This window comes from Streptomyces sp. GMY02 (assembly GCF_019056675.1).
In the GTDB taxonomy this organism is placed as follows: domain Bacteria; phylum Actinomycetota; class Actinomycetes; order Streptomycetales; family Streptomycetaceae; genus Streptomyces; species Streptomyces odonnellii.
Window position 1 is genome coordinate 517438 of record NZ_CP077658.1, and the last position, 230686, is coordinate 748123.

Sequence of the window (230686 nt, forward strand, 5' to 3'; positions counted from 1 at the left end):
TACCCGGTCGCGGACGGGTCCGCCGAGCAGGGCGTGCACCGGGGCGCCGTAGGCCTTTCCCGCGATGTCCCAGAGCGCTTGGTCGATACCGGCGACGGCGCTGGAGAGCACCGGGCCGCCGCGGTAGAAGCCGCCCTTGCTCAGCACCTGCCAGTGGTCCTGGATCCGCAGCGGGTCCCGGCCGATCAGATACTCGGCGAGGACGTCGACGGCGGCGCGCACCACCTCGGCGCGGCCCTCGACGACGGGTTCGCCCCAGCCGACCACGCCGTCGTCCGTCTCGACACGGCAGAACAGCCAGCGGGGCGGCACAAGGAAGGTCTCGACTCGTGTGATCTTCACCGGGCGGAGCCCTCTTCGGTGCCCGCGGCGCCGCCGGTGCCCGTACCACCACCGGGGCCGCCCGCGCCCGTACCGCCGTGCACACGGTCCAGGTCGCGTACCGCCTGGTCGAGCAGCGCCCGCATCGCGCGTTCCGCAGCGGCCGGGTCCCGGTCGCGTACGGCGTCGAGTACGGCCCGGTGGCTGGGCACCGGATTCTCTCCGTGCAGGGTGCTGTGCACGATCTCGTCGCGGTGCGCGAGACCGGACTCGATGACCATCTCCATACGTTCCAGCAGCTCGTTGTGGGTCGCCGCGAGGAGCGCGCGGTGGAAGCCGAGGTCCGCCTCCACCGCGTGCGCGGCGCCTCCCCCGGTCTCCCCCATCGCGCTCAGGGCCGCTTCGAGCGCGTCGAGGTCGGCGTCGGTGCGGCGCTCGGCGGCCAGCCGGACCGCGGCCGGTTCGATGATGCTGCGGACCTCGCCGAGATCGCGCAGCAGCGTCAGATCCGTACCGTTGCCGGGGCCCGTACCGCCCGCGAACTGCCAGCGCAGCACATCCGCGTCGAGCAGGTTCCAGTCGGAGCGCGCCCGTACGAAGGTGCCGCGCTTCTGGCGCGCGTCGACCATCCCCTTGGCCGCGAGGACCTTCAGCGACTCCCTGAGGGCGGTCAGGCTGACGTCCAACTCACGCTGCAACGACACCAGATCGAGTGTCGCCCCCTCGGGGATCTCGCCGCTGAGCACCCGGCGCGCGAGAGTCTCCACGGTCTGGCCGTGCACTCCGCGGCGCGCGTATGGCGTCATGTCGTTGTGTGCCTTTCTGCTGGGGGGGTATCGGGTACGGCGAGGTCAGGCCGAGGCTTTGACGACGGACCAGCCGCCGTCCACGAGCAGGCTCGACCCGGTGATGTAGGACGCTTCCCCGGCGGCGAGGAAGGCGATGGCCGCAGCGACTTCCTCCGGGGTGCCGAACCGTCGGGCCGCCGTCTCCGCCACGCTCTTCTCCCGGTCCTCCTCGGAGACCCGGTCCCAGGCCGCGGTGAGGATGGGGCCCGGCACGACGGCGTTGACGCGCACCTCCGGCCCGTACTCGACGGCGAGCTGTCCGCACAGCGACAGCAGGGCGCCCTTGGATGCGGCGTAGGCGGGATGTCCGGGGATACCCCTGTGCGCGTGTACGGAGGAGGTCAGCACGACGGCGCCGTGATGGGCGCGCAGGTCGGGCAGAACGGCGCGGAAGCCGAGGAACCCGCCGGTGAGGTTGACTGCGATCTGGCGCTCCCAGGAGGCGAGGGTCATCTCGTGCGCGGGGGTGACGTCCACCGTATACGCGTTGCTGACGAGGACGCGGACCGGCCCGAAACCGTGGGCGGCGGTGACGATCCGCTCCCAGTCGCCCTGGTCCGCCACATCCGCGCGGACGAACAGGGCCCGGCCGCCCCGGTCCCGTACGGCCGCGGCGACGGCCTCGCCGCGCTCGGCCGCGAGATCGGCGAGGATCACGGCGGCGCCCTCCGCGGCGAGCCGTTCCGCGGTGGCCGCGCCGATGCCCGAGGCGGCTCCGGTGACCACGGCCACCTGGCCGTCGAAGCGGGTGGTTCCGTTCATGGGGCGGGTCGACTCCTCGGGGTTGGTGCTCGCCGCTGCGCGAGCCGGGTGACGGTGGGGGGTGACGTCATGGATACGGGTACCGACGGGATCCGCCGACCGCTATTCGCGCTCCGGTACGGACATCGGTGACCGTTCCGGTACGGACTCCCGCTCCAGGACGACCAGTTCGGCGTCGTATTGCGCGGTCCAGGCGAACGGCAATCCGTAGTGGACGAGATGGGCGCCGCTGTAGCGGATGCCGGTGGCCCGGTCGGTGTAGTGGGCGGCCGGGTCCAGTCCGCGGAGCCGCAGCCGGTCCGCGCGCCCCGGCACCAGCGGCGCTCCGTCCAGCCGCCCGGTGTGCCAGGCGGTGACGGCGATCCGGGCGCCGCCCGGTTCCTCGTACTGCATACCGCAGGTGGGGTCGGCGGGGCTGTTCAGGATCCGGGCCTCGCCGTGGTGGATCACGTCGCGGATCTCCTTGTAGCGGGCCACCCACCGGGCCGCCTCGGCGCGCCGCTCGGGCGACCAGCCACGGATGTCCGCGCCGATGCCGAGGACGCCCGCCATGGAGAGGACGAAGCGGAAGGCGAGCGAGCGCGGACGCGGGTCGAAGACGCCCGGCGAGTCGGTGACCCAACTGCTCATGGTGTGCGGTGCGTGCGCGTGGAGATACCCGTACTGGATGGCGAGCCGGTCCATCGGGGCGGTGTTGTCGCTGGGCCACACCACATCCGTGCGGGCGATGGTGGCGTGCTCGATACGGCCGCCTCCGCCGGAGCAGCCCTCGACCGTGACCCGGGGGTGGCGGGCACGGAGGTGGTCGAGGACACGGAGGTAGCCGGCGACATGCGCGGCGTCCAGGTCCTGTTCCTCGACGGGCCCGCCGCCCGGCCTGCCGCGTTCGGTCGGCGGACGGTTCATGTCCCACTTGAGGTAGCTGATGGCGTGGGCGCCGAGGAGCCGGTCGAGGGTGGCGATGACGAAGTCCTGGACATCGGCGCGCCCGAGGTCGAGCAGGAGCTGTTCGCGTACGAGGGTGGCGGGGCGGCCCTCGATCCGGTAGACCCAGTCCGGATGTTCGGCGTACAGCGCGGACCTGGGGCTGACCGCCTCGGGTTCGACCCAGAGGCCGAAGTCCATCCCGGTGGCGCGCACCTGGGCGATGAAGTCGTCGAAGCCGTCGGGGAAGTTCGCCGGGTCGGGGTGCCAGTCGCCGAGTCCCCCGGTCTCGTCGTGGCGTCCGGTGAACCAGCCGTCGTCCACGACGAACAGTTCGGCGCCCATCCCGGCGGCGTGGCGGGCGAGTTCGAGCTGGCTCGCCGCGTCGACGGCGAAGCCGGTGGCTTCCCAGGAGTTGTAGAGGACCTTGCGGGTGCGGTGCATCCGCTCGCCGGTCAGCCGGCGTTCGTAGCGGTGCCAGACCCGGGCCAGTCCGTCGAGCCCCTCGGGGCTGAACGCGCAGGCCAGCCTGGGGGTGGTGAGGGTGGCGCCGGGGGCGAGGCGTACGGCGCTCTCATGGAGCAGCCGTCCGGCGCGGATCCGGACGGCGCCGCCCGGCTCGGCGTCGGCGCTGATGCGCCAGTTGCCGGACCATTCGAGGGCGATGCCGTAGGTGGGGGTGGCGGGCCCGTCCGGATCGGCGGCGTCCTGAACGGCGAGCCACGGCGCGTAGGCGTGCCCCGGCACGCCCTGGGAGGAGGCCATCTCGAAGCGGCCGCGGGTGAGTTCGAGCTGCGTGTGCTGGAATTCCTGCGACCACTGGCCGGTGAGATACGTGAGCCGGGCGCCGCCGTCGACCGGGACATTGACCGCGGCGGAGTCGATGCGCTCGAAGCGCAGCTCCTGGTCGCCGACGCAGGTCAGTTCGGTCCAGCGGAGGATCACATCGGTGCCCGGGACGGTCTCGTAGCACAGGGCCACGCCCAGTCCCTGCTTCTCGTCGGTGAACTCCAGCCGCAGCGCCCGCTCCCCGTCGTGGCTGGCCGCGGCCGGCCGCCACCAGGTGCCGCGGTCCTCCCCGGGCCGCTGCGCGGTCAGATCGGCGCCGGTGAAGGGCCGCAGTCCGTACGGGATGTACTCGGCGGGTGACGCGTCGGCGCGGGTGATGAAGTGCGTACGGTTCGGCCGCTCGAAGGGCGAGGGTCCGGTCTCGGCACCGTGCGGTCCCCAGGCGGCGAGTTCGGCCCACCGTCCGTCGTCGGTGAGGCGTACGGCGTAGGTGGTGTTCTCGGTGCGCAGCAGCCACCGTCGCGGTGGGGTCACTTCACTGCTCCCAGGTTGAGGCCGGCCACGAAGTGGCGCTGGAACTTGAGGAAGACGAGGACGGTCGGCAGGGCCGCGATCACGGAGCCCGCGGCGATGACGTTCCACATGGAGACGTACTGGCCCTGGAGTCCGATGAGGGAGGCGGTGATGGGCATCCGGCTGTCGGTGCGCAGCACGGTGATGGCCCAGAGCAGGTCGTTGAAGATCCAGGTGAACGACAGGGCGCCGAGCGCGGCCATGGCGGGGCGGGCCAGCGGCATGATGATGCGGCTGTAGATCTGCCAGGGGCCGGCGCCGTCGATGACGGCTGCCTGCTGGATCTCGGGCGGTATGGACCGCATGAAGCCGTGCAGGACGAACACGTAGAACCCGACGCCGAAGCCGACCTGCACCCCGATCAGCGCGTACAGCGTGTCGTACACGCCGAGCAGCTCGCTGAGCCTGGAGACGGGTACGAGCAGGATCTGCGCGGGCAGCAGGTTCCCGCCGAGCATCAGCAGCAGGAGTGTGCGGCGCAGCGGCAGGGCGTACCGACTGAGCGCGAAGGCCGCCATGGAGGCGAGCAGCAGCGACAGCAGCACAGTCGGCACGGTGACGAGCAGGCTGTTGATGAGCGCGCGCTGCTGGCCGCCGTCGACCCACGCCTGGCGGAAGCCGTCCAGGGTGAAGGAGTGCGGCAGGCTGCCCACGCCATGGGCGGCGACGTCGTCGAACGAGCGGGTGCTGGTGACCAGGACGAGCGCGATGGGCAGCAGCCACAGCGCGGAGATCAGTCCGGCACCGAGGTGGAACCCGGCGGTCCCCCACATCCGCCGGCGGTCGCGCCGGCCGGCGGGCGGTGCCTGGGCGGGGGTGACGGTCATGAGTCGGCCTCCCGGAAGGCGCGCAGGAGATAGGACACGATGACCCCGAAGGCCAGGACGAAGATCACCACGGCGAGAGCGGAACCGTATCCCAGCCGCAGCGACTGGAAGGCGGTGGAGTACATGTACGTGCTGAGCAGTTCGGAGGAGTGGTACGGGCCGCCGCGGGTGAGCGACCACACCACGTCGAACGAGCGCAGCGAGTCGATCACGACGACGGACAGCACGACCGCGTTGACACTGCTGAGCTGTGGCAGTGTGATGTGGCGGAACTGCTGGCGGCGGGTGGCGCCGTCGACCTTGGCCGCTTCGTACAGCACCGGGTCGATGCCCTTGAGCCCGGCCAGATAGAGCACCATCACATAGCCGATCTGCCGCCACAGCGCGGGCACGATCACGGCGTACAGGGCGGTGTCCTGGTCGGCGAGCCAGGAGTGGGTGAGCCCGCCGAGCCCGATCCCTTCGAGGGTCTTGTTGATCAGCCCGTCCGGCTGGTACATCGCCTGCCATACCAGGGCCGTGGCGACCAGCGAGAACACCACCGGCAGAAACAGCGCGGCCCGGTAGAACCCGACCCCCGGCGCTCCTGCTGGAGCAGGAGCGCCGCGCCGAGGCCGAGGACCACGGAGAGCCCGCCGAAGAGCACCAGCCAGATGACCGTGTCGAGCGCGGCGGTACGGAAGATCTCGTCGCCGAACATCTCGCGGAAGTTGCCCAGGCCGATGAACTTCGGGGCGCTGACCCCGTCCCACTGGGTGAAGGCGAGATAGAAGCCCTGGATCGCGGGCCAGAACACCCAGAACGCCTCGATGAGCAGCGGTACGAGGACGAACGCGAGCACCAGGGGCGGGATCCTGGTCGCCCGTCCACGGGCCGGGGTCCGTCCGGCGGCCCGCTTCCGGGTCTTCTCGCGGGGCGCGGTGACGACCGCCATGTCACTGGCTCCAGATCTTCTGCGCGTCCCGCTGCCAGGTGGTGAGGATGGAGCCGATCTCCTTGGGCTTGGCCAGATACCGGGTGAGCGCGTTGTCGGCGGTGGGCGACAGGGCGTCGCTGGAGTCCCGGTTGAAGAACTGGGTGAGGTCCGCCGCGTCGTCGATCAGCTTGCGGCCCTTGATGACCAGGGGCGTTCCGCTGTCCTTGGCGTCGGGGTGGGTCGGCAAGGAGGTGCCGGAGGAGCCCTTGAGGTAGATCTCCTGCGCCTCGGCGGTGGCCAGGAAGCGCATGAGTTCCTTGGTCTCCTCCTTGCGGCCGGTGCGGGCGCTGGCGAAGTAGCCGTCGGTGGGGGCCTCTTCGGCGAGCGGGATCTTCGGGTCGATCACCGGGAACCGGAAGAAGTCGATGTCGCCGAGCTGGTCCTTGGGCGTGGAGTCGGCGAAGAAGGTGCCTATCAGCATCATGCCCGTACGGCCCTGGAGGAGCGCGGTGGTCGCGTCCTGGAAGGGCAGCGCGGTCCCGTTGGGGTCGAAGTACGGCAGGGCCTCGCCCCACCGGTCGAAGACCCTGCGGACCTCGGGGTCGTCGAAGCGGTGCTTTCCGGCGAGCAGATCACGGTGGTAGGCGGCACCGTTGATCCGGATGTTGAGATAGTCGAACCAGGACGAAGCCACCCAGGGGGTGTTGCCTCCGGCGCCGAGGCCGATCGGCGCGACACCCTTGCCCTTGAGCGTGTCGCACAGGCCGAGGAACTCGTCCCACGTCTTGGGTTCCTTGACGCCCCACTTGGCGAAGTTCGACTTCCGGTAGAAGACGCCCCACCAGTAGTAGGTGGTCGGGACGAAGACCTTCTTGCCCGCCGAGTCGGTGCACAGCTTCTTCAACGCGTCCGAGTATCCGGCCAGTTCGGGCTTCTCCCAGATGTCGCTGACATCGAGGAGCAGGTCCTTCTTCGCGTACGACTCCGCGACCGAGCCGGGGTACCAGGTGTAGAGGTCCGGCGGGTTGGCCGAGGTGAGGTAGGTCGGAAGCTGGGTGCGGAAGGTCTCCGAGGCCACGGTGTTGAGCGAGCCCCGCGCACCGCCCCGCTTGTTGAAGGCGTCGATGACCTGCTGCATCGCGGACTTGGCCTGCGGCGCGGAGAGATTGGACTGCAGGGTGACCGCGCCGCCCGAGGAGGACGAGCCGCCCGATGACGACGAGGTGACGCAGCCGCTCACCAGCGCGGCGGCGCCGATGGCTCCGGCGCCGGCGAGAAACCCGCGTCGGCTGTGTGCTGTGGTGTTCATGGGACTCCCTATGCGCCCACGGAACGGGGCCCGGCGCCCTGACGGCCGGGCTCTCGTTCGGCTGATACAGACTGACGTGGCACGGAGCCACCGTCAAGATTAATTACTAATTTATTTGCTCATGTTCCGACCAGGCCTGATCCCGGGGGCCGTACGACCGGTCGGGCCGTACGGCCCCGGGCGGTGTTTCAGGCGGTCGCCTGGTGGACCTGGTCGCCGACCCCGCGGAAGAGGGTCAGTACGGAGGAGCCGTCCGGCCCGGCGACGGCCGCCAGTTCGCCGTCGAAGACCGCGCTGGCATAGCCCTGGCGCTGCGACCAGTCGTTCCAGGTCGCGGTCCCCGTGTCGTAGGTGCGCTGCCAGAGGGTGTAGTCACCGGCGCGCGCGAAGAGCCGTACGGTGTCGCCCGCGACGGCGAGGGTGGGGCTGCCGCTCACGGTCCCACCCAGCGACGACCAGGCCGACCAGGTGCCGTCGGCGTCCCGTACCCGCAGCCTGATCGAGTCGTCGGCGGTGCGGACGGCGAGATGCGTACGGCCGGCGGAGTCGACGACGGCCGAGGGCCGCCCGTACAGCGCCACCCCGTCCGGTCCCCGGAACGAGGTCCAGCCGGAGTCCGCGCCCCGCGTGTGGATCAGCCCGTCCTCGCCCCGGGCGAAGAGGGTCCACCGGCCGGGGCTCTCGTACGCCACACCCGGCGCGTCCGCGAGCCGTCCCCCGAGCTTCTGCCAGCGGCCCCACCGGCCGTCGGCGAAGCCGCGCCGGTAGGCCGCGCCGTCCGTGCCGCGCACGAACACGTCGATCCGGCCGTTCGAGGAACCGTAGGCGGCGGGCTGCCCGAGGATCCGGCCCTGTGTGGGACCGCCGAGGCCGGTGGTCCGCGCGGACCACTGGCCGTCGCGCCCGGTCTGCTGCCGCAGCGAACCGTCCGTACCCCGGGTGAACGCGGTCAGCCGGTCGCCGTCCCGCACCAGCGCGGGCGTGGCCCCGGACCGTACCCCGAGCGCGACACCAGGAGCGTCGTCCTCGCCCTTGAGCAGGAGGAACGCCGTGCCGTGGGCGGGTACGTCGACGGTGTACGAATTGGAGTGCGTCCCGCGGCTCTGCCTGGCCCGCAGGTCCCGTACGGCGACGTCCCCCGCCAGCCCGGCGTCGGCGAACCTCACCGTGCGCTCGGCCGGGCGGTCGGAGCGGTTGAGGAGCACGACGGCGCGCTTGCCGCTGCCCTGGAGCACCTTGCTGTAGACGTCGCCGGTGGCGTCGGTGGCGACCCGTACGCCCTGAACGGCGAGCGGGTCCTGGTCGACGGCCAGGATCTCCGGGTTCCTGAGGGTGTCGATCATCGACTGCGGCAGGGTGCGCGGGTCGGAGCCTATGACCAGCGGGGAGGCCATCTCCGCCCACATCACGAGCTGGGTGGTGGACTCCTCCTCGGTCAGCTCGTACGAACCGTCTGCCAGCTTGCGCATCGGGATCAGATAGTCCGGGTCATTGTAGCGGCCCGGGCCCTGCGCCTCGGGGTGCCAGGCGTTGGCGTCCATGTTGCGCAGGACGTTGGGCCACTGGCCGGCCGTCGGTGTGCCCCAGGCGATGTCGGTGCCGGTACGCCAGGAATCGGCGGTCGTCGGACCGTACACAAAGGCGTTGTGCGCGTCCTGCGCCGGGGTGTGCGGCAGACCCCAGTCGTCGGTGAGCGGATTGCACAGATTGAGCAGCATGCGCCGGCCGGACACGGCGACGGCGTCGCTGAACTCCTTGAAGGCGGGCCCGGGATCGGCCTTCTCGGTGATCCCGCAGAGGAAGTCGACCTTGATCGCGTCGATCTTCCACTCCGCGAACTGCCGCGCGTCCTCGGTGTAGTGACCGCGGCTGCCGAGCCCGCAGGTCCTGCCGCCGTCGTAGGTACCGGCGTCGGTGTAGATGCCCGCCTTCAGTCCGCGCTGGTGCAGATATGACACGAGGGCGGGGATGCCGGAGGGAAAACGGCCGGGGTGCGCGGTGAGACGTCCGGCGCTGTCACGCGGAGTGTCCGCCTGCCAGCCGCCGTCGAGCCAGACGATGTCGTAACCGCTGTCCTTGAGACCGCTGCTGACGAGATGGTCGGCAACTCCCTTGACCTCGGCCTCCGTCGGTGCGCCGAGACCGTAGTAGGTGTTCCAGCCCATGTACGGGGTGGGGGCGAGCCCGCTGTTGTAGTACGGCGGCGCGCCCTCGTCCCGCGGCTGCGGCCGGGCAGCGGCCCGAGCGGGCTCGCTGGCTCCGGCGGCCCCGGCGGTGGGCACGGCCACCGCCAAGAGCACGACGGCGCCGAGAACGGCCACGGCACGACGGGCCCGCGCCGTCCCTGCACGATGCGACATCACTTGCCTCTCCCGAGAGTTGGGGATACCTGGCGAACGGCGCCCCGGGAATCAGGGGGCCGCGCCACGACGAAGACTGTGGCGGCGCACTCGAAGCCTGTCAACGATTATTACTAATTAACTTAAATTCGGGTGCTCGCAGCCGTTCGGGCGAAGATCCACGGCACCGGAATAGCCGGGCGTCCGGCCCGAGTTGGCACCGACGTCGCTGGACATCGAGCACATGTGGGAGACAAGACGATGGTTACTCTGCAGGAGTCCGTGGGCCGCTACGGGATCTGGAGCGCGGCGCTCCGCCCCGGGGGCGCCACGCCGGACGCCGAAATCCGCGAAGCCGCCGCCGAACTGGAGGAACTCGGCTTCGGGGCCGCCTGGCTGGGCGGCAGCGGTGTCGAGCAGGCCGTGCCGCTCATCGAGGCCACCTCCCGGTTCGCCGTCGCCACCGGCATCCTCAGCATCTGGCAGCACGAGGCCGCGGACACCGCCGCCCGGTTCCTGGAGGTGGAGTCCCGGCACCCGGGCCGTTTCGTCCTCGGTATCGGCGCCAGCCACGCCAAGTTCGCCGCGCAGTACCAGCGCCCGTACTCGTCCGTGGTGGGCTATCTCGACGCCCTGGACGCCGCCAAGGTCCCCGCCGAGCGGGTCGTACTGGCCGCGCTCGGCCCGAAGATGCTCGAACTCTCCCGTGACCGCGCGGGCGGCGCCCACCCGTATCTCGTCACCCCCGAGCACACCGCGCAGGCCCGGGAAATCCTGGGCGCGGGACCCCTTCTGGCGCCTGAGCTGAAGGTCGTCCTGGACTCCGCCCCGCAGACCGCCCGCGCCACGGCCCGCGGTTACCTCGGCATGTATCTCACGCTGCCGAACTACACGAACAGCTTCCTGCGGCTGGGCTTCACCGAGGACGACTTCGCGAACGGCGGCAGCGACCGGCTCATCGACGCGGTGTACGCCTGGGGCGACGACGCCCGGATCCGGTCCCGTATCGACGCCTTCCACGCGGCCGGCGCGGACCATGTGGCCCTCCAGGTCGTCACCCCCGGCAGCACCGCCGGCGCTCCGGGGCCGCTCCCCCGCGCCGGGTGGCGCCGCCTCGCCGGGATCGTGGGCTGACCGCCACCGCCCTCCGCGCCCGTACCCGTGGCGTCCGCGAACGGACGCCACGGGTGGTCATGGTCTGAGGTTGCTGACCACCCCGGCTGTGGCGTTGATCCCGTTCGCGATGGTCGGCGCCATGCTCGTACCAGCGAGAAAGAACCCGAGCAGGACACAGACCGCCGCGTGCGAGAACTTCAGTCCGCCCATCCGCATGAAGATCGCCGCGAGAATCAGCAGAAGCAGCACCACTGAGATCGAGATGGCCATCGACAAACCTCCTCCGCCGCACCGGAATAGCGGCATTCGGCCGCCAGTGTGGCGGAGGAGGGGGCCCGTTCCCCCGAGTGGCGTGTCCGCCGTACGAGTGATTGAGGCCGGGGGTCGCGACTACCGCTCGTGGTCGCGCAGGAAACGTTCGAGACCCGCCAGGTCGTCCGTATTGAGGTGGTCGACCCCGGCGGCGAGCAGCGCCGCCCAGACGGCGTCCCGCTCGGGGCCCGCCGCGTCGGGCGTCGCCCAGAACCGTACGCGCTGACCGCGGCTGTGCGCGGCGGTGACGATACGGCACAGCTCGGCGTGCTCCTCGGCGGGGAAGTCGCCCGCGCCCTGCCAGTCGAAGCTCTGGGTCCAATTGCTGCTGATCAGCGGCACGAAGGACGCGGGCGCCGCGGTCCCGAGGTCTTCGAGCCGCCCGTCGTAGAACGCGTACCGCACCCGCTGCGCCTCCATCGGCTCGCGGGCCGCCCGGTCGCCGGAGATCACCGGGGTGACCGCGCCGAGGCGCACGGAACCGTACCAGTACGTGCTCAGCATCGAGCGATACGCCGTGAGTTGGCGGTGGAGTTCGTTGTAGGCGGCGACGCCGTCCGTCTTGATGTCGATGAGAAGCTGCACGGGCCGGTGGTAACCCCGGTGCACGAAACCGTGGTTGGCCCGTACCCGCGCGAACAGCGGGTCCAGGTAGAGCTTCCGGAGGGTACGGGCCGGGTCGAGCGCGGCGGGCTCATGGGCGACGAGGAGTTCCCCGTCGACCAGGAAGATGTCGGCCTCCACACTCGTGAAACCGTGCGAGAGGGCGTCGAGGAGCGGGCGGGGGTGCAGGTAGTCGTTGTGGGCATGGGCCTGGCGCAGCGGCCGGGGACCCCAGCCGGCCGGGATCCTGGTGACGGCCTGGGCGTACGAAGGAGTCGCGACGGCTCCCGCGAGCGCGGCGGCGAGCGCGCTGACGGCTCTGCGGCGGGTGGTGAGGGCCATGATGCCTCCGGGTGAGCGCGGTGGGGCGCGGACCAGTGGAGTATCCGCCGCGGTGAGGGGTGGCCGGGGGGTTGCCGGGGAGAGTTCGCTCTCTTGCCATGTACGATTCAAAGACTCCCCGGCCCCGCACCCGTTCGTTACCCCCGGGGGCCCGGCAGACCGGCCAGCGCCGCCAGGGTCTCCTTGTGCCGGCCCGGTGAACCCAGCGCGATCTCATCAGACTTGGCACGCTTGAGATAGAGATGCGCCGGATGCTCCCAGGTCATTCCGATACCGCCGTGGAGCTGGACGCACTCCTCCGCCGCGTGGACCGCGACCCGCCCGCAGTACGCCTGTGCGAGGGCCACCGCGAGCGGTGCGTCGGGGCTGCCGGTGGCCAGCGCGTCGGCCGCGTTGCGGGCGGCGGCGCGCGCGGAGACGATCTCCAGCCAGAGGTGTGCCATCCGGTGCTTGAGCGCCTGGAAGGATCCGACGGGACGGTTGAACTGGTGCCTGCCGCGGGTGTACGCGACCGCCTCCGCCAGGCACCATTCGGCGATCCCGAGCTGTTCGGAGGCGAGCAGCCCGGCCCCGGCCAGCAGCCCTCGCCGAACCGCTGCCTCCGCCAGCGGCGGTTCGGCGATCCGCAGTCCGGCGGTGGCGTCGATGGTGACCGTGGCGAGGGGACGGGTCAGATCGAGCGGGGTCAGCTCTTCGACGATGACGCCCGGTGAGGCTGTCTCGACCGCGTACAGCCCGTCGTCCCCCAGCACCAGCAGAACATCAGCCCGGACCGCGTCGGCGACTCCGGTGACGACGGCCGCGCCGGCGGGCAGCGGCCCGTCCGGGGCGGTGGTGAGCGGGACGGCCAGGACCGCGACCCGGTGGCCATGGGCGAGCGCGGTGAGCAGCCCCGCGACATGTGTGCTGCTGGTGCTCTCACCGTCGCAGGCGAGAAGGGTCTCGGTCGCCATGACCGAACTGGTCAGGTAGGGGACCGCCGTGACGCTCCGGCCCAGTTCCTCCAGGACGACCGCGGCCTCGCGCGGGCCCGCGCCCTGGCCGCCGAGCTTCTCCGGGACGAGCAGGCCGGAGGCACCGATCCCGGCGGCGAGGGAGGACCACAGCTCGGGGTCGTACGGATTGCCGGACTCGGCGCGCACGAGCGCGGCCGGCACATCGGCGCGATCGGTGAGCAGGGACCGTACGGCCGCGCGCAGATCGTCCTCGGTGTCGGAGTACAGCAGGTCGGGAGCGGCTTCCGACGTGTTCGGCGGCACCTTCATCGCGTCAGGTCCTTCCAGGCGACGTCCTTGTCGTTGCGCGGCTCGGAGGGCAGGCCGAGGACACGTTCCGCGACGATGTTCAGCAGCACTTCGCTCGTACCGCCCTCGATGGAATTGCCCTTCGAGCGCAGATAGCGGTATCCGGCGTCGCGACCGGTGAAGTCGACCAGTTCGGGTCTGCTCATCGTCCAGTCGGAGTACAACAGGCCCTCCCCGCCGAGGAGTTCGACCTCCAGGCCGCTGATCTCCTGGTTGAGCCGGGCGAAGGAGAGCTTCATTCCGCTGCCCTCGGGGCCCGGCTCCCCGGCGGCGAGCTGCTGGCGCAGCCGCTCCCCGGTCAGCCGCGCCACCTCGGCCTCCACCCAGAGGGTGAGCAGCCGCTGGTGGAGGTCGTGGGTGCGCAGGTCCGGGCGCTCGCGCCAGGTGCGGGCGACCTGGCCGATCATGCCGCCCTCACGGGGCAGCCGAGCACCACCGATCGACACCCGTTCGTTCATGAGGGTGGTCTGGGCGACCTTCCAGCCCTCGCCGATCTCGCCGAGGCGGTGGGCGTCGGGGATCCGTACATCGGTGAGGAAGACCTCGTTGAACTCGGCCTCGCCGGTGATCTGGCGCAGCGGCCGTACCTCGACACCCGGATCGGTCATGTCGCAGAGGAAGTAGGTGATGCCGCGGTGCTTGGGCAGCTCCGGGTCGGTACGGGCGATGAGGATGGCCCAGCGGGCGAGATGCGCGCTGGAGGTCCATACCTTCTGTCCGTTGACGATCCAGTCGCCGGAGACAGGGTCGCCCTCGCGGACGGCGCGGGTGGCGAGCGCGGCGAGGTCGGACCCGGCGCCGGGCTCGGAGAAGAGCTGGCACCACACCTCCTCGCCGACCCACAACGGACGCAGGAAGCGTTCCTTCTGTTCCTGGGTGCCGAAGCGCAGGATGGTCGGCGCGGCCATGCCGAGACCGATGCCGATCCGGCGCGGATCGTTGTCGGGCGCGCCCGCCGCGGCCAGCTCGGCGTCCACGACGGCCTGGAGGGAGCGCGGCGCGTCGAGGCCGCCGAGTCCGGCGGGGTAGTGCACCCAGGCGAGTCCGGCGTCGAAGCGCGCCTTGAGGAAGTCGGTACGGGCGGTCCCGGCCGGCGGGTGCTCGGCGAGCAGCTTCCGGGTGAGGGCGAGGAGTTCGGCCGCGTCGGTCATCGGGCCACGCCCTCGGGGAGTACGACCACCCGGCCGGTAGTGGTGCCGTCGGCGACCCGCTGGACGGCGTCGGCGGCGCCCTTCATCGGGACGCGCTCGCTGATCAGCGGTTTGATCGCGCCCCGGTCGGCGAGCGCGGTCAGCTCCTGGTGGCAACCGGCCACCGCCGCCGGGTCCTTGGTGCGGTAGAGGCCCCAGTGCAGGCCCAGGAGCGAGTAGTTCTTCACCAGGGCATGGCTCAGGGCCGGGCTGGGGATGACTCCGCTCGCGAAGCCCACAAGCACGATCCGGCCCTCGAAGGCCACGCATTTCGCCGACTTGGCGAAGGCGTCGCCGCCCACCGGGTCGTACACGACATCCGCGCCCCGACCGCCGGTGGCCTCCTTGACGGCGGCGACGAAATCGTCCGTACGGCGGTCGACGACCACGTCGCAGCCCAGCTCACGGGCCACCCGGACCTTGTCCTGGCCGCCGACGACGCCGATGACGGTGGCTCCGGCGGCCTTGCCGAGCTGTACGGCGGCGCTGCCGACGCCGCCGGCCGCCGCGTGGACGAGCAGGGTCTCCCCCGCCTGGAGACGGGCCCGGCGGTGCAGTGCGAACCAGCCGGTCTGGTAGCCGATATGGAGCGCGGCGGCCTCGGCGTCGTCCAGGGATTCGGGCGCGGCGAGGAGTCCGGCCTCGTCGGCGACGACGTACTCGGCGAGACCTCCGTACGGCAGGGCGGGGGCGGCGATGACCCGCCGTCCGTCCTCGGTCTCCGCGCAGATCTCCAGGCCTGGGGTGAAGGGCAGCGGTGGGCGCACCTGGTACTGACCCCGGCAGAGCAGGGCGTCGGGGAAGTTGATGTTCGCGGCGCGGACCCGGAGCGCCACCTGCCCCTCGCCGGGCACCGGACGCGCCGTCTCTTCGAGCCGCATCACCTCGCCCGGCTCGCCGTTCCGGTGCACTCGCCATGCCTGCATTGGGGGCCTCCACACGATGGGCAGTACCGCACTCGACCGCATACTAAGCGGTCGCTTGCCCCTGTGGGAACAGCCCGCCCAGGGGGTATGGAGCGTCGGCCCCACGCTTCTCCCGCAGCCGGCCCCGCGTTCCGTCAGCCGGCCCCGCGCCGGATCAACCGGCCACGGGGCCGGCCCGCGACGGTCGTACGGGCCGGGTCACTCGGCGATGGCCTCGTGAACTCCCGGGCCCGCGGGCTCCGTTCCGTCCGGGAAGATCGGAACGGGCCTGGTTCTGCGCAGATATGTCTCCGCGTGCCAGATCGCCTCACGGGCGGTGCGCTGTCCCATGAGGACACAGAGGGTGTACGCGACATCCTCGAACCGCCCGCGGGTGGCCTCATCGAGCGGATCGGCGAGGACCAGCCGTTCCCAGGCCCGGTAACGGGCCAGCAGATCGGCGACCAGATGTCTGTCCGGCAGCAGCATGTCCACCACCTCCCGCCTCGCGCGCAGCGTGGCACCAGTCCCCTCGGGGTCATTGTCACCCCGTCGATCCGTATCCGCTCGGCGACGCCGCCCGGCCCGGTCCGCGCCCGGGGATCCCTCGGTCCTCGGCCTTCAGTCCTCGCCCCGCAGCCCTGGCCCCTCAGTCCTCGCCCCGCGCGAGCGCCAGCAGCCTGTCCAGTACGCGCGGTGCGCCGGCCCGCAGTCCGTCGTGCTCGTACTCGTTCGTCACCCAGGTACGCAGACCCCGGATCGCCCGCGCGGTGCGCAGCGAGTGTTCGGTGTCGACATACATGTCGTCGTGGTAGACGAGAGCGGCGGCCGGCACCTCGTTGGCGGCGAGCCGCGCGGTGTCGTACAGCCGGACGCCGCCGTGCGGCGACGGCCAGTCCGTACGGGCCGCGAGCAGCTCGGCGGTCTCGCGCAGGGGGCTCAGCGCCGGGTCGGCCTCGAAGTGCCAGGGGTGGATGCTCTCCCCGGTGAAGTACAACGGGCCTTCCCCGGCGAGGGACTTGGCCGCGTCGAAGCGGGGGAACTCGGCGCGGACCCGGTCGGCCGCCCAGTCGGTGGACCGGCCGTCCTGGGCGTAGATCGCCTCGTGCAGTACGGCGTACAGCGGGTGCCCCGCGTACGAGAGGGCCGTCGTCACGCCCTCCTGGAAGGTGTCGGAGAGCGTCTCGCCTCCGGGCGTGCGGACGAAGGCGTTCTCCAGCAGATAGTGGAGCTGGTGGCTGCCGTCACTGCCGCCGAGCAGGATGCCCAGCGACTGGAAGGCCTCGGGGGTGAGGACGTATCCGGTGGGGAGTACGGTCCGGTGGCCCGCGAGATGCTCCGCGATCCGGCGGGCCCGTGCGATGTCCTGCGGATAGCGGGCGTAGTGTGCCTCGACCTTGCGCGCGACCCGGGGATAGGCGGCGCGGTAGACCTCGTCGGCGGTGGCGTCCAGGGAGGGCAGACCGCCGGTGATCAGAACGGTGCGCAGCCCCTCGGGGGCAATGGAGAGATAGTGGACCGCGCAGAATCCGCCGAAGCTCTGGCCGAGCACGGTCCAGGGGGCACCGCCGGTGAGCCGCGGCCGGATGGTCTCGCAGTCGCGGACGATCGAGTCGGCGCGGAAGTGCGCGAGGTAGTCGGCCTGCTCGCGCGGGCCGCCGCGCAGGGGCAGGGTCTGCCGGTTGGCCGGGGTGGAGAGCCCGGTGCCGCGCTGGTCGAGGAGGAGCACCCGGAATTCCTGGAGGGCGCGGCCGAGCCAGGCCTGCCGGCCGTTGAACCTGCGTACGCCGAAGCCGGGACCGCCCTCCAGATAGACGAGCCAGGGCAGGTCCGTGGCCGCCTTGCCGCTCGCCACGAGTTCACGGGCGAAGAGCTCGATCCGCTCCCCCGACGGGTCGGCATGGTCCAGCGGGACGGAGAAACGGTGGTCGGTGAGGACGACGCCGGGCTGTCGGTAGCTGGTCACGGGGTGCTCCTGTTCTCGCTCGCCCCGGCCGGGGGCGGTCACGGCGGACAGTTCAGCACACGGGCCGCGCGGGCCCGCCCGTACCCCCGTCGGACCGCGCACCGGACCGGGCCGCTCGGTGTGCGCGACGGCCGGGCGGCTCCTGGGCCCTGTCCGCCACATAGCGCCGTCCGCCCGCAGGGCGGGGCCTGCGGCGTCCGGTGCGTGCGATCGCAAGGCGGAGGATCAGCCTCGTACTGGGCGTACTCGGCTGACTCCGACAACGCAGCGAACGTGCGTGCCGGGTGTCGCAGGCCAGGCGGGATGTGGCAGACAGGGCCTAGCGTGGGGACATGATCCGGTTCGAGCAGGTCGGCAAGGTCTATCCGGACGGTACGGCCGCTGTGCGTGATCTGTCCTTCGAGGTCGCCGAGGGCGAGCTGGTGACACTGGTGGGGCCGTCGGGGTGCGGCAAGACGACCACGATGATGATGGTGAACCGGCTGATCGAGCCCACCTCGGGCCGGATCTTCGTGGAGGGCCGGGACATCTCCGGTGTCGACCCGGTCGCCCTGCGCCGCCGCATGGGCTATGTCATCCAGGACGTCGGGCTCTTCCCGCACCGCACGGTCCTGGACAACACCGCGACCGTGCCCGCGCTGATCGGCTGGAAGCGGGCGAAGGCGCGTGCCCGGGCGGCCGAGCTGCTCGACCTCGTGGGGCTGGACCCGGCGGCGTACGGTCCGCGCTATCCGGCGCAGCTCTCCGGCGGGCAGCGCCAGCGGGTCGGGGTGGCGCGCGCCCTGGCCGCGGATCCGCCGGTACTGCTGATGGACGAGCCGTTCGGCGCGGTGGACCCGGTGGTGCGCGAGCGGCTCCAGAACGAGTTCCTGAAGCTCCAGGCGGCCATGCGCAAGACCGTGCTGATGGTGACGCACGACATCGAGGAGGCGGTACGGATGGGTGACCGTATCGCGGTGTACGGGGAGGGGTACATCGAGCAGTACGACAGCCCGGCCGCGGTCCTCGGCACCCCCGCCACCCCGTATGTCGCGCGCTTCGTCGGCGCGGACCGCGGGCTGAAGCGGCTGTCGGTCACCGCCGTCGAACCGGCCGATCTGGAGGAGCCCCCGGTGGCCAGGACCGACGAGCCGGCCCGGGACACCGCGGCCCGGATGCGCGCCGAGGGCGCCCGCTGGGCGGTGGTGCTGAACTCCGGGGGCGAGCTGCACGGCTGGGTGTCCGCCGACGCGCTGGCCAGGGCCGGTGAGCGGAGTTCCGTCGGCGACTTCGCCAGCCGGATGGAGGCCTGGGTGCCGCTGGGCTCGCCGCTGAAGCAGGCGTTCAGCGAGATGCTCCAGCATGACGCGGGCTGGGTGGCGGTCCTGGACGAGGCGCACGGGGCGCGCTTTCTGGGGGTGCTGACCCCGGCGAAGCTGCATGAGGCGCTGCGCCGCTCGGTCGACGCGGACGCGCAGGGCATCGGACGGGACGAGGTGGACTTCGACTCGGTCTCGGACGCGTAGGGCCTCCCGTTCGGATCTTGCCGGGCCCGCCGGTCGCACAGGGCCTGCCGGTACGCCGGTCAGATCAGGTGCTTCGACTTCAGATAGGCGCGGGCGACGTCCTCGGGGAGCCTGCGCCAACTGTCGACCTGTTCGTTCAGCGACGCCAGGTCCTTGGTCGTCAACACGGTGTTCAGCCGGTCCAGTGCCCGGGTGACACGCGCGCTCCCGGCCCGGGCACGGTTGACGACCGGGACGATGTAGTCGGCGTTCTGGAGGTGCTTGTCGTCTTCGAGGATCACCAGACCGAACTGGTCGAGTGTGGCGTCGGTGGTCGTGGTCAGCACCATCTGGTCCTCGCCGTCCTGCACCGCCTTCTTCGCCGGGGTGGTGCCGACGCCCTTGGGGTCGATCGCGGTGATGCGGATGCCGTAGGTCTTCTTGAGCCCGGGCGCGCAGTAGGGCCGCTCCACGCACTCGTCGCCCGCGGCCAGTCTGATCGGCAGCCCCGACGCGCCCAGATCGCTGAGCGTCCTCAGCCGGTGCTTCCTGGCGAAGGAGGCGGCGACGGCGAAGGCGTTCTGGTCGACGGCCCGGCCGGGTGCGAGGACCACGAGCCCGCGCGGCGCGGCCAGCGCGCGCAGCGCCCGCATCGTCGCGGCGAGGTCGGGCGAGCCGACCGGCCTGGCGTCAGGGCCATGGGTCCTGGTGTTCAGCCAGTCCGCGAAGGTCGCCGCGTATTCGGGTACGACATCGATCTGACCGCTCTCCAGGGCCGGTTCGTAGATCTCCCGGTTGGTGACGGAGAGGATCCGGGTGTGGTAGCCCGCCCGGTCGAGCAGCAGCGCGTACATCTCGGCGAGCAGATCGCTCTCGGTGAAGCCCGCGGAGCCGATGGTGAGCCGGCTGCTGTTGCCGGGCGGCGCGGTGATCCGGCCCCGGTGCTCCAGGGACGGTCCGAAGGTGCAGGCCGTGACGGTCAGCAGCATGACGGCCACGACGGCGGTACGGAGCGGTCTCACCCGGCGCCGCCCCTGGCCCACCGCGGGCCGAACTTCTGCACCACCTCGAACACCGCCTCCACCAGCAGCGCGAACACCGCCACGAGCACGGCGCCGGCTACCACTTGCGGGGTGTCGGCGAGATTGAATCCGGCGGTGATGATCCTGCCGAGCCCGCCGCCGCCGATCAGGGCCGCCAGTGTGGCGGTCGCGACGAGCTGTACGGCGGCGATCCGTACCCCGGTGAGGATCAGCGGCAGGGCGAGCGGCGCCTCGACCCGCCACAGGAGCTGACGGCCGGTCATGCCCATGCCGCGGGCGGCCCGTACCACCTCGGGGGCGACGCCCCGCATCCCGACATAGGCGTTGGTCAGCAGCGGCGGAATCGCGAACAGGACCAGCGCGATGATCGTCGGCCAGTCCCCGTACCCACCGACGGGGGTGAGGAGCAGCAGGACCAGGACGGCGAAGGTGGGGACGGCCCGGCCGACGTTGGAGATGTTGACGGCCAGCGCACCGCCTCGGCCGAGATGGCCCAGCACCAGGGCGACCGGAAGGGCGATGGCGCAGCTCAGGGCGAGACAGACAACGGTCAGATAGAGATGCTCGCCGAGCCGGTGCCAGACCCCGGCGGGGCCCGACCAGTGCGCGGCGCTGGTGAGCCAGGCCCAGGCGGCGGCGAGGGTGTTCACGCGCGGGCCGCCCTGGTCCAGGGAGTGAGCAGCCGCTGGAGTCCGAGGAGCAGCAGATCGGCGGCGACGGCGATGAGGACGCAGAGGACGGAGGCGGTGAGCACCTGCGCCTTGAAGAAGGTGTTCATCCCTTCGTAGATGAGATTGCCGAGCCCGCCGTAGCCGACGATCGCGCCGATGGTGACGAGGGAGACCGCGGACACGGTCGCGATCCGCAGTCCCGCCAGGGAGGCGGGCAGCGCGAGCGGCAGTTCGACGGCGAGCAGCAGCCGTACGGGGCCGTAGCCCATACCGCGGGCGGCCTGCCGGGTGTCCTCGGGCACCGCGCGCAGTCCGGCCAGGATGTTCCGTACGAGCAGGGTGAGCGAGTAGAGGACAAGACCGGCGACGACGAGCGAGGCGGACAGCCCGTACAGCGGCAGCAGCAGGGAGAACATCGCGAGCGAGGGGATCGTGTAGAGGATGGTCGTGACCGCGAGTACGGGGGCGCCCGCCCAGCGCCAGCGGCGGGCGGCGAGCGCGAGGGGGACGGCGATCAGCAGGCTCAGCAGGACGGCGGAGAAGGTCAGCCGGAGGTGTTCGAGCACCGCGTCCCAGAGGATCGTGCGGCGGCTGGAGAGATAGGCGCCGCAGATCCACTCATTGCGCGCGAGGCAGTCGTCGGGAGGCGCGGTCACCCGTCCATTGCAGCCTCGCGGGGCGGGTGGCCGCGCGCCGTGTTGGACCGTACGGGGACGGGCCGGCACGGCCCGCCCGTGCGGGGTCGCGCACCCCGCACACCACCCCTCGTACCTCTCAGACCGTGACCGGCAGTGCTTCGAGCCCTCGGATGACGAAGTTCGGTTTGCGTGCCGGCTCCGCGGCCGGGCTCAGTCCGGGGGCCAGGTCCAGCAGGGCGGCCATGGACGCGGTCAGTTCCATGCGGGCGAGCGGGGCTCCGACGCAGTAGTGGATTCCGGCGCTGAAGGAGATGTGCGGATTGTCGCGGCGGGACAGGTCGAGGGTTTCGGGAGCGGCGAAGACGGCCGGGTCGTGATTGGCGGAGCCGAAGAGCAGGGCGACCTCGGCTCCGCGCGGAATGGTGACGGTGCCGATCTGGACCGGGTCGAGCACCCAGCGTTCGAAGAGCTGGAGCGGGGTGTCGTAACGCATCAGCTCCTCGACGGCGGTGGGCAGCAGGGTCCGGTCCGCGCGCAGGGCGGCGAGCTGCGCGGGATTGCGGAACAGCGCGTGCCAGCCGTTGACGGTGGCGTTGACCGTCGCCTCGTGCCCGGCGTTCAGCAGCAGCGCACAGGTGGCGACCATCTCGGCCTCGGTCAGCTTCTCGCCGTCGTCATGAGCGGCGATGAGCGCCGAGATCAGGTCCTCGCCGGGCTTCTGGCGGCGTACGGAGAGGAGTTCGCGCAGATAGGAGGAGAACTCCAGGGAGGCGGTGACCGCGCGGCGGGCCGTCTCGGGCGAGGGGTTCAGCTCGTACATCCCGCAGATCGCGGCCGACCAGGGCCGCAGCAGCGGCCGGTCCGTCTCGGGGACGCCGAGCATCTCGGCGATCACGGCGACCGGCAGGGGTTCGGCGACGGCGGTGAGCAGATCGCCGCCGCCCTCGGCCACGAGCCGCCCCGCCAGACCGGCGGCGAGCCGGTGCACATACGGCTTGAGCCGCTCGACGGTGCGCGGGGTGAACGCCTTGGACACCAGACGGCGGATCCGGGTGTGGTCCGGCGGCTCCAGTTCGAGCATCCCGCGGTCGTTCAGCTCGTGGAACGGCTCGTGGCCGGGCGGCGGCGGGGTCCTGCCGAACTCCTCGTGGGTGAAGCGGTGCCCGTACGAGCGGCCGAGGCGGCGGTCCCGCAGCAGCGCCGACACATCCGCGTGGTGCGGGACGAGCCACTGGTCGCTGGGCTCGTAGTAGTGGGCGCGGCCACGGGCCCGGAGCTCGGCGTAGGCGGGGTAGGGGTCGGCGAGGAACGAGGGCGAGGAGGGGGCGAAGTCGGGCATCCCAGGACGGTATCCGCCGCCGTGCGCGGGAGACCAGGCCGCCCGGGAGACCAGGGAGACCGGGCCACCGCGCACCGGGCGGGTGCGGCGCGGGCGTTCACAGCCGGCGGCTTGTCGCGGGTGTTCCGCGCTCATGCCGCATGGGGTCACGCTCATGCCGCGTCATCGGGCCCGTGTCGGCGTGGCCGGGCTCATGCGAGCATGGTCGGGCTCACGTCGGCCCGGTGGGGCTTGTGCCGCGTAGCGGGGCTTGTGCCGCGTGGTGGTGCTCATACCGCGTGGTGGGCCAGTCTCCTGTGCGGGTCGTCTGCTCCGGAGGCGGCGGCCGGATCCGTGTGGACCAGGGCGGCGGTGAGCCGGCGTACCGAGTGCAGCAGGGCGTGCTCCACCTCGACGGCCACCTCGTGCGCCTGCCGTACGCCCAGGTTCCCGTCCACTTCGACGGTGACCTCGGCCCGCAACCGGTGGCCGATCCAGCGCATCCGCAGCTCGGTCACCGCGAGGACCCCGGGGACCCGGCGCGCCGCGGCCTCGCCCGTATCGATCAGTGCGGGGTCCACGGAGTCCATGACCCGGCGGAAGACCTCCCGGCAGGCGTCCTTGAGCACCAGCAGGATGGCGGCGGTGATCAGCAGGCCGACGACCGGGTCGGCCCACCGCTGGCCCATGGCGGCGCCCGCCGCGCCCAGCAGGACGGCCAGCGAGGTGAAGCTGTCGGTCCTGGCGTGCAGACCGTCGGCGACCAGCGCGGCCGAGCCGATCCGGTTCCCGACGCGGATGCGGTAGCGGGCCACCCATTCGTTGCCGACGAATCCGATGACCGCGGCGACGGCGACCAACCCGAGGTGGGAGATGTCCCGCGGATTCAGCAGCCGGTCGACGGCCTGGTACGCGGCGAGCGCGGCCGAGGCCGCGATGGTGAGCACGATGGCGATACCGGCCAGGTCCTCGGCGCGGCCGTAGCCATAGGTGTAGCTGCGGGTGGCCGCGCGGCGGCCGAGGACGAACGCCACCGCCAAGGGCAGCGCGGTCAGCGCGTCGGCGGCGTTGTGGACGGTGTCGCCGAGCAGGGCGACCGATCCGGACAGCACGACGACCACGGTCTGCAGGGCCGCGGTGGCGCCGAGCACCGCCAGCGAGATCCACAGGGCCCGCATGCCCTCGGCCGACGACTCCATGGCGGAGTCGATCTTGTCGGCCGACTCGTGGGAGTGCGGTTTCACCAGATGGGCCGCCCGGTGCCGCAGGCGCGGCAGACGGTCCGCGTCACGACCGTGGCCGTGGGAGTGGCCGTGGGCATGGGCATGCGGCGGCGCCGGGGTACGGGGGTGCTCATGGCGTTCGTTCACGCGTGGCTCTCCTGTCGGGCGTCGGGGGGTGTCGTCGGAGAACGGCCGGAGACAGCGGCACCGCGGAGGTGCCACCACTCATATGTATTTAAGCGCGCACCAATGCACCTGTCGAGCCGGAATCCCGGCTAGGTCCTGTCCGGTCGGTCTTCGTGGATCAGGCCGCGGCGGCTGGCGTGGTGGATCGCAAGGCGGAGGATCGCCCGTGTACTGGACGTACTCGGGCGACTCCGACAACGCGGCGAGGTGCCGTGCCAGGCGTCGCGGACCCACGAAGACCGGCCGGACAGGGCCTAGGGGGCCCTACGATGGGAGGATGCCAGCGAGCAATCCGTCCTCAGTTGCGCCCGAGTTGCAGCAGCACACTCCTGGCGCCCCGCAATTCGACGCGGCGGCCGGTGTCTTCGCCCTGCTCGCCGATCCCACCCGGCTCCATCTCGTCTGGTCCCTGACCCGGGGCGAGGCCGATGTGAACACCCTGACCGAGATCTGCGGGGCGGCCCGCCCGGCGGTCAGCCAGCATCTCGCGAAACTGCGGCTCGCGGGTCTGGTGCAGGTACGCAAGGACGGCCGCCGTTCGGTGTACACCCTGCGGGACGGGCATCTGCGGAGGCTGGCGATCGAGGCCCTCAACCACGCCGACCATCTTGTGACGGGCACCCCGCCGCACGACTGAACGCGGATGCGCGGCCCCGGGGTTCCGGGACCGCGCATCTCAACTCACGTACGACGTACAAGGACCGAGCGGTGGCTCAGCAGTAGAGGTTGTTGCCCGGCGCGACGCCCAGGATCTGCGTGAAGCGCTGGTAGTTGGTCACACGGCTCTGGACCTGCGCCGGGTTGCGCCCGTCGCACTCCAGCGATCCGTTGATGGAACGGATGGTCTGGCCGAAGCCCGCCTGGTTCACCATGGCGTTGTGCGGGGTCATGGTGCCCGGACCGTTCTGGGTGTTCCAGTACCAGAGGCCGGTCTTCCAGGCGACGGCCGACTCACGCTCGACGCGCCACGGGTCGGCCAGCAGGTTGATGCCCAGCGCGTCACCGGCGGCCTTGTAGTTGAAGTTCCAGCTCAACTGGATCGGACCACGGCCGTAGTACGCAGCCTGCCCGGCCGGGCAGCCGTACGACTGGTTCGGGTCGCAGTAGTGCGGGTAGTTCGCGGTGTTCTGCTCCACGACATACACCAGGCCGCCGGTCTCGTGGCTGACATTGGCGAGGAAGGCCGCGGCCTCCTGGCGCTTGACCGTGTCACTGCCGGAGTTGGCGAAGCCGGGGTACGCGCTCAGCGCGGCGGTCAGACCGCTGTACGTGTAGAAGGGGTTCCGGCTCGGGAACATCTGGTTGAACTGGGACTCGCTGACCACGAAGCCCGACGGGTTGCCGCCGCCGGGGGTGGTGCCGGCCGCCGTCCACTTCTGGTTCGACTGACCCGTGCAGGTCCAGATCTGGAGCCTCGCACCGTTCGCGGTGCTGCGGTCCTTGACGTCCAGGCACTTGTTCGCCTGCGGATTGACGATGTCGCGGGCGGAGTTGACGACCCACTTCTGGTTCGCGCCGCCGCCGCAGTCCCAGAGCTGGACGAGCGAGCCGTCGGCGGTGCCGCGGTCGACGATGTCCAGACACTTGCCCAGTGCGCGCAGGGTGCCGTCGCCCGCGACGGTCCAGCTCTGGGCAGCACTGCCATTGCAGTCGTAAAGCTGCACGGGGGTACCGTTCGCGTTGCTCGCGCCGGCGACATCCACACACTTGCCGCCCAGACCGGTGATCTGGCCCACCGGATCGGCGGCGGAGGCGGGTACGGCGAACAGAGTGGCGAGGAGCGCGCCGACAGCCAGCACGACTGCGGAGCGTGCGAGCGAAAGACCCCTGAAGGATTGTCTTGGCATCTGCGGTTGCTTTCCCCTCTTCGCGCCGACGGCGCCTAGGACGATTCCGCTTGGATTGAAGGGGAAGGTCTAGACCTTGTCAAGTACCCCACAAGAGCGCCCAGTTGCCGCCCGGCGACCTTGTGCGAGGTTGGCCTGTCCATGACCATGGAACGCCAGTGCTATGTCATACACGTACCGTGGAAGGGACCCGCCATGCCCCAGCACCCCACAGGGATGCCCCGGAGGGCCGTCCTGTCCGCCACCGTCGCGACCGCCGTGGTCGGCGGAGTGTCGTCGGTGGCCCAGGCCGCCGCCCCCGCGGGCGCCCCGGCCGGGCGGCACACCGGAGACCGCCCCGCCACCGCCCAGGCTCCCGACCGCGAACTGCGGGAGCTGCTCAGAGAGGTCTCCCGCGACCGGATCGAGGCGACCGTGCGCCGGCTTGCCGCGTTCGGAACGCGCCACACGCTCTCCACCCAGGACGACCCCGAGCGCGGTATCGGTGCCGCCCGCGACTGGATATTCAATGAGCTGAAGCGGTACGCGGCGGCCTCCGGCGGCCGGATGACCGTCGAGCTCCAGTCGTACATCCAGGAGCCCGCCTCACGGATCCCGGTGGCGACCCGTATCACCAATGTCGTGGCGACCCTGCGCGGTTCGGTCGACCCCGGCCGGGTCTATGTGGTCTCCGGCCACTACGACTCCCGCGCCAGTGACGTCATGGACGCGACCAGCGACGCGCCGGGCGCCGACGACGACGCCTCCGGTGTCGCGGTGGCCATGGAGCTGGCACGCGTCATGGCGAAGCGGCGGCCGGCCGCGACCATAGTCTTCGCCGCCGTCGCGGGCGAGGAGCAGGGACTGTACGGCGCCGATTACATGGCGGGGCAGTTCAAGGCCGCAGGGACGAATGTCCTGGGCATGTTCACCAATGACATCGTCGGCAGCCCGCGGGCCGACGACGGCACCCGCGACCCGTACACGGTGCGGCTGTTCGCGGAGGGCGTGCCGACCGCCGAGACCCCGGAGGAGGCAAATGTCCGCCGCTCGGTCGGCGGCGAGAACGACTCTGCGACCCGTCAGCTCGCGCGCTTCGTCCGCGATGTCGCCAACAACGACGCCACGGGCATGAATGTCCGGGTGATCTACCGCCGCGACCGCTATCTGCGCGGCGGCGACCACATCCCGTTCCTCGAAAACGGCTACGCGGCGGCCCGTTTCACCGAGCCGACCGAGGACTACGCGCACCAGCACCAGGACGTACGGGTGGAGGACGGGCAGCAGTACGGCGACCTGCCCGATTTCTGCGACTTCGCCTATATCGCCCGGGTGGCCCGGGTCAATGGCGCGGTCCTCTGGACCCTGGCCCAGGCACCGGCCACCCCGCGCGGGGTGAAGATCGTCACCAGCTCGCTGACCAACTCCACGGAGCTGGTGTGGGACGCCGGTACGGAGCCCGATCTGGCCGGGTACGAGGTCGTGTGGCGCGAGACGACCGAGCCGGAGTGGACGGATGTCATCGAGGCCGAAGGTCCGACGAGCCATACCGTGGACCTGTCCAAGGACAATGTCTTCTTCGGTGTCCGCGCGGTGAACCGGGCGGGCCACCGCAGCCCGGTGGCGTTCCCCGTACCGCAGCGCTGACCAGCGCCGCACAACCTGCCGAACACTGACACATACGCTCACTGCCGCGCTCGGCCCCCGCACCCCGCTGAGCGCGGCTTCGGCATGCCCGCGGGGAAAACCGGGCTGCGCCATCCCTTGACCCCTTGAAACCTCCGATGTTCACTACCCCTGACGCTTCGGCTGGCGCCTTGTTCGAAAACAGCCGAACGTGATCCGTGTGCCGCCTCGTTCCGCGCTCCCCCACGTACGCGTACCTCAGCCGGCGCCTCCGGGCGCCCCGAGAGAGGACTGGATCGTGCGCCTTGTGTCCCGCACCATGATCGCGCTCGTCCTGCTGGCGCTGTCGCTGGTCGCCCTGCCACCGGCGGCGGGGACCGCACCGGCGTCCGCCGCCGCCCCCGCCCCGGCCGCGGCTCCACCGGCCCCGCTCGCCCCGCTGGCCCCTTTGTCCAAAGTTCTGGTGTTCTCCAAGACCGCCGGGTTCCGGCACTCGTCCATCCCCGCCGGAATCGCCGCTGTTCAGCGGCTCGGCGCGGCCAATGGCTTCACCGTCACCGCCACCGAGGACGCCAACGCGTTCACCACCGCCAATCTGGCCCAGTACCAGGCGGTGATCTGGCTCTCGACCACCGGCGACGTGCTGAACGCCGCCCAGCAGACCGCCTTCGAGTCATACGTCTCCGCGGGTGGCGGTTATGTCGGCGTACATGCCGCCGCCGACACCGAATACGACTGGCCCTGGTACGGCGGGCTCGTCGGCGCGTACTTCGCCTCCCACCCGGCGACCCAGCAGGCCACCGTCCGGGTCGAGGACCGCTCTTCCCCCTCCACCGCGCATCTGCCGCAGCGCTGGACGAGGACCGACGAGTGGTACAACTACCGGGCCAATCCGCGCTCGGCGGTGAAGGTCCTCGCCAGCCTCGACGAGTCGTCGTACTCCGGTGGCAGCATGGGGGATCATCCGATCACCTGGTGCCAGAACTACCGCGGCGGCCGCGCCTGGTACACCGGTCTCGGTCACACCGAGGAGTCGTACACGGACCCCGCCTTCACCACCATGCTGCTCGGCGGCATCCAGACCGCCTCGGGCGCGCGGCCCGCGGACTGCCGCCCGGAGAACGGCTACACGCCCCTGTTCGACGGTACGCAGGCCAGCCTCGACCGGTGGCGGCAGGCCGGACCGGGCGGGTTCACGCTCGCCGACGGCACCCTCACCTCGGTCGGCGGCATGGGTCTGCTCTGGTATCCGGTGACGCCCTTCAGTGACTACTCGCTGAAGGCCGACTGGATGATGCCGGGCGACGACAACGGCGGTGTGTTCATCGGGTTCCCCGATCCGCAGGGTGATCCCTGGAAGCCGGTCGACACGGGCCATGAGATCCAGATCGACGCGACCGACGCCGATCCGTCCCGTACCACCGGCAGTGTGTACAGCTTCAAGGCGCCGGACACCGCGGCCCGGGCCGCCGCGCTCAACCCGCCCGGAACCTGGAACAGTTACGAGATCGCGGTGCACGGCCGCCAGGTCGAGATCTTCCTGAACGGTGTGAAGATCAACGACTACACCAGCACCCGCGACATCGCGCTCGGGCACATAGGCGTCCAGAACGACGGCGCCGGTATGGACATCAACTACCGCAATATCAGGATCAAGCAGGACGGCGCGCAGGCCACCGACCTGGCCAGGGGCCGCCCGGTGACGGTCTCCAGTGTCGAACCCGGCAGCGCGCACGTGGGCGCCAACGCCGTCGACGGCAACCCCGCGACCCGCTGGGGCAGCGCGTACTCCGACCCCCAGTCGATCACCGTCGACCTCGGCTCCGTCCGTACGCTCCAGCAGGTGCGGCTGACGTGGGAGACCGCGTACGCCACGGCGTACTCGGTGCAGACCTCCACGGACAACTCGGCCTGGCGCACCGTCAGCAGCACAACAGCGGGTGACGGCGGAGTCGACACCATCGCGGTGAGCGGTACCGCGCGGTACGTACGGGTCGTGGGGACCGCACGGGCGACGCAGTGGGGCTACTCGCTGTGGGATCTCGCCGTGTTCGGAAGCTGAGACCCCGCGGCCCGGCCACACCTTCGTCACACACAGCTCATAGCCCGACCTCGCACTTCGCACCTCGCACAGCCATGCCCCCACCCGTGATCGGCCCCTGGAGGTACGTACCGTGCTGTCCCGCGCCGTTTCCTTACTCGCCGCGCTGTTCACCCTGTCCGCTCTGCTGCTCGCACCCGGCGCCGTCGCGGCCGTGCCCGCGCCCGATGCCGCCGCCGTACCGAAGGCCGCCGCCGCTCCCCCGCCGACAAGCGGGTTCGAGAAGGTCAAGCTCGACGGCGGGCTCCAGATGGGCGAGCCCATCGAACTGGCCGTACTGCCGGACCAGAAGGTCCTGTACATCAACCGGGGCACCAGCGCCTCGGGCGGGCAGGTACGGCTCTACAACCCCGCCACCTCGTCGACGACCGTCGCGCTCACCCTGCCGCTGGACGCCCGGTTCGAGGACGGGCTGATCGGCATCACACTGCATCCGCGGTTCGCCACCACCGGATGGGTGTACCTGTTCTACTCGCCGAAGGTGACCCCGCTGGTCAACCGGATCTCACGGTTCACCTTCGACCGCGCCACCAACACGCTATCCGCGGCCAGCGAGGACGTTCTCATCGAATGGCCGACCGAGCGGGAGCTGTGCTGCCACTCCGCCGGCTCGATGTCCTGGGACAGCGCGGGGAACCTCTATTTCGCGGTGGGTGACAACACCAACTCCGGCGGTGACTCGGCGGGGATGGCACCCATCGACGAACGCACGTCCCGCAACCCGCAGTACGACGCCCAGCGCACCTCGGGCAACGCGAACGACCTGCGTGGAAAGATCAACCGGATCCATCCCGAGGACAACGGGACCTACACCATCCCCAGTGGCAATCTCTTCGCCCCCGGGACCTCCGGAACACGCCCCGAGGTCTACGTCATGGGTGTGCGCAACCCGTACCGTGTCTTCGTCGACAAGAAGGCCGGCAACACCCTGTACTGGGGCGAGGTCGGCCCCGACGCCGGTGCGACCATCGCCAACCGGGGCCCCGCGGCGTACGACGAGTTCAACCGCGCCACCGGTCCCGGCAATTACGGCTGGCCCTACTGCGGCGGGCCCAATGTCAGTTACAACGACTGGGACTTCGCGGCCAACGCGCCGCGCGGCTGGTTCCCCTGCGGCGGTACGGCCGGACCGGTCAACAACTCCCCGCGCAACACGGGGATCCAGCAGCTCCCGCCCACCAAGCCCGCGCTGGTGTGGGAGCAGCACGGCGGCAGCAAGGAGTGGCCGCAGCTCGACAATCCGGGCGGCTGCGGCTCGCCCAATCACACCGAGGTCTACCACTACGACCCGAACCTCAACTCCGACGTCAAGTGGCCCCAGTACTACGACAACAAGCTGCTGATCTCCGAGTACTGCCGCAACTGGATCAAGGAAGTGCAGTTCAACAACGGCAATCCGGCGACCGGCACCCCGACCGCGATCGAGCCGGTGCTCGACGGCATGCGCTTCGTCCACCCGATCGACTCCGAGTTCGGCCCGGACGGTTCGCTGTATCTGCTCGAATACGGCAGCGGCTACTTCTCCGGTGCCGAGGACGCCGGACTCTACAAAATCAACTATGTGCAGGGCGGCCGGTCGCCGCTCGCCAAGGCGTCGGTGGACAAGGACAACGGCCTCGCCCCGCTGACGGTCGCCTTCTCCAGCGCGGGCAGCAGCGACCCGGACGGCAATCCGCTGACCTACGCCTGGGACTTCACCAACAACGGCAGCACCGATTCCACGGCGGCCAACCCGACCTTCACCTACACGGGCAACGGCAGCTTCCAGGCCAGGCTCACCGTCAGCGACGGGACCGGGCGTACCGGCACCACGACGATCCCGGTGGTGGTCGGCAACAACCGTCCCACACTGAGCATTTCGGGGCCGCCGGACGGCGGGGTGTACGAGTGGAACGAGAACGTCACCGTCACCGCGTCCGCCACCGATCCGCAGGACGGTCCCATCGACTGCTCGAAGGTGATCGTCCGGATCGCCCTGGGCCATCAGGAGCACGCGCACGAGGTCGCCGAGGGCACCGGCTGCTCGACGACCTTCAACACCGGGCCGATCCACTCGGGGCTCGACGCGACCCAGTTCTATGTGGTGCGCGCGACCTACACCGACAAGGGCGCCGCGGGTACGGTGCCGCTGACCGGCGAGCTGCAGCGGACCATCTGGCCCAAGCGGTGGCAGGCCGAGCACTACGCGCAGTTGTCGGGGCCGCAGGTCATCACCGCCTCGGGCGCGGAGGGCGGCAAGCGCCTCGGTGACGTACAGAACAATGAGTGGGTCAAGTACCACCCGGTGAGCCTCAAGGGCGTGACCGGCGTCAGGGCCCGGGTGTCCTCGGACAAGGCGGGCAATGTCGCGACCTTCCGCTACGACTCCATCACGGGTCCCGTGCTCGCGCGGGTGACCGTGCCCAACACCGGGAGCTGGGAGACGTATACGGATGTCAGTGTCCCGGTCACGGGGGCGGACGAGCGGACGCGCGATCTGTTCGTGGTCTTCACCGGCGGCTCGGGAGCGATTCTCGATCTGGACAGTTATACGTTCACCGGGCCCGGGATCAGCCGTCCCTAGGGGATCGCTGGTGGCCGGGTCCTGAACAGGGCGGCCGCGGCACGGGCTTGGGGCCCGCGTCGCGGCCGCTTTTTCATCCGGCAGCGTCGGTGTCACGGGCCGAGCCGGTGTCACGGCCACCGTCGGCGTTGTGATCCGTGTCGGTGTGACGGCTGGCTTCGGCTTCGAGGCCGTCGAGGTGTTCCTGTGCGCGCCGGGCGAGTGCGGTGCGGTGCTGGGCGCGGTAGTCGCCGAGGGCTTCCTGCCAGCACGCGCGGGCGTCGCCGTACCGCCCGAGAGCCTGGTGGATGAGTCCAAGGCTGAACAGCGCGTCCGCGACCTGCGCGGTGTTGCCGGTCTCGCGGCACAGGCGCAGGGCCTGGCGGTAGTGGTCCAGCGCCTCGGTGTACCGGCCGGTGTGGCGGGCGATGTGACCCAGGCTGTCCAGGGCGGAGGCCTCGCCGGCGCGGTAGCTGTCCTTGCGGAACAGTGCGAGGGCCTGTTCGCAGTACGAGCGGGCCGGCCCGTACCGCCCGAGTTTGGCGTGGTTCCAGCCCACCGCGTTGAGCGCGTTCCCCTCCCATACGGAGTTGTCCAGGCCCTGGTAGAGACGCAGGGCATGACCCGCGTGGACGAGGGCCTGCTCGTAGTCGCCCTGCAATGTCCGGATCCGGGCGAGGGTGCGGTGGGCGTGGGCCTCGCCGGCACGGTCGCCGCTCTCCCGGAACAGCGCGCGGGCCCGGTCGAGATGGTCGAGAGCGGGGGCGTATTCGCCCGTGTCGGAACGCGTCCGGCCGAGCAGCCAGTGGGCCGTGGCCTCGGCGGCCGGGTCGCCCAGCCGCTCCGCCGCGGTGAGCCCGGTCCGCCAGGCGGTGAGCCCGTCCCGGGTGTGGCCCCGGTGCCGGTGGTAGAGGTCGAGCAGCCAGGCGAGCTGCCAGGCCTGGCGGTTCCGGCCCTGTACCAGAGCGAGTTCACCCGCGGCGAGCAGACCGAACCGCTCGGTGTCGAACCACTCCAGCGCGTCCGTCTTCTCCAGCGGTACGGGGGCGCTGCCCGCGGCCGGCGGCTCCAGTTCGGTCGGACGGCGGTGCGGGAAGAGGAGCCGGTCGGCGCGGTGGGCGGTGTGGAGGCAGAAGTCGACGAGCCGGTGCAGCGCGGCGTCCCTGGCGTCCTGCGGCAGGTCGTACCGCGCGCGTTCGGCGGCGTAGGCGCGGGTGAGGTCGTGCAGACGGTAGCGGCCGGGCGTGTGTTCGCGTACGAGGTGCGCGGCCTGGAGCCTGCGCAGCAGCGCGCGGGCCCGGGGTACGGGGAGCGCGGCGAGGCTCGCGGCGGCGGGCAGGCCGATGTCCGGGCCCGGCGCGAGACCGAGCAGCCGGAACATTCGCGCGGTGTCGGGGTCGAGGGCGTCGCAGGAGGAGGCGAACACGGCGCGGAGGTCGGCTGTGAGGTCGCCCGCCTCCAGTGCGTCGAGCCGGGTGCCGGCCTCCTGGAGTTCCTCGGCCAGGGTCGCGAGGGGGAAGCCGGGCTGGGCGGCGGCGCGGGCGGCCACGATACCGATGGCCAGGGGCAGGCCCGCGCAGTGTTCGAGGATGGTGGCGACGGCGCCGGGTTCCGCGGCGGTCCGGTGCTCGCCGAGATGGCGGGTGAGGAGCCGGCGCGCTCCGGTCCCGTCGAGTGTTTCGACGGCGAGGGGGCGGGCGCCGTGGGTGGCGACGAGACCGGTGAGCTGGTGGCGGCTGGTGACCAGGACGAGACAGGTGGGGCTGCCGGGGAGCAGCGGCAGGACCTGGGCGGCGTCGCGGGCGTTGTCCAGCACGATGAGGAGCCGTCTGCCGCTGGTCAGGCTCCGGTACAGGCCGGCCTGGGCGTCCGGGTCCACGGGGATCCCGGCGGGGTCGGCGCCGAGCGCGTCGAGGAAGCCGCGCAGGGCTGTGACGGGCGGTACGGGTTCGCCGGAGGGGTCGAAGCCGCGCAGATCGGCGTAGAGCTGGCCGTCGGGGAAGTGGGCGAGGTGGTTGTGGGCCCAGCGCAGGGCGAGCCAGGTCTTGCCGATGCCGCCGGGCCCGCCGATCGCGGAGATCACGACCGTACCGGCGGACCCGGAACGCGAGTCCAGCAGCCCGTCGAGCAGGGCGAGTTCACGGTCCCGTCCGGTGAACAGCGGCGGAGGCGCGGGCAGTTGCTTAGGTACGGATACGGGGGCGCGCGCCGGTACGGATATGGCGGCGGGCCGGGCGGCAGGGGCGGCCAGGGCCGGGTCGGCGTCGAGGATGCGCTGGTGGAGGCGGCGCAACTCCGCGCTGGGGTCGGTGCCGAGGTCGTCGCGTAATCGGTTCCGGGTACGGCGGTAGTGGGTCAGGGCGTCGGAGGGGCGGCCGCTGCGGTGGAGGGCGAGCATGAGCTGACCGGCGAGACGTTCGTCCAGCGGGCGCTTCTCGGCGCGCGCGGCGAGACCTGCGAGCAGCCGGGCGTGCCGGCCCTGGCGCAACTGGATGTCTCCCAGGTCCAGTTCGGCCGCGTTGCGTTCCTGGTGCAGTGTGTCGCGCAGCGCGTTGAACCAGGGTGTGTCCACCGTGGCGAACGCCTCCCCGCGCCACAGCCCGAGGGCCTGCTCCAGCAGGACGGCGGCACCCTCGTCATCGGCGTCCCGGGTCCGGGCCCCGGCGACAAGTTGCCGGAAGCGGTGCAGATCGACGGATGCCACATCGACACTCAGCACATACCCGCCGGGCCGCCGGTCGATCCGTACCTCGTCGCCGGCCGGCTCCACTGCCCGCCGCAGCCGTGAGAGATAGCTGTAGAGCGTGGCGAGCGCCCGCTGCGGCGACCGGTCCGCCCACACCCGGTCGACCAACTGATCGGCGGGCACCGCCCGATTGGCATCCACGAGCAGCGCCGCCAGCACACACCGCTGCCGGATGTGCCCCAGATCCGCGACCGCACGCCCCCCGGCCCACGCCTCCATACCCCCCAACACCCCGAACTCCACGCCCCAGCCCCCTCCCGTCAAGCCGCCCCCCGATCTTGCATACCCCCTCCGACCAACGGATTCAAGATCCCCCCAAGGTCCACCCAAGCCGACCGGGGTAGGGGGCCGAGGCGGCGCACGGACCCGATCCTCCGTCAGGCCTCGCCGCCCAGGACCTTCCAGACGCGGGTGGCCACATGGAGGTTGAGGCGGGTCTCGACGTCGGTCAGGTCGTGGCCGGTGATTTCGCGGAGGCGTTGGAGGCGGTAGCGGAGGGTGCTGCGGTGGATACCGAGGGCGTGGGCGGTGTTGTCGTAGTTGCCGCCCGCCTCGAAGTACTGGGAGAGCGTACGGACCAGGTCGGCGCGGTGGGCCGCGTCGTAGTCGAGGAGCGGGCCGAGCCATTCCCGGACATAGCCCTCGATCTCGCGGTAGTCGTCTCCCGTGCCGATGATCCGGTAGAGGCCCAGGTCGTCGAACGACGTCGCGCCGTACGGCACGCGTGAGCGCTGCCGTACCTCCAGCGCGCGCAGCGCCTCCTGGTACGAGCGGGGGATCTCGGCCGGGGAGTCACAGCGGCTGCCGAGGCCGATCGCGCCCGCGCGGGAGCCCAGCTCACGGGCGACCGCCCGGTACAGCTCGTCCCCCTTGGGGCGGCCCTGGACCACCAGGACCGCGCGGCCCGAGCGGCGGGCGACCAGGGAGCGCAGGCCGAGGCCGGCCGCCGCCCCGGCCACCGCGTGGACGAACGTGTCGTCGGCGGCCATCCCCGTCCAGCCGACCGCGGCCAGATGCTGGGGGCCGTGCAGGTCGTGGCCGACGGCGGCGGCGCGCGCGAAGGCGCTCTCGTCGTCCGTGCCGGTGATCAGGTCGTCGACCAGCTCCCGGCGCAGCCGCAGTTCCATCTCGGCCAGGCTGCGCAGATGCGCCATCTCCAGGGCCAGCGCCTCGCAGGCGTGACCGAGCGCGAATTCCTCGCGCCCGTCGGCGCTCCCGTCCGGGTCGACCAGGGCCACCGTGCCGAGGATCTCGCCGCGGTGGCGGGCGACGGCGGTGAGCCGGTGCCCGACATACACCGGGTGCGCGTTCCTGGAGGCGTCGACGATGAGCTGTTCCTGCCGTGCCGGATCGGGCTTGGGGTACGGGTCGGGGCAGCCGGGGCCCGCCCAGGCGCGGAGGTTGCCGAATCTGTCCTCGACGACGGCGGAAAAGCCGGTCAGCCGGTGGACCGTCCTGGCGATGCCCGCCTCGCTGTCCCCGGTGGCCGTGGCACCGCTGAGCGCGTCGTGCACCACCCGCTGGTATCCCATCTCGGACTCCACGGTGGCGAGCCGCGCGCGGACGGCGTTGCCGTCCCGCCGGGTCCGGCCCAGCGCCGCCGCGTACGCACACTCCCTGCGGCGGGCCGCGACGTCCGCGAGAGCCGCGCCGACCTGTCGCGCCAGCAGGCCGAGCAGCTCGATGTCCTCGTCGGCCGGCCGCTCGCGGGCGCTCACGACCAGACGCCCGGCCGGCTGTCCGGACCGCGGGCCGGGGCTCCGGAGGACGAACACCCAGGCCCATCCCCGGCCCGGCAGCCGAACCGGACCGTCACGGACACCGAGCGCGCTCACCTGGTGATCCAGAGCCGGGCCCACAGCGGGGCCCAAAGCCGAGCCCCGAGCCGGATCCGCAATGGCGGAGAGCCCGCGGACCGGTCGCCCGTCCACCCACCGCCCGTCCACCGGCAGACACACCGCTTCGAGATACACCGCCTCCGTACGGCACGGCCCGAGGCACGCGACACCGTCGGCGGCCCGCCGTACCACTTCGTACGCGTCGCGGCCGTCGTACAGGGCGTCCGACAACGCGGTCAGACGCTGGAGGCGGGAGGACCGGCGGCGCGGAAATTCCGGTGCCCCGGCTCCTCCGGCGACCGTGCTCATCGCCCTGGACCGAGACCTTCCACCACCACAACTTTACCGAGGCCGCACAGCCGCGCATCCGGTCGGACCGGTGCGCGGGCCTGTACCGCCAGGTCCAGTGGCCGTACGGATTTCGACCTCCCAGGAGCAGGAATCGCCCCGGCGCCCCCGTCACGCTTTTGTTGGGGGTATCTGCCCGAAAGACGGACATAAGGAGCACCCCATGGCGAAGGCAGTCGGTATCGACCTGGGCACCACCAACTCGGTGATCGCCGCGTGGGAGGGCGGTGAGGCGGCGGTCCTCCCCAACGCCGAGGGCTCCCGTACCACCCCCTCCGTCGTCGCCTTCACCGACTCCGGCGAACGGCTCGTCGGCCAGTTGGCCCGCCGCCAGGCGATCCTCAATCCCAAGGGCACCATCTACTCGGCCAAGCGCTTCATCGGCCGCCACTTCGACGAGGTCGGAACCGAGACCGAGGCGGTGACCTACGACGTCGTCGCGGGCGAGAACGGCGTCGCGCGGTTCGACATCCGGGGCAAGCTGTACGCGCCGGAGGAGATCAGCGCGCTCGTGCTGCGCAAGCTCGCCGAGGACGCCTCGAAGTCCCTCGGGGAGCGGGTCACGGAGGCCGTCATCACCGTGCCCGCGTACTTCAACGACGCCCAGCGGACCGCCACCAAGGACGCCGGCCGGATCGCGGGCCTGGAAGTGCTGCGCATCATCAACGAGCCGACCGCGGCGGCCCTCGCGTACGGCCTGGACAAGAAGCAGCACGAGACGGTGCTCGTCTTCGACCTGGGCGGCGGCACCTTCGACGTGAGCATCCTGGACGTCGGGGACGGCGTGGTGGAGGTACGGTCCACCGCGGGCGACACACACCTCGGCGGGGACGACTTCGACCGCCGGCTGGTGGACTATCTGGCGGACGGCTTCCAGCGGGAGAACGGTATCGATCTGCGCGCCGACACCCAGGCGCTGCAACGGCTCTTCGAGGCGGCGGAGAAGGCCAAGACCGAGCTGAGTTCGGTGACCCGGACCCAGGTGAGCCTGCCGTTCATCACCGCCGACGCCAACGGCCCCAAGCATCTGACCGAGTCCGTCATGCGCTCGACCTTCGAGCAGATCACCGCCGACCTCGTGGACCGCTGCCTCGGCCCGGTGAAGCAGGCGCTGTCCGACGCCAAGGTGACGGACAACGACATCGACGAGGTCATCCTGGTCGGCGGCTCGACCCGGATTCCCGCGGTCCAGGCGCTGGTACGACGGCTGACCGGCGGCAAGGACCCGAACATGAGCGTCAATCCGGACGAGGTGGTGGCGGTGGGCGCCGCCGTCCAGGCCGGGGTGCTCAAGGGCGAGGTCAAGGATGTCCTGCTGCTGGACGTGACCCCGCTGTCGCTGGGTGTGGAGACGCGCGGCGGTGTCATGACGAGGATCGTCGAGCGGAACACCACGATCCCGGTGCGCCGTACGGAGACCTTCTCCACGGCCGAGGACAACCAGCCCGCCGTCGATGTCGTCGTCCTCCAGGGCGAGCGCGAGCGCGCGGCCGACAACCGGGTCCTGGGCCGCTTCCAGCTCACCGACATCCGCCGGGCCCCTCGCGGCGAACCGCAGATCGAGGTCACCCTCGACATCGACGCCAACGGCATCCTCAATGTCAACGCGCGCGACAAGGACACCGGCAAGGAGCAGGGCATCACCCTCAGCGAGGGCTCCAACCTCGAACAGTCCGAGGTGGAGCGCATGGTCGCGGAGGCGGAGCGCAACCGCGGCGAGGACCAGGCGCTGCGGCAGTCCGTCGACGCGCGCAATGAACTGGACGCCGTCGCCTACCAGGTGGAACGCCGACTGGGCGAACTGGGCGAGAGCGCGCCGGAGCACGAGCGGGCGCGCGCCCAACTGCTCGTCGGCGACGCGCGCCAGGCGGTGAAGGGCGAGGCGCCGCTGGACCGGGTCAGGTCGCTGACCTCCGAACTCCAGCAGGTGTACCAGGGGCTGGCCGCACGGCAGGCCGGTCCCGCCGGGCCGTCGGAGCCGGGTGCCCCGGGCGAGGGGCAGGGCGGGCGGACCGGCGGGGGCGACGACGATGTCGTGGACGCCGACTTCGACCGGAGCTGAGGTCCTGCCATGGCCATCCAGCCGGACCGGGAACGGGAACCGCACGCACGGCCCGACGAAGCAGCCGAAACGGAAACACCGCCGCGGCGGGGCGACCGGCAGGCCGTCGAACAGGACGGCCAGGGGACCGTCCGGCGAAACGGCGGACAGGAGGGCCAACAGGAGCTGGCCGAGGTCCAGGACGCCTGGCGGCGCGCTCTCGCCGATCTCGACAATCTCCGCAAGCGGTACGCCAGGGAGCTGGAGCAGGTACGGCAAGCTGAGCGCGCCCGTACCGCCGCCCAGTGGCTCCCCGTACTCGACCACCTCGAACTGGCCCTCGCGCACGCCCGCGCCGAACCGTCCTCGGTCATCGAGGGCGTCGAGGCGGTACGGGACCAGGCCGTCGACGTCCTGGAGCGGCTCGGCTACCCGCGCCAGGAGGAGAGCGGGGTGCCGTTCGACCCGAGCCGGCACGAAGTGGTCAGTGTGGTGGACGACCCGGACGCGGAGCCGGGCACGGTCGTGGAGGTCCTGCGCCCCGGGTACGGCGACGACGGCAGCCAGTTGCGCCCGATGGCCGTGACGGTCAGCCGGCGGCGGGAGTGACGGCCCCATGGCACAGGACCGCGCGAAGGACCGGGCACGGGACCGGATGCGCGACTACTACGAGGTCCTCGGTGTTTCCCGCACGGCGAGCGACGAGGAGATCCAGCAGGCCTACCGGAAGCTGGCCCGCCGCCATCACCCGGACATCAACAAGGACCCGGAGGCGGAGGAGCGCTTCAAGGACGTCAACGAGGCGTACAGCGTGCTGGCGGACCCGAGGACCCGGGCGCGGTACGACCGGTTCGGCCCGGATTTCCGCCAGATCCCCGAGGACTACGACGAGCGGGTCGCCGCGGGCGGCGGGGTGCGCTTCGGACAGGGAGCGCCAGGCGCGTATCAGGGCGCCGGCTTCGACGTGGACTTCGAGGATCTCTTCGGCGGCCTGTTCGGTGGCGGCGTACGCGGCGGTCCCCGCCGGACCGTACCCGGAGCCGACCAGGAGGCCGGGCTGGAGCTGACGGTGGAGGAGGCCTACCGGGGCGGGCGCCGCCGTATCAGCCTCGCCGGACCGGACGGCCGGCGCGACTACCAGGTCGATGTGCCCAGGGGCGTACGGGACGGCCAGCGGATCCGGCTGGCCGGGGAGGGCACCCGGGGCAGCCCCGACGCGCCTGCGGGCGATCTGTATCTGCGGGTACGGATCAAGCCCCATGACCGGTACCGGCTGGAGGGCCGCGACATCCATGTCCGGCTGCCCGTCACCCCCTGGGAGGCCGCGCTCGGCGCGACCGTACCGCTGCCCACTCCGGGCGGCACCGCCAAGGTCACCGTCCCGCCCGGCTCCTCCAGCGGGCGCCGGCTGCGGCTGCGCGGCGAGGGCATGCCCCATCCGCGCGGCGCCGACGGCGACCTGTACGCCGAGGTCCGGGTGATGGTCCCGCCGCGCCCCACCGACCGCGAACGGAAGCTGTTCGAGGATCTGGCCGCCGCGTCCGACTACGACCCGAGGAGGCCGGGATGACCACCGACCCACGGCGGCGCCGGCCCCGCCAGGACACGCCGCCGGTGCGGCGGCAGCGGCAGGACACCCCGCCGGTCGAGGTGTACGAGCTGGTGCCCGTCCGCCGGCCCGGCCCCGGGACCGGGCTCAGTCTGGAGAGCGTGGCCCGCCGTTCGGGCCTCCACCCGGAGCTGGTCCGGCGCATGGTGGCGCTCGGTCTGGTGGAGGCCACCCGGGACGCCGCGGGCCGGCTCTGGTTCGACCCGTCCGCGCCGCGCACGCTGGCCCGTGTCCAGCGGCTGCGCGCCGGACTCCCGCTCAACTACGCCTCCATCGGTCTGGTGCTCGACCTGCTGGACCGGATCAGTCTGCTGGAAGCCGCGCTGCGCCGCGCGGGCGTGAGGAGTGACACCGTGCCATGGACATGAACCGCCTCACCCAGAAGTCCCAGGAAGCCCTCCAGGAAGCACAGACCGCGGCCGGGCGCCTCGGGCAGACGGAAGTCGACGGCGAGCATCTGCTGCTCGCCCTGCTCGGCCAGCGGGACGGGCTCGTACCCCGGCTGCTCGGCCAGGCGGGCGTCGATCCGCCCGCGCTGCGCGAGGCCGTGGAGCGCGAGCTGTCGCGCAGGCCCAGGACGACCGGGCCGGGTGCCGCGCCCGGCCAGGTGTTCGTGACCCAGCGGCTGTCGCGGCTGCTGGAGACGGCCGGGCAGGAGGCCGCGCGGCTCAAGGACGAGTACGTGTCGGTCGAGCATCTGATGACGGCGCTGGCCGACGAGGGCTCGGCCACCGCCGCCGGGCGGCTGCTCAAGGAGTACGGGCTGACCAAGGAGGCGTTCCTCGCCGCGCTCACCCGGATCCGGGGCAGCCAGCGCGTCACCTCCGCCACGCCGGAGGCGGCGTACGAGGCCCTGGAGAAGTACGGCCGCGATCTGGTCGCCGAGGCACGCGGCGGCACTCTGGACCCGGTGATCGGCCGGGACGCCGAGATACGGCGGGTGATCCAGATCCTGAGCCGCAAGACCAAGAACAACCCGGTCCTGATCGGCGATCCGGGAGTCGGTAAGACCGCGATCGTGGAGGGGCTCGCCCAGCGGATCGTCCGCGGCGATGTCCCGGAGGGGCTGAGGGACCGTACGATCTTCGCGCTCGACATCGCGTCGCTGGTCGCCGGGGCCAAGTACCGCGGGGAGTTCGAGGAGCGCCTCAAGGCGGTGCTGGGCGAGGTCAAGGCGGCCGGCGGCCGGATCCTGCTGTTCCTGGACGAGCTGCACACGGTGGTCGGCGCGGGCGGCGCCGAAGGGGCGGTGGACGCCGGGAACATGCTCAAGCCGATGCTCGCGCGCGGCGAGCTGCACATGATCGGCGCGACGACCCTGGACGAGTACCGCAAGCGCGTCGAGTCCGACGCCGCGCTGGAGCGCCGCTTCCAGCAGGTCCTGGTGGACGAGCCGAGTGTGGAGGACACCGTCTCCATCCTGCGCGGGCTGCGCGAGCGGCTGGAGGTCTTCCACGGGGTGAAGGTCCAGGACACGGCGCTGGTCGCCGCCGCCACCCTCAGCCACCGCTACATCTCGGACAGGTTCCTGCCGGACAAGGCCATCGACCTGGTGGACGAGGCGTGCGCGCGGATGCGTACGGAGATCGACTCGATGCCCGCGGAGCTGGACGAGCTGACCCGGCGGGTGACCCGGCGCGAGATCGAGGAGGCCGCGCTCGCCAAGGAGACCGACCCGGCGAGTGTGAACAGGCTGGACGAGCTGCGCAGGGAACTGGCCGATCTGCGGGCCGAGGCGGACGCCGAGCACGCCCAGTGGGAGTCGGAGCGGCAGGCCATCCGCCGCGTCCAGGAGCTGCGCCAGGAGCTGGAACGGGTCCGCCAGCAGGCCGACGAGGCGGAGCGCGCGTACGACCTGAACCGTGCCGCCGAGCTGCGCTACGGGACCCTCACCGAGCTGGAGCGCCGCTTCGCCGCCGAGGAGGAGCAGCTCCGTGCCAAGCAGGGCGAGACACGGCTGCTGCGCGAGGTGGTCACGGAGGACGAGATCGCCGAGATCGTCGCCGCGTGGACGGGCATCCCGGTGAGCCGGCTCCAGGAGGGCGAACGCGAGAAGCTGCTCCGGCTGGACGAGATCCTCCAGGAGCGGGTGATCGGCCAGGACGAGGCGGTACGGCTGGTCGCCGACGCGATCATCCGGGCCAGGTCGGGGATCCGTGACCCGCGCCGTCCGATCGGGTCGTTCATCTTCCTCGGCCCGACCGGGGTCGGCAAGACCGAGCTGGCGAAGACCCTCGCGGCGGCGCTCTTCGACTCCGAGGAGAGCATGGTCCGCCTCGACATGAGCGAGTACCAGGAGCGGCACACGGTCAGCAGGCTGATGGGCGCCCCGCCCGGATACGTGGGGTACGAGGAGGGCGGCCAGCTCACCGAGGCCGTCCGGCGCAAGCCCTACTCGGTGGTCCTGTTCGACGAGATCGAGAAGGCGCACGCGGATGTCTTCAACACCCTGCTCCAGATCCTCGACGACGGCCGGATCACCGACGCGCAGGGCCGCACGGTCGACTTCCGCAACACCGTGGTCATCATGACCTCCAACATCGGCTCCGGCTATCTGCTGGACGCGAGTGTGGAGGGCGAGATCAAGCCCGACGCCCGTGCCCAGGTGATGGGCGAGCTGCGCGCGCACTTCCGGCCGGAATTCCTCAACCGGGTCGACGACATCGTGCTCTTCAAGCCGCTGGGGCTGGCCCAGATCGAGCGCATCGTCGACCTGCAGTTCGACGAGCTGCGCGGACGTCTCACGGAGCGCAGGATCACGCTGGAACTCACCGAGCAGGCCCGCGAACTCATCGCCCACCAGGGCTTCGATCCGGTGTACGGGGCCCGGCCGCTGCGCCGCTACATCTCGCACGAGGTCGAGACCCTGATCGGGCGCGCGCTGCTGCGCGGGGAGGCGGAGGACGGGTCGGCGATCACGGTGGACGCGCAGAACGGGGAGCTGGTGGTGACGTACCAGGCGCCGCCGGGTCCGTCCGGTGCGCGCGATGCGCCCGGTGCGTCCCGGCCGTCCGGTCCGTCCGGCGAGGGGAAGGTGGTGTGAGGGCCGTGGGCACGGAAGCCGAAGGGGACTGGCACCTCTCCATGGTGCGGCCGGTCACTCCCCGTACCCCCGAGGGGTGCGAGGAGTGCCTGCGGCTCGGCGCGCCCTGGAAGCAGCTCAGGCTCTGTCTGACCTGCGGCCATGTCGGCTGCTGCGACTCCTCCCCGCTCCGCCACGCGCGCGCCCACGCCGGGAACCTCGGCCATCCGCTCGTGGCGTCGCTGGAGCCCGGCGAGGACTGGCGCTGGTGCTACATGCACGGGACATTCGTCTGAGCCGGGACATTCGTCCGAGTCCGAGTGTCCGAGTCACGGCCCCGCCCGGCGCTTGAGCCGCTTCAGCACACTTGCTTGAGCGGCTTCAGCGGGCTCGGCGTTTGCGGATCAGGTGCCGGGCGACGAGCACCACGACAAAAACCCCGAGGCCGGCCATCAGATAGACCGGATAACGGGCGAGCTGCTCGTACACCGATCCGATACGGGTGCCCGCCACATAGCCCAACGTGGTCCACAACGCGACCCACAAGGCGGCGCCGAGCGCGTTGAAGGCCAGAAAGCGGCGCCAGGGCATGCCGGTGGTGCCCGCGATGATGCCGTTGACCTGGCGCAGCCCGTCGACGAACCGGGCGAAGGTGACGACCTTGCCGCCATGGCGGGTGAAGAAGTCCTCGGCGCGCTGGAAACGCTTCGGGGTGAGCCCGACATAGCGGCCCCAGCGGCGTACGAAGGCCTGCCCGCCCGTACGGCCGATGAGATAGCCGACGTTGTCCCCGGCGATCGCGGCGACCAGCGCGATCAGGGCGACGGCGACGATGTTCAGCTTCCCGGCACCCGCGTACAGGGCGGCGACGATCAGGATCGTCTCGCCGGGGGCGGGGACGCCGAAGTCCTCCACGAAGACCAGCACGCCGACGGCCAGGTAACCGTACTGGTCCAGCAGCGGCGCGAGCTCTGCCAGTACACCGGGCAGCGGCGGAGGGGCCATACGTCCATTCTCCTGCGGGCCGCGGGAGTACGCGTGGCACGCCCGCCGGTCCTGGCGGCATCCGCCGGGCCGGGCCACGGCTCCTGCGCTGCGGGCTCGGCCGTGCGGTGGTGTGCTGGACGGAGGGCGCGCGGTCCCGTGGACCCCGGCCCCCACTACTTCCGTATGTCCCGAAAGGTGAGTTCATCATGTCCATGGAGAACCCGGCCAAGCCTCTGGAAGGCCGTGTCGCGGTCGTCACCGGCGCTTCCAGCGGTCTCGGCGAGGCCTCGGCCGAGCATCTCGCTGAGCTGGGCGCCAAGGTCGCCGTACTGGCGCGGCGCGCGGAGCGGCTCGAAGAGCTGGTCGCCAGGATCGGGAAGAACGGCGGACGCGCGATCGCGTTCACCGCCGATGTGACCGAGGCCGAGGAGGTGCAGGCCGCCGCCGACCAGGTGGAGGCGGAGCTGGGCAGCGCGGACCTGCTGTTCAACAACGCGGGCGTCATGCTGCCCGCCCCGATCGAGGAACTGCGCATGGACCGGTGGCGCATGGAGATCGATGTGAATGTCACCGGGCTGATGAACACCATTGGCGCGTTCACACCGCAGCTCGTCAGGGCAGCGGCCGAACGCGGTGTGGCGGACCTGATCAACACGTCGTCGATCGGCGCGCAGAACATCTTCCCCAACTTCGCCGTCTACTCCGGCACCAAGGCGTACGTCAGCCATCTCTCCCGCCATCTGCGGGTCGAGCTGGGCCCGAAGAACGTCCGGGTGTGCGCGATCGAACCCGGCATCGTCGGCACGGAGCTCCAGGACCATGTCACCGACGAGAGCGCGTTGCAGTGGCTGAGCGGCTCCAGGAAGACGATGCAGTGGCTCACCCCGCAGGACATCGCCCGGACCATCGGCTTCATCGCCACCCAGCCGCCCCGGGTCAATCTCCAGCAGGTCACCATCATGCCGACCGGCCAGACGAGCTAGACCCTGTCCGGCCTGGTCCTTCGTTACGCTTCGGCCGGTTCAACGGGTCACACGGGTTCCGCTGGCTCTGCGGGTCGGGCGGGTTCTGCCGGTTCGACGGGTTCCGCAGGTCCGACGGCGAGCAGTCCCTGAAGCGCCGCCTCGGAAATCGCGTCGGCCTGGTCGGAGTCGAGGCGCGCGTGGCCGGTCAGCAGCCGGAAGATCAGCGGGCCGAAGAGGATGTCGGTCGCGGTCTCGGAGCTGATGCCGGCCCTGGCCTTCCCCTGTGCGACCAGCCGGTCCCAGAGCAGGGCGGAGGCGGCACGGCGGGCCTGGAGGAAGTACGTACGGAAGTACGGCGCCGCCTCCGGGTCCGTGACGCACGCCGCCAGCAACTGCCGGAAGACCTGGCCCGTTTCACCCGCGTAGAACGCGCTCACGCGCCGGATCTGCTCGCGCAGATCGGCCACGGCGTCCCCGGTGTCAGGAATCGGTACGCAGTCGGCCATCCGGCGTCCGAACGCCTCCGCCGCCACCGCCGTGCGCGACGGCCAGTGTTTGTAGATGGTCATCTTGCTCACGCCCGAACGGCTGCTGATGGCGCCGACCGTGGCCGCCCCGAGCCCGCCCTCGGCGAGCAGCGCGGCGGTCGCGGTCAGCACCGCCTCCCGCGCCCGCACACTGCGGGGGTGCAGCGCTGGCGTCGGCGCCGCGTGGGGCGGCTCAGCGCGCAGCGACATCATCATGGTCCGTGCTGGTGGCCACCTCACGCCACATGTCCAACTCGTCTTGTACGAACCGCAGTTTGTCCTCGACCCGGGCCACGGCGTCCGCGCCGAGTTGCAGGCGCAGCGGGGCCTTCTCGTCGCCGCCGAGGCCGACGATGACCCGGGCCGCCTTCGCGGGGTCGCCGGGCTGGGTGTGGTTGCGGTCCGTCGAGGCGGTCCGGGTGGCGCCGGAGGTGGCGGCGTAGTCGTCGATCCGGCGGCCCTCGGTGTGGAGGCTGGAGGCGTCGAGGAAGTCGGTACGGAAGTAGCCCGGTTCCACGATCGTCACCTTGATGCCCAGCGGCGCGACCTCGCCCGCCAGCGCCTCGGACAGCCCCTCGACGGCGAACTTGGTGGAGGCGTAGATGCCCCAGCCGGGCGCGCCGGTGAAGCCGCCGACGGAGCTGATGTTGATGATGTGCCCCGACCGGCGCCGGCGCATCCCGGGCAGGACGGCGCGCAGCACATTGAGTGTGCCGAAGACGTTCGTCTCGTACACGGCCTTGGCCGCCGAGTCCGGAATCTCCTCGACGGCGCCGAGGAGCCCGCGCCCTGCGTTGTTGACCAGGACATCGATTCCGCCACCGTCGGTGCCGAACCGCTTGGCCGCCATGGCGACGACGGCGCGCGCCTGCTCCTGGTCGGTGACGTCCAGGGGCAGCGCGAGCAGTGTGTCGCTCGCGTCGGGGAAGAGGGTCTCCACCGCCTTCGGGTCGCGCGCGGTGGCGACGACCTCGTGTCCCGCGTCGAGGGCGGCGCGAGTGATCTCGGCGCCGAATCCGCGGGAGGCGCCGGTGATCAGCCAGGTACTCATGCGCGTCACTGTCCTTCGCGATTCTCCGCAATCCTTCGCGCCGCGATTCAGACCGCGGCCGACAGCGCGTCGAACTGCTTGTCGGTGAGTGTCAGCCGGGCCGCCGCGAGGTTGTTCTCCAGGTGCGCGACGCTGGAGGTGCCCGGGATGGGCAGCATGTTGGGCGACCGCTTCAGCAGCCAGGCGATGGCCAACTGCGAGGGGGACGCGCTCAGTTCATCGGCGATCCGGTCCAGCGGACCGCCCGACCCGGCGAGTGCGCCGGTGGCGAGCGGGAACCACGGGACGAAGCCCATGCCGCGCTCCTCCGCGTACGTCAGCACGTCCTCGGCGGCACGGTCGGCCAGGTTGTAGCGGTTCTGGACCGACACGATGGTGGCGGTCTTCCCGGCCACTTCGAGGTCGGCCGTGTTCACCTCGCTCAGCCCGATCTGCCGGATCTTGCCCTCGCGCTGGAGGGCGGCGAGTTCGCCGACCTGCTCGGCGATGGGTACGGTCGGATCGATACGGTGCAGTTGGAGCAGATCGATCCGCTCCACCCCGAGATTGCGCAGGCTCAGCTCGACCTGCTGCCGCAGATACGCGGGTCTCCCGATCGGCACCCACTCGCCGGGCCCGGTCCTGGCGAACCCGGCCTTGGTGGCGATCACCAGATCGTCCGGATAGGGATGCAGCGCCTTCCTGAGCAGCAAGTCCGCGGTGAAAGGCCCATAAGCGTCGGCGGTGTCAATGAACGTGACCCCCAACTCCACCGCCCGCCGCAATACCCGCACGGCTTCCTCGGGATCGGCGGGATCTCCCCACACCCCGGGCCCGGTGAGCTGCATGGTCCCGTACCCCAGACGGTGAACCCGCAGATCGTCCCCAAGCAGAAACGTCCCAGCCTCTCGGGCGGGAGCGTCCGAACTGACGGATGTCATGATCGACCTCCTCAATGAACTATACGTCCAGTTCTGCCCCACTCCACGGGCGAACGCTCCGACCTGCGCGTTCAGGGGCATCCAGCGGCTGGTCCCGCTCTCTGCGACCTCTCTGCGACTTTGCAGTGGCTTTCAGTCGCGTCCGTGAACCACCCCTCGACGGCGGACAGCCCACGAGCGCCGGCGCGCGGTGCGAAGTGCGTATACGTCCGGAGTGTGAACGCCGGGCCGGACTGCTCCAGCCACTTCGCGAGCGAGACGACCGACTCACCTGCTTCAAGCATCACCGAGGCACAAATCCATCGCAAGACGTGGAAACCACGCTCGCGGCTGGGCTCCCAGACACACGAAGCCTTCTCGCAAGGCTGCTGCTTGGGCATCGACGGGGCGACCTCCGCGTCGGCGAGCACGGGCCCGACCTCTTCTCCACGATCAGGCGTATAGAGTCGCTGTGATCACAACGAGGGGGCTTCATGCGGATTCGGCGTGTCCGGCGTACGGCGATCTTCACCGCGGTAACCGCGGTCTGTCTGCTGTCCTGTTCCGCGGGCACGGACGACACCTCCGGAGGTGTCGGAACGCGGGACACCTCCCGTTCCTCGTCCGCCCCGGCACCTGCGGACGCAACGGTGCGGGAGAACGCCGCCATCAACCCCACCCCTGCGGTGTCCCCAGGGCCGGAACTGGTCCGTGACGCCTTCGCCGGCCTCCAGGCCACGCTCAACGAGACGTGCACACCGGGCTCAGGAAACTGCGAGTACTTCCTGGGCAGGGTCCACGAGGAAGTGATGGGCCTCGATGCGGCGATGAAGGCGGACCGGAAGGGCCCGGGCCACTTCCCCGAGCCCATCGAGTGGATCGCCGACCTCCGCACGACGCTCGACGGCGATACCTCCACCGAGAACCTGGAGACACACCGTACACAACTGATCGGCGTCCGCGACCGAATCAACGTCTGGATGCAGGACCACCCCGACGACTACCGCTGAGGCAGGAGACACAGCCGTACCCAGGGGAACGCGCGGGACGTCGCACGAATCCCGCGGATTGTCCTGAAGCAATGAAGCAATTCGACTACCCGCCCCGGCCTCACTCTCCGGTGAAGCCGGACCGGGTTCGCCATTGGTCGAACGCGAAGACTCTCCTAACCGAACTCACCCTCGCGGACGCCATCGCGGAACGCTGCCCATTCTTCTGCGGTGAACCGCAGGGACGGCAGGTCTTTCCGCCTCGAATCACGGATCGCAACGGCTCCGCCACCAAGGTCTGCCACCTCTACGCAGTAAGGCCCCGTTGCGCTCTTGCTGCTCTTGACCCAGCGCGTATCCGTCAGGTCAAGCGTGTAGAGATCAGCCTTCTTTGCAGTCATCGGACTACCCCTTCGATGCTCAATCGGGCTTCACTTCCCACCATCACCCCGGCTCACCAGACGTGCAACTGGCAAGGCGGGACACCGTAAATCGCAACGACAGCCCAATGACGGCCATAGCGGTGCCGGAAGCCGCAGTGGAGCACACGCGACGGGCGGGCTGAGCCGGACTCAGATCGCCGCTCGTTGTTGGCCTCGCGTGTGGAGACGGTCAACCGGGGCCGTACGCCACCGAGTTCGGCCCAGGGCGACGCGCTTGCCGGTATTTCACTCCCCACCGCCCCCGCACGCGCCCACAATGGGGTCACGGGGGAACGCTGGCGCGTGAGGGGGACACGTACGGTGGCGGACGACGCTCGGACGGGCACCGTCCACAACACGGTCAGTGGTGGCACCCAGGGCACGGTGGTGCAGGCGCGCACCGTTTACATCTCCGCTGCTCCGGACGCTTCCGAGCAGGAGCGCCGTCTCGACCCGCTGCTCCGCTTCGCTCTCGTCGGCCTTCTCGTGGCGGCGGGTGCGGTCCTCCTGGCGCTCGCCCCCGGACAGTCGCCGGGCGAACGTGGCCTGGTGCGCCTCGCCGCGGCCTACTTGATCCTGCTCGGGCTGTACCTGGGACTGGTCGAGCGGTTGGAGGCGCTCAGGAAGGGGCCCGCCGAGCTCTCCGACGAGGATCTCGACCGTGCCACGGCCAGGCTCGGCACGGCCCTCGGCAGGCGTTACGAGAGCGAGGAGCTGGCGTCCCGCACGAACAAGCCGGTGCCACTGCCGGTCCGTTGGACCGCCGCACGAGCCTCCCTGACGAGTGAGCACGCCCGGTCGGCGGACGGCCAGTTCGAGAACGTGGCGAACTTCTTCGAGGGGCTGCCGAGGCGCCGTCTGGTCATGCTGGGCGGGCCCGGTGCGGGCAAGTCCGTCATCGCCCTCAGCCTGGCCCGCACCCTGCTGGACCGGCGGGCGGCTGGCTCCAAAGCGCCCGTTCCTGTTCTGCTGCCGCTCGCCTCCTGGGCATCGGACAAGGTGGGCCTTTGGTCCTGGGCCGCGGAACGTATCGCCGACGAGCACCCCGCCATCGGCGCCTCGCCCGGCCAGCGCAAGGCCGTCGTCCGTGAACTCCTGCGCTCCGGACGGCTGCTGCCCGTGCTGGACGGCTTCGACGAACTGCCGACAGCCCGGCAGGCCGGCGCGCTGCGGGAACTGGGCGAAAGCCTCGGGCCCGCCGCGCGGCTGGTGCTGACCAGCAGGACCGCCGCGTACGCCGCCGCCGTCGAGGAGACCGACGGCGTGCTGCCCAGCACCACGGTGGTCGAGCTGAAGCCGCTCACGTTCGCGTCCGTCGCCGCCTATCTGCCGCGTACCACGCGCGCCAGATCCCTCGACGCGGCCGGCAGGGGCATCACCAAGTGGGATCCCGTCCTGGACCGGATGCGTGCGCCGGACGCTGATCCGGCGGCGCGACGGCTGCGCGAGGTGCTGAGTACGCCACTCATGGTGGCCCTCGCCCGGACCGGGTACAGCGACACGCCCGCGGATCCCCAGGATCTGCTGGACGAGGAGATGTTCGCCTCCCGCGCGGCGATCGAGCGCCACCTGCTCGACCGGTTCCTGTCGGCGGTCTACCGGCGGCCCGGCGCGGACGGTGATCCGACGGGACATGGCTGGAGCGAGGACAGGGCGCTGGTGTGGCTGGGCTTCCTGGCCGGCGCGCTGCGCAGGGGCCGGGTCCAGGACCTGGCCTGGTGGCAGCTCGACGAGCTGGTGCCCCGCACCGTGCGCGCGCTGGGAACCGTCGTCCCTCTCGCAGCCGCCGCCCTCATGGTGCGGCAGATCGGTTTCGGCCAGCCGCTCTGGCTGCTGTACGCGGCGATCGCGCTGCTGGCTCTGGTCGGCGACTGGGTCGGCATCAAGCGGACCGAGGGCTATTTCCCACCGCCGTCGCGCCTGGTGTGGCCGTCGCGGGAACGCCGGCGCAAGGCATGGCTCAGGGCCATGGGGTGGTTGGTCGTCGTCAGTGTGCCCGCATGGCTCGTCATCGGGCTGCTCGGAACGGAGCGTCGGCACGCGTTCGCCTGGGCCGTGATGTGTCTCACGCTGGTCTGCCTGGCGGTGGCCACGACCCAGTTCGCGAGGGTGGCCCGGTTGCCGGCCGACCCGGCGGCGGCGTCGGAGCCACTCGAAATGCTGCGCCAGGACCGCCGCGCCGCACTCGTGCTCGGTGCCGTCGAAATGCCCCGTCAGAAGTACCTGGACGCCAGCGAGTTCGCGATGGTCGTACCGGCCGCGATGCTCGCCGTGTGGGGCCTGAACGGTGGTGCGGACGTCACGGACAGCACCACACTGGTGGTGTTCACACCGGCCGTGATGGGCGTCTGGCTGCTGTACCACCTGTCGCTCTCCGCGTGGGGCCGCTTCGCGGTCGCGCGGATCTGGCTCGCGGGGCGCGGGCGGCTGCCCTGGCGCCTGATGGCGTTCCTGCGCGACGCCCACCAGCGCGGTGTCCTTCGCCAGACCGGCGGCCACTACCAGTTCCGGCACATCGAACTCCGCGACAGGCTGGCGCCCGACGTCTCCGAGCCCCGCGCCGTCCCCGCCTGGCGGCACCGGGCGAGGCGGCTGGGAGACGTCGCACGCGTCGGCGGCGGTACGGTGATCGCGATCGTCGCGGGTCTGGCGCTCATGCTGGTCGCCCTGCCGGGTGTCGAGCACGTCGCCGGCACTGCGGGACCGCACCGGTCCCTGCCCGCCCCCTGCAAGCTGCTGCCCGTCGCATCGCTGCGCCCCGTCTTCGTGCAGCCGCTCGCGAAGTCCGCGGAGAAACGGCAGTGCGAGGTCAAGGAGCGGACGGCCTTGCTGTCGAACGCCACTGTCACACTGGTCACGGACGTCGCCTCCGCGGGTCCGGGCGAGAGCGCCGTGCGCGTCGCCGAACGGTTCGTCAGGGAAAAGCTGCACAGCCGAGCCCAGCAACCCGTCGCCGGGCTCGGCGACGCATCCGGCCTGGAGGCGGCAGCCGGTACCGCCTTCCTCTACACCCGCGTCGACAATGTGGTCCTGCGGATCGTGTTCAAGGAACAGAGCAGCTTCGACGAGTCCCGCACCACGGAAGTGGCCAAAGCCCTGATGCGCATCGCCCTGCACCACGCGCGGCTGGCGCCCGCACCGAAGGACAAGAACGGCAAGCCGTTCACGGACACCCGGCTGCTCGCCTCGATACCCCGCTCCGACCTGCCGTCCCGCGACCGGCTGCCCTATGACGACGATGTCCGGCGGTCCCTGACGGGAGCCACCTGGACGGACACGGAACGCGCCGGGCTGGCGGTACGGGCGTTCAAGGACCTGCCGTTCGATTTCAAGACGTCGAACTACATCGGGTGTGTGGCAGGCGGCGTGGCCTGGGCACGGTGGACCTGCGCCGACAACGCACCCGAGGGGGCACAGGTCCCGTACCTGGGAGTGGACATCAACGTGCGCATCTGCCGTCAGGGCTGTTCCTGGGAGGATGCGACCAAGACGGCCGCCGCGATGCCCCACCCGGACGGTTTGAAGAAGCACGACCGCTGGACGCTCTACAAGGAGCGCACCATCAAGGACGCTCTCCTACCGCGCAGGCATGCCGTCGGCGACATTTACCAGTTCTGGATGGTCACGACCTTCACGGCGGGCTCGTGGATCTACGTCGTCACCATGCAGGCAGCCACGGAACAGGCCCACAAGGCGGACGCCCAGAAGATCGTCAACGACGTCTACGCCCAGACGGCACGGGGCAGATGAGGCGGAATCGAGCAGCGGCCCGGCGGAGTGCCGGGCTCTGTCCCCAGACGGGCCGACGAGCACGGAGTGCCGGTGGTCAGCGACGTCGTCGAGACGTCCCCGGACGCCTATGAATGGCAGCGCTGAACGGCGACCAGCCGTCTCCGGCAGATCAGCGCACATCCGGCTCCCGCCTGTCCGAGCGGCACCACAAGGCGGCACAGAGCGGCGCGCTGCCCGTGTGGGCGGCCTCACTACTTGAGGCCCTGCTTGAACCTGCCGAAGCAGCGTTGACGACGTTGCGGGCCTCGTACCGCCCAGCGTCGAAGGCCGACAGCCACCCGCCGGACGGGCGAGGCAGCCGCACCGCGTCCAGCACCGTGTCGAACGCGGTGGAGTCGTTGGCGTTGCCCGGCGTGACGACGATGGCCGAGCTGAGTCCACGCCCGTCCGCCGCGAGGCGGACCAAGGTGGCTCAGTTCGCCTTGGGGCCGGCCGAATGCCTGGTCGGCGCCTAATGCGGCAGATCTACCCGGTTCATCCGGGGATGTTCGGTGCTTGTGGCCACGCAACGAGGGTGGGCGTTAGCGGTTACGGAGGTCACGGCCGGAAGATCCGCCCCTGCGCGGTCCCTTCGACCGCGCGTACATAGACCTCGGCCACCTCCGAGACGGGCGTGCCGCCGCTGTCGTCGGTTCCCATGCTCCGCAGGGTCTCCTTGATCCAGCCGGGGCTCACCAGATTGACACGCAAACCACGCGGAACCTCGCTCGCCGCGTTGGTGACGAAACCCTCCAGACCGGTGTTGATCAGCGCCCCCAGCGAACCGCCCGGCAGCGGCGCGGCGAAGGTACCTCCGGTCAGTGTGACCGAGCCGCCGTCCCGGACATGCCTGAACGCCCGCTGAGCCAGGGCCACTTGACCAAGCAGCTTGCCCCGTACCCCGGCGGCCATCTCCTCGTCCGTCGCCCCGTCCAGATCCACCAGGGGCCCGCTCGCGGCACAGCACACAACAGCGTCCAGGCCCCCCACCGCTCCGAACAGCGCGTCCATAGAAGCCGGATGCTCAAGATCCACGTGTACCGGACCATGCCGCGAAGCGCCGATCACCTGATGCCGCACGCCCAGCGCGTCGGCGACAGCGCTCCCGATCGTTCCTGTCACACCTACGACAAGTATCTTCACACCACAGATCCTGTCACCAACACGGTTGCGCTTCGGACAGGACGCGGTTTCGCGCCGGCAGGCCGGCGTACCTGAAGTGCTGCCTCGGCTGTCGACGAGGTGGTCGCAAAATTCCCCGTCACCTGCCTCCACGAAAATCACGCTGCCCGCGCCAAGTACGAGACGCTCTACCGCTCTTATCAGCCTCTCAGTCATGTCGTCGTGGTTGGCACCGAGTCGCGCGCCTGAAGTTCAGATGAGCCGGGTTGCTTCCACGGACTGCCATGCCTCGCGTCCGGACGGCCACCCCCGTGGCAGCCGGCCTTCCCCGAGAATCCGTTCCAGAAAAGCCGTCACGCCTCCGGGGAACAGTTGAATCTCAGGGCACTGCCGATATGCCACCGCGACCATCCATTCCTCGTCCAAGGACGGCACGGACAAGCCCTGATCACTCAACGGCGGGAAGAGAAGACACAGATCACCGTTCCAGTCGTGATAGGCCCATGGGATTGCATGACCCCACACATTGTCCGGAACATCCGACGTACCGCGCACAGCCTCGAAAGCCGCGTAGTAATCCCTGCGCTCCTCCCGCATGAATGTGAGGAGCGGATCAGCTCCTTCGGGATGCGGAACGAAGAGATGACCGAGGAGAATCGCATCGCCGTAACCGTCCACCAACTTTTTATAGTCGGCTGGAAGTGCCAGACCCAACCACTCCTCGATGTCCCGCCAGGCCGCGGACGCAGCCGGCCGGAACCTTTCACGCTCCCCGAGCAGGCCTTCAAATTTTTCATCCACGTCTGTCACCAGTTAATTTCTCGATGACCTGCCGAAGCAGACAGCGGTACGAGATTCCGAAGGTCCGTACCGGAGCCACCGAACCGGCACCCTCATACCTACGACGGCGATCTTCGCCTTCCCTCGGGCCCCCGATCAGGCCCGAACCACACGACCTCCTGGCCGGTCGGCGACATGGGCAACCTCGCGAATTTGACCGGCCCCGGATAGAAAGCGGAACTGTTCGGGCCCGCCATATCCTCACCCGCCAGGTAACGGTAAAGCCACTCGGCAAAGGAAACAGGGTAGTCGTAAAATTCCCCGTCGCCTGCCTCCACAAAGATCATACTGTCCGTACCCCTGGCACTGTGCGCCAAGAAGACCGTCTCACCCCGGTCACTCACAAGAATCGGAGTCAGCCCCTCCTTGACTCCGAACCTGATCTCATCAACTCCCAGGACAGCACGGGGATCCCCTTCCAGCTCGTCGCCCTCCCAGTTGACTTCGGACCACGCCCGAGTCGTCTTCCGAATCCATCGGGCAAGGTTCCACACATCGTTCGACGGATGGTTGAGGTAGAGATGCTCATTGAGCCGCACCGGCGCATAACCATCAATGATGACCTTGTAGTCCTCCGGCAGCTCGAACCCCAATTGCCGTTCCAGGTCCCCCCAGGAATCAGCAGAACCCGCGGGATTGGCCGGCTCGCCCAACACCGCGAACACCGCGTTCAGATACGGGGAATTCTCCACCATGCCAACCCTCCTGGGGCAGTTTACAGATCCCGTCGTCGTACCACCGGACGGAGATTGCCGCCGCCGCTCTTCCGCTTCGGCTTACTCGCTCCCCGGGCTCTGGTATACGGACGGCCAGGAGTGATCGACATAACGGCGCTCCCATGTTGACGTCCCCGGAGGCGTGATCCGTCCACCCCGCGGATGAGGCCGGGGCAGGGGCCGCGCCTCGGCGTGATGCCGGGCGCTGTCCCCAGACCCGTCGGCGAGCACGGAGTGCCGGTGGCCACGGTGAAGGACGCGCATCAGCCGAGATTGTCCGTGGGTTCGGTGGAAACCTGAGGGTGGGCTGCGAGGTGGCGTGCTTCTGCCGTGACCTCCGCGTCGATCTGTGCCTCTGTCCTGTCGCCGTATTCGAGGGTGTCGTACTCGTCGTCGAGTTCGGCCAGCCGTTCCGTGAGTGCGAGATCGTGTCCGTGATGCTGATGAATCCGAAAGGTGAACTCCCGACGTGACAGCTCGCCGACAAGTACGCGGCGTGCGAGCGCGCGAACGGCGGCTTCCTTGCCGGCATCACTGCCGACTGGATAGAAGGTCAGGCCAAGCTCTTCAAGAGCCCCGGGGAGCACTTCGTGCACGTCGTAGACCGCTTCAGTACGTGTGCAAGCTGCCAGGATTCGGAGCCCGGGGCTGTCGAGCCCAGCGACGAGCGCATCACAGGCTGCCCTGACGACGTCGCTTGCCCGTACTTCTCCCATGCTCCAGAGGGCAGCATGGTCCTGAAGGTCACTTGCTGCTGCTTCGGTCGACGTCACCCGCCCATGATTCCCGAGACGGGGCCCGGTGTCCGCGAAGGGGTCCCTGGGCACCCCGTTCCGTCAGCCCAGTGCCGTGGCCGTCGTGATGAAGGGGCCCCCTCGGCCCGGTTGGCGGGGGCGGTGGGTGGTGTCCGTGACCGGGAGCAGGTACGTGTTCGGCCAGTCGGGGACTCCGCCGCGCACGCGGTCGAGGCTGACCGCTGTGACATGGCGCTGGCCGCCTCCCCAGTCCGGGCGGCGTCGGAGCAGGTCGGGGCAGGCTGTGGCCATGACCAGGAGCGGTACGGATCCGACGGACTCGCTGAGCCCCTCCACCAGGTCGAGGATGGGGTCCTCGGCGTCGTGCAGGTTCTCGAACACGAGCACCAGGGGCTGGATGTGCGCTACCCCCTCCATGAACTCGATCCAGCTCCGCGACGATTCATCGGCACCGTCACCGACAGCGCCACGGGCCAGCAGCGAGATCAGCCGTGACCGCATCCGGTCCACGCGTTCGCGCGCGAAGGGCAGGGAGTCAACGGCATCGGTGACACCGCGCCGTACCATGTCGGCCGAGTCGTCCGGCAGGATTCCGCAGTACTCCGAGAGCATCTCGGCCTGGATCGCCGTCACACTGCCGCGCTCGACGGAGCGGGCGGAGGCGACCAGGCAGCGCGTCCGGCCCATCTGGGCCGAGATTCGGTTCGCGAACTCGGTGACGAAACGCGTCTTGCCGCTTCCCTCCTCGCCCAGCACCGTGACCAGTTGAGGGGTACGGCGGCTATGTGTCCGCCGGAACACACTCTGGAGCAGCCCCAGTTCGCATTCCCGGTCGGACACGGCCGGCGGCGATCCGATGTCCTCGACCCGCCAGCCCCCGGCCGCCCCCTCGGCACGGTCGTAGACGAACAATCCGCACGCGGCGTCGCGCGTACTGTCGCTGACCAGGACCTGCCGCTCCGGAACCCGCTCCAGCAGCACCTGGCACTCCTCCAGCAACGTACCGGTGACCGAGATGGTGAGGCCGTCGGCGCCGGGCCGGGTGAGGACCAGGGCCTCTCCGGTCGCGATCGCCACGCGGGTGTCCGGGCCGGGCGCGGCCGGGTCGTCGGCGGACCTCGCGAAGGAGTCCCGTATGGAGAGCGCGGCGCGCACCGCCCGTTCCGCGTCGTCCCAGGCGGTGCCGCGGGCCCCGAACAGCGCCATCGTCACCGGCCCGATGGACGCGGCGACATTGCCGCCGAAGAGTTCGATCTCCGCCTTGACCCGGTTGAAGGCATCGACGAGGAGTTCGTCCACGCCTCTGCCGGCCTCGCTGATGACGCCCGGGCTGAAGCGTGTGCAGATCAGCACCACACTGACCTGCTTGCGTTCCGCGCCGCCACCGCTGCTCTGCGACTGCGGGCCGGACTCCCCCGACGGCCCGGAAGTCCTCGAATCCTTGGGCGAGTTGAACGGAAGAATCGGCGCGACGGGAAGCACCGGGGCAACGGGACGGACCGGCGCGACGGCGGGCTGGTGTTCCGGCAGGTCGGCCATGGGCCGTGGCGCCGGTGTACGTACGTCCGGGCCGGACCGGTCCGTACGTTCAGCCGCGCCGGGCCGGTCGCCGCTCTGCTCGGCATTCCGTTCGGCCGCGTGGCTCCGCATCCGCTCGGCACCCCGCTCCCCCGCGGGGCTCCAGGTCCGCCACGCCTCGCCGGGCAGCGCGACACCGGGGGTCGCCAGCGAGGGGTCATGGGTGAGGATGCGCTGCTGAAGGTCCTGCAGTGCCCGGCTGGGCTCCAGCCCCAGCTCCTCCACCAGTGCCGAGCGGACACGTACATACACGCTCAGCGCGTCGGCCTGCCTCCCCGAGCGGTACAGCGCGAGCATCAACTGGGCACAGGACCGCTCGCGGAGCACCTCGTTCTCGACCATGGCCTCCAGGTCGCAGATGATCGCATGGTGGCGTCCGGACGCCAGTTCCGCTTCGAAGTAGTCCTCCATGGCATCCATCCGGACGCCTTTCGCGGAGGTCAGTTCCGGCCAGGTGACTCCGGCCTCGACCAGATCGGCCAGCAGGGCTCCGCGCCACAGGTCGAGGGCGCTGCGCAGGGTCCGCGCGGCCACCTGGGGCGAACCGGCGGCCAGCTCCGCCCGGCCGGCCTCCAACCGGGCGTAGAACTGGAACAGGTCGATCTGAGACGAGTCGGTACGCAGGACATAACCGGGTGCCTGCGTCAGCAGTCTGGGCGAGGAATCGTCACCTCCGGCCGAGGCACCGCCCGCCGACGCACCGCCCGCCGCGGCTCCCCCGGCCGCCGTGCCGCCGGCGCCGCCGGCCATGGACAGTACGCTCCGCAGGCCGGAAACGGCGTTCTGCAGTATCTGCCGGGCCGAAACCGGAGCCTCGTCCACCGGCCATAACGCGTCCAGTAACTGGCTTGTGGCCACAACACGGTTGGGTTGAAGGAGCAGCAGTCCGAGTGTCGCCCGCTGCCTCATTCCGCCGAGCGCCACAGGCCTGTCTTCTACCACGACTTCAAGTGGGCCAAGCATTCGAAATTGCACGGTTCCCCCCGCTCACAAGAATCTCGCACCACCGAATGAGAAAATTCTTGAAGTCTTGCCAAACCCCCGAAGCACCCCGGGCCTTCGGCTCAGGGGTCAGCCTACTGTTCGAGACAGTATCAAAACCAGCCCGATCCGGAGATTTGCATCACATTAGCACAGGACCGGCCCTGGTCACGCGAAAAACTGCGTGCTGTGCCAGTCGTCGGCACAACACGCAGTAAACCATCGGAGGTTCTATTGGATTCCGGTTACCTCATGGCTTTCGGTATCCGAATCACCGGCCTCCGTTTTCCGCATCCGTATCAGCATCCATGCCCGTTATCTGTATAGGTATCCGTGTCCGTGTCCACGAAGCTGATCGCCTCGGTGGGGCAGCACGCGATGACACCTTCCGCCTCCGCCATCTCGTCCGCGTCGGACAGTTCGGACTTCAGTACGGAAGGAAATCCGCCGTCCGTCATCCGAAACAGCTCCGGCGCGACGGCCGCGCACAGTCCTGAGCCGGCGCACTCCCGGCGGTCGACACGGAGAGTCGTCCTCACTCGCTCTCACCTCCTCCCGGTCGTCTTCCGCCGTCAGCTCCGCCCATCGCCGTGGAGATCGACCGGAAGGCTGGTGAGACTGCGCAGCAACCAGGTCTCGTTGTAGCGGAGTTCCGAGCGCGGAACCGCGAGCCGCAGTCCCGGGAACCGGTCGAAGAGGGCAGGGACGGCGATCGCCGATTCGAGCCGGGCCAGGGCCGCGCCGAGGCAGTTGTGCAGTCCATGGCCGAGACCGAGGTGACGGGGACCGTCGCGCGTGATGTCCAGGTGATCCGGGTTCTCGAAGCGCCGGGGGTCGCGGTTGGCCGACTGCAGCGCGGCCACCACGGGGGCTCCCGCCGGCAGTTTCACCCCGCCGATCTCCACGTCCTCCTTGGCGAAGCGGAAGAGCCCGATGGTCAGAGCCCCTTCGTACCGCAGGAACTCCTCCACCGCCGAGGCGGCCAACTCGGGCCTGGTACGCAGCAGTTCGCGCTGGTCCGGGTTGTCGAGCAGTGCGAGGGCGGCCGAGCCGATCAGATTCCTGGTGGTGTCCAGACCCACCATGATCATGAGGGCGACCATGGCGACCAGCTCTTCCTCGTTGAGGCGGTCGTCGCCGTCCCTGGCCTGGATGAGGCTGGAGGTGAGATCGGTGCCGGGCCGCCGCCGCTTCTCGGCGACCAGCTCCCTGCCGTACGCCCCGATCTCCTCGAAGGCGCGCGTGACGTCGTCCTGGCCCTCGGGATCCGTGTTGAACGCCCGCTCGATGGCGTGCAGCATCTCCTTGAAGCGGTCGAGCGGGATCCCCATGATCTCGCCCATGACCTCGGCGGGCACGGTGCTCGCGAACTCCATCACATCCGGCCTGTCGCGCTTCTCCAGCCGGTCCAGCGCGGACGCCACTATGCGTGAGGTGGGCTCCTCCCACTGGGCGGTGCGCCGCGGGGTGAAGGCGCTCATGGCGAGCCGGCGCACGCGGGTGTGGTCCGGCGGATCGAGGACCGTGAGGATGCGTTCGACCGGCGTGCCCTGTGCGTAGACGAGTCCGGCGTCCTTGAATTCCTGGCTCGCCCAGGCCGCCGCGTCATTGCTGAAGCGCTGGTCGCCCAGCAGGGCGTGCACATCGTCAAAGCGCGTGATGATCCACATCGTCACCGCACCGGCAGGGAAGGTGAATTCATGCACCGGCGCGTTGTCCCGGAGCCAGGAGAAGGCCGGATACGGATCCTGGTAGTAGTCGCGATCGAAAAGCGTCGGAGGGTTTCCTGAAGTGGTCATTTCTACCTCCATAATTAGCCTGGCCATTCAGGTCGGATGCGACCTCGCACAGAACTTCGAATCGCAGGGACCTCGCAGAGATTCGCAGAGATCTTCGGAATCTCGCGAGATTCCGCGGAGATCTTCGGAAGCCTAATGCCGACTGCCCTCCCGCCAGTAATGGGGCGCTAATCGGCGCACATTCGACGGGGGTACGGGAACTCGCCCGTACCCCCGGGCAACGGAGCAAGCGGTCAGCGCACCGCGCCGTTCCATTGCCAATTACGCCGGCGCGAAAGTCCGGGCAGCTCCGTGCGCCCCGTACACCAGAGAAGGGTTTCGGCCGGACGGAAACCGGCCGGCGCATCCGGGAACAGGCGCTCGACCACAGGCGCCGACATCTCGTCCGACGGGCTCCAGTCGAATCCGAGGCCGAGGGCGATGTCCCTGGCGTGCACGGTCATTTCCAGTACGCCCATGGCGGCGAAGCCGGGGCCGTCGGAGTGACCGTACGGGTGCCAGCTCCGGACCTCGGGTGACGCCTCACGGACCGCCGACGCCAGGATCGAGCCGGAGATCCGGATCGCCTCCAGGCAGTGGGCGATCGGCGCGGCCTGGTCGATCGAGGCGAACAGTGTGATGTAGCGGTCGGTCGGCTGGGCGATCAGCAGGCCGGCGTACCCCACCACACCGAGCGCGATGTGGTCGAGGGTCGCCCGGCACTGCCAGTCGAGGTCGCCGGCCGGGCGCCGCCAGTCCAGGCCGGCGCCCTTGTCGAGGACGGCGGTGGTCTCGGCGGCGGCCGTGGTGACGAGTTCGGGCCATAAGGTGGTCATAGCTGTCTTTCTGCTCGGTGCGTGAAGGGTGGTTCAGGATGACTGAGCGGTGGCCGAGCGGTCCAGGACCGCAGAGGCACTTCGTGGGCCGACACACCGTCAGGTACAGCGCGTAGCGGCACACACCGTACACACTGCCACCGGAGTCAATCCCGACTTGCCACCGCTGTGGGCTGTTCCGCACCGACTTGGCCGGTTTCCGTACTCTGCCCCGGCTTGGACTGCCGGATCAGCAAGAGAACCAGCGCGACGACCAGTCCGATTCCGGCCATCGCGGCGGTGGCGAAGAAGGCCGCCTGGAACCCCTCGGTCAGGGCCACGCGCTCGGTCGGCCCGGAGGTGTACGCCATGGCCACGCTGGAGCAGACCGCGATACCGAGCGCGGCCCCGATCTGGAAGACGGAGTTGTTGATGCCCGACGCCAGGCCGGACTCATTGGCCCGTACACCGCTCAGCGCGGCGATGGACGACGCCACGACCGTCGTACCGATACCCGAGCCGAAGACCAGCAGACCCCAGAAGAGATCACCGAAGTAGTCACCGTCCGCCGACACCTGGGCCAGGAGCAGGGTGCCGATGCCGAGCAGGACCGTACCGACCACGGCCACCGGCTTGAATCCGAACCGGGTGGCCACCGGACCGCTGATGTTGGATCCGACGATGGACATCGCGGAGTAGATGGCCGTGCTCAGACCGAAGAACACCGCGGTGTACGCGAGGACCTGCTGCGCGTACAGCGAGGTGATCAGCGCCCCGCCGTAGGTGGCCATCGCGACCAGAAGCATCATCAGATTGCCGCCGACCATGGTGGGTGAGCGGAAGATGCGCAGCGGCACCAGCGGGCTCGCGGCGCGCTTCTCGATCAGCGCGAAGACCACGACCAGTACGGCCGCCGCGACGATCAGACCGATCGTCTGTCCGTCGCCCCAGCCGACCTCGGGGGCCTCCACCACCGCGTAGATCAGCAGGGCGATCGCCGCGGTGATGGTGATGGCGCCGGCCGGGTCGAAGGAGCGCTTCCCCTCACTGATGGGCGTCTCGCGCAGCAGCCGCGGGCCGAGCACCAGCACCACCAGGGCGATGGGAATGTTGATGAAGAAGATCCACTCCCAGCCGAGGCCCTCGGTGATCGGGCCGCCGATGAGCAGGGCCGCGGTCGCGCCGAACGCGCCGATGCCCGTCCAGATGCCCAGGGCCCGGTTGCGTTCCGAGCCCTCGCCGAAGGTGGTCATGAGGACGGCCATGGCCGTCGGGGCCATGATCGCGGCGGCGATGCCCTGGATGACGCGGGTCACCACCAGCACCTCACTGGTCCAGGCGAGACCGCACACCACGGACGAGACGAGGAAGAGCACCGTTCCGACCATGAACATCCGCCGGCCGCCCAGCAGATCGGCGGTACGGCCGCCGAACAGCAGCAGTCCGCCGAAGCTCAGGAGATAGGCACTGAGGACCCATTGGACACCGCCGGCCGAGAAGCCGAGATCCGACTCGATCTCCGGCAGCGCCAGGATCACGATCTGGGAGTCGACGATCACCATGAAGTAGGCCGCGCACAACAGCGCCAGTGCCTTCCACCTGCGAGGGTCCGGCCCCGCCCCGCCGCCCGGCGGTGGGCTGTTGCCGACCTGTCCACGGTCCATCAGTTGTTTCTCCTCCGTTGAGCGGTACGGGCCGAACGCCCGCCGCGCGTATCCGATCGGGATCCGATCAAGCGCCCTCAACGCTTCCATCGCGCGACCACGGCCGAAAGTGGCAGGACTGACGTCCAACGAAAAATTCCTGCCGTACGATGAGGCCCATGAGTGTGGGAACGGTTGCCATCGCAGTGATCGACAACACCAACATCCCGGTCGGGGACGTCTACGAACTGGGCATCGCCTGCTCGGTGTTCGGCACTCCTCAGCCGGACCTGGCCGACTCCTGGTACGACGTACGGCTCTGCGCGACACAGCCGGAGGCGCCCGGGCGCGGCTTCGGCTTCGCGCTCACGACGCCGTACAGCCTGGCGGACCTCGCCGACGCGGACACGGTGATAGTCCCGTCCGTACCGGACGCCGTCGTGGACGAGAACAGTCCGCTGCCCGAGGAGCTGATCGACGCGCTGCGCACGGCGGCGAAGCGCGGGGCCAGGATGGTCTCCCTGTGCAACGGAGCGTTCGCGCTCGCCGAGGCCGGGCTGCTGAACGGCCGCCGGGCCACCGCCCATTGGATGCACACCGCCACCCTCAAGAGGCGCTTCCCCGAGGTCGAGGTGGACGACTCGGTGCTGTACGTCGACGACGGCGACGTGCTCACCAGTGCGGGGCTCAGCGCCGGCCTCGACCTGTGTCTGCATCTCGTACGGCAGGACCTGGGCGCCCATGTCGCCAACCAGCTCGCACGGCGCATGGTGGTGCCCGCCCACCGTCCGGGCGGCCAGAGCCAGTTCATCGATCTCACGGTGCCCGTGTCGGACGACGACAGTCTCAGCCCGGTGCTCCAGTGGGCGACGGAGAACCTCGATCAGCCCCTGACCGTCGACGACTTGGCGAAGCGGGCGGGAATGAGTCCCCGTACGTTCTTCCGGCGCCTCCAGTCGGTGACGGGCACCACTCCGCTGCAATGGCTGCTCAATCAGCGGCTGTCACGGGCGCAGAGCCTGCTGGAATCCACCGATCTGCCCATCGAGAAGATCAGCGAGTTCAGCGGACTGGGTACGTCGACGAATCTGCGGCGGCACTTCAACATTCACATCGGGGTGTCGCCGAGTGACTACCGGCGGGCGTTTCCCTGCCGTACGACCGTGAAGTCCGGGCGGGGTTGAGGCCCCTGATGGGAATCACCGCTACGCATCGATCCTGATCCCGAGCGTTACGGATGTGTCCCGGCCCAGGGGCCTCACCAGGCGCCCGCTCAGAGGAAATAGGTCTCCGGGTCGAGACCGAGCAGTACCCGGCCCTGGAGTTCCAGGTTCACGTTCACCTGGGCGAGAGCGTGCAGCGAGAAGCCCTGGATGTCCCGGTGGAACCGCTGGAACGGCACACTGCGCTGAATCACACTGCCGCCACTGGCGGTGTAGAGAAGCTCCACCGCCTCTTTGGCGAGCTGTGCGGCGAAGGCGGTCTGACCACGCACGATCGCCTTCTCCGCAAGCGTCGGCTGTTCACCCGCGTCGGCGCGCTCCTGGAGCAGTTCGAGCCACACCTCGGCGAGCGCCTCGGCCGCGGTGATCTTGTTGGCGGCGGTGGCGACCTGAAGCTGTGTGAGCGGGTGCAGACTCTGGTCCTCCCAGGGCGTGTAGGTGATTCCGCGACCGGGCAGCCGCTCCAGGAAGAGTTCGTACGCGCCCCGGGCGATACCGGTGAACACCGCCGCGCACTCGGCCATCACAAAGCTGAGCAGCCCGTAATTCCGGCCGGTGGCACCGGTGTTGGACCGGTCGCCGGTTGCGCTGAACATCACCTCTTCGAAGCCGACCACATGGTGGTCCGGTATGAACACATCCGTGGCGGTCGTGGTCGCGCTGCCCGTGGCGCTGCCCGCCGAGACATGCCAGTCGTCGGTGATCGCCATCTCGGACATGGGCAGAAGCGCCATGGCCTCTTCCTCCGCGCCGTCGGGGCGCTCGACCATCACGGCGGTGAAATTCCAGTCGGCGCCCCGGCAGCCGGAGTTGTAGCGCCATGTGCCGCTGAGACGGTATCCGCCCTCGACGGGCACCAGCGTTCCGGTCGGGGCGAAGGCACTGGAGATACGGACCGAGCCGTCGGCGAACACCTCCTCCTGGGTCCGGTCGGGATAGAGGGTGGCCGTCCAGGTACTGGTCACCCACACCATGGTGACCCAGGCGGTGGAGGGGCAGCCACGGGCGATCTCCGAGATCACCTTCGCCTGTTCGGCGAGGCTGAGATCAAGGCCGCCGAACCGCTTCGGCACGGCCATGCGGAACACACCGGCCTTCTCCAGGAGTTCGATGTTCTCGTCCAGGATCCACCGCCGCTCCTCGGACTCCTGGCCGTTCTCGCGCAGTGCCGGGACGATCTCCCGTACCGCTTCAAGGACGGACTCAGCGGACTCTGCTTCTGTGCTCGGGGCTGTACTCAAAGCTGTGCTGGGGGACACTTCCGGATCCTCTCCTCTGCATTTCCGACATGATTCGATGAGCGGTGAGTGAGCAGAATTGCCGACGGACCGCGTCTCACGTCGCCGATATCTGACCGGCGGCCCGCAGACCGGATTCGATCGCGCCGTCGATATAGCCGCTCCACCCGTCGGCGATATCGCCGCTCGCGAAGGCGATACGCCCATGGGGCCGCTGGACGGCCGGATAGAGCGAGGTGAGCTGGCCGGGCTTGCGGAATGTCCAGCCGCCGCGCGCGTACGGGTCGTTGCCCCAGTCCTGGGCGCGTACGTCGATGACCTCGATGTCCGGGCCCAGCAGCCGTACCGCCCGGCGCACCGCCCCGTGGTCGGAGGGGTCGAACGCCGGGTCGACGCTGAATCCGATGAACAACTGACTGCCGTCGGCGAGCCTCTTGTCGGGAATCAGCAGCGAGAGCGGAAATCCCTCCGCGGCCTGGGCGTAGAAACGGCCCGCCGAACTGCGTGCGTGTATCCACAGTTTGGTGGCGCGGGTGATGGCGAGGCCCTGTCGGGACGCGGTGGTATGGGCCTCGGGCAGGCCGGGGGTGAAGGCGATGGTCCGCCACATGTTCGCAGGTATCGCCATCACCACGGCGTCCGCCCGGAAGGCCCGCCCGGAGCGCGTGGTGACGGTGACCCGTCCTCCGCGCTGATCGACAGCGGCGACCGGCGAGTTGAGCAGCAGCGCGGGCGCCTGATCGTCCAGCATCGCCGTCAGCAGCCGGTGCGTACCGTTCTCCAGCCGGTAGCGCATGGTGTTGTTCCAGCCCTCGTTGCTCCAGCCGGCGAGGGCCCACTGCTGCGCCAGCATGGTCAGTGCGCCGTCGTCGCTGGAGCCGCCCGAGTAGACCGATGTCTGTCCCACGACAAGGAGTTCGTCGCTGCGGGAGAGCCTCATCCGGTCGAGCCGGTCACGGAGCGAGAGCCGGTCCACCGTGCGCAGCAGATCCGCCCGGTGGAGGGGCTCGTAAGGGCGCTCGAAGTACTGACGGGAGCCGTCGAAGATGGGCTCGTACACCGCGCCCATCCGCCCGAAACCCTCCTCCACCCCGAACTCCCTGGGGCCGTCGGGGGTGGGGAAGAAGGTGCGCTCGGGTGGTATGTCCTCGGTCAGGGGTATGCCGTACCGCCGGATCTCGCGGCCGATGTGCGGCTGGGTGTCCTCGACCCAGGTACCGCCGATCTCGACCCGCTCGCCCGCGAAGGTGTCGGTCCAGGTGCGGCCGCCGATACGTTTCCTGGCTTCGAGGATCAGCGTCCTGGCGCCCCGCGCCGTGAGTTCACGGGCCGCGGTGACCCCGGCGAAACCGGCTCCGACGACGATCGCGTCGTAGCGGGCGGCCGCCGGCCGCTCCGAGGCGGCGGCGGTACGGGCCGTTCCCAGGCCGAGCAGTGCCGCGGCGGTGGCCGACTTGGCGACCGTACGGCGCGACACGCCGCGGGCTCCGGCGCCGGCGGCCGGGGCCGCGCCCTTGCCCGGGGTGGCGCCGTTGCCCGTGCGGGTGCCCGAGGCCTGGAGGAGGGTGTCTGAGGCCGGGCGGGTTCCTGTGACCTGGGGGACGCCTGAGGCCCGGGGGGCGCCCGTGGCCTGAGGGGTGCCGGTGGCCCGGCGGGGGCCTGTGGCCCGGGCCGGTCTGGGGCCCTCCTGGCCGGCCGCTCCCCTGTTCTCCTGATCCGTGCTCATGTGCGCTGGCTCCTCTTGCGTAAGGAATTCCGTCCGGCCGGGATTCTGGAATTGATGGGGCTTTTTCTACACACCAAGAACCTATCCGGACATATCTCACCAGCCACTCACCCTTCACTAACGAGACACCACAAAGAAGCAGGGCCGTGCGGAGGGTGTCCGCACGGCCCTGCTTCTTTGTGAAATTCAGATCCCGATCCCGATGCTCACGCCAGGCTCACTCCACCGGCTTGGAATTCCTGACGACTTCGATCAGGCTGGCAAAGCTGTCGTCGCCATGGCCCGCCGCGATTCCGCGTTCGGTGAGTGCCTTGATGGCACGCGGAATCACGCTGTCGATTCCGCGTTCCTCACTGGCGTGAATGACATGGTCCATCGTCATCGCCTGGGTGTGCAGCGTGGCATCGGCGGGATAGGTGCCGCTGTCGATCTGGCCGGCGTAGGCCGTGAGGTAACCGCTGATGGTCGCGAGCCACATATTGCCGACCCGGGTGAAGGTCTCGGCGTCAACACCTTCCGTACCGACCAGCGCCGCCGCGTGGACGTAGCCGCTCATGGTCGACCACATCAGGCCGAGCAGGGACACGTCGTACAGCGAGGCGAGACCGGCGTCGCTGTTCAGATACGTCGTGCCGCCGCCCAGCACCTCCAGGGTGGCCCGGTGCGCCTCGAAGATCTCGTGCGGCCCGCTGTACAGCAGAATCGTGCCGGGCTCGCCGACCCCCTCCGGCACGGACATGACCGCCCCGTCGAGATAGCCGATCCCGTGCCGCGCCGCCCACTGCGCCGTCGTACGCGCCTGTTCGGGGGTGCCGGAGGTCAGATTCACCACCGTGCGCCCGGCGAGCGCGTCCGTGAGCGGGGCCAGCAGTTCGTCGACGACCTCGTAGGTCGACACACAGATCAGGACGAGCGGCGCCGCCGCGACCGCCTCGGCCGCGGTTCCGGCCCGTACCGCTCCTTGGGACGCGAGCGCGTCGGCCTTTTCCGGGGACCGGTTCCAGACCGTTGTGGGGTACCCCTGCTTGAGAAGCACCTGGGCGAGTGCCTGCCCCATCAGTCCCAGGCCGATCACCGCCACCGCGGGCCGGGTCGTGGCCGCTCGGCCCTCTTCGTGGGGCTTCTGGGCCGTTCCGTGGTCGTTATCCATGGGTTGATGCTCTCCGCCGCTCACAGACGCGGAAAGGGGGATCTCCGACAAGATTCATAAAATTCCCGCCATCACTGGACGGCTGAAAGTCATACAATCGGCTTGCCTTATTCGGTGCGGCAGGGAAATTCCCCATCTTTTCTCGCTAATAACCCGCTCTCCGGTTACTGGATTTGGTGATTAGTGGCTGATTAGCGCCCCTGATACCGGTCAGGGGCCCGGTACGGGCACGGGCCCCCGGCCGGTCCGTACGAGGTGCGCCTGACACAATCGGGGCAGTGCCGGTGTGCGGTGGAGCATGCCGCGGACCACGGAGGAACCCTGTGCCGCTGCCCTCGGAACCGTTGCGGAAGCTGGGCTTTCTGACCATCGGGCTGTTCGACGAGGCCGATCCGCGCCGGGGCCACGAGTCCACGCTGGAGATCATCGAGCTGGGCGAGCGGCTGGGCTTCGACAGCGCGTGGATGCGGCACCGCCATCTCCAGTACGGCATCGCCTCACCGGTCGCGGTGCTGGCCGCGGCCTCGCAACGTACCAGCCGTATCGAACTGGGCACCGCGGTCATCCCCCTGGGCTGGGAGAATCCACTGCGCCTCGCCGAGGACCTGGCCACCGTCGACGTGCTGTCCGGGGGCCGCCTCAACCCGGGGGTCAGTGTCGGTCCGCCGATGCACTACGACCGGGTCGGACACGCGCTCTACCCGGACACCGCCGAGGCCGAGGACTTCAGTTACGAGCGGGTGCGGCGGCTGCTGGATTTCGTACGCGGCGAACCGGCCACCGATTTCCGCGGCACCGAGGGCTTCGAGGTGTTCTCCGACCGTGTCCAGCCGCATTCCCCGGGGCTGGGCGGCCGGATGTGGTACGGCGGCGCGAGCCTGCGATCGGCGCGATGGGCCGGTGAGCACGGGATGAACTTCCTGACCAGCAGCGTCGTCAGGGCCGAGGAATCCGAGGATTTCGCCGAGATCCAGCTCTCGCACATACGCGCCTTCCGCGCCCACCACCCCGACGGCGAGCGCGCCCGGGTCTCCCAGGGACTCGTCGTCATCCCCACCGACTCGGCCACGCCGGAGCAGCGCGCGAAGTACGAGGAGTACGCGCGGAAGCGGACGCCCCGTACCGCCGCCCCGCAGGGACCGGCGCGCATGATGTTCGCGCCCGATCTCGTCGGCACCTCCGAGGAGATCGCCGAACGGCTCTACACGCAGGCCGCGTTCAGGGAGATCGACGAAGTCGCGTTCGCGCTGCCGTTCACGTTCGAGCATGACGACTATGTCCAGATCCTCACCGACATGGCGACCCGGCTCGGCCCGGCGCTCGGATGGCGGGTGGGGGTCTGACCGGGTTGCCGCCGCGTCCGCGGGAGTTCTCTTCGTAACCCGAGCAGCGGACGGAACCGTGCCGCCCGGGCCATCGATGGATTCACCTGCTGTGCCCGGCGGTTGTGGACACAGAGATGTCGGCCATACTGCTCCCCGTGGAGCAACACACTGACCCCATCATTCTGCCGACGCACCCGGCCGGGACCGATCCGGCCTTCATCCCCGGGCTCGTGCCCCCTCGCCCCGCTGGGGCGGACGAGGAGGACGGGGCGGCACCGGAGCAGGTGGCCGACACGCCACCGGACGCTCCGGAGGCCGCCGCTGCCGACTCCGGGGCCGAGGCCGCCGCCGCTCCGGACGCCCCGAACGTCCCGGGCGAAGGCGCAGCCGACGACAGAGCCGAAGAGCCTGTCGAGGAGAGCGACGACGGCCCCGTCTTCGAGATCTCCGACCGGCGCGGCACCATCGTCGCCGACCACGCCGGTATCACCTTCCGGCTGGACGGCGAGGAGGCCCAGTTCGCCTGGGAGGAGGTCAAGGCAGTCGAGACCGACGTCCCGCGCTTCGGGCGGCGTTTCGGCATCACGGTCTACACGTCCCCGCAGCGCTGGTTCCAGCACGATATCGAAGGCTCGTCCAGGGAGCAGCTCAAGCAGTGGACGAAGGAGCTCGACGCGGTTCTGGATGCCAGATTCGACGACGGCGAGGCGTAGCGGCAGACGATGCGGCAAACGGAGACTGCGGTACGGGGGACGCGGGGCGCGAGGTCCAGCCGGTCATGGCTCGGCCGGGGAAGCGGCCGAAACCGTGGAAACGGTGCGAGCGCTGCCGATGCTGAGAGCGGTGCCGGCGGCGAGAGCGGTGCCGGCGATGGAAGCGGTACCGACGGTGCCAGTGGCGTCGGCGGTCGCACGCGGGGACGCGTACTCGTTCTGCTGTCCCTGCTGGTCGCCTGCCTGCTGATCTTCCATTCCGCTGTGCCCAATACGGTCGGCCGGCTGGGCAGCCTCCTGGAGACCTTTCTGCCCTGGCTCGGCCTGACCGTCCCCGTACTGGTGGGTCTGGCGTCACTGCGCCGCCGCCGCTGGACCGTCGTACTGTCCACGCTGCTGCCCCTGGCGGCTTGGCTCGGCCTCTTCGGCGGTTTGTTTCTTTCCCGGTCCGACGCGGAATACGACATCACCGCGCTTCAGCACAATGTCAGCGATGTGAACCCGGATCCGTCGGGCGCCGCGAGAAAGCTGCTCGGGACGGACGCCGATCTCATCGCCCTGGAGGAACTGACGCCCGCCGCTCTGCCGGTATTCAAGGCGGAACTGGCGCCGGAATACCGCCACCACGCATCTGTGGGAACGGTCGGGCTGTGGTCGAAGTATCCGCTCGCCGGCATAAAGCGCGTGGACATCAAGCCGGCGGGCATCGGGCCGGGCTGGGACCGCGGGCTGAGGGCGACCGCCAGAACGCCTCACGGCGATGTCGCCGTTTATGTCGCCCATCTGCCGTCCGTCCGTCTCGGCCTTGCCAAGGGATTCAATACGGCGTGGCGCGACGAAAGTGCCGCCCTTCTCGGTACGGCGATAGCCGCCGAGCGGCTGGACAAGGTGATTCTGCTCGGCGATCTGAACAGTACGGTGGACGATCGCGGCCTGGACCCGGTCAGTTCACGGCTGGACCCGCCGGGCCCGGGTTTCGCACTGAGCTGGCCCGCGGCTTTCCCATTGGCGCGGATCGATCAGATCATGACCCGGGCGGCGCCGGTCACCCATGTCTGGTCACTGCCCTCGACAGGCAGCGATCATCTGCCCATCGCCGCCCGCATCAGACTGTGAACAGGTTCGAGCCCCACCGTTCCGTTGCAAAGGACCGGCTGCGGGCGTTCCGGGCCCCGGCGAGAGGTGTGTTTCTCGCCGGGGCCCGTCAGTGTGTTCAGTGTGCGCCGGTCAGGACACCCGCCCGTGCCGCGGAGGGCTCGGCCACCTTGGAGCGGATGGTCGTCTCACCGTTCTTGATCACACGGGTCGCGGTCCGGGCACCGCAGTTCGAACCGTACGTCCAGACGTCCTGGTTGGAGATGCCGCCCGCCCAGTCCACGCACAGACCCCGCGCGTAGGCGTACACGGGTCCCGCGTACGAGGTGTAGTAGTCCGAGTCGACCGAGCCCTCGCCGGTCGCGGGCACCATGATGTACGAGAACATGTTCACCGGCGACCCGCTGGTCTTACGGATCGTCACCACACAGTTCTTGCCGTTGGAGGGGTTGTACGTCAGGTACACCGTGCCCTGCCGGCCGACGTCGGCCCAGTTCACGACCCCGTACCCGGCCCCGCACACACCGTTGTACGCGGCCTGAGCCGACACCGCGGCCGGCGCGGCGACGGCGGGCTGCGCGACAGCCGTGACCGAACCCCCCACAGCGAGCGCGGCCAGCGCGGCCACCGCACTCACACGACGTGATTTCCGCATGTCTTTCCCCCTGTACCTTGGTGGATGCTTCTGCATCTCACCCGGTTTGACCCGTGGATCAGACACATCGTTGTACGGAACCACGACCTCAACTTCGGCGGCCAGGTTCCGTGGTTCCGGGGATGTGTTGGCGCTGCGGCGGTGGCGGCCCCATGACGCGCCCCTTCTACGTCGAGGGTTCCCGGCCGAGGCCGGCCAGGATCAGGCTGAGTCCTTCGTCGAATTCCCGGTGGGCGTCCGCGCCGGCTGTGGTGGCGAGTGCGGCGAGTGTGGGGTTGGCGTCACTCGCGACGGTGCGGACGCGGTCGGCCTCGCCTTTGGGGTCGCTTTCGGGGGTGAGCGGTCCGGCGAGTTCGGACTGCGCGATCCCCATGACGAAACCCATGACCGCGCGGAATGCCACCAGGAGATCGAAGCCGGTGCGTCCGGACCGTGCCAGGGCCGCGGCCAGCGCTTCCGCCGGGGCCAGAGCGCCCGGTGAGGAGGTGCGGCGGGTGAGGATCAGGGGGATGGCGGCCGGGTGCTCGCGGACCGTGCTCCACAGTGCCGTGGCCGCGCTTCTCGCGTCCGCCGCCCAGTCGTCCGTCGGCTCCGTCCTCGGCACTTTCGCCGCCACCGCGTCGACGACGAGTTCTTCGAGGCCGTCACGGCCGTCGAGGTAGTTGTAGAGCGTCATCGGCCCGGTGCCGAGAGCGGCCGCGAGGCTGCGCATGGAGAGCCCGGCGAGACCCTCACGGTCGACGATCTCCAGGGCCTGCCGCTGGATCTGGGTGAGTGTGTAGCGCGCCGGCCTTGCCATCTGACCTCCACTTGACACGTACGCCGTACGTAAACGACTCTACAACACGTACGGCGTACTTAAACGAGAGGAGTGATGGCGATGTCCGACACCATGGACACGTCCTTCTGGTCCGGAGGCAGCCGGTGTGCCGCCTGGCTCACCCGTCCCACCGGTGCCGGGCCGTTTCCGGCCGTCGTTCTGGTCCACGGCTTCGGCGCCACTCACGAGATGCGGCTTGCCCAGTACGAGCAGGCGTTCGCCGCTGCCGGGATGGCCGTGCTCTCCTTCGACTTCCGCAACATCGGAGCCTCGGAGGGAACCCCGCGCCAACTCATCTCCGTACGCCGCCAGTTGGCGGACATCGACGCTGCCCTCGACTTCATCCGGCGGGATCCGAAAGTCGACGGCGGCCGAATCGCCCTCTGGGGCACCTCGATGGGCGCGACCCATGTCCTGCTGACGGCGGCCCGGCATCCCGGACTGGCCGCGGCCGTGGTGCAGTGCCCGGTGGTCAACACGAGGGACGCGGCCTTCGGTTCGGGACTGCGGCACGTGCTCCGGCTCGCCGGCCCGATCACCGACGACCTGGTCCGAGCCGCCTTGCGGCTGCCCCGCAGATACATCGGCGTCGTCGGCGAACCGGGCAGCTCCGCGATGGTGACCGTGCCCGGAGCCAGCGACGGCTGGTACGGCATGGTTCCCGCGGGCGTGGACTTCGACAACCGGGTCACCGCCGCGGCCGGCGCCGAACTCCTCACCCTCAACGCCTCCCGTAAAGCGCGGAAGATCAAGTGCCCACTGCTCGTGTGCGTGTCGGACCGCGAGACGCTGACGGACCCCCGCATCGCCGTGAAGACCGCCGAACGCGCGGCCAGAGGTGTCGCCATCCACTACCCGGCCGACCACTTCGAGGTGTACCACGCACCGCTCGTCGACGAGATCATCGCCGACCAGGTCGCCTTCCTCACCCGCCACCTGCGCCTGAGCGAGGCCCTCCATGCGTGACCTCGTCCGCCGCCAGGACGAGCACTTCCTGGAATTCGCGTCCTCGCTGACCGACGACGAATGGGCCGCACCCAGCCTGTGCGCCGGCTGGACGAACAAGGACGTCCTGTCGCACCTGGCCCTCGGCCTTCAGGTCCGCAACACGCGGCTCCTGACCGAAATGGCAAGACAGCGCGGCTCGTTCGACACCGCGAACGACATACTCACCCGCACACACACCCAACGCCACAGTGCCGCCGAACTGATCGGCCAGTTCGACCGCGGGCACGACAGCCCCCGCGGGGTCGGACGGCTGCTCCCCGCCCCCCTGCTCCTGGGCGACCACACCGTCCACCACCTCGACATCGCGCTGGCCCTCGGCCGGTCCGCGGACCTCGCGCCGGAGGTCGCGAACGCTGTCCTCCGCGTGGAGACGACCGTCCCCAACCCGTTCGTCCCCGCAAGGACCAGAAGCAGGAACCTGCGTCTGACCGCCACCGACACGGGCTGGAGCACCGGACCGGCCGGCCGTCCACAGGTATCAGGCCCGGCGGACGCCCTCATCTCCGTACTGGCCGGGCGCGGACACGCACGCGCCCGACTCGCGGGCCCCGGCCTGCCGATGCTCGCGGCCCGGCTCTGACCTCCCTCCTCGCGCACAGGCCCCCTTCTCGCCTCCGTATCGCACACAACGGTCCCTCACCGACCGCAGCGGTGAGGGGCCGCGGTACGGCCAAGAACCGTTTCGCGGATCGGCAGATGGCTGGAAAGCGTGACGACGCCGCTCTGTTCACGGGTAGGGAAAGCCGTGTGAACGGCACCGTACGCGACGGGATGCGGCCGGTGCGTTCGCGTCGGGTCCTGGCGTGGGGTTCGTGGCGCGCTGCCCCGGGCGGCGCGGCCGAGGAGGGGGAGTCATGGCGGAGCAGACGGAGCGGCCGACGGGTTTACGCGCGGGGGCGGCGGGGACCGGGGTGGTGGCCTTCGATCCGGGGACGCGGATGTGGGTGACGGAGGCGGAGACAAGGGCCGGGCGAGCTGGTCTGGTGCAAGTGCCCCGTCTGGACGGCTCGTTGCGGTCGGACGAGGTGCCGCTCGCCGAGGGCGCGGACGACTTCGGGCACATCGTGCACCACGTCCCGGCGGCAGTGCTGGAGGCCGATTCGGTCGACGACGTGGTGGAGATGATCACGTTCTGCGACACGTACCGCGTCGAGGTGGCCGCCCGCGGTCAGGGACACGGGACGTACGGGCAGGCGCAGGTGGCCGGCGGGCTGGTGATCGAGACGGGGTCGCTGAACCGGATCGGGCCGGTGAGAGCGGGGCAGGTCACGGTAGGCGCCGGGGCCGTGTGGAGCGCGGTGGCGCGGGAGACTCTGCGGTACGGGCTGACGCCGCCGGTCTTCACGGACTACCTGGAGCTGTCGGTGGGCGGCACCCTGTCCGTCGGCGGGCTGGGCGGCCAGGCGCACCGGTTCGGCGCACAGGTGGACAACGTCACCGCGCTGGAGGTCGTCACCGGGACGGGGGAACTGGTCAGTTGCTCGCCCACCCGGCAGCCGGACCTGTTCCGGGCGGTGCTCGCCGGACTCGGCCAGTGCGCGGTCATCGTCTCGGCGACACTGCGGCTGGTCACCGCGCCCGAGACCGTACGGCACTTCCTGCTGCCGTACACGGACCTGGAGACGTTCCTGGCCGACCAGCGGCTGCTCGCCGGGGACGAGCGGTTCACCTATGTCGAGGGCTCGGTCGAGGCGGACGACGAGGGCGCGTACACGAAGTACGTACTGGAGGCCGTCGCCTACGGGCCGCCCGCCGGACCCGAGCGGAACGACGCGGAGCTGCTGCGCGGCCTGCGGTACGACCGGTCGGCACCGCTCACCGCCGAGACGCTCGGGTACTACGACTTCCTCGATCGCCTGGCCGCGGGAGTGGAGGACCTCCAGCACGCCGGCTTCTGGTCCTGGGCCCATCCCTGGCTGAATCTGCTGCTGCCCGGCGACCGCGCCGCCGAGCTGTCCCGCACCCTGCTGGACGGGCTCGCCGGGCAGGACACCGGCCCCGGCGGCGCCGTACTGCTCTATCCGCTGGTCCGCCGCCACCTGCGCACCCCCCTACTGCGGGTCCCCGACGACCAGGTGCCGTATCTGCTGGCCGTCCTGTGGACCCTGGACCCGGCGCGTCCCGCGGCCGTGAGCGCCCGCACGGCCGCCAACCACGCCGCGTACGAGACGGTCCGCGCGGCCGGCGGCACCCAGTACCCCGTGGGGTCCATCCCGATGACCGCCGCCGACTGGCGCGGCCAGTACGGCACGGTGTGGGAGACGTTCGCCGCCGCCAAGCGCCGTTACGACCCCCATGACCTGCTCGCCCCGGGCCAGCACATCTTCACCCCCTGAACGGACCCGACCGCCGTCAGCCGAAGTTCCGCCTGCCCGGGGCGACTTCACACGGGTTCGCCGGTCGGCAGCGAAAGGGTGGTCGTGGCGTGGTCGATCACGTGCGTCGTTGTCGCCATCGCCGTGCCCGTCGCGGGCGGCTCGCCGGTGCCCAGGTTGCGGTCGTACTCGGGGAACGAGCCGCCCGAAAGCTGCAACCGGATCCGCTGCCCGGCGGCGATCCGGCGAGCGCAGAAGTCGAGCGTCAGCTCGATTATTCGTGGTGTGGCCGGATCGTCCACGGACGGCAGCCGCAGCATCGCGTCGGAGAAGTTGACGGAGGTGCCGTCCGCGTCCACCACGCACAGGCGCGCGTGCAGGTCGGCGTGCGGGTTGTCCGAGGTCAGGCCGACGCTCAGCGTGGGACTCCCGTGGATCTCGACCGGTCGGCCGAACGCCGCGGTGGTGAACGTGAGCACGTCTCGGCGCTGCTCGCGTGCGGTGTTGTCCCGCGGGCCGCCCTCCGGGGAGACGCGCAGGCCGCCGACGGTGGGCGTCGGGTCGGCCGGGTCGTAGGTGAACGTCGAGGACCCGGTGTCGCCGTCCGCGGTCAGCGATCCGCCCTCGCCGAGACGCAGCTCCTGGCGCCCCGACGCCACGGGCAGGGCGGCGAGTTCGCGCCACTCCTCCGCACCGGCCACATGCAGCCGGACTGCCGGCCGGGTGAGGGCGGTGGCACCGTCCCGCAGGTGGTCGTCGAACCACGCCTGCGCTTCGTCCACCACCGTCCCCGCGGCGGCCGCGACGACATCGGTGTGCACCCACGGCCCGAGCGTCAGCGCGGTCGGCACACCCCGTGCGCGCAGCACCTCGAAAGCCTCGATGCTCTGCGGCAGGAACACGTCGTGGCTGCCGCCGATCAGCAGCGTCGCACCGGTGAACCGTTCCAGTGCCACACGGTGGTCGTACGGCCGCCAGTACGGGTCGGTGAGGCCGGGGTGGCCGACCCATTCGCCGTACCAGGGCGCGGTGGGACCGAGCAGCTCCGCCCCGGCCAGCAGCGGCAGCCGCTGCGCGGCGTCGGCCGGCAACTCGTCGGCGACCCCGGGAGACGGCCGACGCACAAGGTTGCTCCAGCTCTGGCTTCCCTGCACGGTGAACGCGCCGGTGCGGTAGAAGGCGGAGCCGAAGTCGTAGGGCCCGACCACGATCACCGCGGTTTTCGCCTCGGGCGGCGGGTCCTGGAGCAGGGCGTAGACGCAGTAGGCGAGATAGGACATGCCGATCAGGCCCAGCCGGCCGTCGAACCAGGGCTGCTCGCGCAGCCAGCCGACCGTGTCGTGGCCGTCCGCCGCCTCCTGGACCATCGGCCGCAACTGACCGTCCGAGTCCGCCGTACCGCGGCAGCTCTGCAGCAGTACGTGGTAGCCGGCGCCGGCGAACACCTTCGCGAGCAGCACGTCGAACGGGAAGCCGCGTCCGTACGGCGAGCGTACGAGGATGGTGGGCGACGGCTCGTCCGTGTGCGGGGCGTAATGCTCGGCCGCCAGTTCGATGCCGTCGCGCATGGGGACGCGCACTGTCGTCACCAGACAGTCGGTGCTGCGCGGGCTGATCCCCAGCAGGGCCAGGACCTTCTGGGGATCGGCCAGGTCCGGTGCCGCGTCCGGCGCGAAGTCGAAGTGGGCGTCTTCCGGCATGGGTGGCTCCTGTTCGCAGGATCTGAAGAGCCGGGGCCAGGAAGGCCCCGGTGGTGGTTCAGGCCGAGACGGAATCGGTGACGTGGCGCCACTTCTCGTCGGACTCGGCCAGGACCTGGGCGGCCTGGTGGGCGTAGCGGTGGGCGTCGCTGCCGAGCAGGAGCCGGAGCGGCGCGTCCTCGCGGCCGGCGAGATCACACACGACCTGCGCGACCTTCGCCGGCTCGGCGGCTTCCACCCCGGTGGCGTCGCTCAAGGCCGCGGCGTTGCGGAGCAGGTCGGCGAACGCGCCGACGGTGGGCCGGTAGGGCTCGCTGACCGGCGGGATGGCCATCGAGGAGCCCGCCCAGTCGGTGCGCATGCCGCCCGGTTCGAGCACGGTGACCTTGATGCCGAGCGGGGAGACCTCCTGCGCGAGAACGGTGGAGAAGCCTCCGACCGCCCACTTCGCGCTCTGGTACGCGGCCAGTCCCACCGAGCCGATCCGCCCGCCGACCGAGGAGACCTGGAAAATGTGCCCCTCGCCCTGGGCGCGCAGTGTCGGCAGCACCGCCTTGGTGACATGTACGACGCCGTAGAAGTCGGTGTCCAACTGGGCCCGGAAATCGGCCAGGTCCACGTCCTCGACTGCTGCCAGGTCGGCGTATCCGGCGTTGTTGACCACCACGTCGAGGCGGCCGAACGCGGCCAGTCCGTGCTGGACGGCCTGCTGGACCTGGTCGTTGTCCGTGACGTCGAGCGCCACGGGCAGCACTCGCCCGCCGTGGCGCGCGACCAGATCCTCCAGCAGAGCCGGCCTGCGTGCGGTGGCGACCACGCGGTCACCGTTTTCCAGTGCCGCTTCGACGATCGCGCGGCCCAGCCCGCGAGAGCTTCCGGTGACGAACCACACCTTCGACATGATCACACTCCTTGTGTACCGACGGTCCATTACGTCGGCCAAATTAATGAACCGCCGGTACTTTGTCAATGTACCGGTGGTCTACCATGGCGGTATGACCACATTCCGCCGGGCACGCAGCGAGGAACAGCGCGAGACCCGCAGACAAGCGATCCTTGACACCGCCGCCGCCATGCTCGACGAGATGCCCGTCAGCAAGATCAGCCTCAACGAGCTGAGCCGCCGTGTGGGGCTCGCCAAGTCACCGCTGCTGCGCTACTTCGAGTCCCGTGAGGCGATCCTGCTGGAACTGCTGGACCGCACCTGGAAACAGTGGCTCGCGCGGCTTCCCGAGCAACTCACCGCCGGCATCGGCACCGACGGCACCGCCCAGCAGCGCGGCGCCCGGCTCGCCGACACCCTCACCCGCTCGCTCGCCGAGCAGCGCGCGCTGTGCGACCTGCTCGCCGCGCAGGCCGGAGTCCTGGAACACAACGTCTCCACCGATGTCGCCATCCGCTACAAGCACGCCGCCGTCGACAACGTGACCGTCCTCGCCGGAATGGTCCGCGACCACCTGCCCGAACTCGGCGCCGACGCCGGACAGTTGTCCGCCCAGGCCATCCTGATCACCGGCGCCGTCCGGACGCACTCCGTACCGTCGCCGAGCATGCTCGCCGCGTACGACGTGGACCCGTCGCTGGCCGAGCAGCGCCTGGACTTCACCACCGCCATGCGAACGATGCTGACCACCCTGATCACCGGGACCCTCGCCCGTCCACAGCCAGAAGCGCCAGAAGCCCCTGCCCGGCGCTCCAGGAGACGAGGCGCACACCACTGACGAACAAGTCCCGAAAGCCGCGATCAAGCCGCTCGCCGCTCGCCGTTGTCAGAGACAGGCCGGAGCGATTGGCCGGCGCTTTCGGGGAACGCCCGGTACCGGCCATCCACGGGCCAACTCGCGCTACCCGGCTCCGGATCACGGGGCTAAAGTCCTCGGTGACCGACGGTCTCGGCAAAGGAGCGTGGAGTGATGAATCCCGCGGACGGCAGGGGCTCCGCGCCGGGCGGGCTCGATCCGCGGCGAGTGGTCCAGGTCATCACCGCACAGCGCTCGGGCGTGGGAGGGCGCGGGTCGGGCTATCGAGTGAGTGGGAACGCGGTGCTCACGGCCGCGCATGTGGTATCTGACGCGGTGTCGGTGCGGGTGCGTTTTCTCAACGAGGACGGTTCCGTAACGGAGTTACCCGGCGAGCCTGCCTGGACGGACTCCGCGTCGGACATCGCGGTGCTCACAATCGCAACGGACGCGAACGCCGACGGAATACGCGTAGCCGAGGTCCCGCCGGTGCGGTTCGCCGAGATCACGCAGTCCGTGGACTGTGAAGCGCTGGGATTTCCACGATTCAAGCTGCGCCCCGATAGCGCATCACCGAATCGCGACCTCCCCACGACTTACCGGGATTCCCACCACGCACGCGGCACGGTCACACCGTGGTCGAACCTCCGCGCGGGCAGCCTGGAGCTCTCCATGGATCCGCCGGGGCCCGCCCCCGAGCCGGGCCGTTCCCCCTGGGAAGGAATGTCGGGGGCCGCGGTGTGGAGCGGCGGGCACCTGATCGGGGTGGTCAGCGAGCACTACCTCTCCGACGGGCTCGGCAGGCTCACGGCAAGCCAGGTGAAACGCTGGTACCGCCGCCTCACTCCAGCCCGGATCAACGAACTCAACGACCTGATCGACCTGCCGGCCCACGCCGACCATCTCGCCCAGCTCCCTTCCCCGTCGCCCTCACCACCGCCGAACACGTCTGAGGCGGAGGACGCGCCGGACGTGCGGGAGGCTGTCAGGAAACTCGCCCGCGATGTGCGGGAGCAGTGGAATCGCGAGGTCCGGCGGCGGGTGAGCGACCCGTTCACGCTCGCCGTGCGCTTCGGTTGCACCAACCGGAATGTGTTCGACCACTGGGCCAACATCCGCCAGGCGCCACCGGATACGGACCCGAAGCCCATTCCACTGGACGGTCAACTCGACGGGATCGTCGAGGTGTACGAGTCCGTCCCGTCCCGTCGGCTGGTGGTACTGGGTGAGGCCGGGTCGGGCAAGACGATCCTGACCCTGCGCTTCGTCCACGACTGGCTGAGCACCCCCGGCGACCGGGTACCGGTGATCTTCCGTCTGGGTTCCTGGGACCCGACCCGTACCTCACTGGACGACTGGCTGTGCGGCCAACTGGTACGCGACCACCCTTTTCTGGAGACTCCTGCCGGGCACGGAGGGAATCTGGCCGACGCGCTGCTCGACAAGGACAAGATCCTTCCCGTTCTCGACGGTTTCGACGAGATCGCAGGCGGTCTGCACGGTGCGGCGCTCCGAGCACTCAACCTCACGACCACACCGCTGCTCCTGACCAGCCGCCCCGCGGAATACAGCCGGGCCGTGGCGGAAACCCGCGTGCTCACCGGAGCCGCCGCCATCGAGCTGAAGGGGCTCACCGTCGACGACTACGCCGACTACCTGCGCCGGGCCGGCCGACCGGTCCGCGACAGCGGCGAGGAGAGTTCCGCGTGGAAACCGGTCCTGGACAAGCTGCGTGCGGAGTCGCGCGGCCCGGACGCGGCGAATCTCGCCAAGGTGCTGACCACGCCGCTGATGGTCTCCCTGGCCGGCACCGTCTATCGCGGCGCTCCCGGACACGACCCCTCGGAGCTTCTGAGGACCGCCCGGTCCGCATCCCCCGAAGCCCTGGAAGCCCATCTCCTGGCAGCCTTCGTCCCCGCCGTCTACGACCCCACACCGACCGGCCGCGAGACCGGCGGTCTCCGTCGCTGGGAGCCCGAACGCGCCGAGCACTGGCTCAGCTACCTCGCCGCGCACCTGGATGAACTCGGCACCCATGACCTCGCCTGGTGGGAACTGGGCACCACCATGCGCCATTCGTCGCGCATGCTCGTGGTCGGTTTTCTGGCCGCGCTGGCCTTCGGGATGACGACCGCGATCGGGAACGTGCCCGTGGACCTGGTCGGGACCGCGCACGGACCCGGGTTCGCCATCGCGCGGGGGCTCATCGTCGGACTCCTGCACGGGCTCGTCATCGGGCTGGCCTTCGGCCTGCTGTACGGGTACGTGTCCAGGACGGCGCCACACGAGCCGTCGCGCGTACGCGTACGAGTTTTCGGCAGGTCCGGCCGGACACGTACCAAGTTCGTCCCCAGATTCCTGGTCGGACTCGGCCTGGGGCTCCCGGCCGCGGTCATGCTGGTGCTCCTGGACAGACTCGTGGTCGCGCCGCTGGGGTTCGACGACGGACTCGACGGCGGGACCATGGGCGCGATCCTGTTCCCGCTTGAGATAGGGCTCGGGGCCGGGCTCGTGCTCGTCATCATGGCCCGGCTCGAAACGCCCATCGACATCCGACGGGCGGTCAGCGCCTGGGGCCTGTTGAGCACGAACCGCAACAACGTGGTCCTCCATATGCTCGTGTGGATGATCGTGTTCGGGGTCCCGGCCGGGCTTGTCATCGGGCTCGGGGTCGGGGCCCCGGAAGGGCCCGTCATCGGGCTGGTGTCCGAACCCGTCCGCGGGCTCCTGGCAGGGCTCGTGTTCGGGCTCGAGGCGGCGTTCGGGGGCGGGCTCGGGTACGGGCTGAGTTTCACCGCCTGGGGTCAGTGGGTGGCCCTGACGCGGGTGTGGCTGCCGCTGACCGGCCGGCTGCCCTGGGGAATCATCACTTTCCTGGACGACGCCCACCAGCGGGGCGTGCTGCGCCGGGCCGGCGCGGTTTATCAATTCCGCCACGCGCAACTCCAGGACCATCTGGCCCAGGTATTCCACGCGCACCACGCCTCTCACCGGTCGAATTGAGCGGTGACGACGTAACCGGGCCAGAATCGGAACCATCGGCGAACGGAACAACGTGTCGATGGTGAGACCCCATAATCAGGTATCGACAAAAAAACACAGTGGACCACGTCACGGAGGTGGCATATGACTGCCGAGCACGGAATGGGAAAGCCCGGGGTGAGGACGGCCCTTGGGCTGGTCACGGCGTTAGGAGCCGCCGTCGGAGTCGTCGGAGTCGTCGGGTTTTCCGGAGCCGGAACCGCGGCCGCACAACCGGTTTCGCTCTCGCTGAAGTACACATGTGACGTTCCGATTATCGACGACCAGCACATCACCGGGCGGATCGACGCGAATATCCCGTCGTCGGTCGCGATCGGCCGGCCCGGCAAGAAAATCGACATCGGTGCGGGAACGACGGTGGACGCGGACCTCACACCGTGGCTCGGCCGAATCGGTGTGAAAACCGTCGAGGGCACGGTCGAGGCGAAGATCAAGGTGGCCGCACCGCAGGGCGACAGGCAGGTCGAGGTGCCCCTCGACATCACCAGGACCAGCATCCCGGCATCCGGTGCGTTCGACATCACGGCGACCGGCTCCGCGCTCACCCCCGCTTTCACCCGGCCGGGCACCGCGCGGATCACCGTAGGCGACATCGTCCTGAACGTCGTGGGAAAGAAGGAGAACGGCGAGGCCCTGGAGGAGCTCCGCGTGCCGTGCACGCTGGACGCCGGGCAGAGCAACTCCGTCGGGTCGTTCGAGATCACAGGCCCGGGAGCCGGCTCCACCCCGTCCGGCGGGGCCGACCCGACCCCGTCCGACGGCTCGGACACGAACGGCAACGGAACGACGTCCCCGAGCACCACGCCCACGGCGTCCTCCACCGCCGGAGGGTCGTCCACGACGGGAGGTACGGCCGGCGGTACGACGACGGGGAGCATGGCGGCCACCGGCCAGGACGCCGGAAACCTGATCCTGCCGGCCGCGGGCACCCTTGTCGCGGGCGTCGCCGCCTTTTTCGTCGGCTCGCGGCTGAGGAACCGCCGCCGCGCCGCCGACGGCTGAGGCGGGCCCGAGGCACGGTCGGCCACGGGCCGGATCCCAGTGCTCCGTCCCCGTACGGCATCGCTCCGGCCAGGTCCCTCCAGGGGACCGATACAGGGCCGACATCACTTCGACGTGGTACCGACGTCCGACGAACTTCCCGTCGCGGTGAAGCCGAGCCCGTCCCGACGTGGTTCCTAGCCGGGGCGGACACATTCGCCTCCCAGGATGGCAGCACTCCGCGACCGGGCCGACCGTCGAGCAGCAGTCACGGAGGCCGTATCTGCGCGACGTGCTCATAGCCACGGGAGAGAGGTTCGCTGAGGATGCCGGACGAAAAGAAACTCCTCGAATACCTGAAGTGGGTCACCACGGATCTGCACCAGACCCGCCAACGTCTTCAGGAGGTCGAATCCGGCAAGCAGGAGCCGGTGGCGATCGTCGCGATGGCGTGCCGGTACCCCGGCGGAGTGCGCTCGCCCGAGGATCTGTGGGAGCTGGTCTCCTCCGGCGGCGACGCGATCTCCGGGTTCCCCACCGACCGCGGCTGGGACCTCGGCGTACTCGCCGGTGACGGTCCCGGGCGCAGCGCCACGCAGCAGGGCGGATTCCTCTACGACGCGGCCGAGTTCGATCCAGGCGTCTTCGGGATCTCGCCGCGCGAGGCCCTCGCCATGGACCCGCAGCAGCGGCTGCTCCTGGAGACGGCCTGGGAGGCCATCGAACGCACCGGCACGGACCCCACCGAGCTGCGGGGCAGCAGGACCGGTGTCTTCGTCGGCACCAACTCCCAGGACTACGCCCATCTCGTACTGGCCTCGGACGACGACATGGGCGGGTACGCGAGCAACGGTCTGGCCGCGAGTGTGATGTCGGGCAGGCTCTCCTTCGCGCTCGGTCTGGAGGGCCCGGCGGTCACGCTCGACACCGCGTGCTCGTCGTCGCTGGTGACGCTGCATCTGGCCGCGCAGGCGGTACGGGCGGGCGAGTGCTCGCTGGCACTGGCCGGCGGTGTGACGGTGATGACGACCTCGTCGAGCTTCGCCGGGTTCAGCCTCCAGGGCGGCCTCGCCCCCGACGGCCGGTGCAAGGCGTTCTCCGACGACGCCGACGGCACCGGCTGGTCGGAAGGCGTCGGCATGCTCGTCGTGGAGCGTCTCTCGGACGCCCAGCGCAACGGGCACCCGGTGCTGGCCGTGCTGCGGGGCAGCGCCGTCAACCAGGACGGCGCGTCCAACGGCCTGTCCGCGCCGAACGGCCCTTCGCAGCAGCGCGTCATCCGGCAGGCGCTGGCCGCCGCGGGGCTCTCCCCTCCGATGTGGACGCCGTGGAGACCCATGGCACCGGCACGGGCCTGGGTGACCCGATCGAGGCGCAGGCGCTGCTGGCCACGTACGGACAGGAGCGTGAACGGCCGCTGCTGATCGGCGCGGTCAAGTCCAACATAGGCCACACCCAGGCGGCGGCCGGCGCGGCGGGTGTGATCAAGACGGTGATGGCGCTCCGGCACGGTGTGCTGCCCAAGGTGCTGCATCTGGACACGCCCTCCACGCGGGTGGACTGGACGGCCGGTTCGGTCGAGCCGCTCAAGGAGCGCACGGCGTGGCCGGAGACCGGCCGCCCGCGCCGCGCGGGCGTCTCGTCGTTCGGCATCAGCGGCACCAACGCGCATGTGATCCTGGAGCAGTCTCCGGAGGAGTCGCGGGCGCGGCCGGCCGCGGAGGGGACAGGCGAGCGGATGTCCTCGGAGGAGGCCGCGCCGGCGGTCGTCGGTACTGGTGCGCTGCCGTGGGTGCTCTCCGGCCGGGGCGAGAGCGCGGTACGCGCCCAGGCGGCGAAGCTGCGGGACTTCGTGTCCGCGCGGCCCGAACTGAGCCCCGCGGACGTGGGCCTCTCGCTGGCCACGACTCGTACCGCGTTCGAGCACCGCGCCGTACTCGTCGCCGCGGACCGCAAGGAGTTCCTGGCGGGTCTGGACGCGCTCGCCGCCGACGAGGTCGCCCCCCAGGTGATCCGGGGCAGGACCCCGGTCGGCGGCAGCGGCAGGACCGTGCTGGTCTTCCCCGGGCAGGGCGCCCAGTGGGCCGGTATGGCCGTCGATCTGCTGGACACCAGTGAGGTGTTCGCCGCGCGCGTACGTGCCTGTGGGCAGGCCCTCGCGCCGTACACGGACTGGGACTTGGAGTCGGTCCTGCGGGGGACCGAGGGCTCTCCCGGCCTGGAGCGGGTGGATGTGGTCCAGCCCGCTCTGTGGGCCGTCATGGTCGGTCTTGCCGAGGTGTGGCGCGCGGTGGGTGTGGTGCCCGACGCGGTGGTCGGCCACTCCCAGGGCGAGATAGCCGCCGCCTGTGTGGCGGGCGCCCTCGGTCTGGAGGACGGCGCCAGGATCGTGGCGCTGCGCAGCCGTGCGATCCGGGGCCTGTCCGGTCACGGCGGCATGGCGTCCGTCGCCCTGTCCGCGGAGGAGGTCAGCCGTACGATCGCCCCTTGGGGGGACCGTATCCAGATCGCCGTTGTCAACGGCCCGTCCGCCACTGTCGTCGCCGGTGAGCCGGAGGCGCTGGAGGAACTGGTCGCCGCGTGCGAGGCCGACGGGGCCCGGGCACGTGTGATCCCGGTGGACTACGCCTCCCACTCCTCGTATGTGGACGCGATCCGCGACGAGCTGCTCGAAGCCCTGGCGGACATCACGCCGAAGGCCTCGGAGACCGCCTACTACTCCTGTGTCACCGGTGGGCGGTTCGACACCGCCGGGCTCGACGCCGAGCACTGGTTCCGCAATCTGCGCGAGACCGTACGGTTCGAGGACGCCACGCGGGAGCTACTGGCCGACGGATACGGGCAGTTCATCGAGGTCGGGCCGCACCCCGTGCTGCTCCCCAGCATTCAGGAAACCATCGACACCACCGACCGCCGGGCGCACGCGATCGGTTCGCTGCGCAGGGACGACGGCGGCTGGGACCGCTTCCTCTCGTTCGCGGCCGAGGCGTACGCCAGGGGAACCGCCCTCGACTGGGAGCGGCTGTTCCCCGGAGCGCGGCGGGTGGACGTGCCGACGTACGCCTTCCAGCGCGAGCGGTTCTGGCCGTCCGTATCGGCGCGGGCCGTGGACGCATCCGGTCTGGGCCTGGTCCCGGCCGAACATCCGCTGCTGGGCGCGGCGGTGCTGGTGGCGGGGTCCGACGAGGTGCTGCTGACCGGCCGGCTGTCGGTACGGTCTCATCCCTGGCTGGCCGACCATGTGGTGAACGGGATGGTCCTCTTTCCCGGCACCGGCTTCGTGGAACTGGCCGTACGCGCCGCGGCCCAGGTCGGCTGCGACCGGGTCGAGGAACTGGTGCTCACCACCCCGTTGGTCCTCCCCCACGACGACGCGGCCGAGGTCCAGATCTCCATCGGCGGCGCGGACGACAGCGGCCGGCGTGAGCTGCGCTGCCACACCCGCCCCTCCGGCGTCCATGACGCCACGTGGACGCTGCACGCCTCCGGGCGGGTCGGCCGCGAGGAGCACGTGATCGATTTCGACGCGTCGGTCTGGCCGCCCGAGGGCGCGACAGCCGTCGACGCCGCGACGGTGGACGAGCTGTACGACCGCTTCTTCCGCAAGGGACTGCGGTACGGTCCGGCGTTCCGCGGGCTGTCCGCGGCCTGGCGCCGGGGCGAGGAGATCTACACCGAGGTCACGCTCCCCCAGCAGGCGGGTGACGCGGACGGGTACGGGGTCCATCCGGCCCTGTTCGACTCGGTCCTGCACAGCACGGTGTTCGCCGGGCCCGAGGACATGTCACGGGGGCTGCTCCCGTTCGCCTGGGACGGGGTGTCCGTGCATGCCACGGGTGCGACGGCCCTGCGGGTACGGCTGACCGCCATTGGCCAGGATTCATTCGAACTGGCGGCTGTCGACGTACAGGGCGAGCCGGTGTTCTCCGTCGAGTCGCTGGCTCTGCGGACGGCTCAGCCGGAGGCGGCCGACGCCCCGCGCCGTACGGAGAACGCGTCGCTCTTCGGTGTCGACTGGGTCTCCGTTCCCGCCGTGCGGCCGGTGTCCGGTACCCGCTGGGCGGTCGTCGGCGCCGATGAACTGGATCTGGGTTACGCGATGCACCGTGCGGACGAGACGGTCGTCGCGTATGCGGAGTCACTGGCCGGGACGATCGGCGACAGCGGTGTCGCGCCGGATGTCGTTCTGGTGCCGGTGGTGGGCGACCAGGAGCTGGAGCGGCCGGAGGCGGTGCGTGCCCTCACCGGCTGGGTGCTGGGCCTGCTCCAGGAGTGGCTGGACGAGCCGCGGCTGTCCGGATCGCGCATGGTCTTCGTCACGCGTGGTGCGGTCGCCGCGGAGGGTGAGGAGGTCCGGGATCTGGCCGCGGCCGCGGTCTGGGGACTCGTACGAACGGCGCAGACGGAGAATCCGGGCAGCTTCCTGCTCGTGGACATGGACGACACGTTCCTGTCGGCCGGAGTGCTGCCGGGCGTGCTCGCCCTGGACGAGCAGCAGATGCTGGTGCGCGAACACACCGTCCGCGCCGCGCGGTTCACCCGCCTGCCCGCGAACGGGACGGGCTCCCCGGCCGAGGGCGCCGCGCCCGTCTGGGACCGCGAGGGCACCGTACTGATCACCGGCGGTACGGGCGGCCTCGGCGGCGAACTGGCCCGCCACCTGGTGGCCGAACACGGCGTACGGCACCTGCTCCTGGCCGGACGCCGGGGCCCGGACACACCGGGCGCGACGGAACTGCGCGACGAACTGACGGGCCAGGGCGCCGAGGTGACCGTCGTCGCCTGCGATGTCGCGGACCGTACGGCGCTGGACGCGCTGCTGGCGGCCGTACCCGCCGCGCATCCGCTGACCGGCGTGGTGCACACCGCGGGCGTGCTGGACGACGCCCTGCTCGGTTCGCTGACCGCCGAGCAGCTGGACCGGGTGCTGAAACCGAAGGCCGACGCCGCGTGGTACCTCCACGAAGCGACGCGTGAACTGGATCTGGCCGCGTTCGTCCTCTACTCGTCCGTCTCCGGCGTCGTGGGCAGCCCGGGTCAGGCCAACTACGCGGCCGGCAACGCCTTCCTGGACGCCCTGGCCGTACACCGCCGGTCCCTCGGACTGCCCGCGACCTCCCTCGCCTGGGGCCCCTGGGCCCAGGGCAGCGGGATGACCAGCAAACTGGCCCAGTCCGACATGGACAGGATGTCCCGGTCCGGGATGCCGCCGATCTCCACGGCCGCCGGTCTCGCCCTCTTCGACTCGGCCGTGGGACGCGCGGAGGCGCTTGTCATACCGGTCCGCCTCGATATCGCGGGGCTCCAGGCCCAGCAGACACTGCCCGCGCTGTGGCGGGACCTCGTCCCCCGGGCGCGCCGCTCCGCCGCCACGGCGAACCGCTCGCCCGTCACACTGCTCGACCGGCTGCGCAGGCTAGGACCGGCGGAACAGCTCCAACTGCTGACCGATCTGGTGGTGGGGTACGCGGCCGGACTGCTGGGCCACCGTGATCCCGGCGCCATCGATCCGGAGCGCCGCTTCCTGGAGCTGGGCTTCGACTCCCTGGTCTCCGTCGGACTCCGCAACCAGCTCGCCGAGGCGCTCGGCATGCGGCTGCCCACCTCGGTCGTCTTCGACAACGAGACACCCCTCAAGCTCGCCGGCTGGCTGCACCAGGAACTCGCCGGACTCCGGACGGGGCAGCAGGCGCCCCGCTCCGAGAGCGATGGTGGCGGTCCGTCCACGGCGGCGCGGCCGTCGCAGGACGCGGGCGAGACGCTGGAGGGCCTCTTCTACAGCGCGGTACGGAACGGGAAACTCGTCGAGGGCATGCGTCTGCTGAAGGCCGTGGCGAACACCCGCCCGACCTTCGAGACCCCCGCCGATCTGGAGGAGCTGTCCGCGCCCGTCGTCCTGGCGGACGGCCCGCGCAGCCCCAGGCTGATCTTCGTCAGCGCACCCGGTGCCACCGGCGGCGTACATCAGTACGCGCGTATCGCGGCCCACTTCCGCGGCAAGCGGCACCTCTCGGCACTCCCGCTGATGGGCTTCGCGCCCGGTGAGCCGCTGCCCGCCACGAGCGAGGCCGCGGTCCGTATCGTCGCGGAGAGCGCGCTGCACGCGAGTGACGGCGAACCGTTCGTCCTGGTGGGGCACTCGTCAGGCGGCTCACTGGCCTATCTGGCGGCGGGCGCGATGGAGGAGACCTGGGGGATCAAGCCCGAGGGCGTCGTCCTGCTGGACAGCGCGAGCATCCACTACAACCTGGGCGAGGGCAACGACCTCGACGCGACCACCCGGTTCTACCTGGCCGACATCGACTCGCCGTCCGTGATGCTGAACAGCGCCCGGATGTCCGCGATGGTGCACTGGTTCATGGCGCTGACGGAGTCCAAGACCCCGCCGCCCACCGCACGCACCCTCCAAGTGCGGTGCACCCAGGATCTGGACGGGTTCATCCTCAACACCTCCTCCGTACCGGCGGACGAAGTCCGGGACATCGAGGCGAACCACCTCTCACTGGCCAAGGAGCACTCGGCACTGACGGCGGACGCGATCGAGAAGTGGCTCGAAACCCTTCCGGGCGGCGGATCGTAGGCCGGCACTTCACCGGGGCCGGGCGGGCAGTGACATCACGCACCGCCCGGCCCGGGTGTCGGGTCGGTGTGCACATTGCCGTGGGGGTCAGGCAGGTGGTCAGGGCTTCTGCTTGGTGGGCGGGTCGGCGTAGTCCTCGACGAGATTGCTGATGAGCGCGAGGAGGGCGTCGGCTCGGTGGCGGTCCTCGTGTTGGTTGCGGAGGGCGTGGTCGACGGCCCGGAGTCGGGTCAGGGCGACCGGGTTACGGTCCTCCACCTCGTAGATCACCGGCTGGGTGATCAGGTCCAGGCACTCGGTGAGCAGCCGACTGGTGGCGGTGGACGGCGGGTTGGGGTCGGGCGCGGCGAACGCGGTGGTCAGGTACCGCGCGGGATCCGTGAGACTCCACCCGACGACGGTGTCGTGCTGGACGAGAAGCGCCACGTCGGGAGCGATGCCGATGCGGGCCTCCAGCGGCTCGTCGAGGACATCGAGGTCGCGCAGGCACGTCAGCACGGCATCCCCAGGAGCGCGGCAGAGCACCGTGGTGATCTCCTGCCGGAAGTCCCGGGCCTCGTCCGCGCGAAGCCCGCCTGGGCGTACCGCAGGCGTGACGGGAACGCGGGCGGAGTCCTCGGCGGAAGCGGATTCTTCCGGCAGATGGAACTCGGCACCGACCAGTTGCCGACCGGCCGGGGCGAACCGGAAAACGTCAGGACTGTCCCACAGCCATTCCTGACTACCGAACGTGTCCACGAGGAACTTGTTCCGCTCCACCACATTCGCGTAGGGCGCGACGCGGACAGAGGTGCCCGCGAAGCGAGGGGTGAGGTGCAGCGGATCGTCCGTCACCGTCGCGCGCCAGCCGTCATCGAGTGTCAGTCTCATGGTGAATGCCGCCTCATCGGATCTGCACTGCCGGAGGCATGAAGCCGTCCCTGGCCGGAATCCTGCCCTCCACGATATCCGTGTGGGTAATCGGCCCACCGGGATCGGCTGGCGAGCCGCCCAGCGCGCTTGCCCCGGATTCGCCCCTGATCCCGGACGGGCCGTATGCCGTGATGGCCTGACCCGCGGAGGAACCGGGACCTCGGGTCACGACGACGTCCTCGCCCTGCCGGAAGATGAGGTTTCCTGCGCCTCCCGTCGAGTGATACACCGCATCCGGGTTCCTCAGGATCTCCAGGACCCGCTCGTCCGTGAAACCGTGCCTGGTGTCCCCGTGGTAGTCGGGGTCCTTCCTCAGCCGGCCGTCCTGTGCCCTCTCGACGACCCCGTCCGCGACCTTGAGGACCCGCTGCTGGGCCTTCTCCTCCTTCGTGTACTTGGGCATCAGGCCCAGCGGGTCGCACCCGCTGTAAGGGTTGTCCACGTACCCGACCGGGTTCGGGGCGGGAGCGAGGCCGAGGGGGTCCGGGGAGGTGTAGCGGCCGGTTTCCGGGTCGTAGTGGCGGAAGACGTTGTAGTGGAGGCCGGTTTCGGGGTCGTAGTACTGGCCGGGGAAGCGCAGCGGCGTGTACGCGCTGCTGTCGCGGGCCCAAGCCGTGGTGCCCCACAGGGTGGCCCGCGAGCGCCACGCGATGTCGCCGGACTCGTCGATCAGTTCGGTGGGGGTGCCGATGAGGTCGGTGGCGATGGCGAAGAAGCGGCGGTCGATCTCTTCCTGGCGGTCGTCGGCCGTGAGGATGCGCTCGGTCTGGGCGAGCGGGACGGTGTCCCGGTGGTCCCAGGTGAAGGCGACCGTGTTCGGGGCGTCCGGCCGATGGGTGGTCTGTTCGCACAGGGTGAGGCCGTCCCAGGTGAAGCGGACCTCCTCCGCCACGCTCTCGCCGTCCGCCGCCAGCCGCTGCTTCGCGGTGCGGCGGCCCAGCGCGTCGTAGCGGTACCTCCACCGCGTTCCGTCGGGCGTGGTGACGGAGGTGAGGCGGTTCTCCGTGTCCCACTCGTACCGCCAGGTGTCGGGCTTGCGGGAGAGGCGGGTCTTCTGCCGCAGGACGACCCGGCCGAGGGCGTCGTGTTCGAAGCGGACGCCTCCGGCGCGGGTGATGGTGGTGCCTGTGTAGGCGCGCTCCCCGGTCGCTTCGCCGCCGGGGTGGCGGGACGGCCAGGATGCGGAGGTCTGGTTGCCGGCGTCGTCGTAGGCGTACCGCTCCGTCCAGCCCTGGGCATGGACGGCGGTGACCCGGCCCGCCCGGTCGAGATCGAAGGTGCGGGTGCCCGACAACTGGTCCGCGACGGAGGTCAGGTGGCCGTCGGCGCGGTAGGTGTAGGAGCGGCTGTTGACGGTGCGCGCTCCGGTGGTGATGGTCTGCGCGGCAAGCTGTCCGGCTTCGTCCCAGGCGGAGGCCATGGTCACCGTGTCGCCGAAGACGCGGGCGAGCTCCCGGCCGGCGGCGTCGTGTGTGAAGTCGACGCGGTGATCTCCGGTGGTCAGCCGGAGGGGGCGTCCGTCGGGGCCGTAGGCGTAGTTGGTGACATGACCGGTGGGTGTGGTGCGGCGCTTGCGGCGGCCGAGTTCGTCGTAGGCGTAGACGACGGGACGGCCGTCCACCAGCTCGGTCTTGACGTGGCCGCGACGGTCGTACTGGTACCGGAGTTCGCTGTCCGGTCCGACTGCCTCAAGGAGGCGTCCTGCCCCGTCGTAGGCGTAGGCCGTTGTCCGGCCGTCGACGTCCTTGCGGATCACCTGGCCCAGTTGGTCACGCTCGAAGGAGATGGTGCCGCCGAGCGCGTCGACGCGGGCGGCGAGCCGGCCCGCGGCGTCCACCCGGTAGGCCAGGGTGCGGCCGTCGAAGTCGGTCTCGGAGACGATGTTGCCCGCTGCGTCGTACTCGTAACTCCATGTCAGACCCTGCGGGTTGACCACACGGGTGAGACGCAGGTCGGCGTCGTGCTCGAACTCGTGGCGTGTGCCGTCGGGTTGTGTGCGGGCGACCGGCAGGTCGAAGTGGGTGTACTCGAAGCGCGAGACCCCGCCGGACGCGTCGGTGTGGGTGGTGCAGTTTCCTTCACCGTCGTAGGTCCATGATTCCGTCGCACCGTCGGGCCCCGTACGGCGGGCGAGCTGACCGTCCGCGTCCCACTCCAGGCGCGTGACCCCGCCCAGCGGGTCGGTGACGCGGACCGGGCGGCCGAGACCGTCGCGTTCCGTGCGGGTGGTGGCGCCGGCCGGGTCGGTCACCTCCACGGGCAGCCCCGCCGCATCGCACACCACGTGTGTTGCGGCACCGAGGGCGTCGGTGACCGAGGTGAGCCGCCCGGCGTGGTCGTAGGTGTAACGGGTTGTGGAGCCGGCCTGGTCGGTGACCGCCGTGCGGTTGCCGCGTTCGTCGAACTCATGGACCATGCGGGTGCCGTCCGGCCCGACGACCTCCACCGGCAGACCGAACAGGCCGCGCACGGTACGCAGTTCGCTTCCGTCGGGGCGGGTGGCCGCTATGAGCCGGCCCTCCTCGTCGTACGAGAAGGCGGTGGTGAGGCCCAGCGGGTCGGTGCGGGTCAGCAGATTGCCGCGTGGGTCGTAGGTGAACCTGGTGGTGTGGCCGAGCGGATCGGTGGTGGCCAGGATCCGGCAGCGGTCGTCGATGAGGTGGCGGGTGGTGTGCCCATCGGCGGTGGTGAGCGTGGTGGTGCGATGGCCTGTCTCGGCGTCAGGTTCGGTGTAGCGCAAGGTGATCTGGACGTGGCCGGCCTCGCCGCCCTCCGCCACGACACGGTCGCGGTCGTCATAGACATAGTCGTAGCGGCTTGCGTTCGAGTCGATCCAGGCGATGACACGGTGGCGGTCGTCGTAGGCGAAGGTGGTGGTGGCGCCGGAAGGCCGGGTGACGGCGGTGAGGTCGCCGTCCTCGTAGCCGTAGCCCATCAGCGGCAGATCCGCGCCGTCCTCGCCCGCGCCGGCGAGGGTCAGGGCCGTGACCCGGCCCTCGGCGACGGACACCTTCACCTGCCCGCCCGCCGAGTGGACCAGCGCCAGCGGCAGGCCGTCCTCGGCACGGTCGACGGTGACCGTATGGCCGTTGCGGTCGCTGATCTGCGTCAGCCAGGCATCGCCGTCACCGCCCGGCTCGTTGCCGGACGGGGCGGTGAAGTGGAAGGTCAGACCGCTGTCGGGATCGGTGACCGTGTAGTCGCCGTCGGCGTCGCGGGTCAGCAAGGCGCGGCCCCGGCCCGTCTCCGGCCGGGTGGGCACGCCGGGGACCGGGTGCGGGTACCGGATCAGGAGCCCGTCGGCGGTGACATGGACGACACCGACGGCGTCGATCTCCAGCCGCTCGTCGACAGTGGACGACCACGAGGGCCCCAGGAAACGGCCGGCCGTGTACCCCGACTCGGTACGGCGGGTGAAGACCAGCGGCAGGATCCCGGGCAGCGACACGTCGGTCTGGGGCAGGAACATCCGGCCCGACGCGAGGTCCACCGGGTCGGTGCCGTCTGTGGTGCGGTCGCCGTTGGGGCGGTCGTGGGTGCCTTCGGGAGCGTCGTCGAGGAGTCTGCGGGCGCGGTTGGCGTCGGCGGCGACGTCGGCGGCGTCCATGGCCAGCCGGGTGGCCTTGACCCCGGCGCCCGCGCCGCCGGTCGCGGCGGTCAGGACCAGGTCGGGGACGAGCCGGCCGAAGCCCTCAGCCGGGTCGCGCATGAAGTCGGTGACCATCTGACGGCCCGCGCCCCACGGGTCATTGGCCACCTGCACCAGCCCGGCCGCCGTGTTGTTCAGCGACAGCAGATACTCCGCCGGGTGCGTGATGTTGTACGGGTCGGTCGGATTGATCCCCCGTACGAAACTGACCAGCCCCGCCGTGCCCCGCACAATGCCCGCACCGAAATGCGTCTGCATGACCTCCAGTTCATCCAGGCCGTCCATAGCCTGCTCGGCGTACGAGGGCTTCGGCGGCGCCGTATCCCGCGCCTCCGCGACCGCGCTCCGCGCCGTCTCACCGGCCGAGTTCCTCTGGCGGCGGGCCTCGGCCAGCAGTTCCTGAGCCTCCTCCATCCGCGCCCGGCCCGGATCACTGAACTCACCCGGCCGCGCCGGCAGCGAGGCCGGGTCACGCTGGTCGGCGGGCTGCGCGTTGTACCGGTCGACGGCCTGGTTGTACGCGTCAACCCGGCCGTTGTGCGCGTCCCGCGCCTCCTCCGAGGCCTGCGTACCGGCCTTCCACTTGTCGATCGCGGTCTGCGCCTGCCCCTGCGCCCACTCCACCGTCCCGGCGAACGACTCCAGCGCCCCGGCCGCCTTCCCGAACGCCTCCGCACCCCGGAACCACTTCGGCGGCTCAACCGACACCGTCTCCCGGAACGCGTCCGCCCCCTCACCTTGCAGCGAGCCGGAGTCCAAACCCCGCAGGCCCTCACCGACATTGGTGAACGCGTTCTCCAGGTCGCGGAGATGGGAGGCCGTACTGCGGATCTTGCCCGGACTGCCATGGATCAGCTTGGTCTTGTCCTCACTCTGGCCGAGATCCAGCTCGTCGACCTCGGCGCCCAGCCGGTTCGCCAGCGAACCCGACTGCTCACGCACCCAGTCCGCACCGGACTGCCAGCCCACATCCTCCAGCCGGTCCGCCGTCCACCGCCCGGCATCCTCAACCCGGTTGCCCACCCACTCGGCACCGTCCTCGACCACGTCCTCGACAACATCCGGAACGAAATCACCAAGACCCACGGCTCAGTTCCCCCCGGAGTCCGGCTGCTCGGCCTGCTGGGCGCGCTCCTCCGGAGACGGGCCGAACGTGTCGTCCAGCGCCTGGTCCCACGACTGCTCATCCACCCCCAGCAGATCGTTCAGTATCCGCGACTGCCGCCCGCCCTGCCCCTCCGTCAGTACCGTCCGCCCCGTGTCCCGCCACGTCTGCGCGGCCTCGTCCCCCGCCCGCTGGAAGGACTCCGCGCTGTAGTCCGGACTCAGATAATCCGGGGTGAACACCTCACCCCAGCCCTGCCCGGTGATCTCCTCCTCCGAGGCATGCGGATTGCCCACCGCCGCGTTCACCGCAACCTTGAACGTCCCCTGGATGTACTGGTCCTCCTCCCACACCAGCCCCGCCGCCAGCCCCAGCGTCGACGCGATCGTGTTCGCATCCTGGACCAGCGCCCGCACCCCCCACTCCCACCGCTCACAGAAATCCTCGAAATCCACCGACAACCCGCGATGCCCCGCTTCCATGCCGGTCATGGCCAGCTCCGAGAAGCCCTTGCCGAGTACGGCGCCGGTCCCGGTGCCCACCTCCCGCAACTCCCCGACCGCGGCACGCAGGCCCTCCGTGATCCGCCGGACACTCTCCTCGTCGAACCGCAGATCCCCGAAACCGCCCATCAGCCCCGCCCCCCACCAGACACACCGGCATCCACCGCGACCGCCTCCGGCACAATCCCCATCACCGGCGGAAACAGCATCGACCCATCCGTATCCGCGATATTCACCGCAACCCCCGCCGGCACCCCCATCGCCGGAATCACCTCATCCAGCAGCCGCGCACCCCGGATCTCCGCGAACTGCCACTCCCGCCCGGACACCTGCCCGTCCCCGCCGTCCCGCGCCTTCGCGAACCGCGCCAAAGCGGCCTCGTCCGTGAACCCGCAGACCCAGCGCACCCCACCCAGCTCCGCCGTCCACAACCCACCCTCAACGAACGGCACCAGAACCACCGCCCGCCGCAACTCCCCCACCAAAGTCCGCGGATCCCCCACACCCGCACGCCGCTCAGCAATACGCTCCACCAAAGTCAAAGCCGCCCCCGTACCTGTTCCAGCTTCCAAGCCCCGTTACGCAATGGCGTACTTCACTGTAGGAGACCACCCCCCGCTGGGTGCTAGTTCTGCCCGGCGGGCAACTTGTGCGGATACCGAGGTCAGTTGTGGCGTGCGGCCCAGACGGTACGTTCGGTGCGGACCGACAGGTCGTCACGGCGCAGGACGCTGTGCGGGCTGTCCGTGTCTAGCAACCGGTCGAGCGCGGTGAGATCGTGGGGCGACAGTGCGTCAGCCGCGGTGTGACGGATGCGTTGCAGGGCGCCCAGTGCGTAGCGGCCGATGGCCTCACTGCGGGAGCCCTCGATGTTTACGGCGATGGTGCGCTCGCCTTCGAGGGTGAACCCGGCGTCGGTCAGCATCGGCCCCCAGTCGGCGCCGCGGTGGGGCACGTGTTCGGCATGGAGGCGGTCGGTCGCGGCGTGGCAGCGGTCTTCCAGTCCTGGCCGGTCCTCGGGTGCGTTCTCCGGCAGGAAGCGGGGGAAGCCGGCCAGTTCGACGACGGCGAACAGGCCGCCGGGCGCGAGTATGTCGTGGACAGCCCGCAGGGTGCGACGGGGGTGGGCCATGTGGTGCATCGAGGCCGAGGCCCACACCAGGTCCGGGGTGCCGAGGTCGGGCCAGTCGGGGGCGTCGAGGTCTGCCTGTACGGTGCGCACGCGGTCGTCCACGTCCTGCGCGCACGCCTTCTCGCGCAGACGCTTCAGATGTCCGGGCGAGGTGTCGACGGCGATGACGTGCGCCTCGGGGAAGCGATCGAGCAGGGCGAAGGTGCCCGCTCCCGTTCCGCAGCCCAGATCCACGATGTGGCGCGGGTCGGTCTCCAGGGGCAGCCATGCGGTGATGTACGCGATGTGCTCGGCGAGGACTTCCGCGTCCAGGTCGAGCATTTCCGCCTGGCCATCGGTGTCGTACTGCTGCTGGTCGTGGTGGCCGTGCTGGGCGGCGTGGCGGACGGTGTGCGGCTGCGTGTGACTCATGCCGACACGCTAGGACGCGCTTGCGCGCGCGGCAGGGTGGCTTCCGGATTACGCAAGGTGTTGGCCTCTTGCACTGCCGTACGCGCAAGGCGCCTCGCGTCGGGCGGGCGCGCCGGGCGGCTTGCCCGTCACTCTCAGGTGCCCTGAGTGTCGCGGTCGCCCCCGCTGTCGCGCTGGTGGCCGCGGCGCGCGTCGCGGTCGAAGATGCCCAGGATCTCGCAAGGGCCGCCCTCGGCGCCGATCGCGTGCGGCATCATCGTCGGGAACTCGGCGGCCTGGTTGGTCTCGATACGGAAGCGGCGGTGGCCCAGCATGAGGACCGCGGTGCCGGACAGTACGACGAGCCATTCACGGCCGGGGTGGGCACGCATACGGGAGGGGTTGTCCGGCGGCGGCTCGGTCATGCGCTGACGTACGACGCTCATGCCGGGGTCGCCCTTCACGGGCCAGCGCATCAGGCCGCGGGCGCCGTCGATCATCGGGCTGGTGACGACATCGTCGGCGGCGGTCTCGACGAGCTGGTCGAGGGTGGTGTCCAGGGCGCGGGCGAGGATGACGAGCTGATCCAGGGCGAGGCGGCGCCGGCCGTTCTCGATGCGGCTCAGTGAGGACTGGCTGAGGTTGGCGCGGGTGGCCAGTTCTTCCAGGGACCAGCCCTGTGCGACCCGCAGAGCGCGGATGCGTTTGCGTACGAGGCTGTCCAGCTCTCCGGTTTCTTGCGTCATGAGCAACATCGTATGCCCTCAATGCAACGCGGGTTTAGCGTCGACCGCGGAAGCCCGGAGCGGCCGGGCCACGCACGATGAAGGGGCGCGAACATGTCTGTGCGGACTTCCGCGTACGCGAGCGACGCACCGCCTGGTGAGACCGTGGACGTTGTGGTGATCGGCGGCGGTGCCGCGGGCTTGAACGGCGCACTGATGCTGGCACGCTCGCGCCGCTCGGTCGTCGTGATCGACAGCGGCACCCCGCGCAATGCGCCGGCCGAGGCCATGCACGGCTTCATCGTGCTGGACGGTATGCCGCCCGGCGAGCTTTTGAAGCGGGGCCGGGAGCAGGTGCGCCAGTACGGCGGCCGGGTCGTCGTCGGCGAGGTGATCTCGGCCGCACCGGCTGCCGCAGCCGACGACGGTGATCTGCGTTTCACCCTCACCCTGGCCGACGGCAGTACGGTGACGGCGCGCCGCGTGCTGGTGGCCACCGGCCTGCGGGACGTACTGCCGGAGGTGCCCGGGCTCGCCGCGCACTGGGGGCACGGTGTGGTGCACTGCCCGTACTGCCACGGCTGGGAGGTGCGCGACGAACCGGTCGGCGTCATCGCCACCGGCCCTGCCTCGATCCATCACGCGCTGCTGTTCCGCCAACTGACCGAAGACCTCGTCTACTTCACCCGCGGGACCGGCCTCGACGACAACACGCGTGCGCGCTTCGCCGCCCGCCGCGTCCGTGTCGTCGACACGCCGCTGCGGGAAGTCGTCACCGGCGAGGACGGCGATATCGCGGGGGTACGCCTGAGCGACGGCACGTTCGTGGCCCGCAGGGTCCTCGCGGTTGCCACGCGGATGCAGGCCCGCGCCGAGGGCCTGGACGGCCTGGGGCTGCCGCTGGAGGACCTGCCCGACAACATGGGCCGCCGCTTCGCCTCCGGCATGGCCGGCACCACAGAGGTGCCGGGCGTGTGGGTGACCGGCAATGCCACCGACCTGACCGCCCAGGTCGGCGCCTCCGCCGCGGCGGGTGCGCTGGCCGGCGCCCATATCAACGCCCTGCTGGCCGAGGCCGACACCGACGCGGCCCTCGCCGCCGCCCGGACCGGCACCACCGGCTGACGCCAGGTCTCGTACGAACGTACCTACGCACCTGCCAGCGTCTCGTACGCACATACCTGCCAGCCCACTGCCCTGCCGGTCCGCTGCGCGCCCGCGTTCAGCCGTGCGCGGTGGACAGGCGGACAGGACCCTGCTCCATCCCCTTCGGCGACCGGACCTGCTCCGGCGCTGACTCCGCATGCCCTTATTGAGAGGAACCCATGAGTACGAACCAGCCTCCACGGGTGGCAGCCGCTGACGCGAGCGGCGAGGGCGCACCACCGGATGCGCGACGGCTGCGCTCCATCCTGATCGCCGTGTCCATCGCGCTGATGGCCGTCATCGCGTCGGTGTCCGGGCTGAACGTCGCTCAGACGCACATGGCCGTCGAGTTCGGCGCCTCGCAGAACACCATTCTGTGGATCATCAACATCTACACCCTCGCCCTGGCCGCGCTGCTGCTGCCGCTCGGCGCCATCGGTGACCGCCTGGGCCGCAAGCCCATGCTCATCGCCGGGCTGGGTGTCTTCGGCGTCGCCAACGTCGCCGCGGGCCTGGCCCCGACAGCGGAGGTCATGCTGACCGCGCGCGTGGCCGGCGGAATCGGCGCGGCGATGATCATGCCCATCACCCTCGCCGTCATCACGTCCACCTTCCCCGAGGAGCAACGAGGCAAGGCGATCGGTGTGTGGACCGGCCTCGCCGGAGGCGGCGGCGTCCTGGGCATGTTCCTCTCCGCGCTCCTCGTCGATGTCGCCGACTGGCGCGGGCTGTTCGTCCTGCCCGTGGTTCTGGTCCTCGTGGCCCTGGCCATGACACTGAAGTCGGTTCCCAACTCCCGTGAACGCTCAGCCCATTCGTTTGACACCGTCGGCGCGCTGGTGTCGACCGTCGCTGTGGTCGGGCTCATCTTCGTTCTGCAGGAGGGCCCGGAGCGTGGCTGGACCGCGCCCGCGACGCTGATCGGCCTCGCCGTGGGCCTTGTTGCCGCCATCGGCTTCGTCGTCTGGGAACTGCGCCGCCGGGACGCGTCGCTGCTGGACGTACGCCTGTTCCGTGAGCGCGGTCTCGCCGGCGGCTCGATCACCCTGCTGGTGGTCTTCGGTGTCCAGGCGGGCATCGCCGTGGTCCTCTTCCCCTTCTTCCAGGCCGTCCTCGGCTGGTCGGGGCTGCTGTCCACGCTCGCGCTGATGCCCATGGCCGTCATGATGATGACAGCCTCCGGCCTCGCCCCGAAGCCGACCGCACGTATCGGCTCCCGCGCGACCATGGCCGTAGGCATCGCACTGGCCGCCGTCGGTCTGGCGCTCATGGCCGTCTTCGTCTCCGTGGACGGCGGCTACCCGGCCATCCTGCCCGGCATGCTCGCCATGGGCATCGGCATGGGCCTGTCGATGACACCCTCCACCGAGGCCATCACCGGCTCCCTGCCGCGCGAGAAGCAGGGTGTCGCCTCCGCGCTCAATGACGTCACCCGCGAGTTCGGCACCGCCCTCGGAGTCGCCCTGCTCGGCGCGCTGCTGTCCGCCGGCTACCGCGGCGCCATCGACAACCGTCTGCGGAACATTCCTCAGGGCATGCCTCAGGAGGCCGCGGACACCGCGCGGGAAGGCATCGCCAATGCCGTTGAGGCGGCGGGCGGAACAGGCACGCACGCGCAAGACCTGGTCCATGCCGCGCAGCAGTCCTTTATCGACGGATGGCAGCAGGCCATGTGGGCAGGCGTCGCCGTCATGGGCGTGCTGTTCGTCTACGTCACGCTCCGCGGCCCGAGAAACGCAGCCCCCGAGGCAGAGGCCACGGAGACCGTCGCCGCCGTCTGACCCCCGCGTGACAACGGCCGCCGCGCCGGGTGGGGTCCGGTCCCGGCACGGCGACCGCCACGCTGTGCGCCTGCGGAGACTGGGTGGTCAGCCCGTCATGCGGTCCGGTGGGCGTCCAGGATGGCCACCTGGACCTCGTTCGCATGCGGGAGAGGGTTCGCTACGAGCTCGATGACACCGGGCGCGTACGAACGAGCGCCCTCAGCATCGCGGCGCCCGCCCCCACCGCCGCAACGTGCAGCACTGCCGCGAGCGCGAGGTTTTCCGGGAGGGCCGCGTCGGCCGGTCGCGCGACCGCCAGGTACAGGGTGAACGGAAGCTTCCAGCCGCTCCACGCGAACAACGACCCCGAGCCGAGCCAGCCGAGCACCATCGGGCCCCACCGAGGGACTCGTGCGGGCCGGCCTCGGACGGCAACCCACGTGGCGCAGGCAGGGAAAGCCAGCGCCGCTCCCGGTATGCGCATCCCCCACGGGCGTCAACCGCCGGGCGCATCCACGTCATCACCCAGGAGGAGCGAAAACCAGCCGACGCGTACACACAGAGCTGCCGGAGCACAACGAGCCGCCGGTTCAAGCCCCCAGCCACAAGATGCAGCGCTCGGCCGCGGAGCCCGAGCAGCTCGCGGTCATCGCGCCGTACCACCTGTCCGGTGCCGCGCTTCGGCTTCTTGCGGGTGACGCCGTTCTTCCTCATTGCCTCCCGGGCCGCGACCAGGGCCCGGCGCGCGAGGTCGACCCCAGCCGGCTCGGTGTTCCCCGGCCGTGTCGCCGTCCAGCGGGCGGCGAGTTCAGCCGGCCGGTCCGCGACGGGGTTGAGCGGATCGGAGTGCCGTGGCCGGCAGGTCTGCATTCGACCTGGCGCGCTGTGAGGGGAAGCAGTCGGGAACCGCCGTGCCGGGGCGCGGTGGCACCCCGGCACGGCGGGCATTGGTTAGATACCGAACGGTGCGGCGTAGTGGATCGTGCCGCTGGGCAGCGGGTGGTCGGCGTCGAGGGTGAGAGCCATCATGGCCTCATCCGGGACGTCGATGCTGAGTCCGATGCCGTGCTGGGAAGCGCGAGTGAAGCCGAACCGCGGGTAGTACGTCGGGTGTCCGAGGACGGTGACGAAGTGCTCGCCCAGCTCCTTGGCAGCCCGCAACGAGGCGCGGATCGCCGCGGAGCCCGCGCCCATCTTCTGGTACTCGGGCCTGACAGCGACGGGGCCCAGGCACAGGGCCGGGGTCTCGTCGATGTGGCAGCGGGTCAGCAGAGCGTGGCCGATGAGCTTGCCGTCGTGGTCGGTGGCGACGATGGACAGTCCGTCGATCCACGAGGCGTCTGCGCGCAGGGCGTCGACGAGGTCGGCCTCCAATGGAGTGTCAAACGCGGCGAGGCTGATGTCGCGGATGGTGGAGATGTCGGCGCTGGTCTCAGCGCGCGTGATCCAGTTGATGCTCACGATGGACGGAGATCCGTTTCATGGTGGGTTCGTATCGGTGTTGCCTCGCGAGCTCACGCTCCCAGCGAGGCGAATCCAGATGAGGTCAGGCCACAGCCCGGGACGTGAGGGTGGTCCGGGCAGAGCACAGGGCAGTGGCCTTGAGCGCGGTCATCAACCTCACCTCCCAACTTCCTCGATCCGGATCGGACACGAACGCCGACACCGTATCACCCTGCCGAATTCGGCTCCGTTCGTCGTCGGGCTGGAGCATCAGTTCCCTGATGACAGGAGGCTCAAGGTGCGGCGCGAGCTGCGGTCGCAGCCAGCTATCGAGAATGGACTCCAAGGGGTGGTCGTCCCAGTCGGCGGTGGGTTTCCCCAGCGACGCGGCGACTTCGGCGGCCTTCGAGGCCCGGTCGAACGCTTCATGGATCCGGTAGAGCTGGTCAACTACCCGGCTGATGCCGGTGGTGGAGATCGCGGCTGCCTCGGGGTCGAGGCGGTCCAATGATTCACACCGCACGGCCCGGTCGGCACCGGCTGCCCATGCCAACGCCTCGCGTGGCTCAGCGGCCGGGGAGTGCTGTGGCGTTCGGCATGTATTGACATGCAATTCGGATTGGGCAGTATGGCGAAAACATCTTTGACGTGGCCACGCCGGACCCCCCTCACAGCCCGTGGTCGCTCACACCCCCCACCTTCGGAGCAGAAAAAGCATGTACGGATTGCGCAATGTGAGACTCCGCCTCACTGTCACGCTGTCACTGGTGCCAGCCCTCATCTGGGCGGGTACGAGTGGTGGCCTTTCCCAGGCGGACACCGCGGCCCAGGACAGCACGCGCACAGCGGTCGCCGCCGCCGCGCCCGGTGTGAAGGGCAAGGTGTACGCGGGCTACCAGGGCTGGTTCGCCGCGTCCGGTGACGGCTCGCCCCTCAACAACTGGACCCATTGGGGCACCAGTCGGCCGTCCCCCGGCAATCAGACCTTCGAGCTGTACCCCGACGTTTCCGCCTACCCCGACAACGTTCTCTTCCAGACGGGGTACGCGAATCTCGGCAACGGCCGTCCCTCCAAGCTCTTCTCCTCCTACCCGACCGCCGTTGTGGACCTGCACTTCCGCTGGATGCAGCAGTACGGCATCGATGGCGCGGCCATGCAGCGTTTCGGCAGCGACATCCTGAGCCCGGGCTCACCGCGCAACAGGCAGCGCAACGACATCACACTCAAGGCCCGTGACGCCGCCCAGAAATACGGCCGCGGCTTCTACATCGAGTACGACCTCAGCGGCCTGACGGATGCCAACATCGTCCAGACGATCAGGAACGACTGGACGAACACCATCAACAACACGATGAAGCTCACCAGTTCACCCGCGTACGCGCGCGAAGGCGGCAAGCCGGTCGTCGAACTGTGGGGTCTCGGGGTCTCAAACCGGGCCGGCACACTCCAGCAGAGTCTGGAACTGGTCAACTGGTTCAAGAGCCAGGGCGCGTACGTCATCGGCGGGGTCCCGCGCGGCTGGCGCACGGACTCCAACGCGAAGCCGGGCTTCGGGCCCGTCTACCGCGCGCTGAACATGGTGTCGCCCTGGAATGTGGGCTCGGCCGCGGTGAACAACGAGTTGTTCGCCGCCGACCAGGCGCAGTTGAAAGCGAACGGCCAGGACTACCAGCCGGTCATCTACCCCGGCTTCGCGTGGTCCAACTGGAAGCCGGGCAGCGCCCGGAACCAGATCCCCCGGCAGGCCGGCGACTTCATGTGGAAGCAGGCCGTGGGCGTCACCAGGTCCGGTGCCAACTCCGCGTTCATCGCGATGTTCGACGAATACGACGAGGCGACCGCCATCGCCCCGGCCGCCGAGGACTCCTCGATGATTCCGACGAACCAGTACTTCCTGACCCTGAACGCCGACGGCAAGGCGATGTCGTCCGACTTCTACCTGCGCCTCGCGGGCGCCGCCCAGAAGATGATCAGTCGCCAGTCGCCGATCAGCGAGACGGTACCGATCCCGCTGAAGCAGTGACGCAACTGGACTGACACGGCGTGATGGCTGCCGCCCCGACCGGCCGGTACCGACGATGGCCGGTACCGCCGCGATCGGGGCGGTTGTGCGTCTGCCGGGCGCCGCTCATCGAGGAGGGCCGGGGCCCGTCCTCGATGAGCGGCTTCCCGGCCGGCGCCGCCTACCCTCTGCCGCCGGCCGGACGGCCCGGCCTTACTTCAGATGCCGCCCGAAGAACCGGTTCCCGTCCTCCAGCTCGAACCACGGGGTACCGGTGTGCCCGCCCGGATTGGCGTGCAGCGTCTTCTCCTTGCTGCCGAAGACGTCGAACAGGTCCAGGGCCCGTTGCCGGGGGTTCCCCTCGTCGTCCCACTGCAACAGGAACAGCAGCGGAACGGTGACCTGCCGGGCCTCCTCACGCTGGGCGCGGGGCACGTACCCCCCGGCGAAGAAGCCGGCGGCGGCGATGCGCGGCTCGGTCACCGCCAGGCGGATACCCAGGGCGGTCCACCCCGAGTACCCGACCGGGCCGCCGATCCCGGGCAGCGACATGAGGGCGTCCAGGGCGGTCCGCCATTCCGGGACCGCGTTGTCGACCAGCGGGCCCACCAGGGACTCGAAGATCTCGTCGACCGGCTCGCCGGCCCGCATCGCCCGCCGGAGGTCGGTACGAGCCTGCTCGTCGGCGGCGGAACGGGGCCGGTCACCGCACCCGGCGGCGTCGATGGAGGCCACCGCGTAACCGTGCGCCGCGGTGTACCGGGCCCGGGCCACCAGCCGGGGCTCCGACTTGGGCAGGCCGTTGTTGTGGGCCATCAGGATCAGCGGGGCCGGCGCGGCGGATTCAGGTGTCCACAGGGTGCCGGGGATCTCGCCGAGGGTGAATTCGCGTTCGAGGACACCGTCGTCGAGACGCTGCTCGGAAGTGAAATGCATGGTCGTGCCTTTCGGGAGTGCGCTTGAACGGCGCTCCCGGACGACCTATCGCCCGACCGTGACCCCGGAGGGGAGCACCCATGTCGATACGTTCACGGGTACCACCTCCTCGTTCTCTCGCACGGCCTCCGGAAAGCTAACAGTGGTCGCCGTGGTCCGCCAACGGGTTTTTGCCGGCGGGGCGTCGTCCCATGATCTCGGGACGGCATGGTGCAGGCCGGCAGCTCCGGGACTCACTCCCTGAAGCCCGGTCCGGCCGGACCCGCCGGGCCCGCGAGGTGCGCGTCCGCGAGCGCCAGGATCCGTTCGGCGGGCCCGCAGACCTCGCAGGCCCACAGCCGGACCGTACCGTCGTCGTGGGCGGTGACCAGCCGGCGGCTGTCGGAGGTGAAGGCGACGCTCTCCACCGACGCGCCGAATCCGCCGAAGGTGACCGGTTCCGAGGCGGTGCCGGACGGCCAGAGCCGTACGGTGCCGTCCTTGCCCGCGCTGGCGATCCACCGCCCGTCCGGGCTGAACACCACGAACCACGCGAAGCCCTGATGGCCGTCGAGGACCACCGGATCGCCCGGCCGTTCCAGATCCCAGATCCGTACGGTGCCGTCGCTCCCGGCGGCGGCGAGCCTGCGGCCGTCCGGACTGAACGCCACGGACCAGGTGAAGCCCTGGCGGCTGTGGAGGAGCCGCGGGGCTCCGGCCCGCTCCAGGTCCCAGATCCTGATGATCGCGTCGGTGCCGGCCGCGGCGATCACGCGCCCGTCCGGACTGAACGCGACGGTACGGAAGAGGCCGCGCGGCGCCCGGAGCACCCGCTCGGCGGGTCCGCCTGCGGCCGGCTCGATCCGTAGCGCGCCTTCGCCGTCGACACCCGCGATCCGCTTCCCGTCGGGGCTGAAGGCAACGGACCAGGCGCCGCCCTCGTACCCCCGGAGGATCACGGGACGGCCGGTGCGCGTGGTGTCCCAGACCCGTACGGTGCCGTCGAGGCCGGCGCTCGCCACCCGGCGTCCGTCCGGGGCCGCGGCCATGCCGACTATCTCGTCCCCATGGCCCCGCAGCACTCGCCGGGTGCCGGTGGCGGTGTGCCAGATCCTGAGAGTGCCGTCCTGTCCGCCGCCGGCCACCCGCGGTCCGGCCGCGTCGGCCCCGGAGGAGATGTCGCCCGGCAGGACGACCGCGGCCCAGGCCGCTCCGTCATGGCCGCGCAGTACGACGGGGTCGCCGGGTCCTCTGGGATCCCAGACACGGACCGAGCCGTCCTCACTGGCACTGGCGAGGCAGCGTCCGTCCGGACTGAACTGGGCCGACCAGACGGTCCCCTGATGCCCCCTCAGGACGAGCGGTACGGCGGCCGCCGAGGCGTTCCAGACCCGCATCGTCGCGTCGTCGCTGGCGGTGACCACGCGGGTGCCGTCCGGACTGAACGCCACACCCTCCACCGTACCGTCGTGGCCGCGCAGTACGAGCGGTGCGCCACCGCCGGCGGTGGGCCAGACCCGGGCCGTCCCGTCCACACTGGCGCTGGCCAGCAGGCTTCCGTCGGGGCTGAACGCCAGGCGTTTCACGTTCTGTTCATGGCCGCGCAGCACCCGGGGACCGCCCCGGCCCGAGGCGTTCCACAGCCGTACGGTGCTGTCCTCGCCGCCGCTCGCGACCCGCCGCCCGTCCGGGCTGAACGCCACACCGATGACGGGCCCCTGATGCCCGCGCAGAACGGTGGGAGTGCCCCGGCCGCCCGCGTCCCAGATCCGAGCCGTACCGTCGTCGCCCGCGCTGGCGATCCGGGATCCATCCGGGCTGAACGCCACATTCCACACCGGTCCGCGATGCCCGCGCAGCACCAGCGGCTCCGCGCGGCCACGGACGTCCCACACCCGTACGGTGCCGTCGAGTCCGGCGGTCGCGAGGCGCCGTCCGTCGGGGCTGAAGACCGGGCTCCAGGCCTCGCTGCGATGGCCTCGGAGCACCGCGGCCGGCTCGTGCCCGGAGACACCGGTGCGGGACCAGCGCCAGATCCGCACCGTGCCGTCGGTGCTGGTGTCGGCCAGCCAGTGCCCGTCCGCGCTGAACGCCACCCCCAGCGCCCGGCCCCGCTCGCCGGGGACCACCGCGATCTGCCGGTCGTCGGCGACGGCCTGCCGCAGTACGGCGTCGGCCTCGCGGGTCGGCGCGGTCCGGTACGCACGCCTGGCCATCGACAGGGCCTGGCGGGGGTCGGCCAGGAGCTGGGCCCTCGCCTCGGCGGCGAGCTGCCGGGAGGTCGCCGTGGCGCGCTCGGCCGACGCGCGGTCCGCCTGCGCCAGTGCCACCCCCGCCAGCGCGCTCACCACCACGACCCCGGTGCTCAGGGCGGCGAGGGTGAACCGGGTGCGCCGCCGGACACCGGCCCGCGCCTGGGCCTCCACCCGGCGCGCGGCCTCCAGGAACGCGGACTCCGTCGTGTTGAACCGGGCGGTTTCGCGGGCGTCCCACCAGGCCAGCCGCGCTCCGCGGTAGAGGAAGCCGGTGTCCCGGCCGTGCTGGTCCCACTCCCGCGCGTCCACCGTCAACCGCCGCTGCGCCCGCAGCAGTTCCTCGTTCTCGGCCAGCCAGGAGCGCAGCCGGGGCCACTTCCGTATCACCGCCTCATGGGCGATGGTCACCCCCTGGCTGTCGGAGGTGACCAGGCGCGCCGCGATCAGCCGGTCGAGTACGGCCGACACCGCCGCGCTGTCGGGGCCGCCGAGGAGTTCGCCCAGCGGCGCGCGGCAGCGGGTGGCCTCGGTGCCGTCGCCGGGCGCGATCAGGCGCAGGACCGTCTCCTCCGCGATCCGCTGCTGCGCCGCGTCCAGTTCGCCGTACGCCGCCTCGGCGCTCTGCGCGATCGCGCCGTGCACACCGCCGGCGGCGCGGTAGGCCGCCGCGGTGAGTGCCGCGCCCCGGCGGCGCCGCCAGGTCTCCAGGAGCGCGTGCGAGACCAGGGGCAGCGCGCCCGGCCGGTTCTGCGCCTCCGCCACCACGGTCTCGACCAGTTCGGGTTCGACCTTGATCCCGGCGCGTCTGGCCGGGCCCGTGACGACATGCCGCAGATCCGCGGCGTCCATGGGGCCGATCAGCAACTGGTGGCCGTCCAGGGCCTGTACGAGTCCGTCGTGCTCGGCGCACCGGGCGTAGAAGTCGGCGCGGATCCCGAGGACGACCCGTACGGCCGGTTCCCCGGCCACGGCCAGCAGCAGTTCGATGAAGCGGCGGCGCTCCCCGGCGTCCTGGCAGAGGGTGAAGATCTCCTCGAACTGGTCGACCAGGATCAGCACCTGGGCGGGGCCCGGGTGATCGGCGACTATCTGCCGGACCGTGATCCGCAGGCTCTCCGGGCTGTCGCGCAGGGTGTCGTGCAGCACGCTCGCCGGGACGCGGAGCAGGTTCGCGAGATGGATCGCGAGCTCCTGCACCGGACGGTCACCAGGAGTGAGCAGGACCGTTCGCCAGGTGCCGCCGCCCGTGGCCGATTCCTTGTGGAGCGCGGGCAGCAGGCCCGCCCGCAGCAGCGAGGACTTGCCCGCGCCGGACGCCCCGAACACCGCGAGGAGGGGCAACTCCGCCAGCCTGGAGCGCAGTTCGGCGATCAGCGCCCCCGGCCGAAGAACCGCTCCTCGTCCGCGACACCGAAGGTGGCGAGCCCGAGGTACGGGGCGTCCTCGGTGCTCCGGTCCGGAACGGGTGCCTCCGGGGCCAGTTCGGCGCTCAGCTTCCGCCAGCGCTCCTCCCAGTCGGCCCGTTCGCCTCCGCACGCTTCCGCGTAGGCCAGGGTGACGGCGAGGCTCGGCAGCCGTTCGCCGCCCGCCGCCTCGGAGAGCGCGGTGACCGAGAAGTGGGCGCGCTTGGACAGCTCGCGGTAGCTCAGCCCCGCCGTCGCCCGCAACCGGCGTAATTCCGAAGCGAATCGCTGAAGCGGCCCCGCCTCAGGATCCAGCTCACGCTCAGGACGCCCCACACCCCACCCGTCCGAACCCAGCCCGACCGACAAGCCGTTGTTTGTCCAGCAGGACACACCCGTGCTGGACAACCCGGCGGTGACTATACCTGTGACTAGGGCCTCTCGTTTGGATCAGGCCGGGCTCGCAGGCCCTGACGCCGCACCTCGCGGCGTTGTCGTCGGTCACCAGGGCTCCGCCATGGCTCCCTCCTCCGCCTTGCGATGCACGGCACCAGACCCCGCTCCCTGATCCGGCCTGATCCAAACGAAAGACCCTGGCGGTACCGGGGGGTGAACGCCGTGTGCGGCGAATCCGCACCCCTCGGTCATGACCAAGTGACGAGAGGGTTCATCATGCGGAAACTCAACTCCCTCCTGGCGGCGTTCGCACTCGCCGCCGGAGCCACTGCCGTGTCGGCGGCTCCCGCGCAGGCGGCGACGCCCACCTGCACGAGCTGGACCACCTACTACGCCACCGGCACGACCGACTACGTGGTGCATGTCCCCAGCGCGGGTTACCAGACCGGTACGGTCAACTGCCTGCTCCAACAGGGCAACTACGGTGACGCGGTCACCACACTGCAGCGGGGGCTGCGTTACTGCCGCGGCTACGACATCTCCGTCGACCGGGACTTCGGACCGCAGACCAGGGCCGCGGTCCTGGACACCCAGAGATGGGCGAACGATGCCTTCGGCGCGGGGATCTCCGAGGACGGGGGCTACGGCCCGCAGACCAAGAACTGGATCCAGTACCCGGTGTGGACCTGGCCGGCCAACACCATGACGAACAAGTGCCAGCACTCGCCCGTCTGACCATGAGCGCGGTCTGACGCCGGTGCCCGTATGACCACGGCGCCCGTCCGGCCATGAGTGCTGTCCGACCACGAACACCGCCCGCCGGCCGTGCGCGCACGGCCGGCGGGCACGCCATTCACCACGGGGGAAGCCCCGCCGGTGGGGTCGCGGGACCGCGGCCCCACCGGCGCCTTCACGGAGCGCGGTTCACCGTCGCTGTCCGCTCCCGGCCTGTGTCGTTCCGGCTGAGAAGGTGCTTCGACGTGCTGCAATCCAAGAAGTTGACTCTGACACTGATATTGGGGGTGTGCGCGGCGCTGTGGGCCGGTCTGCTGTCGGCACCCCCGGCCGTGGCCGGCGCGCCCCCGTCGGACCCGCCAGGGATCTCCGGCCGCGGGCCCGCGGCCGGCGGGCAGGGCGGAACCGACCTGTCGACCGTCGCGCCCGCCCTCCGCGACAAGGCGCTGCCGCGTGGCTGGCGTACCTCCTCCGATCTGGCCTGGACCACGGACGGCGACGCGACCGGCTTCCATCTGCTGGTGGCCGAGGCGCGGACGGGCTACACCTGGCGTACGGCGGCGACTCTGTCCGAGCCCTGGATCGAGAGCGACACATGGGTGGGCAACGCGTGTGTCACGGCATCCGGCCACCGTGCCGTGGTGGTCTACGCGCCCCGTCACTTCACCAACAGGGCCCATCTCTTCGACCGCGGGGCCTTCGCCGCCGTGGTGGACCTGAGGACCGGCGCGGTGAAGAAGCTCGGCGTCACGGTGTCGCTGGCGTACTACAACCCCGGGTGCGGGGCCGGTGAGAGCGCGGTGCTGACCCAGTCCGCGGTGGTCGACCGGGGGCGGACCCGGCTGCATGTGGTGGACACCGCGCGCGGCACGGTCGTCCGGTCGCACGAGGTCGCCGGCGAGGTGACGTCCGCGGTCCCGGGGAGGGACGGGATCGTGGCGGCGTCGGGTGCCCGGCTCGTCGAGGTGGGGCGCTCCGGTGCCGTACGGACCCTGGCGTCCTCGAAGGGCGTGCCGTACCGGATCCATCCCGACGCGGAGAACGGGGTGGTGTTCACCGAACGCCACGGCTCGTCGGCGGTGGTGAAGCGGCTGTCCGGCCCGGCGGAGGTACGGGAGCTGGCTCGCGGGCCGCTGACCGGCGTCAAGGTACGGCCGGGCGGCGGTGGACGCGTGTTCGTCACCGGGACCCCGAGCAGGGTGGGCGACCTGCCGGAGCAGGTCGTACGGCTGAAGGTTCCGGCGGCGGCCGAGGTGTCCACCGCGGGGATGCTCTCCTTCACCCATGAGGCGCCCGCGCCGGGCGCCAAGGCTGCTGCCGGGGCCGCGCGGAGCGGTACGGCACAGGAGAGCGCCGGGCCCGGCACCGCGGAGGGCACCGTACTGCGCGCGAAGGTGACGGCCACCGGAGCGGCGGTGGACTTCACGGTCGGCGCCGCCGAACGTATCGGCCGGTATGCCGCCCAGGGCAGCGCGCCCAGTCCTGTCGCGCCGGCCGCGGGCTCGGGCCGTACGGCGGGACGCGCCGGTGCCGGTATCGCCGCCGAGTCGTCCAGCGATCCGGTCGACCGCGACCGTACCTGCGCGATCGCGCGCAACGACTCCAGGGTGCAGGTGTACCAGCCGCACTGGAGTCAGGTGGAGTGGGCCGCCGACCTGGCGGTGCAGAAGGCCCTCACCGCGACCCGGCCGGCGAACTGGAAGCAATCGGGGATGCCCGCCTCCTGGTCGCCGCAGCAGATGTTCCCGCCGGTGGACCTGGCCGGCGGCGGACGGGTACCCGCCCAGATCCTGCTCGGTGTGATGGCCCAGGAGTCGAACCTCTGGCAGGCGTCGTTCCATGTCGCCGAAGGGGTGACCGGCAATCCGCTGGTCGGCAACTACTACGGCGTGGGGGACGGCTGGGGCATCGCCTGGGGCGATGCCGACTGCGGCTACGGCGTCGCCCAGGTGACGGACGGGATGCGGCTGGCCGGGCGGCAGAAGCCCGGTGAGACTCCGCTCTCTCCGGAGAAGCAGCTCGCGGTGGGGGTCGACTACGCCACGAACATCGCCGCCGGTCTGCGGATCCTCCAGGAGAAGTGGAACCAGACGTACCAGATGAATCTCCGTATCAACGGCGGCAATCCGGCCCGTATCGAGTCGTGGTTCGCCGCGCTGTGGGCGTACAACAGCGGTATCAACCCCCAGGCCAGTACGGGCAACACCTCGGGCTGTACACCGAGCCCCACCTGCACCGACGCGGACGGCAACTACGGTCTGGGGTGGACCAACAACCCGGCCAGGCCCGACTATCCGCCGGACCGGGCGCCGTTCCTCGACCACAACGCGTACGACGACGCCCGCAACCCGCAGTGGTGGCCGTACCCGGAGAAGGTCATCGGCTGGGCGGCGTACCCGATCGTCAAGACGACCGGCGGTGACAACTACGAGGCGGGGTACGCACAGGCCTGGTGGAACACCGAGGAGCTGAGGTCCGGGGCCAAGCCGCCGCTGGAGACGTTCTGCTCCCTGCATGCCACCGACGGCAACCGCTGCAACCCCGACAACATCGGCCAGGGCCCCAACCCGTGCACCCGGGCCGACGCCCACTGCTGGTGGCACGCCCCCGTCTCGTGGAAGAACTGCGGGCAGAACGGCGAAGGCTGCGGTCATGAGGCCGACGTCCTCACCTCGCCGGGCACACCGGAGCCGCCGGACGCCGACGCCACCGGCGCCTATCCCGACGAGCAGCGGTCCCGTTACGCGCCGAGATGCTCGACAGGTCTGCCCGCAGGCGCGCTGCTCATCGACGACGTACCGGACACGGTGCCCGTCGTACGGAACAACTGCTCCCGTTCCTGGACCAGTTCGGGTTCCTTCGCGCTGTCGTTCGCGCAGCACTCCGACGGGCTGTACCACTCGAAGGTCGACTTCCATCAGATCGGCGGCGGATTCGGCGGCCACTTCTGGTTCACGCATTCACGGACGGCCGCCGACAGCGCGGCGCGGAGCTGGGGCGTCACCGGGACCTGGACCCTGAACCAGCCGCTCAACCAGTGGGCCCGGGTGCTGGTGCACATGCCCGACCACGGCGCACACACCCAGCAGGCCGCGTACAACATCCAACTCGGCAACGGCCAGACCAGGAAACGGGTGATGCTCCAGAAGACACAGCGTCATGAGTGGGTCTCCCTCGGGGCGTTCCCCTTCGCCGGAACCCCTTCGGTGTCCCTCAACTCCGTCACCGCGGACGGCGACGGCACCCAGGACATCGCCTTCGACGCCGTGGCCTTCCAGCCCCTGGCGCAGAAGCCGGCCGGCCAGATCGTGGCGCTCGGCGACTCGTACAGCTCGGGAGAGGGCGCGTCCCAGAACGCGCCGACCGACTACTACCAGGAGACCGACGACAGCGGCACCGGCGGCGCCGCATACCGGAACGGCTGCCACCGCTCCCGGCACGCCTGGTCCCGGCAGGCCGTTCTGCCCGGCACCTCGGAGGCGGTCGGTGCCCGCGCGGACCGGCTGGACCCGTCCATGGACTACCACCTGCTGGCCTGTTCCGGAGCGCAGACGGAGAATCTGCTGCCCGCCGGGGTGAGCAATGCCTTCGGCGAGACCGGCAGGGGCCAGCACCGGGAGCTGTCACAGCTCGACCGCGGCTTCCTCGACGCCAACACCACCATGGTCACCCTCAATATCGGCGGCAATGACGCGCACTTCGCCGATGTGATGAGGATGTGCACCATCGAGACACCGAATCCGCTGGACTTCTGCCAGTACCAGCAGGTGACCGAGCCCTGGCTGGGCCAACCGGTCGCGGGGGACCTCGGACAGATCCTGCCGATGCTCATCAACGGAAAGGTCAAGGAGTCCATCGCGACCGTCCTGCAGAACATCCGTCAGAAGGCACCCAACGCCAGAATCGTCCTGTCCGGATACCCCCGGCTGGCCCCGCCGCGCGCCATGGACCCGTACACGCGGAACGCCGACTGCATGATCCTGACCGGGCTGAACGAACTGGAGCTGGACTTCCTCAACGATATGAGCGACCTGCTCAACGACGTCCTGCACGAACACGCGGTGGCCCTCTCGAACAGCGGCATTCCGGTCACGTACTCGGACCCGCGCGACGAATTCGAGCTGGAGAACGTGTGCTCGTTCAACGAGACAATTCACCGGATCATTCTCCGCAAGACCGAGGGAGAGGATCCCGGCGCGAGTGCCTCGTCCCAGTCCTTCCATCCGACCGTCGCGGGCGCGCGGAACTACGCCGACGCCTTCGTCAACACGCTGCGTGCCCGGATGGACGGGCAGGGAATGCCCGTACCGCCGAGCAAGGAGGTCGCGGCCGCCGAGCTACAGGACCTGAGGGGCAATCAGCCAGGCTCGTCCTCGGGCTATCAACGCAGCCTGTTCCAGCACTGGCTCACCACCGAGGGCCCCTGCGAGGTACGGCACGCGGTGCTGCGAAGGGACGGTACGGGCCTCACCCCGGCAACCGGTTGTCCCGTGACGGCGGGCCAGTGGTCCAGTCCGTACGACGGCACCGCGCACACCAGTCCGACGACACTGACCATCGACCACGTCGTCTCGCTCAAGGAGGCCTGGACGTCGGGCGCCAGCCGCTGGACACCCGAGCAACGGCGGACCTTCGCCAATGACCAGGAGCACTCACAGCTCCTGTCGGTCTCGGTGAGCAGCAACTCCTCCAAGGGGGAGCGTCCGCCGAACGTCTGGCTGCCCGCGCTCTCACACTGGTGCACCTACGCCAGATCGTGGATCCACACCAAGCACATCTACCATCTGTCGGTCACCGACGCCGAGTACGACACCCTCGCCGAGATTCTCAACACCCGCTGCTGAAGCGGACGGCCGGCCGCCCGAGCACACTCCTCGGGCGGCCGGCCGGCCTTGTGTCACCGCGCCAACGAACACACCACGCACGCGCGGATCAGCGCGTGCGTCCGCGCGGTTTCAGCGGGGTCGGCGGAAGGGCCGGGGCGGCGAGGCGGTCGCCGTCGTAGCCGCGCACCTCGCCGAACCGGGAGCCCTCCATCCAGCCGCGCCGGGCCTCCTCGATTTCCTCCTGCGTACGGCCGATGAAGTTCCACCACATGACGATCTCCTCCTCGAACGGTTCGCCGCCGAGGAGCATCAGGCCCGCGTCGGACCGTGCGTGGAGGGGGAGTTCGGAGCGGCCACAGCCGAGGTAGAGCATCGAGCCGGGGAGTACGGGGACGCCGTCGACCTCGGCTTCGCCGGACATCGAGAGGACCGCGTACTCGAAGTCCGGTTCGAGGGGGAGGCGGGTCCGGGTGCCGCCGGTCAGGGACAGGTCCGCGCCGGTCAGGGGGGTGTACGCCGTGCCGGGTGAGACCGCGCCGTCCAGTGTGCCGAGGATGACGGTGGCGGTCAGTCCCGGGGCCGTGACCGTGGGCAGGTCCGCGTGGTGCTGGAAGTGCGGCTCGACCTGGCGGTGGGCGTCGGGGAGCGCCACCCAGAGCTGGGCGCCGTGCAGAAAGCGCGCATGTGACTTCGGGCTCTCCTCGGAGTGGGAGATCGCCCGGCCCGAGGTCATCAGGCCCAGTTCCCGTGGCCGTACGGTCTGGAGGCTGCCCACGCTGTCCCGGTGCAGGATCTCGCCCTCGTGCAGCCAGCTCACCGTCTGGAGGCCCATATGGGGGTGCGGCGGCACCTGCATCCCCGGCTCGTCCGCGATGTCGTCCGGGCCGTAGTGGTCGACAAAGGCCCACGCGCCCACCATGCGGCGGCCGAGGTTGGGCAGCAGTCGGCGGACCTCGGTGGATTCGCCGAGCTGGACCCGGCGCGGGCTCAGCAGCTCGCGCACCGGTTCGGCGACGACGAAGCCGCGACCGCCGCAGACGGTGACGGCGGCCTGACGATCAAGATTGCTCATGGCGCACAACCTAATCCCGTGGCGTCCGGAGGGGCAGTATCCAGCGGTATCCGCACCACCGGTACCCACACTCTATCGATCGTGGAATTTTCAACCAACCAGGCCTGTTGTGGGCGTACGACACCGGAACAGGAGGATAAGTGGACACCTACTACGAGTACGGGACAGCCGCCGAGCGCTGGGACCGCGCTCAGCTCTTCTTCGAGGCCAAGGAGTATCTGACGGCCGCCCGTATCCTCGCCGGCCTGGTGGCCGAGGTGCCGGAGCAGGTGGCCCCCCGGCTGCTGCTCGCCCGTACGTACTACCACTCGGCCCGGCTGGGAAAGGCGGAGGCCGAGCTGCGTACCGTACTGGAGCGCGACCCGGTGGAGGCGTACGCGCGGCTCATGCTGGGGCGCACCCTGGAGCGGCAGGGCCGGCGTGCCGAGGCCGCCACCCAGCTCCGGATGGCAGCCGCGCTCGCCGGTGAGTTCCCGGCGGAGCAAGCGCCCACGGAGCAAGCAGAGGAAAGCTGAGGGCCCCACGGGCCGAGAGCGGGCCAGGCGTAAGCCTCCGGCCCGCTCGGGCTCAGTCCCCGGTCGGCTCCGCCGCGTGCCATACCGTCGTGATGTCGCAGAACTCGCGGATCCCGTGCGCCGACAGCTCCCGCCCGTACCCCGATCTCTTCACTCCCCCGAAGGGCAGCGCCGGGTGCGAGGCCGTCATTCCGTTGAAGAAGATCCCGCCCGCCTCCAGGTCGCGGACAAAGCGGCGTACGTCGTCCTCGTCGCGCGTCCATACGTTGGAACTCAGCCCGAACGGTGTGTCGTTGGCCAGTTCCACCGCCTCGTCCGGACCCGCGGCCCGGTACAGCGTGGCCACCGGGCCGAACGCCTCCTCGTGATGGATCCGCATCGCGTCGGTGATGCCGGTCAGGACGGTGGGCTCGTAGTACCAGCCCCGTTCGTACTTCTCCGGGCGCCGGCCGCCGCACAGCGCGGTCGCTCCCCGGCGCAGCGCGTCCTCGACGAGTTCCTCCAGGTCGGCGCGGCCTCGCTCGGTGGAGAGCGGCCCGATGTCGGTGGACTCGTCGAGCGGATCGCCCACGGTCAGCTCGCGCATCCCGGCGGTGAACCGCGCGGCGAAGGCGTCGTACACCTTCTCGTGCACGATGAACCGCTTGGCGGCGATGCACGACTGGCCGTTGTTCTGCACCCGGGCCGTCACCGCGGTCCTGGCCGCCCGCTCGATGTCCGCGGAGGGCATCACGACGTACGGGTCGCTGCCGCCCAGTTCCAGGACGGTCTTCTTGACCTCGTCGCCCGCGATCGCCGCCACCGAGCGCCCGGCCGGTTCGCTGCCGGTGAGCGTCGCGGCGGCCACCCGTGGGTCGCGCAGGACGGATTCGACCGCGTCCGATCCGACCAGCAGAGTCTGGAAACAGCCGGCCGGGAAGCCCGCGCGCCGGAAGAGATCCTCCAGATAGAGCGCGGTCTGCGGCACGTTCGAGGCGTGCTTGAGGAGGCAGACATTGCCCGCCATCAGGCCGGGAGCGGCGAACCGTACGACCTGCCAGAGCGGGAAGTTCCACGGCATCACCGCGAGCACCACGCCCAGCGGCCGGTAGTGGACCCGCACCCGGGAGGCCCCGCTGTCCTTGACGTCGGCGTCGGCGGGGAGTTCGTCGGCGAGCAGTTCCCCGGCGTGCGTGGCGTACCAGCGCATCGCCTTCGCGCACTTCGCGGCCTCGGCACGGGCGGCGGCGACCGGCTTGCCCATCTCGGTGGTCATGGTGCGGGCGATGTCGGGCCCGTCCCGGTCGAGCAGTCCGGCGGCGCGGTTCAGCAGCCGGGCACGCTCGTCGAATGCGGTGGTGCGATAGCGCCGGAACGCGGCGTGGGCGGTGGCGACGCGGCGCTCGATCTCCTCGGGTCCCAGCGCGTCAAAGGTCTTGAGCGTCTCCCCGGTGGCGGGATTGACCGTGGCGATGGGCATGGGCCGCTCCTCCCCGTATGAACTCCGACAGTCCGACCCTCGCGCGCGTCACCCGCCCCCGCAACCGCACCCCGGCCACCGCGTCCCCTCAGCGGATGATCTTCTCCACCAGCAGCCGCACGCCCGCCGCGATCGAGTCCGCGTCGATCCCCGCCGCCCGGAGCTGCTCGCGCGGTGTCGCCGATCCCGGAACCCGGTCCACCGCCAGCCGTACCAGCCGCTTGGGCGCCGGGCGCCCGTCCGAGAACACCTCGGCCACCGCGTCCCCCACACCGCCCTGCGGACGGTGGTCCTCCACCGTGATCAGACAGCCCGTGTCGGCCGCCGCCGCCTGAAGCGTGTGCTCGTCGGCCGGCTTGACCGAGTAGAGGTCGATCACCCGTACGGGAATGCCCTCGACGGCCAGCAGATCCGCCGCCTTGAGGCACTCGTGCACGGTGACACCCGCGCCGATCAGGGTCACCCGGTCGCCGTCCGAGCGGCGGAGCACCTTGCTGCCGCCCACGGGGAACTCCTCGTCCGGCCCGTAGATCACCGGGGTCGCTCCCCGGAGCGTACGGAGATAGCGGATGCCCGAGAGGGCGTGCATGTCCGCCACCAGCCGTGCCGTCTGGTTGGCGTCGCAGGGGTGCAGCACCGTGGTGCCGTGCACGGCACGGAACATCGCCAGGTCCTCCAGGCCCATCTGCGACGGTCCGTCCTGGCCGATCGAGACGCCCGCGTGCGAGCCGACCACATTGATCGAGGCCCGGCCGACGGACGCCATCCGCAGGAAGTCGTGCGCGCGGGTCAGGAACGCCGCGAAGGTCGAGGCGAACGGGACGAAGCCCAGCGCCTGCATGCCGACGGCCGCCGCGATGAGCTGCTGTTCGGCGATGTAGCACTCGAAGAACCGGTCGGGGTGCTCCTTCGCGAAGAACTCCACCCGGGTGGAGTCGCTGACCTCGCCGTCGAGCGCGACGACCTCGCCCTTGGCCGTACCGAGCGCGGCGAGGGCCCTTCCGTACGCGTCACGGGTGGCCACCGAGTCGCCGATCTCGTAGCGCGGCAGTTCGAGGGTGACGGGATGCCTCGCGGTACGGGCGGGGGCCTCGGGTCCTGCGGGCTTCGCCACGGAGACCCGGATGGAGCGCCGGCCGCCCAGCTCCTCGATCGCGCTCTCGGCGTCGGGCAGCGGCTTGCCGTGCATGCCCTCGCGGTCCTCGACGGAGGCGACGCCCTTGCCCTTCCGGGTGCCCGCGATGATCGCGGTGGGCCTGCGGCCGGTCGACCGGGCCTCGTTGAAGGCCGCGTCGACGGCGTCGACATCATGGCCGTCGATCTCGATGGTGTGCCAGTCGAACGCGCGGAGCCTGCGGCCGTACGCCTCCAGATCCCGCTGGTGGCGGGTGGGGCCGCGCTGGCCGAGCCGGTTGACGTCGATGACGAGGGTCAGCGAGTCGAGATGCTCGACCCCGGCGTGCTCGATCGCCTCCCACACCGATCCCTCGGCCATCTCGCTGTCGCCGGAGAGCACCCAGACGTGGTACGGGGTACGGCCCAGCCGCTGGCCGGCGAGCGCCATGCCGACTCCCACGGGCAGCCCCTGGCCCAGCGAGCCGGTGGCGACATCGATCCAGGGAAGCTCCGGGGTCGGATGGCCTTCGAGCCGGCTGCCGAGGGTGCGGTAGGTGAGGAACTCCTGCTCGTCGATCGCGCCCGCCGCCAGATACATGGAGTACAGCAGCGGTGTGGCATGGCCCTTGGAGAAGATGAGGCGGTCGTTGCCCGGGTGGGCGGGGCGGTCGAAGTCGTAGTGGAGATGCTTGGCGAGCAGCACCGCCATCAGATCGGCCGCGGACATCGAGGAGGTCGGATGGCCAGAACCGGCCTTGTCCGCGACCCGTACCGAGTCGACCCTCAACTGCTGTCCCAGTTCGGCCAGTTCTTCGCTGTTCATGTCACTCCTCGCGGGGTGTGCGGTGTGGGTCGGTGGTGTCGGGTCCGCCGGGTACGCGCGCCAGCTCCGGCGACGACGATTCGAGCGGTACGGTCCACGAGCGGACCAGACCGAGCTGTACGGCCTGTCGCGGCAGGATCGATTCGAGCAGCCAGTCGGCGGCGACGCGCACCCGGTTGCCCGGCATGGCCGCCAGGTGGTAGCCACGGGTCACCGCGCCCGCGAGCGGTCCGGACAGCGGCACCCCGAGCGGGTTGGCCGCGGCCTTGACACCGCCGAGGTCCACGACGAACCCCAAGTCGTTGTGCCGGTAGGTCTGTTGCTCGCCGTGGCCGAGGGAGGCGATCACATTGTGGGCCGCGACCCTGCCCTGCCGGCCGGCGTGCTGGGCGGTCATCGGGGTGAACCGGCCCGGCCTGGTGAGGTCCGGTACGGCCGCGGCGTCACCGCAGGCGAACACCTCGGGGTGGCCGGGCACATTGAGCTGTGCGTCGACCAGCAGCCGGCCCCGCTCGACGGGCAGGCCGACTCCGGAGACCAGCGGGTCGGGCCGTACGCCCACGCACCACACCAGGGTGTGGGTCTCGATGAACTCGCCGTCGTCCAGGGTCACTCCGGTCGGTCCGGCGCGTTTGACGGAGGTACGGGTCCGTACGTCCACACCGCGCCGGCGCAGCACCCGGTCCGCGGTGGTGGAGAGCCTGCGGTCCAGTTCGGGCAGGACACGCGGGGCGATGTCGAGGAGCAGCCAGCGGGGCTTGCACGCATGGCGCCAGGCGGGCTGTTTGCGGACCAGGGCATCGGTGAAGAGCTGGCCCTGGGCGGCGACTTCGGTGCCGGTGTAGCCCGCCCCGACGACGACGAAGGTGGTACGGGCGGCTGCCTCTCCATGGTCGGCGGTGTCGGCGGCCAGCTCTATCTGGCGGGTGACATGGTCGCGCAGGTAGAGCGCCTCGGGCAGTCCGCGGAAGCCGTGCGCGTACTCGGCGACGCCGGGCACCGGCAGCAGCTTGTTGACACTGCCCACGGCCAGGACGAGCCGGTCGTACGTCAGCTCGCCGCGCTCGCCCTCCGGTCCCCGGTAGCCGACACACCGCGATTCCAGGTCGACATGGTCGGCCTCGCCGAGGACGAGCCGTACGCGCGGCAGGGTCCCGGGGAGGGAGACGGTCACCCGGCGGGGCTCCAGAATGCCCGCGGCGACCTGGGGCAGGAGCGGGAGATAGAGAAAGTAGTCCGTGGGGTTCAGCAGGACCACTTCCGCTCTGTCCTTCAGGCGGCGGGAGAGCGTGTGGGCGGCTTCGTAGCCGGCGAATCCGGCCCCGACGATGACTATGCGTTTCTGGCTCACGTTCGACTCCGGGCTGTGACATTACGGGTCGTACGGGACGACTTGTCACGTGCCCGCCGAGGGCGGCGACAAACACCCCGGCCCGCCGGGCGTCCCCCGCACCCCGCCGCACGAGCCGTCCCACCTGGGCTTCTGCCGCCGGTTGACACGGTGGGGAGAGGTGGGAAGGTGGACGCAGAGGAAGGAGCCGCCCCTTCCCACCGGCAGGACCCCGACGCGCCGGCGCACGGGGAGCGAGGAGTACGACGTGAGCGGCGACGGCGAAGAGAGTGACGGGCTGATGGGTGACGAGGTCTACCAGCCGGACGGCTCGGAGATCATCGACGACGAGGGCATCCTCGACCCCGAGGACACCCTGCTCGACCGTGGCTCCGACCCCTTCGACGAGGGCTGGTCGCCGCCGGAGCGCCCGCTGGGCGTGGAGCACACCGGGACGACGGCCGCCGAGCAGCGCAGGGGCGAGACGCTGGACCAGCGGCTCGCGGAGGAGGTCCCCGATCTGACGGCCCCGGTGGGGGACGGTATCGGCGATCTGCCGTACGGAGAGGGCGAGACGCTCGACGACGAGGTCGGCGACGACCGCTCGGGGCGGCTGGTGGCGCCCGACGAGGGAGCGCACGAGGACGCCGAGAAGGACATGATCGCCAGCGATGTGGGGATCGACGGTGCCGCGGCGTCGGCTGAGGAGGCCGCGGTGCATCTCATTCCGTACACGGAGGAGTCCGAGGTCCCGTATGCCGACGAGGACGAGATGCCGTACGGCGACGAGGACGAGTACGGACCGCCGTGAGCCGTAGAGCCGCGGGAGCACGGCTGACGCGGTGCGAGCACGGCAGACGCTGTGCACGAGAAGCGCCGTACACCGGAAGCGGGTGACGAACTCCCGCCTGGTGTACGGCGCTTCTGGTGTACGGCACGGCGGCTCGGGTCACATGCGGTCAGACCAGCACGGGAACGGCCGGCCAGGCCGGAAGAGCCGGGGGATCCGGGAAGGGGGCGGGTTCCGGGACCGGCCGGCGCCGCGCGGCGTCGAGCCCGCCGAGCGGGGCCCGCGGCCCCCGCGGTATGTCCTGCGGGCTGCGCACACTCCTGGTGAACCAGATGACCTTGCCCGCGGCCGTGGGGCAGGTGCCCCAACTGTCGCTCAGCGCGGCGACCCGCGCCAGCCCTCCGCCGCCCGCGGTACGCAGCCGGGGCATCCGGGGGCCGTTGTCCTCGACGGACACCGTGAGATGCCGGCCCGTCCAGCGCAGTTCGATCACACAGTGGTTGTCGTCGCCGGCATGACGATGGACATTGGTCAGGAGTTCGGCGACGGCCCTGCCGACGGGATCGATGTGCAGTTCGAGTTTCCAGTGCCGGAGATGGGCTGCGACGATGCGCCGGAGCTGCGCGACGCGCTCCGGGGAGGCGTGCAATTCCACCACGTAGTGACGGGCCAGTGGAACTGTCATGGTCGAGGCTCCTCACACAGAGGCCCAGAGGCTTCGCCACGTTGTACCCCTGCCGCCGGCGTCAACCGCGTACCACTGCTCGCGTACCCGTACCACTGCTGACGACGTACCAACGACCCCCGAGCACGAAGCGTGAGCGATAACCACTTCTGGGTCATCCTCAGGGTGAGGTCGCCTCTCCATGACCGCAACACGAAAGCGGTTCACGCCCCGGACACCGGCGCCTACCGGCTCTCCAGGCGCACCTGGATCTCCTCCTCCTGGTCGCCGAAGGCCGTTCCGATGTCACGGACGGTGAACACGGAGGCCAGGGTTTTCCGCATGCTGTCCACCGCGGCGTAGCCACCTTGGAGGGTGGCCGTCAGTGGCGCGTCCAGCTTCACGGGCCCCGGCTTTCTGCGCATGTGGGAGGCGTCGTACGTCGCGATCCACACGGTGGGACGGCGCTCGGCCACCTCCCGGGGGATGTCGTCGGCGGCGCGGTCACAGGCGAAGGCCGTGCGCAGCACACCGAACACGGCGTGCGCGTCCTCCTTCGCCCCGTTGGTGAGCGCCACCACGACCTCGTCCACGGGCGGGTGCGTACCCTTCCCGGAACTCTTCGCGGAACTCTTCACGGGAATCGCTCCTCTCGCTGTCCTTCCGGGCTCTCCCCGGCGGCGCGGACTCCGTGTCCTCGGAGTCCTCGGATCCCGGGTTCCTCAGATGCCGAGTTCCTTCAGCAACGTCGCACAGAAGGCGTCGAGGTCCGCCGGTTTCCTGCTGGTGATCAGGGTGCTGGGCGCGGAGGTGTCGACCATGACCTGGTCGTCGACCCAGGTGGCGCCCGCGTTGCCGAGATCGGTCCGCAGGCTCGGCCACGAGGTCATCGTCCTGCCCTGCACCACGTCGGCCTCGATCAGCGTCCACGGCGCATGGCAGATCGCCGCCACCGGCTTGCCCGCGTCGAAGAAGTCCTTGACGAACGACACGGCCTTCGGGTCCATCCGCAGGGCGTCCGGATTGGCGACGCCCCCGGGCAGGACCAGCGCGTCGTAGTCGTCGGCGCCGCTCTCGGACACCGTGGTGTCGACGGGGAAGGTGTCCGCCTTGTCCAGGCCGTCAAAGGCCTGGACCTCCCCCGGTGCCGTGGAGACCAGTACGCGATCGCCGCCGGCGTCGCCCACCGCCTGCCACGGTTCGGTCAGCTCGGCCTGCTCCACGCCTGCCGGGGCCATGAGGAATGCCACTCGCATGGGATTCACACCCTTTTCATACGGTTTTGTACTATCTCGTTCGAACCTCTCTCCTCCTACTTGTGAAATTCTTCCCGATTTCCGGCGGGTGAGCGCGTCGGAGCGGTGGCGGTACGGAGACGTCCCGCCAGGTCCGCGGTCCGGTGGCGCAGCCGCTGGAGCGGAGTGGGCGGCAGTTCGCGGGCCGCGCCGCGCGCGTAGTACCGCTCGACGTAGAACTGGCCGACGGACAGCACGCTGGTGACCGCGATGTACCAGAGAGTCGCCACCATCAGCAGCGGGATCACCTGGTACGTGCGGTTGTAGATGAGCTGCACCGAGAAGAGCAGGTCCTGTACGGCGAGGACGCTCACGATGCTGGTCCCCTTCAGGGTGCCGATGAGCATGTTGCCCGCGGTGGGAACGATGGAGCGCATCGCCTGCGGCACGATGATCCGGCGCAGCACCCGCCGGCGGCTCAGCCCCAGCGACTGCGCGGCCTCGGTCTGCCCGCTGTCCACGGAGAGGATGCCGCCGCGCACCACCTCCGCCGCGTAGGCCGCCTCGTGCAGGGTGAGCCCGATCAGGGCGGTGAGTCCGGCGCCGAAGAGGTTCACGGTCTTGAAGGTGAGGAACTCGGGGCCGAAGGGGATCCCGATGCCGAGCGTCGGATAGAGCGCGCCGATGTTGAACCAGAACAGGAGCTGCACCAGCAGCGGGGTGGATCTGAAGATCCACACGTATCCCCAACTGATCGTGCGCAGCACGGGGTTGGCGGACAGCCGCATGACGGCGAAGACGGTGCCGATGAGGAATCCCAGCACCATCACGCCCGCGGTGAGCCAGAGGGTGAGCAGCAGTCCGTCCAGTACGGCGGGCGTGGTGAAGTACTGGCCCACCACACTCCACTGGAACCGCTCGTTGCGGACGACCGAGTTGACGACCATCGCGAGAACGAGCAGCGCCACGGCTCCGGACAGCCACCGGCCGAGGTGACGGCGGGGCACGATACGGGTGATCTCGTCGGCCCCGGGCGGTGACAGATCCCGTTTCGGGGAGGCCGCGCCCGAATGAGGCGTGCCCGAGGAAGGCGTGTCTACGGAAGGTGTGTCCGAAGGGGACGGGCCCGGGGAGGACGGGCCTGACGCTCCGAGGACATCGGGGGTTGCGGACATGAGGGGGCTCCGGCGGGAGAGATCGGGCGGCGGCGGACTTGCGTACTCCGGACGTCTTCGCGCACACCGCGTCCCTCAACACGGCCGGTACGCCCCGGTGTCGGCGCCGGTTTCGCTGAACAGCCGGGCACCACAGGGCCGTACGTCCCTCGATCGTACGGGCGGAGTCGGCGCCCTTGTCAAGGAGCGGCGGTGCCCGACCACAGTGCGGGCACCGGTTGACTTCGGTGAACGTACCGTGCTCAATTGGCTCCATGCAGAAGCAGCCGCCGTTGGTCACCCGCGGCCACATCGACTTCGGTCGAGTGTGGTCCGCCTCTTGTTGCGCCTAGCGCCCTGACCCGGCAGCGGGCCGTCCGACCGGCCCCTCCCTCCCTCGGTGATTTCCGTGGCGGGCCTCTCTCCGCGTTCTTCTCCGGGCGCGCGCTGCCGTCGTCTCCCGACGTTCCACGCGCCATCCGCTGTCTGCGTCATCGCTTCTGAGCCACCGCCTCTGAGCTTCTGAGTTCCGCCTGCCCGCGTCCGCCACAGCTCTTCCGTCGAGCCGCTGTCCCGCGGTGTGTGCCCAGGGTTCCTTCGGCATGCCCTCCGCCCGCGTACGGGCGGCTCCTCTTCCCCGCTCGAAAGGTCCGTCATGCCTGTGGAGTTCCTCGGTATCGCCGCCACCCACGACGGGTCGGAGACGAATCCCCGCTCCGGCGCCGCGTTCGACAAGGAGTACACGCTCAGGCTCGCCCGCGCCCATGAGGACCACGGCTGGGACCGGGTGCTGTTCGCGTACGGTTCGGGCTCGCCCGATCCCGCGCCGGCCGCCGCGTTCATCGCGTCCCGGCTGGACAGGCTCCAGATCCTGCTGGCGCACCGGCCGAACGTGTCGTACCCGACCTATGCCGCCAAGACCTTCGCGACGCTGGACCGGATCAGCGACGGGCGGCTCACGGTCCACTTCATCACCGGGGGCAACGACCACGAGCAGGGCCGCGAGGGCGACACACTCACCAAGGACCGGCGCTACTCGCGGACGCGCGAGTACATCGGCATCGTCAAGCGGATCTGGACCTCGCACGAGGCCTTCGACCACGAGGGCGAGCACTACCGCTTCCACGACTTCGTCAGCGATGTGTTCCCGGTCCAGCAGCCCCGGCCCGGTGTGTCGTTCGGCGGCTCCTCGCCCGCGGCGTACGAGGCGGGCGGCGCCGAGGCCGACATCTACTGCCTGTGGGGCGAGCCGCTGGAGAAAACCGCGGAGCAGATCGAGGCGGTGCGGGCCGCGGCGCTCGCGGCCGGGCGCCCGAAGCCGCCCCGTATCCAGGTGGCCTTCCGCCCGATCATCGCCCCGACCGAGGAACTGGCCTGGGAGAAGGCCCACCGGACGGTGGACGCGATCAAGGCGCGCAGGGAGCAGGGCGACCCGGTCCTGGTGCGCCACCACCGCCGGGGAGAGCCCGAGAACACCGGGTCGCAGCGGCTGATCGCGATCGCGGAGTCGGGCGAGCGCTACGACCGGGCGCTGTGGACCCCGACCGCCGCCGCCACCGGCGGCGCGGGCAACTCCAACGCCCTGGTCGGTACGCCCGAGACGGTCGCCGCGGCGCTGCTCGACTACTACGACCTGGGCGTGGACATCATCTCCGCCCGTGGCTACGACCTGCTGGACGACGCCATCGACTTCGGCCGTCACGTCATCCCGCTGGTACGTGAAGAGGTCGCCAAGCGGGACGCCGAGCGCGCGGCCGAGGGCACGCGGAGCCTGGCCGAGGCGGGCTGATGACCTCCGTCGCCGAACCGGGCGGGCAGACCTGGGTACGGACCGCTCTCTCGGATCCACTGGTGCTGCCGATGCTGAGCGAGCTGGGCCGGGAGTACGCCACCCGCTACGGCATCGACCCGCGGGACGAGCTGGCCCGCTATCCGGAGGAGGAGTTCGAGCCTCCGCACGGGGCCCTGCTGCTGTTGCTGGAGGACGGCGAGCCGGTCGCCGGAGGCGCGTTCCGCCGGTACGACAGCACCACGGCCGAGCTGAAGCGGATCTGGACGCACTCCGCGCACCGGCGGCGGGGGCTGGCCCTGCGGGTGGTCGGCGAACTGGAACGTACCGCCGTCGCACGGGGCTACCGCCGGATCCATCTGACCACCGGGCCGCGCCAGCCCGAGGCGCGAGGGCTCTATCTCACCGCCGGATACACACCCCTGTTTGACACGAGTGCCGATCCGGAGACCATCGGCCCGCTGCCGTTCGAGAAGGATCTCGCCGGCCGTCCCGCCGGCTCCGCCGAAGGAAAGGTATGACCCCGTGCGCCCCCTGATCCCAGGCCGTACGCGGCCCGCGCGCCGCGACGACAGGCCCGTACGTCCCGTACGTTCACCGCGCCCGTCGCGCGGTCGGCTGCCGGCCGTCCTCGCCGCGGCCCTGCTGCTGCCCGTCCTGGCGGGATGCGGTGCGGACACGGTGTCCGGCCCCGGACCGGCGGGCGCGGCCTCGCCCGCGCCCTCGGACGATGTCACCTCGTCGCTGAAGAAGAACGCGGCGCTGGCGAACCTGCTGCCGGCGGATGTCCGCGCGCAGGGCACGCTCCGTATCGCCTCCTTCGTGGGGGCGCCGCCCAGCGCGTACTTCCCCGACACCTCGACCCGTGAGCCGGCCGGGCTGGACATCGACATCGCCGATGCCGTCAGCAAGCTGCTGGGGCTGAGACTTGAGCGGCAGGACGCGAGTTTCGAGGCGATCCTGCCGGCGCTCGGCAGCGGGAAGTACGACCTGGGCACCGCGAACTTCGGTGTCACCGACGAGCGGCGCAAAACGATCGACTTCGTCACCTACATCAATGACGGGCAGGGGTTCGCCGTCCGCAAGGACGACACGAGCCTCAACAAGGTGACCACGCTGGAACAGCTCTGCGGCAAGACCGTCGGCACCTCGGCGGGCACCACCTTCGAGGCGACGCTGAACTCCCAGAAGGGGGTCTGCGCGGACGCGGGCAAGAAGCCGTACACGGTCAAGGTCTTCTCCGACCAGGGCGCCATCACGACCAGTCTTCAGCAGGGCCGGATCGATGTGGTCATGTCGACCATCAACGGACTGCGCTACCAGGCGGCCCAGCCGGCGGCCGGGGTCAGGTTCCTGGGCGAGTTCCACCGGCTCGATGTCGGTTTCGCCTTCGCCAAGGGCTCGCCGCTGCTCAAGGCGTTCCAGGGCGCCGTCAACGAGCTGATCAAGAACGGCACCTACGGCCGGATCCTCGACAAGTGGGGGACGCGGGACTCCGCCATCGAGGAGTCGCAGATCAGCCCGCCCGAAGCGAAGTAGCCGGCAGGAGCCTCCGATGGATACCGCAACCGGCACTCCGGCCGGCACCCCGCCCGTACCGCCGTCCGCGGCACCGCCGACTCCCGCACCGGCGAAGGCTTCCGCGCCCGCCGGAGTCCGTACGGACGTCCCCCCGGGTACGGAAGATCTCGCGGGTACGGAAGATCTCGCGGCGCTGAAGGTCGTGCCCGCGCGCCACCACTGGCGGTGGGTGGCGGGGGCGGCGGCGCTGGTCGTCGTCGCGCAGTTCATCCACGGTCTGGTCACCAATCCCGGCTGGGACTGGGACACCTTCTTCCTCTATCTGTCCACCGACACCGTGCTGAAGGCCGTCTGGGTGACGCTCCAGCTCACCGCGTACGGCACGGTCCTGGGCTTCGCCCTCGGCGTCGTCCTCGCCTTCATGCGGCTGTCGCGCAGCGCGATTCTGCAGACGGTCGCCTGGACGTACATCTGGGCCTTCCGCTCGATCCCGCTCATCGTCCAGCTTCTGTTCTGGTTCAACCTCGCTTACCTGTACCAGGAGTTGGGGGTCGGCGTCCCGTTCGGTCCGGTGCTGTGGAGCTTCGACACGATGAACCTGGTCGGCGCCATGTCGGCCGCCGTCATCGGGCTGGCGCTGCACCAGGCCGCGTACGCCGCGGAGATCGTGCGCGGCGGATTCATCTCGGTGGACGGCGGACAGTTGGAGGCCGCGGCGGCGCTGGGCATCCCCCGGCTGCGGCAGCTCCGCCGCATCCTGCTGCCGCAGGCGATGCGCGGCATCCTGCCCAATGCCGCCAACGAGGTCATCTCCCTCTTCAAGGGCACCTCGATCGTCTCGGTGATGGCGATCGGCGAGCTGTTCTACCAGGTCCAGGTGATCTACGGACGGAACGGCCGGGTCGTGCCGCTGCTGATGGTCGCGACCGCCTGGTACATCCTGCTCACCACGCTGCTGTCCATCGCCCAGTACTACGTGGAGCGGCACTTCGCGCGCGGCGCCGAGCGCACTCCCCGCCCACCCCGCTCCAGCGGGCCAGAGACTTCACCCGCAGGATGCGGGCCGCTGCCGCCACCGGAGGTTTCCCGCGATGACCGCCAACGCCACGAGTGAGAACACCGCCACGGGTGAGAGCAGCGGCGGGCTGATGGTCGATGTGCGGGGTGTGCACAAGAACTTCGGCACGCTGGAGGTGCTGCGCGGGGTCGACCTCCAGGTCCGCACGGGCGAGGTCACCGTCGTGCTGGGCCCCTCGGGCTCGGGGAAGTCGACCCTGCTGCGCAGCATCAACCACCTCGAAAAGCTCAACCGCGGATACGTCAGCATCGACGGCGAGCTGATCGGCTACCGCCGCTCCGGATCCAAGCTGCATGAACTCAAGGAGCGGGAGGTCCTGAAGCAGCGGCTCCACATCGGCTTCGTCTTCCAGAACTTCAATCTCTTCCCGCATCTCACCGTCGTCGAGAACATCATCGAGGCCCCGGTCTCCGCGTTGCGCCGGCCCCGCAGGGCCGCCGTCGAACAGGCCGCCCGGCTGCTGGAGCGGGTGGGCCTCGCCGACAAGGCCGACGCGTATCCGCGGCAGCTCTCCGGCGGTCAGCAGCAGCGGGTGGCCATCGCCCGCGCGCTGGCACTGGAGCCCAAGGTGCTGCTCTTCGACGAGCCCACCTCGGCGCTCGACCCCGAACTGGTCGGCGAGGTCCTCGATGTGATCAAGGATCTGGCCCGTAGCGGCACCACCATGATCGTGGTCACGCATGAGATCGGCTTCGCCCGTGAGGTCGCCGACACCGTGGTGTTCATGGACGACGGACTGGTCGTCGAGCAGGGTCCGCCGGCCGAGGTGCTCGACCGGCCGCGCCATGAGCGGACCAAGGCGTTTCTCTCCAAAGTCCTGTGACGAACCCGTCCTTTCAACTCCCTCTCATCCGCCCGTATCCAGCGAGGAGCCCTCCGTGCCGTCCAGACGTACCCGCCGCACCACCGCCGCACTGCTCGGCCTGATCACCGTGCTCTCCCTCTCGGCCTGCGGCGATCCGGCCGACGGCGCCACCGACGAGGTGTCGGCCAAGGGCTCCGGGAAGGAGGGGCTGAAGATCGACCTCGGCCCCGACCAGAAGCGGATCAGCACGGAGAAGGTCGACTCCGTCGCCGCGCTCGTCCCCGCGGACATCCGGAGGCGCGGCACCCTGGAGATCGTCAACTCGGCCGGTTCCGTACCGCCGTTGGACTTCTACGCGACCGACGACAAGACCGTGATCGGGGTGGAGCCGGACATCGCCTCGCTGGTCGCGGATGTGCTCGGGCTGAAGCCGCACTACAACACGGTCGACTGGGCGAATATCTTCGTCGGCCTCGACAGCGGGAAGTACGACGCCGGGTTCGGCAACATCACCGTCACCGAGGAGCGCAAGGAGAAGTACGACTTCGCCACCTACCGTCTGGACAATCTGGCGTTCGAGGCGAAGAAGGGCGGCGACTGGAAGGTCGCGGGCCCCGAGGACGTGGCGGGCAGGACCATCGGCGTCGCCTCGGGCACCAACCAGGAGAAGCTGCTGGTCGACTGGAGCGAGCAGAACGTCAAGAACGGCCTGAAGGCCACGGACATCAAGTACTACCAGAACGCGAGCGACTACTACCTCGCGCTCGGCTCGGGCCGCCTCGACGCCTATCTCGGCCCCAACCCCACCGCCGCCTACCACGCCGCCGCCACCGGCGAGACCGAGATCATCGGTACGTACTCGGGCGGCGGCGCCGAGGTCCAGGGCAAGATCGCGGCCACCACCAAGAAGGACAACGGCCTGATCAAGGCGCTTCAGCAGGCGCTCGACACCGTGATCAAGAACGGTACGTACGAGAAGGTGCTGGCGCGCTGGGGCCTCACGAGCGAGGCCGTGACCTCCTCCGAGCTGAACCCGCCGGGGCTGCCGAAGACCGCTCCGTAACGATGCCAGGACCACCGGACGAGCGAATATCAAGCCCGTCCGGCGATTGAGGACACCCCACCCGCTCACGCCGATGAGACTCACGGATGTGACGGATACCCAGGGAGAAGGCGGCGGCGACGGCCGGGAGAGCCGCGACGGCCGGCGGACCCGGAACACGGAGGACACCGAGGGCACGCCCGTGCCCGTCGTCGTGGAGAAACCCGACGCACACCAGTCGATGCTGCTCAGGCAGGTGGGCCAGGAGTGGGGGCGGGTGTCCGCCGCCCGTGACGCCTGGCGCGCGGCGCTGCCGGTGGACCCGGACGTCGGCAGCTATCCCGATCCGGCGCAGATCGTGCCGGCCCGCTTCGGCCGGATCGTACAGGTGCCTCCGCTGGGCGGGCTGCCGCTGCCCGCGGATGTGGGCGTGGTGGAGGCGGGCGCTCCGGGGCGGCGCCGGCCGGGTCCGTGGCTGCGGCACGCGCTGCTGGGGGCGCCGCTGCGGAGCACGGCGATCGCGCGGGAGCGGATGCGGAAGACCGTGGCGCTGCCGGTCCTCTCGGCGGACGCGCTGTCGTCGGTCGCGTACGGTCCCGAGGCGCTGCTGGCCGTGCTGGTGCTGGCCGGTACGGCGGGGCTCGCGTACGCGGTGCCGGTGGCCGGGGCGATCGTCTTCCTGATGCTCGCGGTCGGGCTGTCGTACCGTCAGACGATCCGGGCGTACCCGCACGGCGGCGGATCGTACATCGTCGCGACGGACAATCTCGGCCGGGTGCCGGGGCTGATGGCCGCGGCCGGGCTGCTGACGGACTACGTCCTGACGGTCGCGGTCTCCGTCTCGTCCGGGATGGCGGCGGTCACCTCGGCGCTTCCGGGGCTGGCCGGCGATGTCGTGCTGATCGGGCTGCTGGTCATCGCCGTGCTGCTGGCGGGGAACCTACGGGGGGTCAGACAGGCGGGAGCGCTGTTCGCGGCACCGACGTACGCCTTTGTCATCGCCGTACTCGCGCTGGTGGCGGCGGGTCTGTACGACGCGGCCGGGCGGGACTTCCAGCCCGTACCCGCGCCTTCGACGCACGCGGTCGAGGGGGTCGGTCTGCTGCTGGTGATGCGGGCGTTCGCCTCGGGGTCGACGGCGATGACCGGTATCGAGGCGATCTCGAACGCGGTGCCCGCGTTCGAGCCGGTCGCGTGGCGCAATGCCCGTACGACACTGTCCTGGATGATCGGACTGCTCGTCACCCTGTTCGCGGGCACGATCGCCGTGGTCCATCTGTCGGGTGTGGTGCCCGAGTCGCAGGAGACCGTCCTCTCCCAGCTCGCCCATCTCAGCTTCGGCTCCGGCGGGATGTACATCTTCATCCAGGCGGCGACGGCACTGGTGCTGCTGTTGGCGGCGAACACCGCGTTCAACGACTTCCCCAGGGTGCTGTATCTGCTGGCGCGCGACGACCACGCGCCCCGGATCTTTCTGCGGCTCGGGGACCGGCTGGCGTTCAGCAACGGCATCATCCTGCTGTCCGTGCTGGCCGCGGTGATCTTCGCGGCCTTCGACGGGAAGACCGCGTCACTCATTCCGCTGTACGCCGTCGGGGTCTTTCTCGCCTTCACCCTGTCGCAGTGCGGCATGGTGGTCCACTGGTGGCGGCGGCGCGACCGGCACTGGCGCAAGAGCCTCGCCTTCAACGCGACGGGCGCCGTGCTCTCGGCCGTGGTCTTCATCACGGCGGGCATCACCAAGTTCACCGAGGGCGCGTGGCTCGCCATTCTCACCATCGCCTTGTTCCTGCTGGTGACCACCAGGATCCGGCGCCATTACGACGCGGTGCGCAGGGCGCTGCGGCTGCACGCGCGGAGCATCGAGATTCCGGGCCGTACCCTCCGGGCGCGGCCGGAGACCCGTGCACCGGGGAAGGAGGAGGAAGCAGAAGAGACGGGGGGAGGCGCCGAGGGTCCGTCAGAGCGCGTCCCCGTCAGGAAGAGGCGGGTGGAGCGCAGGGAACGGAAGAAGCCGGAGGTTCCGGAGGAGGAGCGGGAGGAGACCCCCGAGGAGATCAGGCATCTCTCCGTCGTCCTGGTCGACGAGCTGCACCAGGCGAGCATGCGCGCCCTGGCCTATGCCGCCTCTCTCCAGCAGCCCGTGCTGGCCCTGCATGTGAGTCCCAGTGACGAGGACGCCCGGCGCTTCCGCGAGAGCTGGCAGCTCTGGGGAGACCATCTGCCGCTGAGAATCGTCATTTCCCCCTACCGGGCCATCGTGACCCCGCTGATCAGCTATATCGAGCAATTGCACCATCAGCGCCCCGATCTGACGATCACCGTCATCCTGCCCGAGATCGTCGTACGCCACTGGTGGCACCGCATCCTGCACAGCCCGCTGGCTGCGCGGCTGCGCCGGGCGCTGCGGCCGCTACCCAAGATCGTGGTGACGACCGTGCCCTTCCATGTGTACGGCGCGGTGTAGCCGGGGCCCGAGTCCTCCGGATATGCGAAAAGAGTATGGAATGCTCAGCTACTGTCCTGATTGGTCGATTTGTCGGTTTCATCCTAGGGTGGGCGATGGCACTGCCCAGGGAGGGCAAGTGCGTCTACACGAGGAGCCCATGATGCTTTCTCAGACCATCCGGCCGGGAGAAATCACCCTGGACCAGCGCGCGTTGGGTGCGGCCATGGCCGAGCCCGAGGCCCCCTACAGCGATGCGCCGGTCTACGCGCCGGAAGCGGCGGGCCTGCTGCTTCTGCTGTTGCTTCTGTCCCCGAAGGAGCCAAAGGAGCCGAAGGGCCTGTGAGCCAGGACCGGTCGCGGACCACCTACCAAGAATCAGCGGCCGGCCTGGCACGGCGTGCCCTCGGCGCCCTTCACGGCGCCGGGGGCACGGCCATGGTCGCCGAACATGTCGAGAGCGAGCGGGACCCCGGCGCGGCGCTGGCCGCCATCCGTATCCTCGGCGCGGACGTCCTCGCCCCGGCCGTACTGGCGGGCACCGCGTTCCACCCGCTGGACGCGGAGGCCGTGGCCCTGTCCTTCACGGCCCTGCCGCCCTCGCGGGAGGAGCCGCTGCCGCCGCCGACCGGGCCCGAGGAGCCCTGGGTGATGGCCTGGCGCGACTGGGGCACGGTCACCCTGCTGACGGTCCTGACCAGCGGAGACACCACGCGTGCGGGTGTCCCCCGGCCGACCTCGCCGCCTGCCGGGGTCGCCGCGCCCAGGGACGGTACGGGGTGGGCGGACTGGTCGGTCAGGATGGGCCGGCTCTCCGCGCTGGCGCTGCCGGGGCTGGAGAGTCCGGTGCACGACGCGGCGCGCGGCGCTCCGCTGGCACTGGCCCGCGGTGCGACCCGTGCCGTACTGCGCAGGGACTATCCGACCGCCGCGCGGATCGTACGGTGGCTGGCGTGGCTGCACGCGGACGGGGTGGAGCTGCCGCTCGACCCGGCGCCGCTGGTGGAGCACATCGGGCTGATGGCGGGCGGTGACCGGCTGGCGCTGGACACGGCGATCGCGCGCCGGCTGATCGGCGTCTGACGGCGGCTCATGGGCGACCGGCTGCCCCGTACGTACGGACTCGCCGCCCGGCGCGCCGCTCGGCACCGCGCTCTCAACCGACCCGACCGACCCGACCGCCGCGCCGCTCACCGAGCTGCTCGCCCCGGGCTCTGCCTGTTTCAACTTCAACGAACCGCCCGGCCGGGCCGGCTCACCGCGCCGCCCGCTCCCGCTGATCCCTGCCGACACCTCCACCCGTTTCTGCCCGTTTCTGTTTCGTCGCTCCCTCACCAGGCCCTGCCTGTCCTGTCTGACTGACCGTCTCCCGATCGGACCGAGACCCCGTCATGCCGATGCCCGTCACACAAACCGCCCATCGGATCACCTCCCGCGCCCTGACCTGGCTCCACTCGAACCGGGAGCACAGCACGCTCCCGCCCGGCACCACCGCCGAACTCGCCGAGCCCGACAGTGTCTACAAGCCCCTCGGCGAGACCGCGCTCGCCGCCTCCCTCGTGCTGCGCGAGGCGGTGGCCGGCAGCACCGAGCTGCGGCTCGCCCGCGAGCTGCTGGACTTCTCCTGGGAGCAGCTCGGCGCCGGCGCCATGCTCCATGAGCGGCTGCTGCGCTATCCGATGATGAGCGACCCGCTGGAGACCTACACCCACTTCGCCAGGAGCGGCTACCGCCACGAGGGTCTTGACCGGCTGCTCGCGCACACCACTTCGCTCCGCTCGGCCCGCGCGGTGGAGGTGATGCCCAACCGGCGTCTCGCCATCGCCAACGCCGCCCGGGTCGGCGGGTTCGACCAGGGCGACCGGGCCGCCGACTGGGCCGCGCTGACCCGGGCGACCTGGCTGGGCGCGCTCCCGGAGCCGTGGCTCATCGACTGGATGACCGCTTACCACATGACGCACACGGTCTTCCATCTCACCGACTGGGGCCGCGTCCCCGCCGATCTGCCCGTCGAACTGGCCGCCTATCTCACCGACTGGCTGCCCGCCTGGATCGACATCTGGGCCGAGATCGCCGAGTGGGACCTGGTGGCCGAACTGATGATCGTCGGCAGTTCGCTGCCCGATCCCCTCTGCGACCCGGCGGACTGGGAGCGGCTCGCCCGCCTCCAGCACGAGGACGGGCTGATGCCCCGCGACGGCCACCCCGTCGCCGGGGATGCCGGCGAACGCTTCGCGGCGCACCACCACACCACCGTGGTGGCCGCGGTCGCCGGTACGCTCGCCGTCTCCCGCACCCTCGGCACCCGTCGATGACGACGGGCACCGCCGGGACGGCACAGGCGGCGCCGGCCGACCCCCGGCCGGCGCCGCCCGCCTGGGCCCACGGTCCCGCGGCGGCCATCGCCGGCGCGGCCCGTGGCGCCACCGGGGTCGCCGTAGCGCTCCGGCACGGTGACCGGCGGGCAGTGCTGACGTATGGCAGCACCGCTCGCGGGGGCGGGTCACCGGTCACGGCCGCCACCCGGTTCGAGACCGGTTCACTGTCCAAGTGCTTCACCGCGCTGCTGCTGGCCGAACTGGCCGCCCGCGGCGAGGTCTCGTACGACGATCCGCTCACCCGGTTCCTGCCGAAGGGCACCGTTCCCGCACCGCGCGGCGGGCCCATCACCCTGCTTCACCTGGCCACTCACACCTCCGGGCTGCCCCGGCTGCCGCCCGGGCTGCTCGCCGGGGCGGTCCCGCGCTGGTTCACCAATCCGTACGCCGGCTTCCGTACCGACGATCTGCTGCGCGCGCTGGCCAGGACCCGGCTGTCCGCCCCTCCGGGCGAGCGGGTGCGGTACTCCAACTTCGGAGTGGGGCTGCTCGGGCATCTCCTGGCGCGGGCCGTGCCGGGCCGGCGGGGGTACGGGGAGCTGCTCGCGGACCGGGTGCTGGACCCGCTCGGGCTGTACGGAACGACCTGCGCGCCCGGTGCTCCGCAGGCCACCGGCCATCTGCACGGACGCCCCCGGCCGCCCTGGCGGATTCCGGGGCTCGCCCCGGCGGGCGTGATCCGGTCCACCGCCGGTGATCTGCTGACCCTGCTCGACGCCCTGCTGGATCCCCCGACAGGTCCTGGCACCGCGCCGATGCCCCTCGGCACGGCCCTCGCGGATGTGGTCCGCCCCCGGCTCGCGCTGCCCGGCGGCACCAGGCAGCTCGCGCTCGTCTGGAACATCCGGGTCCGGCCGGACGGCGATGTGTACCACCACTCCGGCGGCACCCGGGGCTTCACCGCCTTCGCGGGATTCTGTCCGTACCACCGCACCGCCGTGGCCGCCCTGGCGAACACCGGTCCGACCGTCGGCCAGCGCTTCATCCAGAGTGCCTACCAGGCGCTGCTGTCGCTGCCGAAGCGTTCCTGACGTATCGTCATGTTCCTTGACGGAAGGGCGCGTTCAGCCGCCGATCGGTGGCATATCGGGGCCGATGGTGAGGGTCACCGTGCCCGGGGCGGCTCCGTCCGAGAAGGCCGGGACCACGCCCGGGAGCCGTGCCGCCACCGTTCTGGCCTGCGCGGCGAGGCCCTCCGGGTGGACGAGCGTGGTACGGGCGACCCGTGCGGGCGCGTTGCCGGTCGCGGCGATACGGAAACCCAGCGCGCGCAGCCGCCCGGCCGTCTCACGGGCCCTGCCGGTCACACCGGTGCCGTTGAGGACGGTGATACGGACGGTGTTCGCCGCCGGGGGCAGCGTGCGGGCCGCCTCGTTCAGTCCGGCCTCGGTCATCTCCCGGTCGAGGGCGAGGGCGGTGAACAGCCGCCGCGCGGCATGGGCGTTCCAGACGACATTGGCCTTGTCGCTCGGAACGTCCCGCTCCCGCGGGTAGTTGGGGACCGTCAGAAACGAAATCCGTTCGGTGGGCACCCTCTTGATGTCCGAGGCCAGTTCGTAGAGGGGCTTCAGACCGGCGAGTTCGGGATCGGTGGTCAGTGATCCGGTGGCCGAGTCGAGAAATCCGTACAGGGCCCCGGGGTCATAGAGCCTGGCCTTGGCCCGGTCGGCGAGGGCCCGCATGAACTCCTGCTGGCGGCCGATCCGTCCGATGTCCGTTCCGTCGCCGAGGCTGTAGCGGGCGCGCACATAACCGAGGGCCTGGGAGTCCCTGACCGTCTGGCAGCCCGCGCGCAGATCGAGATGGGCCTTTCTGTCGTGGATGGGCAGCCGGGGGCAGACCTCGACTCCCCCGAGGGCGTTGACCATCCCGGTGAACCCGCGGAAGTCCACGATGAGGAAGTGGTCGACGCGGACGCGGGTGTTCTCCTCGACGGTCCTGATCGCACAGGCGGCGGCCCGGCCCGTGTCGCCGGTCGAACCGCCGATCGCGAAAGCCGCGTTGATCTTGAAGTGGTGCGGTACGGAGTAGGCGCCGCTGCCCTGGTCGCAGCCGGGGATCCGGACCCAGGAGTCACGGGGGAAGGACACCACGGTGGCCCAGCGCCCGTCGCCGCCGAGGTGCAGCAGTATCAGAGTGTCGGACTGCATGGTGGTCAGGCCCCTGCCGTAGCTGTCGCCCGTACCGCTGCGGCTGTCGGAGCCGATGATCAGGATGTTCCGGCCGCCCTGGGTGGCGCTCGGCCGGTCGTCGCCGAGTGCGCCGTCCACGCCCGCGCGGTGGATGTTGCCGCTGAGCCGGGTGAAGATCCAGCCGCCGGCCCCGGAGGTGCCCAGCACGAGCAGGGCGGCGGCCAGGGCGATCCAGCGGCCGATCCGGGGGCGCGGAGAGCGGGGACGCGGGCGTCCCCCGCCGCGCGCCGGCCGGTTCCCCGGGCTCTTGGATACTGCTGTCACGGCGTCAGACTCCTTATCGCGACCCGGTCATGCAGGATCGTACGGGCAGGGACGTGCCGGATGTACCGGATGTACCGGACGATCATTCCTCCGGGGAACCGGGCTCTCCGCGTCATTCCGCCCACCCCTCCCGCCCCCGGCCGGTGGGTCCCCGGGGGAGGCTCCGGCCGCTGCCTCGGGCGTCCGGCGCGGGTACGTCGTACGGCTCTGTCCGGTGGCCCGGCACCGGGCGGTGCCGTGTAGTGGAGGGTGTGGCCGCCCCGGCCCGGCGCCAGGCCCTGTCCGGCGGGCCCTGTCCGGCGGGCCGCCCGTGCGACGGCCGGATCGGAGGAGCCTCGATGAGGAGCACGTCCAGCACGGCCCGTGCCATGGCCGCGGCCCTGCTCTGCACCGCGGCGGCCGGCTGCGCCGGAAGCGGTACGGGCGGACCGGCGGCGGCACGGTCCCGGGCGGCGCCCGACGGCCTCACGGCGAAGACGCCCTCGCGATCCGCGCCCTCACCCCCCGTGCCCGGCGACGCGGGCCGCTCGCCACCGGGCGCGGGCAAGGTGTCCGCGAGATCCACCGGACTCGGCACGATCCTGGTCGACGGCACGGGCCGTACCCTCTATCTCTTCGAGGGCGACACGGAGAACGTGTCCACCTGCACAGGGCCCTGCGTCACGGTCTGGTCTCCGCTGACCGTCGCCGGAAACGGAAGAGCGACCGCGGGCAGCGGCGGCGTCAAGGAGCGGCTGCTCGCCACCACCGTCCGGAGTGACGGCGCCCGGCAGGTCACCTACAACGGCCACCCCCTGTACACCTTCCAGGACGACCACAAGCCCGGCGACACCAATGGGCAGGGCGACATCTCCTTCCACCACAGGTGGTACGTCGTCGACACCGCGGGCAACAGGAACACCACCCCGCAGCAGGACACCGGCGGTCTCTACTGATCCCCCCGACTCCGACCCCAGGGCCCGTCCGCGGCCACCGGTGAGACAGGAGAAGCGATGTCCTCAGGCACGTCCGTCGTATCCCCCCGCCGCGGACGGAAGCTCCGTGTACTGAGGGGGGCCGCCCGGCTGGTGGCAGCCGCCGGTCTGGCGGTCAACGCCTATGTCCACGCCGATCTCGCCGACGCGTACGACCTCGTCTCGGAGAACATCAGCCAGGGGACGCTCTTCCGTATCGAAGCCGCTCTCGGTTCGCTCGCGGCCCTGCTCGTGCTGGTCTGGCACCGGCTGATCAGTGATCTCTTCGCATGGTGCGTGGCGGCGGGCGGGCTGGCGCTGCTGCTGGTGTACCGGTACGTGGACGTCGGCACGCTCGGCCCTTTCCCGAACATGTACGAGCCGCTCTGGTACACCGAGAAGTCCGTCGCCGCGATCGCCCAGGCGGTCGCCGTACTCGCCACCGTCTTCCTGCTGGTCACCCATCACTGGCGCCGCGGCCGGGGCGCCCACGCCGGTCTGGGCAACCGAAGACGCCGACGCGCCGGGGGTTCCTGAGCCGTGTGGACCCCCGGCGCGGACCGTGGATGCGGAGGCCCGTACCGCGGCCTCCCACCCGTTACGCGAACGGCGTGAGGAAGTCCTTCGGCTGGAGCGCCCTGCTGACGATCCGGGTGTCGCCGATCCAGCCGTAGAAGCCCTGGCTGAACTGCTCGTCGAACTGGGTCGCGCCGATGACGAAGGGCTTGCCGAGCGTGGCGATGCCCGTCGACGCCTGGCTGGGGTTACGGGCGATCTTCGAGCCGTCGACGTACATCACCGTACGGCGGCCGTCGTTGACCACGGCGATGTGCGTCCAGCGCCCGACCGGCAGGGCGTGGCTCCACGAGGTCGGGTCGGCGTCCTGGCGGTACGCGTACACGACGAACTGGATGAAACGCTCGGGCGAGATGTTGAGGCTGCACGTCGGCTCGTCGGGCGACCAGCCGGTGGTCTTGCCCGCCTCGCTGTTGCGGCCCTCCCAGCTCAGGATGCCCATCCAGGCGTGGTCGCCCACGAAGGGCTCCGGCAGCTTGATGAAGGTCTCGATGGTGTAACCCGAGGTGAACGTGGTGCTGTTGAGCGGCGCGTTGGCGGAGGTGGTGAGAATCGCGCCGCGGTCCGGGGACTTGCCGCCGTCGAAGCGCAGACTCGCGTGCGCCGGCTGGCCCGTGTGGTGGTCCTCGGACCAGGTGAGGGCGTCGGCGGCGCTGGAGTGCAGCCGGCTCACGGTCAGGTCGTTGCCGTTGCCGGTCAGGTCGCGCGCGACCTTTCCGTCGGCGACGGGGGCGCCGGGGGTGCCCGCGTCCCGGAGGCCGGAGGCGTCGAACCGCCAGTACGCGACCGTGCCGCGCGGCATCACCGCGGAGGCCGGGCGGGCCGGCGGCGGCACGGCGGGGGCGAAGCCCGCGAACCGGGCGGCGAAGTCGATGTCCAGGCTGAACCGGTCGGTGGGGCCGGTCAGTTCGATCGTCTCGGCCTCCAGCGGCGTCCGCTTCTCCGGATTGCGCGCGAGGAACCAGGGCGAGAAGGTCTCGACGTCGATGACCCCGCGGGCGACATCGAAGCCGTACAGCCGGATCATCCCGGCGCCGCCGTAGTAGCGGTCCTGGTAGTTGGTGATGTGGACATGGACATCGTTGCCGGCGGCGTTCTTGAGGACCGTACGGCCCGGAGGCCAGTAGTGGCCGCCCAGCGCGAGGAAGATCTGGTCGTGGTCGCGGATCAGACCGTTCCACAGCCGCTGTCCGTTGCCGGACAGCTCCGCCTTGCCGCTGTCGTCGGACGCGGCGATGTCATGGGTGGTGAGGATCGCGGGCAGTGTGCGGTGCTGGTCGAGGACCGAGCGCGCCCAGCCGAGACCCGCGTCGGAGACCCGCCAGTCCAGGGCGAGGACGAGCCACTCACGGCCGGCCGCGCGCACGATGTGGAAGCTGTTGTAGCCGTCGGGGGAGGCGCCGCCGAAGGTCGGCATGGCGGCGTAGCGATGCGGCCCGAACTCCCTGAGGTACGCGGAGTCGCCCCGCTGGTCGTCCGCCCCGTTGATGTCGTGGTTGCCCGCCAGCACGCTGTAGGGCACCTGGCCCTGAAGGATGCCGAAGGTGTCGGCGGCGAGGCCGATCTCGTCCTCGGTGCCGTGCTCGGTGACATCACCGAGGTGCGTCATGAAGGCGATGTTGGCCTCCTTGCGCTCGGACACCAGGTAGCGGAAGGTCTCGCGCAGCGGCGCCGGGTCGGCGCTGTCGGCGTCGAAGAGGTACTGCGTGTCCGGCAGGACGGCCAGCGCGAACCGCGGAACCTCGTCGTCGAACCGCCCGCCGTAGGGGGCGCTCGCGTCCGCCTGCGCCGGCGTGACATTGAGCAGCGACGCCGCCGCGCCCGCGGCCGGTACGGCGAGGGCCGCCTGAAGCAGCGCCCTTCTCGCCGGCTTGCCGTTGTTGTCTGCTGTGCCCATCTCGTACTCCTTGTACTGATGAATGCATGTGACACGCGCACTGTCCTGATGGGCCGTGGCGCCGCGATGGCAGAAATCTGAACGGCCGCGGTTCGGCGCACGAATGGAACGGTCGGAGGCGTGACCGGGAAATGTTCGCCGAGTGTTCGGGCGCATGACGGGCGGATCACCGGGAGATGGCCGGGAGATCACGGACAGGACCGGCGCACGCGGGAGAAGGTACGTCGGGGAGCGCCCGGGCGTGCCAGAATTGCGCGCATGGGGGATGTGAGGCTCACGTTCGACGACGGTTCCGTGGTGCGTCTGCAACTGGCTCCGGCCGGACCGGCGAACGGTACGAGGAACACCGAAAGCCGTGTACGGGCAGGGGGCGTGCCCGACGCGGCGGACGGTCTGGAGCTGCCCGACGGCTTCGGGACCGCGCAGCCGGTGAGTGTCGGCTCCCGTACCACGCAGGCGGTCACCCGCAGCGGCGAGGTGCTCGCGGAGGCACTGCGCCCGCTGAGCGGGGTGCTCGGCGGTATCCACCGGTCGCTCTCGGAGTCGGTGCACCGGCCGGACGAGGTGACGGTCGAGTTCGGGGTGACGCTGGGCAGCGATCTGAGCCTGGGTGTCTTCTCCGGCAGCGGCGAGGCGAGTTTCACCGTTTCCGCGACGTGGAATCTGGCCGCCGCGCCGCCGGTTCCCGCCCCGGCCCCCGGCCCTGACCCGGCCGCGACCGGTACGCCGACGAGTGACGCTCCGACGCACGGCCCGGCCGCCGGCAGAGCGGCGACGAACGGCAGTACGGCGCCGTCCGCGGCCTCGTGAGGGGACGCGTACGGACGTGAGTCCCGCTCTTTCCGACGGCTCGTCCGACGCGGCGCTGCACCGGGCGTTCGTGTCCGTACGGGACGTGAGCCGGCCCGTCGGCGCCGGTGTACTGCTCACCGACCGGCTGGTCCTCACCTGTGCCCATGTCGTCAACAGCGCGCTGGGACGCGACCGTTTCGAGCGGTCGACGCCGCCCCGGGGACAGGAGATACGGCTCCGGCTGCCGCATGTGGCGGCCGACCGTGACCTGACCGGGCGGGTGGTCACCGCGATGTGGCGCCCGCCGCGCTCGGAGCCGGTGGCGGGTGCGGCCGGCACTCCCCCGCCCGCCGGAATGCTCCCGTACCACGGGGATCTGGCCGTACTCGAACTCGACGAACCGGCCCCGGCCGGTGCCGAGCCGGCGCCGTTCCTCACTCACCGGGACAGGAACGAGGTCATCGCCCTGTGGGCCAGCGGCCACCCCCTTCCCACGCTGCGCGCGGTGCCGCGGGTCTCCGCGCCGCCCTGGATCGCGCTGGACGTGGTGGGCGGCACGGTGGCGGAGGGGTTCAGCGGCGGGCCGCTGTGGGACCGGGAGCGGCAGGCCGTGGTGGGCCTGGTGGTCGCCGCGCATGTCGCGGTGCCGGACGGACCGCCGGGGCGGGCGGGGACCGTGTACGCGATCGGTCTGCCGTCCGTCGAGGCCGAACTGCCCGCGCTGCCACCGGTGTCGGTCCCGATGTCGGCGCGGGGTGTCCAGCGGTTGCTCGCGGCTCTGGAGCGGCTGCTCCCCAGCCGGCGGCGGTCATGGAGTGCGAGCAGCGGCTCGCGGCGAGGCTCGGCAGGCGGTCGGCGGGGCAGGCGGCGGACATCAACTCGCTGGTGGCCCTGGCTCTGGGCGTCCGCCGGGGCGTACCGGAACTGCTGGACGCGGTGCACACCCGGCTGACCGGATCGGGAGCCCCCGCCGCCGGACCCACCGGACCAGCCGCCTTCGCCATGGCCGGACGGATACCCGGCTGGGACCAACTGCTGCGGGTGGCACGGGTGGTCAGCCCCGGAGAGCATCTGACGCACCGTCAGCGAAGCGATCTCAATGGGCTGCTCGCCCAGTGCCGCGCCACCGAACCCGCCGCCCTGCTCCGTACCGTGCTCCCGTACGCGGACGAACTGCCCGTCGTCTCGGGCCTCGCCGAGGCCACCGATGCCCTGGAGGGCTATCCGTCGCACCCGGAGCAGCCGATGCCGCCGCTGTTGCAGGCGGTGGTACGGATCGGTGTGGCGGAGCACGGAACGGGCGACGCGGGCGCGGAGCTGTCGGACGATCTCGACGCCTGGGTGGAGCGGACGGGGCCCCGGCTCGGTGTCGCGGCCGGGGCCGTCGACCAGTTCAGGGCGGATGTCCGCGCCGAGTCCCGGCGCCCCGGCACGGGGTGTACGGGCAGGACGGCCGCCCCGCCCCGGGTCCAGGTGGAACTGCTTCCCGTACCTCCCGGGCACCGGTTCACGTACCAGATCTGGGTGTGGACCGGGGACGGCCGTCACGAGGTGGTGCTGACCCAGGACACCGAGGTCTCCAGCCAGCAGGTGGTGGAGGCCGTCCGCCAGGTGCTGCGCACCGAGGTACGGGAGCATCCGGAACCCGCGCTGGTCGAGTTCTTCGTGGCTCCGGCGTGGCTGCGGCTGGAGGTCGACACCTGGGAGTTCCCCGGCGACGCGGACGACGGCGGGTTCTTCCCCGGTATCGCCCGGCGGGTGGTGCTGCGCAGTTCGGGGCGGACACGGGAGACCTACGCGGGATGGAAGCGGCGCACGGACGCGCTGCCGTCCTCACGCCGGCTGGTCCTCGACCAGCGCTCCGCCGACCCCGCGGTGGCCCAGGCGATCCTTGAGGTGCACTCCGAGGCGGGGATCGTCGTGGTGTCCTGTGAGCGCCGGCACCACGGCACGGTGCTGCGCCAGTGCATCCAGGCCGGAGTGCACACGGTGCTGTGGCACCGCGAGGATCACGGCGAGCGGATCGCGGCGGACCTGCTCGCGCTGGTGGAGGGTGTCGACCACACGGGGATTCCCGAGGCGGTCCGGATGGAGCGCGCGAAGGCGCTGGCCGAACCGGAGTCCGCGACCCACCACGGGCGGCGGCTCTCGCTCCTGCACGACGGCCCCGACCACAGACCGCCCCCGCTCGCGCCCGACGCCTGGGCGCTGACCCAGCCATGAACCGTACTCGTCGAGGAGACCACGTGGTGCCGTACGGTCCGGAGTCCGTGAACACCGGCTCAGACATCAGCAGTTCCAGGATCGGGGGCGAGTCCGCGGAGGACTGGTGGGTCTTCCGCGGTGCGTCGGATCTGCCCGAACCGCCGCCCTGGCGGCTCTTCCCCGCGTCCCGGCGCCGCCGGCGTGAGCAGCGGTATCTGATGAGCGCGAACGAGGTCGGGGTCGTCAACGCGGCCCTGCATCTGCGCCGTCCGCTGCTGGTCACGGGCCGCCCCGGCACGGGCAAGAGTTCCCTGGCGCGCGCGATCGCGGAGGATCTCGGGCTCGGGGAGGTGCTGCGCTGGTCGGTGAACAGCCGCTCGACGCTGGCGGACGCCCTGTACCGGTACGACGCGGTGGGCCGACTCCGGGAGGCCTCACTGCGACGGGAGCGCGAGTCGGCCCGTACGTCCGCCGGCGCCTCCGCCCGTGGCTCCGCGAACCGGTTGAACCGGCTGAGGCGTCTGGCAGCAGGGCACTCCGTACGGGAGTCGGACATCGGGGACTATCTGCGGCTCGGCCCGCTCGGTACGGCGCTCGCCGCGGCTGAGGGTCCGCGCGTCCTGCTCATCGACGAGCTGGACAAGGCCGACATCGATCTGCCCAACGATCTGCTAGTGGTCCTGGAGGAGGGCGAGTTCGAGATCCCGGAACTGGCGCGGCTGCCCGAGCACCAGCAGAGCACGGATGTCCTTGTCACGGGCGGCAGGGACCGGGCGAGGGTCGAGCGCGGCATGGTGTCCTGCGCCCACTTCCCGATCGTCGTCATGACCAGCAACGGCGAACGGGACTTCCCGCCCGCCTTTCTGCGCCGGTGCGTACGGCTGGATCTGCCGGACCCGGACGAGGGCAGGCTCCGGGACATCGTGCGGCAGAACCTGGGCGAGGAGGCCCTGGCCGACGCCGACGACCTCATCGAGACCTTCCTGGGCCGGGCGGCCGTACAGACGCTGGCGACCGATCAGTTGCTGGCGGCGGTGCATCTGCGGCTGAGCGGGGCCGATCTCGGCCAGGACGAACTGCTGAACGCGGTGATGCACCGGCTGGACGAGGCGTTTCCCTCGTGATGGAGGGACGGGGGCGGTCGGCGGGGTCGGAGGGGGAGGACCGGCCGGCGGGGCCGGAACGGCTGGAGCGGCTGCGTCGGGTTCTGGACGGTGTGGGCATCGGCCATGGTGTCGGGGGCGCGGAGCTGCTCGATGTGCTGTGGCTTGCCCGGGTGATGGACGGCAGGCGGACCGGGCGGGCGGTACGGGCAGCGCCGCCTGGCGGGGAGGGCGCGGGCGGGGCGTCGGAGGGTTCCGGCGGTTCGTGGGCCGGTGGCGGTTCGGACGGTTCGGGGGCCGGTGGCGGGTCTGGTCGTCCCGGTGCGGAAGGGACCGTACCGCCGTCGGCGGGCAGTGCCGGTTCCGCGCGGGCGGAGGGTGCGGCAGCCTCCGTGCCCGAACCCTTGCCCGCCATGCCGGAACCGGGAGCGGGTCCGGAGGCAGAGGCCGGGGTGGGCCGTCGGCGCTCCCTGTTCACCGCCGGGGACACAACAGGGACCTCGTCGAGCGGCCGGGCCCGTTCCGTACGGGCTCCCGGGCCACGCGCGTTGCCCGGGATGCAGAGCCTCGCCCGGTCGATGCGCCCGCTGCGCGGCTTCCGGGACCACCGGCAGCGCACGGTGGTGGACATCGACGCCACGGTCGGACTCACCGCTGAGACCGGAGTGCTGGATGTGGTCTCGCGCCCGGACCGGGAGCTACGGCACACGGCGGTGCTGCTGGTCGACGACTCCGCGTCCATGCGGGTGTGGCGGGGACTCGTACTGGATGTCCGGCGGCTCCTGGAGCGCGGCGGCGTCTTCCGCTCCGTCGAGGTCCACCGCTGGAATCCGCGCAGGCCGCGTACATACGGCAGCACTCCGCGTACGGAGTCGCCGGTCACCCTGGTGCTGACGGACGGGGTGCATCCGGCCTGGCGGACGGCGGCGACGGGCCGTGCGGTGGCGGCCTGGGGGCGGACCGGTCCGGTGGCGCTGCTGTCGCCGCTGCCGAGGCGGCTGTGGCGGGGCACGGCGTTCGACGCGCAGGCCCAACTCCTCAAGGCGGAGCGACCGTTCGGGCTGAGTGGTGATCTGACGGTGCTGGATCCGCTGACCGGGAGTCCGGTCGGGACGGCGGATGGCGGACCGGAGAGGGCGGCGGCGAGCAGTGCGGCGGCTGGAGTGGCGGGCGGGCTGCCCGTACCGGTCCTGGCGCTGTCGCCGTCCTCGCTGGCGTCCTGGGCCCGGCTGCTCACCAGACCGGGGGTGCCGCGTCTGGTCGATACGGTGATGCTGGACGTGGATGCCGCCGATGAGCCGGACCTGCTCTTGCCGGAGTCCCCGTCGGAGGAGAGCGGGTCCGGGGAGATCGCGCCGAGCGGGCTGATCGAGCAGTTCCGGGGTTCGTTCTCGCCGCAGGCGTATCAGCTCGCCGTACGGCTGTCCGCGATCAGGCCGCTGAGCATGCCGGTGATGCAGCTCGTCCGTACGGCCACGCTCCCCGGCAGCTCGTCGGCGATCGTCGCGGAAGTACTGCTCGGCGGTCTGCTCCAGCCGCTCACGGAGGACGGGCCGCGGACGGCACTCCGGCTGCCACCCGCGACGCGGCGGGGTGACACACTGTACGACTTCAAGCCCGGCGTCCGGGAGTTGCTCGCCACCGGGCTCAGCATGGAGCAGTCGATCGATGTGGTGGAGGCAGTGGGGCGGGTCCTGGAGCCCTATCTCGGGCGTATGCCGGACTTCGCCGCCCTGCTCGCCGACCCGGCGGGCCGGGTCGCACTGCCGGAGGGGGCGTCGGCGTTCGCGGCACTGGTGAGCCCGGCGATCGACCGGCTGTACCCGCTGCCGAGCGTGTCGAGTCCGTCGTTCGTGGAGGTCCCGTCCGTACCCCGGGCCGCGCCGAGCGCGGGACCGCTACGCTTCACGGTCCTGGGCCCGGAACTGGCCTGGCGGGGCGACGAACCGCTGAGGCTGTCGCCCCGACTGCGCGCCGTGCTCACGCCGCTGCTGCTGAGCGGCGGCGGGCGCGCGGTATCGACGGAGCGGCTCATCGACGCCGTCTGGGGTAATACGCCGCCACGCAAACCCGAACGCTTGCTGCACGCCTATGTCTCCCGGCTGCGCAGAGAGCTGCGCCCCGAGGCGACCATCGTCAGGGAAGAGGGTGCGGGCTACCGGCTGCGCCGCGCGCCCGACCGGGCTCACCTCCCCTTGGATCTCATGCTGGCCGAGGGGTACTACGAGGATGCGCGCACCGCTTGGGCGGCCGACGAAACCTCCCGCTCACACACGTACTTGACGGAGGCGCTCGCGCTGTTCCGGGGCGAACCGCTCGCCGGAGTATCGGGCCGGTTCGCGGAGATCGAGCGCGGCCAGCTCGCCGAATGGCGGCTTCAGATGCTGGAAGCCCGGTGCCAACTCGATGTACGCCTGGGTCATTACGCGAAGGCCGCTGCGGATCTCAGCACCCTGACGGCCGAACATCCCCTGCGGGAACGCTTCCGCTCGCTGCTGATGCTCGCACTCCACGGAAGCGGCCGGTACGCGGACGCGCTCACCGTGTACGAAGACACGCGTCGGCTGCTCACCGATGAGCTGGGCGTGGCGCCCGGCCCCGAGCTGACCAGGGTTTATCGAGAGGTACTCCGGAGGACCCCGGTCGAATCGATCGAGCTCGACGTGCTGTTCCGCCGAGGCTCCCTCCTGCCTCCGGAGCTGCCATCCGATCAGGGGGAAAGAAGCGCTCCGCTTCAGTGTGCTCGGTCCGGTCCGGGTATGGCGCGACGGAACTCTGCTGCCGAGCGGATCGCCACAGCAACGTGCCGTGCTGGCAGGGCTGTTGCTGTATCCAGAGCGGACCGCCACCACTCCACAACTCATCCGGGCGGTGTGGGGCGACGATCCGCCCGCCATGGCGGCTGCGGCGCTCCGGACCTATGCGTCCCGCCTCCGCAAGATTCTCGGCCGTGATGTCCTGGTCAGTGAGCGCGGCGGCTACACACTGCGGATCGAGCCCGACGCCCTTGACAGGGGCAGAGCCGAGAGACTGGTGGACGAGGCCGCGCGTGCCGGTCGGCAGGGGGATCGAGGTCGAGTGGGCGAACTGCTCGAAGCGGCGGTGGCGCTGTGGGACGGCGAGCCGCTGGCGGGGATCCCGGGACCGTTCGCCGAGAACCAGCGGAACCATCTCACAAACTGGCGCCTGGAACTCATCGAGCAGCGGCTGGAGTTGGATCTGGAGGATGGTGCCCATGCCGGGGTGGTCTCCGAGCTGACCGCGTTGACTGCCGAACATCCCCTGCGGGAGCCGCTGCGCGAGTTGCTCATGCTGGCGCTGTACCGCAGCGGGCGGCAGGCCGAGGCGCTCGGCGTCTACGCCGACCTCCGCCGGCTCCTCGCGGATGAACTGGGCGTCGAGCCGGACCGGCGGCTCTCCGACCTCCGGCAGCGCATTCTGGCGGCGGACCCGGGACTGAGTCTGCCGACGGCTCCGGAGGCCGTGGACGCCGAAGTGCCGGTCCCGAGGCTGCTTCCGCCGGGCATACGCGACTTCACCGGCCGAGACGCCTTCGTACAGGACCTGACCGACAGCCTCGTCTCTCAGGCCAGGGCGTCCGTGATGGCGATCTCCTCGGTCGCGGGTCTCGGTGGCGTCGGCAAGACCGCGCTCGCGGTACGGATCGCCCACAAAGCCCGCGAGCACTTTCTGGACGGCCAGCTCTATGCCGACCTCCGGGGCAACAACAAGAACCCCGCCGAGCCCTCAGCCGTCCTCGGAGGGTTCCTGCGTGCGCTCGGCACCGCCGACTCGGCGATCCCGGACTCCCTGGCGGAGCAGGGGGCGCTCTACCGTTCGCTTCTTGAGGGCCGCCGCGTCCTCGTCCTTCTGGACAACGCCCGTGACGCGGACCAGGTCCAGGCCCTGCTTCCCCGCACGATGGGCTGCGCCGCCCTGGTCACCAGTCGGAGACGCCTGATCGGCCTGCCCGATGCGTATCTGGTGAACCTCGATGTCATGGCGCCCGAAGAGGCACTCGAACTCTTCGCGAGCATCGTCGGCGAGCAGCGCGCCACCGCTGAACGCAAGGCCGCCCTCGATGTGGTGGCCGCCTGCGGCTTTCTGCCGCTCGCCATCCGCATCATCGCTTCGCGTCTCGCCGCCCGCCCCCGGTGGACCATCGAGTCGGTCGCCACCTCGCTCACCGACGAACGCCGGCGCCTGGATGAACTACAGGCCGATGATCTCGCGATCAGGGCGGTCTTCGAAGTCGGCTACCGGCAGCTCGAACCCGCCCAGGCGCGCGCGTTCCGGCTGCTCGGACTTCCCGACGGCCCGGACATCTCGCCGGCCGCGGCCTCCGCCGCACTGGACCTGCCACGCGACGACACGAAGGACCTGCTGGAATCCTTGGTCGATGCCTCTCAGCTCGAATCGACGGCTCCGGGCCGTTATCGCCATCACGACCTGATGCGTCTTTACGCGCGTGAATGCGCGGAGCGCGACGAACAGCCGCCTTCGGAGTGCGAGTCGGCGATGTCGCGCCTGCTGGACTTCTATCTGGCCACAGCGAAGACGGTGTACGCGACGGACCGCCCGGACGACCGGCTGATCGAGCATCTGGAACCGACCGCGGTCCCCGGGCTCCCCATGCGGAACAGGCGCGAGGCTCACAACTGGCTCTACGACGAGGCGCCCTCTCTCCTGGCCCATGTCCACCGCTCCGCCGGTCGCAACACACTGCGGCGAGCCGTCGACCTCCTGCTCGCCTCGCGGGACTTGGCCGAGTCGGGAACCCACGGGCAGGCGTACACGGCAGCGGCGGAAGCGGCCTGTGAGGCGGCGCGCGCGATGTCGGACACACGCGCGGAAGTTCGGGCACGCGTCTGTCTCTCCCACGCGCATGTCGCCGCCGGGCGGTTCGAGGAAGCGGACAGACAGGCCGCGGCAGCCATGGCCGGCTGCGTCATCGTGGACGACCCTCTTTCCGCGGGCCTCGTCTCCAACCAGCAGGGAATCGTCGCGCTCTACCGGAACCGGCACGGAGACGCGCAGGACCACTTCCAACAGGCCATCGGCGCGTTCCGCAGAAACGGCGACCGCTCCGGCGAGGCCTCCGCTCTCTGCGACATCGCGCGCGCTCAACTGGCCATGGGTGACCCTCGGTCCGCCGTCCGCAGCGCCGAAAGAGGGCTGGACATTCTACGGACCCTGCGAGCCGGCCTCCGCGTCGGCAATGCCCTCTACGCCCTGGGCATGGCCTTAACCGCGCGGAGTCAGCACGAGCGGGCGGCGGAAGTCCTGTTGGAGGCGGTCGACATCTTCAGGGGAGCCCGGCACCCCTTCTGGGAAGGCATGACACGCTTCCGGCTCGCAGAAGCCCATCTGGCCGCCGACCGCCCCGCCCGGGCTGTCTCCGCCGCCGAGCGAGCCCTCGGTCTGCTCGGCGAGGTGGGCGGCGACTGGCGCCGGGCGAATGTGCTGACCGTACTCGGTAAGGGTCTGGCCGGTATCGGCCAGACCGCCCGCGCCCACGCCTGCTGGACCGAGGCTCTGAGCACCTACCGCGAACTGGCATCCCCCGAAACCGAAGAAGTGACCCGGCTCCTCGCCACACCACTCGGGCTCGCTCAGTAACGGCGCTCAGTAATAGCCCGTCTCGCCGTCGAGCAGTTCCCGGATCGCGTCCGCATGCCCCGCGTGCCGGGCCGTCTCCTCGATCATGTGCAGCAGCATCCACCGCACGCTCGCCGCCGAGGCCTTGAAGTCCGGGTGCCGGCCCACCTCGTCCAGCCCATGGGCCGCGACAAGTTCGTCCGACACCGCGCACTGCCGCTCGTACTCCTCCAGAAGCTGTGCGAGCGGGATGCCCTCGACCATCATGTCGGCGCCCTCTGTCTCCTGGAACATGGGCCCCTCGGCGGGCCGGCCCAACAGAATGACCTCGAACCAGAGGTGCTCGACCCACCGCATGTGGGAGACCAGTCCGGCCATCGTCATCAGCGGCGAGGAGGGCAGGACGGTGCGGTGCGCGTCCGCTTCGGAGAGTCCTTCGCATTTCCAGTGGATGATCGCGCGCTGCATGTCGAGCCAGCCGAGAAGCTGGGTCCGTTCATCGGCGGTATACGCGGGGCGCGTACGGGAAGGGGCCATGGGCCCGGACGCTAGCGCAGCCCATGCCCCGGAAGCATCCGAGTTTCGGCGCGCCGTCCGCAGCCGGCCGAGCGGGTCGGAGCCGGCCGGTCAGAATCCCTTGCGCAGCGTCATCAGCAGATCTGTCGTGCGGCTCGCCGGCTCCGCGTGCGCCACCATCCGGTCCATCGCCTCCATGTGCTCGGCGACCTCGTGCTCCTCGTCGAGATAGAGCGCCCCGGTCAGATACTCGATGTAGACCATGTCCGGAACCTCGGGCACATCGAAGCGGAACAGTACGAACGGGCTGTACGTGCCCGGGTGGTGGCCCGCGCCCAGTTCGGCGATCTGGAGCGTCACGTTCGGCAGCTCCGTCGCCTCCAGCAGCCGGTCGATCTGCGCCCGCATCACCGCCGCCGAGCCCACCGGTCTGCGCAGGACGGTCTCGTCCAGCACGGCCCAGTAGGCCGGCGCGTCCGGCCGGGTGAGCAGGGCCTGGCGTTGGCAGCGCAGGGACACATGGCGTTCTATCCGCTCGGAGTCGGCCGTCCGCCCCAGCGCTCCGGTGGTGAGGACCTGGCGGGCGTAGTCCTCGGTCTGGAGCAGGCCCGGCACGAAGTGCGGTTCGTACACACGCATGGTCGTGGCGGCCTCTTCGAGGCTGACGTATCCGCTGAACCACTCCGGGAGTATGTCGTGGTAACGCTGCCACCAGCCGGGCTCGTTGGCCTCCTCGGCCAGCCGAAGAAAGACCTCGGCCTCCTGGCCGGCCACTCCGTACGCGGGCAGCAGGATCTGCAGGTAGGGGATTTTCAGCCCGACCTCGGCCGTTTCCATCCGCCGTATGGTGGCCTGGGTGATTCGGAGCAGCTTGCCGGCCTGCTCCCTGCTCAGCCCCGCCTTCTGGCGCAGGGCACGCAACTGTCTGCTGAGGACGAGCTGCCCGATCGTCGGGGCAGATCGCGGCTCGCTCATCTCCCACCCCCGAGCAACACCACTGTTTTCGGGCAGTCTGCCACAGCAACTGCTATGTGGGGATGGCATGTTGATCGTCGAGTTCCAGCCGGATGCCCCAGGTGCCACATCCTTACCAGCCGCCGGTCATCGGCCGGTCAATGAGCGGTCATCGGCCGGTGAACGGCTTCTCCTCGTCCATGGGTCAGTCGCGGCTCGGTCGGCGCTGAGTCGTCGCTCCGTCGCTGGTCAGCCGCCCGTTCCGCGGAAGGCGCGGCGGTATGTGCCCGGGCTGGTGCCGACGACGCGCTTGAAGCGTTCCCGGAAGGCCGTGGGGGAACCGAATCCGGCCTGGGTCGCGATGCGGTCGACGGAGTGGGTGGTGGTTTCGAGGAGGTACTGGGCCCGGCGGATCCGGGCCCGGTGGAGCCAGCGCAGGGGTGTGGTGCCGGTCTGCTCGCGGAAGCGCCGGCTGAGGGTACGGCTGCTCATCCGGGCCCGTACGGCGATGTCGTCGAGGGTCAGGTCCTGGTCGGCGTTCTCGTCGAGCCACCGGAGCAGCGGCTCCATGGTGGCTCCGGCGGGGGCGGGCGGCTGGGCGTGCACGATGAACTGGGCCTGGCCTCCCTCGCGTTCGAGCGGCATGACCGAGAGCCGGGCCGTGTCGGCCGCGACCGCGGAGCCGTGGTCCTTGCGGACCATGTGCAGACAGAGGTCGAGTCCGGCGGCGGCTCCGGCCGAGGTGAGGAACTGTCCGTTGTCGACATAGAGCACGTCGGGGTCGACGCCGATCTCCGGATGAAGCTCCGCCAGCCTGGGGGCGGCCAGCCAGTGGGTGGTGGCGCGCAGTCCGTCGAGGAGGCCGGTGGCGGCGAGTACGAAGGCGCCCGCGCAGATGGAGGCGATACGGGTGCCGTGCGCCGCGGCCTCCCGGAGCGCGTCGAGTACGGCGGCGGGGACGGGAGCGGCGTCCTCCGAGGTGCCCGGGACGATGATCGTGTCCGCCTCGCGCAGCGCGTCGAGGCCGTGCGGGGCGCGCAGGACGAACGGGCCCGCGTCGACCTCGTCCGCCGGGGCGCAGATCAGTACGCGGTAGGCGGCGCGGCCGTCGGGCAGCCGGGTGCGGGAGAACACCTCGATGGGGGTGGCCAGGTCGAAGGAGATGACCTGGTCGAGCGCGAGTACGGCCACGGTGTGCATGGCGAGATGCTAAGCCACCGACGGATTACCGCCACAGCCCGCCCCGACCAGTATGGTTTCGCGGTGTGTCCGATTTCATACGTAACGAACGCCGTTCCGTACGGAACGGCATCCTGCGCGGATGCCGGGCAAACCTGCTGGCGAGAATCCGTTGAATCATGGCACTGATGCCACTACTGGCCGGGCGGGCCACCGCCTAGCGTCCCCACCTGTGACGAAATTCCTTCTGACCGTTCATGTCCTGGCCGCGATCGTCGCGATCGGACCGGTCACCGTGGCAGCCAGCATGTTTCCGCCCACCGTCCGCCGAGCGATGGCGGATCCCACCGATCCACAGGCGGTGGCATGGGTACGGCTGCTGCACCGGATCTGCCGTGTCTATGCCGTCATGGGTGCGGCGGTCCCGGTCTTCGGCTTCGCCACCGCGAGCTCGATGGGCGTGCTCGGGGACACCTGGCTGATCGTCTCGATCGTGCTGACCGCCATCGCGGCCGGGGTCCTGGGCGCGCTCGTACTCCCGCGTCAGGAAGCCCTGTTGACGGGGATCGAAGCGGCGGCCTCCGTCCCGTCCGGAGCGGAAGCGCCACAACGGGTGCCCGCACAGCCCGAGTCCGCGCAGCCGGACTCACGCCGGGCGACCGCACGTCTCGCCATGGCCACCGGGATCTTCAATCTCCTCTGGGCCACGGTCACGGTCCTGATGATCGTCCGCCCGGGGTCCACAACGGGTGCCTGATTTACCGTCATTGCCAAGTCATTACATGGCCATGTCATGTCGATGACATGGCCTCAGACCATCTTGTCGAGGGCGCGGGGCCTCCGCGATCGTTCTCCCACAGGCGGGCAACGGAACCATGCGCACCGCCTCGCGCATACTCCCGTATGCGTCCCCCACATTGCGCACGCACCCCCGCGCACCTCGATGAGGAGGACCCCTCACCATGGCAAGGATGCGTACCAGCAGGACGCGGATCGCCGCCGCGATCACCGCGGCGGCGGCAGCCGCGGCTCTCGGAGCGGTGTCCGCTCCCGCACAGGCGGCCCCCGCGGTCGGCACCGTCGTCGGCGCCGAGGCCAAGGACGCCGTGGCGGGCAGCTACATCGTCACGCTGAAGAAGACGTCCGGCCTCAAGTCCGCCTCCGCGGCGGGCCGGAGCGTCGTGGCGGAGTACGGCGGCACGGTCGAGCACACGTACACGGCGGCCCTCAACGGCTACGCCGCGAACCTCTCGCCCGAGCAGGCGCGGAGACTGGCCGCCGACCCGGCCGTGGACAAGGTCTTCCAGGACCGCGAGGTGCACGCGCTCGCCACCCAGACCAACCCGCCGTCGTGGGGCCTGGACCGGATCGACCAGGCCGCGCTCCCCCTGAACGGCCAGTACACGTACCCCGACACGGCCGGCGAGGGCACCACGGTCTACGTCATCGACACCGGAGTCCGCATCACGCACCAGGACTTCGGCGGCCGGGCCGCGTACGGCTACGACGCGGTCGACAACGACAACACCGCGCAGGACGGCAACGGCCACGGCACCCATGTCGCGGCCAACGTCGCCGGCAATGTCTACGGCGTGGCGAAGAAGGCCAGGATCGTGGGCGTGCGCGTGCTCAACAACGCGGGCTCCGGCACCACGGCCCAGGTCGTCGCGGGCATCGACTGGGTGACCCGGAACCACACGGGTCCCTCCGTCGCGAACATGTCCCTCGGCGGTGGCGCCAACGCCGCGCTGGACACCGCGGTACAGAACTCCATCAACAGCGGTGTGACCTACGCGGTCGCCGCCGGCAACAACGGGCTCAACGCGCAGAACTACTCGCCGGCCCGGGTCGCCGACGCCATCACCGTGGGCGCGACCACCAGCACGGACGCCCGCGCCAGCTACTCCAACTACGGTGCGCGCGTGGACCTGTTCGCGCCGGGCAGCGCCATCACCAGCGCCTGGAACACCTCGGACACGGCGAGCAGCTCCATCTCCGGCACCTCGATGGCCACGCCTCATGTGGCCGGAGCGGCGGCCGTCTACCTCGCCGGGCACACCACCGCCACCCCGGCCCAGGTCGCCACGGCCCTGGTGAACGGCGCCACGAACAATGTGGTGGGCAACCCGGGCAGCGGCTCGCCCAACAAGCTCCTCCGCATAGTCCCGTAACACGCACCGCTGGTCCCGTAACACGCACGGCTGTAACACGCACCGCGCCCGCCGCCATCCAGGCGGCGGGCGCACCACGTCGTATACCTGAGTGTTGTATACCTGAGCGGCCCGGGCGGCGGTCACTCGTCCCGGTAGGTCTCCAGCAGCCTCAGCCACACCTCGCTGATCGTCGGATACGACGGAACCGCGTGCCACAGACGGCTGATCGGCACCTCACCGGCCACCGCGATCGTCGCCGAGTGCAGCAGTTCGCCGACGCCGGGACCGACGAAGGTCACACCGCGCAGGATCTCGCGTTCGAGGTCGACGACCATCCGGGCGCGGCCGTGGTACCCGTCGACATAGAGCGCGGCACCGGACACATTGCCGATCTCGTAGTCGACCGCGCGCACCCGGTGGCCCGCGCGCTCGGCCTCGGCGAGGCTGAGTCCGACCGCGCCGACCTCGGGGTCGGTGAAGACGACCTGCGGGACGGCGGCGTGGTCGGCGGTGGTGGCGTACGGGCCCCAGGGCGCGGAGACCGGTACGGACGAGTCCTCGGCCCTGGCCGCGATGGCGGCGCCGGCGATCCGCGCCTGGTACTTGCCCTGATGGGTCAGCAGCGCACGGCGGTTGACATCGCCGACCGCGTAGAGCCAGTCACTGCCCTCGACCAGGCAACTGTCGTCGACCGTCAGCCAGGACCCCGGTTCGAGACCGACCGACTCCATTCCGATGTCCTCGGTGCGCGGTGCCCGCCCGGTGGCGAACAGCACCTCGTCGGCCTCGATCCGCTCGCCGTCCGTCAGCACCACGGTCACCGGACCGGTGCCGCCCGTACGCTCGACCGCGGCGAGCGAGACCCCCGTACGGACCGTGGCGCCTGCCTCGGTCAGTGCCTCGACGACCAGCTCACCGGCGAACGGCTCCATCTTCGGCAGCACCCCGGTGCCACGCACCAGCAGGGTCACCTCCGAGCCGAGCGCCCGCCAGGCGGTGGCCATCTCGACGCCCACCACTCCCCCGCCGACGACCACGAGCCGCCCTGGGACGCTCTGCGAGGCGGTCGCCTCGCGGCTGGTCCAGGGGTTGGCACCGGCGAGTCCGGGCAGCTCGGGCAGGAGGGCGCGGCTGCCCGTACAGACGGCGACGGCATGGCGGGCGTTCAGGACCCGCAGCTCGCCGTCGGGAGCCGTGACGACGACCCTCCTCTTGCCGTCCAGCCGGCCATGGCCCCGGTAGAGGTCCGCGCCGATGCCCGTGAGCCAGCCGACCTGGCCGTCGTCCTTCCAGTTCGAGGTGAACTCATTGCGGTGGGCCAGCACCGCCTGCACATCGAGCGGCCCGCTCGCCGCCTGGCGCAGTCCGGCCACCCTGCGTGCCTCGGCGCGCGCGATCACCGGGCGCAGCAGCGCCTTGCTGGGCATACAGGCCCAGTACGAACATTCCCCGCCGACCAGTTCACTCTCGACGATCGCCGTGCTCAGCCCGGCCGCCCTGGTGCGGTCGGCGACATTCTCGCCGACCGGCCCCGCGCCCAGCACCACTACGTCGTACTCCATCGCATCCGTCGCTTCCGTCATGGGGACAGTCTGGTGGGGCGCCCGCCGCATGGCCACATGATCTTCGGGCAGGGGCTCCAGGAATACGCCGCGGTCATCGCCGGTTGACGCAGGCGGCTTCCCCCTCAGAGTCAGGAAGAGGTACCAGGACATGGCCACTGTGGAACTCACCAAGGAGAACTTCGACCGGACGGTGTCGGAGAACGACTTCATCCTGATCGACTTCTGGGCTTCCTGGTGCGGTCCGTGCCGCCAGTTCGCCCCGGTGTACGAGAAGGCGTCGGAGCGGCACGAGGACCTCGTCTTCGCGAAGGTCGACACGGAGGCGCAGCAGGAGCTGGCCGCCGCCTTCGACATCCGCTCGATCCCCACGCTGATGATCGTCCGTGACAATGTCGCGGTGTTCGCCCAGCCCGGAGCGCTGCCCGAGACGGCGCTGGAGGATGTGATCGGCCAGGCGCGCGCGCTGGACATGGACGAGGTGCGCAAGTCGGTCGCGGAGGCCGAGGCGAAGGCGAAGGGCGCCGAGAGCGCCTGATCCCCGGCGGCGGTCGCCGCGCCGGTCCCGGTGGCCGTGACCGCGCCGGAGCTCAGAAGGGATGTCCCGCCGGTTCGCGTCGTACGGTCGTCCAGCGCAGCTCGGTGAACGCGTCCAGGTTGGCTTCGCCGCCGAAGCGGGCACCCGTGCCCGAGGCGGCGAGGCCTCCGAACGGAGCGACCGCCTCGTCATTGACCGTCTGGTCGTTGACATGGGCGATGCCGGTGGGGATACGGTCCGCCAGTTCGAGCCCGAGGGCGGTGTCGCGGGTGACGATGCCGAGGGAGAGCCCGTAGGGACCGGCCGCGGCCAGCGCGGCGGCCTCGTCGAGCGTGGCGAAGGACCGTACGGGCGCGACGGGCCCGAAGACCTCCTCGGTGTACGCGGGCGTGTGGTCGCCGGCGTCGGCGATCACGGTGGGCCGGTAGAACGGGCCCCGGTGTCCGCCGCCCGCGGCGACCCTGGCCCCGCGGACCGTGCTCGCCTTCACCAGGGCGTCGATCCTGGCGAGTTGGGCCCTGTCGATGACCGGGCCGAGATGGACCTCCTCGCGGTACGGATCGCCGACCGTGAGCGATTCGGCCCGGGCGGCGAGCCGTTCTACGTACTCCTCGTACAGCGAGGCGTGGACGAGATGGCGGCCGGTGGTCATACAGATCTGGCCCTGGTGGAAGAACGAACCCCAGGACGCCTGGGCGACCGCCGCCTCGATGTCCGCGTCGGCGAGCACGACGAGCGCGGAGTTTCCGCCCAGTTCGAGATGGGCGCGCTTGAGGCAGCGGCCCGCGGTCTCGCCGACCGCGCGGCCCGCGCCCGTCGAGCCGGTGAAGGAGATCACCCGTATCCGCTCGTCCGCGACCAGCGCCTGCCCGGCCGCCGCGCCGCCCGGCAGGATGTGCAGCAGCCCTTCCGGCAGGCCCGCCCCGGCGAGGACCGCGGCGAGGGCGAGCCCTCCGCAGACCGCGGTGCGCGGGTCCGGCTTGAGCAGGACGGCGTTGCCCAGCGCGAGGGCCGGTGCGACGGACCGTACGGCGAGGACCAGCGGGACGTTGAAGGGCGCGATGACACCGACGACCCCGGCCGGGACCCGGCGGGTGCAGGAGAATCTGGGCTCCGCGCTGGCCAGCACCTGGCCGGTGGGGCGGGAGGCGAGCGCGGCGGCCTCGTAGCACTCCTGGGCGGCGATCCGCAGTTCGAAGTCCGCTTTGCCGGGCACCGAGCCGGACTCCCGTACCAGCCACTCACGCAGTTCGTCCGCGTGCATGGCGAACAGGTCGCCCGCGCGCCGCAGTACGCCGGCCCGGACCGGATACGGGGTCGCGGCCCAGGCCCGCTGCGCGGCCTCCGCGGTCGCGGAGACGGCCGCGATGTCGTCGGGCGACGCGAGCGCGACCGTACCGAGCGTGTCTCCGGTGGCGGGCTCGACGACCGCCGACTCACCTCCGGAGAGCGGGCCGGGCTGCCAGGTCTTCGGGTCGAGCAGGGGCATGGAAGGTCTCCAACGGCGACGGCAGGCAGGGGAGTTCGCCTGGTGAACTTTCGTTCGCATCAGGCGGGCCCCGAGTGTCTGCCCGTCGCCGACCGCTGTCAACGGTCCTGACGGTCCTGGGAAGCGGGGAGCGTACGGGCGCGGAGCGGGGTTCCCCGACTCAGACGGGGGCGACGGGGAGCACCCGGACGGACAGCCCGTAGTCCAGTTCCTCACCGTCGACGAGCAGCGCCTCCACCGTGAAGGTCTCGGGATCGATGTCCGCGACCATGCCGTGGCCCGCGTACCGCGGATAACCGGAGGCACCCGTGTCACCGGTCGCCTCGACCACGGCCGAGCGCAGGGCGTTGCCGGCGGAGGGCGGACCTTCGGCGCCCTCGGTGAACCCGGCGACGAGGAGGATCTCGAAGCGCTGCGGAACGGTGCGCATGATCCGACGCTAGCCACCCCGCGGCGGGGGCGCACCTTGTCACCGGGCGCCGGACGGGCGGCTGCGTGCGGAGTCCTCGAACGCCGGACGGGCCGCTCCGGGCCCGCCGGTCAGCACGGCCGGGAGACCCGGACGCCGGGGTGCGCGGCGGAGGTTCTACCGTCGTGCGCATGACGCGCTTCTCCGACACCGACACCGGGCAGGCCGGTCACGACCTGCCGGGCCGTACCGGTCCCACCGCCACCACCGAGGCCGACCCCCGCGCCGTGGGCCCGGTCCGCACCTCGTACGCGCCCGAGCACGACGGCGACCCCGACCCCGGCGAGATCGTCTGGACGTGGGTGCCGTACGAGGAGAACGACGGGCGCGGCAAGGACCGGCCGGTGCTGGTGGTGGCGCGTGAGGCCGCGGGCACGCTGCTCGCCGTGCAGCTCTCCAGCAAGCGGCACGACCACGACCGCGAGTGGGTGCCGATCGGAGTGGGCCCGTGGGACCGCGCGGGGCGCGAGTCCTGGGTGGATGTCGACCGGGTGCTGCGGGTCCACGAGAAGGGGATGCGGCGGGAGGCCTGCGCGCTGGACCGGGGGCGGTTCAATCTGGTGGTGAACCGGCTGCGGGAACGTTACGGCTGGAGCTGACGAGGCCGGAGCCGACCGGCCGGGGGCCCGCCCAGCGGGGGCCGTTACGCGAACGCCTCGCGGAACGCGCCCAGTGTCGTCGCCCCCGCCGTACGGTCCAGCACCGCGAACACCACCTCGTCGAAGCGGTCCGCGAACCGGCCCTCCCCGGTGAGCAGCGCGTGGAAGGTCCCCGCGACCACCGCCGGATCGTTGCGGAACACCCCGCAGCCCCAGGCGCCCAGCACCAGCCGCCGGTAGCCGCGCTCCGCCGCCGTCTCCAGCACCCGTTCGGCACGGGCGGCGAGCGCGGCCGGTATCCGGTGCGCCTCGTCGGGCGCGCGCCGGACGATCACGCCCGCGTTGGGCGCGGGCGAGGTGAGGAAGCCGACGTGGTACGGGGTTCCGAGGAGGCCGCCCCTGTCGTCCCGGAAGACCGGTACGCCCGGTGAGTGGATGACACGGTCGGTGTAGAAGGGGCTGCGGTCGGCGCGGTGGTGGGCGTAGAACTCCGGTACGCGCAGCAGGGTGGTGTAGAGCGCGGAGGCCCGGCAGAGCGCCTCTTCCTGGGCCTGGGCCCCATTGAGATAGCCGCCGCCGGGATTGCGCGCGGAGGAGAAGTTCAGCACGGCCACCGCGCCCGGTTCTGCCGTACCGTCGGGGCGTACCGCCGCGTCCGGCGCCTCGGCGGTCAGCCGCCGGGCGGCCTCAAGGCTGCTCTCACCGGTCACCTCGACGGCCGTCCGGTGGCCCGCCGTACGGTCCGCCACCGGTACGGCCGGAATCACGACCGGCTCCGGTCCGTACATCCGTGTCCCGTCCAGCGAGGCGTCCAGGGCGGCGCGAATGAGCACGTCCCGGCCGTCCGGGGCACGGTACCTCCCCATTCGGACGATCTCCTCGGTTTGTTTCGCGATCCCCCGCAGCCGTGCGCTCATAAGCGAATCCTGGGTGAGCGGTCTCGCGCGGGGCAACTGCATTTCTAGCGAAACGATGACGTCAGGGGCACTCTTGTGCGAAGCGGCGACAGGGGCTTTAGGTTGGACGAAGCGCTTCGCCCCGGACCCGGGGCGGAGTACCGGTCTCGGTCTTCGACAGGAGGATCCGGCCATGCCACCCGAGAGTTTCACCGACGAGGGACCCGTACTCGGCGAGAACGACGCCGAGGAACTACTGCGCGGTATCTGTTTCAAGACCGGTCCGCCCCGCACCGTGGGGGTGGAACTGGAATGGCTCGTGCACGATCTGCACTCCCCCGAACAACCCGTCCGGGCCCGTCGGCTCAGCGAAGCCTTCGACGGACTGCGGACCCTCCGCCTCCGATCGGCGCTCACCTTCGAACCCGGCGGCCAGCTCGAACTCAGCTCGGCGCCCGCCGCGTCGCTGATGGAGTGCATCACCTCCACCGCCGCGGATCTGGCCCTCGTACGGGCGGCGCTCCGTACGGCGGGACTCACCCTCGCGGGTCTCGGTCAGGACCCCTGGCACTCTCCCGGCCGTCTGCTGCGCGAGCCGCGCTATGACGCGATGGAGACCTATCTCGACCGGATCGGTCCGGCCGGCCGCGCCATGATGCGGTCCACCGCCTCCATCCAGGTCTGTCTCGACGCGGGCCACGAGGAGCCGGGGCCGCTCGGCTACGGCCGGCGCTGGCAGCTCGCCCATCTGCTGGGCGCGGTGCTGGTCGCCGCGTTCGCCAACTCACCGATGCGCGAGCGCAGACCGACCGGCTGGCGCTCCAACCGGCAGGCGCTGTGGGCGCAGCTCGACCCGCCCCGTACATCGGCGCCGTCCTCGCGGTACGAACCACGGGCCGGCTGGGCCGCGCACGCCCTGGACGCGCCGGTGATGTGCATCCGGGCGCCCGAGGGGCCCTGGGCGGTGCCCGACGGGCTGACCTTTCGCGACTGGATCCGGTCCGGGCTGCCGCGCCCGCCGGTCCGCGCCGATCTCGACTACCACCTCACGACCCTCTTTCCGCCGGTCAGGCCGCGTGGCCATCTTGAGCTGCGGATGATCGACGCACAGCCCGGGGAGGACGGCTGGATGGTGCCGCTCGCGGTCACCACCGCGCTGTTCGACGATCCCGAGGCGTCGGAGACCGCCTACCGGACCGTCAAGGCGCTGGCGGAGACGGCGGGTTCGCTGCCCGCGCCGCGCAATCTGCTCTGGGTCAACGCCGCGCGGCACGGACTGGCCGACCCCGAGCTGCATATCGCCGCGATGGCCTGCTTCGCCCTCGCCCAGGAAGCACTTCCGCGCATCGGTGCCACTCCGGCCGTACAGGAAGCCGTCGCCGCTTTCAACGACCGTTATGTCGTGCCGGGCCGCTGCCCCGCCGACGAGCTGCGCGTCTCACTGAACGGAAAGGATCCAGGACATGACCACCGACTCCACGGACACCGCTGAGACGGACGGCACGGGAACGGGCGGCACGGGAACGGGCACCGGCGGGACGAACGCGGCCGCGACGAGCCCCACGGGCACGGGCGCCGCCGGGATACCGGCCGAACAGTTGCGCAGCCTGGCCGTGGACGCGCTGACCACCGCCCGGGACCGTACCGCGCTGCTCACCTCATGTGTCGACGACCACGATCTGACCGCGCAGCACTCCCCGCTGATGTCCCCCCTGGTCTGGGACCTGGCGCACATCGGCAACCAGGAGGAGCAGTGGCTGCTGCGGACCGTCGCGGGCCGCGCGGCGATCCGCCCCGAGATCGACTCGGTCTACGACGCCTTCGAGCATCCCCGCTCGGTCCGGCCCACCCTGCCGCTGCTGGCGCCCGCCGAGGCACGGGCGTACGCGTCGGACGTACGGGGCCGGGTCCTGGACGTCATCGAGCGCACCCCGCTGCACGGTGCCCCGCTGCTGGACGCGGGCTTCGCCTTCGGCATGATCGCGCAGCACGAGCAGCAACACGACGAGACCATGCTCATCACCCATCAACTGCGCAGGGGACCGGCCGCGCTGACCGCGCCCCCGCCGCCCGCCGGCGACACGGCGGGGCTGCCCGCCGAAGTGCTCGTACCGGCCGGTCCGTTCACCATGGGCACCTCCACCGAGCCCTGGGCGCTGGACAACGAGCGCCCGGCGCATCAGCGGCTCGTGCCCGCGTTCCTCATCGACACCGTGCCGGTGACCAATGGCGCCTACCTGCACTTCATCGAGGACGGCGGCTATACGGACGAGCGCTGGTGGGCCCCGGAGGGATGGGCGCAGATCCGCGAACACGGCATCGGCGCCCCGCTGTTCTGGCGGCGCGAGGGCGGGCAGTGGCTGCGCCGCCGCTTCGGCGTGGTGGAGCCGGTGCCGCCGGCCGAGCCGGTGCTCCATGTGAGCTGGTACGAGGCCGACGCGTACGCCCGGTGGGCGGGGCGGCGGCTGCCGAGCGAGGAGGAGTGGGAGAAGGCCGCGCGGCACGATCCCGTGTCCGGCCGGTCGCTGCGCCATCCCTGGGGCGACGAGGACGCCACCCCGGAGCGGGCCAACCTCGGCCAGCGCCATCTTCAGCCCGCCCCGGCGGGCAGCTATCCGCGGGGCGCCTCGCCGCTGGGGGTACGGCAGTTGATCGGCGATGTGTGGGAGTGGACGTCGAGCGACTTCCTGCCCTATCCGGGCTTCGCCGCCTTCCCGTACCGCGAGTACTCGGAGGTGTTCTTCGGCAGCGCCCACAAGGTGCTGCGCGGCGGTTCGTTCGCGGTGGACCCGGTGGCCTGCCGGGGCACCTTCCGCAACTGGGACCTGCCGGTGCGCCGCCAGATCTTCTCCGGCTTCCGCACAGCCCGTACCGCCCCCGCCGGAGAGTCCTGATGTGCCGTCAGATCGCTTATCTGGGACCGCCGGTGGCGCTCGGCGAGGTGCTGCTCGCGCCTCCGCACGCGCTCCACCGGCAGTCCTGGGCGCCGCGGTGCCAGCGGCACGGGACGGTCAACGCCGATGGTTTCGGGGTCGGCTGGTACGCCGAGGGCGATCCGGTGCCGGCCCGCTACCGGCGTGCCCTGCCCATCTGGGCCGACCTCGGATTCACGGATCTGGCCCGGGTCGTCCGCAGCGGCGCCCTGCTCGCCGCGGTGCGTGACGCGACGGTGGCGGGAGCCGACGGCGAGGCGGCGGCAGCGCCGTTCGCCGCCGGGCCCTGGCTGTTCGGGCACAACGGCTCCATAGACGGCTGGCCCGCGAGTGTCGCGGCCCCGGCCGCGACGCTGCCCGCCGAGGAACTGCTCGCCCTCCCCGCCCGCAGCGACTCGGCGCTGCTCTGGGCGCTGCTGCTGCACCGGCTGCGGGCCGGGGACGAACCGGGCCAGGCGCTCGCCGACACCGTTCTCGACGTCGCCACGGCCGCGCCCGCGTCCCGGCTCAATCTGCTGCTGACCGACGGCGCCCGGATCGCGGCGACCGCCTGGGGCGACTCGCTCTGGTACCTCACCGGTCCCGGCGAGCGCACGGTGGTGGCGTCCGAGCCGTACGACGACGATCCGCGCTGGCGCGAGGTCCCCGACCGCACGCTGCTCGTGGCGACCCGCGCCGATGTTCTGCTCTCCCCTCTCAAGGAGCCACCCGCGTGACCCCGTACGACATCACCCGCACCCTGCCCGAGGACGCCACCGGCGCCGCGCTGCGCGCCGATGTGCTCCAGGGGCTGACCCGTACCTCCAAGACACTGCCGCCCAAGTGGTTCTACGACGCCCGGGGCAGCGAACTGTTCGAGGAGATCACCCGGCTCCCCGAGTACTATCCGACCCGCGCCGAGCGGGAGATCCTGCTCGCGCGCGGACCCGCGATCGCGGCGGCGACCGGCGCGCGCACCCTGATCGAGCTGGGGTCGGGTTCGTCCGACAAGACCCGCCATCTGCTCGACGCGCTGACCTCGCTCCAGGTGTACGTGCCGGTCGATGTGAGCGAGAGCGCGCTGGCCGGGGCCGCGGAGGCGCTGCTCGCCGAGCGGCCGGGGCTGCGGGTGCACGCCCTGATCGCCGACTTCACCGGCGGGCTCACCCTGCCCGCCACCCCCGGTCCCCGGCTGGTCGCGTTCCTGGGCGGCACGATCGGCAATCTGCTGCCCGCCGAGCGCGCGGTGTTCCTGGCGTCGGTCCGGGCGCTGCTGGCGCCCGGTGACGCGCTGCTGCTCGGTACGGACCTGGTCAAGGACGAGTCCGTCCTGGTCAGGGCGTACGACGACACGGCCGGGGTGACGGCCGCGTTCAACAAGAACGTCCTCTCCGTCATCGACCGGGAACTGGGGGCCGACTTCGATCCGCGCGACTTCGACCATGTGGCGCTTTGGGACGCGGAGCACGAGTGGATCGAGATGCGGCTGAGGGCGCGCCGTGCCCTCACCGTGAAGATCCCCGAACTGAATCTGGTGACGCACTTCGGGGCCGGTGAGGAGGTACGAACGGAGATCTCGGCGAAGTTCCGTCAGGACGGGATCCGCGCCGAGCTCTCCGCCGCCGGCATGGAACTGGCGCACTGGTGGACCGACGAGGCGGGCCGCTTCGCGCTGTCGCTCGCGACAGCGGTCTGAGCGGGGACGGTCCGCGCGGCTCCGGTCTGGACGGGAACGGCCGGAGCCGGGGCGGTCGGCGCTGAAGCGGTCGGAGCGGTGACGCTCCGGCCGCGGGCGCGCCGGCCGCCGGTACGCCGCCAGGCGACCGTGCCCCGGGGAGCCGCGTCGGCCTTGTCCCGGGGAGCCGCGTCCGGCGTGACGACCCCGTCCGGTGCGACCGCGAGTCTGGCCGCCAGCGACAGCGCGCGGCGGTCGGCGTGGCAGCCGGCGGGGATCACCGGCAGGACCGCGATCTCCGCCGTCAGCCCCTCGGCCTTCACCACCCGCCACAGCGAGGCACCCAGCGAGTCCTCCCCCACAAAGGCCGGCGCGCCGGACGGCTCCCCGTCGGGACCGCGGTAGGTCAGCCGTACGGGCCGGACATCGGCGTCCGCGTCCATGGCGGCCTGGAAGACGGCCGTGGTGAACCGGCCGTGGTCCTTGCCGCACCAGGTGCAGGCCTCGGGGAAGACGACGACCCGTGAGCCCTCGTCCATTGCGGTGGCCAGGGTCCGTACGGTGCCGGGCAGTGCCCGCAGCCGCTCGCGCTCGACGAAGATCGTGCCGCCCAGGGTCGCCATCGCGCCCATCACCGGCCAGCCCCGGATCTCGCTCTTGGCCAGCATCCGCCCGGGGAAGACGGCGGCGAGCAGCGGTATGTCCAGCCAGGAGATGTGGTTGGAGACGACCAGCATCCCGGTGCCGCGCGGCGGCACGGGTTCGCCCACGATCCGGACGCGCAGGCCGAAGGCCCGGATCACGGTCCGGGCCCACGTCCGGGTCAGCCGGTCCCGGTGCGCGCCGCTGAGCAGGGAGACCAGCGGGGTGAGCACCACCCCCGCCAGGACGACGGGAATGCCCGCCGCCAGCCGGCCGATAGCGGTGAGCGTGCCGACGGCGGGGCCGTTGTGGGTGGCGCAGCCCTGCGGGGTGCAGGGCGCGACGGGCAGCCAGGCCCTCATGCCGACGGTACGGACGGTACGAGGGAAAGGAAGTGCCGCAGGTAGCGCGGGTTGGTACGGCGCATCGAGAGCAGCACGTACAGGTCGGCGCAGTCGAAGTCCGGGTCGTGCGCGGGCGCGCCGCACACCCAGGCGCCGAGCCGCAGATAGCCGCGCAGCAGCGGCGGCAGGTCGGCGGCGGAGCCGGGCGCGGCCTCGGTCTCCGGGGTCCAGAGCCGGTGCGGGGTGACCCAGTACTCCTCGGGCGCGAGGTTCTTGTTCTTGACGGTGGCCCAGGTGGTGGCCGCCAGGGCGCCGCCGTCCGCGAGCGGGATGGAGCAGCAGCCCGCCAGCCAGTTGTGGCCGCTGTTGGTCATGTAGCGGGCGAGTCCGGCCCAGATCAGGGCGATGACGCCGCCGGTGCGGTGCAGCGGGTGGACACAGGAGCGGCCGACCTCGACGAGGTCGTCCCGGATCGGGCCGAGCCGGGACAGGTCGAACTCGCTGTCGGAGTAGATCCGGCCCGCCTCCCTGGCCCGGTCCGGCGGCAGCAGCCGGTAGGTGCCGACGACCTCGCCGGTGGACTCCTCCCGTACCAGCAGGTGGTCGCAGTAGGCGTCGAAGGCGTCGACGTCCAGACCGGGCTCCGGTCCTTCGATGCGGGCGCCCAGCTCCCCGGCGAAGACCAGGTGGCGCAGCCGCTGCGCGGCCCGTACGTCCTCCTGGTTGCGCGCGAGGGAGACCACATAGCGCGTCTCGGCGTCGGCGGGAGCGGATGTGCCGACGGGCGACGGTGCGGTCGTGAGCGGAGCGGGTGCGATGGCGGACATGGCTGTCTCCTGTGCCGGTGGGGAAGGCGGCTGCCGGGGTCCGACGCTGGCGCGAAGGGCCCGGCACCTTGTTTCTTCCGTGACCGGCTGGATTTGACATGACCACACGGCGGAGAGCGGATGTGGGACGGTTGAATGCCGGGGACCGGAGCGGGTGACCGGTTCACCGGCACGTAACCTTTTCATGACTCTACGTGACGTACGGGCGCGGTCGAGCGCCCTCCGAGCCCTCGCCGTCACCGGTGGTTCAGCCCGAGACGAGTTCGGCGGTGATGCGCTCCGAGGCTTCCTTCGCGGACGCCTCGGGGTCCGCGCCTTCGAGGACGGCCGTCATATAGGGCTTGATCGGGTTGTCGGCCTCGACGCTCGCCCACTGCGGGGAGTTGGGGGTGGCCCGGCCCCGCGCGGCCCCCTCGGCCATCGCCGCCGTGCCCTCGTCGCCGCGGATGACACCGGCGAGTGTCACCTTGTTCGGCACGTAGCTCATGGTTCTCGCGAGATCCGTCTGCCACTTCTCGCCCGCCAGCGCCTTCACCACGTCGACGGCGGCCGAGTGGTGGCTGGAGTTCTTCGGGACGATCAGATCGGAGCCGCCGGTGAAGACCGCGCCGGGCTTGCCCGCCGTCTTGCCCGGGATGGGGAAGAAGCCGAGTTTGCCCTTCAGCTCCGGGTTCTTCTCCTCGATGAGCCGTGCCGAGCTGGGGGTGGAGATGATCTGCGCGACATCGCCCGCGGCGAAGACGTCCGCCTGCGGGGGCTTGGCCTCGTCGGAGTTCCTGGGGCCGTCACCCAGCGCCTGGAGGTCCTTGTAGAAGGACATGCCTCTGAGCGCGGCGGGCGAGTCGACCGCGCCCTGCCAGTCGCCGCCGGTCTCGACGGCCAGTTCGCCGCCCTCGTCCCAGATGAACCCGGCGAGGGTGTACCAGTCCTGGCCGGCGAGATAAATGCCCTGGTTGCTGCCGCGGTTCAGCTTCTCGGTGTCGGCCAGCCAGTCGTCGCGGGTCCTGGGCGGCTCCTCGATCCCGGCGAGCGCGAAGAGTTCCGTGTTGTAGATCACGACCCGGTTGGCCGCGTACCACGGGATGCCGAACTGTGCGCCGTTGATCTGGCCGGGCTGGGCGAGGCCGGGCAGCCATGCCTCGCTGCCGAGGTCGCGTACGGACTCCAGGGTGAGGTCGCGCAGATTCCCGCTCTCCGCGTACTGGGCGACCTGGGTGTTGCCGACCTCGATGACATCCGGCGCGTCCTGGCCGTCCAGCGCGGTCAGCACCTTCTCGCCGATCCCGGTCCACTCCTGGATCTTGATGTCCAGTTCGATGGAGGGGTGTTCGTTCTCGTAGTCGCTCACAAAGCGTTCGAGGAAGTCGTCGGAGACGCTGTCCTTCATCAGCCAGACGGTGACCGTGGTGGAGCCGCCCCCACCTGGCATCACTCCGCAGCCGCCGAGCACGACGGAGGAGACAACTGCCACGGAACAGGCGAGACATCGGTTCTTCACGTAGGTCAACCTTCTGGCGTGACGGCACGAAGAGAGGGCCCGACGTGGGGGGACACGAACGGTGTTCGCACGGGTGTGTGGGATTTTGGTATGGACCAAGGGGAGGGTCAAGTCCCCGAGGAAGACGGAGGGGAACGGCCGCCTGAACGGCGCCCGTTCCCCAGATGCCCGGTCCTCCGGCGCCGCGAGGTCAGCTCGCGGGCACCGTGTCCTCGAAGGCGGTGCCGGCCGCCCGGTAGGCGTTCACCTTCGCGGCGACCTGTGCGGGGGTCAGCACCTGGTCCTTGACGTGCAGGACGTAGTCGACCTTCTGGTCGTATGCCCGGGGTGTGGTGCTGGTCTGGCCCGCCAGGTCGATCAGCCACTGGTTGAAGTTGATCGACATGGGCCGCTCGGGCAGATAGCGGGCGTCGTGCGTGCCGAAGGTCTGGCCGTCGACGTAGTAGGTGATGGCGTTGTTGTCGATGGTGACCACGAGATCGTGCCAGCCGGCGTAGCTGACCCGGGACTCGGAGTGCTGGTTGACGGCCTCCCAGGGATCGGGCCGGTAGGTCTCCCAGGAGGTGGTGTAAAGGATGTTGGCGGGCTCGCCCCAGCCGCCGTTGGGCAGATACTCGAAGTCGTACTCGGCGTAGTCGTCGGCCATCGGGGCCTTGAGGTCGTTGATGGTGAAGAAGGTCTGGACGAGACGGTCCCCGTCCGGGCCGGACTTGGGGGTGTCGGAGAACCGCACCCGGGCCGCGTAGGTGCCGTTCTTGAACTTCGTGGCCCTGGTGAGGACTTCGGTCTGCTCGGTCGTCCCGCTCGTACCGGCCGTCGAAGTCTCCAGGTTCATCAGCGAGTTGGTCCCCTCCTTGGCGAAGGTGACGTTCTCGGGCGCCCAGGTGGCGCCCGGCACCCCGGGTCCGCCCGAGTTGGCGCGCACGCTCCAGCCGTGGGAAGCGAGCGCCGGATCGGTGTACGAGGTGTAGTCGAAGTCGTCGAAGAGCGCGGCCCCTCCGGTGGGCGGGTCGGTCGGGGGGTCGGTGGGCGGGTCCGTCGGGTCGCCCGGGTCGTTGCCGTCCGGGGCGGTGCCCCAGACCAGGGCGCCGCCTACCGTGGCGGTGGTCTTCGTCCAGTCGCCGTACGCGGTCTGCGCCGGGCCGAAGGAGTAGTCGTCACTCTGGTTGAGCGACGCCCAGTTGGAGCGGTAGAAGCGGAGCTGCATGTCACCGGTGTCGGCGCCGGGGGCGAGGGAGCCCGCGCCCGCGGTGAAGCCGACCTCCAGATAGCGGTCCGCGGTGGCCGTGGGGTTGGCGAGGGTGCCGAAGGTGCCGGTGATGTTGGCGCAGCCCTTCACCGCCCAGGAGCAGGCGAAGGTGTACGAGGCGCCCGCGTCGGCCTTGAAGTAGTAGCGGATCTTCACGGTGCCCAGCGAGACGGCGGACCCCGAGGTGTTGACCACCTTGAACCAGGGCTCGGCCTGGTCGGAGCCGGTGGAGCTCTGGCGGTACTGGACCTTCAGCGACGGGTCGGCGGCGGCGGCCGGCAGCGCGGTGAGCGCGGCGCAGCCCAGGGCCGCCGCCATGCCCAGCGCGGTGACGGTCCGTATCCCGGCGGCCCGCCCGCGTCGCGGGGTGCCGGGCAGTGCGGTGGTGCCGGTGGGCGGGGTGCCGCCCGCCGGCTCGGGGGTGCTCGCTCGTGTGGTCATCGACCGGTGTCCTCTCCTGGTGATCCTGATGTTCCCGATGGCCCTGAGTCGGGCGGGAAGGTGAACGAGGAATGGTGCGGGAGGCCGTGCGGGGGCCGGCCCGGTACGCGGAGCGCGTCGAGCCGGGTTCTGTGGTGGGCGAGCCGCCGCTGGAAGCCCGGCCAGTCCCGGTGCGGGGACCAGGCCGTCTCGGCGAGCGCGCAGAGCCGGGGAAAGGCCAGATACTCGGCGTGCTCGGCGGTGGGGACGTACTCGCTCCAGAGCTGTGCCTGGGTGCCGAGGACCCGGGCCGCCGCTGCCGGTTCCCAGTCGGCGGGCGCGGGGTCGAGGTCGTACACATCGCGCAGCGACACCACTCCGCCCGGCTGTCCGGGCGGTTCCTCGGGCCGCTCGCTCTGCGGATAGTCCAGATAGGTGGAGCGGTACGGCGCCATGATGACGTCCTGGCCCCGGCGGGCGGCGGTGAGCCCGTGCGCGGCGGACCGCCAGGGCACGGCGGTGAATCCGGCGGGCAGATCGCTGCCCGTCTCGGTCCAGCCGAGCGGCCGGCGGCCGTTCTCGGCGAGGAAGCCGCCGATCCGGCCCATGAACCAGCCGTGCAGCGCCTCGGGTCCGGACAGCCCCTCGGCCTCGGCCCGCCGGCGCGCGTCCGGCGAGCGCCGCCACTCGGTGGTCGGGCACTCCTCGCCGCCGATGTGCACATGCGGCGAGGGGAAGGTGTCCATGACCTCGTCCAGCACACCCCGGCAGAAGTCGAGGACCTGGTCGTGGACGCCGAGGACGTTCTCGCACACGCCCCAGCGGTCCCAGACGGTCAGTCTGCGCGAGGGGACATTGCCGAGTTCGGGGTACGCGGCGAGCGCGGCCCGTACATGACCGGGCATCTCGATCTCCGGTACGACGGTGACGCCCCGGGCGGCCGCGTACGCGACCAGGCCGGTCAGCTCCTCACGGGTGTACGCCCCGCCGTGCGGCTCCCCGCCCACCTCGGTGAGCTTCGGGTACGCGGCGACGGGCATCCGCCAGCCCTGGTCGTCGGTGAGATGGAGATGCAGCACATTGAGCTTGTGCAGGGCGAGCAGATCGGTGAACCGGCGCAGGAAGGAGACCGGCCGGAAGCGCCGCGCCACATCGAGCATCGCGCCGCGCCAGGCGAAGCGGGGTACGTCGGTGATCTGCACACAGGGCAGCGACCACTCCGTACCGCGCGCCCTCCGGTGCGACAGCGCCTGCGGAGGCAGGAGCTGACGGAGCGTCTGGACACCGCGTAACAGGCCCTCTTGGGCACCGGCGCGCAGCAGGACCGCGTCGGCGCCGACCGTCAGGCCGTACCCCTCCCGGCCGAGTCCGCCGAGGGCGGGGTCGAGTACGAACACGATCCGGCCGTCGGCGGCGGGCGGCAGCGGGAGTCCGGTGGCGGGGGCGAGCAGCGTACGGAGCAGATCGGCGGCGGCCGAGGCGCCGCCCGGGGCGGCCCGTACACCGGTGTGCTCGTCCAGGACGAACCGGCCGGGCAGCGGGGCGAGTTGGGAGGGCCGGGGTACGAGCTGGAGTCCGGCCCGGTGGGCGGCGGTCGTGGGGCCGGTCACGGGGGTGGTGGTCACGCGGTGGTCCCCTATCCCTTGACGGCGCCGCTGGTCATCCCGGCGGCGACCCGTCCCTGGAGGACCAGGAAGAGCACCAGGACGGGCAGGGCGAAGAGAGTGGAGGCGGCCATCGTGGCGCCCCAGTCGGTGCCGAAGACATTCGAGAACGAGGACAGCCAGACGGGCAGGGTGCGGTCGTCCTGGTTCTTGATGATCAGCATGTTGGCGAAGGCGAACTCGTTCCAGGCGGTGATGAATCCGAACAGCGAGGTGGCGAGCAGTCCCGGGGCGAGCAGCGGCAGGGTGACCCGTCGGAAGGCGGCGGCGCGGGTGCAGCCGTCGACCTGGGCGGCCTCCTCCAGTTCGACCGGGATGGCGGTCAGGAAGCCACGCAGGGTGACGATGGTGAAGGGCAGGGTGATCATGAAGTAGATCAGGGTGAGCATCGACAGCCTGTCGAGCATGCCGGTGTCACGGGCGATGACATACATGGGGATCAACAGCGCTTCCCAGGGCGCGACTTGAGCGATGAAGACCATGAGGATGAAGCCCCGACGGCCCTTCCAGCGCAGCCGGGCCACGGCGAACGCGGCACCGAGCGCGACGATCAGGGCCAGCAGTACGGAACTGGCGGTGATGACCAGGCTGTTGCGCCAGAAGAGCCAGAACCCGTCCGCGCCCACCGCCGTGGTGAAGTGGTCGAGGGTCACCGAGACCGGCAGGAAGAGCGGGGTCTCGGACTGGATGTCCCGGGTCGGCTTGAAGGCGGTCAGCACCATCCAGTAGACGGGGAAGACCGAGAGGACGAAGACCAGCAGCGCGGCGGCGTGCAGCGGAAGCCGGCGTATCCGGGCGCGGCGCGGCCCGCCCCCGGAGGTGCGGCGGGTGGGGCTCACAGCTCGCCCTCCTGCCGGAACATCTGGCGGAAGTGGACGACGAGCACGCCGACGAGCAGCAGCACGGTGAGGGTGGACGCCGCCGCTCCCAGGTCGTAGCGGTGCAGGGACTGCGCGATCCGGTACGCGTAGACGGGCAGGGTGGTCGTCGCGTCGCCCGGACCGCCCTTGCTGATCGCCCAGATCTGCGCGAAGCACCGGAAGACCCAGATGACTTCGAGGCAGAGCACCAGCGCGAAGAGGGGCCGCAGCACGGGCAGGGTGACCGAGCGGAAGATCCGGGCGGCGCCCGCGCCGTCCAGCCGCGCCGACTCGTACAGCTCCGCGGGCACGGTGAGCAGCGCGGCGTGCAGGGTGATGGCGGCGAACGGCACGGACTGCCAGACGACCAGCAGGACCAGGACGGCGAAGGTCGCGCTGCCGTCGGCGAACCAGGAGTAGTTCTCGTACGAGTCGAATCCGAGCCGTACGAGCAGCCAGTTGACCACTCCGAGCCGGGACGAGAACAGCCACTGGAAGACCGTGGTGGTGGCGATGACCGGGCTGGCCCAGGCGAGCACCAGTCCGCTCATCACCAGCAGCCGGGTCCGCCGGCCGAGCTGCTGGAGCATCAGCGCGACCAGCGTGGCCAGCACCATGATCAGGACGACATTGACGGCGGTCCACCAGAAGGTCCGCCGTACGACCTCCCAGAAGACGGGGTCGGCCAGGATCTCCCGGTAGTTGGCGAGTCCGGCGAACGGGGCGCCGCCGCGGATGAGTTCGCCCATGCCGTAGGTCTGGAACGAGATGACCAGATTGCGGACGAGCGGATAGGCGAGCAGATAGGCGGTGCCGAGCACGGTGGGCGCGATCAGCAGATACGGCCACAGCGCCCCGGGGACCCGGCCGGGCCCGGGGGCCGTGCGGGCCGTGCTCATGAGCCGAGGGTCCTGGTGATGCTGTCCGACGCGTCCTTCGCGGCCTTCGCGGCCTTCGCCGGATCGGTTCCGGTGAGTACGGCGGTCATGTACTGCTTGATCGGGTTGGTGGCCTCGACCGCGGCCCACTGCGGGGAGTTGGGGGTGGCGCGGCCCTGTGCGGCGCCCGCGGCCATGGCGGCGGTGGACTCGCTGTCCGCGACGGCGCCCGCGAGGGACGTCCTGTTGGGGACATAGCTCATGGTCTTCGCCATGTCGGTCTGCCAGGTGTCGCCGGTGAGCGCCTTGATCACCTCATAGGCGGCGTCCTGGTGGGCGGACGCCTCCGGCACGATCAGATCGGAACCGCCGGTGAAGACCGCGCCCGGCTTGTCGGCGGTCCTGCCCGGCACGGGGAAGAAACCGATCTTTCCCTTGAGGGCCGGATTGCTCTCCTCGATGATCTTCGCTCCGCCGGGGACGGAGATGATCTGCGCGACATCGCCCTTGGCGAAGACCTCCGCCTGCGGGGGCTTGGCCTCGTCGGAGTCCTTGGGGCCCTTGCCGAGTGCCTGGAGGCGCCGGTAGAAGTCCATTCCGGCGAGGGCCTCCGGGGTGTCGAGCGTGCCCTTCCACTCTCCGCCGGACCGGGTCGCGAGATCGCCGCCCTCGTCCCAGATGAAGCCGGCGAGGGTGTACCAGTTCTGGCCCGGGAGGTAGATGCCCTGGATCCCGCCCTTGTTGAGCTTCGCCGTGTCGGCGAGCCAGGCGTCCTGGGTGGCGGGCGGGGTGGTGATACCGGCCTTGGTGAAGTGGTCCTTGTGGTAGAGGACGACCCGGTTGGCCGCGTACCAGGGGATGCCGTACTGCTTGCCGTCGATCTTCCCCGGTTCGGCGAGCCCCGGCAGCCAGTCCTTGCCGGACAGCTCCTCCGTACGGTCGGTGAGGTCCCTGACCCCGCCGCTGGCGGCGTACTGGGCGACCTGGGTGTTGCCGACCTCGACCACATCGGGGGCGTCGGTGCTGGCGAGGGCGGCGGTGACCTTCTCGCCGATCCCGTCCCACTCCTGGATCTGGATGTCGAGGGCGATGTCCTTGTGCTGCCGTTCGAAGTCCTCGGTGAAACGGCTGAGGAAGTCCTCGGTGACGCTGTCCTTCATGATCCAGACGGTGAGTCTCTCCGGACCGGCGTCGGCGCCCCGGGAGGAGCTGCACGCGGTGAGGGTCAGGGCCGCGGCGAGCGCTGCGGAACCGGCGATGAAGCGGATCTTCACGGGCCACCTCGATAGGGATTTACCAATTGGTCAAGTGGTAAGGTGTGTGAGCAGAAGGTGGCATGGACCAATGTCGGCGTCAAGCCCCCGGAAAGCAGGCGTGGTTGGGACTCTCACCGGGATCATGACGCGTTTGGTTACGATGGTGTTTACCAGTTGCCCCCTCGGGGTCATATGACCAGTCAGGGTCATATCGGGGTCATCGGGGACAGAGAGCGCAAGGGACGGAAGAGGTCATGCCCATGGGGAGCGGCTCGTCGGGGAGCCCGTCAGGTGGCTCGTCGGGTGCGGTGCTCAAACGTGAGCGCGTACGGGAGCATCTGCTCGGTCTGATCGAGGCGGGCAGCCCGGGGGACGCGATCCCCTCAGAGCGGGCCCTCTGCGCCGAACTCGGCGTCTCCCGCCCCACCTTGCGCACCGCAGTCGACGAACTCGTCGCCACCGGACAGCTCGTACGGGAGCACGGCCGCGGAATGTTCGTCGCCCCCGCCAAGATCACCCAGGAACTCACCCCGGAGGACACGGCGTTCGTCGTCCCCCGCGCCTCCGGTACCTGGTCGAGCCGCATTCTGGAACGTACGACCTTCCGGGCGGGCGCCAGGATCGGCCGCAAACTGCGCGTCTCCCCCGCCGCCGAGCTGATCTACATCGCCCGGCTGCGGCTGGTCGACGGCTCCCCCATCGCCATCGAGCATCTCCACATCCCCGCGGAACTCGCCCCGGCGCTGACCCCGCAGGAACTCGAATCGGGCGAGCTGTACGACCACTTGAGGGAGCATCACCAGCTCTCCGTGCACGAGGCCACCCAGTCGATCGAACCGACGGTGGTCAGCGAGTCCGAGGCCGAGGTCCTCGGGGTGCCGGTCCTCTCCCCCGCCCTGCTGATCGAACGCCTCACGCTCGACACCTCGGGCCGCCCCGTCGAGTACGTCCACTCCCTGTACCGGGGCGACCGCTACCGGATCGTCTCCCGGCTGGCCCTGGGCACCGGGCCGGCCCGCTCCCGGCAGGACGGCCACCATCCGGGCATTCCGCCGGGCGATTTCGCCCACGACGGCATCATCACCTCGTCCACGACGGGTGATGCATACTGACCGCAGCTTCCGACGGCTCACCGGGAGGGCCCGTGCGCGAGACCCGTACCCCTCGCCCGGAGCAGTCGGCCCGGCCGGTGCAGCCGGCTCATCCAGTTCATCCGGTTCCGTCGGCGGGTGCCGTACCGCCGGTCCATCCGGTGCTCAAGCGGGAGCGGGTACGGGAGTATCTGCTCGGTCTTGTCGACACGCGGCGGCCGGGCGACGCCATCCCGTCCGAGCGCACGCTCTGCGCCGAGCTGGGGGTCTCACGCCCCACCCTGCGGACGGCGGTGGACGAACTCGTCGCCACCGGACTGCTGGTCCGCGAGCACGGCCGCGGCATGTTCGTGGCGCCCGCGAAGATCACCCAGGAGCTGGTCGCCGAGGACCGCTCAGCCGTGCCGCCCCGGGCGCCGGGGGCCTGGTCGGCCCGGGTACTGGAGTTCCGTACGGCCGGAGCGGGCGCCCGGGTGGGGCGCAGGCTGGGGATGTCGCCCGCCGCCGAGGTGGTGTACGTGGCGCGGCTGCGGTTCGTGGACGGCGGGCCGGTCGCCCTGGAGTACCTCCATGTCCCCGCCGAGCTGGTGCCCGGGCTGACACCGGAGCGGATGGAGTCCGGCTTCTACGCGTATCTGCGCGACGAGCGGCGGATCAGGATGGCCGAGGCCGTGCAGTCGATCGAGCCGACCGTGCTCAGCGAGGACGAGGCGGAGCTGCTGGGGGTGCCGGTGCTCTCGCCCGCGCTGCTCTTCGACCGGATCACCTCGGACGCCTCGGGCCGGCCCGTCGAGTACGTACGGTCCCTCTACCGCGGCGACCGCTACCGCATCGTCTCCCGGCTGGCCCTGGGCGGCGCGGCCGTGGACCGCCCGGCACCGGAGACGGACACCTCGCGGAGCGCGGAATGGTGGGGCACGGTGGAGTGAGGGAGGAGGGTGAGCCCATGTCCCACCACAACCACCACCCCCATCACACCTACCGGGTCACCGAGATCTACGGCACGTCCCACGAGGGCATCGACGACGCGATCCGCAATGGCGTCAGCCGCGCCGCCCAGACCTTGCGGGGCCTGGACTGGTTCGAGGTGACGGAGGTACGCGGCCATATCGTCGACGGCGACATCGAGCACTTCCAAGTGGGCCTGAAGGTGGGCTTCCGCCTCGACGGCGAGTGAGCGCACGGGCGGGCGGGCAGGCGGCCCGTCCGGCGCTGGAGGACACGGCCCAGGAGTCCGTCCGGCGCCGGAGGACACAGCACAGGAGCCCGTCCGGCACCGGAGGACACTGCACCGGACCCCGTCCGGCGCTTCGGGCCCCGGTCCCGGGAATCCTGGCGCGGGCCGCGTGTTACACCATGCGTGAGCACGATCGCCCGCATCCCGTTCTCCGTACTCGACCGCTCCCGCACCCGGCACGGCCGGGCCGCCCCTCACGCGTTGCGCGACACCGTACGGTTCGCCCAGCGGATCGAGGCGCTCGGCTACCACCGCTTCTGGGTGTCCGAGCACCACAGCGTGCCGGGCGTCGCGGGATCCGCGCCGACCGTGCTCGCGGCGGCGGTCGCCGCCGCGACCTCGACGATCCGCGTCGGCACCGGCGGTGTGATGCTGCCCAACCATCAACCGCTGGTGGTGGCCGAGCAGTTCGGGGTGCTGGAGTCGCTCTTCCCCGGCCGGATCGACATGGGGCTCGGCCGTTCCGTGGGGTTCACCGACGGGATACGCGCGGCGCTGGGGCGGGACAAGCGGGACGCCGACGACTTCCCCGGCCGGCTCGCCGAGCTGCTCGGCTACTTCACGGGCACCCAGACCGCTCATCCCCAGGTCCATGCCCTGCCCGCCGAGGGACTGCGCCCGCCCGCCTTCGTACTGGCCACCGGGAAGGGCGCCCGGGTCGCCGCCGAGGCCGGACTGCCGCTGGTCATCGCGCCCGCACGGGGCGAGGACGCGATGCTGCGGGCGATCGACGCGTACCGTGCGGACTTCCGCCCCTCCGCCTGGGGCGAGCGCCCCCATGTGGTGCTCTCGGGTACGGTCGCGGTCGCGCCCACCACCGAGGAGGCCCGCCGGCTGCTGCTCCCGGAGGCGTGGTCCACCGCGTACTCCCGCACCCACGGCTCGTTCCCGCCGCTCGTCCCCGCCGACACGGTCCTCGCCACCCCCATGACCGCCCGGGAACAGGCGCTCTACGAGACGGCGTGGCGCGGCCAGCTCCATGGCACGGAGGACGAGGTGGCGGCCGGCCTGGACAAGCTGCTGGCGCGCAGCGCCGCCGACGAGTACCTGGTCACGACCAGTACGTACGACGGCGACGCCCTGCTGGACTCGTACGAGCGCCTGGCCGCCCTCCTCGGGCTGCGGCCCCCGGCCGCCGTGTCAGCGTGAGACCTTGCGGGCCGCCCTAAGCCATTCCTTGTTCATCGCGGCGATCGACGGCAGCGGGATGCCCTTCGGGCAGGCCGTGGCGCATTCGCCGGTGAGGGTGCAGCCGCCGAAGCCCTCCTCGTCCATGGTCGCGACCATGTCGAGGACCCGGGTCTCACGCTCCGGCGCGCCCTGCGGGAGGGTGTTGAGGTGGTTGACCTTGGCCGAGGTGAAGAGCATCGCCGAACCGTTGGGGCAGGCCGCGACACAGGCGCCGCAGCCGATGCACTCGGCGTGTTCGAAGGCGAAGTCGGCGGCGGGCTTGGGCACCGGGGTGGCGTGGGCCTCGGGGGCCGAACCGGTCGGGGCGGTGATGTAGCCGCCGGCGCCGATGATCCGGTCGAAGGCCGAGCGGTCCACCACCAGGTCCTTGACCACCGGGAACGCCCCGGCCCGCCAGGGCTCGACGTCGATGGTGTCGCCGTCCTTGAAGTGCCGCATATGGAGCTGGCAGGTGGTGGTGCGCTCGGGGCCGTGCGCGTCGCCGTTGATGACCACTCCGCAGGCGCCGCAGATGCCCTCGCGGCAGTCGTGGTCGAAGGCGACCGGCTCGTCGCCCGCGAGGATCAGCTCCTCGTTGAGCGTGTCGAGCATCTCCAGGAACGACATGTCCTCGGAGATGCCGTCGATGCCGTAGGTGACCATGGCACCAGGGGTGTCCGCGTCCGGCTGCCGCCAGACGCGCAGGGTGAGCCTCATGCGTAGCTCCGCTGGGTGGGGTGGACGTACTCGAAGACGAGGTCTTCCTTGTGCAGGACGGGCGCGGCGCCGGTGCCCGTGAACTCCCACGCCGCCGCGTACGAGAACTCGGCGTCGCGGCGGGCCGCCTCGCCGCCCTCGGTCTGCGACTCCTCGCGGAAGTGACCGCCGCAGGACTCGGTGCGGTGCAGTGCGTCGAGGCACATCAGCTCGGCCAGTTCCAGATAGTCGACAATGCGATTGGCCTTCTCCAGCGCCTGGTTGAGCTGTTCGCCGGTGCCCGGCACCTTGATCCGCCGCCAGAACTCCTCGCGGATCTGCGGGATCCGGTCGAGCGCCTTGCGCAGGCCCTCCTCGGTGCGCGCCATGCCGCAGTGGTCCCAGAGCAGTTCGCCGATCTCCTTGTGGAACGAGTCGGGCGTACGGTCGCCGTCCACGGCGAGCAGCAGCCGCAGCCGGTCCTCGGTGTCGGCGACGGCCTCGGCGACCTCCGGATGGCTGTCGTCGATCTCCTCGTGGCGCGGATTGCGGGCGAGGTAGTCGTTGATGGTGGATGGCAGGACGAAGTAGCCGTCGGCCAGCCCCTGCATGAGCGCGGACGCGCCGAGCCGGTTGGCGCCGTGGTCGGAGAAGTTGGCCTCGCCGATCGCGAACAGGCCCGGCACGGTGGTCTGGAGGTCGTAGTCGACCCAGAGTCCGCCCATGGTGTAGTGGATCGCCGGGTAGATGCGCATGGGCACTTCGTACGGGTTCTCGGCGGTGATCCGCTCGTACATCTCGAAGAGATTGCCGTACTTCTCCTCGACGGCCTTGCGGCCGAGGCGGGCGATGGCGTCGGCGAAGTCCAGATAGACGCCCTGGCCGCCGGGGCCGACGCCGCGCCCTTCGTCGCAGACGTTCTTCGCGGCGCGCGAGGCGATGTCACGCGGAACGAGATTGCCGAAGGAGGGGTAGATCCGCTCCAGGTAGTAGTCCCGCTCGGCCTCGGGGATCTCGGCCGGCGGGCGCCGGTCGCCGCGCGCCAGGGGCACCCAGATCCGGCCGTCGTTGCGGAGCGACTCGCTCATCAGGGTGAGCTTGGACTGGTGGTCGCCCGAGCGCGGGATGCAGGTGGGGTGGATCTGGGTGAAGCAGGGGTTGGCGAAGTGCGCGCCGCGCCGGTGGGCGCGCCAGATCGCGGTGGCGTTGCTGTTCTTGGCGTTGGTCGAGAGGTAGAAGACATTGCCGTAGCCGCCGGAGGCGAGGACGACGGCGTCCGCGAAGTACGTGGAGACCTTGCCGGAGACGAGGTCGCGGGCGACGATGCCGCGGGCCCGGCCGTCGACGACGATCAGGTCGAGCATCTCGGTGCGCGGGTGCATCTCGACGGCGCCTGCCGCGATCTGCCGGGACAGCGCCTGATAGGCGCCGAGCAGGAGCTGCTGGCCCGTCTGGCCGCGCGCGTAGAACGTACGGGAGACCTGGACGCCGCCGAAGGAGCGGGTGTCGAGGAGTCCGCCGTACTCGCGGGCGAAGGGGACGCCCTGGGCGACGCACTGGTCGATGATCTCGACCGAGACCTCGGCGAGCCGGTGCACATTGGACTCGCGGGCCCGGAAGTCGCCGCCCTTGACGGTGTCGTAGAAGAGCCGCTGGATGGAGTCGCCGTCGTTGCGGTAGTTCTTGGCGGCGTTGATACCGCCCTGTGCGGCGATGGAGTGGGCGCGGCGCGGCGAGTCCTGGTAGCAGAACTGGACGACATGGTAGCCCTGTTCGGCGAGGGTGGCGCCCGCGGCGCCGCCCGCCAGACCCGTACCGACGACGATCACGGTGTGCTTGCGGCGGTTGGCCGGGTTCACCAACTTCGCTTCGAAACGGCGCCGGTTCCAGCGCTCGGCGATGGGCCCGTCCGGTGCCCTGGTGTCGACGACGGGCTCGCCGACGGTGTAGTGCGCGTAGTCGGCGTAGTGGGCGGACTTGGCGGATTCGTTCGGGCTCTGCTCGGGACGTGTGGTCATGCTCAGCTCACCACTCCGGTCATGACGGCGACGGGTACGGCGATGAAGCCCGCGGTCAGCGCCACCGCCAGCACGGTGGCCGTGGTCTTCAGGGCGCGTTCGCGGGTGGCGCTGCCCGCGCCGAGGGTCTGCGCGGCGCTCCAGAAGCCGTGCTGGACGTGCAGGCCGAGCGCGAGCATCGCGATGATGTAGATGGCGTTCCCGTACCAGGTGGAGAAGGTGTCCACGACGTTCTGGTACGGATGGCCGGGCTGGAAGCCGCCGGGGTGCGCGGTGCCGGTCGTCAGGTCGAGGATGTGCCAGACGATGAACAGGCCGAGGATGATCCCGCCCCAGCGCATGGTCCTGGTGGCATAGCCGGCGCGTGGGCGCTTGTGCACGTATTTGCTGGGGCGTGCGGCGAGGTCGCGGCGGCTGAGCTGGTACGCGCAGACCGCGTGCAGCACGACGGCGACGACCAGGACCGTACGGACGATCCACAGCGCCCACTCGTAGTGCAGGACGGGCTCGCCCAGGGTGCGCAGCCAGTGCGCGTACCCGTTGAACTCGGGCGGCCCGAAGAAGATCTTGAGATTGCCGAGCATGTGCGCGACCAGATAGCCGAGCATGATCAGGCCGCTTACGGCCATGACCGCTTTCTTTCCGATCGTGGATCCCCAGAGGGTGCGGGTCATGGACGGCCGTTGGTCCGTCCCCCGCGTTGCCAGCGCCATGAACAGCACGCTAGGCCGCGGGATGCCGAGTGGTCCAAGACATGGACCGGCTCATCTCCATAGCCCGTGCCTATCGCGCGATCTATGGTGGCTTCCATGCAGTTCCAGCAGCTTCTCTACTTCGTGGCCGTCGCCGAGACCCGGCACTTCACCCGTGCCGCGGAGCGCGTGCATGTGTCGCAGCCGTCCCTGTCGCAGCAGATCAGAGCGCTGGAGAAGGAGCTGGGGGCCGAGCTGTTCAGCCGCGCCCGGGGCAATGTCGCGCTCACCGACGCGGGCGAGGCGCTGCTGCCGCTGGCCCGGCGGATCCTGGCCGACACCGAGACCGCCCGGCACGAGGTGCAGGAGCTGGCTCAGCTACGCCGCGGCCGGGTCAGGCTGGGCGCGACCCCCAGTGTGTGCACGGGCCTGCTGCCCGATGTGCTGCGCGCCTTCCACGATCTGCATCCGGGCATCCAGTTGCTGATCGAGGAGAGCGGCTCGCACGATCTCGTACGGGAGCTGGCGCGCGGGGCGCTGGATCTGGCGCTGGTGGTACTGCCCCTGCCGTCCGCGTCCCCCGCGCTGACCACGGTCGAGCTGCTGCACGAGGACCTGGTGGTGGTCTCGTCCGCCGCCGTCGCGCCACCGGAGCGCCCGCTCAGGATCGCCGATCTGGAGGGCGAGCCGCTGGTGATGTTCCGGCACGGCTACGACCTGCGCGAGCTGACCGTCGCCGCCTGCCGGGCCGCCGGGTTCGAGCCGTCGTTCACCGTGGAGGGCGGCGAGATGGACGCCGTCCTCGGTTTCGTACGGGCCGGACTCGGCCTGGCGGTCGTACCGAGCATGGTGGCGGCGCGGGCGCGCGATCTGCGGGTCACGGCCCTGGCGAGGCCGGGGCTGCACCGTACGATCGCGCTCGCCCACCGCAGTGATGTCGCCCCGCCGCGCGCCGCCCGCGAACTCCAGAAGGTGCTGCTGGCCACGCAGACCGCCGCCCGCGGACGGGCCGGGAGCACGCCTCGTACCCCCGGACCGTCCGCGCCCGGTCAGACCGCGTCCGCGAGCGACAGCGTGTGAAGCTGCTCGGGCGGCCCCGGCCTGGCGTAGTACCAGCCCTGCGCGGTGTCGCAGCCGAGCCGCCGCAGATGCTCCGCCTGCGCCCCGGTCTCCACCCCCTCGACCGTGACCGCCAGCTCCAGGCTGTGCGCGAGTGAGACGATCCCCTCCACGATCTTCAGATCGACCGGGTCCGCCGGATGCTGCTGCATCCCCTGGGTGAAGGAGCGGTCGAGCTTGAGCACGCTCACCGGCAGCCTGCGCAGATTGGCCAGGTTCGAGTAGCCGGTCCCGAAGTCGTCGAGCGCGATGTCGACACCCATCTCGGCGAGCTGGCGCAGCGGCTTGAGCAGATCCTCGTCGGCGCCGATCAGCGCCGACTCGGTCACCTCCAGACAGAGCGACCCCGGCGGCAGACCGATCCGCTCCAGCACCTCGACCGTGTCGGCGACGAGCCCGGGGTGGTGGAGCTGGGCCGGGGAGAGGTTCACATTGATCCGCAGCGGTCCGCCGAGCGTGCCCTCGGGGAGCGTCTGGTGCCAGAACATGGCCTGCCGCACGGACTGTTCCAGCACCCAGCGCCCGAGCGGCACGATCAGACCGGTGTGCTCCGCGAGCGGGATGAACCGGTCCGGACCGAGCACCCCGTGCTGCGGATGAGACCAGCGCACCAGCGCCTCCGCGCCGTGCACCGTCCCGTCGTCGAGATGGACCAGCGGCTGGTACTCGATGAAGAACTCGCCGCGCTCCAGGGCGGCCGGCAGCGCGGTGGTCAGTCCGTGCCGGGTGATGGCGCGGGCGTCGGCCTCCGGGTCGGCCAGCTCGTAGCGGTTGCCGCCCGCCGCCTTGGCCCGGTACATGGTGATGTCCGCGCTGCGCAGCACCTCGGCGGGGCTGTGCTCGGCGGCGAGCCCCTCCACGATGCCGATACTGCCCCGTACGGTGAACTCCCGGCCGTCCAGCAGGATCGGGGTCGCCAGCGCGCCCAGGATCCGGGAGGCGAGATCCGCCACCGCGCGCTCGGTGTCCGGTCCCGTGGTCAGCGCCACGAACTCGTCGCCGCCGATCCGGGCCACCATCTCGCCGGGCGCGGTCGCGCAGCTCTGGAGCCGGTCCGCGACCTCGACCAGCAGCCGGTCGCCCGAGGCGTGGCCCAGGCTGTCGTTGATCGCCTTGAAGCCGTCGAGATCGAGGTAGCAGAGGCCGAAGCGGGCGCTCTCGGCGGCGGAGAGGGTCTTCTCCAGCCGCTCGAAGAACAGGGTCCGGTTGGGCAGTCCGGTCAGGGCGTCGTGCGTGGCCTCGTACCGCAGCCGCAGATTGAGCAGCCGCCGCTCGGTCGTGTCCTCCATCAGCGCGAGCTGGTACTGCGGGGTGCCCTCGGCGTCCCGGAGCAGCGAGACCGTCAGATTGGTCCAGAGGACGGTGCCGTCATTGCGGTAGAAGGGCTTCTCGGCGCGGAAGTGCTCGCGCTCGCCGCGGACCAGCTCGCCGTACATCCGCCAGAAGTGCGGTACGTCCTCGGGGTGGCCCCACTCGCTCACATTCCTGCTGCGGACATGGTGTTCGAGTCCGCCGAACATCTCGGTGAGGGTGTCGTTGACCTCCAGCACATTGCCTTCGAGGTCGGCTATGCCGATTCCGAAGGCCGCGCCCTCGAACACCGCGCGGAAGCGGGTCTCGGTGGCGTGCAGCGCCTCTTCGGCCTGGCTACGCGCGGAGAGCGCGGAGCGGGCGATGGCCTCCTGCTCGGCGAGGGTGCGCTCGCGCAGTGCCTGGGCGAAGCCCGCGGCGAGGGAGTGCTGGAGGCGGGCGCAGCGGGCCCGGCTCTCCTCGACCGGCAGCTCGTCCGTACCGCAGTACAGGACCAGGTACGAGTCGACGACGCCGAGGGTACGGGTGAGCGCCTCGGGGTCGGTGCAGTGCGCGGCCACCAGGGCGGCGCCGACACGCGCCGCGGGCGCGGTGTCGAAGGGGCGCGCGTGCAGCGCGTCCTTCAGCTCCCGGGCCAGGGGCGCCAGTCGGGTCTCGAACTCGGGGCGGGTCAGGGACGTGGCCGCGGCGGGGAAGACCGCCCGGCTCCAGATCGTGGCGAACCGTCTGAGTCTGTCTTCCGGGCCGTCCGGATCCGCCGCGGAGCCCGCCGGCTGCGACGGCACCATCACGCCTTGCGTCCCACTCCGGCGAAGCCCGCGAAGGCGTACGGGTCCTCCTGGGCGACGGGGCATTCGGGGCGCCACTCGGGCATGGCCACCAGACCGGGCTCGACCAGCTCGAAGCCGTCGAAGAACCGGGCGGTCTCCTCACGGGTCCGCATCACCAGCGGGCTGCGGATGTCCCGGTAGACGTCGACCGCGCCGTCCGCCTGCTCGCGCGGCACCGGAAGGCGGTCGTACGAGGCGTGGGTGAGGACGAGCAGACTGCCGGGCGCGAGCGCGTCGCGCAGCTCGGCCACCGCGCCGTACGGGTCGTCCGCGTCCTCCAGGAAGTGGAGAACGGCGACGAGCAGCAGGGCCACCGGCCGCTCGGTGTCCAGGAGTTGGAGCGCCTCGGGAGTGCCGAGGAGCTCTGCGGGCTTGCGGAGATCGGCGCTCACGACGGCGGCGTTCTCATTGCCTTCGAGCACCGCCCGGCTGTGGGCCACGGCGACGGGGTCGTGGTCGACATAAAGGACCCGGGCTCCGGGGTGCGCGGCCTGGGCGACTTCATGGACATTTCCGAAGGTGGGAATACCGGAGCCGATGTCGAGAAACTGGGAGACGCCTTCGGCCAGGGCGAATTCGACAGCACGGCGCATGAACGCCCGGTTCGCCTTCATGATCTTGGGCAGCCCCGGCACGAACTCCATTGCCTTGCGCGCGGCTTCCCTGTCCACTTCGAAATTGTACGAACCGCCCAGATAGTAGTCGTAAATGCGGGAAACGCTCGGCACCGATATGTCGATGCCTCGCGGGGCCCAGGCGGGACGCTCCATCGATGTCTCCAACACGTAGCCACGGGTCGCGGCCAAGTACCTGGCCGGTTGTTCGAGCCGAGGCTACTGATCGCCCGCCAAGAGAGCGAGCCCAAACGGAAATTAGCGATCCGTTCTTGGTCACACGCCGGCGGCACGTACGGCTGGAGAGGCCCTGGGTCCGCCGTCGCGCGGGAGGGGCGAGACGGCGGACCGGAGGGGCCGGAGCACGGTGTGGGGACTACTTGGACGCTCCGACCAGCTTGGCATTCGGGGAAACCGCGTACCAGGTGCCGCCCACGCCCTGACCATTGGTGTCGCCCGGCTTTGTGTCGCCGCTGAAGGTGTAGAGCGGCCAGCAGTCCATGGTCTGCTGCTTGATTCCATCGGGCCTGTCGAAGGTCACGAAGCCCTTCTTGGTGATGCCTTCGGTGTCATTCTTGTCGACGGGTGCGACAACCGGCCACTTCTCCAGGCACTCGCCGGTGCAGGCCGTCGACATCGGCCACGCGGTGTCCTTCTTGAACCGGTACACCGTCATTCCCTGTGAATCCACCACGATGTCGCCGAGCTTGGGGTCCTTGCGGACGGACAGGCCCGGGAGATCACCGGCGTTCACCTCGTCGTCCGAGCCGGCACCGGAGGCGTCGGCGGGCGCGGCCTTCTTGCCGTCGGGGGCAGAGGCGAACCATGTGCCGCCCACGCCCTGGCCGTTGGCGTCGCCGGGGCTGGTGTCCTTCGCGTACCGGTACATCGGCCAGCCCGCGATGGTGAGCTGCTTGGTGCCGTCGGCGCGGGTGATCTCGCCGAGGAGCGAGGGGTCGGTGCCGGGCGCGGCCTTGGCTCCGTCGGGCGAGACCACGGGCCAGGCGGTGGCACAGTCGCCCTCGCAGTTCGAGGTGGGCGGCTCGGCCGTGTCCTTGTCGAAGCGGTAGAGCGTGAACCCCTCGCTGTCGGTGACGACTTCGCCGAGTTCCTTGCTGTCCCACACGGCGAGCTGGCCCGCCTTCTTGGCCACCGCGGCGCCCGTGTCGGTGCCGTAGCCGCTGTCCGCTCCGTAGCCCGCGTCGGCCGGCTTGGCGGCGCCGACGGACAGACCGGTCTCGGTGCCCTGCTCCTGACCGCACGCCGTCGTCAGGGCCAGTACGGCCGCCGCGGTCACCGCGAGCGAGGCGTTCCGCCAGGTGTTCATGTCAACTCCTGTTGTCCGTAAGCCAGTTGATGCGCCTGGCTGCGCCGTTCATGGCCCTAAGTACGGGCCCGACGCACCGCAGCGTTCAACGCGACCGGAAAAAACTTCCGGCGCTCAAACCTGCTGGAGCCCAAATCCCCCAAACGGGCGAATCCGAGCGCCTTCCGGCGTGCCGCGGCCGACCGGGGAACAGGCTCCTGCCGTGTATGGATCGCTCGTCGGACGGCTGTCGGCTGCCGTCGCACTCCTATGGCTGTCGGCCGTGCCCACGCCGGCCTCGGCGCATACCTGCGTGTACGCCTCGGTGGGTCCCCATGGACACCATCTCGTGGTGTCCGTGTCGGTGGGCGGCCGCCACTGCCCGACGCCGACCCCGACGCCTTCGCCGACCCCGGAGCCGCCCAGCCCGACGCCTTCGCCGACGCCGTCCCCCACGCCACCGCCGCCGACTCCGACGCCCACGCCTCCGGAGCCGCCCGCACCACCGACACCGACACCCCGGCCGACGCCGAAGCCGACGCCTCCGCCGGCCCCGAGTGTCAAGCCGAAGCCACCGGCGCCCGTCCGGCCCGCCGCCAGGGCGCCACGGCCCGTTCCGCCCGCGCCCGCGCCGGTACGGAAGCCGCCGCCCGCCCCGGACCCGAGCCCGGTAAGGCCGTCCCCCGGGCCGACGCCCCCGGCGAGCCCCTCGCCGTCCCGGGTGCCCCTGCCCGCGTACCGCGAGGCGACCCGTGACCAGCCCGGCGGAGGACCCTCGCTGGTCTCGCTGATGCTCCTGATCACGGCCCCCGCCGTCCTGGCCGTCGCCGTCCTGCGTCCCCGCTCCCGCTGATCCACGGAGAATCCATGTCGGAATGGCTCGTCCTGAGCATCGCGATGGCCGCCGCCTGCGCGGTCGTCCTCACCATCGTCGTCATCAACAACCGCCGTGTGCCGGACGACGACGATCCCTCCGGGACACCGGACGTCATGGAGTACATGACGATGATGATCGGCGTGATCTACGCGATCGTGCTGGGCCTGGCGATCGCCGGTGTCTGGGAAGGCCGCAGCGCCGCCCAGGAGTCCGTGCGCCAGGAGGCCCAGTCCCTGCACGAGATCCGGCAGCGGGTCCAGGTCTACCCGGCGGCGGTCAGGGACCGGATCCGCGACGACGTCGACGAGTACGTCTCGTACGTCGTCCACCGTGAATGGCCGTACATGGCCGAGCACGAGGCGCTCAGCGCGGAGGGGACCCGGCTGTTCGACCAACTGCGGCGCGATGTCACGCAGTACGCCCCGAAAACCGAGCTGGAGGGGCAGGCGTACCAGCCCCTGGTGGACGAGGTGGCCGCCGCCGACGACGCCAGAGGGGCGCGCGGCGGGAGCGCGGGGGCGACGATGCCATGGGTGGTCTGGTTCGGTCTGATCACCGGCGCGGTGGTCACGGTGGGGCTGATCTTCGTGCTCCAGATCCGCCGTACGTTCCGTGAACTGCTGCTGGCGGGGCTCTTCAGCGCGCTGATCGCCTTCCTGCTCTTCCTCATCTGGGACTTCGACGCGCCGTACGGCCGTGGGATCGCCGCGACCGCGGCGCCCTTCCTGGATCTGTTCCCGCAGGCAGGAGGCTGAACGCGCGGGCCGTCAAGAGGGCCGTACCGGACACGGGTGTCCGCCGTTCGAGGGACACCCGTGCCCCATTCGCCCGCCAGCGATCGCGAGTGTGATAACGCGCTCTTAGCGTTTCTGGCAACGAGGAGCATGCGCCGACATGTGCGGAAACCGGTTCCGCCGCTGCTCCCCGGGACCCGGAGGATTCACCATGCGAGCGATACGTGCCGCGTCCGCCGCTCTGCTGGGAGTGGCCGCATTCGCCCTGACCGCACCTGCCGCGGCCGCCGCCGACGCGCCGTTCGGATACAGCATCACCCCGTCCACGGTCGCGCCCGGTGGCCGGGTGACGCTGGCCGTCACCAAGTGCAGCACGCCCGCCACCGCCTCCTCCGGCGTCTTCGACACCGTCACCATCCCCTCCGGCCGCACGGCGACGGCCACCGTCGACTGGGACGCCAAGGCGGGCGCGCGGTACGAGGTGACCTTCACCTGCAACGGCGTCTCGGCGAAGACCACCCTCGCCGTCTCCAACTCCGCCAGGACACCGGCCCCCGTGCCGGTGCCCACGGGGACCACGGGGACCACCGGGACCACCGGGGCCGTACCGGCGCCCGCGGGCACCGTCAGCTCGCCCGGCGGGGTCAGGGGCGGCCTCGGCGGCAGCATCGGCGGAATGAACATGGCCGAGATCCTCACCGGTACGGCGCTGGTGGTGGCCGGCATCACGGGGACCGTCTACGCCATCCGGCGGCGGGCCGAGCACCGTGGCCACTGAGGAGCGCACACCGGCCGGTGCGTGCCACCCCCTGCCCGGTCCTCCGCCCGGTGGGCAGCCAGGAATCCCGTCGCCCCGAGTCCTCCGCCCGGACTCGGGGTGACGGGCATGCGGGGCGCTCCGGCCCCCGCGAGGACCGGACCGTACGGCCGTTCAGACCCCCGCACCGGTGAGCCGACGGCGGCGCGCGAGGAACAGGGAACCGCCGACGGCCGCCGTGGCGACCAGCCCGCCGCCGACCGCCATCTCCGTGGAGCTGGGGCCGATGGAACCGCCGAGCCCGCCCAGCGCGCCGCGCCCCGCGAGCACCTCGAACTGGTGGGTCTCGACCCGGTTGTTGTCACTGCACTTGACGGCAAGGTTGTAGCGGCCGGGTGTGGCGTCGTCGTGGATCCGCGCCACCGCCCTGGAGTGCCCCGACGGATTGACCGACAGCTCGACCCGCCGGAAGGCGTTGGACGTGACAGTCCCGCCGTGGCCGCAGCCCTGGACGGTGATCTCGATCCTGCCGCCCTGATGGACCGAGAACGGATTGACGGTGACATTCCTCGGACCGTCCGTGGCGGCGGCCAGTGGGGCGGAGAGCGCCACGGCCGCGCAGGCGGCCGCGGACACCGCGAGAGCGCGTGAAGCACGCATCGTTGAACCTCCAGCGGAAGACGCCCCAAAGCGGTGCTCCGGGAGATTCGACGAGTACGCCTTCCATGACGAACCATCACCGCGCGACCCCATCGTCGCACTTCGGCACTGGTCCACCCCGGTGAGCCGACACGCCGACCGGAGGCCGTCCGGCCCGATGGAGGCGCAGGTCACCGACCGTCAGAGATTTTTATATGCCGATTACTCGGATGGGTCAGCGCGGAGGGTTCCGCCACCCGTTCGCCCGCCTCTGATCGCGGACCTGGACCGGCGCCCTTACCGTGCGAGCAGACCCCCACGAAGGGAGAACTATGGCCAAGGACCATTACGCTCCGGAGTCGAGACTGCGGTCGCCCTGGGGCGTTCTGGCTCTCGTCATGCTCACCGGTATCGCCCTGATGCGCAACGGGCTGGATGTCTCGCTGGGGCCGCCGCAGCCCGCCTCGGCGGCCGGTCTCGGGCGTCCGGACCCGGCCGCGGCGGCCGCGCACACGATGCCGATCGTGAAGCCGCTGCCGTACGCCCCGATGTCGCGGCTGCGGATCCCGGCGATCAAGGTCGACACCCCGGTCGTCGATGTCGGGCTCGACTCGGACGGCTGGATCGCGGCCCCGCCGCCGCGGGACCCCAATCTCGCCGGCTGGTACCAGAACGGCATCGCGCCGGGCCAGCGCGGCACCTCGGTGGTCGTGGGCCATGTCGACAACCAGGCGGGACCGGCCGTCTTCTACGCCCTGGGTTCGCTGGAGAAGCGCCAGCACATCGAGGTGACCCGGTTCGACAACCGGACCGCGGTGTTCGAGATCTACGGGGTCGAGGTCTTCGCCAAGAACGGCTTCCCCGGCGCCCGGGTCTACGGCGACACCGGCCATGCCGAGCTGCGCGTGATCACCTGTGGCGGCGGCTACTCGAAGTCCGGCGGGTACGCGGGCAATGTCGTCGTCTTCGCCCGCCTGATCGGGACGCGCTGACCGGGACGCGCCGGGCGAGGCGGGCCGGCCGGGGGCGGGCCGGGCGCGCAGGTACGGGCCGGCCCTCGCGACACCGCGAGGGGCCGGGAATGACTGGGGCCGGCCGGCTCACTCGGGCCGGCCGGCCCATCGGTGCGTATGGTGCGTATCTCCCGGTGCCCCTCCCGGCACATGTCCGGAGGCGCGGCCCGGGGCGTGTCTCTCATCCGGCCCGCCGTCTCAGCGGTGCGGCACCGCGATGCGGTAGCCGCTCTTCAGCAGCTTGGGCAGATAGGTACGGAGCGCCGCCACACTCTGCGAACGGTTGCCGCCCGCGTCGTGCGACAGCACCACCACCCCCGGGCCCGCGCCGTCCAGCACCGCGTCGACGATCGACTTGGTGCCCGGGGTGTTCCAGTCGAGGGTGTCGACGGTCCAGGCGAGGGGTTCCATGCCCAGTTCGGCGCCGATCTCGAAGGAGTGCTTGTTCCAGGCGCCGTACGGTGCCCGGTACCAGAGCGGCGCGGTGCCCACGATCTCCTCGATCACCTCGCTGGTCCTGCCCATCTCCTTGCGGATACTGGACGGCCGCAGGCTGGGCATGAGCGGATGGCTCCAGGTGTGGTTGCACACCACATGCCCGTCGTCGGCGATCTCCCGCAGCAGATCCGGATACTCCTCGGCCTGTCCGCCGCAGACGAAGAACATCGCCCGGACGTCATAGGTGCGCAGGGTGCGCAGGATGCCCGGGGTGTAGCGGGGGTCGGGTCCGTCGTCGAAGGTGAGCACCATGCTCCTGCCCAGCTCCGGCAGGTTCAGGAGGGGCTTCTTGCGTACCGGCGGCAAGGCTCTGCGCAGGCCGAGCGGGGGCCCCTCGGTCATGGGCTGGAGCCGGTACGCGGAGGGCTTGAGCGGGGGGCTCGCCTTCGCGCCCGCCGCCTCCACGGCTTCCTTGGCACCCGCCTGCGGGGCCGGAACCACAGGGGGGCCGGGCGTCTGAGCCTGGCCCGCGGTGAACATCCGGGCGACGAGGGCGGCGCCGAGGCAGGCGGCGACCCGCAGCACAGCACGCCGACCCGGAATCATCTGATCCTTTTTCATGACCAATGGCTCGCACGGCGGATGGTTCCCACCGCTCAGCAACACCCCGAAGCCGGGCGAAAGCACCCGATGGGATGAGCACCGCCACGGTCCCGGACACCCTGCGCCAAAGGGAGCGAAAGTGTCTCACGGATGCCCGGTCCGGCCACAATCGCAGCCGATCACAGCGGCCCCCCGAGGGCCCCGGTCGCCGGAAACGGATAGCCTGCGTCCGTGACCCCGCAGCCCACCAGATTCGAACGCGGTACCGACGGCCCGAAGGTGATCGTCGTCGGCGTGGACGGGTCGAAGTCCTCGTTCCGCGCGGCTTCGTACGCCGGCGGTCTCGCCCGGCGGCAGAACGCGCTGCTCGCCATCGTCTACGTGCAGCCGGTGCTCGCGGCGGGCGCGGCCCTGGGTGCCCCGGTCGCGGACACGACCGGCGAGATCGCCGAGGGGCTCATGCAGGAGATCCGGGAGGCGATAGAGCGGGTCAAGGACGTCTGGGACGTCCGCTGGGAGTTCCACACCTTCCACGGCGACCCGTACAACGGGCTGGTCACCGCCGCCGACGAGCTGAAGGCCGACGCGGTGGTGGTGGGTGCCTCGGAGTCGGCGGGGCACCGGATCATCGGCTCGGTGGCGGTACGCCTGGTCAAGGCGGGCCGCTGGCCGGTGACGGTCGTCCCGTAGGGCCGGGACGCCCTGTAGTGCCGGGACCGGAAGAAGCCCCCCAGTGGGGCGCTGAGGGGCTTCCGCGGTGCCGTGTCCTCGATCGCCGGACCGGGGATTCCCGCCGCGTCAGCGGCCCATCCTCAGCCCGGCCGCCTTGGCGCCGCGGCTGAGCACCGCCTCGCTGATGTCCGACTGGATCTCGCGGTAGTCCTCCCGCCCGGGATCGCTCCGTACCGCCTCCGGCAGATTGACCACCCGCAGGGTGTCCAGGTCCATCATCTGCGGGATGAACTCGGCCTTCTTGACCTGCCAGCGTCCGCCCTTCTCCGCGGGCGGCGCGAAGGTGAAGCGCCCGATCGAGCCGTGGTTGCCGCGGTCGTCCAGATCTCCGTCGTCGTTGGTCATCGTGCCGGCGACCTGGTCGCCCATCCCGTAGATGATCCAGGTGCCGTTGACCTTCTCGTACGGCTGCGGGACATGCGCGTGGGTGCCGAGGATCAGGTCGATGTCGGGCCGGCCGCCGCTGCGGGAGGCGGTGAGCTTCTTGCCCAGGGCGATCTGCTGCTCGTCGGGCTCGGTCTGCCACTCGGTGCCCCAGTGCAGGCTCACCACGACGACATCGGCCCCGGCCGTCCGGGCGGCACGGGCGTCGGCGACGATCTGCTCGTCGTCGATGACACCGACCGCCCAGGGCTGGTCCTCGGGGAACGGGTTGTCGTTGGTGTCGAAGGTGTACGCGAGCTGGGCGATCTTCGCGCCGCCGGCCTTCATCAGGGCCGGGCGCATGGACTCGGCGACCGAGCGGGCCGAGCCCGCGTGCCGGACGCCCGCCTTGTCGAGGGCGTCGAGGGTACGGCGTACCCCGTCGGCCCCGTCGTCCAGGCTGTGGTTCGAGGCGGTGGAGCACGAGTCGTAGCCGGTGTCCTTGAGGCCCTGGGCGACCTCCGGCGGGGACACGAAGGACGGATAGCCGCTGAACGGGCCGCCCTCCTCGCCGTACACCGTCTCCATGTGGCAGATCGCCACGTCCGCGCCGGAGACCACCGGCTTCACCGCGGCGAACATCGGCGCGAAGTCATAGCCCTCGCCTTCCGCGTCGGACTCCGCCTGGTCGATGACGGAATCGTGCGGAAGGACGTCGCCCGAGGCGACAAGGGTGAATCCGCGGTGCGGAGCGGCGCCGTCCGCGGCGGGGCCGTGGTGCGGCCGGTCGGGGGTGGGGGGCCGCTCGGGTCCCGCGCAGGCTGCCGCGGTTCCGAGGAGCACCGCGGCGGCGGCGACCGCTCCCTGTCGCATGCGCTTGGTCATGGCCGTACTCCGTCTTCCGAGGATCATTCGGTGATATCAACGCAATGAATCCATATAGTCATATAAATGGATGTCAAGTCACCAAGCCGACAAGGCGAAGGAAAGGGACCGAACGCCGTCACCCGACCGTTCACCGCACCACTCGTCGCAGTGAGCGACCGCTCGTCGCAGAGCCCTGCGCTCCGTCTGTCCCTCGGCGCCGCCATGCGCTCGGATACGGCAGGCGGCGGCCCCTCCGCAGCACAGCGACCCCGACGGGAAAGGGCGTTCACGATGACCACCGCGACGGCCACGGAGACGACCGACGAGCGGGCACTGGCGGAGCTCCAGCGCACGCACGGGCCCGCCCTGCTGAACTTCCTGCTGGGCCTGACCCATGGGGACCGGCAGCGCGCCGAGGACCTGGCGCAGGAGACGCTCGTACGGGCCTGGCAGCACCCCGAGGCGTTCGACGGGCCCTTCGACTCCATGCGGCCCTGGCTGTTCACCGTCGGCCGCAGGCTGGCGATCGACGCACGCAGGTCGCGGCTGGCCCGCCCCTTCGAGGTCAGCGACGGGATACTCGCGGCCACGCCCGACCCGGAGGACCCCACGGAGAGCGCGGTCGCGGTGCTCGATGTACGGGAGGCCGTGAAGGCACTGAGCCAGGAGCACCGGGCGGTGCTGGTGCAGATCTACTTCCGCGGGCTGAGCGTGCACGAGACGGCGCGAGCGCTGGGGATACCGGAGGGCACGGTCAAGTCCCGCTCGTACTACGCGCTACGGGCGCTGGCCCGCTCGCTGCCCGGCTACAGCAGGTCGTCCTCGTCGCAGAGCGCGAGGAGCGACGGTGTGTCGGCCACCTCCAGGTAGGCCGCGCCACACGGGTCGCAGTTGGCGAGATGGTCCGCGACGCGCCGGTCCTCCGCCGGCGCGAGCGCCCCGAGCACATAGGCGCCGAGCAGCGCGCGCACATGCGGACCCCGCGGACCGGGACCGCCCGGGACCCCCGGACCGCTTGGGGCTCCCGGCGCCGGGCGCGACGGGCCGAGGCGGGGGTCCGAACCGGTCGTCCCCTCGCCGGAATCCCCCGTTCCACCGCCGTCCGCGGCACCGCCGGCCACACCCGTCACAATCCGCTCCCGTCCGCCGTCCGATCCTGCCCTTCTGGCCACGCGGGGCGGCCGCCGCCGGTTCAATGCTCCCTGAAGGAGGCTTCGGGGGAAGGAAGGCGGAAAAGCAATGCGTCCGGAATGTACCGAAGGGGCGGGTGGCGGTCTGCTGGTGCCCATGGCTTGGATGTACGCCGAGTACATCGCCGACGAGCTGCTGCGCACCGGCGATCTGATGCCCCCCACGACGCTGGAGTACCGGGCCGGCCGGGACGCGCTGGCCCTGACCATCTTTCTCTCCGAAGGACCGGTGGCCGGCCCCCGCGTCGTGGCCCGGATGGACGAGTGGCGCTCACTGACGGCGTACGGGACGAGCTGGCGCGACTGGGTCTGCGCGCGGCTGGACCGGCTGGAGGCGGCGGCCTTCGAATCCGGTTCACGGAACTGCGATCCGGATCTGGAGCTGGCCGGGGCCGCCTGGCGGTGGCTGGAGGAGACGGAGCTGCTGGCGGCCGATCTCGACGCCATGGGTCCCGCGCGCGCCGACCGCTTCACGGACGGAGCCACCGGCGCGGCCGGGGAGGCGGAGGGGCCGCAGGTGTGGACACCGGCCTGGCAGCTCGGGCTTCCGCTGGGGCATCTGGCCACGCATCTGTACTGACCCCGCCGGGGATCCCCCGGCTCCGCCCCGGACGGCTCCGGCGCTCGGACGGCTCGGGTCCCGGACGGCTCAGGTCCCGGACGGCTCAGGTCCCGGACGGCTCCGGCCCGAGGACGTCTCAGGTCCCGTGCACGCCCGCGCGGTACTTGGGGATCCGTACGGTGATCTTCATCCCGGCGTCCACGCCCGTCTCGATGACGAGGCCGTACTCGTCCCCGTACACCTGGCGCAGCCGTTCGTCCACGTTGAGCAGGCCGATCCCGGTGGACGCGCCGCCCTCGCCGCGCAGGATCCGGCGCAGCCGGTCGGGCTCCATGCCGACCCCGTCGTCCTCGATGACCACCTCGGCCTCGGCCCCGGCGTCGAGGGCGCTGATGGTGATACGGCTGGTGGTGACCGCTCCTTCGAGGCCGTGCTTGACGGCGTTCTCGACCAGCGGCTGAAGGCAGAGGAAGGGCATCGCGACGGGCAGCACCTCGGGCGCGACCTGGAGGGTGACCGAGAGCCGCTCGCCGAACCGGGCCCGTACCAGCGCCAGATACTGGTCTATCGAGTGCAGTTCGTCGGCCAGGGTGGTGAAGTCGCCGTGCCTGCGGAACGAGTAGCGGGTGAAGTCGGCGAACTCCAGCAGGAGTTCACGGGCGCGCTCGGGGTCGGTACGGACGAACGAGGCGATGGCGGCGAGCGAGTTGAAGATGAAGTGCGGGGAGATCTGGGCGCGCAGGGCCCTGATCTCGGCCTCGATCAGCCGGGTGCGGGAGCGGTCCAGCTCCGCGAGTTCGAGCTGTACGGAGACCCAGCGGGCGACCTCTCCGGCCGCCCTGGCGAGCACCGCCGACTCCCTCGGCGCGTAGGCGACAAGGGTGCCGAGCACCCGGTGGTCGACGGTGAGCGGGGCCGCCACGCCCCAGCGCAGCGGGCAGTCGAGATCGCCGCAGCCGCTGGCGAAGGCGGTGTACCGGCCACTGCCCAGCAGCCCCTGGACATGGTCCATCACATGCTTGCCGTGGTGTTCGCCCAGGCCGTCCCAGGCGAGGACCCGCTCCCGGTCGGTGAGACAGAGGGCGTCGGTGCCGAGCAGGGAGCGGAGCCGGCGGGCCGCCTTGCGCGCGCTCTCCTCGGTGAGCCCGGCCCTGAGCGGCGGGGTGGCGAGCGAGGCGGTGTGCAGAGTCTCGAAGGTGGCGTGCTCGACGGGCGTGCCGACATCGCTGGTCCGCTCGGGGCGGGCGGTACGGCGGCCGAGGAGGAAGCCGCCCGCGAGCAGCAGCGGGCCGAGGACGATCAGCACGGCGAGTGCGGCTCCGCTCATCGGACGCCTCCCTTGTGGCTCGTACGGCCGGGACCGCTCGTACCACCCGCTCCGCCAACACCACCGGCTTCGCCCATTTCACCGCGGGCGCCCGGCATCAGTGCCTCCGGGAGGTGGAAGCGCGCCATGGCGGCGTTGGTGCCGGGCGGTATCCGGCTCCGGGTGGCCAGGGACACCAGAATCATCGCGAGAAAGCCCACCGGCACCGACCACACGGCGGGCCAGGCCAGCAGCGCGTGCGGCCAGCCCGACCGTACCGCCCCGCTCACCGTGATCACCGTGGCGGCGAACGACAGTCCGCCGCCCAGCAGCAGCCCCGCGATCGCCCCCGGAGGGGTCAGCCGCCGCCACCAGATCCCCAGCACCAGCAGCGGACAGAACGACGACGCGGAGACCGCGAAGGCCATTCCCACCGAGTCCGCCACCGGCATCCCCGTGATCAGCAGGGACCCGCCGAGCGGTACGGCCATGGCGAGCGGGGTGGCCAGCCTGAAGTGCCGTACACCGCGCGACGGAAGGACATCCTGGGTGAGGACCCCCGCGACCGCCATGGTCAGTCCGGAGGCGGTGGACAGAAACGCGGCGAACGCCCCGCCCGCGACCAGCGCGCCCAGCAGCGCCCCGCCGAGACCGCCGATCGCACGCTCCGGCAGCAGCAGCACCGCGGCGTCGGCGTTCGTACCGTAGGGCAGTTCGGGTACGTAGAGCCTGCCGAGCGCGCCGTACACGGGCGGCAGCAGATAGAACGCGCCGATCAGAGCCAGTACGAAGAGGGTGGTGCGGCGGGCGGCCCGGCCGTTGGGGCTGGTGTAGAAGCGGACGACGACATGGGGCAGGCCCATGGTGCCGAGGAAGGTCGCCACGATCAGTCCATAGGTCGCGTAGAGCGGATGGTCGGCGCGGCCCGCGACGGCGCTCGCCAGATCGAGATCGACGCGCGGCCGGCCGTCGCCCTGCCAGGCCAGCAGCAGGAACAGCGCCGGTACGAGCAGGGCGGTGAGCTTGAGCCAGTACTGGAAGGCCTGGACGAAGGTGATGCTGCGCATCCCGCCCGCCGCCACCGCGACCACCACGACCAGCGCGACCAGCACCCCGCCGAACCAGTCGGGCGCCCCGGTGAGAATCGTCAAGGTCAGCCCCGCGCCCTGGAGTTGGGGCACCAGATAGAGCCAGCCCGCCCCGGCCACGAACACACTGACCAGCCGGCGCACCGCGCGGGATTCGAGCCGGCCCTCGGCGAAGTCGGGGAGCGTGTACGCCCCGGAGCGGCGCAGCGGGGCGGCGACGAAGACCAGCAGCACCAGATAGCCGGCGGTGTAGCCGACCGGGTACCAGAGCATGTCGGGGCCGTGCAGCAGCACCAGTCCCGCGACCCCGAGGAAGGAGGCGGCGGACAGGTATTCACCGCTGATCGCGGCGGCGTTGAGCCCGGGCCCCACCGTGCGGGAGGCGACATAGAAGTCGGAGGTGGTACGGGAGATCCGCAGCCCGAAGCCGCCGACAAGGACGGTCGCGAGGACGACGAGGGCGACGGCGGTCACGGTATAGCTCTGGTTCACGGAACGGGCCGGCCCTTCACCAGCCGGGCGAAGTCACGCTCGTTGCGCTCGGCGCGGCGTACGTACCACCAGGCGAGCAGGGTGAGCAGCGGATAGGCGGCGAAGCCGAGCACCACCCACACCGCCGTCGCGTCGCGCAGCGCGGCGAAGGCCAGCGGCAGGGTGCCGACGACCAGCGCGAGAACGGCGAACGCGGTGAGTCCGGCGCGGAGCTGACCCCGCATCAGGGAGCGGACATAGGCGTCGCCGAGCGCGGTCTGCTCCTCGATCTCCGCCTGGGCGCGGTAGCGGGGCAGCGGCCGTACGCGACGGGGTTCACCGGTGACGACCTCGCGCCGGGGCGCGGGCTGCCGGGACTCGCCGGTCATGGTCTCTCCTCCCCGTCGCGGCCCACGGCTCTGTCGGATGCCGCCGTGCGATACCGCCCCTGCCGGACCACCGTGCCGGACAGTAGGGCCCGGAGTGTACGCAGACCGGCGATCCCGGGGGAAGGCACTGGTCAGCGCCTGCCCCGGCCGTGTCGTCAGCGCCCGCCCTGCCGCATCAGAAGGTCCCGCAGGGCGCGGGCGTGGCGGCGGCTCACGGCCAGCTCCGCGTCCCCCACGCGGACGCTCATCGCGCCCGCGTCCAGCCGCAGTTCGTCGATCCGGGCCAGCGCGACGAGATGGCGGCGGTGGATCCGTACGAAACCGCGGGCCCGCCAGCGCTCCTCCAGGGTGGTGAGCGGGATCCGTACGAGATGGCTGCCGTTGTCGGTGTGCAGTCTGGCGTAGTCGCCCTGCGCCTCGGCGTACGCGATGTCGTCTACGGCGACGAAGCGGATCACACCGCCGAGTTCGACGGGGATCTGGTCGGCCGCGGGGGTCTGCGCGGGACCGCGCTCCCCGACCAGTTCGGCGACCCGGCGCACGGCCTCGGCGAGCCGCTCCCTGCGGACCGGTTTGAGGACGTAGTCGACGGCCTTCAGATCGAAGGCCTGGACGGCGAAGCCCTCATGGGCGGTGACGAAGACGATCAGCGGCGGCTCGGCGAACCCGGCCAGCAGCTTGGCGACATCGAGCCCGGTCAGTCCGGCCATATGGATGTCGAGGAAGACCACATCGATGGCGGCGGAGCCGTCGGGCCCGGCGTCGAGCGCGTCACCGATCCGGCGCAGGGCCCCCGTCGCGCTGGTCGCGCCCTCGGCGCTGCGGATCCGGGGGTCGGCCCTGAGCAGATAGAGCAGCTCTTCGAGGGCCGGTTCCTCGTCGTCGACGGCCAGTACGCGCAGCATGACGCCGGAGTGTAGGTCCTCGGACACACAATGGCTTCCCCGCTTGAATGATTCCGGGCTCCGGTCCGTACCAGACATCATGCGGACCTTGGACCTCCATCGTGATGTGGGCGCCTACACGCTGGGCGTGCTCGACCCCCGGACGCCTTCCGCTTCGAGGACCACCTCATGGACTGTCCGCGGTGCACCCTGCTGCTCGCCGATCTCGGCGGGGTACGGGCGCAGCTCGACGAGTACGCGCGGCGCACCCCGCCCGGAGTGGCGCCGTTCACCGCCGCCGCCCCGGAGCTGCTGGCCGGGCTGCTGGAGCGCACCGCCGCCGGGCGGCGCGTCCGGCGGGGGCGGCGGCTCGCGCTGGTGGCCGCGGCCGCGGTGCTCGTGGTGGGCGGCCCGCTCGCGGTGCTCCGTACCGCCCCGGGACCGGCTCAGGGCGCGCAGGCCGTACGGTGGACCGCCACCGACCGGGCGACCGGTACGGCGGCCGTGGTGACGGCGGCGGAGACGGGCTGGGGCACGGACGTCGGCCTCGAACTGGTACGGCAGGGCGCCTTCGGGGTCTGCGCGCTGGTCGCGGTGGGGGTGGACGGCTCCCAGGAGACGGTGACGACCTGGGCCGCGCGCGCCGGGGACGGCGAGGCACTGGTCACCCGGGGCGGGGCGGCGCTGCGGCCGGGCCAGATCGACCACTTCGAGGTGCGGGCCGCGGACGGACAGCGGCTGGTGACGATCGGCGGGCGGAACGGGAACGGGAACGGCTGAGCGGGCACGTTCCGCGGGCGGGACGCGTTGGTCCGTCAGTGCCGTGTTGCTCGGCCGGGCGAGGAGGCGGGTCACTTGAGGAGGCGGGACATCCGGCGGTCCGCGAGCGGTTTGCCGCCGGTCTGGCAGGTGGGGCAGTACTGGAGCGAGGAATCGCTGAAGGAGACCTCCCGGATGGTGTCACCGCAGACCGGACAGGCCTCCCCAGCCCGGCCGTGCACCCGGAGCCCGGTCTTCTTCTCCGCCTTGAGCCGCCCCGCGGCCACCCCGCGCGAGCGTTCGACGGCCTCGCGCAGCGTGGTGCGCAGGGCTTCGTAGAGGAGGGTGATCTCGTCCTCGGAGAGATTCTTGACCGGTTTGAACGGGGACATCTTGGCGGCATGCAGGATCTCGTCGCTGTAGGCGTTGCCGATCCCCGCGATCAGGCGCTGGTCCCGCAGCGCCCCCTTGATCTGCCGCCGCTCACCGGCGAGAAGCCGGGCGAACGCGGCGCGGTCGAAGGAGCCGTCGAGCGGATCGGGGCCGAGCGAGGCGATCCCGGGGACATCGGCCGGGTCGCGTACGAGATGGACGGCGAGGCGCTTGGTGGTGCCCGCCTCGGTGAGATCGAATCCGTCCCCGTCGGCGAGGACGACCCGCAGCGCGAGCGGTCCCTTGCCGGGCCGTGGCGGCTCCGGAGGGAACGAGTCCTTCCAGCGGAGCCAGCCCGCGCGGGCGAGATGGACGGCGAGATGCAGCGGGTCGCCGCCGCCCGGGCCGGCCGCGGCGATGTCGAGGTACTTGCCGTGGCGGGCGACGGACGCGACCGTGGTGCCCTCCAGAGCGGAGAGCGGCGGATCGTAGGTCTTCAGGACATTGACCGTCAGGGGCAGCACGCGGACGATCTCCCTGCCCACGAGCCGGCCGTCGAGAAACTCGCGCAGTGCTTCGACTTCGGGTACTTCCGGCATGCGTCCAGCGTGCCGCAGTCCCCTTGCGACCGCCTATTGAGCCCCGCGCCGACGGGGCGGGTGTCACCACACGAGGGGTCGCCCCATGACCCCGTCCGCCGGAAGAAAGGCCCCGCATGCCCGTGAGCGACCGCCGAGCCGCCGTCCAGTCCGCGCTGGTCCTCGACAGGACCTCGGCGCGGCCCCGCGCCGCCGTCCTGGTGCTGCACGGCGGTCGTTCGAAAAGCGAGCGGCCGCCGGGCCGGATCAATCCGCCGGGGGTACGGATGTGGCCCTTCAGCCGGGCGGTGCTGCGGGCCACCGACGGGTACGACGTGGTGGTGGGCCGGGTGCGCTACCGGTACCAGGGGTGGAACGGCGGGCGCGCCGACGCGGCCCGTGACGCGCGCCGGGCGCTCGACGAACTGGAGGAGCTGGCGGGGCCGGTGCCGGTGGTGCTGGTGGGGCACTCGATGGGCGGTCGCGCGGCCCTGGCGGTCGCGGGGCACGACCGGGTCAGCGGGGTGGTGGCGCTGGCGCCCTGGTGCCCCCGGGGCGAGCCGGTGGAGCAGCTCGCGGGCTGCCGCGCGGTGCTGCTGCACGGCGACCGCGACCGGGTGACGGACCCACGCGAGACCGTCGAACTGGCGGCCAGGGCGCGGGCGGCGGGCGCGGAGGCCTGCGCGGTCCTGCTGCCGGGCGGCGACCACGCGATGCTCCGCAGGGCAGCCACCTGGCACCGCCTGACCACCGGCTCGGTGACGGCGCTGCTGGGCATGGACCCGTACCCGGAGGCGGTCCGCAGGGCCCACGCGGGATCGGACCCGGTCCAGAGCCCCTGACAGTGCGGGGGCCGGGGCGGGGCGTGTACGTCGCCGCGGGCGGTGGTCCTGACGTGACGGACGTGTGCGGCGAAGGCCGCGCTGGAGCGGGACCGTGCCCGGGTCGGCCTGCGGGCGAGGCCCATGCGATGACCGCGCCGGAGCAGGACCGTGCCCGCTCGGCCTGCGGGCGAAGCCCGTGCCGGGCCCATGACACGTTGCTTCGCGCGCCTGGCGGGCGCGCGAGGAAGCCGTGCCGGGCTGGGTCCGGGGCCAGTCACGGCCCCGGGGCGGTCCGGAGCCCGACGGACCGGCCCAGTTCCCCGCCGGGCGGCCCGTGGCGGCGACTCGTACGGGGTCCGGGACCCCGCCCGGGGTTTCCCCCGCCGGGGGGCCGTGGCGGGCACTCGTACGGGTCCGGAACCCGCCCCGGGTTCCCCCGCCGGGGGCCCGTGGCGGCGGCTCGTACGCGTCCGGGGCCCCGGCTCAGAGGCCGTACACGCGGCGTGCCGTGCCGGCGAAGATCTCGCCTCGCTCGGGGTCGCTCAGGGCGCTCGTCACCACCCGTGCCGCGTCCAGCACTTCGCCGTACGTGGCGGCCAGCCGGCAGACCGGCCAGTCGGAGCCGAACATCAGACGGCCGGGGCCGAAGGCGTCCAGGACTGTGTCCGCGTACGGGCGGAGCCCGTTGGCCGTCCAGGAGTCCCAGTCGGCCTCGGTGACCATGCCGGACAGCTTGCAGACGGTGTTGTGCCGGGCGGCGAGCGTCCTGATGTGGTCCGCCCACGGGTCGAGGCCGCCGGAGGCGATCGGCGGCTTGCCGAGGTGGTCGAGGACGAACGTGAGGTCCGGCAGCAGTTCGGCCGCCACCGCCGCCGCGGGCAACTGGTGCGGGAGGACGACCAGGTCGTACACGAGCCCCGCGGCGGCGACCGCCGCGAGCCCGCGCTGCACGTCCGGCCGCAGCAGCCAGCGCGGATCGGACTCGCCCTGCACCTGGTGGCGGATCCCCACGAGCCGGTCGCCGCCCGGCAGTTCGCGCAGCGCGGCGAGGGTGTCGGCGATCCCGGGCGCGGTGAGGTCGGTCCAGCCGACGACGCCCGCGACCAGCTCACTGCTGCCGGCGGCGGCGAGGAATTCGGGGGTCTCCTCCGGCACGCAGATGGTCTGGACGAGCACCGTGGCCGTCACTCCGGCGGAGCGTGCCTCCGGCTCCAGCTCGTCGAGGGTGAAGTTCCGGCGGATCGGCGTCAGGGCGGGGCCGGTGATCCAGTCCTGGTCGCGTACGGACAGATCCCAGATGTGGTGATGGGCGTCCACGATTCCCGCGGTGCTCGGGGCATCGGCGGTATCTGTGGCACTCGCGGTGTTGGTGGCACCCGCGGTGTTCGGCGGTGTCATCGGCGGTCACAGCTCCCAGACGACGGGCAGCGCGGCATCGGCACCGCCCGCCGAGTAGTCGTGCGGGACATCGAGCAGTCCTGCCATCCTGGCCTGCCAGGCGGCGTTGACGGGCAGCCGGTCCAGCTCGGCGAGCAGGCGCGGGTAATCCTCGCACTCCAGCAGATGGAAGAGGTCGGTGCCGCTGCGCCAGATCGTCCAGGACGTGGCGCCCGCCGCGCGGATCGCGGCGGTGAGTTCGGCGGGCACCTCGCGGTGCGCGGCCTCGTACTCCTCGATCCGGTCGGCGCGGACCGTGGTGTGCAGGGCGACCCTCATGACTTCGCTCCGTTCCCGGTCGGCAGCCCTTCGGCCGGGGGCTCCGCGGTGTCCGGTTCCGCGCCGAGCAGACCCTCGGCGCGCAGTTCGGCCCACAGGTCCTCGGGGACGGTACGGGCGGCCAGTTCGGCCGCGTCCCGTACCTCCGCCGCCGACCGGGTGCCCACCAGCACACTGGCGACGGCCGGATGGCGCAGCGGGTAGTGCAGGGCCGCGGCGCGCAGGGGTATCCCGTACCGCCGTGTCACCGCGTCCATCCGCAGGGCGCGGTCGACCAGGTCGGGCGGCGCCGCGGCGTAGTCGTAGGTCGCGCCGGGGCGCGGATCGGCGAGCAGCCCGGAGTTGAAGACCCCGCCGACCACCACGCTCCTGCCGCGCGCGACGGCCTCGGGCAGCAGTTCGGTGAGCGCCGACTGGTCGAGCAGGGTGAAGCGGCCCGCGCACAGGACGACATCGGCGTCGGTGTCGCGGAGGAAGCGGGTGAGCATCGCGGTCTGGTTCATCCCGGCGCCGATGGCGCCCACGACCCCTTCGGCGCGCAGCCGCTCCAGCGCCGGATAGGCCTGTCCGAAGGCCTCCTCGGCGTGGTCGTCCGGGTCGTGCAGATAGACGATGTCGAGCAGGTCGAGGCCGAGCCGTTCCAGGCTGGCCTCGATACTGCGGAGCACGCCGTCGGCGCTGAAGTCCCAGACCCGGCGGTGCGTGGCGGGTACGGCGAAGCCATGGGCCAGATCGTCACCGGCATGGCCGTCCCCGGGGACGGGTTCGAGCAGCCGCCCCACTTTGGTGGAGATGGCGTACGTGTCGCGCGGCCGGTCCCGCAGCGCTTCGCCGAGCCGACGTTCGGAGAGCCCGAGGCCGTAGTGCGGTGCCGTGTCGAAGTACCGGATGCCCGCGTCCCAGGCGGCGTCGACGGCCGCCCTGGCGTCGTCCGGTTCGACCGGTGTGTAGAGATTGCCGATCCCGGCCGCCCCGAAGGACAGTCCGGTCACCCGGACCGCACCGCGTCCGAGCGTGCTGTGCCGCATACCGCCGCCGCCTCCCGCCACGCCGACACCATCCGGTCTGGTGTCGATCACGACGAATATTCATCGGATGACTGAGTGCCGTCAACACCTCCGGAGCAGCTTTCTGTGCTTCCTTTTGAATGAACTGTCCGACCTATCGGTCGGGCAGCCATGGCTCAACGGCCCGGCCTGATCTCCCTGGTGGCCCGCACCAGCTCCGCCAGTTCGTCCGTCGTCCCGCGCGCCAGCCGGTCCAGGTCCGGTACGGCCTTGCCGTCGGCGACGAGGCCCACATGGACACGTCCGCCATAGGTGGTCAGCGCCACCGCCAGGGACTGTCCGCGCGCCAGCGGCGCCATCGGATACACCTCGCGCAGCGGGCAGCCGCCCAGCGAGAGGGTGGAGCGCGGCAGCGGCACGCTCGTCACCAGGATGTCGAAGAGGATCCTGGCCGCGCTGCCCGCGAGCGGCGCCCCGAGCCGGTGGGCCAGCGGCGGCAGTTGGTCCGCGAGTACGGCGACGGCGCCCGCGCCGCGCGACGGGCCCGCCGACTTGTTGCGGTCCATGGCCCGGCGTACCCGCGCGAGCCGGGCCCGGGGATCGGCCTCGCCGACCGGGAGGCCGAGGAGATACGCGGAGAGCCGGTTGGCGGAGCCGGGCGGGCTGCCGGGGCGGCGCCGGGAGACCGGTACGAGGGCGCGCGGGGGCGCGGCGGGCAGCCGCTCGCCGCGTTCGAGCATCCAGCGCCGCAGCGCTCCGGCCACTGTCGCGAGCAGCACGTCGTTGGCGGTGCCGCCGGCGGCCCTGCGGATCCGCTGGACGTCCTCCAGATCGAGCACGGCGGTGGCGAGCCGCCGCGTACCGCTGGATCCGGCGGTCAGGGCGGGCGTTCCGCGCGGGTCGAGCCGGCTGGCCCGTACGACCGAGGCACCGATGCCGACCGCGCGGCCCAGCTCCTCGATCCGGCCCCTGGCCAGGCCCGCCACCTGCCAGGGCCCGGGCAGCCAGGACCGGGGCGGCACCGGCCTGACCCGGCGGACCCCGGCGGCCCGGGCGTCGGCGATCTGGTCGAAGATGCCCGCGCCGATGGCGACGGCGCGCATACCGTCGGCGAGGGCGTGGTGGAGCTTCACCAGTACGGCGAAGGGGCAGGGGCCACGGCCCTTGCGCGGCGCCACGGCGTCCCGCCCGCCGGGCGTCAGGACGTACATCTCCCAGGGCGGGATACCGCGCTCCAGCGGGCGTTCCATCAGCTCGCCCGCCAGCCGGGCGGCCTGTGCCGTGAACTCCCCCGCTGGCAGCCGCAGCCGCCGTACATGCCGCCGTACGTCGAAGTCCTTGTCGGCCGCCCAGGCGGCGCCGCCGACCGGGAGCCAGACGTCCCGTACCCGCATCCGCAGCCGGGGGGATGGCGGCGGCGCGGGTGGCGAGCAGCTCCAGCAGTCCGGCGCCGGCCACCGCACCGGGCGCGGCGGTGAAGAGGGCGAGCGCGCCGAGGTGCATGGGATGGTCGGCGGATTCGAGATGCCAGAAAGCCAGATCGATAGGTGCCAGCAGCTCGGTGGTCAAGGGAACCCCAGGTCCTAGGGGGCGAGGCACTGCGCGGGCACAGCTCCTCACCAATTGGTCGGTTACGGTCAAGTACGTTCAGTTCACAGGCGCTTAACGACCTATATCGCACAGTGTGACGGAAATCCGGGGTGATGCCCGCTCAGAGGCGGCTCAGGGTGACGGCCGGTCAGGGACGGCGAATTCGCACCAGACGCACTTGCCGCTGCCGCGCGACTCCACCCCCCACGCGTCCGAGAGCAGATCCACCAGGAGCAGCCCGCGCCCCGAGACGCCGGACTCGCCTGCATCGCGGCGGTGCGGCAGGGTGCTGGAGCGGTCCTCGACCTCGACGCGCAGACGCCGTTCCGCGCCCGACAGGACGCGTACGTTCACGACCGCGCCGTTCCCGGTGTGCATCAGCGCGTTGGTGATCAGCTCGTCGGCGGCCAGCTCGATCTCGTCCGCGCGAGCGCCGGCACCCCAGGCGCCCACCGCCGCGCGGATCATGTGCCGTGCGGTGCTCAGCCCCTCCGGGTCGCCCCGCGCGACCCGCTGCTGGAGCCGCCCTCCGGGGCTCGGGCCCCCGGCTCCGCCGCGCCGCAGCAGCAGGACGGCGCCGTCGTCGTCGCCGCCCCGCTCGTCGACGACCGCGCAGATCCGGTCGGCCAGGAGCTCGAGATCGTGCGGTCCGTCCCGTACCAGCCCGGTCAGATGCCCCATACCGTCGTCCAGATCCGTGCCGGGCAGCTCCACCAGGCCGTCGGTGCAGAGCACCAGGGTCTGGCCGGGGTCGAGTTCGAGGATCTCGACCGGATAGTCGAGCCACCCGAAGAACGCGGAGAGCCCCAGCGGCATCCCGCCCGGCACGGGCAGTCTTCGGCAGGAGCCGTCGGTCTCCCTGAGCAGCGGGTCGATGTGCCCGGCCCGTACGAGCCGGACCGTCCCGGTCGACAGGTCGGCCTCCGCGTAGGTGCAGGTGGCGAAGCGGTCGGTGTCCAGCTCGTGCAGGAAGACCGAGGCCCGGGCCATCACGGTGGCCGGCGGATGCCCCTCGGCGGCGTACGCGCGCAGCACGATACGGAGCTGTCCCATCACGGCGGCGGCATGGGTGTCATGGCCCTGCACATCGCCGATGACGGCCCCGACCCGGCCGCCGGGCAGCGGGATGATGTCGTACCAGTCGCCCCCGATGTCCCTGCCGAGCCGCGCCGAGCGGTAGCGGACCGCGATCTCCGCGCCGGGCACGGCGGGGATCCGGCGCGGGAGCATGGCCTGCTGAAGCCCCTCCGCCAGATCGTGGTCCTGCTCGAAGAGGACGGCGCGCTGGAGACTCTGGGCGATGCCGCTGCTGAGGGCCACCAGCAGATTGCGGTCCTCGGCGGTGAAGCCCTCCTTGTCGCCGTAGAGCAGCCCGAGCGCCCCGATCGGCCGGGCCTGCGCGATCAGCGGCAGATAGGCGCCGGCGTTGATGCCGAAGCCGCGGATGTGCGACCAGAGGTCCGGATAGCAGAGGGCGAACTCCTCGCGGGATTCCACGAAGCGCGGGGCGAGTGTCCGTACCACCTCGTTCAGCGGGTACTCCTCGTCGGTCCGTGTCACGCGCACGTCCGGCACATGGGCGCCCTCGGGCCCCTCGGCGACCAGCCGGATGCGCCCCGCCTCCAGCAGGCCCATGACCAGGCCGCTCGCACCGAGGTGCTCCAGGCCGCCGGACTCCGTCAGTACGTCGATGACGTCCTGGACGGTCCGGGCGTGGGCGAGCGCGGCGGTGGTGGTCTCGACGACGGTGGTCTGCACCCGGCGTACCGCGGCCAGTTCACGCCGCGCGGTGGAGTCGGCCAGCTCCTGGACGGCGTCCCGGACGATACCGATGACCCGCACCGCGCGGCCCTCGTCGTCGCGGCGGATGCTGCCCTGGGTATGGGTCCAGCGCAGGGTGCCGTCGCGCCGGCGGCGCCGGAAGTAGGCGCCGTAGCCGGTGCTGCCGTCGCCGAGCGCCCGCGCGACCACCGCGTCCAGCCGCGCTCCCTCGTCGGGCGGGATCCTGTCCGCCAGGCTCGCGCGCCGGCCGTCGTACTCCTCGGGCGCGGTGTCGAACACGTCGAGCGCCTGGTCGTCCAGATAGAGCAGCCCGCTGGCGAGGTCCCAGTCGAAGGTGCCCATCCCGTTCAGAGAGAGGCTGAGATCCGGCTGGGCGGGCCAGTCGCCGGGAAGCGACAGGGGACCCGCTGCCCGTTCAGCCATGCAGACACTTTGTCATCAATTGTCGGATTATTCGAGTGGTCCGAGCGGCCTCCTCCGAGGCGGTCGAGCCCTCAGTCCGGGAACGAGACGGGACCGATCAGCAGGTTGTCGATCCGGACGTCGTCGGGGTTCGGGAGAGGCCCGTCGCCGGACCCGCCGTCGGGCAGCAGATCGGGCATGCCCTCGGAGCGCGGCTCCGGCTCGGGCATGTCCTCGGACTGCGGCTCGGGCTCAGGCAGGTCCTCGGGCTGCGGCTCCGGCTGGGGGCGGGGCGGGGGCGGCGGCCCCCCGCGCCCCGAGGACACGCCCGGCGGCCCTGGCTGGGCCGGGGGCGCGGGGGGTCCGGGGGGCACGGCCGCGGCGTCGGGCTCCGTCGGTGTCTTCACCTCGTCCGGATCGGTGATGTCGGCGTCCGGCCCGTACGCCGGTACGACGCCGGGACTCCCGTCGGCCTCCCCGCGGGTGCCGGTCAGCCGCTCGATCCACTCATGGCTGGCCATCTCGACAAGGATCAGGCTGCTCAGGGGCTGGGTGGTGCGGTCGATGACGACGACCCGCTCGGGCCGGTAGCCGCGCCACGGTGTCCCGCGGTGGATCATCGACCCCTGGGCCACGATGGGCGGCCGCAGCGGACTGCCGCTCGTGCAGCGCACTCTCGGCAGGCCGTGGCTGTCCACCAGTACCGGGGTGCCCGCCTGGAGTACGGACTGGAACTCGACCGGGGCGCCGCCCCGGTACGCGTGGTTCGTCATCCGGACGTCGGCACGCAGGGTGACTGGGGTCAGGCCGTGCAGGAATCGCGTCACGGAGTCCCGGCTGACCCGCGCGCCCTTGGCGAAGGCGGCGGCCTTGGCGGACTCCTCCGTGAGAAGACCGAGCTGCCGGTCGACATCGCAACTGGCGTTGGCCTGGGTGCCGCTGTAGAGACCGGGGGTGGAGCCCGGCAGGGCGCGCGCCGTCCGGCCGGAGCTGTTCTCGTTGTGCGCGTTGTACGAGTCGCCGCCGCGCGGCTGGGGGCTGGCCACCGCCCGGCTCTTGGCGCTGGTCTTGGGCGGGGCGATGGCGGTGGACTCGGTGAAGGGGTCGGGGCCCCGGTCCATGACCGGCTGGAAGAACAGCTCGTTGCTCTGAGGACCCGCCTCTCCGCCACCGTCCCCGCCGCACCCCGCCGTGATCAGAATGCCGGCGGTCAGCGCGGCAAGCGTGGCATGCCGACGACGGTTGGGTGAGGGCACCGGAATCTCCCGCCTGTTTCATCCATGAATGACCTCTTCATGTCTGCCGGATCACTCACCGCCCCGCAAGCGGGAACGGGCGCGGCACATCCGGGACTTGAACGCGTTCAGAGAGTGGCACTAGGGTGATCAGAGGACTTGAACACGTTCAAGTACGGGGGTGGTGAAGGATGTCCGCGCTGGTCAGCCGGACCGGAGTGGCCGGCACACCGCCGGCCGCACCCGCCGGGCCGTGCCCGTCCCGGCCGCCGTACGCACCTCTCGTACCGGATCCGATGCCACTACGCCGCCGGTGGCGTCCGCTCGCCGAGGAGAGCGCCGTATGAAGCCCGTCGACACACTCGGCCTCAGCTACGAGGAGACCGGCGCGACCCGGCTCGGTCCGCTGCCCGACGGATACCGCCATCTCCACCACCGCACCAGGATCGGCCGGGGCCGCCCGGTCTTCGACACCGCCGGAGCCGCGGTCACCACCTGGGCCCTGCACCGCCGCTCGGGCGCGCGGGTACGGGCCGGAACGCCCTGGGCCGAGCCGGGCACCGCCGTGGAGGTCTCGGTCGGGCTGGGCCCGCTGCGGCTGAGGGCTCCGTGCCGGGTGGTGTGGACGGCGTACGAGAAGGACCGCACCGGATTCGGCTACGGAACCCTGGACGGGCATCCCGAGTGCGGCGAGGAGTCCTTTGTGGTCGAGCTGCGGGAGGACGGCTCGGTCTGGTTCACGGTGATGGCGTTCAGCCGCCCGGCCCGCTGGTACACCCGGCTCGCAGGCCCGCTGGTACCGGTGCTCCAGCTCGCGTACGCACGCTGGCTGGGCCGCACACTGCGCCGGATCGCGGGCCCGCGCTGACGCCTCAGGTCAGCTCATCCGCGAGCAGGTCCATCAACAGCCCGTCCTGCCACATGCCGGTCCGGTGGTTGCGCCAGTACGCCCGCATGATCCCGACAGGTTTGAAGCCGACGCTGCCGTAGCTGCGGATCGCCGCGGTGTTGGCCGCGGCAGGATCGATGGTCAGCCGGTGATGGCCGCGTTCCCGCAGCAGCCACCGGGCCAGGGTGCGCACGGTGTCGGCACCGAGCCCCTTCCCGTGATGGCTCGCCGTCAGGAAGATGTCGATGCCGGCACGGCGGAACTCGGGGTCGGTCTCTTCGTCGAACTGGACGGCGCCGATGACCTCACCCCCGAAAACCACGGCCAGCATGCCCTCGTAGTCGTCCAGGGGCGGCCACCACGCCGCGACTTCCGGCTCTCTCATGATCCTGTCGAGGACTTCGGAGTCCCCGTCCGTCGTCGTGCGCAGCACGACCCTGTCCCCACGCAGTTCCATGCCCGCATTTTCCCCGAGCGGTGCGAGCGGTGAAGGCACCTTTCGGAATGAGCGAAGCGTCCCGTACCCCTGAGGTCACAGGGATACGGGACGGCCGGTGTTCCTCAGTCGATACCCGGCAGGATGTGCGGCTCCGCGAGGTCGTCCTCGTAACCGGCGAGCCGGATGGGGGCGGACCTGGCCCACACTTCGAGGTTCCCGATCTTCTCCGGGCCCTGCTTGGGCTCGGAGGTCTTCGCCGGTCTCTTTTCCCGCTTGGTCGTTTCTGGTGTCACCGCGCGCTCCTCTGTGTCGCGTAACTCTGGGACAGGGCATTCGTCGCGGTGGCGCCGTTTCGTTGACGGGACCGCAGCCGTGGTAGAGGGCCTGTCCCCGCGCGGCCGTCGGGGATGTATCCCCTGCGTGGCCGTACGTACCTCCCAGAGTAACCAAATGAGCGCCTGCCCGCTCCATCGGGTTCACGTTCGGGTGAGGTTTCGAGCAAATGGCCGATTATGAGTTGCCGATTGCTCGGTATTGCCCGGCATTGCCCGGTGCCGATCAGATCCGGTCTCATCCGGCCGATCCGGTCTGATCCTGCCCGTGCCGGTCACCAATTGGCGGGCGCGTAGTCCTTGAGGAAGCAGCCGTAGAGGTCCTCGCCGGACTCGCCGCGCACGATCGGGTCGTACACCCGCGCGGCTCCGTCGATCAGATCGAGCGGCGCGTGGAAGCCCTCGTCGGCCAGCCGCATCTTGTCCGGGTGCGGGCGCTCGTCGGTGATCCAGCCGGTGTCGACGGCGGTCATCAGGATGCCGTCGGACTCGAACATCTCCTGGGCGCTGGTACGGGTGAGCATGTTCAGCGCGGCCTTGGCCATATTGGTGTGCGGATGACCCGCACCCTTGTAGCCGCGGCTGAAGACGCCCTCCATCGCGGACACGTTCACCACATAGGCGCGCCGGGCCGCGGTGGCCGCCATCGCCCGGCGCAGGCTGCTGATCAGGATGAACGGCGCGGTGGAGTTGCAGAGCTGGACTTCGAGCAGTTCGACCGGGTCGACCTCGGAGACGGTCTGCACCCAACTGTTGGTGTCGTGCAGATCGGGTACGAGCCCGCCCGCGTCGATCGCCGTACCGGCCTCGATCCTGGCGAGGCTGGCTGAGCCGCCGACCAGGGCGAGCGAGGTGACCTCGGAAGCGGTCAGGGCCTCGCTGCCCGCGGCGGGCAGGACGGCCTGGGCCCCGCTGCCGAAGGCGCCGATGACCCGCGAGGCCGGGAGTTCGCCGGCGGGCAGGGGCGCGGACTCGGCGGCGAGGAGTTCGCTGTACGCCTGCGGGGACCGGCGTACGGTCTGGGCCGCGTTGTTGATCAGGATGTCCAGCGGGCCTTCGGCGGCGACGGAGTCGGCGAGGGCCACGACCTGCGCGGGGTCCCGCAGATCGATGCCGACGATCTTGAGCCGGTGGATCCAGTCGTCGCTGTCCGGCATCGCCTTGAAACGGCGTACGGCGTCGCCGGGGAAGCGCGTGGTGATGGTGGTGTGGGCGCCGTCGCGCAGCAGCCGCAGGGCGATATACATCCCGATCTTGGCCCGGCCGCCGGTGAGCAGCGCGCGCTTGCCCGTCAGATCCGTACGGGCGTCCCTGCGGGCGCGGTTCTCGGCGGCGCAGCGCTGGCAGAGCTGGTGGTAGAAGGCGTCGACCTCGGTGTAGCGGGTCTTGCAGATGTAGCAGGAGCGCGGGCGCTGGAGTATGCCCGCGATCTCGCCGGTGGCCGAGGAGGACGGAAGCAGGCCCTGGGTCTCGTCGTCGATGCGCTCCGCCGAGCCGGTGGCGGTGGCCTCGGTGACGGCCTTGTCGTGGGCGGTCTTGGCGGCCCTGCGCTCCTGGCGGCGGCGCTGCTTCACGGTCCGGTAGATACCGGCGGTGGCGCGCCGGACCACGATCGCGTCGGGGTGGTCGACCTCCAGCCGGTCGAGTTCGCCGAGCACGCTCAGGCAGACGGCCATGCGCTCGGGGTCGATGCCGGGACCGTACGACGGGTCCCCGCCCTGCGCCGGAATCCCGCCGTACGCCGGGCTCTCGCCGTGCGCGGGGCCGCCCTCTGTCACCGTCATCGCCGCTGCCGTTCCTCGATCGCTCGTAGCTCGCCCGTACACCGGGGTCCCGTGTGGAAAGTTTCTGCCGTCGCCGACATCCCCGCAGGTCAGGAGCATACCGACGGGCCGGGTGTCAACAAAATCCAGCTATCTTATCCGGCTTGTCCTGCGCTCGGCCGCCGGTCGCCCTCCTCCGGGGTCTCCGGGACGCGCAGGGCGAGGAACGTGGTCTTCCTGCGGAGGCGGAAACCCAGCGATTCGTACAGCCTGATGGCGTTCGTATTGCTCGCGGCGGCGTGCAGGAAGGGGGTCTCGCCGCGGGCTCGGATGTGATGGGAGACCGCGAGGACGAGCCGGGCCGCGAGTCCCTGGCCGCGGAATTCCGGGGCGGTGCACACCGCGCTGATCTCGGACCAGCCCGGCGGGCGCATCCGTTCGCCGGCCATCGCGACGAGGGCGCCGCCGCGCCGGATGCCGAGATAGGTGCCCATCTCGACGGTGCGGCTCATGAAGGGGCCCGGCTGGGTGCGTTCGACCAGGTCGAGCATCTCGGGCACATCGGCGGGGCCGAGGAGTACGGCCTCCTCGTCCGGTGCCGCAGCCACCCCGGCGTCCACGAGCTGGACCCCGTCCGCCCGGAACGTGACCTCCCAGCCGTCGGGCGAGGGCCCGCTGTAGCCCGCGAGCCCGACGGTTCCGCCGGGCCCCGCGAGCGCGGCGGCGTCGGCCCAGTCCTCGGCGGCGGTGCCGTCGCCGGTGCCGGGCAGGGCCACCCAGACCGACACCTCGGGCTGGTACCGCAGCAGCCGGCCGCGCCGCTCGGCGAAGTGCGCCTGCGGCCCGGTCAGCGCGGAACGGGCAGGGTTGTCGAGGGGGTGCGGGGACGGTTCGGGGCCGTCGGACCATGTGCTCACGCGGCGACCTCGATCACTATCTTGCCGCGGACATGGCCTTCCTCCACCGCGCGCAGTGCCTCGTCCGCGCGGTCCAGCGGAAAGGTCCGGGTCACATACGGGCGCAGTGTGCCGTCCAGGACCAGCTTGGCGACCTCGTCGAGGACCTCCGCGGTACGGGCCCGTACCAGTGCCGCGCCGCCCAGTTGGGGCACCGTGCCCTTGTCGGCCGCGCTGATCAGTTTCGTACGGTCCGCCACCAGCTCGGCCACGGCCCGCAGATCGTCGCCGCCGACCAGGTCCAGTACCGCGTCGATCCCGCCGGGCGCCGCGGCCCGTATCCGCTCCACGAGGCCGGGGCCCGACGGGACATGGACGGCGCCCAGGGACTCGACGAAGTCCTTCTTGCCCGCGCTCGCGGTGCCGACGACCCGGATGCCGAGCCCGCGCGCGATCTGTGCCGCGGCCACCCCCACTCCCCCGCCCACGCCCGTGATCAGCAGCGTGGCACCGGGCGCGAGGTCCGCCTGGCGCAGCCCGTCGTACGCGGTGGCCGCGGCGACCGGCAGCGTGGCCGCGTCCGTGAACGAGAGCGCGTCGGGCTTGTGCGCGGCGACCGCGACCGGCAGCAGGGTGTACTCCGCGTAACCGCCGGTGAGTGTGGAGCCGAAGACCGCGTCCCCGACCGCGAAGCCCTCCACACCCGGTCCCGTCGCCTCGACCACGCCCGACACCTCGCTGCCGAGGACGGCGGGCAGTTCGGCGGGCGCGGAGCCGGGCCTGACATAGCCGTTGCGCAGCTTCCAGTCGACGGGGTTCACGCCAGCCGCGCGGACCGCCACCAGGAGCTGTCCCGGGCCGGGGCTGGGCACGGGCAGCTCGGCGAAGGTCTCCACCTCCGGGCCGCCGTGCCGGGTATGGACATACGCCTTGGAGATGGCCTTGGGCATGGTGCTCCTCGTTCCTGCCGATCACACCGGACCGCCGCCCGGCACAACAGAGTGTGCAAGGCGGCTGGCCGGATCACTATTCCCACGGCGGACCAGGAAGGGCGGTTTCTCCAGGACCGCTACGGTCCGCGCGTACGAATGACCGGACCGTGAGCGCGAAGGGCCGGTCCGGGACGGAAACGGAGCGACCCCGGCCCGCCCAATACACGGGCGGACCAGGGCCGTTCAGCCGGTTCAGGACGCAGGGATCAAGAGCCCGCGCACTCCATCGACGCCGGATCGGAGGCGTCCCGTATCAGCGCCTCGTGCGCTGCCCTCAGCCGCTCCGCGTCCGGCTTCAGCACCGTACGGTCATAGGTGAGCAGTCCGTTCAACTCGCCCTCCACATCGCTGATCTGGGTGTAGACCGCACCGTTGCTCCCCCGGCAGGCCAGTGATCTGACGTTGTCGAGCTGCGCCAGATACTCGTCGGTGTACGCGGCCTGGTCGACCCCGACATAGGTGTGCTGCACGGGCCACGCATGGCCGGGCACCGCGAGTCCGAGACCGCCGTACTCGCCGCTGACCAGGGCCCTTCTGCCGTCGGGCGCTGGGATTTGGGCGCTCGGATAGCCGTGCGCGTCGGCGATGTCGCCGTTGCCGCCGTCGACCGCGCCGCAGCAGTTGAGGCCGCTCATGTTGTTGATCAGCCGGGTCGGGTCCCATGCCTTGGCCTGGTCGGCGACGCGCGCCTGGTCGTACTGGCCCCAGCCCTCGTTGAAGGTGACCCACATGATCACCGAGGGGCTGCTCGCGTGCTGGTCGATCATCTCCTTCATCTCGTGCTCGTACTGGGCGCGGGACTCCGCGTCCGGGTTGACCGTGTTCATCGCCGGCATGTCCTGCCAGACCAGCAGACCGAGCCGGTCGGCCCAGTAGAACCAGCGGTCGGGTTCGACCTTGATGTGCTTGCGCACGGAGTTGAAGCCCAGCCGTTTGTGCGTCCTCAGGTCGTACGCGAGTGCCTCGTCGGTGGGCGCGGTGTGCAGCCCGTCGGGCCAGAAGCCCTGGTCGAGCGTGGCCATCAGGAAGACCGGCTCACCGTTCAGGACCGTGCGCGGGGCGCCGTCGACCGTTTCCACGGCGATCGAGCGCATACCGAAGTAGCTGCCGATCCGGTCCGCGCCCGCGGTCACCTCCAGCCGGTAGAGATACGGGTCGTCGGGCGACCAGAGCCGAGGATCGCGGACGGGCACGCTCAGCGGCGCTCCGGTGCGGCCGGTGGCGGTGCCGACCTTGCGCCCGCCCGCGTACGCGGTGGCCGTGACCGGCACCCCGTCCCGTATCCCGCGCACCTCGACGGCCAGCCGCTCCCCCGCCACATCGGGCGTCAGCTTGAGCGAGTCCGCGTGGTCGGGCGCGACGGGCTCCATCCAGACCGTCTGCCAGATGCCGGAGGACGCCGTGTACCAGATACCGCTGGGGTCCAGGCGCTGTTTGCCCATCGGCGGGTTCTCGCCGTCGGCGGCGTCGGTGGGGTCGTACACACCGACGATCAGCTCCTGGGTACGGCCGGGCTTGAGCGCGTCGGTGACATCGGCGCTGAACCGGTCGTAACCGCCCTTGTGTTCGGTGACCTTGGTGCCGTTGACATACACCTCGGCCTTCCAGTCGACGGCGTCGAAGTTGAGCTGGAGCCGCTTGCCGTCGCCGATCCGCCAGCCCTGCGGGACGGTGAACGTACGGCGGTACCACATCCGGTCCTCGTGCCGCTCGACACCGGAGAGCTGCGACTCCACGGGGTACGGAACGAGGACGCGCTCGGCAAGCGTCCTGCCGACGGGCGGGCGTTCGCCCTCCTCAGCGGCGGCGAACTCCCAGCGCCCGTTGAGGTTCTGCCAGGCGTCGCGGGTCAACTGGGGCCTGGGGTACTCGGGATGGGCGTTGCCCGGGCCCACGTCCTTGGCCCAGGGGGTGCTCAGTTCATAGGTGGAGGTGTTGGGCCCGCTGCTCCAGAAGGCCGCGACGGGCTTGCCCTCCTTCGCCGCGAGCCCGCCCGCTCCGTCGTACCGCACATCGGCGGTGCCGCCCTTGCCGACGACCGGTTCCTTGAGGCTCACAAGCAGCCGCCGGGTGTCCGCGGGGTCGCTTCTGACCGAGCCCAGCGGCCAGACGGCGCCGCCGATGACCGCGCCGAGATGGGCGGCGAGCCCGGCGGGCGGCCGGGCGAGGCTCTGGGCGAAGTCGAGCCGGAGGGTGCGGCCGTCGGGCAGTACGGTGGCGGCGAGGGCTCCGTCGTACGCGAAGCCGTCGGGGAGCCGGAAGGCGGACTGGGGCACCGGCCGCTTCGTACCGCCGGGCTCGGTCCACCTGAGGTGCAGATTCGAGCCGCCGTAGTGCTCGAAGTACTCCACCTTGATGTCGTAGGCCTGACCTGCCGTCAGATCGATGGGCTGCGCGGTCTGTTCCCTGTCCCAGTCGTCCACCCAGTGGTCGATGGCGAGGCTGCCGTCGATCCAGAGCCGGAAGCCGTTGTCGCCGATGATGGAGAAAGTGTGCGCACCACTGGTCTCCGGCACGATCTTCCCGGTCCAGCGGACGGTGACATCGTCCGCCCGTCCGGTGGTGGCGGTGAGTCGTGGTTCGAGGTTGCCGAAGTCGATGGCGGGGTCAAAGGCGGTTGCCTTGAGTTCATGGAAGTCAAAGGCTCCCGGGGCGGACTGGGTGTAGTACTCGCCCTTGAGACCACGGGCCTCGACGGGATCGCCGGCGGCCGAGGCGGCCGGGACCGCGGTGAGTCCCGCGACGCCGAGAACGGCGGCGAGCAAGAGGGCCAGTTTTCTTCGGATGCGCACAAGTCCTCCTTGAAGCTGAGGGTGGCGGCTCGTTGCGGCTCGTCACGACAGTCTGTACAACGTTGGAAGGAGCGGCAGTTGGCATGACAGCATGCCGTTCGTCCGCTGTCCAGGGTCCTGACGGAGTGCGGATCGGCGCCATATATAACGTTGTACAAAATGGGCGGGGGCGGATCCTCGGGGGCCGCCCCGGAGGGGAAGTGCCGATGAACGTCAGCCTCAAGGATGTCGCGGAGCGCGCGGGCGTCTCCATCAAGACCGTGTCGAACGTGGTCAACAACTACCGGCATGTGACACCGGCGATGCGGGAGCGGGTCCAGCGGGCGATCGACGAGCTGGGCTACCGGCCCAATCTGACGGCGCGTCATCTGCGCAAGGGGCGTACGGGCATTCTCGCGCTGGCCGTGCCCGAGCTGGGCAACCCGTACTTCGCCGAGCTGGCGGGCGCGGTGATCGATGTGGCAGCGGAGCACGAGTACACCGTGCTGCTCGATCACACCGGGGGCCGGCGCGAGCAGGAGATCCTGGTCAGCCAGGGGTTCCGGGCGCGGGTCATCGACGGGCTCATCCTGAGCCCCATCGAGCTGGAGCCGGAGGATCTGCTCGGCCGCGACCACGACGCGCCGCTGGTGCTGCTCGGCGAGCGGGAGTACGACCTGCCGTACGACCACATCGCGATCGACAATGTCGCGGCGGCCAGGACGGCGGTCCGGCATCTGCTGGAACTCGGCCGCACCGGGATCGCCTTCCTCGGCGCCCGTACGGACCGCGTCAACGAACCCTCACAGCTCCGACTGCGCGGCTGGCGCACGGAGCTGACGGCGGCGGGGGTCCCCGCGCCGGACTCGCTCGTCGCGCCGACGGGCGGCTGGGACCACGCGGACGGCGCGGCGGCGATGGCGCGGCTGCTGGACTCCGGGGTGCTGCCGGACGCGGTCTTCGCGTACAACGACCTGATCGCCATCGGGGCGATGCGGGTGCTGTCGGAGCGCGGACTGCGGGTGCCGGAGGATGTCGCGGTGGTCGGCTTCGACGACATCACCGAGGGCCGCTACGGCACGGTCACCCTGACCACGATCTCCCCGGCCAAGCACACCATCGCCCGGCTCGCGGTGCAGTCGGTGGTGGAGCGGCTGCGCGACGGCGCGACGGCCCCGGAAGCCGCTTCGGCACGTGAACTCCGGGCGGATTTCACCCTGGTGGAGCGGGAGAGCACGCTCGGCCCTGTCTGACACATCCCGCCTGGCCTGCGACGCCCGGCACGCACGCTCGCTGTGTTGTCGGAGTCAGTCAAGTACGTCCAGTACGAGACTGATCCTCCGCCTTGCGATCGCACGCACCGGACGCCGCAGGCCCCGCCCTGCGGGCGGACGGCGCTATGTGTCAGACAGGGCCTCGGCCGACCGTGACCGCGGGCCGGCGGGCTGTTGTGGCAGGAGGGGTTTACAGGTCTCGTACAACGATGTAAAAAGCCTTCCGAACACTCTCCACGCACGCTCAACGCACCGATCGACCGTACGAGTTGACCTCCCGTGGGCGCTCAGCGCGCCGGGGCCGCGCCGAGATGGGGTTCCGCCATGAAGTCTTCCGCCGTCCGCCGCCACACGACCACGACCGTGCTTGCCGCCGCTCTCACCGCCGCCCTCGCGCTCACCGGATGCGCGAAGTCCGAGGACGACGCGGCCGGTGACACCTCCTCCGCAGCCGACGACAGCGGCGCGGGCCAGGTGGTCGCCACTCCGAGCGCCGGGAACACCGGGACCTGCGCCATCGACCGGTTCGGCGGCGCGAAGACCGATCTCGCCACCGCGACCGTCGGCTTCTCCCAGTCCGAGAAGGAGGCCAACCCCTTCCGGATCGCCGAGACCGCCTCCATCAAGGCCGAGGCGGAGAAGCGGGGCGTCAAGCTGCTCACCGCCAACGCGCAGAGCCAGTTCTCCAAGCAGATCAGCGATGTGCAGGACCTGATCGCCAAGGGCGCCGATCTGCTGGTGATCGCCCCGCTCAACTCGGACGGCTGGGGCCCGGTGCTGCGCGCCGCCGCGGCGAAGAGGATCCCGATCGTGACCGTCGACCGGAAGATCAACGCGACGCCCTGCAAGGACTATGTGAGCTTCATCGGCTCGGACTTCATCGAGCAGGGCAAACGGGCCGCGGACCGGATGATCGAGGCGACCGGCGGCAAGGGCGAGGTCGCCATCCTGCTGGGCGCCGCCGGGAACAATGTCACCACCGAGCGCACCAAGGGGTTCAAGGACCGGATCGCGGCCGAGGCCCCGGGCCTCAAGGTGGTGTTCGAGCAGACCGGCGAGTTCGCCCGCGAGAAGGGCCAGCAGGTCACCGAACAGCTCATCCAGTCCAACCCGGACATCACCGGGATCTACGCCGAGAACGACGAGATGGGCCTCGGCGCGGTCAACGCCCTGAAGGGCGCGGGCAAGAAGCCCGGGGACGTCAAGATCGTGACGGTGGACGGGACGCGCAACGCGGTGCGGGGCATCGTCGACGGTTGGATCTCCGGGGTCATCGAGTCCAACCCGCGCTTCGGACCGCTCGCCTTCCAGACCCTCGACGCCTTCACCAAGGGCGAGGAGGTCGCCCAGGACATCGTCATCCAGGACAGCGCGTACACCGAGGAGAACGCCGAGTCCGGTCTGAGCAAGGCCTACTGACATGCTGTCGGTGACCGGACTGACCAAGACCTTCCCCGGCGCCCGGGCCCTGGACGGAGTGGACCTCTCCGTCGGGCCCGGCGAGGTCCACGCGCTGATCGGGGAGAACGGCGCCGGCAAGTCCACCCTGATCAAGCTGCTCACCGGGGTGTACCGGCCGGACGCGGGCGAGATCGTCCTCCAGGGCCGGCCGGTACGGTTCGCCACCCCGCTGGAGGCCCAGCACGCCGGGATCTCCACGATCTACCAGGAGGTCAATCTCGTCCCGCTGATGAGCGTGGCCCGCAATCTGTTCCTCGGGCGCGAGCCCCGGGGGCGGCTCGGGCTGATCGACTTCGGCCGGATGCACCGGGAGGCGGACGAGGCCCTGCGCGCGCTCGGCCTGCGGGTCGATGTACGAAGGCCCCTGCGCTCGCTCGGAGTCGGCGCCCAGCAGATGGTGGCGCTGGCGCGGGCCATGGCGGCGGACGCCCGGCTGGTGGTGATGGACGAGCCGACCTCCTCGCTCGAACCACGTGAGGTCCGCACCCTGTTCGGGGTGATCAGGGCGCTCAAGGAGCGCGGGATCGCGGTGATCTATGTCAGCCACCGGCTCGACGAGCTGTACGAGGTCTGCGACACGGTCACCGTGCTGCGCGACGGCAAGCGGGTGCACACCGGGCTCCTCGCCGATCTCGACCGGCTGAGCCTGGTGTCGCTGATGCTGGGCCGCGAGCTGGGCGAGGCGCGCGCCGCGACCACCGAGGCACGCGCGACCGGAGGCGAACCGGTGCTCGAAGCAAGGGATCTGACAGTACGTCACTCCCTGCACGGGGTGTCGGTGGCGGTGCGGCCCGGTGAGGTGGTGGGGCTGGGCGGGCTGCTGGGCTCCGGCCGCAGCGAGACCGCCCGGGCCGTCGCCGGGGCGCTGCCGCCCGACAGCGGTCAGGTGCTGGTGGCGGGACTTCCCGTACGGACCGGCTCCACACCCGCCGCGATCAGGGCGGGCATCAGTCTGCTGCCCGAGGACCGCAAGGCCGAGGGCATCGTGCCCGGACTCTCCGTACGGGAGAACATCGCCCTGGCCGCGCTGCCCGGACTCGCCCGCTTCGGGCTGGTCGACGACGCCAGGGTCGACCGGGTCGTGGACACCTTTGTGAAGCGGCTGCGGATCAAGACCGCCGGGCCGCACCAGAAGGTGGGCGAGCTGTCCGGGGGCAATCAGCAGAAGGTGCTGCTCGCGCGCTGGCTCGCCATGCGGCCCAAGGTGATGCTGCTGGACGAACCCACGCGGGGCATCGATGTCGGCGCGAAGGCCGAGGTACGGCGGCTGATCGACGAACTCGCGGACGAGGGGCTCGGGGTGGTGCTGATCTCCTCCGACATGGAGGAGCTGATCGAGGGCTCGGACCGGGTCGTGGTCCTCAAGGACGGCGCGGTGGTGGCGGAGCTGACCGGGACCGCGGTGACGGAGGAGCGGCTGCTGCGCGCGATCGCCTCGGAGCAGCCCGGGGCGCCGAAGCACACCGGGGTCCCGCGCGGAGCCGGAGGGGACGGAGCATGACGACTAATCTGACCGTGTCCCGGCGCGAACCCCTGGACCGCGCAAGGCTTCTGACGTTCCTTCAGGAGTACGGCGTCTATGCCGGTGTGGCCGTCCTGCTGCTGGCCAACGTGCTGTTCACCCCGCATTTCCTCTCGGCCGAGAACTTCCGTACCCAGGCCGTCCAGGTCGCTCCAGTCCTGATCGTGGCACTCGGCATGGCGCTGGCCATCGGCAGTGAGGGGGTCGATCTGTCGGTCGGCTCGGTGATGGCACTGTCGACCTCGCTGCTCTCGCTCTATCTCGGCTACGGCCCCTGGATCGCCGTGATCGTCGCCCTGATCGGCGGAGCCGCGGTCGGTCTGGCCAACGGCTCGCTGATCGCGTTCATCGGGGTGCAGCCCATTGTGGCGACCCTGGCGCTGATGGTCGCGGGGCGCGGGCTCGCGCTCGTACTGCTCCCCCAGCTCAAGGACGTCCGGGATCCGGGGATGGCCTCGCTGGGCTCGGGCGATCTGCTCGGCGTCCCGTACCCGGCGCTGATCGCCGCCGCGCTGGCCCTGGCCGTCGCGTTCACCGTACGGCGCACCACCTTCGGCCGGCAGCTTCTCGCGATCGGCGACAGCAGGCCGGCCGCGAAACTCGCCGGACTGCCGGTCCGCCGGGTGCTGATCACGGTCTACATCTGCTCGGGCGTGCTCGCCGCGGTCGCGGGCGTACTGGCCACCGCCCGGCTCCAGGCGAGCGATCCGACCTCGCTGGGGACGCTGATGGAGCTGTCCGCGATCACCGCCGTGGTGGTCGGCGGCACGCCGCTGAGCGGCGGACGGATCAGGATCGGCGGCACGGTGGCGGGCGCCGTGCTGATCCAGTTGCTCACGGCCACGCTCATCAAGCACGATCTGCCGCCGTCCTGGACGCAGATCGCCCAAGCAGTGGTGATCGTGCTCGCGGTGTACGCGGCTCGGGAACGGGGGAAGCGGTGACCACGGTGGAGACAGGCGACTCCGTCGAGGCCAGGGCCGGTTCGGTGCCGATGGCCGAGGAGCCGCCCGGTGCGGGCCGGGCCGAGCGGCTGAGCGCCCTGGCGCAGCAGCACGGCGCCCTCGTCACCCTGATCCTGGTGGCCGTCGCCGCCTCGATCGGCTTCGACACCTTCGCGACCGGCGACAATCTGGAGAACATGGCGGTCTCCTCGGCGTTCCTCGCCGTGGTCGCCCTCGGCATGACCTTTGTGATCATCACCGGCGGTATCGATCTGTCGGTGGGCTCGCTGTTCGCGCTCGGCGGGGTGCTCGCCGCCTGGGGTTCCCAGTACGGCACGGCCGTCGCCCTGCTGCTGCCGCTCGCGGTGTGCGGACTGATCGGCCTGGTCAACGGTCTGCTGATCGCCCGGGCACGGCTGGCTCCGTTCATCGTGACGCTGGCCGCGATGCTGCTGGCGCGCGGTGTGCTGCTGTCGGTCACCGACGAGGGTTCGACCACCTATCTGGTGGACGAGACCTCCTTCTTCGCCCGCCTCGGGCAGGACACCCTCCTGGGGATCGGCGTTCCGGTGTGGATCACGGTGGCGCTCTTCGTGCTGGGAGCGGTCGCGCTGCGCCGGAGCCGGTTCGGGCAGTACGTGTACGCGGTCGGCGGCAACGAGGACGCGGCGGCCCTGATGGGCGCCCCGGTGACCCGTACGAAGATCGCCGTCTACACCCTGTCCGGGCTCTGCGCCGGGCTGGCGGGCGCGCTGAACGCGGCCTGGCTGGTCTCCGGGGTGACCATTCTGGGTGCCGGTATGGAGCTGGAGGCGATCTCGGCAGTGGTCATCGGCGGCACCCTGCTGACCGGCGGTTTCGGCTTCATCAGCGGGTCGCTGGTGGGTGTGCTGCTGCTGAAGGTCATCCAGAACGTCATCAACCAGATCGGCTCGCTGGACTCGGCGTACCAGCAGGTCGTCAGCGGCGCGTTCCTGGCGGTCGTGGTGATCGCCCAGACCTGGCTGGGGCGGCGGCGCCGGATGCTCTGACCGTACGACCGGCCGTGTCACGGGCCGGGACCCGCGCCCGGCCCGTCAGAGCACCCGCTGCCCCTTGCCCAGCGCGATGATCCCGTTCGGCGAGACGGTGTACAGCTCCCGGTCGCGGACCGGGTTGACACCGATCGTCGCGCCGGGCGGGACATCCACGTTCTTGTCGAGGATCGAGCCGCGCACCACCGCGCCCCGCCCGATCCGTACGTTGTCGTGCAGCACCGAGCCCTGCACCACCGCGCCCTCCGCCACCACGACCCCCGGCGACAGCACGGACCGGGTGACCTGGCCGCGGATGACACAGCCGGGTCCGACCACCGACTCGCTCGCGATACCGCCCGCCACGAACCGCGCGGGCGGAAGCTGGCCGGGGTGCGTGTAGATGGGCCAGCGCCGGTTGTCGAGACGGAAGACCGGCTGGTCCGAGATCAGGTCCAGATGGGCGTCGTAGTACGAGTCGAGGGTGCCCACATCGCGCCAGTAGCCGTGCTCGCGGGGCGTCTCCCCCGGCACATGGTTGTCCTGGAAGTCATAGATCTGGGCCATGCCCCGCTCGGTGAGCATCGGCAGGATCGAACCGCCCATGTCGTGCACCGAGTTCTCGTCCTCGGCGTCCCGGTGCAGCGCGTCGACGAGGACCTTGGTGGTGAAGAGGTAGTTGCCCATCGAGGCGAAGACCCGCTCGGGGTCGCCGGGCAGTCCGGGCGGATCGGCCGGCTTCTCCAGGAACCGCTCGACCTGGGTGCCGTCCGTGGCGGGCGTGATGACCCCGAAGGACGAGGCCTCGGCGCGCGGCACCCTGATCCCCGCGACGGTGACACCGGCGCCGTTCTCGATGTGCTGCTTGAGCATCTGGCGCGGATCCATCCGGTACACATGGTCGGCCCCGAACACCGCGATGTAGTCCGGCTGTTCGTCATGGACGAGATTGAGGGACTGGAGGATCGCGTCCGCGCTGCCCAGATACCAGCGCGGGCCGAGCCGCTGCTGCGCGGGGACGGGGGTCACATAGTTCCCGAGCAGACTCGACATCCGCCAGGTGGTGCTCACATGCCGGTCCAGCGAGTGCGACTTGTACTGCGTCAGCACACAGATCCGCAGGATGTCGCCGTTCACCAGATTCGACAGCACGAAGTCGACCAGGCGGTACGTACCGCCGAAGGTCACCGCCGGCTTGGCCCGGTCCGCGGTGAGCGGCATCAGCCGTTTGCCCTCCCCGCCCGCCAGGACGATCCCGAGTACCGAAGGTCCGCCACGCATCGCCGCTCCCTCTGTTCGGGTTCTGTTCGGGTTCTGTTCGCCCGGGCACCGTCCGGGCTACTTGAGAAGCTCCTCGTACAGCTCGAACGTACGCCGGGCGACCTGGTCCCAGCCGAAGTCACGCACCGCGCGTTCCCGGCCCGCCGCCCCCATCCGGGCCGCCGACTCGGGCTCGTCGAGCACCCGGTTGAGAGCTTCGGTGAGGCCGGACTCGAAGGCCTCCGGATGGCGTTCGTCGTACGGTACGAGCAGTCCCGTACCGCCGTCGTCCACCACCTCGGGGATACCCCCGACCGCCGAGGCGACCACGGCCGTGCCGCAGGCCATGGCCTCCAGATTGACGATGCCGAGCGGCTCGTACACCGAGGGGCAGACGAACACCGTGGCATGGGTGAGGAGCTGGATCACCTCGGGGCGCGGCAGCATCTCGGGGATCCAGTGGACACCGTCCCTGGTCCTTCCCAACTCCTCGACCAGCTCACGGAACTCCCGGCCGATCTCCGGGGTGTCGGGCGCGCCCGCGCAGAGCACGAGCTGTGCGTCGGGGTCGAGCGCGCGGGCGGCGCGCAGCAGATGCGGAACGCCCTTCTGGCGGGTGATCCGGCCGACGAAGAGGACGAAGGGGCGCTCGGGGTCGAGTCCGATCCGCTCCAGTACGGCGGTGCCCTGGTCGGGGCGGTAGAGCCGGGTGTCGATGCCGTTGTGGATGACCCGCACCCTGGCGGGGTCGAGCGCGGGGTAGCAGGTGAGGATGTCGTCGCGCATGCCCCGGGAGACGGCGACGACGGCGTCCGCGGCCTCGATGGCCGTACGCTCCGCCCAGCCGGAGAGGGCGTAACCGCCGCCGAGCTGCTCGGCCTTCCAGGGGCGCAGTGGCTCCAGCGAGTGGGCGGTCACCACATGAGGGATGCCGTGGAGCAGTTTGGCGACATGGCCGGCGAGATTCGCGTACCAGGTGTGCGAGTGGACCAGCTCGCGTCCGTCGAGCGCCGCCGCCATGGACAGGTCCACCGAGAAGGTGCGCAGGGCGTCATTGGCCCCGTCGAGCCCGGCGGCCGCGCGATGGCGGACCACTCCCTCGTCCCGCGCGGGTGCGGAGTCCTCGCTCCCGGCCCAGCAGTGCACTTCGAGATCGGTCAGGGCGCGCAGTTCGCGAGCGAGGAATTCCACATGGACGCCCGCTCCGCCGTAGACGTCCGGCGGATATTCGCGCGTGAGCAGGCCGACTTTCACGCCATCCCCCGTTCTCGCGTTCCCGCCCGGCGATCGCAGCTCTGTCATGGTCACCCGGATTCGGCCCGGACGGAAGACCGCGGCGGTGGCCGGTCGAAGACACAGTCCCCGCAGAGGGCGCCGGTGGGGCAGCGGTAATAGAGACAGCAGCTCCGGCGTCTGAAGGCTCCGATCGGCGATGCGCCGAGCAGGGAAGTGCCGGGCAGGGAGGTACCGGTGGTACGGAGGTCGGGGTGGCCGAAAAGCTCCGCTGCCAGGGCTCCGGCGCGCTCCGCCACCTCCGGCCGGCCGTTCCGCTCGCCCCAGCGGGTCAGCTCCCTGACGGCTCCGGCGAGCGCGGAACCGGCATTGCCCCACAGCAGCCGGGACGAGATCCGCCCTTCGCGCCGCAGGGCGTCGGAGAGCGGGACGAGATGGCCGTACTGCACCACCTCGCGCACGCTCGCGGCGGTGGCGGGCAGGGTCCGGGCCGTGGCGGGGTCGTCCGTGAGGACCAGATCGTCGGGCGAGCCGAGGTCCGGGTCCCAGCGCAGCTCGCGCGGGTCGAGGCCGGGGACGGCGCCCGTCAGTACGGCGCTGCCCAGCGCGACCGACCAGAGCCGCGCGGCGAGCCCGAGCTGCGCGATCGAGGCGGCGATCCGGCGCTCGGGGGCGCGCAGCCGGGCCGCGACCGTGTCGACCCGGCCCGTCAGCGGGCGGTGGTCGCCCCCGTACACCGAGGCGAGCGGGACATGCGCGGGACCTGGTGCGCCGGTCCGCAGGGCGAAGAAACCGCCGACGGAGCCGACGAGGGCGAAGTCCGGTCGGTGTGGACGTGTGGGCCCGGTCCCGTCCAGGTGTCGCTGGTCCACCCTGTCCCCCCATCGGTCAGCATCCGCGACATTACCTCTATGGGAGGACATCCGGCTCCACCTCGTACTACGACAGCAGTACGCCGGATTGACCTCTTCAGGACGACGCCGAAATCAGCCGTAGGAGAGATCGTGGGCGCATGAGTGCCCTCGCGCTGTCCGTGCTGCTGTCCCTGGTCTCCGCCCTCGCGTACGCGGTCGGCGCGATCCTCCAGGAGCGCGTCGCGGCGCACACCCCCGACCGCCCCTACGCGCCCCTGCACCACGGGGTGTGGTGGGCGGCCGTGGCGCTGAACGGGCTGGGCGGGGTGCTCCATGTCGCGGCGCT

189 protein-coding genes and 6 pseudogenes (2 of these 195 running past the window's edge) are annotated in these 230686 nt (G+C 70.8%); 82 read left to right on the top strand and 113 right to left on the bottom strand.

Annotated elements, in window-relative coordinates; genetic code table 11:
• The 8 genes and pseudogenes from dgoD to KQY30_RS02225 all read right to left on the bottom strand — a co-directional run.
• Positions 1-342: the beginning of a galactonate dehydratase gene (gene dgoD / locus KQY30_RS02190; RefSeq protein WP_217305299.1), read on the bottom strand. Its footprint begins 804 nt before the window's first position; only the first 342 of its 1146 coding nucleotides appear in the window; its start codon is at positions 340-342; the stop codon falls past the left edge of the window.
• Positions 339-1127 (bottom strand): FadR/GntR family transcriptional regulator, encoded by a 789-nt coding sequence (locus KQY30_RS02195; protein ID WP_254406887.1) that lies wholly within the window; start codon positions 1125-1127, stop codon positions 339-341. Before KQY30_RS02195 ends, dgoD begins: the two co-directional genes overlap by 4 nt.
• Positions 1128-1172: 45 nt before the next feature.
• Positions 1173-1931 (bottom strand): SDR family NAD(P)-dependent oxidoreductase, encoded by a 759-nt coding sequence (locus KQY30_RS02200; protein ID WP_217305300.1) that lies wholly within the window; start codon positions 1929-1931, stop codon positions 1173-1175.
• Positions 1932-2033: 102 nt separating this feature from the next.
• Positions 2034-4178 (bottom strand): alpha-galactosidase, encoded by a 2145-nt coding sequence (locus KQY30_RS02205; RefSeq protein WP_217305301.1) that lies wholly within the window; start codon positions 4176-4178, stop codon positions 2034-2036.
• On the bottom strand, positions 4175-5044 hold the full coding sequence (locus KQY30_RS02210; protein WP_217305302.1) for a carbohydrate ABC transporter permease: 870 nt from the start codon (positions 5042-5044) through the stop codon (positions 4175-4177). The genes KQY30_RS02205 and KQY30_RS02210 overlap by 4 nt, the downstream gene beginning before the upstream one ends.
• A pseudogene (locus KQY30_RS37315) lies at positions 5041-5978 on the bottom strand (carbohydrate ABC transporter permease). Before KQY30_RS37315 ends, KQY30_RS02210 begins: the two are co-directional and overlap by 4 nt.
• Before the next feature lies 1 nt (position 5979).
• The gene (locus KQY30_RS02220; RefSeq protein WP_217305303.1) at positions 5980-7269 is read right to left on the bottom strand and encodes an ABC transporter substrate-binding protein; all 1290 of its coding nucleotides are present in this window, start codon (positions 7267-7269) and stop codon (positions 5980-5982) included.
• 188 nt (positions 7270-7457) lie between these two features.
• A complete protein-coding gene (locus tag KQY30_RS02225) occupies positions 7458-9629 on the bottom strand; it encodes a glycoside hydrolase family 27 protein (RefSeq protein ID WP_217305304.1) in 2172 nt (723 codons plus the stop codon).
• Between the two features lie 240 nt (positions 9630-9869).
• On the opposite strand from KQY30_RS02225, the gene KQY30_RS02230 reads away from it, so the two are divergent.
• Positions 9870-10742: an LLM class F420-dependent oxidoreductase gene (locus KQY30_RS02230; RefSeq protein WP_217305305.1), complete on the top strand. Its 873-nt coding sequence runs from the start codon at positions 9870-9872 to the stop codon at positions 10740-10742.
• 57 nt (positions 10743-10799) lie between these two features.
• Here KQY30_RS02230 and KQY30_RS02235 read toward each other — a convergent pair whose 3' ends face one another.
• From KQY30_RS02235 to KQY30_RS02265, 7 genes are all read right to left on the bottom strand, one after another.
• A complete protein-coding gene (locus tag KQY30_RS02235; protein WP_217305306.1) occupies positions 10800-10994 on the bottom strand; it encodes a hypothetical protein in 195 nt (64 codons plus the stop codon).
• Between the two features lie 120 nt (positions 10995-11114).
• On the bottom strand, positions 11115-11981 hold the full coding sequence (locus KQY30_RS02240) for a phosphatidylinositol-specific phospholipase C/glycerophosphodiester phosphodiesterase family protein (protein ID WP_217305307.1): 867 nt from the start codon (positions 11979-11981) through the stop codon (positions 11115-11117).
• Between the two features lie 137 nt (positions 11982-12118).
• Positions 12119-13246 (bottom strand): acyl-CoA dehydrogenase family protein, encoded by a 1128-nt coding sequence (locus KQY30_RS02245; protein ID WP_217305308.1) that lies wholly within the window; start codon positions 13244-13246, stop codon positions 12119-12121.
• Positions 13243-14436: an acyl-CoA dehydrogenase family protein gene (locus KQY30_RS02250; protein WP_217305309.1), complete on the bottom strand. Its 1194-nt coding sequence runs from the start codon at positions 14434-14436 to the stop codon at positions 13243-13245. The genes KQY30_RS02245 and KQY30_RS02250 overlap by 4 nt, the downstream gene beginning before the upstream one ends.
• Positions 14433-15401, bottom strand: coding sequence for an NADPH:quinone oxidoreductase family protein (locus KQY30_RS02255; protein WP_217305310.1), 969 nt, complete (start codon positions 15399-15401; stop codon positions 14433-14435). Before KQY30_RS02255 ends, KQY30_RS02250 begins: the two co-directional genes overlap by 4 nt.
• A gap of 198 nt (positions 15402-15599) precedes the next feature.
• A complete protein-coding gene (locus tag KQY30_RS02260) occupies positions 15600-15869 on the bottom strand; it encodes a DUF5133 domain-containing protein (protein ID WP_217305311.1) in 270 nt (89 codons plus the stop codon).
• A gap of 160 nt (positions 15870-16029) precedes the next feature.
• Positions 16030-17346 (bottom strand): alpha/beta fold hydrolase, encoded by a 1317-nt coding sequence (locus tag KQY30_RS02265; protein WP_217305312.1) that lies wholly within the window; start codon positions 17344-17346, stop codon positions 16030-16032.
• 332 nt (positions 17347-17678) lie between these two features.
• On the opposite strand from KQY30_RS02265, the gene KQY30_RS02270 reads away from it, so the two are divergent.
• Positions 17679-18851: an ABC transporter ATP-binding protein gene (locus tag KQY30_RS02270; protein WP_217305313.1), complete on the top strand. Its 1173-nt coding sequence runs from the start codon at positions 17679-17681 to the stop codon at positions 18849-18851.
• Between the two features lie 59 nt (positions 18852-18910).
• On the opposite strand, the gene KQY30_RS02275 is transcribed toward KQY30_RS02270, so the two are convergent.
• From KQY30_RS02275 to KQY30_RS02295, 5 genes are all read right to left on the bottom strand, one after another.
• Positions 18911-19819 (bottom strand): ABC transporter substrate-binding protein, encoded by a 909-nt coding sequence (locus KQY30_RS02275; RefSeq protein ID WP_217310679.1) that lies wholly within the window; start codon positions 19817-19819, stop codon positions 18911-18913.
• Between the two features lie 29 nt (positions 19820-19848).
• The gene (locus KQY30_RS02280) at positions 19849-20523 is read right to left on the bottom strand and encodes an ABC transporter permease (RefSeq protein WP_217305314.1); all 675 of its coding nucleotides are present in this window, start codon (positions 20521-20523) and stop codon (positions 19849-19851) included.
• Positions 20520-21200: an ABC transporter permease gene (locus KQY30_RS02285; protein ID WP_217305315.1), complete on the bottom strand. Its 681-nt coding sequence runs from the start codon at positions 21198-21200 to the stop codon at positions 20520-20522. The genes KQY30_RS02280 and KQY30_RS02285 overlap by 4 nt, the downstream gene beginning before the upstream one ends.
• 118 nt (positions 21201-21318) lie before the next feature.
• Positions 21319-22521, bottom strand: a complete 1203-nt coding sequence (locus KQY30_RS02290; protein WP_217305316.1) for a cytochrome P450 — start codon at positions 22519-22521, stop codon at positions 21319-21321.
• 269 nt (positions 22522-22790) lie between these two features.
• Positions 22791-23870, bottom strand: coding sequence for a cation diffusion facilitator family transporter (locus tag KQY30_RS02295; RefSeq protein ID WP_217305317.1), 1080 nt, complete (start codon positions 23868-23870; stop codon positions 22791-22793).
• A 316-nt stretch (positions 23871-24186) separates the two neighbouring features.
• Between KQY30_RS02295 and KQY30_RS02300 the strand changes: the two genes are divergently transcribed.
• Positions 24187-24546: a metalloregulator ArsR/SmtB family transcription factor gene (locus tag KQY30_RS02300; protein ID WP_046499159.1), complete on the top strand. Its 360-nt coding sequence runs from the start codon at positions 24187-24189 to the stop codon at positions 24544-24546.
• A 76-nt stretch (positions 24547-24622) separates the two neighbouring features.
• Here the strand turns inward: KQY30_RS02300 and KQY30_RS02305 are convergent, their stop codons facing one another.
• A complete protein-coding gene (locus KQY30_RS02305; RefSeq protein ID WP_217305318.1) occupies positions 24623-25756 on the bottom strand; it encodes a glycoside hydrolase family 19 protein in 1134 nt (377 codons plus the stop codon).
• Positions 25757-25897: 141 nt separating this feature from the next.
• On the opposite strand from KQY30_RS02305, the gene KQY30_RS02310 reads away from it, so the two are divergent.
• The 3 genes from KQY30_RS02310 to KQY30_RS02320 all read left to right on the top strand — a co-directional run bounded on the left by KQY30_RS02310 (position 25898) and on the right by KQY30_RS02320 (position 32025).
• Positions 25898-27382 carry a M20/M25/M40 family metallo-hydrolase gene (locus KQY30_RS02310; RefSeq protein ID WP_254406890.1) on the top strand — a complete coding sequence of 495 codons (1485 nt, stop codon included), beginning with the start codon at positions 25898-25900 and terminating at the stop codon, positions 27380-27382.
• Between the two features lie 277 nt (positions 27383-27659).
• A complete protein-coding gene (locus tag KQY30_RS02315) occupies positions 27660-29423 on the top strand; it encodes a ThuA domain-containing protein (RefSeq protein WP_217305319.1) in 1764 nt (587 codons plus the stop codon).
• A 112-nt stretch (positions 29424-29535) separates the two neighbouring features.
• A complete protein-coding gene (locus KQY30_RS02320) occupies positions 29536-32025 on the top strand; it encodes a PQQ-dependent sugar dehydrogenase (RefSeq protein ID WP_217305320.1) in 2490 nt (829 codons plus the stop codon).
• A 73-nt stretch (positions 32026-32098) separates the two neighbouring features.
• On the opposite strand, the gene KQY30_RS02325 is transcribed toward KQY30_RS02320, so the two are convergent.
• Both KQY30_RS02325 and KQY30_RS02330 read right to left on the bottom strand, forming a co-directional pair.
• Positions 32099-34981 (bottom strand): BTAD domain-containing putative transcriptional regulator, encoded by a 2883-nt coding sequence (locus tag KQY30_RS02325; RefSeq protein WP_254406891.1) that lies wholly within the window; start codon positions 34979-34981, stop codon positions 32099-32101.
• Positions 34982-35127: 146 nt separating this feature from the next.
• Positions 35128-36897, bottom strand: a complete 1770-nt coding sequence (locus KQY30_RS02330; RefSeq protein ID WP_217305321.1) for a CdaR family transcriptional regulator — start codon at positions 36895-36897, stop codon at positions 35128-35130.
• A 202-nt stretch (positions 36898-37099) separates the two neighbouring features.
• Here KQY30_RS02330 and dnaK point away from each other — a divergent pair, with 202 nt between their 5' ends.
• The 6 genes from dnaK to KQY30_RS02360 are packed head-to-tail and all read left to right on the top strand — an operon-like array spanning position 37100 to position 43904.
• Complete coding sequence (gene dnaK / locus KQY30_RS02335; protein WP_217305322.1) at positions 37100-38998, top strand: molecular chaperone DnaK; 1899 nt, start codon at positions 37100-37102, stop codon at positions 38996-38998.
• A gap of 9 nt (positions 38999-39007) precedes the next feature.
• A complete protein-coding gene (locus KQY30_RS02340) occupies positions 39008-39586 on the top strand; it encodes a nucleotide exchange factor GrpE (RefSeq protein ID WP_217305323.1) in 579 nt (192 codons plus the stop codon).
• Positions 39587-39593: 7 nt separating this feature from the next.
• A complete protein-coding gene (locus tag KQY30_RS02345) occupies positions 39594-40547 on the top strand; it encodes a DnaJ C-terminal domain-containing protein (RefSeq protein WP_254406892.1) in 954 nt (317 codons plus the stop codon).
• Positions 40544-40954, top strand: coding sequence for a chaperone modulator CbpM (locus KQY30_RS02350; RefSeq protein ID WP_217305324.1), 411 nt, complete (start codon positions 40544-40546; stop codon positions 40952-40954). Before KQY30_RS02345 ends, KQY30_RS02350 begins: the two co-directional genes overlap by 4 nt.
• A complete protein-coding gene (gene clpB, locus KQY30_RS02355) occupies positions 40945-43629 on the top strand; it encodes an ATP-dependent chaperone ClpB (RefSeq protein WP_217305325.1) in 2685 nt (894 codons plus the stop codon). Before KQY30_RS02350 ends, clpB begins: the two co-directional genes overlap by 10 nt.
• A 41-nt stretch (positions 43630-43670) precedes the next feature.
• Positions 43671-43904: a UBP-type zinc finger domain-containing protein gene (locus KQY30_RS02360; RefSeq protein WP_217310683.1), complete on the top strand. Its 234-nt coding sequence runs from the start codon at positions 43671-43673 to the stop codon at positions 43902-43904.
• An 85-nt stretch (positions 43905-43989) separates the two neighbouring features.
• Here KQY30_RS02360 and KQY30_RS02365 read toward each other — a convergent pair whose 3' ends face one another.
• Positions 43990-44613 (bottom strand): DedA family protein, encoded by a 624-nt coding sequence (locus KQY30_RS02365; RefSeq protein WP_217305326.1) that lies wholly within the window; start codon positions 44611-44613, stop codon positions 43990-43992.
• 188 nt (positions 44614-44801) lie between these two features.
• Here KQY30_RS02365 and KQY30_RS02370 point away from each other — a divergent pair, with 188 nt between their 5' ends.
• Positions 44802-45578 carry an SDR family oxidoreductase gene (locus KQY30_RS02370; protein ID WP_217305327.1) on the top strand — a complete coding sequence of 259 codons (777 nt, stop codon included), beginning with the start codon at positions 44802-44804 and terminating at the stop codon, positions 45576-45578.
• 47 nt (positions 45579-45625) lie between these two features.
• On the opposite strand, the gene KQY30_RS02375 is transcribed toward KQY30_RS02370, so the two are convergent.
• Genes KQY30_RS02375 through KQY30_RS02385 form a run of 3 tightly spaced genes read right to left on the bottom strand, consistent with a single transcriptional unit; the run spans position 45626 to position 48058 of the window.
• Positions 45626-46303 carry a TetR/AcrR family transcriptional regulator gene (locus KQY30_RS02375; protein ID WP_217305328.1) on the bottom strand — a complete coding sequence of 226 codons (678 nt, stop codon included), beginning with the start codon at positions 46301-46303 and terminating at the stop codon, positions 45626-45628.
• Positions 46281-47138, bottom strand: coding sequence for an oxidoreductase (locus KQY30_RS02380; RefSeq protein WP_217305329.1), 858 nt, complete (start codon positions 47136-47138; stop codon positions 46281-46283). Before KQY30_RS02380 ends, KQY30_RS02375 begins: the two co-directional genes overlap by 23 nt.
• Before the next feature lie 47 nt (positions 47139-47185).
• A complete protein-coding gene (locus KQY30_RS02385; protein ID WP_217305330.1) occupies positions 47186-48058 on the bottom strand; it encodes an aldo/keto reductase in 873 nt (290 codons plus the stop codon).
• A 473-nt stretch (positions 48059-48531) separates the two neighbouring features.
• On the opposite strand from KQY30_RS02385, the gene KQY30_RS02390 reads away from it, so the two are divergent.
• Complete coding sequence (locus tag KQY30_RS02390; protein ID WP_217305331.1) at positions 48532-49047, top strand: hypothetical protein; 516 nt, start codon at positions 48532-48534, stop codon at positions 49045-49047.
• 155 nt (positions 49048-49202) lie between these two features.
• On the opposite strand, the gene KQY30_RS02395 is transcribed toward KQY30_RS02390, so the two are convergent.
• Positions 49203-49427, bottom strand: a complete 225-nt coding sequence (locus KQY30_RS02395) for a DUF397 domain-containing protein (protein ID WP_217305332.1) — start codon at positions 49425-49427, stop codon at positions 49203-49205.
• 342 nt (positions 49428-49769) lie between these two features.
• Between KQY30_RS02395 and KQY30_RS02400 the strand changes: the two genes are divergently transcribed.
• On the top strand, positions 49770-53198 hold the full coding sequence (locus tag KQY30_RS02400) for an NACHT domain-containing NTPase (RefSeq protein WP_217305333.1): 3429 nt from the start codon (positions 49770-49772) through the stop codon (positions 53196-53198).
• A gap of 319 nt (positions 53199-53517) precedes the next feature.
• Here KQY30_RS02400 and KQY30_RS36130 read toward each other — a convergent pair.
• The 10 genes and pseudogenes from KQY30_RS36130 to KQY30_RS02450 form a co-directional block, all read right to left on the bottom strand.
• Positions 53518-53689, bottom strand: a pseudogene (locus KQY30_RS36130) (IS5/IS1182 family transposase); the annotation flags it as partial.
• Positions 53690-53777: 88 nt separating this feature from the next.
• Complete coding sequence (locus tag KQY30_RS02410; RefSeq protein ID WP_217305335.1) at positions 53778-54362, bottom strand: short chain dehydrogenase; 585 nt, start codon at positions 54360-54362, stop codon at positions 53778-53780.
• Between the two features lie 231 nt (positions 54363-54593).
• Positions 54594-55151: a hypothetical protein gene (locus KQY30_RS02415; RefSeq protein ID WP_254406893.1), complete on the bottom strand. Its 558-nt coding sequence runs from the start codon at positions 55149-55151 to the stop codon at positions 54594-54596.
• 89 nt (positions 55152-55240) lie between these two features.
• On the bottom strand, positions 55241-55876 hold the full coding sequence (locus tag KQY30_RS02420; RefSeq protein ID WP_217305336.1) for an SMI1/KNR4 family protein: 636 nt from the start codon (positions 55874-55876) through the stop codon (positions 55241-55243).
• Between the two features lie 284 nt (positions 55877-56160).
• Positions 56161-56670, bottom strand: a complete 510-nt coding sequence (locus KQY30_RS02425; RefSeq protein WP_254406894.1) for a hypothetical protein — start codon at positions 56668-56670, stop codon at positions 56161-56163.
• Between the two features lie 63 nt (positions 56671-56733).
• Positions 56734-58980: a BTAD domain-containing putative transcriptional regulator gene (locus KQY30_RS02430; protein ID WP_254406895.1), complete on the bottom strand. Its 2247-nt coding sequence runs from the start codon at positions 58978-58980 to the stop codon at positions 56734-56736.
• A gap of 530 nt (positions 58981-59510) precedes the next feature.
• On the bottom strand, positions 59511-59750 hold the full coding sequence (locus KQY30_RS02435) for a ferredoxin (RefSeq protein ID WP_217305338.1): 240 nt from the start codon (positions 59748-59750) through the stop codon (positions 59511-59513).
• A gap of 33 nt (positions 59751-59783) precedes the next feature.
• On the bottom strand, positions 59784-61010 hold the full coding sequence (locus KQY30_RS02440) for a cytochrome P450 (protein ID WP_254406896.1): 1227 nt from the start codon (positions 61008-61010) through the stop codon (positions 59784-59786).
• A 233-nt stretch (positions 61011-61243) separates the two neighbouring features.
• Positions 61244-61825: a maleylpyruvate isomerase N-terminal domain-containing protein gene (locus KQY30_RS02445; protein ID WP_217305340.1), complete on the bottom strand. Its 582-nt coding sequence runs from the start codon at positions 61823-61825 to the stop codon at positions 61244-61246.
• A gap of 146 nt (positions 61826-61971) precedes the next feature.
• A complete protein-coding gene (locus KQY30_RS02450; RefSeq protein ID WP_217305341.1) occupies positions 61972-63468 on the bottom strand; it encodes an MFS transporter in 1497 nt (498 codons plus the stop codon).
• A 158-nt stretch (positions 63469-63626) separates the two neighbouring features.
• Between KQY30_RS02450 and KQY30_RS02455 the strand changes: the two genes are divergently transcribed.
• Complete coding sequence (locus KQY30_RS02455) at positions 63627-64631, top strand: GlxA family transcriptional regulator (RefSeq protein ID WP_217305342.1); 1005 nt, start codon at positions 63627-63629, stop codon at positions 64629-64631.
• Positions 64632-64720: 89 nt separating this feature from the next.
• On the opposite strand, the gene KQY30_RS02460 is transcribed toward KQY30_RS02455, so the two are convergent.
• From KQY30_RS02460 to KQY30_RS02470, 3 genes are all read right to left on the bottom strand, one after another.
• Positions 64721-65929, bottom strand: a complete 1209-nt coding sequence (locus KQY30_RS02460) for an acyl-CoA dehydrogenase family protein (RefSeq protein ID WP_254406897.1) — start codon at positions 65927-65929, stop codon at positions 64721-64723.
• 76 nt (positions 65930-66005) lie between these two features.
• A complete protein-coding gene (locus tag KQY30_RS02465; RefSeq protein WP_254406898.1) occupies positions 66006-67634 on the bottom strand; it encodes an NAD(P)/FAD-dependent oxidoreductase in 1629 nt (542 codons plus the stop codon).
• A gap of 217 nt (positions 67635-67851) precedes the next feature.
• Positions 67852-68784 (bottom strand): NAD(P)-dependent oxidoreductase, encoded by a 933-nt coding sequence (locus tag KQY30_RS02470; protein WP_217305344.1) that lies wholly within the window; start codon positions 68782-68784, stop codon positions 67852-67854.
• A gap of 323 nt (positions 68785-69107) precedes the next feature.
• On the opposite strand from KQY30_RS02470, the gene KQY30_RS02475 reads away from it, so the two are divergent.
• On the top strand, positions 69108-70127 hold the full coding sequence (locus tag KQY30_RS02475; RefSeq protein ID WP_217305345.1) for an LLM class flavin-dependent oxidoreductase: 1020 nt from the start codon (positions 69108-69110) through the stop codon (positions 70125-70127).
• A 137-nt stretch (positions 70128-70264) separates the two neighbouring features.
• Entirely contained in the window at positions 70265-70822 is a 558-nt protein-coding gene (locus KQY30_RS02480) for a hypothetical protein (protein WP_217305346.1), read from the top strand.
• Between the two features lie 63 nt (positions 70823-70885).
• On the opposite strand, the gene KQY30_RS36135 is transcribed toward KQY30_RS02480, so the two are convergent.
• On the bottom strand, positions 70886-71080 hold the full coding sequence (locus KQY30_RS36135) for a hypothetical protein (protein ID WP_254406899.1): 195 nt from the start codon (positions 71078-71080) through the stop codon (positions 70886-70888).
• Positions 71081-71086: 6 nt separating this feature from the next.
• On the opposite strand from KQY30_RS36135, the gene KQY30_RS02485 reads away from it, so the two are divergent.
• The gene (locus KQY30_RS02485) at positions 71087-71938 is read left to right on the top strand and encodes an endonuclease/exonuclease/phosphatase family protein (RefSeq protein WP_254406900.1); all 852 of its coding nucleotides are present in this window, start codon (positions 71087-71089) and stop codon (positions 71936-71938) included.
• 97 nt (positions 71939-72035) lie between these two features.
• Here the strand turns inward: KQY30_RS02485 and KQY30_RS02490 are convergent, their stop codons facing one another.
• Both KQY30_RS02490 and KQY30_RS02495 read right to left on the bottom strand, forming a co-directional pair.
• The gene (locus KQY30_RS02490) at positions 72036-72572 is read right to left on the bottom strand and encodes a spore-associated protein A (RefSeq protein WP_254406901.1); all 537 of its coding nucleotides are present in this window, start codon (positions 72570-72572) and stop codon (positions 72036-72038) included.
• A 166-nt stretch (positions 72573-72738) separates the two neighbouring features.
• Entirely contained in the window at positions 72739-73371 is a 633-nt protein-coding gene (locus tag KQY30_RS02495; RefSeq protein WP_217305348.1) for a TetR/AcrR family transcriptional regulator, read from the bottom strand.
• Between the two features lie 81 nt (positions 73372-73452).
• Between KQY30_RS02495 and KQY30_RS02500 the strand changes: the two genes are divergently transcribed.
• The 3 genes from KQY30_RS02500 to KQY30_RS02510 all read left to right on the top strand — a co-directional run bounded on the left by KQY30_RS02500 (position 73453) and on the right by KQY30_RS02510 (position 76736).
• Positions 73453-74358 (top strand): alpha/beta hydrolase, encoded by a 906-nt coding sequence (locus tag KQY30_RS02500; RefSeq protein ID WP_217305349.1) that lies wholly within the window; start codon positions 73453-73455, stop codon positions 74356-74358.
• Entirely contained in the window at positions 74351-74980 is a 630-nt protein-coding gene (locus KQY30_RS02505; RefSeq protein ID WP_217305350.1) for a maleylpyruvate isomerase family mycothiol-dependent enzyme, read from the top strand. Before KQY30_RS02500 ends, KQY30_RS02505 begins: the two co-directional genes overlap by 8 nt.
• A 274-nt stretch (positions 74981-75254) precedes the next feature.
• Positions 75255-76736, top strand: a complete 1482-nt coding sequence (locus KQY30_RS02510; RefSeq protein WP_217305351.1) for an FAD-binding protein — start codon at positions 75255-75257, stop codon at positions 76734-76736.
• A gap of 47 nt (positions 76737-76783) precedes the next feature.
• Here the strand turns inward: KQY30_RS02510 and KQY30_RS02515 are convergent, their stop codons facing one another.
• The gene (locus KQY30_RS02515; RefSeq protein ID WP_217305352.1) at positions 76784-78415 is read right to left on the bottom strand and encodes a CocE/NonD family hydrolase; all 1632 of its coding nucleotides are present in this window, start codon (positions 78413-78415) and stop codon (positions 76784-76786) included.
• Between the two features lie 58 nt (positions 78416-78473).
• The gene (locus tag KQY30_RS02520) at positions 78474-79316 is read right to left on the bottom strand and encodes an SDR family NAD(P)-dependent oxidoreductase (protein WP_217305353.1); all 843 of its coding nucleotides are present in this window, start codon (positions 79314-79316) and stop codon (positions 78474-78476) included.
• A 94-nt stretch (positions 79317-79410) separates the two neighbouring features.
• Here KQY30_RS02520 and KQY30_RS02525 point away from each other — a divergent pair, with 94 nt between their 5' ends.
• From KQY30_RS02525 to KQY30_RS02540, 5 genes and pseudogenes are all read left to right on the top strand, one after another.
• On the top strand, positions 79411-80136 hold the full coding sequence (locus tag KQY30_RS02525; protein ID WP_217305354.1) for a TetR/AcrR family transcriptional regulator: 726 nt from the start codon (positions 79411-79413) through the stop codon (positions 80134-80136).
• A 192-nt stretch (positions 80137-80328) separates the two neighbouring features.
• The gene (locus KQY30_RS02530) at positions 80329-83157 is read left to right on the top strand and encodes an NACHT domain-containing protein (RefSeq protein WP_254407518.1); all 2829 of its coding nucleotides are present in this window, start codon (positions 80329-80331) and stop codon (positions 83155-83157) included.
• Positions 83158-83280: 123 nt separating this feature from the next.
• Positions 83281-84198: a DUF6801 domain-containing protein gene (locus KQY30_RS02535; protein ID WP_217305356.1), complete on the top strand. Its 918-nt coding sequence runs from the start codon at positions 83281-83283 to the stop codon at positions 84196-84198.
• 305 nt (positions 84199-84503) lie between these two features.
• Positions 84504-85654, top strand: a pseudogene (locus KQY30_RS36140) (beta-ketoacyl synthase N-terminal-like domain-containing protein); the annotation flags it as partial.
• An 18-nt stretch (positions 85655-85672) separates the two neighbouring features.
• Positions 85673-90757, top strand: a complete 5085-nt coding sequence (locus tag KQY30_RS02540) for a type I polyketide synthase (RefSeq protein ID WP_254407519.1) — start codon at positions 85673-85675, stop codon at positions 90755-90757.
• A gap of 99 nt (positions 90758-90856) precedes the next feature.
• Here the strand turns inward: KQY30_RS02540 and KQY30_RS02545 are convergent, their stop codons facing one another.
• From KQY30_RS02545 to KQY30_RS02570, 6 genes are all read right to left on the bottom strand, one after another.
• On the bottom strand, positions 90857-91627 hold the full coding sequence (locus KQY30_RS02545; protein ID WP_217305357.1) for a hypothetical protein: 771 nt from the start codon (positions 91625-91627) through the stop codon (positions 90857-90859).
• A 13-nt stretch (positions 91628-91640) separates the two neighbouring features.
• Positions 91641-96404, bottom strand: a complete 4764-nt coding sequence (locus KQY30_RS02550) for a putative T7SS-secreted protein (RefSeq protein WP_217305358.1) — start codon at positions 96402-96404, stop codon at positions 91641-91643.
• Between the two features lie 3 nt (positions 96405-96407).
• Positions 96408-97055: a hypothetical protein gene (locus tag KQY30_RS02555; RefSeq protein WP_217305359.1), complete on the bottom strand. Its 648-nt coding sequence runs from the start codon at positions 97053-97055 to the stop codon at positions 96408-96410.
• The gene (locus KQY30_RS02560) at positions 97055-97468 is read right to left on the bottom strand and encodes a hypothetical protein (RefSeq protein ID WP_254406902.1); all 414 of its coding nucleotides are present in this window, start codon (positions 97466-97468) and stop codon (positions 97055-97057) included. The genes KQY30_RS02555 and KQY30_RS02560 overlap by 1 nt, the downstream gene beginning before the upstream one ends.
• A gap of 122 nt (positions 97469-97590) precedes the next feature.
• Positions 97591-98379, bottom strand: coding sequence for a trans-aconitate 2-methyltransferase (locus KQY30_RS02565; RefSeq protein ID WP_254407520.1), 789 nt, complete (start codon positions 98377-98379; stop codon positions 97591-97593).
• Positions 98380-98603: 224 nt separating this feature from the next.
• Positions 98604-99194, bottom strand: a complete 591-nt coding sequence (locus KQY30_RS02570; RefSeq protein ID WP_217305362.1) for a helix-turn-helix domain-containing protein — start codon at positions 99192-99194, stop codon at positions 98604-98606.
• Between the two features lie 93 nt (positions 99195-99287).
• On the opposite strand from KQY30_RS02570, the gene KQY30_RS02575 reads away from it, so the two are divergent.
• Positions 99288-100298 (top strand): NAD(P)/FAD-dependent oxidoreductase, encoded by a 1011-nt coding sequence (locus tag KQY30_RS02575; RefSeq protein ID WP_217305363.1) that lies wholly within the window; start codon positions 99288-99290, stop codon positions 100296-100298.
• 200 nt (positions 100299-100498) lie between these two features.
• A complete protein-coding gene (locus KQY30_RS02580; protein WP_217305364.1) occupies positions 100499-102100 on the top strand; it encodes an MFS transporter in 1602 nt (533 codons plus the stop codon).
• Positions 102101-102260: 160 nt separating this feature from the next.
• On the opposite strand, the gene KQY30_RS02585 is transcribed toward KQY30_RS02580, so the two are convergent.
• The 3 genes from KQY30_RS02585 to KQY30_RS02595 form a co-directional block, all read right to left on the bottom strand.
• Positions 102261-102473: a hypothetical protein gene (locus tag KQY30_RS02585; protein WP_367997383.1), complete on the bottom strand. Its 213-nt coding sequence runs from the start codon at positions 102471-102473 to the stop codon at positions 102261-102263.
• Positions 102474-103033: 560 nt separating this feature from the next.
• Entirely contained in the window at positions 103034-103543 is a 510-nt protein-coding gene (locus KQY30_RS02590; RefSeq protein ID WP_217305365.1) for a GNAT family N-acetyltransferase, read from the bottom strand.
• A gap of 85 nt (positions 103544-103628) precedes the next feature.
• Complete coding sequence (locus KQY30_RS02595) at positions 103629-104033, bottom strand: hypothetical protein (RefSeq protein WP_217305366.1); 405 nt, start codon at positions 104031-104033, stop codon at positions 103629-103631.
• Between the two features lie 259 nt (positions 104034-104292).
• On the opposite strand from KQY30_RS02595, the gene KQY30_RS02600 reads away from it, so the two are divergent.
• The gene (locus KQY30_RS02600; RefSeq protein WP_254406903.1) at positions 104293-105549 is read left to right on the top strand and encodes a glycoside hydrolase family 71/99-like protein; all 1257 of its coding nucleotides are present in this window, start codon (positions 104293-104295) and stop codon (positions 105547-105549) included.
• A 192-nt stretch (positions 105550-105741) separates the two neighbouring features.
• On the opposite strand, the gene KQY30_RS02605 is transcribed toward KQY30_RS02600, so the two are convergent.
• From KQY30_RS02605 to KQY30_RS02615, 3 genes are all read right to left on the bottom strand, one after another.
• Entirely contained in the window at positions 105742-106464 is a 723-nt protein-coding gene (locus tag KQY30_RS02605) for a dienelactone hydrolase family protein (protein ID WP_217305367.1), read from the bottom strand.
• Positions 106465-106697: 233 nt separating this feature from the next.
• Positions 106698-110039 (bottom strand): hypothetical protein, encoded by a 3342-nt coding sequence (locus tag KQY30_RS02610; RefSeq protein WP_217305368.1) that lies wholly within the window; start codon positions 110037-110039, stop codon positions 106698-106700.
• 29 nt (positions 110040-110068) lie between these two features.
• Positions 110069-110494, bottom strand: a complete 426-nt coding sequence (locus KQY30_RS02615) for a helix-turn-helix domain-containing protein (protein ID WP_367997384.1) — start codon at positions 110492-110494, stop codon at positions 110069-110071.
• Positions 110495-110773: 279 nt separating this feature from the next.
• Between KQY30_RS02615 and KQY30_RS02620 the strand changes: the two genes are divergently transcribed.
• Together KQY30_RS02620 and KQY30_RS02625 are read left to right on the top strand one after the other, a co-directional pair.
• Positions 110774-111232, top strand: a complete 459-nt coding sequence (locus tag KQY30_RS02620) for a peptidoglycan-binding protein (RefSeq protein WP_217305370.1) — start codon at positions 110774-110776, stop codon at positions 111230-111232.
• Positions 111233-111477: 245 nt separating this feature from the next.
• Complete coding sequence (locus tag KQY30_RS02625) at positions 111478-116076, top strand: SGNH/GDSL hydrolase family protein (protein WP_217305371.1); 4599 nt, start codon at positions 111478-111480, stop codon at positions 116074-116076.
• Positions 116077-116164: 88 nt separating this feature from the next.
• On the opposite strand, the gene KQY30_RS02630 is transcribed toward KQY30_RS02625, so the two are convergent.
• Positions 116165-117130, bottom strand: a complete 966-nt coding sequence (locus KQY30_RS02630) for a pirin family protein (protein ID WP_217305372.1) — start codon at positions 117128-117130, stop codon at positions 116165-116167.
• A gap of 140 nt (positions 117131-117270) precedes the next feature.
• Between KQY30_RS02630 and KQY30_RS02635 the strand changes: the two genes are divergently transcribed.
• Positions 117271-117645, top strand: a complete 375-nt coding sequence (locus KQY30_RS02635; protein WP_217305373.1) for a tetratricopeptide repeat protein — start codon at positions 117271-117273, stop codon at positions 117643-117645.
• Positions 117646-117697: 52 nt separating this feature from the next.
• On the opposite strand, the gene KQY30_RS02640 is transcribed toward KQY30_RS02635, so the two are convergent.
• The 3 genes from KQY30_RS02640 to KQY30_RS02650 form a co-directional block, all read right to left on the bottom strand.
• A complete protein-coding gene (locus KQY30_RS02640) occupies positions 117698-119104 on the bottom strand; it encodes an NADP-dependent succinic semialdehyde dehydrogenase (protein WP_217305374.1) in 1407 nt (468 codons plus the stop codon).
• Between the two features lie 88 nt (positions 119105-119192).
• Positions 119193-121043 carry a transketolase gene (locus KQY30_RS02645; protein WP_217305375.1) on the bottom strand — a complete coding sequence of 617 codons (1851 nt, stop codon included), beginning with the start codon at positions 121041-121043 and terminating at the stop codon, positions 119193-119195.
• 1 nt (position 121044) lies between these two features.
• Positions 121045-122394, bottom strand: a complete 1350-nt coding sequence (locus KQY30_RS02650; RefSeq protein ID WP_217305376.1) for an NAD(P)/FAD-dependent oxidoreductase — start codon at positions 122392-122394, stop codon at positions 121045-121047.
• A 280-nt stretch (positions 122395-122674) separates the two neighbouring features.
• Here KQY30_RS02650 and KQY30_RS02655 point away from each other — a divergent pair, with 280 nt between their 5' ends.
• Positions 122675-123184 (top strand): DUF5709 domain-containing protein, encoded by a 510-nt coding sequence (locus KQY30_RS02655; RefSeq protein ID WP_232788658.1) that lies wholly within the window; start codon positions 122675-122677, stop codon positions 123182-123184.
• Positions 123185-123332: 148 nt separating this feature from the next.
• Here KQY30_RS02655 and KQY30_RS02660 read toward each other — a convergent pair whose 3' ends face one another.
• The 4 genes from KQY30_RS02660 to KQY30_RS02675 all read right to left on the bottom strand — a co-directional run bounded on the left by KQY30_RS02660 (position 123333) and on the right by KQY30_RS02675 (position 126237).
• On the bottom strand, positions 123333-123848 hold the full coding sequence (locus tag KQY30_RS02660; protein ID WP_217305377.1) for an ATP-binding protein: 516 nt from the start codon (positions 123846-123848) through the stop codon (positions 123333-123335).
• Positions 123849-124072: 224 nt separating this feature from the next.
• Complete coding sequence (locus tag KQY30_RS02665) at positions 124073-124465, bottom strand: hypothetical protein (protein WP_254406904.1); 393 nt, start codon at positions 124463-124465, stop codon at positions 124073-124075.
• Positions 124466-124549: 84 nt separating this feature from the next.
• Positions 124550-125083 (bottom strand): type 1 glutamine amidotransferase domain-containing protein, encoded by a 534-nt coding sequence (locus KQY30_RS02670; protein WP_217305378.1) that lies wholly within the window; start codon positions 125081-125083, stop codon positions 124550-124552.
• 56 nt (positions 125084-125139) lie between these two features.
• Complete coding sequence (locus KQY30_RS02675) at positions 125140-126237, bottom strand: amino acid ABC transporter permease (RefSeq protein WP_217305379.1); 1098 nt, start codon at positions 126235-126237, stop codon at positions 125140-125142.
• A 634-nt stretch (positions 126238-126871) separates the two neighbouring features.
• Here KQY30_RS02675 and KQY30_RS02680 point away from each other — a divergent pair.
• From KQY30_RS02680 to KQY30_RS02730, 11 genes and pseudogenes are all read left to right on the top strand, one after another.
• Positions 126872-128005 carry an LLM class flavin-dependent oxidoreductase gene (locus tag KQY30_RS02680; protein ID WP_217305380.1) on the top strand — a complete coding sequence of 378 codons (1134 nt, stop codon included), beginning with the start codon at positions 126872-126874 and terminating at the stop codon, positions 128003-128005.
• The gene (locus tag KQY30_RS02685) at positions 128005-128526 is read left to right on the top strand and encodes a GNAT family N-acetyltransferase (protein ID WP_217305381.1); all 522 of its coding nucleotides are present in this window, start codon (positions 128005-128007) and stop codon (positions 128524-128526) included. The genes KQY30_RS02680 and KQY30_RS02685 overlap by 1 nt, the downstream gene beginning before the upstream one ends.
• 121 nt (positions 128527-128647) lie before the next feature.
• Positions 128648-129544, top strand: coding sequence for an ABC transporter substrate-binding protein (locus tag KQY30_RS02690; protein WP_254407521.1), 897 nt, complete (start codon positions 128648-128650; stop codon positions 129542-129544).
• 16 nt (positions 129545-129560) lie between these two features.
• A pseudogene (locus tag KQY30_RS02695) lies at positions 129561-130535 on the top strand (amino acid ABC transporter permease); the annotation flags it as partial.
• Between the two features lie 82 nt (positions 130536-130617).
• Positions 130618-131427, top strand: coding sequence for an amino acid ABC transporter ATP-binding protein (locus KQY30_RS02700; protein ID WP_302185296.1), 810 nt, complete (start codon positions 130618-130620; stop codon positions 131425-131427).
• Positions 131428-131482: 55 nt separating this feature from the next.
• A complete protein-coding gene (locus KQY30_RS02705) occupies positions 131483-132472 on the top strand; it encodes an ABC transporter substrate-binding protein (protein WP_254406905.1) in 990 nt (329 codons plus the stop codon).
• A gap of 220 nt (positions 132473-132692) precedes the next feature.
• A complete protein-coding gene (locus tag KQY30_RS02710; protein WP_217310690.1) occupies positions 132693-134918 on the top strand; it encodes an APC family permease in 2226 nt (741 codons plus the stop codon).
• A 139-nt stretch (positions 134919-135057) separates the two neighbouring features.
• A complete protein-coding gene (locus KQY30_RS02715) occupies positions 135058-135243 on the top strand; it encodes a hypothetical protein (RefSeq protein ID WP_254406906.1) in 186 nt (61 codons plus the stop codon).
• A complete protein-coding gene (locus KQY30_RS02720; protein WP_217305384.1) occupies positions 135240-135980 on the top strand; it encodes a hypothetical protein in 741 nt (246 codons plus the stop codon). Before KQY30_RS02715 ends, KQY30_RS02720 begins: the two co-directional genes overlap by 4 nt.
• A 308-nt stretch (positions 135981-136288) precedes the next feature.
• Positions 136289-137212: a hypothetical protein gene (locus KQY30_RS02725; protein WP_046494227.1), complete on the top strand. Its 924-nt coding sequence runs from the start codon at positions 136289-136291 to the stop codon at positions 137210-137212.
• Complete coding sequence (locus KQY30_RS02730) at positions 137209-138306, top strand: serine hydrolase (RefSeq protein WP_217305385.1); 1098 nt, start codon at positions 137209-137211, stop codon at positions 138304-138306. The genes KQY30_RS02725 and KQY30_RS02730 overlap by 4 nt, the downstream gene beginning before the upstream one ends.
• A 33-nt stretch (positions 138307-138339) precedes the next feature.
• On the opposite strand, the gene KQY30_RS02735 is transcribed toward KQY30_RS02730, so the two are convergent.
• On the bottom strand, positions 138340-139731 hold the full coding sequence (locus KQY30_RS02735) for an LCP family protein (protein ID WP_254406907.1): 1392 nt from the start codon (positions 139729-139731) through the stop codon (positions 138340-138342).
• A 338-nt stretch (positions 139732-140069) separates the two neighbouring features.
• Between KQY30_RS02735 and KQY30_RS02740 the strand changes: the two genes are divergently transcribed.
• A complete protein-coding gene (locus KQY30_RS02740; RefSeq protein WP_217305386.1) occupies positions 140070-140666 on the top strand; it encodes a hypothetical protein in 597 nt (198 codons plus the stop codon).
• A 132-nt stretch (positions 140667-140798) separates the two neighbouring features.
• Complete coding sequence (locus tag KQY30_RS02745) at positions 140799-141221, top strand: hypothetical protein (protein WP_254406908.1); 423 nt, start codon at positions 140799-140801, stop codon at positions 141219-141221.
• A 61-nt stretch (positions 141222-141282) separates the two neighbouring features.
• Here KQY30_RS02745 and KQY30_RS02750 read toward each other — a convergent pair whose 3' ends face one another.
• Positions 141283-143157 carry a LamG-like jellyroll fold domain-containing protein gene (locus KQY30_RS02750; RefSeq protein ID WP_217305387.1) on the bottom strand — a complete coding sequence of 625 codons (1875 nt, stop codon included), beginning with the start codon at positions 143155-143157 and terminating at the stop codon, positions 141283-141285.
• A gap of 258 nt (positions 143158-143415) precedes the next feature.
• Between KQY30_RS02750 and KQY30_RS02755 the strand changes: the two genes are divergently transcribed.
• From KQY30_RS02755 to KQY30_RS02775, 6 genes and pseudogenes are all read left to right on the top strand, one after another.
• A complete protein-coding gene (locus KQY30_RS02755; RefSeq protein WP_254406909.1) occupies positions 143416-143967 on the top strand; it encodes a CU044_2847 family protein in 552 nt (183 codons plus the stop codon).
• 16 nt (positions 143968-143983) lie between these two features.
• Complete coding sequence (locus KQY30_RS36145; RefSeq protein ID WP_254406910.1) at positions 143984-144901, top strand: trypsin-like peptidase domain-containing protein; 918 nt, start codon at positions 143984-143986, stop codon at positions 144899-144901.
• 293 nt (positions 144902-145194) lie between these two features.
• Positions 145195-146172 (top strand): hypothetical protein, encoded by a 978-nt coding sequence (locus KQY30_RS36150; RefSeq protein WP_254407522.1) that lies wholly within the window; start codon positions 145195-145197, stop codon positions 146170-146172.
• Positions 146173-146219: 47 nt separating this feature from the next.
• A complete protein-coding gene (locus KQY30_RS02765) occupies positions 146220-147278 on the top strand; it encodes a MoxR family ATPase (RefSeq protein WP_254406911.1) in 1059 nt (352 codons plus the stop codon).
• Positions 147278-149875, top strand: a pseudogene (locus KQY30_RS37070) (SAV_2336 N-terminal domain-related protein); the annotation flags it as partial. The gene KQY30_RS02765 and the pseudogene KQY30_RS37070, both read left to right, overlap by 1 nt.
• Positions 149876-149966: 91 nt before the next feature.
• Positions 149967-152876: an AfsR/SARP family transcriptional regulator gene (locus KQY30_RS02775; RefSeq protein ID WP_254407523.1), complete on the top strand. Its 2910-nt coding sequence runs from the start codon at positions 149967-149969 to the stop codon at positions 152874-152876.
• A 6-nt stretch (positions 152877-152882) separates the two neighbouring features.
• Here KQY30_RS02775 and KQY30_RS02780 read toward each other — a convergent pair whose 3' ends face one another.
• The 3 genes from KQY30_RS02780 to KQY30_RS02790 all read right to left on the bottom strand — a co-directional run bounded on the left by KQY30_RS02780 (position 152883) and on the right by KQY30_RS02790 (position 155525).
• A complete protein-coding gene (locus tag KQY30_RS02780; RefSeq protein WP_217305391.1) occupies positions 152883-153392 on the bottom strand; it encodes a DinB family protein in 510 nt (169 codons plus the stop codon).
• A gap of 90 nt (positions 153393-153482) precedes the next feature.
• Positions 153483-154346 (bottom strand): helix-turn-helix transcriptional regulator, encoded by an 864-nt coding sequence (locus KQY30_RS02785; protein ID WP_217305392.1) that lies wholly within the window; start codon positions 154344-154346, stop codon positions 153483-153485.
• Positions 154347-154574: 228 nt separating this feature from the next.
• Positions 154575-155525 (bottom strand): GlxA family transcriptional regulator, encoded by a 951-nt coding sequence (locus KQY30_RS02790; RefSeq protein WP_217305393.1) that lies wholly within the window; start codon positions 155523-155525, stop codon positions 154575-154577.
• 211 nt (positions 155526-155736) lie between these two features.
• On the opposite strand from KQY30_RS02790, the gene KQY30_RS02795 reads away from it, so the two are divergent.
• Positions 155737-156261 carry a protease gene (locus tag KQY30_RS02795; RefSeq protein ID WP_217305394.1) on the top strand — a complete coding sequence of 175 codons (525 nt, stop codon included), beginning with the start codon at positions 155737-155739 and terminating at the stop codon, positions 156259-156261.
• Between the two features lie 205 nt (positions 156262-156466).
• Positions 156467-157675 carry a S8 family peptidase gene (locus tag KQY30_RS02800; RefSeq protein ID WP_217305395.1) on the top strand — a complete coding sequence of 403 codons (1209 nt, stop codon included), beginning with the start codon at positions 156467-156469 and terminating at the stop codon, positions 157673-157675.
• Between the two features lie 122 nt (positions 157676-157797).
• Here the strand turns inward: KQY30_RS02800 and KQY30_RS02805 are convergent, their stop codons facing one another.
• Complete coding sequence (locus tag KQY30_RS02805) at positions 157798-159240, bottom strand: NAD(P)/FAD-dependent oxidoreductase (protein ID WP_217305396.1); 1443 nt, start codon at positions 159238-159240, stop codon at positions 157798-157800.
• 130 nt (positions 159241-159370) lie between these two features.
• Here KQY30_RS02805 and trxA point away from each other — a divergent pair, with 130 nt between their 5' ends.
• A complete protein-coding gene (gene trxA, locus KQY30_RS02810; protein ID WP_046494236.1) occupies positions 159371-159757 on the top strand; it encodes a thioredoxin in 387 nt (128 codons plus the stop codon).
• Between the two features lie 52 nt (positions 159758-159809).
• On the opposite strand, the gene KQY30_RS02815 is transcribed toward trxA, so the two are convergent.
• Together KQY30_RS02815 and KQY30_RS02820 are read right to left on the bottom strand one after the other, a co-directional pair.
• Complete coding sequence (locus KQY30_RS02815) at positions 159810-161246, bottom strand: aldehyde dehydrogenase family protein (protein ID WP_217305397.1); 1437 nt, start codon at positions 161244-161246, stop codon at positions 159810-159812.
• 160 nt (positions 161247-161406) lie between these two features.
• Complete coding sequence (locus KQY30_RS02820) at positions 161407-161676, bottom strand: hypothetical protein (protein WP_217305398.1); 270 nt, start codon at positions 161674-161676, stop codon at positions 161407-161409.
• Between the two features lie 170 nt (positions 161677-161846).
• Between KQY30_RS02820 and KQY30_RS02825 the strand changes: the two genes are divergently transcribed.
• Positions 161847-162314 (top strand): type II toxin-antitoxin system PemK/MazF family toxin, encoded by a 468-nt coding sequence (locus tag KQY30_RS02825; protein WP_217305399.1) that lies wholly within the window; start codon positions 161847-161849, stop codon positions 162312-162314.
• A 44-nt stretch (positions 162315-162358) separates the two neighbouring features.
• Here KQY30_RS02825 and KQY30_RS02830 read toward each other — a convergent pair whose 3' ends face one another.
• Entirely contained in the window at positions 162359-163231 is an 873-nt protein-coding gene (locus KQY30_RS02830) for a TIGR02452 family protein (protein ID WP_217305400.1), read from the bottom strand.
• Positions 163232-163403: 172 nt separating this feature from the next.
• Between KQY30_RS02830 and egtA the strand changes: the two genes are divergently transcribed.
• Genes egtA through egtD form a run of 4 tightly spaced genes read left to right on the top strand, consistent with a single transcriptional unit; the run spans position 163404 to position 167818 of the window.
• Positions 163404-164702, top strand: coding sequence for an ergothioneine biosynthesis glutamate--cysteine ligase EgtA (gene egtA / locus KQY30_RS02835; protein WP_217305401.1), 1299 nt, complete (start codon positions 163404-163406; stop codon positions 164700-164702).
• Positions 164674-166104: an ergothioneine biosynthesis protein EgtB gene (gene egtB, locus KQY30_RS02840; RefSeq protein ID WP_217305402.1), complete on the top strand. Its 1431-nt coding sequence runs from the start codon at positions 164674-164676 to the stop codon at positions 166102-166104. The genes egtA and egtB overlap by 29 nt, the downstream gene beginning before the upstream one ends.
• Positions 166104-166859, top strand: a complete 756-nt coding sequence (gene egtC, locus KQY30_RS02845) for an ergothioneine biosynthesis protein EgtC (RefSeq protein WP_217305403.1) — start codon at positions 166104-166106, stop codon at positions 166857-166859. The genes egtB and egtC overlap by 1 nt, the downstream gene beginning before the upstream one ends.
• The gene (egtD, locus tag KQY30_RS02850) at positions 166856-167818 is read left to right on the top strand and encodes an L-histidine N(alpha)-methyltransferase (RefSeq protein WP_217305404.1); all 963 of its coding nucleotides are present in this window, start codon (positions 166856-166858) and stop codon (positions 167816-167818) included. The genes egtC and egtD overlap by 4 nt, the downstream gene beginning before the upstream one ends.
• Here egtD and KQY30_RS02855 read toward each other — a convergent pair.
• The 8 genes from KQY30_RS02855 to KQY30_RS02890 all read right to left on the bottom strand — a co-directional run bounded on the left by KQY30_RS02855 (position 167713) and on the right by KQY30_RS02890 (position 177408).
• Positions 167713-168801: a 1-acyl-sn-glycerol-3-phosphate acyltransferase gene (locus KQY30_RS02855; RefSeq protein ID WP_217305405.1), complete on the bottom strand. Its 1089-nt coding sequence runs from the start codon at positions 168799-168801 to the stop codon at positions 167713-167715. The genes egtD and KQY30_RS02855 overlap by 106 nt on opposite strands.
• Positions 168798-169610, bottom strand: coding sequence for a GNAT family N-acetyltransferase (locus tag KQY30_RS02860; protein ID WP_217305406.1), 813 nt, complete (start codon positions 169608-169610; stop codon positions 168798-168800). Before KQY30_RS02860 ends, KQY30_RS02855 begins: the two co-directional genes overlap by 4 nt.
• Positions 169611-169857: 247 nt before the next feature.
• Positions 169858-171108: an extracellular solute-binding protein gene (locus KQY30_RS02865; protein ID WP_217305407.1), complete on the bottom strand. Its 1251-nt coding sequence runs from the start codon at positions 171106-171108 to the stop codon at positions 169858-169860.
• Between the two features lie 190 nt (positions 171109-171298).
• The gene (locus tag KQY30_RS02870) at positions 171299-172675 is read right to left on the bottom strand and encodes a cellulose binding domain-containing protein (protein WP_217310693.1); all 1377 of its coding nucleotides are present in this window, start codon (positions 172673-172675) and stop codon (positions 171299-171301) included.
• Between the two features lie 119 nt (positions 172676-172794).
• Positions 172795-174402, bottom strand: a complete 1608-nt coding sequence (locus KQY30_RS02875) for a beta-N-acetylhexosaminidase (RefSeq protein ID WP_254406912.1) — start codon at positions 174400-174402, stop codon at positions 172795-172797.
• A gap of 11 nt (positions 174403-174413) precedes the next feature.
• The gene (locus tag KQY30_RS02880; protein ID WP_217305408.1) at positions 174414-175280 is read right to left on the bottom strand and encodes a carbohydrate ABC transporter permease; all 867 of its coding nucleotides are present in this window, start codon (positions 175278-175280) and stop codon (positions 174414-174416) included.
• Entirely contained in the window at positions 175277-176200 is a 924-nt protein-coding gene (locus KQY30_RS02885; protein WP_217305409.1) for a carbohydrate ABC transporter permease, read from the bottom strand. The genes KQY30_RS02880 and KQY30_RS02885 overlap by 4 nt, the downstream gene beginning before the upstream one ends.
• A complete protein-coding gene (locus KQY30_RS02890; RefSeq protein WP_254407524.1) occupies positions 176197-177408 on the bottom strand; it encodes an extracellular solute-binding protein in 1212 nt (403 codons plus the stop codon). The genes KQY30_RS02885 and KQY30_RS02890 overlap by 4 nt, the downstream gene beginning before the upstream one ends.
• A gap of 287 nt (positions 177409-177695) precedes the next feature.
• Here KQY30_RS02890 and KQY30_RS02895 point away from each other — a divergent pair, with 287 nt between their 5' ends.
• The 4 genes from KQY30_RS02895 to KQY30_RS02910 all read left to right on the top strand — a co-directional run bounded on the left by KQY30_RS02895 (position 177696) and on the right by KQY30_RS02910 (position 180912).
• A complete protein-coding gene (locus KQY30_RS02895; protein ID WP_217310695.1) occupies positions 177696-178547 on the top strand; it encodes a GntR family transcriptional regulator in 852 nt (283 codons plus the stop codon).
• Between the two features lie 140 nt (positions 178548-178687).
• Positions 178688-179455 (top strand): GntR family transcriptional regulator, encoded by a 768-nt coding sequence (locus KQY30_RS02900; protein WP_217310696.1) that lies wholly within the window; start codon positions 178688-178690, stop codon positions 179453-179455.
• Between the two features lie 17 nt (positions 179456-179472).
• The gene (locus KQY30_RS02905) at positions 179473-179703 is read left to right on the top strand and encodes a dodecin (protein WP_217305411.1); all 231 of its coding nucleotides are present in this window, start codon (positions 179473-179475) and stop codon (positions 179701-179703) included.
• A gap of 183 nt (positions 179704-179886) precedes the next feature.
• Positions 179887-180912 carry an LLM class flavin-dependent oxidoreductase gene (locus KQY30_RS02910; protein WP_217305412.1) on the top strand — a complete coding sequence of 342 codons (1026 nt, stop codon included), beginning with the start codon at positions 179887-179889 and terminating at the stop codon, positions 180910-180912.
• Here the strand turns inward: KQY30_RS02910 and KQY30_RS02915 are convergent.
• Genes KQY30_RS02915 through KQY30_RS02925 form a run of 3 tightly spaced genes read right to left on the bottom strand, consistent with a single transcriptional unit; the run spans position 180904 to position 184360 of the window.
• Positions 180904-181650, bottom strand: coding sequence for a succinate dehydrogenase/fumarate reductase iron-sulfur subunit (locus tag KQY30_RS02915; RefSeq protein WP_217305413.1), 747 nt, complete (start codon positions 181648-181650; stop codon positions 180904-180906). The genes KQY30_RS02910 and KQY30_RS02915 overlap by 9 nt on opposite strands.
• A complete protein-coding gene (locus tag KQY30_RS02920; protein ID WP_217305414.1) occupies positions 181647-183647 on the bottom strand; it encodes a fumarate reductase/succinate dehydrogenase flavoprotein subunit in 2001 nt (666 codons plus the stop codon). Before KQY30_RS02920 ends, KQY30_RS02915 begins: the two co-directional genes overlap by 4 nt.
• Positions 183648-183649: 2 nt before the next feature.
• The gene (locus KQY30_RS02925; protein ID WP_217305415.1) at positions 183650-184360 is read right to left on the bottom strand and encodes a succinate dehydrogenase; all 711 of its coding nucleotides are present in this window, start codon (positions 184358-184360) and stop codon (positions 183650-183652) included.
• A gap of 96 nt (positions 184361-184456) precedes the next feature.
• Here KQY30_RS02925 and KQY30_RS02930 point away from each other — a divergent pair, with 96 nt between their 5' ends.
• Positions 184457-185419, top strand: a complete 963-nt coding sequence (locus KQY30_RS02930; RefSeq protein ID WP_254406913.1) for a LysR family transcriptional regulator — start codon at positions 184457-184459, stop codon at positions 185417-185419.
• Here the strand turns inward: KQY30_RS02930 and KQY30_RS02935 are convergent.
• The 3 genes from KQY30_RS02935 to KQY30_RS02945 form a co-directional block, all read right to left on the bottom strand.
• Complete coding sequence (locus KQY30_RS02935) at positions 185389-187560, bottom strand: bifunctional diguanylate cyclase/phosphodiesterase (protein ID WP_302185297.1); 2172 nt, start codon at positions 187558-187560, stop codon at positions 185389-185391. The genes KQY30_RS02930 and KQY30_RS02935 overlap by 31 nt on opposite strands.
• Positions 187557-188369, bottom strand: coding sequence for an SAM-dependent methyltransferase (locus tag KQY30_RS02940; protein ID WP_217305417.1), 813 nt, complete (start codon positions 188367-188369; stop codon positions 187557-187559). The genes KQY30_RS02935 and KQY30_RS02940 overlap by 4 nt, the downstream gene beginning before the upstream one ends.
• Positions 188370-188589: 220 nt before the next feature.
• A complete protein-coding gene (locus tag KQY30_RS02945) occupies positions 188590-189540 on the bottom strand; it encodes an SCO0930 family lipoprotein (RefSeq protein WP_217305418.1) in 951 nt (316 codons plus the stop codon).
• Between the two features lie 249 nt (positions 189541-189789).
• Between KQY30_RS02945 and KQY30_RS02950 the strand changes: the two genes are divergently transcribed.
• From KQY30_RS02950 to KQY30_RS02960, 3 genes are all read left to right on the top strand, one after another.
• A complete protein-coding gene (locus KQY30_RS02950) occupies positions 189790-190275 on the top strand; it encodes a hypothetical protein (protein ID WP_217305419.1) in 486 nt (161 codons plus the stop codon).
• 111 nt (positions 190276-190386) lie between these two features.
• Entirely contained in the window at positions 190387-191151 is a 765-nt protein-coding gene (locus tag KQY30_RS02955) for a DUF4239 domain-containing protein (protein WP_217305420.1), read from the top strand.
• A gap of 190 nt (positions 191152-191341) precedes the next feature.
• A complete protein-coding gene (locus tag KQY30_RS02960) occupies positions 191342-191908 on the top strand; it encodes a hypothetical protein (protein ID WP_217305421.1) in 567 nt (188 codons plus the stop codon).
• 153 nt (positions 191909-192061) lie between these two features.
• On the opposite strand, the gene KQY30_RS02965 is transcribed toward KQY30_RS02960, so the two are convergent.
• Entirely contained in the window at positions 192062-192547 is a 486-nt protein-coding gene (locus KQY30_RS02965) for a hypothetical protein (protein ID WP_217305422.1), read from the bottom strand.
• 311 nt (positions 192548-192858) lie between these two features.
• Between KQY30_RS02965 and KQY30_RS02970 the strand changes: the two genes are divergently transcribed.
• Positions 192859-193518 carry a class F sortase gene (locus tag KQY30_RS02970; RefSeq protein ID WP_217305423.1) on the top strand — a complete coding sequence of 220 codons (660 nt, stop codon included), beginning with the start codon at positions 192859-192861 and terminating at the stop codon, positions 193516-193518.
• A 219-nt stretch (positions 193519-193737) separates the two neighbouring features.
• Here the strand turns inward: KQY30_RS02970 and KQY30_RS02975 are convergent, their stop codons facing one another.
• Positions 193738-194598 carry a polysaccharide deacetylase family protein gene (locus KQY30_RS02975; RefSeq protein WP_217305424.1) on the bottom strand — a complete coding sequence of 287 codons (861 nt, stop codon included), beginning with the start codon at positions 194596-194598 and terminating at the stop codon, positions 193738-193740.
• Positions 194599-194811: 213 nt separating this feature from the next.
• Here KQY30_RS02975 and KQY30_RS02980 point away from each other — a divergent pair, with 213 nt between their 5' ends.
• The gene (locus KQY30_RS02980) at positions 194812-195270 is read left to right on the top strand and encodes a universal stress protein (RefSeq protein ID WP_217305425.1); all 459 of its coding nucleotides are present in this window, start codon (positions 194812-194814) and stop codon (positions 195268-195270) included.
• Positions 195271-195378: 108 nt separating this feature from the next.
• On the opposite strand, the gene KQY30_RS02985 is transcribed toward KQY30_RS02980, so the two are convergent.
• Positions 195379-196560 (bottom strand): CapA family protein, encoded by a 1182-nt coding sequence (locus KQY30_RS02985; RefSeq protein WP_217305426.1) that lies wholly within the window; start codon positions 196558-196560, stop codon positions 195379-195381.
• Positions 196561-196833: 273 nt separating this feature from the next.
• Between KQY30_RS02985 and KQY30_RS02990 the strand changes: the two genes are divergently transcribed.
• Complete coding sequence (locus tag KQY30_RS02990; RefSeq protein ID WP_217305427.1) at positions 196834-197412, top strand: sigma-70 family RNA polymerase sigma factor; 579 nt, start codon at positions 196834-196836, stop codon at positions 197410-197412.
• Here the strand turns inward: KQY30_RS02990 and KQY30_RS37320 are convergent.
• Positions 197349-197672: a zf-HC2 domain-containing protein gene (locus KQY30_RS37320; RefSeq protein ID WP_367997385.1), complete on the bottom strand. Its 324-nt coding sequence runs from the start codon at positions 197670-197672 to the stop codon at positions 197349-197351. The genes KQY30_RS02990 and KQY30_RS37320 overlap by 64 nt on opposite strands.
• 109 nt (positions 197673-197781) lie before the next feature.
• On the opposite strand from KQY30_RS37320, the gene KQY30_RS03000 reads away from it, so the two are divergent.
• The gene (locus KQY30_RS03000) at positions 197782-198312 is read left to right on the top strand and encodes a hypothetical protein (protein WP_217305429.1); all 531 of its coding nucleotides are present in this window, start codon (positions 197782-197784) and stop codon (positions 198310-198312) included.
• 118 nt (positions 198313-198430) lie between these two features.
• Here the strand turns inward: KQY30_RS03000 and KQY30_RS03005 are convergent, their stop codons facing one another.
• The 4 genes from KQY30_RS03005 to KQY30_RS03020 all read right to left on the bottom strand — a co-directional run bounded on the left by KQY30_RS03005 (position 198431) and on the right by KQY30_RS03020 (position 202453).
• The gene (locus KQY30_RS03005) at positions 198431-199621 is read right to left on the bottom strand and encodes a sensor histidine kinase (RefSeq protein WP_217305430.1); all 1191 of its coding nucleotides are present in this window, start codon (positions 199619-199621) and stop codon (positions 198431-198433) included.
• The gene (locus KQY30_RS03010) at positions 199618-201180 is read right to left on the bottom strand and encodes a cation acetate symporter (RefSeq protein ID WP_217305431.1); all 1563 of its coding nucleotides are present in this window, start codon (positions 201178-201180) and stop codon (positions 199618-199620) included. The genes KQY30_RS03005 and KQY30_RS03010 overlap by 4 nt, the downstream gene beginning before the upstream one ends.
• Positions 201177-201548 carry a hypothetical protein gene (locus KQY30_RS03015; RefSeq protein WP_232788683.1) on the bottom strand — a complete coding sequence of 124 codons (372 nt, stop codon included), beginning with the start codon at positions 201546-201548 and terminating at the stop codon, positions 201177-201179. Before KQY30_RS03015 ends, KQY30_RS03010 begins: the two co-directional genes overlap by 4 nt.
• Positions 201549-201703: 155 nt before the next feature.
• The gene (locus KQY30_RS03020; protein ID WP_217310697.1) at positions 201704-202453 is read right to left on the bottom strand and encodes a LytTR family DNA-binding domain-containing protein; all 750 of its coding nucleotides are present in this window, start codon (positions 202451-202453) and stop codon (positions 201704-201706) included.
• A 168-nt stretch (positions 202454-202621) separates the two neighbouring features.
• Here KQY30_RS03020 and KQY30_RS03025 point away from each other — a divergent pair, with 168 nt between their 5' ends.
• On the top strand, positions 202622-203212 hold the full coding sequence (locus KQY30_RS03025; protein WP_367997386.1) for a hypothetical protein: 591 nt from the start codon (positions 202622-202624) through the stop codon (positions 203210-203212).
• 71 nt (positions 203213-203283) lie between these two features.
• Here the strand turns inward: KQY30_RS03025 and KQY30_RS03030 are convergent, their stop codons facing one another.
• Entirely contained in the window at positions 203284-204162 is an 879-nt protein-coding gene (locus tag KQY30_RS03030) for an Fpg/Nei family DNA glycosylase (RefSeq protein ID WP_217305432.1), read from the bottom strand.
• Positions 204163-204278: 116 nt separating this feature from the next.
• On the opposite strand from KQY30_RS03030, the gene KQY30_RS03035 reads away from it, so the two are divergent.
• Complete coding sequence (locus KQY30_RS03035; RefSeq protein WP_046494791.1) at positions 204279-204983, top strand: alpha/beta hydrolase; 705 nt, start codon at positions 204279-204281, stop codon at positions 204981-204983.
• Positions 204984-205448: 465 nt separating this feature from the next.
• On the opposite strand, the gene KQY30_RS03040 is transcribed toward KQY30_RS03035, so the two are convergent.
• The 6 genes and pseudogenes from KQY30_RS03040 to KQY30_RS03065 form a co-directional block, all read right to left on the bottom strand.
• Positions 205449-206363, bottom strand: a complete 915-nt coding sequence (locus KQY30_RS03040) for an amidohydrolase (protein ID WP_217305433.1) — start codon at positions 206361-206363, stop codon at positions 205449-205451.
• 6 nt (positions 206364-206369) lie between these two features.
• Positions 206370-206681: an L-rhamnose mutarotase gene (locus KQY30_RS03045; RefSeq protein ID WP_217305434.1), complete on the bottom strand. Its 312-nt coding sequence runs from the start codon at positions 206679-206681 to the stop codon at positions 206370-206372.
• Positions 206678-207709 carry an aldo/keto reductase gene (locus KQY30_RS03050; protein WP_217310698.1) on the bottom strand — a complete coding sequence of 344 codons (1032 nt, stop codon included), beginning with the start codon at positions 207707-207709 and terminating at the stop codon, positions 206678-206680. The genes KQY30_RS03045 and KQY30_RS03050 overlap by 4 nt, the downstream gene beginning before the upstream one ends.
• A 155-nt stretch (positions 207710-207864) precedes the next feature.
• Positions 207865-209257, bottom strand: a pseudogene (locus tag KQY30_RS03055) (wax ester/triacylglycerol synthase family O-acyltransferase).
• Between the two features lie 153 nt (positions 209258-209410).
• On the bottom strand, positions 209411-211483 hold the full coding sequence (locus tag KQY30_RS03060) for a SpoIIE family protein phosphatase (RefSeq protein ID WP_217305435.1): 2073 nt from the start codon (positions 211481-211483) through the stop codon (positions 209411-209413).
• 71 nt (positions 211484-211554) lie between these two features.
• Complete coding sequence (locus KQY30_RS03065; RefSeq protein ID WP_217305436.1) at positions 211555-212718, bottom strand: DUF6777 domain-containing protein; 1164 nt, start codon at positions 212716-212718, stop codon at positions 211555-211557.
• Between the two features lie 322 nt (positions 212719-213040).
• Between KQY30_RS03065 and KQY30_RS03070 the strand changes: the two genes are divergently transcribed.
• A complete protein-coding gene (locus KQY30_RS03070; RefSeq protein WP_217305437.1) occupies positions 213041-213565 on the top strand; it encodes a DUF1990 family protein in 525 nt (174 codons plus the stop codon).
• Between the two features lie 4 nt (positions 213566-213569).
• Here the strand turns inward: KQY30_RS03070 and aac(6') are convergent, their stop codons facing one another.
• From aac(6') to KQY30_RS03100, 6 genes are all read right to left on the bottom strand, one after another.
• Complete coding sequence (gene aac(6') / locus KQY30_RS03075; protein WP_217305438.1) at positions 213570-214043, bottom strand: aminoglycoside 6'-N-acetyltransferase; 474 nt, start codon at positions 214041-214043, stop codon at positions 213570-213572.
• A 104-nt stretch (positions 214044-214147) separates the two neighbouring features.
• Positions 214148-214318, bottom strand: a complete 171-nt coding sequence (locus KQY30_RS03080) for a hypothetical protein (protein ID WP_217305439.1) — start codon at positions 214316-214318, stop codon at positions 214148-214150.
• A 314-nt stretch (positions 214319-214632) separates the two neighbouring features.
• Entirely contained in the window at positions 214633-216033 is a 1401-nt protein-coding gene (locus KQY30_RS03085) for an SDR family NAD(P)-dependent oxidoreductase (protein WP_254407526.1), read from the bottom strand.
• A gap of 242 nt (positions 216034-216275) precedes the next feature.
• A complete protein-coding gene (locus KQY30_RS03090; RefSeq protein WP_217305440.1) occupies positions 216276-217037 on the bottom strand; it encodes a GNAT family N-acetyltransferase in 762 nt (253 codons plus the stop codon).
• Positions 217034-217954, bottom strand: a complete 921-nt coding sequence (locus tag KQY30_RS03095) for an NADP-dependent oxidoreductase (protein WP_217310700.1) — start codon at positions 217952-217954, stop codon at positions 217034-217036. Before KQY30_RS03095 ends, KQY30_RS03090 begins: the two co-directional genes overlap by 4 nt.
• Before the next feature lie 260 nt (positions 217955-218214).
• The gene (locus tag KQY30_RS03100) at positions 218215-220800 is read right to left on the bottom strand and encodes a PA14 domain-containing protein (RefSeq protein WP_217305441.1); all 2586 of its coding nucleotides are present in this window, start codon (positions 220798-220800) and stop codon (positions 218215-218217) included.
• A gap of 206 nt (positions 220801-221006) precedes the next feature.
• Between KQY30_RS03100 and KQY30_RS03105 the strand changes: the two genes are divergently transcribed.
• The 5 genes from KQY30_RS03105 to KQY30_RS03125 all read left to right on the top strand — a co-directional run bounded on the left by KQY30_RS03105 (position 221007) and on the right by KQY30_RS03125 (position 227011).
• Complete coding sequence (locus KQY30_RS03105) at positions 221007-222032, top strand: LacI family DNA-binding transcriptional regulator (RefSeq protein WP_217305442.1); 1026 nt, start codon at positions 221007-221009, stop codon at positions 222030-222032.
• A gap of 345 nt (positions 222033-222377) precedes the next feature.
• On the top strand, positions 222378-223472 hold the full coding sequence (locus KQY30_RS03110) for an ABC transporter substrate-binding protein (RefSeq protein WP_217305443.1): 1095 nt from the start codon (positions 222378-222380) through the stop codon (positions 223470-223472).
• 1 nt (position 223473) lies between these two features.
• A complete protein-coding gene (locus KQY30_RS03115) occupies positions 223474-225015 on the top strand; it encodes a sugar ABC transporter ATP-binding protein (protein ID WP_217305444.1) in 1542 nt (513 codons plus the stop codon).
• Positions 225012-225980: an ABC transporter permease gene (locus tag KQY30_RS03120; protein WP_217305445.1), complete on the top strand. Its 969-nt coding sequence runs from the start codon at positions 225012-225014 to the stop codon at positions 225978-225980. The genes KQY30_RS03115 and KQY30_RS03120 overlap by 4 nt, the downstream gene beginning before the upstream one ends.
• A 50-nt stretch (positions 225981-226030) precedes the next feature.
• Positions 226031-227011, top strand: coding sequence for an ABC transporter permease (locus KQY30_RS03125; protein ID WP_217310701.1), 981 nt, complete (start codon positions 226031-226033; stop codon positions 227009-227011).
• A gap of 45 nt (positions 227012-227056) precedes the next feature.
• On the opposite strand, the gene glgC is transcribed toward KQY30_RS03125, so the two are convergent.
• The 3 genes from glgC to KQY30_RS03140 are packed head-to-tail and all read right to left on the bottom strand — an operon-like array spanning position 227057 to position 230343.
• A complete protein-coding gene (gene glgC, locus KQY30_RS03130; protein ID WP_217305446.1) occupies positions 227057-228274 on the bottom strand; it encodes a glucose-1-phosphate adenylyltransferase in 1218 nt (405 codons plus the stop codon).
• 57 nt (positions 228275-228331) lie between these two features.
• Positions 228332-229507, bottom strand: a complete 1176-nt coding sequence (gene glgA / locus KQY30_RS03135; RefSeq protein WP_217305447.1) for a glycogen synthase — start codon at positions 229505-229507, stop codon at positions 228332-228334.
• 50 nt (positions 229508-229557) lie between these two features.
• Complete coding sequence (locus tag KQY30_RS03140) at positions 229558-230343, bottom strand: (2Fe-2S)-binding protein (RefSeq protein WP_254407527.1); 786 nt, start codon at positions 230341-230343, stop codon at positions 229558-229560.
• A 155-nt stretch (positions 230344-230498) separates the two neighbouring features.
• On the opposite strand from KQY30_RS03140, the gene KQY30_RS03145 reads away from it, so the two are divergent.
• A protein-coding gene (locus tag KQY30_RS03145; protein ID WP_217305449.1) for a DMT family transporter crosses the window boundary here: on the top strand, positions 230499-230686 show its 5' end (the start). It continues 856 nt past the right edge of the window; only the first 188 of its 1044 coding nucleotides appear in the window; the start codon lies at positions 230499-230501; the stop codon falls past the right edge of the window.

Excerpts from the sequence above, each read along its gene's own strand:
- KQY30_RS02920 (WP_217305414.1), bottom strand. The coding sequence starts at position 183,647 with ATGACCACACGTCCCGAGCAGAGCCCGAACGAATCCGCCAAGTCCGCC.
- KQY30_RS02785 (WP_217305392.1), bottom strand. The coding sequence starts at position 154,346 with ATGAGCGAGCCGCGATCTGCCCCGACGATCGGGCAGCTCGTCCTCAGC.
- KQY30_RS02585 (WP_367997383.1), bottom strand. The coding sequence starts at position 102,473 with ATGGTGCTCGGCTGGCTCGGCTCGGGGTCGTTGTTCGCGTGGAGCGGC.
- egtB (WP_217305402.1), top strand. The coding sequence starts at position 164,674 with ATGACCACCGACTCCACGGACACCGCTGAGACGGACGGCACGGGAACG.
- KQY30_RS02430 (WP_254406895.1), bottom strand. The coding sequence starts at position 58,980 with ATGGCCGGCGGCGCCGGCGGCACGGCGGCCGGGGGAGCCGCGGCGGGC.
- KQY30_RS02930 (WP_254406913.1), top strand. The coding sequence starts at position 184,457 with ATGCAGTTCCAGCAGCTTCTCTACTTCGTGGCCGTCGCCGAGACCCGG.
- KQY30_RS02790 (WP_217305393.1), bottom strand. The coding sequence starts at position 155,525 with ATGCACACCGTGGCCGTACTCGCGCTCGACCAGGTCATCTCCTTCGAC.
- KQY30_RS02300 (WP_046499159.1), top strand. The coding sequence starts at position 24,187 with ATGCCAGCGAGCAATCCGTCCTCAGTTGCGCCCGAGTTGCAGCAGCAC.
- KQY30_RS02805 (WP_217305396.1), bottom strand. The coding sequence starts at position 159,240 with ATGACGGAAGCGACGGATGCGATGGAGTACGACGTAGTGGTGCTGGGC.
- KQY30_RS02395 (WP_217305332.1), bottom strand. The coding sequence starts at position 49,427 with ATGACTGCAAAGAAGGCTGATCTCTACACGCTTGACCTGACGGATACG.
- KQY30_RS03015 (WP_232788683.1), bottom strand. The coding sequence starts at position 201,548 with ATGACCGGCGAGTCCCGGCAGCCCGCGCCCCGGCGCGAGGTCGTCACC.
- KQY30_RS02305 (WP_217305318.1), bottom strand. The coding sequence starts at position 25,756 with ATGCCAAGACAATCCTTCAGGGGTCTTTCGCTCGCACGCTCCGCAGTC.
- KQY30_RS02420 (WP_217305336.1), bottom strand. The coding sequence starts at position 55,876 with ATGGTGGAGAATTCCCCGTATCTGAACGCGGTGTTCGCGGTGTTGGGC.
- KQY30_RS02985 (WP_217305426.1), bottom strand. The coding sequence starts at position 196,560 with ATGACCAAGCGCATGCGACAGGGAGCGGTCGCCGCCGCCGCGGTGCTC.
- KQY30_RS03030 (WP_217305432.1), bottom strand. The coding sequence starts at position 204,162 with ATGCCGGAAGTACCCGAAGTCGAAGCACTGCGCGAGTTTCTCGACGGC.
- glgC (WP_217305446.1), bottom strand. The coding sequence starts at position 228,274 with ATGCGTGGCGGACCTTCGGTACTCGGGATCGTCCTGGCGGGCGGGGAG.
- KQY30_RS02730 (WP_217305385.1), top strand. The coding sequence starts at position 137,209 with ATGACGACGGGCACCGCCGGGACGGCACAGGCGGCGCCGGCCGACCCC.
- KQY30_RS03025 (WP_367997386.1), top strand. The coding sequence starts at position 202,622 with ATGGACTGTCCGCGGTGCACCCTGCTGCTCGCCGATCTCGGCGGGGTA.
- KQY30_RS36135 (WP_254406899.1), bottom strand. The coding sequence starts at position 71,080 with ATGGAAGATCAGCAGGCAGGCGACCAGCAGGGACAGCAGAACGAGTAC.
- KQY30_RS02365 (WP_217305326.1), bottom strand. The coding sequence starts at position 44,613 with ATGGCCCCTCCGCCGCTGCCCGGTGTACTGGCAGAGCTCGCGCCGCTG.
- KQY30_RS02210 (WP_217305302.1), bottom strand. The coding sequence starts at position 5,044 with ATGACCGTCACCCCCGCCCAGGCACCGCCCGCCGGCCGGCGCGACCGC.
- KQY30_RS02800 (WP_217305395.1), top strand. The coding sequence starts at position 156,467 with ATGGCAAGGATGCGTACCAGCAGGACGCGGATCGCCGCCGCGATCACC.
- KQY30_RS02330 (WP_217305321.1), bottom strand. The coding sequence starts at position 36,897 with ATGAGCACGGTCGCCGGAGGAGCCGGGGCACCGGAATTTCCGCGCCGC.
- KQY30_RS03125 (WP_217310701.1), top strand. The coding sequence starts at position 226,031 with ATGGCCGAGGAGCCGCCCGGTGCGGGCCGGGCCGAGCGGCTGAGCGCC.
- KQY30_RS02620 (WP_217305370.1), top strand. The coding sequence starts at position 110,774 with ATGCGGAAACTCAACTCCCTCCTGGCGGCGTTCGCACTCGCCGCCGGA.
- KQY30_RS02975 (WP_217305424.1), bottom strand. The coding sequence starts at position 194,598 with ATGAAAAAGGATCAGATGATTCCGGGTCGGCGTGCTGTGCTGCGGGTC.
- KQY30_RS02670 (WP_217305378.1), bottom strand. The coding sequence starts at position 125,083 with ATGCGAGTGGCATTCCTCATGGCCCCGGCAGGCGTGGAGCAGGCCGAG.
- KQY30_RS02440 (WP_254406896.1), bottom strand. The coding sequence starts at position 61,010 with ATGACCACTTCAGGAAACCCTCCGACGCTTTTCGATCGCGACTACTAC.
- KQY30_RS02245 (WP_217305308.1), bottom strand. The coding sequence starts at position 13,246 with ATGAAGGTGCCGCCGAACACGTCGGAAGCCGCTCCCGACCTGCTGTAC.
- KQY30_RS02230 (WP_217305305.1), top strand. The coding sequence starts at position 9,870 with ATGGTTACTCTGCAGGAGTCCGTGGGCCGCTACGGGATCTGGAGCGCG.
- KQY30_RS02945 (WP_217305418.1), bottom strand. The coding sequence starts at position 189,540 with ATGAACACCTGGCGGAACGCCTCGCTCGCGGTGACCGCGGCGGCCGTA.
- dnaK (WP_217305322.1), top strand. The coding sequence starts at position 37,100 with ATGGCGAAGGCAGTCGGTATCGACCTGGGCACCACCAACTCGGTGATC.
- KQY30_RS02455 (WP_217305342.1), top strand. The coding sequence starts at position 63,627 with ATGAGTGTGGGAACGGTTGCCATCGCAGTGATCGACAACACCAACATC.
- KQY30_RS02990 (WP_217305427.1), top strand. The coding sequence starts at position 196,834 with ATGACCACCGCGACGGCCACGGAGACGACCGACGAGCGGGCACTGGCG.
- KQY30_RS03035 (WP_046494791.1), top strand. The coding sequence starts at position 204,279 with ATGCCCGTGAGCGACCGCCGAGCCGCCGTCCAGTCCGCGCTGGTCCTC.
- KQY30_RS02385 (WP_217305330.1), bottom strand. The coding sequence starts at position 48,058 with ATGACATCCGTCAGTTCGGACGCTCCCGCCCGAGAGGCTGGGACGTTT.
- KQY30_RS02780 (WP_217305391.1), bottom strand. The coding sequence starts at position 153,392 with ATGGCCCCTTCCCGTACGCGCCCCGCGTATACCGCCGATGAACGGACC.
- KQY30_RS03085 (WP_254407526.1), bottom strand. The coding sequence starts at position 216,033 with ATGGCCGTCTGCCTGAGCGTGCTCGGCGAACTCGACCGGCTGGAGGTC.
- KQY30_RS02685 (WP_217305381.1), top strand. The coding sequence starts at position 128,005 with ATGACCTCCGTCGCCGAACCGGGCGGGCAGACCTGGGTACGGACCGCT.
- KQY30_RS03070 (WP_217305437.1), top strand. The coding sequence starts at position 213,041 with ATGAAGCCCGTCGACACACTCGGCCTCAGCTACGAGGAGACCGGCGCG.
- KQY30_RS02725 (WP_046494227.1), top strand. The coding sequence starts at position 136,289 with ATGCCGATGCCCGTCACACAAACCGCCCATCGGATCACCTCCCGCGCC.
- KQY30_RS02530 (WP_254407518.1), top strand. The coding sequence starts at position 80,329 with ATGAATCCCGCGGACGGCAGGGGCTCCGCGCCGGGCGGGCTCGATCCG.
- KQY30_RS02500 (WP_217305349.1), top strand. The coding sequence starts at position 73,453 with ATGTCCGACACCATGGACACGTCCTTCTGGTCCGGAGGCAGCCGGTGT.
- KQY30_RS02640 (WP_217305374.1), bottom strand. The coding sequence starts at position 119,104 with ATGCCCATCGCCACGGTCAATCCCGCCACCGGGGAGACGCTCAAGACC.
- KQY30_RS02525 (WP_217305354.1), top strand. The coding sequence starts at position 79,411 with ATGACCACATTCCGCCGGGCACGCAGCGAGGAACAGCGCGAGACCCGC.
- KQY30_RS02960 (WP_217305421.1), top strand. The coding sequence starts at position 191,342 with ATGCGAGCGATACGTGCCGCGTCCGCCGCTCTGCTGGGAGTGGCCGCA.
- KQY30_RS02715 (WP_254406906.1), top strand. The coding sequence starts at position 135,058 with ATGATGCTTTCTCAGACCATCCGGCCGGGAGAAATCACCCTGGACCAG.
- KQY30_RS02860 (WP_217305406.1), bottom strand. The coding sequence starts at position 169,610 with ATGTCCGCCATCGCACCCGCTCCGCTCACGACCGCACCGTCGCCCGTC.
- KQY30_RS02390 (WP_217305331.1), top strand. The coding sequence starts at position 48,532 with ATGCGGATTCGGCGTGTCCGGCGTACGGCGATCTTCACCGCGGTAACC.
- KQY30_RS02830 (WP_217305400.1), bottom strand. The coding sequence starts at position 163,231 with ATGAGCGCACGGCTGCGGGGGATCGCGAAACAAACCGAGGAGATCGTC.
- KQY30_RS02555 (WP_217305359.1), bottom strand. The coding sequence starts at position 97,055 with ATGGGCGGTTTCGGGGATCTGCGGTTCGACGAGGAGAGTGTCCGGCGG.
- KQY30_RS02260 (WP_217305311.1), bottom strand. The coding sequence starts at position 15,869 with ATGCTGCTGCCGGACAGACATCTGGTCGCCGATCTGCTGGCCCGTTAC.
- KQY30_RS02645 (WP_217305375.1), bottom strand. The coding sequence starts at position 121,043 with ATGAACAGCGAAGAACTGGCCGAACTGGGACAGCAGTTGAGGGTCGAC.
- KQY30_RS02505 (WP_217305350.1), top strand. The coding sequence starts at position 74,351 with ATGCGTGACCTCGTCCGCCGCCAGGACGAGCACTTCCTGGAATTCGCG.
- KQY30_RS02955 (WP_217305420.1), top strand. The coding sequence starts at position 190,387 with ATGTCGGAATGGCTCGTCCTGAGCATCGCGATGGCCGCCGCCTGCGCG.
- KQY30_RS02470 (WP_217305344.1), bottom strand. The coding sequence starts at position 68,784 with ATGGATAACGACCACGGAACGGCCCAGAAGCCCCACGAAGAGGGCCGA.
- KQY30_RS02675 (WP_217305379.1), bottom strand. The coding sequence starts at position 126,237 with ATGTCCGCAACCCCCGATGTCCTCGGAGCGTCAGGCCCGTCCTCCCCG.
- KQY30_RS02755 (WP_254406909.1), top strand. The coding sequence starts at position 143,416 with ATGGGGGATGTGAGGCTCACGTTCGACGACGGTTCCGTGGTGCGTCTG.
- KQY30_RS02360 (WP_217310683.1), top strand. The coding sequence starts at position 43,671 with ATGGTGCGGCCGGTCACTCCCCGTACCCCCGAGGGGTGCGAGGAGTGC.
- KQY30_RS03120 (WP_217305445.1), top strand. The coding sequence starts at position 225,012 with ATGACGACTAATCTGACCGTGTCCCGGCGCGAACCCCTGGACCGCGCA.
- KQY30_RS02540 (WP_254407519.1), top strand. The coding sequence starts at position 85,673 with ATGGCGCTCCGGCACGGTGTGCTGCCCAAGGTGCTGCATCTGGACACG.
- KQY30_RS02310 (WP_254406890.1), top strand. The coding sequence starts at position 25,898 with ATGACCATGGAACGCCAGTGCTATGTCATACACGTACCGTGGAAGGGA.
- egtA (WP_217305401.1), top strand. The coding sequence starts at position 163,404 with ATGCCACCCGAGAGTTTCACCGACGAGGGACCCGTACTCGGCGAGAAC.
- KQY30_RS02495 (WP_217305348.1), bottom strand. The coding sequence starts at position 73,371 with ATGGCAAGGCCGGCGCGCTACACACTCACCCAGATCCAGCGGCAGGCC.
- KQY30_RS02710 (WP_217310690.1), top strand. The coding sequence starts at position 132,693 with ATGCTGCTCAGGCAGGTGGGCCAGGAGTGGGGGCGGGTGTCCGCCGCC.
- KQY30_RS02575 (WP_217305363.1), top strand. The coding sequence starts at position 99,288 with ATGTCTGTGCGGACTTCCGCGTACGCGAGCGACGCACCGCCTGGTGAG.
- KQY30_RS02970 (WP_217305423.1), top strand. The coding sequence starts at position 192,859 with ATGGCCAAGGACCATTACGCTCCGGAGTCGAGACTGCGGTCGCCCTGG.
- KQY30_RS02820 (WP_217305398.1), bottom strand. The coding sequence starts at position 161,676 with ATGCGCACCGTTCCGCAGCGCTTCGAGATCCTCCTCGTCGCCGGGTTC.
- KQY30_RS02195 (WP_254406887.1), bottom strand. The coding sequence starts at position 1,127 with ATGACGCCATACGCGCGCCGCGGAGTGCACGGCCAGACCGTGGAGACT.
- KQY30_RS02375 (WP_217305328.1), bottom strand. The coding sequence starts at position 46,303 with ATGATGATGTCGCTGCGCGCTGAGCCGCCCCACGCGGCGCCGACGCCA.
- KQY30_RS02740 (WP_217305386.1), top strand. The coding sequence starts at position 140,070 with ATGAGGAGCACGTCCAGCACGGCCCGTGCCATGGCCGCGGCCCTGCTC.
- KQY30_RS03040 (WP_217305433.1), bottom strand. The coding sequence starts at position 206,363 with ATGACACCGCCGAACACCGCGGGTGCCACCAACACCGCGAGTGCCACA.
- egtC (WP_217305403.1), top strand. The coding sequence starts at position 166,104 with ATGTGCCGTCAGATCGCTTATCTGGGACCGCCGGTGGCGCTCGGCGAG.
- KQY30_RS02225 (WP_217305304.1), bottom strand. The coding sequence starts at position 9,629 with ATGTCGCATCGTGCAGGGACGGCGCGGGCCCGTCGTGCCGTGGCCGTT.
- KQY30_RS02255 (WP_217305310.1), bottom strand. The coding sequence starts at position 15,401 with ATGCAGGCATGGCGAGTGCACCGGAACGGCGAGCCGGGCGAGGTGATG.
- KQY30_RS02815 (WP_217305397.1), bottom strand. The coding sequence starts at position 161,246 with ATGCCCCTGCTCGACCCGAAGACCTGGCAGCCCGGCCCGCTCTCCGGA.
- KQY30_RS02535 (WP_217305356.1), top strand. The coding sequence starts at position 83,281 with ATGACTGCCGAGCACGGAATGGGAAAGCCCGGGGTGAGGACGGCCCTT.
- KQY30_RS02445 (WP_217305340.1), bottom strand. The coding sequence starts at position 61,825 with ATGACCACCTTATGGCCCGAACTCGTCACCACGGCCGCCGCCGAGACC.
- KQY30_RS03115 (WP_217305444.1), top strand. The coding sequence starts at position 223,474 with ATGCTGTCGGTGACCGGACTGACCAAGACCTTCCCCGGCGCCCGGGCC.
- KQY30_RS02240 (WP_217305307.1), bottom strand. The coding sequence starts at position 11,981 with ATGGCCCTCACCACCCGCCGCAGAGCCGTCAGCGCGCTCGCCGCCGCG.
- KQY30_RS03060 (WP_217305435.1), bottom strand. The coding sequence starts at position 211,483 with ATGGCTGAACGGGCAGCGGGTCCCCTGTCGCTTCCCGGCGACTGGCCC.
- KQY30_RS02515 (WP_217305352.1), bottom strand. The coding sequence starts at position 78,415 with ATGCCGGAAGACGCCCACTTCGACTTCGCGCCGGACGCGGCACCGGAC.
- KQY30_RS02655 (WP_232788658.1), top strand. The coding sequence starts at position 122,675 with ATGGGTGACGAGGTCTACCAGCCGGACGGCTCGGAGATCATCGACGAC.
- KQY30_RS02940 (WP_217305417.1), bottom strand. The coding sequence starts at position 188,369 with ATGGAGCGTCCCGCCTGGGCCCCGCGAGGCATCGACATATCGGTGCCG.
- KQY30_RS02510 (WP_217305351.1), top strand. The coding sequence starts at position 75,255 with ATGGCGGAGCAGACGGAGCGGCCGACGGGTTTACGCGCGGGGGCGGCG.
- KQY30_RS02630 (WP_217305372.1), bottom strand. The coding sequence starts at position 117,130 with ATGAGCAATCTTGATCGTCAGGCCGCCGTCACCGTCTGCGGCGGTCGC.
- KQY30_RS02275 (WP_217310679.1), bottom strand. The coding sequence starts at position 19,819 with ATGCTGCTGACCGTCACGGCCTGCACCTTCGGACCGTCCCTGGAGCAC.
- KQY30_RS02490 (WP_254406901.1), bottom strand. The coding sequence starts at position 72,572 with ATGCGGAAATCACGTCGTGTGAGTGCGGTGGCCGCGCTGGCCGCGCTC.
- KQY30_RS02925 (WP_217305415.1), bottom strand. The coding sequence starts at position 184,360 with ATGGCGCTGGCAACGCGGGGGACGGACCAACGGCCGTCCATGACCCGC.
- KQY30_RS02290 (WP_217305316.1), bottom strand. The coding sequence starts at position 22,521 with ATGCCCGACTTCGCCCCCTCCTCGCCCTCGTTCCTCGCCGACCCCTAC.
- KQY30_RS02885 (WP_217305409.1), bottom strand. The coding sequence starts at position 176,200 with ATGAGCACGGCCCGCACGGCCCCCGGGCCCGGCCGGGTCCCCGGGGCG.
- KQY30_RS02700 (WP_302185296.1), top strand. The coding sequence starts at position 130,618 with ATGACCGCCAACGCCACGAGTGAGAACACCGCCACGGGTGAGAGCAGC.
- KQY30_RS02545 (WP_217305357.1), bottom strand. The coding sequence starts at position 91,627 with ATGAGACTGACACTCGATGACGGCTGGCGCGCGACGGTGACGGACGAT.
- KQY30_RS03105 (WP_217305442.1), top strand. The coding sequence starts at position 221,007 with ATGAACGTCAGCCTCAAGGATGTCGCGGAGCGCGCGGGCGTCTCCATC.
- KQY30_RS03020 (WP_217310697.1), bottom strand. The coding sequence starts at position 202,453 with ATGCTGCGCGTACTGGCCGTCGACGACGAGGAACCGGCCCTCGAAGAG.
- KQY30_RS02520 (WP_217305353.1), bottom strand. The coding sequence starts at position 79,316 with ATGTCGAAGGTGTGGTTCGTCACCGGAAGCTCTCGCGGGCTGGGCCGC.
- KQY30_RS02350 (WP_217305324.1), top strand. The coding sequence starts at position 40,544 with ATGACCACCGACCCACGGCGGCGCCGGCCCCGCCAGGACACGCCGCCG.
- KQY30_RS02855 (WP_217305405.1), bottom strand. The coding sequence starts at position 168,801 with ATGAGGGCCTGGCTGCCCGTCGCGCCCTGCACCCCGCAGGGCTGCGCC.
- KQY30_RS03045 (WP_217305434.1), bottom strand. The coding sequence starts at position 206,681 with ATGAGGGTCGCCCTGCACACCACGGTCCGCGCCGACCGGATCGAGGAG.
- clpB (WP_217305325.1), top strand. The coding sequence starts at position 40,945 with ATGGACATGAACCGCCTCACCCAGAAGTCCCAGGAAGCCCTCCAGGAA.
- KQY30_RS36150 (WP_254407522.1), top strand. The coding sequence starts at position 145,195 with ATGCCGCCGCTGTTGCAGGCGGTGGTACGGATCGGTGTGGCGGAGCAC.
- KQY30_RS02340 (WP_217305323.1), top strand. The coding sequence starts at position 39,008 with ATGGCCATCCAGCCGGACCGGGAACGGGAACCGCACGCACGGCCCGAC.
- KQY30_RS02750 (WP_217305387.1), bottom strand. The coding sequence starts at position 143,157 with ATGGGCACAGCAGACAACAACGGCAAGCCGGCGAGAAGGGCGCTGCTT.
- KQY30_RS02905 (WP_217305411.1), top strand. The coding sequence starts at position 179,473 with ATGTCCCACCACAACCACCACCCCCATCACACCTACCGGGTCACCGAG.
- KQY30_RS02605 (WP_217305367.1), bottom strand. The coding sequence starts at position 106,464 with ATGCATTTCACTTCCGAGCAGCGTCTCGACGACGGTGTCCTCGAACGC.
- KQY30_RS03000 (WP_217305429.1), top strand. The coding sequence starts at position 197,782 with ATGCGTCCGGAATGTACCGAAGGGGCGGGTGGCGGTCTGCTGGTGCCC.
- KQY30_RS02895 (WP_217310695.1), top strand. The coding sequence starts at position 177,696 with ATGGGGAGCGGCTCGTCGGGGAGCCCGTCAGGTGGCTCGTCGGGTGCG.
- KQY30_RS02680 (WP_217305380.1), top strand. The coding sequence starts at position 126,872 with ATGCCTGTGGAGTTCCTCGGTATCGCCGCCACCCACGACGGGTCGGAG.
- KQY30_RS03110 (WP_217305443.1), top strand. The coding sequence starts at position 222,378 with ATGAAGTCTTCCGCCGTCCGCCGCCACACGACCACGACCGTGCTTGCC.
- KQY30_RS02270 (WP_217305313.1), top strand. The coding sequence starts at position 17,679 with ATGATCCGGTTCGAGCAGGTCGGCAAGGTCTATCCGGACGGTACGGCC.
- KQY30_RS02915 (WP_217305413.1), bottom strand. The coding sequence starts at position 181,650 with ATGAGGCTCACCCTGCGCGTCTGGCGGCAGCCGGACGCGGACACCCCT.
- KQY30_RS02870 (WP_217310693.1), bottom strand. The coding sequence starts at position 172,675 with ATGGCGGCGGCCCTGGGCTGCGCCGCGCTCACCGCGCTGCCGGCCGCC.
- KQY30_RS02370 (WP_217305327.1), top strand. The coding sequence starts at position 44,802 with ATGTCCATGGAGAACCCGGCCAAGCCTCTGGAAGGCCGTGTCGCGGTC.
- KQY30_RS02825 (WP_217305399.1), top strand. The coding sequence starts at position 161,847 with ATGACGCGCTTCTCCGACACCGACACCGGGCAGGCCGGTCACGACCTG.
- KQY30_RS02950 (WP_217305419.1), top strand. The coding sequence starts at position 189,790 with ATGGCTGTCGGCCGTGCCCACGCCGGCCTCGGCGCATACCTGCGTGTA.
- KQY30_RS02220 (WP_217305303.1), bottom strand. The coding sequence starts at position 7,269 with ATGAACACCACAGCACACAGCCGACGCGGGTTTCTCGCCGGCGCCGGA.
- trxA (WP_046494236.1), top strand. The coding sequence starts at position 159,371 with ATGGCCACTGTGGAACTCACCAAGGAGAACTTCGACCGGACGGTGTCG.
- KQY30_RS02965 (WP_217305422.1), bottom strand. The coding sequence starts at position 192,547 with ATGCGTGCTTCACGCGCTCTCGCGGTGTCCGCGGCCGCCTGCGCGGCC.
- KQY30_RS02660 (WP_217305377.1), bottom strand. The coding sequence starts at position 123,848 with ATGACAGTTCCACTGGCCCGTCACTACGTGGTGGAATTGCACGCCTCC.
- KQY30_RS03005 (WP_217305430.1), bottom strand. The coding sequence starts at position 199,621 with ATGAGCGGAGCCGCACTCGCCGTGCTGATCGTCCTCGGCCCGCTGCTG.
- KQY30_RS02565 (WP_254407520.1), bottom strand. The coding sequence starts at position 98,379 with ATGCTCGACCTGGACGCGGAAGTCCTCGCCGAGCACATCGCGTACATC.
- KQY30_RS02380 (WP_217305329.1), bottom strand. The coding sequence starts at position 47,138 with ATGAGTACCTGGCTGATCACCGGCGCCTCCCGCGGATTCGGCGCCGAG.
- KQY30_RS02450 (WP_217305341.1), bottom strand. The coding sequence starts at position 63,468 with ATGGACCGTGGACAGGTCGGCAACAGCCCACCGCCGGGCGGCGGGGCG.
- KQY30_RS02465 (WP_254406898.1), bottom strand. The coding sequence starts at position 67,634 with ATGAGCACGGATCAGGAGAACAGGGGAGCGGCCGGCCAGGAGGGCCCC.
- KQY30_RS03050 (WP_217310698.1), bottom strand. The coding sequence starts at position 207,709 with ATGCGGCACAGCACGCTCGGACGCGGTGCGGTCCGGGTGACCGGACTG.
- KQY30_RS02235 (WP_217305306.1), bottom strand. The coding sequence starts at position 10,994 with ATGGCCATCTCGATCTCAGTGGTGCTGCTTCTGCTGATTCTCGCGGCG.
- KQY30_RS02580 (WP_217305364.1), top strand. The coding sequence starts at position 100,499 with ATGAGTACGAACCAGCCTCCACGGGTGGCAGCCGCTGACGCGAGCGGC.
- KQY30_RS02200 (WP_217305300.1), bottom strand. The coding sequence starts at position 1,931 with ATGAACGGAACCACCCGCTTCGACGGCCAGGTGGCCGTGGTCACCGGA.
- KQY30_RS02250 (WP_217305309.1), bottom strand. The coding sequence starts at position 14,436 with ATGACCGACGCGGCCGAACTCCTCGCCCTCACCCGGAAGCTGCTCGCC.
- KQY30_RS02345 (WP_254406892.1), top strand. The coding sequence starts at position 39,594 with ATGGCACAGGACCGCGCGAAGGACCGGGCACGGGACCGGATGCGCGAC.
- KQY30_RS02570 (WP_217305362.1), bottom strand. The coding sequence starts at position 99,194 with ATGACGCAAGAAACCGGAGAGCTGGACAGCCTCGTACGCAAACGCATC.